General features: G+C 64.2%; 206 protein-coding genes, 3 tRNA genes, 3 rRNA genes, 1 other RNA gene, 2 pseudogenes and 1 riboswitch (2 of these 216 running past the window's edge). Of the genes and pseudogenes, 108 read left to right on the top strand and 107 right to left on the bottom strand.

Going from position 1 to position 229,452, the window contains the following annotated elements; translation table 11 throughout:
* Window positions 1-154, bottom strand: a riboswitch (cyclic di-AMP (ydaO/yuaA leader); it reaches 30 nt to the left of the window's first position.
* Between the two features lie 101 nt (window positions 155-255).
* On the bottom strand, window positions 256-951 hold the full coding sequence (locus tag JOE69_RS07455) for an iron-dependent transcriptional repressor DtxR (protein WP_309797424.1): 696 nt from the start codon (window positions 949-951) through the stop codon (window positions 256-258).
* Between the two features lie 261 nt (window positions 952-1,212).
* On the opposite strand from JOE69_RS07455, the gene serC reads away from it, so the two are divergent.
* Window positions 1,213-2,349: a phosphoserine transaminase gene (serC, locus tag JOE69_RS07460; RefSeq protein WP_309797425.1), complete on the top strand. Its 1,137-nt coding sequence runs from the start codon at window positions 1,213-1,215 to the stop codon at window positions 2,347-2,349.
* Window positions 2,350-2,392: 43 nt separating this feature from the next.
* Here serC and JOE69_RS07465 read toward each other — a convergent pair whose 3' ends face one another.
* Both JOE69_RS07465 and JOE69_RS07470 read right to left on the bottom strand, forming a co-directional pair.
* Window positions 2,393-2,821, bottom strand: a complete 429-nt coding sequence (locus JOE69_RS07465) for a DUF3027 domain-containing protein (RefSeq protein WP_309797427.1) — start codon at window positions 2,819-2,821, stop codon at window positions 2,393-2,395.
* Window positions 2,818-3,204: a cold-shock protein gene (locus JOE69_RS07470; protein WP_309797429.1), complete on the bottom strand. Its 387-nt coding sequence runs from the start codon at window positions 3,202-3,204 to the stop codon at window positions 2,818-2,820. Before JOE69_RS07470 ends, JOE69_RS07465 begins: the two co-directional genes overlap by 4 nt.
* A 215-nt stretch (window positions 3,205-3,419) precedes the next feature.
* Here JOE69_RS07470 and JOE69_RS07475 point away from each other — a divergent pair, with 215 nt between their 5' ends.
* The 5 genes from JOE69_RS07475 to JOE69_RS07495 all read left to right on the top strand — a co-directional run bounded on the left by JOE69_RS07475 (window position 3,420) and on the right by JOE69_RS07495 (window position 10,066).
* Entirely contained in the window at window positions 3,420-3,653 is a 234-nt protein-coding gene (locus JOE69_RS07475; protein ID WP_309797432.1) for a hypothetical protein, read from the top strand.
* Between the two features lie 31 nt (window positions 3,654-3,684).
* Complete coding sequence (locus JOE69_RS07480; RefSeq protein WP_309797434.1) at window positions 3,685-6,102, top strand: helicase-associated domain-containing protein; 2,418 nt, start codon at window positions 3,685-3,687, stop codon at window positions 6,100-6,102.
* Window positions 6,095-7,747, top strand: a complete 1,653-nt coding sequence (locus JOE69_RS07485) for a DNA repair helicase XPB (RefSeq protein ID WP_309797437.1) — start codon at window positions 6,095-6,097, stop codon at window positions 7,745-7,747. Before JOE69_RS07480 ends, JOE69_RS07485 begins: the two co-directional genes overlap by 8 nt.
* A gap of 104 nt (window positions 7,748-7,851) precedes the next feature.
* Window positions 7,852-8,571, top strand: coding sequence for a response regulator transcription factor (locus JOE69_RS07490; RefSeq protein ID WP_296364410.1), 720 nt, complete (start codon window positions 7,852-7,854; stop codon window positions 8,569-8,571).
* Window positions 8,572-8,590: 19 nt separating this feature from the next.
* Entirely contained in the window at window positions 8,591-10,066 is a 1,476-nt protein-coding gene (locus JOE69_RS07495) for a sensor histidine kinase (RefSeq protein WP_309797440.1), read from the top strand.
* Here JOE69_RS07495 and JOE69_RS07500 read toward each other — a convergent pair.
* Window positions 10,063-10,965 carry an RNase H family protein gene (locus JOE69_RS07500; protein ID WP_309797442.1) on the bottom strand — a complete coding sequence of 301 codons (903 nt, stop codon included), beginning with the start codon at window positions 10,963-10,965 and terminating at the stop codon, window positions 10,063-10,065. The genes JOE69_RS07495 and JOE69_RS07500 overlap by 4 nt on opposite strands.
* Before the next feature lie 239 nt (window positions 10,966-11,204).
* Here JOE69_RS07500 and JOE69_RS07505 point away from each other — a divergent pair, with 239 nt between their 5' ends.
* Together JOE69_RS07505 and JOE69_RS07510 are read left to right on the top strand one after the other, a co-directional pair.
* Window positions 11,205-12,230, top strand: a complete 1,026-nt coding sequence (locus JOE69_RS07505) for a LacI family DNA-binding transcriptional regulator (protein ID WP_309797444.1) — start codon at window positions 11,205-11,207, stop codon at window positions 12,228-12,230.
* A 19-nt stretch (window positions 12,231-12,249) separates the two neighbouring features.
* Window positions 12,250-12,465 carry a hypothetical protein gene (locus JOE69_RS07510; protein ID WP_309797445.1) on the top strand — a complete coding sequence of 72 codons (216 nt, stop codon included), beginning with the start codon at window positions 12,250-12,252 and terminating at the stop codon, window positions 12,463-12,465.
* A 91-nt stretch (window positions 12,466-12,556) separates the two neighbouring features.
* On the opposite strand, the gene groL is transcribed toward JOE69_RS07510, so the two are convergent.
* Complete coding sequence (gene groL / locus JOE69_RS07515) at window positions 12,557-14,185, bottom strand: chaperonin GroEL (protein WP_296364405.1); 1,629 nt, start codon at window positions 14,183-14,185, stop codon at window positions 12,557-12,559.
* 418 nt (window positions 14,186-14,603) lie between these two features.
* Here groL and JOE69_RS07520 point away from each other — a divergent pair, with 418 nt between their 5' ends.
* Window positions 14,604-15,062, top strand: a complete 459-nt coding sequence (locus JOE69_RS07520; protein ID WP_309797448.1) for a TM2 domain-containing protein — start codon at window positions 14,604-14,606, stop codon at window positions 15,060-15,062.
* Between the two features lie 79 nt (window positions 15,063-15,141).
* Here JOE69_RS07520 and JOE69_RS07525 read toward each other — a convergent pair whose 3' ends face one another.
* The 3 genes from JOE69_RS07525 to JOE69_RS07535 all read right to left on the bottom strand — a co-directional run bounded on the left by JOE69_RS07525 (window position 15,142) and on the right by JOE69_RS07535 (window position 16,448).
* On the bottom strand, window positions 15,142-15,345 hold the full coding sequence (locus JOE69_RS07525; protein ID WP_296364403.1) for a cold-shock protein: 204 nt from the start codon (window positions 15,343-15,345) through the stop codon (window positions 15,142-15,144).
* 148 nt (window positions 15,346-15,493) lie between these two features.
* Window positions 15,494-16,099 carry a LytR C-terminal domain-containing protein gene (locus JOE69_RS07530; protein ID WP_309797451.1) on the bottom strand — a complete coding sequence of 202 codons (606 nt, stop codon included), beginning with the start codon at window positions 16,097-16,099 and terminating at the stop codon, window positions 15,494-15,496.
* Window positions 16,100-16,154: 55 nt separating this feature from the next.
* Window positions 16,155-16,448 carry a DUF3263 domain-containing protein gene (locus JOE69_RS07535; protein ID WP_296364401.1) on the bottom strand — a complete coding sequence of 98 codons (294 nt, stop codon included), beginning with the start codon at window positions 16,446-16,448 and terminating at the stop codon, window positions 16,155-16,157.
* A gap of 194 nt (window positions 16,449-16,642) precedes the next feature.
* On the opposite strand from JOE69_RS07535, the gene JOE69_RS07540 reads away from it, so the two are divergent.
* From JOE69_RS07540 to JOE69_RS07550, 3 genes are all read left to right on the top strand, one after another.
* Window positions 16,643-17,392 (top strand): uracil-DNA glycosylase, encoded by a 750-nt coding sequence (locus JOE69_RS07540; protein WP_374709686.1) that lies wholly within the window; start codon window positions 16,643-16,645, stop codon window positions 17,390-17,392.
* A gap of 29 nt (window positions 17,393-17,421) precedes the next feature.
* Window positions 17,422-18,246 carry a siderophore-interacting protein gene (locus JOE69_RS07545; protein ID WP_309797454.1) on the top strand — a complete coding sequence of 275 codons (825 nt, stop codon included), beginning with the start codon at window positions 17,422-17,424 and terminating at the stop codon, window positions 18,244-18,246.
* Between the two features lie 61 nt (window positions 18,247-18,307).
* Complete coding sequence (locus tag JOE69_RS07550) at window positions 18,308-19,192, top strand: Fpg/Nei family DNA glycosylase (protein WP_309797456.1); 885 nt, start codon at window positions 18,308-18,310, stop codon at window positions 19,190-19,192.
* Window positions 19,193-19,216: 24 nt separating this feature from the next.
* On the opposite strand, the gene JOE69_RS07555 is transcribed toward JOE69_RS07550, so the two are convergent.
* On the bottom strand, window positions 19,217-20,740 hold the full coding sequence (locus tag JOE69_RS07555) for a threonine/serine exporter family protein (RefSeq protein WP_309797459.1): 1,524 nt from the start codon (window positions 20,738-20,740) through the stop codon (window positions 19,217-19,219).
* A gap of 7 nt (window positions 20,741-20,747) precedes the next feature.
* Window positions 20,748-21,827, bottom strand: a complete 1,080-nt coding sequence (locus tag JOE69_RS07560; protein WP_309797461.1) for a lipid II:glycine glycyltransferase FemX — start codon at window positions 21,825-21,827, stop codon at window positions 20,748-20,750.
* A 168-nt stretch (window positions 21,828-21,995) separates the two neighbouring features.
* Here JOE69_RS07560 and JOE69_RS07565 point away from each other — a divergent pair, with 168 nt between their 5' ends.
* The 10 genes from JOE69_RS07565 to JOE69_RS07610 all read left to right on the top strand — a co-directional run bounded on the left by JOE69_RS07565 (window position 21,996) and on the right by JOE69_RS07610 (window position 27,012).
* Window positions 21,996-22,490, top strand: coding sequence for an Asp23/Gls24 family envelope stress response protein (locus tag JOE69_RS07565; RefSeq protein WP_296364396.1), 495 nt, complete (start codon window positions 21,996-21,998; stop codon window positions 22,488-22,490).
* The gene (locus tag JOE69_RS07570) at window positions 22,487-22,678 is read left to right on the top strand and encodes a hypothetical protein (protein ID WP_296364395.1); all 192 of its coding nucleotides are present in this window, start codon (window positions 22,487-22,489) and stop codon (window positions 22,676-22,678) included. Before JOE69_RS07565 ends, JOE69_RS07570 begins: the two co-directional genes overlap by 4 nt.
* Window positions 22,675-23,052, top strand: a complete 378-nt coding sequence (locus JOE69_RS07575) for a hypothetical protein (protein ID WP_309797463.1) — start codon at window positions 22,675-22,677, stop codon at window positions 23,050-23,052. Before JOE69_RS07570 ends, JOE69_RS07575 begins: the two co-directional genes overlap by 4 nt.
* Complete coding sequence (locus JOE69_RS07580; RefSeq protein ID WP_309797465.1) at window positions 23,049-23,681, top strand: hypothetical protein; 633 nt, start codon at window positions 23,049-23,051, stop codon at window positions 23,679-23,681. Before JOE69_RS07575 ends, JOE69_RS07580 begins: the two co-directional genes overlap by 4 nt.
* A complete protein-coding gene (locus JOE69_RS07585) occupies window positions 23,678-24,286 on the top strand; it encodes a hypothetical protein (protein ID WP_309797467.1) in 609 nt (202 codons plus the stop codon). Before JOE69_RS07580 ends, JOE69_RS07585 begins: the two co-directional genes overlap by 4 nt.
* Window positions 24,287-24,331: 45 nt before the next feature.
* Complete coding sequence (locus JOE69_RS07590; RefSeq protein ID WP_296364391.1) at window positions 24,332-24,598, top strand: CsbD family protein; 267 nt, start codon at window positions 24,332-24,334, stop codon at window positions 24,596-24,598.
* A gap of 92 nt (window positions 24,599-24,690) precedes the next feature.
* Window positions 24,691-25,269 carry an RNA polymerase sigma factor gene (locus JOE69_RS07595; protein WP_309797470.1) on the top strand — a complete coding sequence of 193 codons (579 nt, stop codon included), beginning with the start codon at window positions 24,691-24,693 and terminating at the stop codon, window positions 25,267-25,269.
* Window positions 25,266-25,871, top strand: a complete 606-nt coding sequence (locus JOE69_RS07600) for a hypothetical protein (RefSeq protein WP_296364389.1) — start codon at window positions 25,266-25,268, stop codon at window positions 25,869-25,871. Before JOE69_RS07595 ends, JOE69_RS07600 begins: the two co-directional genes overlap by 4 nt.
* Window positions 25,868-26,224, top strand: a complete 357-nt coding sequence (locus JOE69_RS07605) for a hypothetical protein (RefSeq protein WP_309797472.1) — start codon at window positions 25,868-25,870, stop codon at window positions 26,222-26,224. The genes JOE69_RS07600 and JOE69_RS07605 overlap by 4 nt, the downstream gene beginning before the upstream one ends.
* Window positions 26,221-27,012 carry a copper homeostasis protein CutC gene (locus JOE69_RS07610; RefSeq protein WP_309797474.1) on the top strand — a complete coding sequence of 264 codons (792 nt, stop codon included), beginning with the start codon at window positions 26,221-26,223 and terminating at the stop codon, window positions 27,010-27,012. Before JOE69_RS07605 ends, JOE69_RS07610 begins: the two co-directional genes overlap by 4 nt.
* Before the next feature lie 24 nt (window positions 27,013-27,036).
* Here the strand turns inward: JOE69_RS07610 and JOE69_RS07615 are convergent, their stop codons facing one another.
* The 3 genes from JOE69_RS07615 to JOE69_RS07625 are packed head-to-tail and all read right to left on the bottom strand — an operon-like array spanning window position 27,037 to window position 30,621.
* A complete protein-coding gene (locus JOE69_RS07615) occupies window positions 27,037-27,279 on the bottom strand; it encodes a DUF2630 family protein (RefSeq protein WP_296364386.1) in 243 nt (80 codons plus the stop codon).
* Between the two features lie 10 nt (window positions 27,280-27,289).
* Entirely contained in the window at window positions 27,290-29,104 is a 1,815-nt protein-coding gene (locus JOE69_RS07620) for an ABC transporter ATP-binding protein (RefSeq protein WP_309797477.1), read from the bottom strand.
* Window positions 29,101-30,621 carry an ABC transporter transmembrane domain-containing protein gene (locus JOE69_RS07625; RefSeq protein ID WP_309797479.1) on the bottom strand — a complete coding sequence of 507 codons (1,521 nt, stop codon included), beginning with the start codon at window positions 30,619-30,621 and terminating at the stop codon, window positions 29,101-29,103. The genes JOE69_RS07620 and JOE69_RS07625 overlap by 4 nt, the downstream gene beginning before the upstream one ends.
* A gap of 235 nt (window positions 30,622-30,856) precedes the next feature.
* On the opposite strand from JOE69_RS07625, the gene JOE69_RS07630 reads away from it, so the two are divergent.
* The 4 genes from JOE69_RS07630 to JOE69_RS07645 all read left to right on the top strand — a co-directional run bounded on the left by JOE69_RS07630 (window position 30,857) and on the right by JOE69_RS07645 (window position 33,100).
* Entirely contained in the window at window positions 30,857-32,260 is a 1,404-nt protein-coding gene (locus tag JOE69_RS07630; RefSeq protein ID WP_309797481.1) for an MFS transporter, read from the top strand.
* A 76-nt stretch (window positions 32,261-32,336) separates the two neighbouring features.
* Complete coding sequence (locus JOE69_RS07635) at window positions 32,337-32,492, top strand: hypothetical protein (protein WP_309797484.1); 156 nt, start codon at window positions 32,337-32,339, stop codon at window positions 32,490-32,492.
* A gap of 90 nt (window positions 32,493-32,582) precedes the next feature.
* Window positions 32,583-32,909 carry a hypothetical protein gene (locus tag JOE69_RS07640; protein ID WP_309797485.1) on the top strand — a complete coding sequence of 109 codons (327 nt, stop codon included), beginning with the start codon at window positions 32,583-32,585 and terminating at the stop codon, window positions 32,907-32,909.
* On the top strand, window positions 32,909-33,100 hold the full coding sequence (locus tag JOE69_RS07645; RefSeq protein ID WP_309797487.1) for a hypothetical protein: 192 nt from the start codon (window positions 32,909-32,911) through the stop codon (window positions 33,098-33,100). The genes JOE69_RS07640 and JOE69_RS07645 overlap by 1 nt, the downstream gene beginning before the upstream one ends.
* 203 nt (window positions 33,101-33,303) lie before the next feature.
* Here the strand turns inward: JOE69_RS07645 and JOE69_RS07650 are convergent, their stop codons facing one another.
* The 7 genes from JOE69_RS07650 to JOE69_RS07680 form a co-directional block, all read right to left on the bottom strand.
* On the bottom strand, window positions 33,304-33,816 hold the full coding sequence (locus tag JOE69_RS07650) for a hypothetical protein (RefSeq protein ID WP_309797490.1): 513 nt from the start codon (window positions 33,814-33,816) through the stop codon (window positions 33,304-33,306).
* Window positions 33,817-34,115: 299 nt separating this feature from the next.
* On the bottom strand, window positions 34,116-34,340 hold the full coding sequence (locus tag JOE69_RS07655; RefSeq protein WP_309797491.1) for a hypothetical protein: 225 nt from the start codon (window positions 34,338-34,340) through the stop codon (window positions 34,116-34,118).
* Between the two features lie 267 nt (window positions 34,341-34,607).
* Complete coding sequence (locus tag JOE69_RS07660; protein WP_309797493.1) at window positions 34,608-34,733, bottom strand: hypothetical protein; 126 nt, start codon at window positions 34,731-34,733, stop codon at window positions 34,608-34,610.
* A 249-nt stretch (window positions 34,734-34,982) separates the two neighbouring features.
* Window positions 34,983-35,059 (bottom strand) — tRNA-Thr (locus JOE69_RS07665).
* Window positions 35,060-35,094: 35 nt separating this feature from the next.
* Entirely contained in the window at window positions 35,095-35,907 is an 813-nt protein-coding gene (locus JOE69_RS07670; protein ID WP_309797495.1) for a putative protein N(5)-glutamine methyltransferase, read from the bottom strand.
* A 30-nt stretch (window positions 35,908-35,937) separates the two neighbouring features.
* Window positions 35,938-36,843 (bottom strand): DsbA family protein, encoded by a 906-nt coding sequence (locus JOE69_RS07675; protein WP_309797497.1) that lies wholly within the window; start codon window positions 36,841-36,843, stop codon window positions 35,938-35,940.
* Between the two features lie 27 nt (window positions 36,844-36,870).
* Window positions 36,871-37,776 carry a DsbA family protein gene (locus JOE69_RS07680; RefSeq protein WP_309797500.1) on the bottom strand — a complete coding sequence of 302 codons (906 nt, stop codon included), beginning with the start codon at window positions 37,774-37,776 and terminating at the stop codon, window positions 36,871-36,873.
* Window positions 37,777-38,051: 275 nt separating this feature from the next.
* On the opposite strand from JOE69_RS07680, the gene otsA reads away from it, so the two are divergent.
* The 4 genes from otsA to JOE69_RS07700 all read left to right on the top strand — a co-directional run bounded on the left by otsA (window position 38,052) and on the right by JOE69_RS07700 (window position 42,997).
* Window positions 38,052-39,479, top strand: a complete 1,428-nt coding sequence (gene otsA, locus JOE69_RS07685) for an alpha,alpha-trehalose-phosphate synthase (UDP-forming) (protein WP_296364375.1) — start codon at window positions 38,052-38,054, stop codon at window positions 39,477-39,479.
* A 5-nt stretch (window positions 39,480-39,484) separates the two neighbouring features.
* On the top strand, window positions 39,485-40,255 hold the full coding sequence (gene otsB / locus JOE69_RS07690; RefSeq protein ID WP_309797502.1) for a trehalose-phosphatase: 771 nt from the start codon (window positions 39,485-39,487) through the stop codon (window positions 40,253-40,255).
* A 166-nt stretch (window positions 40,256-40,421) separates the two neighbouring features.
* Window positions 40,422-41,504 (top strand): ABC transporter ATP-binding protein, encoded by a 1,083-nt coding sequence (locus tag JOE69_RS07695; protein WP_296364373.1) that lies wholly within the window; start codon window positions 40,422-40,424, stop codon window positions 41,502-41,504.
* Window positions 41,505-41,605: 101 nt separating this feature from the next.
* The gene (locus JOE69_RS07700) at window positions 41,606-42,997 is read left to right on the top strand and encodes a DUF4032 domain-containing protein (RefSeq protein WP_296364372.1); all 1,392 of its coding nucleotides are present in this window, start codon (window positions 41,606-41,608) and stop codon (window positions 42,995-42,997) included.
* A 30-nt stretch (window positions 42,998-43,027) separates the two neighbouring features.
* On the opposite strand, the gene JOE69_RS07705 is transcribed toward JOE69_RS07700, so the two are convergent.
* The 5 genes from JOE69_RS07705 to JOE69_RS07725 form a co-directional block, all read right to left on the bottom strand.
* Window positions 43,028-43,627: a hypothetical protein gene (locus JOE69_RS07705; RefSeq protein ID WP_309797508.1), complete on the bottom strand. Its 600-nt coding sequence runs from the start codon at window positions 43,625-43,627 to the stop codon at window positions 43,028-43,030.
* A gap of 91 nt (window positions 43,628-43,718) precedes the next feature.
* Complete coding sequence (locus JOE69_RS07710; protein WP_309797510.1) at window positions 43,719-45,086, bottom strand: FAD-binding oxidoreductase; 1,368 nt, start codon at window positions 45,084-45,086, stop codon at window positions 43,719-43,721.
* A 134-nt stretch (window positions 45,087-45,220) separates the two neighbouring features.
* Window positions 45,221-45,337 (bottom strand): 5S ribosomal RNA (gene rrf / locus JOE69_RS07715).
* 226 nt (window positions 45,338-45,563) lie between these two features.
* Window positions 45,564-48,684, bottom strand: a 23S ribosomal RNA gene (locus JOE69_RS07720).
* A 568-nt stretch (window positions 48,685-49,252) separates the two neighbouring features.
* Window positions 49,253-50,789: ribosomal RNA gene (locus tag JOE69_RS07725) — 16S ribosomal RNA — on the bottom strand.
* Together the 16S, 23S and 5S rRNA genes form the textbook arrangement of a ribosomal RNA operon.
* Window positions 50,790-51,339: 550 nt before the next feature.
* Here JOE69_RS07725 and JOE69_RS07730 point away from each other — a divergent pair.
* Both JOE69_RS07730 and JOE69_RS07735 read left to right on the top strand, forming a co-directional pair.
* A complete protein-coding gene (locus JOE69_RS07730) occupies window positions 51,340-51,507 on the top strand; it encodes an epoxide hydrolase N-terminal domain-containing protein (RefSeq protein ID WP_309797512.1) in 168 nt (55 codons plus the stop codon).
* Between the two features lie 86 nt (window positions 51,508-51,593).
* Window positions 51,594-51,932 carry an alpha/beta fold hydrolase gene (locus JOE69_RS07735; protein ID WP_309797517.1) on the top strand — a complete coding sequence of 113 codons (339 nt, stop codon included), beginning with the start codon at window positions 51,594-51,596 and terminating at the stop codon, window positions 51,930-51,932.
* Here the strand turns inward: JOE69_RS07735 and JOE69_RS07740 are convergent.
* From JOE69_RS07740 to JOE69_RS07780, 9 genes are all read right to left on the bottom strand, one after another.
* Complete coding sequence (locus JOE69_RS07740) at window positions 51,892-52,884, bottom strand: PLP-dependent cysteine synthase family protein (RefSeq protein WP_309797519.1); 993 nt, start codon at window positions 52,882-52,884, stop codon at window positions 51,892-51,894. The genes JOE69_RS07735 and JOE69_RS07740 overlap by 41 nt on opposite strands.
* The gene (locus JOE69_RS07745) at window positions 52,881-54,392 is read right to left on the bottom strand and encodes an aromatic amino acid ammonia-lyase (protein ID WP_309797521.1); all 1,512 of its coding nucleotides are present in this window, start codon (window positions 54,390-54,392) and stop codon (window positions 52,881-52,883) included. Before JOE69_RS07745 ends, JOE69_RS07740 begins: the two co-directional genes overlap by 4 nt.
* Window positions 54,392-55,687, bottom strand: a complete 1,296-nt coding sequence (locus JOE69_RS07750) for an NtaA/DmoA family FMN-dependent monooxygenase (protein ID WP_309797523.1) — start codon at window positions 55,685-55,687, stop codon at window positions 54,392-54,394. Before JOE69_RS07750 ends, JOE69_RS07745 begins: the two co-directional genes overlap by 1 nt.
* A gap of 192 nt (window positions 55,688-55,879) precedes the next feature.
* The gene (gene glgB / locus JOE69_RS07755) at window positions 55,880-59,578 is read right to left on the bottom strand and encodes a 1,4-alpha-glucan branching protein GlgB (protein ID WP_309797525.1); all 3,699 of its coding nucleotides are present in this window, start codon (window positions 59,576-59,578) and stop codon (window positions 55,880-55,882) included.
* Complete coding sequence (gene treS / locus JOE69_RS07760; protein WP_309797527.1) at window positions 59,578-61,425, bottom strand: maltose alpha-D-glucosyltransferase; 1,848 nt, start codon at window positions 61,423-61,425, stop codon at window positions 59,578-59,580. Before treS ends, glgB begins: the two co-directional genes overlap by 1 nt.
* The gene (locus JOE69_RS07765) at window positions 61,422-63,419 is read right to left on the bottom strand and encodes an alpha-1,4-glucan--maltose-1-phosphate maltosyltransferase (protein WP_309801213.1); all 1,998 of its coding nucleotides are present in this window, start codon (window positions 63,417-63,419) and stop codon (window positions 61,422-61,424) included. Before JOE69_RS07765 ends, treS begins: the two co-directional genes overlap by 4 nt.
* A gap of 186 nt (window positions 63,420-63,605) precedes the next feature.
* On the bottom strand, window positions 63,606-64,493 hold the full coding sequence (locus JOE69_RS07770) for a carbohydrate ABC transporter permease (protein WP_309797529.1): 888 nt from the start codon (window positions 64,491-64,493) through the stop codon (window positions 63,606-63,608).
* The gene (locus JOE69_RS07775; RefSeq protein WP_309797533.1) at window positions 64,490-65,422 is read right to left on the bottom strand and encodes a carbohydrate ABC transporter permease; all 933 of its coding nucleotides are present in this window, start codon (window positions 65,420-65,422) and stop codon (window positions 64,490-64,492) included. The genes JOE69_RS07770 and JOE69_RS07775 overlap by 4 nt, the downstream gene beginning before the upstream one ends.
* Complete coding sequence (locus JOE69_RS07780) at window positions 65,419-66,819, bottom strand: extracellular solute-binding protein (RefSeq protein WP_309797536.1); 1,401 nt, start codon at window positions 66,817-66,819, stop codon at window positions 65,419-65,421. The genes JOE69_RS07775 and JOE69_RS07780 overlap by 4 nt, the downstream gene beginning before the upstream one ends.
* A gap of 239 nt (window positions 66,820-67,058) precedes the next feature.
* Between JOE69_RS07780 and glgP the strand changes: the two genes are divergently transcribed.
* The 3 genes from glgP (at window position 67,059) to nrdF (ending at window position 71,360) form a co-directional block, all read left to right on the top strand.
* Window positions 67,059-69,665: an alpha-glucan family phosphorylase gene (gene glgP / locus JOE69_RS07785; RefSeq protein WP_309797537.1), complete on the top strand. Its 2,607-nt coding sequence runs from the start codon at window positions 67,059-67,061 to the stop codon at window positions 69,663-69,665.
* 238 nt (window positions 69,666-69,903) lie between these two features.
* Window positions 69,904-70,326, top strand: coding sequence for a class Ib ribonucleoside-diphosphate reductase assembly flavoprotein NrdI (nrdI, locus tag JOE69_RS07790; RefSeq protein ID WP_309797539.1), 423 nt, complete (start codon window positions 69,904-69,906; stop codon window positions 70,324-70,326).
* The gene (gene nrdF, locus JOE69_RS07795) at window positions 70,323-71,360 is read left to right on the top strand and encodes a class 1b ribonucleoside-diphosphate reductase subunit beta (RefSeq protein WP_309797540.1); all 1,038 of its coding nucleotides are present in this window, start codon (window positions 70,323-70,325) and stop codon (window positions 71,358-71,360) included. Before nrdI ends, nrdF begins: the two co-directional genes overlap by 4 nt.
* Window positions 71,361-71,499: 139 nt before the next feature.
* Here nrdF and JOE69_RS07800 read toward each other — a convergent pair whose 3' ends face one another.
* The 9 genes from JOE69_RS07800 to JOE69_RS07840 form a co-directional block, all read right to left on the bottom strand.
* Entirely contained in the window at window positions 71,500-71,967 is a 468-nt protein-coding gene (locus tag JOE69_RS07800; protein ID WP_309797542.1) for a guanyl-specific ribonuclease, read from the bottom strand.
* Between the two features lie 113 nt (window positions 71,968-72,080).
* Window positions 72,081-72,410, bottom strand: coding sequence for a barstar family protein (locus tag JOE69_RS07805; RefSeq protein ID WP_296363117.1), 330 nt, complete (start codon window positions 72,408-72,410; stop codon window positions 72,081-72,083).
* Window positions 72,407-72,964, bottom strand: a complete 558-nt coding sequence (locus JOE69_RS07810; protein WP_309797545.1) for a guanyl-specific ribonuclease — start codon at window positions 72,962-72,964, stop codon at window positions 72,407-72,409. Before JOE69_RS07810 ends, JOE69_RS07805 begins: the two co-directional genes overlap by 4 nt.
* Window positions 72,965-73,025: 61 nt before the next feature.
* Complete coding sequence (gene glgX, locus JOE69_RS07815) at window positions 73,026-75,065, bottom strand: glycogen debranching protein GlgX (protein WP_309797548.1); 2,040 nt, start codon at window positions 75,063-75,065, stop codon at window positions 73,026-73,028.
* Window positions 75,066-75,068: 3 nt separating this feature from the next.
* Window positions 75,069-76,079, bottom strand: coding sequence for a 23S rRNA (guanosine(2251)-2'-O)-methyltransferase RlmB (gene rlmB, locus JOE69_RS07820; protein WP_296363114.1), 1,011 nt, complete (start codon window positions 76,077-76,079; stop codon window positions 75,069-75,071).
* A 4-nt stretch (window positions 76,080-76,083) separates the two neighbouring features.
* On the bottom strand, window positions 76,084-77,520 hold the full coding sequence (gene cysS, locus JOE69_RS07825) for a cysteine--tRNA ligase (protein ID WP_309797550.1): 1,437 nt from the start codon (window positions 77,518-77,520) through the stop codon (window positions 76,084-76,086).
* A gap of 86 nt (window positions 77,521-77,606) precedes the next feature.
* Window positions 77,607-78,104 (bottom strand): 2-C-methyl-D-erythritol 2,4-cyclodiphosphate synthase, encoded by a 498-nt coding sequence (ispF, locus tag JOE69_RS07830; protein WP_309797552.1) that lies wholly within the window; start codon window positions 78,102-78,104, stop codon window positions 77,607-77,609.
* Entirely contained in the window at window positions 78,104-78,856 is a 753-nt protein-coding gene (gene ispD, locus JOE69_RS07835) for a 2-C-methyl-D-erythritol 4-phosphate cytidylyltransferase (RefSeq protein WP_309797554.1), read from the bottom strand. Before ispD ends, ispF begins: the two co-directional genes overlap by 1 nt.
* 268 nt (window positions 78,857-79,124) lie before the next feature.
* On the bottom strand, window positions 79,125-79,607 hold the full coding sequence (locus JOE69_RS07840; protein WP_167990786.1) for a CarD family transcriptional regulator: 483 nt from the start codon (window positions 79,605-79,607) through the stop codon (window positions 79,125-79,127).
* A gap of 348 nt (window positions 79,608-79,955) precedes the next feature.
* On the opposite strand from JOE69_RS07840, the gene JOE69_RS07845 reads away from it, so the two are divergent.
* Complete coding sequence (locus JOE69_RS07845; RefSeq protein WP_296363110.1) at window positions 79,956-80,501, top strand: hypothetical protein; 546 nt, start codon at window positions 79,956-79,958, stop codon at window positions 80,499-80,501.
* A gap of 121 nt (window positions 80,502-80,622) precedes the next feature.
* Here JOE69_RS07845 and JOE69_RS07850 read toward each other — a convergent pair whose 3' ends face one another.
* Both JOE69_RS07850 and JOE69_RS07855 read right to left on the bottom strand, forming a co-directional pair.
* A complete protein-coding gene (locus tag JOE69_RS07850) occupies window positions 80,623-81,303 on the bottom strand; it encodes a winged helix-turn-helix domain-containing protein (RefSeq protein WP_296363108.1) in 681 nt (226 codons plus the stop codon).
* 4 nt (window positions 81,304-81,307) lie between these two features.
* Window positions 81,308-82,495, bottom strand: coding sequence for a sensor histidine kinase (locus JOE69_RS07855; RefSeq protein ID WP_309797560.1), 1,188 nt, complete (start codon window positions 82,493-82,495; stop codon window positions 81,308-81,310).
* 209 nt (window positions 82,496-82,704) lie between these two features.
* Here JOE69_RS07855 and phoU point away from each other — a divergent pair, with 209 nt between their 5' ends.
* Window positions 82,705-83,361, top strand: a complete 657-nt coding sequence (gene phoU / locus JOE69_RS07860; RefSeq protein ID WP_309797562.1) for a phosphate signaling complex protein PhoU — start codon at window positions 82,705-82,707, stop codon at window positions 83,359-83,361.
* An 87-nt stretch (window positions 83,362-83,448) separates the two neighbouring features.
* On the opposite strand, the gene JOE69_RS07865 is transcribed toward phoU, so the two are convergent.
* Window positions 83,449-84,195 carry a phosphoglyceromutase gene (locus tag JOE69_RS07865; protein WP_309797564.1) on the bottom strand — a complete coding sequence of 249 codons (747 nt, stop codon included), beginning with the start codon at window positions 84,193-84,195 and terminating at the stop codon, window positions 83,449-83,451.
* An 80-nt stretch (window positions 84,196-84,275) separates the two neighbouring features.
* Between JOE69_RS07865 and JOE69_RS07870 the strand changes: the two genes are divergently transcribed.
* On the top strand, window positions 84,276-85,079 hold the full coding sequence (locus JOE69_RS07870) for a class I SAM-dependent methyltransferase (protein WP_309797565.1): 804 nt from the start codon (window positions 84,276-84,278) through the stop codon (window positions 85,077-85,079).
* Between the two features lie 47 nt (window positions 85,080-85,126).
* Here JOE69_RS07870 and JOE69_RS07875 read toward each other — a convergent pair whose 3' ends face one another.
* Together JOE69_RS07875 and JOE69_RS07880 are read right to left on the bottom strand one after the other, a co-directional pair.
* Entirely contained in the window at window positions 85,127-85,459 is a 333-nt protein-coding gene (locus JOE69_RS07875; RefSeq protein ID WP_296363099.1) for a DUF2516 family protein, read from the bottom strand.
* Window positions 85,460-85,468: 9 nt separating this feature from the next.
* Window positions 85,469-86,656 (bottom strand): trans-sulfuration enzyme family protein, encoded by a 1,188-nt coding sequence (locus JOE69_RS07880; RefSeq protein ID WP_309797567.1) that lies wholly within the window; start codon window positions 86,654-86,656, stop codon window positions 85,469-85,471.
* Between the two features lie 213 nt (window positions 86,657-86,869).
* On the opposite strand from JOE69_RS07880, the gene JOE69_RS07885 reads away from it, so the two are divergent.
* The 4 genes from JOE69_RS07885 to JOE69_RS07900 all read left to right on the top strand — a co-directional run bounded on the left by JOE69_RS07885 (window position 86,870) and on the right by JOE69_RS07900 (window position 91,658).
* A complete protein-coding gene (locus JOE69_RS07885) occupies window positions 86,870-88,141 on the top strand; it encodes a S1 family peptidase (RefSeq protein ID WP_309797570.1) in 1,272 nt (423 codons plus the stop codon).
* A 125-nt stretch (window positions 88,142-88,266) separates the two neighbouring features.
* Complete coding sequence (gene tmk, locus JOE69_RS07890) at window positions 88,267-88,932, top strand: dTMP kinase (RefSeq protein ID WP_309797572.1); 666 nt, start codon at window positions 88,267-88,269, stop codon at window positions 88,930-88,932.
* The gene (locus JOE69_RS07895) at window positions 88,929-90,083 is read left to right on the top strand and encodes a DNA polymerase III subunit delta' (RefSeq protein ID WP_309797574.1); all 1,155 of its coding nucleotides are present in this window, start codon (window positions 88,929-88,931) and stop codon (window positions 90,081-90,083) included. The genes tmk and JOE69_RS07895 overlap by 4 nt, the downstream gene beginning before the upstream one ends.
* A 24-nt stretch (window positions 90,084-90,107) precedes the next feature.
* Entirely contained in the window at window positions 90,108-91,658 is a 1,551-nt protein-coding gene (locus JOE69_RS07900; RefSeq protein ID WP_309797577.1) for an alpha/beta hydrolase, read from the top strand.
* Between the two features lie 42 nt (window positions 91,659-91,700).
* Here JOE69_RS07900 and phnE read toward each other — a convergent pair whose 3' ends face one another.
* The 4 genes from phnE to JOE69_RS07920 all read right to left on the bottom strand — a co-directional run bounded on the left by phnE (window position 91,701) and on the right by JOE69_RS07920 (window position 96,236).
* Entirely contained in the window at window positions 91,701-93,428 is a 1,728-nt protein-coding gene (gene phnE / locus JOE69_RS07905; protein WP_309797579.1) for a phosphonate ABC transporter, permease protein PhnE, read from the bottom strand.
* A 1-nt stretch (window position 93,429) separates the two neighbouring features.
* On the bottom strand, window positions 93,430-94,311 hold the full coding sequence (gene phnC / locus JOE69_RS07910; RefSeq protein ID WP_309797581.1) for a phosphonate ABC transporter ATP-binding protein: 882 nt from the start codon (window positions 94,309-94,311) through the stop codon (window positions 93,430-93,432).
* A gap of 66 nt (window positions 94,312-94,377) precedes the next feature.
* A complete protein-coding gene (locus JOE69_RS07915) occupies window positions 94,378-95,334 on the bottom strand; it encodes a phosphate/phosphite/phosphonate ABC transporter substrate-binding protein (protein ID WP_309797584.1) in 957 nt (318 codons plus the stop codon).
* 164 nt (window positions 95,335-95,498) lie between these two features.
* A complete protein-coding gene (locus JOE69_RS07920) occupies window positions 95,499-96,236 on the bottom strand; it encodes a phosphonatase-like hydrolase (RefSeq protein WP_374709687.1) in 738 nt (245 codons plus the stop codon).
* Between the two features lie 202 nt (window positions 96,237-96,438).
* Here JOE69_RS07920 and JOE69_RS07925 point away from each other — a divergent pair.
* Window positions 96,439-96,511: transfer RNA gene (locus tag JOE69_RS07925), tRNA-Thr, on the top strand.
* A gap of 39 nt (window positions 96,512-96,550) precedes the next feature.
* Here JOE69_RS07925 and JOE69_RS07930 read toward each other — a convergent pair.
* A complete protein-coding gene (locus JOE69_RS07930; RefSeq protein ID WP_309797589.1) occupies window positions 96,551-97,087 on the bottom strand; it encodes a TetR/AcrR family transcriptional regulator in 537 nt (178 codons plus the stop codon).
* A 729-nt stretch (window positions 97,088-97,816) separates the two neighbouring features.
* On the opposite strand from JOE69_RS07930, the gene JOE69_RS07935 reads away from it, so the two are divergent.
* Window positions 97,817-99,715, top strand: coding sequence for a choice-of-anchor G family protein (locus JOE69_RS07935; protein ID WP_309797591.1), 1,899 nt, complete (start codon window positions 97,817-97,819; stop codon window positions 99,713-99,715).
* 250 nt (window positions 99,716-99,965) lie between these two features.
* Here the strand turns inward: JOE69_RS07935 and JOE69_RS07940 are convergent, their stop codons facing one another.
* Genes JOE69_RS07940 through JOE69_RS17855 form a run of 3 tightly spaced genes read right to left on the bottom strand, consistent with a single transcriptional unit; the run spans window position 99,966 to window position 101,377 of the window.
* Entirely contained in the window at window positions 99,966-100,406 is a 441-nt protein-coding gene (locus JOE69_RS07940; RefSeq protein WP_309797593.1) for a hypothetical protein, read from the bottom strand.
* Window positions 100,407-100,412: 6 nt separating this feature from the next.
* Window positions 100,413-101,018: a bacterial proteasome activator family protein gene (locus JOE69_RS07945; protein ID WP_309797596.1), complete on the bottom strand. Its 606-nt coding sequence runs from the start codon at window positions 101,016-101,018 to the stop codon at window positions 100,413-100,415.
* 47 nt (window positions 101,019-101,065) lie between these two features.
* Window positions 101,066-101,377, bottom strand: coding sequence for a helix-turn-helix transcriptional regulator (locus JOE69_RS17855; protein WP_374709688.1), 312 nt, complete (start codon window positions 101,375-101,377; stop codon window positions 101,066-101,068).
* 229 nt (window positions 101,378-101,606) lie between these two features.
* Here JOE69_RS17855 and JOE69_RS07950 point away from each other — a divergent pair, with 229 nt between their 5' ends.
* From JOE69_RS07950 to JOE69_RS07960, 3 genes are all read left to right on the top strand, one after another.
* Window positions 101,607-102,137 carry a hypothetical protein gene (locus JOE69_RS07950; RefSeq protein WP_309797598.1) on the top strand — a complete coding sequence of 177 codons (531 nt, stop codon included), beginning with the start codon at window positions 101,607-101,609 and terminating at the stop codon, window positions 102,135-102,137.
* 43 nt (window positions 102,138-102,180) lie between these two features.
* Complete coding sequence (locus JOE69_RS07955) at window positions 102,181-102,585, top strand: ImmA/IrrE family metallo-endopeptidase (RefSeq protein ID WP_309797599.1); 405 nt, start codon at window positions 102,181-102,183, stop codon at window positions 102,583-102,585.
* A gap of 88 nt (window positions 102,586-102,673) precedes the next feature.
* Window positions 102,674-103,180 carry a PaaI family thioesterase gene (locus JOE69_RS07960; RefSeq protein WP_309797601.1) on the top strand — a complete coding sequence of 169 codons (507 nt, stop codon included), beginning with the start codon at window positions 102,674-102,676 and terminating at the stop codon, window positions 103,178-103,180.
* Window positions 103,181-103,205: 25 nt separating this feature from the next.
* Here JOE69_RS07960 and JOE69_RS07965 read toward each other — a convergent pair whose 3' ends face one another.
* On the bottom strand, window positions 103,206-103,808 hold the full coding sequence (locus JOE69_RS07965; RefSeq protein ID WP_309797603.1) for a response regulator transcription factor: 603 nt from the start codon (window positions 103,806-103,808) through the stop codon (window positions 103,206-103,208).
* Entirely contained in the window at window positions 103,805-105,025 is a 1,221-nt protein-coding gene (locus tag JOE69_RS07970; RefSeq protein ID WP_309797607.1) for a sensor histidine kinase, read from the bottom strand. Before JOE69_RS07970 ends, JOE69_RS07965 begins: the two co-directional genes overlap by 4 nt.
* A gap of 111 nt (window positions 105,026-105,136) precedes the next feature.
* Here JOE69_RS07970 and JOE69_RS07975 point away from each other — a divergent pair, with 111 nt between their 5' ends.
* Genes JOE69_RS07975 through JOE69_RS07990 form a run of 4 tightly spaced genes read left to right on the top strand, consistent with a single transcriptional unit; the run spans window position 105,137 to window position 107,912 of the window.
* Complete coding sequence (locus JOE69_RS07975) at window positions 105,137-106,120, top strand: ABC transporter ATP-binding protein (protein WP_309797608.1); 984 nt, start codon at window positions 105,137-105,139, stop codon at window positions 106,118-106,120.
* Window positions 106,117-106,887, top strand: a complete 771-nt coding sequence (locus JOE69_RS07980; RefSeq protein WP_309797610.1) for an ABC transporter permease — start codon at window positions 106,117-106,119, stop codon at window positions 106,885-106,887. Before JOE69_RS07975 ends, JOE69_RS07980 begins: the two co-directional genes overlap by 4 nt.
* Complete coding sequence (locus JOE69_RS07985; RefSeq protein WP_309797612.1) at window positions 106,884-107,111, top strand: hypothetical protein; 228 nt, start codon at window positions 106,884-106,886, stop codon at window positions 107,109-107,111. The genes JOE69_RS07980 and JOE69_RS07985 overlap by 4 nt, the downstream gene beginning before the upstream one ends.
* A gap of 39 nt (window positions 107,112-107,150) precedes the next feature.
* A complete protein-coding gene (locus JOE69_RS07990) occupies window positions 107,151-107,912 on the top strand; it encodes an SDR family NAD(P)-dependent oxidoreductase (protein ID WP_309797615.1) in 762 nt (253 codons plus the stop codon).
* Between the two features lie 14 nt (window positions 107,913-107,926).
* Here JOE69_RS07990 and JOE69_RS07995 read toward each other — a convergent pair whose 3' ends face one another.
* Both JOE69_RS07995 and JOE69_RS08000 read right to left on the bottom strand, forming a co-directional pair.
* Window positions 107,927-108,118: a YbdD/YjiX family protein gene (locus JOE69_RS07995; protein WP_309797618.1), complete on the bottom strand. Its 192-nt coding sequence runs from the start codon at window positions 108,116-108,118 to the stop codon at window positions 107,927-107,929.
* Between the two features lies 1 nt (window position 108,119).
* Window positions 108,120-110,381, bottom strand: a complete 2,262-nt coding sequence (locus JOE69_RS08000) for a carbon starvation CstA family protein (protein WP_309797620.1) — start codon at window positions 110,379-110,381, stop codon at window positions 108,120-108,122.
* Between the two features lie 80 nt (window positions 110,382-110,461).
* Between JOE69_RS08000 and JOE69_RS08005 the strand changes: the two genes are divergently transcribed.
* The 4 genes from JOE69_RS08005 to JOE69_RS08020 all read left to right on the top strand — a co-directional run bounded on the left by JOE69_RS08005 (window position 110,462) and on the right by JOE69_RS08020 (window position 113,030).
* A complete protein-coding gene (locus tag JOE69_RS08005) occupies window positions 110,462-110,842 on the top strand; it encodes a cupin domain-containing protein (protein WP_296363058.1) in 381 nt (126 codons plus the stop codon).
* 159 nt (window positions 110,843-111,001) lie between these two features.
* A complete protein-coding gene (locus JOE69_RS08010) occupies window positions 111,002-111,658 on the top strand; it encodes a TetR/AcrR family transcriptional regulator (protein WP_309797622.1) in 657 nt (218 codons plus the stop codon).
* A complete protein-coding gene (locus JOE69_RS08015) occupies window positions 111,655-112,584 on the top strand; it encodes a TIGR01777 family oxidoreductase (RefSeq protein ID WP_309797624.1) in 930 nt (309 codons plus the stop codon). The genes JOE69_RS08010 and JOE69_RS08015 overlap by 4 nt, the downstream gene beginning before the upstream one ends.
* 14 nt (window positions 112,585-112,598) lie before the next feature.
* The gene (locus tag JOE69_RS08020) at window positions 112,599-113,030 is read left to right on the top strand and encodes a hypothetical protein (protein ID WP_296363054.1); all 432 of its coding nucleotides are present in this window, start codon (window positions 112,599-112,601) and stop codon (window positions 113,028-113,030) included.
* Between the two features lie 39 nt (window positions 113,031-113,069).
* Here JOE69_RS08020 and JOE69_RS08025 read toward each other — a convergent pair whose 3' ends face one another.
* Window positions 113,070-114,419: an MFS transporter gene (locus JOE69_RS08025; protein ID WP_296363053.1), complete on the bottom strand. Its 1,350-nt coding sequence runs from the start codon at window positions 114,417-114,419 to the stop codon at window positions 113,070-113,072.
* A 254-nt stretch (window positions 114,420-114,673) separates the two neighbouring features.
* Here JOE69_RS08025 and JOE69_RS08030 point away from each other — a divergent pair, with 254 nt between their 5' ends.
* From JOE69_RS08030 to JOE69_RS08060, 7 genes are all read left to right on the top strand, one after another.
* Window positions 114,674-118,312, top strand: a complete 3,639-nt coding sequence (locus JOE69_RS08030) for a S8 family peptidase (protein WP_309797627.1) — start codon at window positions 114,674-114,676, stop codon at window positions 118,310-118,312.
* A 131-nt stretch (window positions 118,313-118,443) separates the two neighbouring features.
* Complete coding sequence (locus JOE69_RS08035; protein ID WP_309797629.1) at window positions 118,444-119,352, top strand: LysR family transcriptional regulator; 909 nt, start codon at window positions 118,444-118,446, stop codon at window positions 119,350-119,352.
* A 189-nt stretch (window positions 119,353-119,541) separates the two neighbouring features.
* Window positions 119,542-120,777: a CaiB/BaiF CoA transferase family protein gene (locus JOE69_RS08040; RefSeq protein WP_309797631.1), complete on the top strand. Its 1,236-nt coding sequence runs from the start codon at window positions 119,542-119,544 to the stop codon at window positions 120,775-120,777.
* Entirely contained in the window at window positions 120,774-121,559 is a 786-nt protein-coding gene (locus JOE69_RS08045; RefSeq protein ID WP_309797632.1) for a crotonase/enoyl-CoA hydratase family protein, read from the top strand. Before JOE69_RS08040 ends, JOE69_RS08045 begins: the two co-directional genes overlap by 4 nt.
* Before the next feature lie 2 nt (window positions 121,560-121,561).
* Entirely contained in the window at window positions 121,562-122,350 is a 789-nt protein-coding gene (locus tag JOE69_RS08050; RefSeq protein WP_309797634.1) for an acetoacetate decarboxylase, read from the top strand.
* Window positions 122,347-123,255: a 3-hydroxyacyl-CoA dehydrogenase NAD-binding domain-containing protein gene (locus JOE69_RS08055; RefSeq protein WP_309797636.1), complete on the top strand. Its 909-nt coding sequence runs from the start codon at window positions 122,347-122,349 to the stop codon at window positions 123,253-123,255. Before JOE69_RS08050 ends, JOE69_RS08055 begins: the two co-directional genes overlap by 4 nt.
* Window positions 123,256-123,284: 29 nt before the next feature.
* Entirely contained in the window at window positions 123,285-124,472 is a 1,188-nt protein-coding gene (locus JOE69_RS08060) for an acyl-CoA dehydrogenase family protein (RefSeq protein WP_309797639.1), read from the top strand.
* A 156-nt stretch (window positions 124,473-124,628) separates the two neighbouring features.
* On the opposite strand, the gene JOE69_RS08065 is transcribed toward JOE69_RS08060, so the two are convergent.
* Window positions 124,629-125,153 (bottom strand): hypothetical protein, encoded by a 525-nt coding sequence (locus JOE69_RS08065; protein WP_309797641.1) that lies wholly within the window; start codon window positions 125,151-125,153, stop codon window positions 124,629-124,631.
* 202 nt (window positions 125,154-125,355) lie between these two features.
* Between JOE69_RS08065 and JOE69_RS08070 the strand changes: the two genes are divergently transcribed.
* On the top strand, window positions 125,356-126,108 hold the full coding sequence (locus tag JOE69_RS08070; protein ID WP_309797645.1) for a CPBP family glutamic-type intramembrane protease: 753 nt from the start codon (window positions 125,356-125,358) through the stop codon (window positions 126,106-126,108).
* 16 nt (window positions 126,109-126,124) lie between these two features.
* On the opposite strand, the gene JOE69_RS08075 is transcribed toward JOE69_RS08070, so the two are convergent.
* Window positions 126,125-127,654: a helix-turn-helix domain-containing protein gene (locus tag JOE69_RS08075; RefSeq protein WP_309797648.1), complete on the bottom strand. Its 1,530-nt coding sequence runs from the start codon at window positions 127,652-127,654 to the stop codon at window positions 126,125-126,127.
* Between the two features lie 110 nt (window positions 127,655-127,764).
* Here JOE69_RS08075 and aceA point away from each other — a divergent pair, with 110 nt between their 5' ends.
* From aceA to JOE69_RS08095, 4 genes are all read left to right on the top strand, one after another.
* Window positions 127,765-129,057, top strand: coding sequence for an isocitrate lyase (aceA, locus tag JOE69_RS08080; protein ID WP_296363038.1), 1,293 nt, complete (start codon window positions 127,765-127,767; stop codon window positions 129,055-129,057).
* 64 nt (window positions 129,058-129,121) lie between these two features.
* A complete protein-coding gene (gene aceB, locus JOE69_RS08085; RefSeq protein ID WP_309797651.1) occupies window positions 129,122-130,762 on the top strand; it encodes a malate synthase A in 1,641 nt (546 codons plus the stop codon).
* A gap of 310 nt (window positions 130,763-131,072) precedes the next feature.
* Entirely contained in the window at window positions 131,073-131,873 is an 801-nt protein-coding gene (locus JOE69_RS08090) for an ArsR/SmtB family transcription factor (RefSeq protein ID WP_309797653.1), read from the top strand.
* A gap of 58 nt (window positions 131,874-131,931) precedes the next feature.
* On the top strand, window positions 131,932-132,630 hold the full coding sequence (locus tag JOE69_RS08095) for a DsbA family oxidoreductase (RefSeq protein ID WP_309797655.1): 699 nt from the start codon (window positions 131,932-131,934) through the stop codon (window positions 132,628-132,630).
* On the opposite strand, the gene JOE69_RS08100 is transcribed toward JOE69_RS08095, so the two are convergent.
* From JOE69_RS08100 to JOE69_RS08115, 4 genes are all read right to left on the bottom strand, one after another.
* Window positions 132,623-133,462 (bottom strand): carbohydrate ABC transporter permease, encoded by an 840-nt coding sequence (locus JOE69_RS08100; protein WP_309797657.1) that lies wholly within the window; start codon window positions 133,460-133,462, stop codon window positions 132,623-132,625. The two genes, JOE69_RS08095 and JOE69_RS08100, sit on opposite strands and share 8 nt — an antisense overlap.
* On the bottom strand, window positions 133,455-134,426 hold the full coding sequence (locus JOE69_RS08105) for a carbohydrate ABC transporter permease (RefSeq protein WP_296363163.1): 972 nt from the start codon (window positions 134,424-134,426) through the stop codon (window positions 133,455-133,457). Before JOE69_RS08105 ends, JOE69_RS08100 begins: the two co-directional genes overlap by 8 nt.
* Window positions 134,427-134,545: 119 nt before the next feature.
* Complete coding sequence (locus JOE69_RS08110; RefSeq protein ID WP_309797660.1) at window positions 134,546-135,847, bottom strand: ABC transporter substrate-binding protein; 1,302 nt, start codon at window positions 135,845-135,847, stop codon at window positions 134,546-134,548.
* A gap of 271 nt (window positions 135,848-136,118) precedes the next feature.
* The gene (locus JOE69_RS08115; RefSeq protein ID WP_309797663.1) at window positions 136,119-137,330 is read right to left on the bottom strand and encodes an ROK family transcriptional regulator; all 1,212 of its coding nucleotides are present in this window, start codon (window positions 137,328-137,330) and stop codon (window positions 136,119-136,121) included.
* Window positions 137,331-137,500: 170 nt separating this feature from the next.
* On the opposite strand from JOE69_RS08115, the gene JOE69_RS08120 reads away from it, so the two are divergent.
* From JOE69_RS08120 to JOE69_RS08135, 4 genes are all read left to right on the top strand, one after another.
* A complete protein-coding gene (locus JOE69_RS08120) occupies window positions 137,501-138,265 on the top strand; it encodes a sugar phosphate isomerase/epimerase family protein (RefSeq protein WP_309797664.1) in 765 nt (254 codons plus the stop codon).
* A complete protein-coding gene (locus JOE69_RS08125; RefSeq protein WP_309797666.1) occupies window positions 138,262-139,368 on the top strand; it encodes a Gfo/Idh/MocA family protein in 1,107 nt (368 codons plus the stop codon). Before JOE69_RS08120 ends, JOE69_RS08125 begins: the two co-directional genes overlap by 4 nt.
* A 1-nt stretch (window position 139,369) precedes the next feature.
* A complete protein-coding gene (locus JOE69_RS08130; RefSeq protein WP_309797668.1) occupies window positions 139,370-140,497 on the top strand; it encodes a Gfo/Idh/MocA family protein in 1,128 nt (375 codons plus the stop codon).
* Window positions 140,498-140,622: 125 nt separating this feature from the next.
* Window positions 140,623-141,282, top strand: a complete 660-nt coding sequence (locus JOE69_RS08135) for a TetR/AcrR family transcriptional regulator (RefSeq protein ID WP_309797670.1) — start codon at window positions 140,623-140,625, stop codon at window positions 141,280-141,282.
* A 16-nt stretch (window positions 141,283-141,298) separates the two neighbouring features.
* On the opposite strand, the gene JOE69_RS08140 is transcribed toward JOE69_RS08135, so the two are convergent.
* Window positions 141,299-143,176, bottom strand: a complete 1,878-nt coding sequence (locus JOE69_RS08140) for a sigma-70 family RNA polymerase sigma factor (RefSeq protein WP_309797672.1) — start codon at window positions 143,174-143,176, stop codon at window positions 141,299-141,301.
* 190 nt (window positions 143,177-143,366) lie between these two features.
* Between JOE69_RS08140 and JOE69_RS08145 the strand changes: the two genes are divergently transcribed.
* The 9 genes from JOE69_RS08145 (at window position 143,367) to JOE69_RS08185 (ending at window position 154,563) form a co-directional block, all read left to right on the top strand.
* A complete protein-coding gene (locus JOE69_RS08145; RefSeq protein ID WP_309797674.1) occupies window positions 143,367-144,086 on the top strand; it encodes a hypothetical protein in 720 nt (239 codons plus the stop codon).
* 210 nt (window positions 144,087-144,296) lie between these two features.
* Window positions 144,297-145,751 (top strand): sugar transferase, encoded by a 1,455-nt coding sequence (locus tag JOE69_RS08150; protein ID WP_309797676.1) that lies wholly within the window; start codon window positions 144,297-144,299, stop codon window positions 145,749-145,751.
* On the top strand, window positions 145,741-146,877 hold the full coding sequence (locus JOE69_RS08155) for a glycosyltransferase (RefSeq protein ID WP_309797677.1): 1,137 nt from the start codon (window positions 145,741-145,743) through the stop codon (window positions 146,875-146,877). Before JOE69_RS08150 ends, JOE69_RS08155 begins: the two co-directional genes overlap by 11 nt.
* A gap of 94 nt (window positions 146,878-146,971) precedes the next feature.
* On the top strand, window positions 146,972-147,226 hold the full coding sequence (locus tag JOE69_RS08160; RefSeq protein ID WP_309797679.1) for an acyl carrier protein: 255 nt from the start codon (window positions 146,972-146,974) through the stop codon (window positions 147,224-147,226).
* On the top strand, window positions 147,219-148,379 hold the full coding sequence (locus JOE69_RS08165) for an acyl-CoA dehydrogenase family protein (protein ID WP_309797681.1): 1,161 nt from the start codon (window positions 147,219-147,221) through the stop codon (window positions 148,377-148,379). The genes JOE69_RS08160 and JOE69_RS08165 overlap by 8 nt, the downstream gene beginning before the upstream one ends.
* Window positions 148,376-149,317 carry a class-II aminoacyl-tRNA synthetase family protein gene (locus tag JOE69_RS08170; RefSeq protein WP_309797683.1) on the top strand — a complete coding sequence of 314 codons (942 nt, stop codon included), beginning with the start codon at window positions 148,376-148,378 and terminating at the stop codon, window positions 149,315-149,317. Before JOE69_RS08165 ends, JOE69_RS08170 begins: the two co-directional genes overlap by 4 nt.
* An 8-nt stretch (window positions 149,318-149,325) precedes the next feature.
* Window positions 149,326-150,384, top strand: a complete 1,059-nt coding sequence (locus JOE69_RS08175; RefSeq protein WP_309797685.1) for a DUF1839 family protein — start codon at window positions 149,326-149,328, stop codon at window positions 150,382-150,384.
* Window positions 150,377-152,893 carry a glycoside hydrolase family 2 protein gene (locus tag JOE69_RS08180; protein WP_309797687.1) on the top strand — a complete coding sequence of 839 codons (2,517 nt, stop codon included), beginning with the start codon at window positions 150,377-150,379 and terminating at the stop codon, window positions 152,891-152,893. Before JOE69_RS08175 ends, JOE69_RS08180 begins: the two co-directional genes overlap by 8 nt.
* 2 nt (window positions 152,894-152,895) lie before the next feature.
* Window positions 152,896-154,563, top strand: coding sequence for an alpha/beta hydrolase family protein (locus tag JOE69_RS08185; protein WP_309797689.1), 1,668 nt, complete (start codon window positions 152,896-152,898; stop codon window positions 154,561-154,563).
* Here JOE69_RS08185 and JOE69_RS08190 read toward each other — a convergent pair.
* A complete protein-coding gene (locus JOE69_RS08190) occupies window positions 154,556-155,641 on the bottom strand; it encodes a glycosyltransferase (protein WP_309797691.1) in 1,086 nt (361 codons plus the stop codon). The two genes, JOE69_RS08185 and JOE69_RS08190, sit on opposite strands and share 8 nt — an antisense overlap.
* Window positions 155,642-155,900: 259 nt before the next feature.
* On the opposite strand from JOE69_RS08190, the gene JOE69_RS08195 reads away from it, so the two are divergent.
* Window positions 155,901-157,511 (top strand): DUF4832 domain-containing protein, encoded by a 1,611-nt coding sequence (locus JOE69_RS08195; protein WP_309797694.1) that lies wholly within the window; start codon window positions 155,901-155,903, stop codon window positions 157,509-157,511.
* Window positions 157,512-157,523: 12 nt separating this feature from the next.
* Here JOE69_RS08195 and galE read toward each other — a convergent pair whose 3' ends face one another.
* From galE to JOE69_RS08235, 8 genes are all read right to left on the bottom strand, one after another.
* Window positions 157,524-158,537 (bottom strand): UDP-glucose 4-epimerase GalE, encoded by a 1,014-nt coding sequence (gene galE / locus JOE69_RS08200; RefSeq protein WP_309797696.1) that lies wholly within the window; start codon window positions 158,535-158,537, stop codon window positions 157,524-157,526.
* Window positions 158,534-159,940, bottom strand: a complete 1,407-nt coding sequence (locus tag JOE69_RS08205) for an O-antigen ligase family protein (protein WP_309797698.1) — start codon at window positions 159,938-159,940, stop codon at window positions 158,534-158,536. Before JOE69_RS08205 ends, galE begins: the two co-directional genes overlap by 4 nt.
* Entirely contained in the window at window positions 159,937-160,944 is a 1,008-nt protein-coding gene (locus JOE69_RS08210; protein ID WP_309797700.1) for a glycosyltransferase family 2 protein, read from the bottom strand. Before JOE69_RS08210 ends, JOE69_RS08205 begins: the two co-directional genes overlap by 4 nt.
* Before the next feature lie 62 nt (window positions 160,945-161,006).
* Window positions 161,007-162,107, bottom strand: a complete 1,101-nt coding sequence (locus JOE69_RS08215; RefSeq protein ID WP_309797702.1) for a glycosyltransferase — start codon at window positions 162,105-162,107, stop codon at window positions 161,007-161,009.
* A complete protein-coding gene (locus JOE69_RS08220; protein WP_309797704.1) occupies window positions 162,104-164,479 on the bottom strand; it encodes a lipopolysaccharide biosynthesis protein in 2,376 nt (791 codons plus the stop codon). The genes JOE69_RS08215 and JOE69_RS08220 overlap by 4 nt, the downstream gene beginning before the upstream one ends.
* Window positions 164,480-164,661: 182 nt before the next feature.
* Entirely contained in the window at window positions 164,662-165,438 is a 777-nt protein-coding gene (locus tag JOE69_RS08225; RefSeq protein ID WP_309797707.1) for a LytR C-terminal domain-containing protein, read from the bottom strand.
* Window positions 165,431-165,730 (bottom strand): type II toxin-antitoxin system VapB family antitoxin, encoded by a 300-nt coding sequence (locus tag JOE69_RS08230; RefSeq protein ID WP_309797709.1) that lies wholly within the window; start codon window positions 165,728-165,730, stop codon window positions 165,431-165,433. The genes JOE69_RS08225 and JOE69_RS08230 overlap by 8 nt, the downstream gene beginning before the upstream one ends.
* Before the next feature lie 93 nt (window positions 165,731-165,823).
* Complete coding sequence (locus tag JOE69_RS08235) at window positions 165,824-166,309, bottom strand: glutathione peroxidase (RefSeq protein WP_309797711.1); 486 nt, start codon at window positions 166,307-166,309, stop codon at window positions 165,824-165,826.
* A 256-nt stretch (window positions 166,310-166,565) separates the two neighbouring features.
* Between JOE69_RS08235 and JOE69_RS08240 the strand changes: the two genes are divergently transcribed.
* The 3 genes from JOE69_RS08240 to JOE69_RS08250 all read left to right on the top strand — a co-directional run bounded on the left by JOE69_RS08240 (window position 166,566) and on the right by JOE69_RS08250 (window position 170,665).
* Window positions 166,566-168,758: an alpha-galactosidase gene (locus tag JOE69_RS08240; RefSeq protein WP_309797713.1), complete on the top strand. Its 2,193-nt coding sequence runs from the start codon at window positions 166,566-166,568 to the stop codon at window positions 168,756-168,758.
* Window positions 168,759-169,280: 522 nt separating this feature from the next.
* Window positions 169,281-169,763 (top strand): hypothetical protein, encoded by a 483-nt coding sequence (locus tag JOE69_RS08245; RefSeq protein WP_296362975.1) that lies wholly within the window; start codon window positions 169,281-169,283, stop codon window positions 169,761-169,763.
* A gap of 2 nt (window positions 169,764-169,765) precedes the next feature.
* Window positions 169,766-170,665: an oxygenase MpaB family protein gene (locus JOE69_RS08250; protein ID WP_309797716.1), complete on the top strand. Its 900-nt coding sequence runs from the start codon at window positions 169,766-169,768 to the stop codon at window positions 170,663-170,665.
* A 125-nt stretch (window positions 170,666-170,790) separates the two neighbouring features.
* Here the strand turns inward: JOE69_RS08250 and JOE69_RS08255 are convergent, their stop codons facing one another.
* Complete coding sequence (locus tag JOE69_RS08255) at window positions 170,791-171,810, bottom strand: matrixin family metalloprotease (protein WP_309797718.1); 1,020 nt, start codon at window positions 171,808-171,810, stop codon at window positions 170,791-170,793.
* A gap of 190 nt (window positions 171,811-172,000) precedes the next feature.
* Window positions 172,001-172,411 (bottom strand): MarR family winged helix-turn-helix transcriptional regulator, encoded by a 411-nt coding sequence (locus JOE69_RS08260; RefSeq protein WP_309797719.1) that lies wholly within the window; start codon window positions 172,409-172,411, stop codon window positions 172,001-172,003.
* 85 nt (window positions 172,412-172,496) lie between these two features.
* Between JOE69_RS08260 and JOE69_RS08265 the strand changes: the two genes are divergently transcribed.
* Both JOE69_RS08265 and JOE69_RS08270 read left to right on the top strand, forming a co-directional pair.
* The gene (locus JOE69_RS08265) at window positions 172,497-173,957 is read left to right on the top strand and encodes an MFS transporter (RefSeq protein WP_309797721.1); all 1,461 of its coding nucleotides are present in this window, start codon (window positions 172,497-172,499) and stop codon (window positions 173,955-173,957) included.
* On the top strand, window positions 173,954-174,526 hold the full coding sequence (locus tag JOE69_RS08270) for a flavodoxin family protein (RefSeq protein ID WP_309797723.1): 573 nt from the start codon (window positions 173,954-173,956) through the stop codon (window positions 174,524-174,526). Before JOE69_RS08265 ends, JOE69_RS08270 begins: the two co-directional genes overlap by 4 nt.
* A 63-nt stretch (window positions 174,527-174,589) precedes the next feature.
* Here the strand turns inward: JOE69_RS08270 and JOE69_RS08275 are convergent, their stop codons facing one another.
* The 5 genes from JOE69_RS08275 to JOE69_RS08295 form a co-directional block, all read right to left on the bottom strand.
* Window positions 174,590-176,188: a GMC family oxidoreductase gene (locus tag JOE69_RS08275; RefSeq protein ID WP_309797725.1), complete on the bottom strand. Its 1,599-nt coding sequence runs from the start codon at window positions 176,186-176,188 to the stop codon at window positions 174,590-174,592.
* Between the two features lie 46 nt (window positions 176,189-176,234).
* Window positions 176,235-177,725: an aldehyde dehydrogenase family protein gene (locus tag JOE69_RS08280; protein WP_374709689.1), complete on the bottom strand. Its 1,491-nt coding sequence runs from the start codon at window positions 177,723-177,725 to the stop codon at window positions 176,235-176,237.
* The gene (gene betT, locus JOE69_RS08285) at window positions 177,722-179,875 is read right to left on the bottom strand and encodes a choline BCCT transporter BetT (protein ID WP_309797729.1); all 2,154 of its coding nucleotides are present in this window, start codon (window positions 179,873-179,875) and stop codon (window positions 177,722-177,724) included. Before betT ends, JOE69_RS08280 begins: the two co-directional genes overlap by 4 nt.
* Window positions 179,876-180,012: 137 nt before the next feature.
* Window positions 180,013-181,497 carry a flavin-containing monooxygenase gene (locus JOE69_RS08290; RefSeq protein ID WP_309797731.1) on the bottom strand — a complete coding sequence of 495 codons (1,485 nt, stop codon included), beginning with the start codon at window positions 181,495-181,497 and terminating at the stop codon, window positions 180,013-180,015.
* Window positions 181,498-181,571: 74 nt separating this feature from the next.
* Window positions 181,572-182,183, bottom strand: coding sequence for a DnaJ family domain-containing protein (locus tag JOE69_RS08295; protein WP_309797733.1), 612 nt, complete (start codon window positions 182,181-182,183; stop codon window positions 181,572-181,574).
* A 145-nt stretch (window positions 182,184-182,328) separates the two neighbouring features.
* Between JOE69_RS08295 and JOE69_RS08300 the strand changes: the two genes are divergently transcribed.
* Window positions 182,329-183,945, top strand: coding sequence for a hypothetical protein (locus tag JOE69_RS08300; RefSeq protein WP_309797735.1), 1,617 nt, complete (start codon window positions 182,329-182,331; stop codon window positions 183,943-183,945).
* A 163-nt stretch (window positions 183,946-184,108) separates the two neighbouring features.
* Here JOE69_RS08300 and JOE69_RS08305 read toward each other — a convergent pair.
* A tRNA-Ser gene (locus JOE69_RS08305) sits at window positions 184,109-184,193 on the bottom strand.
* Between the two features lie 133 nt (window positions 184,194-184,326).
* Between JOE69_RS08305 and ffs the strand changes: the two genes are divergently transcribed.
* The 7 genes from ffs (at window position 184,327) to JOE69_RS08340 (ending at window position 192,716) form a co-directional block, all read left to right on the top strand.
* An RNA gene (ffs, locus tag JOE69_RS08310) (signal recognition particle sRNA small type) lies at window positions 184,327-184,422 on the top strand.
* A gap of 13 nt (window positions 184,423-184,435) precedes the next feature.
* Window positions 184,436-185,356 carry a tRNA glutamyl-Q(34) synthetase GluQRS gene (gene gluQRS / locus JOE69_RS08315; protein WP_309797737.1) on the top strand — a complete coding sequence of 307 codons (921 nt, stop codon included), beginning with the start codon at window positions 184,436-184,438 and terminating at the stop codon, window positions 185,354-185,356.
* Window positions 185,357-185,365: 9 nt separating this feature from the next.
* A complete protein-coding gene (locus JOE69_RS08320; protein ID WP_309797739.1) occupies window positions 185,366-187,828 on the top strand; it encodes a DNA polymerase III subunit gamma and tau in 2,463 nt (820 codons plus the stop codon).
* 76 nt (window positions 187,829-187,904) lie between these two features.
* Window positions 187,905-188,504 carry a recombination mediator RecR gene (gene recR / locus JOE69_RS08325; protein ID WP_296362960.1) on the top strand — a complete coding sequence of 200 codons (600 nt, stop codon included), beginning with the start codon at window positions 187,905-187,907 and terminating at the stop codon, window positions 188,502-188,504.
* Between the two features lie 278 nt (window positions 188,505-188,782).
* A complete protein-coding gene (locus JOE69_RS08330) occupies window positions 188,783-190,177 on the top strand; it encodes a sugar ABC transporter substrate-binding protein (protein ID WP_309797742.1) in 1,395 nt (464 codons plus the stop codon).
* A gap of 17 nt (window positions 190,178-190,194) precedes the next feature.
* Entirely contained in the window at window positions 190,195-191,799 is a 1,605-nt protein-coding gene (locus tag JOE69_RS08335) for an ABC transporter permease subunit (RefSeq protein WP_309797744.1), read from the top strand.
* Window positions 191,796-192,716: a sugar ABC transporter permease gene (locus JOE69_RS08340; protein WP_309797746.1), complete on the top strand. Its 921-nt coding sequence runs from the start codon at window positions 191,796-191,798 to the stop codon at window positions 192,714-192,716. Before JOE69_RS08335 ends, JOE69_RS08340 begins: the two co-directional genes overlap by 4 nt.
* A gap of 41 nt (window positions 192,717-192,757) precedes the next feature.
* Here the strand turns inward: JOE69_RS08340 and JOE69_RS08345 are convergent, their stop codons facing one another.
* Window positions 192,758-193,171: a VOC family protein gene (locus tag JOE69_RS08345; protein ID WP_309797748.1), complete on the bottom strand. Its 414-nt coding sequence runs from the start codon at window positions 193,169-193,171 to the stop codon at window positions 192,758-192,760.
* Between the two features lie 254 nt (window positions 193,172-193,425).
* Between JOE69_RS08345 and JOE69_RS08350 the strand changes: the two genes are divergently transcribed.
* Window positions 193,426-194,712 carry an aspartate kinase gene (locus tag JOE69_RS08350; protein WP_309801216.1) on the top strand — a complete coding sequence of 429 codons (1,287 nt, stop codon included), beginning with the start codon at window positions 193,426-193,428 and terminating at the stop codon, window positions 194,710-194,712.
* 16 nt (window positions 194,713-194,728) lie between these two features.
* On the opposite strand, the gene JOE69_RS08355 is transcribed toward JOE69_RS08350, so the two are convergent.
* Window positions 194,729-195,274 (bottom strand): GNAT family N-acetyltransferase, encoded by a 546-nt coding sequence (locus JOE69_RS08355; protein ID WP_309797750.1) that lies wholly within the window; start codon window positions 195,272-195,274, stop codon window positions 194,729-194,731.
* Window positions 195,275-195,428: 154 nt separating this feature from the next.
* Between JOE69_RS08355 and JOE69_RS08360 the strand changes: the two genes are divergently transcribed.
* The gene (locus tag JOE69_RS08360) at window positions 195,429-197,078 is read left to right on the top strand and encodes a cation:proton antiporter (protein WP_309797752.1); all 1,650 of its coding nucleotides are present in this window, start codon (window positions 195,429-195,431) and stop codon (window positions 197,076-197,078) included.
* A gap of 16 nt (window positions 197,079-197,094) precedes the next feature.
* Here JOE69_RS08360 and JOE69_RS08365 read toward each other — a convergent pair whose 3' ends face one another.
* Window positions 197,095-197,409 (bottom strand): L-rhamnose mutarotase, encoded by a 315-nt coding sequence (locus JOE69_RS08365; protein WP_296362945.1) that lies wholly within the window; start codon window positions 197,407-197,409, stop codon window positions 197,095-197,097.
* A 250-nt stretch (window positions 197,410-197,659) separates the two neighbouring features.
* Here JOE69_RS08365 and JOE69_RS08370 point away from each other — a divergent pair, with 250 nt between their 5' ends.
* Together JOE69_RS08370 and JOE69_RS08375 are read left to right on the top strand one after the other, a co-directional pair.
* Window positions 197,660-200,260, top strand: a complete 2,601-nt coding sequence (locus JOE69_RS08370) for an alpha-L-fucosidase (RefSeq protein WP_309797755.1) — start codon at window positions 197,660-197,662, stop codon at window positions 200,258-200,260.
* A gap of 4 nt (window positions 200,261-200,264) precedes the next feature.
* On the top strand, window positions 200,265-201,122 hold the full coding sequence (locus tag JOE69_RS08375) for an amidohydrolase family protein (protein WP_296362942.1): 858 nt from the start codon (window positions 200,265-200,267) through the stop codon (window positions 201,120-201,122).
* Window positions 201,123-201,197: 75 nt separating this feature from the next.
* Here the strand turns inward: JOE69_RS08375 and JOE69_RS17860 are convergent.
* The 3 genes and pseudogenes from JOE69_RS17860 to JOE69_RS08390 all read right to left on the bottom strand — a co-directional run.
* A pseudogene (locus JOE69_RS17860) lies at window positions 201,198-201,584 on the bottom strand (sensor histidine kinase); the annotation flags it as partial.
* A gap of 45 nt (window positions 201,585-201,629) precedes the next feature.
* Window positions 201,630-201,875, bottom strand: a complete 246-nt coding sequence (locus tag JOE69_RS08385) for a HAMP domain-containing protein (RefSeq protein WP_309797759.1) — start codon at window positions 201,873-201,875, stop codon at window positions 201,630-201,632.
* A 73-nt stretch (window positions 201,876-201,948) separates the two neighbouring features.
* Window positions 201,949-202,020, bottom strand: a pseudogene (locus JOE69_RS08390) (response regulator transcription factor); the annotation flags it as partial.
* 71 nt (window positions 202,021-202,091) lie between these two features.
* On the opposite strand from JOE69_RS08390, the gene JOE69_RS08395 reads away from it, so the two are divergent.
* Both JOE69_RS08395 and JOE69_RS08400 read left to right on the top strand, forming a co-directional pair.
* Window positions 202,092-203,024, top strand: coding sequence for a 3-methyladenine DNA glycosylase (locus tag JOE69_RS08395; RefSeq protein WP_309797761.1), 933 nt, complete (start codon window positions 202,092-202,094; stop codon window positions 203,022-203,024).
* 27 nt (window positions 203,025-203,051) lie between these two features.
* Window positions 203,052-203,618, top strand: coding sequence for a YajG family lipoprotein (locus tag JOE69_RS08400; protein ID WP_309797764.1), 567 nt, complete (start codon window positions 203,052-203,054; stop codon window positions 203,616-203,618).
* Window positions 203,619-203,647: 29 nt separating this feature from the next.
* On the opposite strand, the gene JOE69_RS08405 is transcribed toward JOE69_RS08400, so the two are convergent.
* Together JOE69_RS08405 and JOE69_RS08410 are read right to left on the bottom strand one after the other, a co-directional pair.
* Entirely contained in the window at window positions 203,648-204,547 is a 900-nt protein-coding gene (locus tag JOE69_RS08405) for an EamA family transporter (protein WP_309797767.1), read from the bottom strand.
* Window positions 204,548-204,633: 86 nt separating this feature from the next.
* On the bottom strand, window positions 204,634-207,039 hold the full coding sequence (locus JOE69_RS08410) for a S8 family serine peptidase (RefSeq protein WP_309797770.1): 2,406 nt from the start codon (window positions 207,037-207,039) through the stop codon (window positions 204,634-204,636).
* Window positions 207,040-207,331: 292 nt separating this feature from the next.
* Between JOE69_RS08410 and purS the strand changes: the two genes are divergently transcribed.
* The 4 genes from purS to sph all read left to right on the top strand — a co-directional run bounded on the left by purS (window position 207,332) and on the right by sph (window position 211,739).
* Window positions 207,332-207,583 carry a phosphoribosylformylglycinamidine synthase subunit PurS gene (purS, locus tag JOE69_RS08415; protein WP_296362929.1) on the top strand — a complete coding sequence of 84 codons (252 nt, stop codon included), beginning with the start codon at window positions 207,332-207,334 and terminating at the stop codon, window positions 207,581-207,583.
* Window positions 207,576-208,328 (top strand): phosphoribosylformylglycinamidine synthase subunit PurQ, encoded by a 753-nt coding sequence (gene purQ / locus JOE69_RS08420; protein ID WP_309797772.1) that lies wholly within the window; start codon window positions 207,576-207,578, stop codon window positions 208,326-208,328. The genes purS and purQ overlap by 8 nt, the downstream gene beginning before the upstream one ends.
* Window positions 208,325-210,616, top strand: coding sequence for a phosphoribosylformylglycinamidine synthase subunit PurL (gene purL, locus JOE69_RS08425; RefSeq protein ID WP_309797774.1), 2,292 nt, complete (start codon window positions 208,325-208,327; stop codon window positions 210,614-210,616). Before purQ ends, purL begins: the two co-directional genes overlap by 4 nt.
* Before the next feature lie 166 nt (window positions 210,617-210,782).
* Complete coding sequence (sph, locus tag JOE69_RS08430; RefSeq protein WP_309797776.1) at window positions 210,783-211,739, top strand: sphingomyelin phosphodiesterase; 957 nt, start codon at window positions 210,783-210,785, stop codon at window positions 211,737-211,739.
* A 15-nt stretch (window positions 211,740-211,754) separates the two neighbouring features.
* On the opposite strand, the gene JOE69_RS08435 is transcribed toward sph, so the two are convergent.
* The 5 genes from JOE69_RS08435 to JOE69_RS08455 all read right to left on the bottom strand — a co-directional run bounded on the left by JOE69_RS08435 (window position 211,755) and on the right by JOE69_RS08455 (window position 214,293).
* Window positions 211,755-211,979 (bottom strand): arginase family protein, encoded by a 225-nt coding sequence (locus tag JOE69_RS08435; protein WP_309797778.1) that lies wholly within the window; start codon window positions 211,977-211,979, stop codon window positions 211,755-211,757.
* A 53-nt stretch (window positions 211,980-212,032) separates the two neighbouring features.
* On the bottom strand, window positions 212,033-212,560 hold the full coding sequence (locus tag JOE69_RS08440) for a DUF1990 domain-containing protein (protein WP_309797779.1): 528 nt from the start codon (window positions 212,558-212,560) through the stop codon (window positions 212,033-212,035).
* Window positions 212,553-212,957: an MmcQ/YjbR family DNA-binding protein gene (locus JOE69_RS08445; protein ID WP_296362921.1), complete on the bottom strand. Its 405-nt coding sequence runs from the start codon at window positions 212,955-212,957 to the stop codon at window positions 212,553-212,555. Before JOE69_RS08445 ends, JOE69_RS08440 begins: the two co-directional genes overlap by 8 nt.
* A 2-nt stretch (window positions 212,958-212,959) precedes the next feature.
* Complete coding sequence (locus JOE69_RS08450) at window positions 212,960-213,799, bottom strand: polysaccharide deacetylase family protein (protein ID WP_309797781.1); 840 nt, start codon at window positions 213,797-213,799, stop codon at window positions 212,960-212,962.
* A 74-nt stretch (window positions 213,800-213,873) separates the two neighbouring features.
* Window positions 213,874-214,293, bottom strand: a complete 420-nt coding sequence (locus JOE69_RS08455) for a CoA-binding protein (protein ID WP_309797783.1) — start codon at window positions 214,291-214,293, stop codon at window positions 213,874-213,876.
* 167 nt (window positions 214,294-214,460) lie between these two features.
* Between JOE69_RS08455 and JOE69_RS08460 the strand changes: the two genes are divergently transcribed.
* Window positions 214,461-216,224 carry an LPXTG cell wall anchor domain-containing protein gene (locus JOE69_RS08460; RefSeq protein WP_309797785.1) on the top strand — a complete coding sequence of 588 codons (1,764 nt, stop codon included), beginning with the start codon at window positions 214,461-214,463 and terminating at the stop codon, window positions 216,222-216,224.
* 40 nt (window positions 216,225-216,264) lie between these two features.
* Here JOE69_RS08460 and JOE69_RS08465 read toward each other — a convergent pair whose 3' ends face one another.
* Together JOE69_RS08465 and JOE69_RS08470 are read right to left on the bottom strand one after the other, a co-directional pair.
* Window positions 216,265-217,071 (bottom strand): carbon-nitrogen hydrolase family protein, encoded by an 807-nt coding sequence (locus tag JOE69_RS08465; RefSeq protein ID WP_309797787.1) that lies wholly within the window; start codon window positions 217,069-217,071, stop codon window positions 216,265-216,267.
* Window positions 217,072-217,185: 114 nt separating this feature from the next.
* A complete protein-coding gene (locus JOE69_RS08470; protein ID WP_296362913.1) occupies window positions 217,186-218,472 on the bottom strand; it encodes an adenylosuccinate synthase in 1,287 nt (428 codons plus the stop codon).
* Window positions 218,473-218,745: 273 nt separating this feature from the next.
* Here JOE69_RS08470 and JOE69_RS08475 point away from each other — a divergent pair, with 273 nt between their 5' ends.
* Both JOE69_RS08475 and JOE69_RS08480 read left to right on the top strand, forming a co-directional pair.
* The gene (locus JOE69_RS08475) at window positions 218,746-219,126 is read left to right on the top strand and encodes an SdpI family protein (protein WP_296362911.1); all 381 of its coding nucleotides are present in this window, start codon (window positions 218,746-218,748) and stop codon (window positions 219,124-219,126) included.
* A gap of 133 nt (window positions 219,127-219,259) precedes the next feature.
* Complete coding sequence (locus tag JOE69_RS08480; RefSeq protein ID WP_309797790.1) at window positions 219,260-220,471, top strand: low temperature requirement protein A; 1,212 nt, start codon at window positions 219,260-219,262, stop codon at window positions 220,469-220,471.
* Between the two features lie 111 nt (window positions 220,472-220,582).
* On the opposite strand, the gene JOE69_RS08485 is transcribed toward JOE69_RS08480, so the two are convergent.
* The 6 genes from JOE69_RS08485 to JOE69_RS08510 form a co-directional block, all read right to left on the bottom strand.
* Window positions 220,583-221,002: a DUF3151 domain-containing protein gene (locus JOE69_RS08485; protein WP_296362908.1), complete on the bottom strand. Its 420-nt coding sequence runs from the start codon at window positions 221,000-221,002 to the stop codon at window positions 220,583-220,585.
* A gap of 2 nt (window positions 221,003-221,004) precedes the next feature.
* Window positions 221,005-222,024, bottom strand: a complete 1,020-nt coding sequence (gene fbaA, locus JOE69_RS08490) for a class II fructose-bisphosphate aldolase (RefSeq protein ID WP_309797791.1) — start codon at window positions 222,022-222,024, stop codon at window positions 221,005-221,007.
* 169 nt (window positions 222,025-222,193) lie between these two features.
* The gene (locus JOE69_RS08495) at window positions 222,194-224,185 is read right to left on the bottom strand and encodes a S53 family peptidase (protein WP_309797793.1); all 1,992 of its coding nucleotides are present in this window, start codon (window positions 224,183-224,185) and stop codon (window positions 222,194-222,196) included.
* Window positions 224,186-224,395: 210 nt separating this feature from the next.
* A complete protein-coding gene (locus tag JOE69_RS08500) occupies window positions 224,396-225,652 on the bottom strand; it encodes a lipase family protein (protein ID WP_309797796.1) in 1,257 nt (418 codons plus the stop codon).
* A gap of 232 nt (window positions 225,653-225,884) precedes the next feature.
* A complete protein-coding gene (locus tag JOE69_RS08505; protein WP_309801219.1) occupies window positions 225,885-226,538 on the bottom strand; it encodes a TrmH family RNA methyltransferase in 654 nt (217 codons plus the stop codon).
* A gap of 104 nt (window positions 226,539-226,642) precedes the next feature.
* On the bottom strand, window positions 226,643-227,893 hold the full coding sequence (locus tag JOE69_RS08510) for a lipase family protein (RefSeq protein ID WP_309797798.1): 1,251 nt from the start codon (window positions 227,891-227,893) through the stop codon (window positions 226,643-226,645).
* Window positions 227,894-228,114: 221 nt separating this feature from the next.
* Between JOE69_RS08510 and JOE69_RS08515 the strand changes: the two genes are divergently transcribed.
* A complete protein-coding gene (locus JOE69_RS08515; RefSeq protein ID WP_309797800.1) occupies window positions 228,115-228,909 on the top strand; it encodes an HAD-IIA family hydrolase in 795 nt (264 codons plus the stop codon).
* Here JOE69_RS08515 and JOE69_RS08520 read toward each other — a convergent pair.
* Window positions 228,906-229,452: the final stretch of a beta-N-acetylhexosaminidase gene (locus tag JOE69_RS08520; protein WP_309797802.1), read on the bottom strand. It continues 1,166 nt past the right edge of the window; the window shows 547 of its 1,713 coding nt (coding positions 1,167-1,713); the start codon falls outside the window, past its right edge; its stop codon occupies window positions 228,906-228,908. The two genes, JOE69_RS08515 and JOE69_RS08520, sit on opposite strands and share 4 nt — an antisense overlap.

Here is a 229,452-nt window from a genome sequence, read left to right on the forward strand (position 1 = left end):
CTGTCGGATTCGGATCGGAGAGCGACCCGGCTCGCAACCGTCTGCGGCAATGGAATGCCCGGCCAAACAGTTGAGAGCTTCACCCCAAGGCCGGTCGTCGACCGGCCAAAAATGGTTCCCCCGTCCTTGCCTAAAGAACTAGAAGCCCGTCGCGCAGAGGCAAGGCTCAGTGCTGGCGCGGGTAACGCTTTGATTTCGGCGTCAGGTTTTTACTATACGGCATTGAACCGTTTTGTAACAGTTCCGTTATCTAACTCAGGCCATCGAGACGAAGATGTGCACCGCTACTTCAGCAGGCAGCTCCAGTGCGCCGTCGATGTCCGGGACCCGGACCGAGATGTAGTCGCCCACTTGTTCCAGGGACACCGCGACGCCGGGCAGCAGGCCGGCCTCTTCAAGCTGTCCGAGCAATTCCGGATCGATTTGGATCCGTTCCGAGAGCCGTCCGATGACGACTTTCGACTCCGGCGTGTATTTCGCCATCGCGTCGACCATGTTGATCACGCCTTCAGTGAATTCCCGGGCCTTGTGCCCGCCGAACGATTCCAATCCGGGGATCGGGTTCCCGTAGGGCGAATCGACCGGCCGGCCCAGCAACTCGTACAGCCGCTCCTCGACCCGCTCGCTCATCACATGCTCCCAGCGGCAAGCCTCTTCGTGCACGTACGGCCAATCGAGCTTGATCACATCGGACAGCAAGCGCTCGGCCAACCGGTGTTTGCGCATCACCGAGGTCGCCCGGTCACGACCCAAATCGGTGAACTCCAAGTGCCGGTCTCCGGAAACTTTGACCAGACCGTCCCGCTCCATCCGCGCAATCGTCTGCGACACCGTGGGACCGGAGTGGTGCAGGCGCTCTGCGATCCGGGCCCGGAGCGGCACGATGTGCTCTTCTTCGAGTTCCAAGATCGCCTTCAAATACATTTCTGTAGTGTCAATCAAGTCGGTCACGTGAATAACACTCCTCACAACGGCGGACAAACTGGGGCAGCGGGTCACCTCGCAGCGGCAAACGCCATCGGAAGCTCCACGCGGAAACCTGACTCTAACTTAGCCTGCCGGAGTACCGGCCGGAAATCAGAGCCGTCACCACGGCTGCCCTGCCCGCCGGAGTATTACCTCTCCGGTTTAGGCCCGACTTGGCTGCTGCGGCAGAATGTACCCAACCACCGGTTCAACGTCGAACTCGCCGCGTCTATTTCTGGAGCTCCCGTGACTGAAAACGCTACCGCCCAAGCCGTTCCGACCATTCCGGAGGAATTGCTGCCCGCCGACGGACGGTTCGGTGCCGGGCCCTCGAAGGTACGGCCGGAACAGCTCGCTGCGCTCAGCGCCGCGCATCGGCTGTTGGGCACCTCGCACCGGCAGGCCCCGGTGAAGAACCTGGTCGGCGAAATTCGGGAAGGCCTGAGTGCCCTTTTCGCGGCCCCTGAAGGCTACGAAGTGGTTTTGGGCGTGGGCGGCTCAACCGCGTTCTGGGACATTGCGGCTTTCGGATTGGTGGAACGCAAAGCCCAACATCTGAGTTTCGGCGAGTTCGGTGCCAAATTCGCCTCGGCAACCGACAAGGCGCCGTTCCTGGAGGCCTCCTCGGTCATCAGTTCCGCCCCTGGCACCCGGCCCGACCCGGCACCGGAATCCGGTGTGGACGTGTACGCCTGGCCGCACAATGAAACGTCGACCGGCGTGTTCGCCCCGGTGCAACGGGTCCAGGGCGCGGAGGACGGCGCCCTGGTCGTCGTGGATGCCACCTCCGCGGCCGGTGGCTTGGCCGTCGATGTTTCGCAGAGCGATGTCTACTATTTCGCGCCGCAGAAGAACTTCGCCTCCGACGGCGGTCTGTGGCTCGGGCTGTTTTCGCCCGCTGCCCTGGCCCGGGTCGAGCGGATCGCGGCCAGTGGCCGCTGGGTGCCGGATTTCTTGAATCTGAAGACCGCGGTCGACAATTCCCGGCTCAATCAGACGTACAACACGCCCTCGTTGAGCACCCTGGTGACTTTGGCCGAGCAAGTCCGCTGGTTGAACGGCAACGGAGGCCTGGACTTCGCCACCGGCCGGACGGCGGACTCCGCGGCCCGGGTCTACAACTGGGCGGAGGCCTCCGGCTACGCCTCCCCGTTCGTCGCCGATCCGGCAGCACGCTCCAACGTGATCGCGACCATCGACTTCGATGATTCGGTCGATGCTGCCGCAGTCGCGAAGACATTGCGGGCGAACGGCGTGGTCGATGTCGAACCGTACCGCAAACTGGGCCGGAACCAACTCCGGATCGCCACCTTCGTCTCGATCGAGCCGGAAGACGTCAGCGCGCTGACTCGCTGCATCGATTACGTGATCGAACACGGCTGACCGCAAAAAACTACCGCCCCGCCGGAATCCGGCGGGGCAACGGCTAAGCGTCCGGCTCCGCCTCGGGCTCCGGCGCAACGACGGCTTCCGCCTCCGGTTCGTCTTCGGGGCGAACCCGCTCCGACCAGGGAAGCCATTCCGGTGCCAGCACAGAAGCCTCGGACGGGACCAAGCCGACCTCGGAGACCGTGGCCTGCTTGGACCGCGGCGCCCTGGCCAGAACCGTGAACCACTGCCAGCCGGTATAACCGGGCATGGTGCATTCGAAGAGCTGCGTGACGACGCGTTCGCCTTCACTGCGCGCCGCGATATGAGTGCCGATGTGTTCCGCCTTGGCGATCGACAACAGCGCCGCCCGGGCCGGTTCGATTTCGGCGGCCAGCACCGCATCGGGTTTGCCGACCCGCCACACCGGAACGCCGTACTTCCCGGCTTTCGCGGTTTTCCCGGACCGGGCCGTCACCGGGCTCATTGCCCGTCCAGCTCGCTGGCCACAACTCGCAGGACCGCCGCCACCTTGTTGCCGCTGGCCTTGTCCGGGTACTTGCCCTTCTGCAGTCCGTTCGCGGTGCTTTCGAGCAGCTTGATCAAATCCTCGACGATGACGGCCATGTCCGCGGCCGGCTTCCGGGTGGCTTTGACCACCGACGGCGGACTGTCCAGGATCCGCACGCTGAGTGCCTGGGCGCCCTTCTTCCCGTCGGCCACGCCGAACTCCATCCGGGTCCCGACCTTGACCTCTTTGACCCCGGCGGGCAACGCGTTGGCGTGCAGGAACACCTCCTGGCCGTCGTCGGACGTCAAAAAGCCGAAGCCCTTCTCATTGTCGAACCATTTCACCTTGCCGGTGGGCACGTCGCTACCTCTTACTCAGTTGGTCGAATTACTCAGTTGGTCGAATTACTCAGTTGGTCGAATTACTCAGTTGGTCGAATGCCCGCGAGCCGTGCCCCCACGGGGCGCGACGACTCACGGGCACGGTGGTCTGCTTCCTTATAGATTACCCGCAGCCACCGCCAATGCCGCTACCCGGGCCGGATGTCCGCTGTGAGCGTTATAACCTTAAAGGCATGACTGCGCCCGAGACCGAAGCTCCGTCCCGTTGGTGGCAGGCGCTCACCGTGCTGGCGCTGTTGCTGGCCATCGTCGGCGTGGCCTCGCTGGCTTACCTGGTGATCGTCCGTTTGGCCGGCGGGCAAACCTGGAATGGTCTGAACTGGATCTCCTTCAGCGCTCTGCCGCTGGCCTTCGTATTGCTGATCGTTCTGATGCTCCGCGCGATCTGGCGACGCCGCAAGCTGTGAGCCGGCAAGACTTCCCGGTAGCGTTAGCAGGATGTCCTCGATTCGCGCCCTGAGCCTGGAGCTGCCGCAGCGCAGCGATGCCTCGTTGCGCGAACTGTTTGCGGCCCGGCCGGACCTGATCTCGCCTCCGGTTCCGGACTTCGCCGCCTTGGCCGCCCGGGCCTGCGCCCGAATCAGCGTGCACCGGGCACTGGACTCCTTGGACACCGCGCACCTGCACGCCGTCGAGGTGGCCTTGCTCGGCACCGGCCCGCTGGATGCCAAAGGTCTGCAACAAGCCACCGGCGGCAGCAAAGCCGCCGCCGAACGCATTCTCCGCCGGCTGAACACTTTGGCGTTGTGCTACAAATCCCCGGGCGGGTTCCTGCCGGTGAGCAGTCTGCACGAAGTCATCGGAGCGCACCCGGCTGGCCTGGGCCGGAGTTACTTGGATTTGGCTGACGCCGTCGGCGAAAGGCTGCAATCCGCGGCCGACCGCTTGGGACTGGGCGGCCGAAATCCCGGCCAAGCCCTCGCCGAGCGGTTCCAGCGGACCGGATGGTGGGAGCAGACGCTCGCCAGCGCCCCGGAACACACTGCCGCGCTTTTGGCCAAGTTCGATGACGGTCCAGTGGGCGCGCTGCCGAAAACCCGCCGGTCCAGAGACCCGGAGGGGCCACCCGGACCGGTCGACTTCCTGCTCGAGCAGGCAATCCTGGTCCCGCTGGACAACGAACACGTCGAGCTGCCCCGGGAAGCCGGGCTGGCATTGCGCGGTGGCCGGATCTTCCCGGACAGCCCGGAACCCCCGGTTTCCGAAGCGGCCCCGGTGGATCCGGCCCGGCGGGACAACGCTGCTTTGGGCGCCGTGGCCGAATTGCTGCGCCAGACCGGGCTGCTGCTGGAACACCTCGGAACCGAACCGCTGCCCACCCTGCGGACCGGCGGCATCGGCGTCCGCGCGCTGCGTCCGCTGGCCGCCGGCCTGCAGATCGAACCGGCGCGGCTGGCTTTCCTGCTCGAGCTGGCCGCCGCAGCCGGCTTGATCCAGCTGGACGTGGACACTTCGGCCTGGACCGTGCCGGCGGCTTGGAGCGCGCCGATGCCGCGGACCGGCGCCGTCGGCTCAGGCGGGCCTACCGGGTTGACCGGGCTCCCCGGGTTGACTGACTGGGACCGGCTGCCGCGGGCAGAGCAGTGGCAGTTGCTCGGCGCCGCCTGGCTCGGTTCGGACCGGGTTCCCGGCTTGATCGGGCAGTCCGCTCCAGCCGGCGGTAAGATCAATCCGCTCGCCGCCGAGGCGCGGCGGGCCGACGCCCCGGTGCTGCGGCGGTTGCTGCTCGAGCTGCTCGGCCGGTACCCCGGTGCGGCACCGGAGCAGGACCGGCTCTTTGCACTGGCCCGCTGGCAACGTCCCCGCCTGTGGCGGCGGCTGGGCCGGCTGGCCCCCGGCATCATCCAAGAACTGGAAATCCTGGGCCTGACCGGCTCCGGCGCGCTGACCGAATTCGGCAACCTGCTCATCCTCGACGGTCCAGCGGCGGCCGCCCGATTGGCCGAAGCCTTGCCGGCTCCGGTTTCCAAAGTGTTCCTGCAGGCTGACCTGACCGCGGTGGCACCGGGTTTCCTCGAGCCCGGGCTGGCTCTGGAGCTGGCCCTGCTTGCTGACCGGGAGGGCCAAGGGCCCGCCGCCACGTACCGGTTTTCCGCGCCGAGCCTGCGCCGCGCCCTCGACGCCGGCCAAGGGCCGGAACAGATCGTGGATTTCCTCCGCGAACACAGCAGCACCAGCATTCCGCAGCCCCTCGAGTACCTCATCCGGGACACCGCCGCCCGGCACGGCCGGTTGCAGGTCGGATCCGCCTCAAGCGTGATCACCGGCGCCGACGAGGTGCTGCTCGCCTCGCTGTTGCATGATCCGGCATTGAGCCGTCTGGGATTGCGGCTGCTGGCCCCCGGCGTGCTGGCCAGCCAAGCCAGTCCCAGCGAACTGGCCCAAGCCCTGCGGGCCGCCGGGCATGCCCCGGCGGTCGAACGGTCCGAGCCGCCGTACCGATCCGCCCGGGCCGGCAACCCCGACGTCGAACCGGAGCCGGCCGCGACAACCGAGGCTGAGACCACGGCGCAGTTGTCCCTGCTGCGCAGCCGGCCCATCGGCATCCCGGTGAATTCGGCCGTGGTGCCGCAATTGAGCATCGAAACGCTGCGCGAAGCGATTCGGGTGCGCCGGGCGGTGCGCCTGACCATGGTCGATGCCGCAGGGAATCCGGAGCGCTTGTTGCTTGTTCCACTTTCTGTGGCGAATGGCCGGTTACGGGTTTTCGACCCGGCCCGGGACACCGAGCGGATCATGTCGATCCACCGGATCGTGGATGTCGACATCGTCGCGGAAACCGACTCCGCGCCTGCTGCAGCCGCCAACGACCGAATCTATGTGGCCGAACGCCACAGACTGGAAACCCATGACTGACCCCTCCGCCGGCGGCCCGCTGATCGTGCAGAGCGACAAAACGGTACTCCTCGAAGTCGACCATCCGGACGCGACCGATGCCCGGCACGCGATTGCCGCATTCGCCGAACTGGAACGCGCCCCCGAGCACATGCACACCTACCGGCTGACCCCGTTGGGCCTGTGGAACGCGCGTGCTGCGGGTTTGGATGCGGAGCAGGTCTTGGACACCTTGCTGAAGTACTCCCGCTTCCCGGTGCCGCATTCGCTGTTGATCGACATCGAGGAAACCATGAGCCGCTACGGCAGGCTGCGCTTGGAAAAAGACGAAATCCACGGTCTGGTGATGCGCACCGATGATTTCCCGGTGCTCGAAGAAGTCATCCGGGCCAAAAAGATCGGCGAGCTGCTCGGCCCGCGGATCGATCCGATGACCATGGTCGTGCATGCTTCGCAGCGCGGAGCCTTGAAGCAGCTGCTGCTCAAGATCGGCTGGCCGGCCGAGGACCTGGCCGGATACGTGGACGGTACCCCGCATCCGATCGCACTCGATGAAGCCGGCTGGTCGCTGCGGCCCTACCAGAAGCTCGCGGTGGAGAATTTCTGGGCCGGCGGCTCCGGCGTCGTGGTGCTTCCCTGCGGAGCCGGGAAGACTTTGGTCGGTGCCGCCGCGATGGCGGTCAGCAACACCACTACCCTGATCCTGGTCACCAATACCGTCTCCGCACGGCAGTGGAAGCAGGAATTGCTCAAGCGCACCTCGCTCACCGAAGCCGAGATCGGCGAGTATTCCGGGGCGGTCAAGGAGGTGCGTCCGGTGACCATCGCGACGTACCAAGTGCTCACCATGAAACGCGGCGGACTGCATCCGCATCTGGAGCTTCTGGACGCCAACGACTGGGGTTTGATCGTCTACGACGAGGTGCATCTGCTGCCGGCCCCGGTATTCCGGATGACTGCCGATCTGCAGGCCCGACGCCGGCTGGGCTTGACCGCGACGCTGGTCCGCGAGGACGGCCGGGAAGGCGAGGTCTTTTCGCTGATCGGACCGAAGCGTTACGACGCGCCCTGGAAGGACATCGAAGCGCAAGGCTACATCGCCCCGGCAGATTGTGTGGAAGTCCGGGTGGATCTGCCCAAAGACGAACGAATGGCCTATGCGATGGCCGAAGACGCCGACAAGTACCGGCTCTGCGCCACCTCGCTGACCAAAACCGATGTGGTCGAGGAACTCGTCGCAGCGCACCGGGATGAGCAGCTGCTGGTGATCGGCCAGTACATCGACCAGCTCGATGAAATCGGGGAACGGATCGGCGCCCCGGTGATCAAAGGCGAGACCCCGGTGAAAGAGCGGCAGCGTCTGTTCGACGCCTTCCGGGCCGGAGAAGTGCACACCCTGGTGGTTTCGAAAGTCGCCAATTTCTCGATCGATCTGCCGGAAGCGTCAGTGGCGATCCAGGTCTCGGGATCCTTCGGCTCGCGGCAGGAAGAAGCGCAACGCCTGGGCCGGTTGCTCCGCCCGAAAGCCGATGGCCGGTCCGCGCGCTTCTACACCCTGGTGGCCAGGGACACCATCGACCAGGACTTCGCTGCGAAACGGCAACGGTTCCTGGCCGAGCAGGGTTACGCCTATCGGATCATGGACGTCAAAGACTTGCCGAAGTAAATCAGACAAACATCGATACATGCAGGATGTTCCCTGACAAACAACAGAGAATCTCCAGCAACACTCATCTAACGTTCAGACAATTCCCAGAAACTGGGAGGATCATGGGAGCCGTGAAAAAGAATGGACCTGAAGCACGGCTCTTGGTCGTCGACGACGAACCGAACATCCGTGAATTGCTTTCCACTTCCCTGCGCTTCGCCGGTTTCGACGTGGTTGCTGCCGGCAATGGCCGCGAGGCGTTGAGCGCGGCGGAAGAACACAATCCGGACCTGGCGGTCCTCGACGTGATGCTTCCGGACATGGACGGCTTCACGGTGACCCGCCGGCTGCGCGCAGCCGGCCGGCACTTCCCGGTACTCTTCCTGACCGCCCGGGACGACACCGAAGACAAAGTCACCGGCCTGACCGTCGGCGGCGACGATTACGTCACCAAGCCGTTCAGCCTGGACGAGGTCGTCGCCCGGATCCGCGCGGTGCTGCGGCGGACCCAACCGACCGACGACGACGACGCGGTGATCCGGGTCGACGATCTGGAATTGGACGACGATGCGCATGAAGTCCGGCGGGCCGGCACCTCGATCGAGCTCTCGCCCACTGAATTCAAACTGCTGCGCTATCTGATGCTGAACCCCAACCGGGTGCTCTCCAAAGCCCAAATCCTGGACCATGTCTGGGAATACGACTTCAACGGCGACGCTTCGATCGTGGAGTCGTACATTTCCTACCTGCGCCGCAAAGTGGACACCGATCCGGACGCACCCGCGCTCATCCAGACCAAGCGAGGGGTCGGCTACGTCCTGCGTACGGCCGAAAAAAGGTAATCGAAGGTAACCGGTATCAGTGGTCAAGCTCTGGCGGCGGGCATCGCTTCGGACGCAGTTGGTGGCGATCATCAGCGCCCTGCTCGCAGTGTCCCTGATCGCTCTGGGATCGACGACCTACATTTTGCTGCGCGGATTCTTGATCGACCAGATGGATTCGCAACTGAGCATCGTGCAGTCGACGATCTTCGGCTCCGGATACACGCCCGATGAGGCGAAGAACAAAGCCCTGAACATCTACTTCAGGATGTCGGACAAAGACGGCAGAGTGGTGCTCGAATCGAGCCCCGGCCAGATCACCCCGGATCTGGACCCGCTGCCGCTGTCCGCCGCGATCGGCATGAACGGCAAACCGTTCGACATCCAGGACCGCCGGGATCCGACCAAGTGGCGGGCCGTGCTGGTGGCCCCGGTGGTGCTCAAGAACCTGCCCGGCCTGGAGCAAGGCGTCTCCGCGCCGGGCTACATCATGATCGCGATGACCTACGACAATTTCAACGCCTCGGTGGACCGGCTCGCGATGGTGATGATCTCGGTCGGGTTGACTGCGGTGGCGCTGGGCACCCTGATCGCGTTCTGGACCGTGAGCCGCTCCTTCCGACCGCTCGTCCGGGCGGAGCGGACCGCGGCCGCCATCGCCGACGGCGATCTGTCGCAACGCGTGAAGATCCAGAATCCGGCCACCGAAGTCGGCCGGCTCTCGGTGTCCTTGAACACCATGCTGGCGCACATCGAAGCAGCTTTCGACGCCCGGAAAGCCTCCGAAGGCCGGATGCGGCGTTTCGTCGCGGACGCCTCGCACGAGTTGCGGACCCCACTGGTGACCATCCGGGGCTTCTCCGAGCTGTACCGGCACGGCGCCCTGCAGGACAGCGACGATGTGGGCACCGCGATGAACCGGATCGAAAGCGAGGCCAAGCGGATGGGTGCCTTGGTCGAGGACTTGCTGGTCCTGGCCCGGATCGACGAACAGCGGCCGCTGCAAAAAAAGCCGGTCGACCTGCTGGTGCTCGGAAACGACGCGGCGGTCGATGCCCGAGCCTCCTCGCCGGACCGGAAGATCACCGTGATCGGCCTGGACGGCGGCCCGGCGACGAATTCGCCCACCCGGGGCGATGAGGCGCGGTTGCGCCAGGTCGTCGCCAATCTGATGGCCAACGCTTTGCGTTACACGCCGAAGAACACGCCGCTGGAAGTAGCGGTCGGCGTCGGCATCGAAGACGGCGTGCGCTATTCCACGCTGCAGGTGCGCGACCATGGTCCGGGCATCGACGACGCCGTGGCGCCGAAGATCTTCGAACGCTTCTACCGCGCCGAGTCGTCGCGGAACCGGGATACCGGCGGATCCGGGCTGGGCCTGGCGATCGTTTCCGCAATCGTCTCCTCGCACCAGGGCCAAGTCAGAGTGAGCAAGACCGAAGGCGGCGGTGCCACGATGACCGTGCAGTTGCCGTTCGAGAGCCCGGGCTCGGCGGACGACGATCCCGCAGGCTAAACCGGCCCGGCTTCCGGAGTGCTTTGCCGCAACCGCAACCGCCATTGCGCACCCTGCCTGCGCCACACCGAGGTCTGCAACAGTGGACTGCCGGTTTCAGCGCCCCGGTACAGCAACACGGCCATGTCGCCGTCGACCGTGGCACTGAACGGTTGCAGGTTCCGCGGCCGTAGCGCCCCTTCGGCGAGCACCGCTTCCCGGTCCCACCAACGGCCATTGGCGCCGATTTCTTCGAAATCCTCTGCGAGCAGCACTGCGGCCCGGCTGGCATCTGCGCCGAAAAGTTCCTGATCGTAGCCTTGCAGCAGGGCCAGCGGATCTGGCTGGACCGGCAATTCGTCGTCGAGCACCGAGAACAGATCCGGCTCTTCGGCCGGCCCGGTGGACGGCGTTGCCACGACCGCTCCGGAATCCTGCGGAGCGCTGGCCGCCTGGCCGGGGAAGCCCGGCCCGGCTTCCGGCTCCGTGCCGTTCTGATAAGCGGTCGCCACCGAACGGGCCCGCACGTCTGCGGCTTCATTGAGCTCGTGGCCGGCATGGCCCTTCACCCATTCGAAGCGGTAGCTGCGCCCGATCAGCTCCGCGTCGATCGCTTTGAGCAGCTCGACGTTGAGCACCGGCTTGCCGTCGGCCTTGCGCCAGCCCTTCCGCTTCCAGCCGGGCATCCACTTGGTGACGCAGTTGATCACGTACTGGCTGTCGCAGAGGATCTGCAACGGCTCCTCCGGCCGGTGCGCGGTGGCCCGGAAGAGATCCAGCACCGCCATCAGTTCGCCTTGGTTGTTGGTACCGTGCGGCCACCCCCCGGCTCGCCAAGCGGTTTCGTCGATGTACCAGGCCCAGCCGGCCGGCCCCGGATTGCCCAGCGCCGAACCGTCGGCGGCAGCGATGATCGTCATGCTGTTCATCTTCCCAGACCGACGGCCCAACCAAGGAATTCTCCCCAGCCGCACCCTCCAGCCCCAGGCGCGGCCAATTCGACGGTTCAGCGGGCCAGGACGGCCTTGCCCACTGAATGAGGCGATGGGACTGAATGAGGCGATTGGATGGCCCGGGTAAGGGTCTTGGCGCAGCTTCCGGTTTCCTGTATCGTTTTTCTAGAACGATTTTCTAGAACGATACAGAAAGCTCGTGCAGCATGCCGAACCTGAAGACCGTGGCCGAGCAGGTCGGGGTGAGCATCTCGACCGTTTCCAACGCCTACAACAAGCCGGACCAGCTCTCCAGCGAATTGCGCAGCCGGATTTTCGAAGCCGCCGCCGAGCTCGGTTACGCCGGCCCGGATGCCGCGGCCCGCACCCTGCGCAGTGGGAAATCCTGGACCATCGGCTTGCTGATGACGGAACGGCTCTCCTACGGCTTTTCGGACCCGTACGCGGTGCAGTTCCTCGCCGGCCTGACCACCGCTTGCGAAGCCCGGCAAATCGGCGTCCTATTGCTTCCGGTGGTCGAAGACGGCTCCGGGAACCTGCGGCATCCGGCGATCGATGCCTTCGCCACCTTCGGCCTCGACTCGGACCACCCGGCAGCACGGGCCTTCCTCGACCGGAACGTCCCCTTCGTCGGCGGCACGCGCCTCGACGATCCGAAAACCAGCTGGGTGGCCATCGACGAGGCTGCGGCTAGCGCTCGGATCGGCCAGCACTTGAGCCGGCTGGGGCATCGGAACGTCGCGGTCGTGGTCTCCGCCAATTGCAGCAGCAGCTATCAACGGTCCGAATTCGCCGGGCCGGAAGATTTGGCGGATCTCAACAGCAGCGCCCGTTTTGCCGGGCTTTCCGCGGCCATGCCGGAGGCGAACCTGCAGGTCTTCAACAGCGCGCCGAACAGCGTGGACGCCGGAAGGCTGGCCGGCGAGACCCTGCTGGACCAGCAGAACCGGCCCACTGCGATCATTTGCCTGGCCGACGTGCAGGCACTCGGCGTACTGGAGGCCATGAAGGTCCGCGGCCTGGCCCCCGGCAAAGACGTCTCGCTCACCGGCTTCGACGACATACCGGCGGCTGCGGCGGCGGGCCTGACCACCGTGCACCAACCGGCATTCGAGCGCGGCCGGCTGACCGGCGAGTTGCTGATCGATCAGGAACGGACGGACCGGCAAATCACCTTGGATACCCAACTGGTGGTCCGATCAAGCACCGGCCCCGCCCCCAAGCCCCTCTGATCCCCGAAAGGAGCAGGCCATGTTCCTGCCGTTCCAAGCCCTGGACGCTACCCGAGATCTGGCACGATCGGCGCTTCCCGACGCGGCCGTCGTCGAGCATGTCCCCGATGCGCCTCGCCGGGTCGGCGCGCTACGCCTCGGATTGGCCAAGACGCTGCACGCGCTGGCCGGTCGGATCGCGGGCGAGAACCGCCAGCAGTCCGCGGGACTGCGCCCCACCGAGTTGGCACACTGACCGCGCAGAAACGACAGCGTCCCGCTGAATCCGTAGATTCAGCGGGACGCCGTTTTCGAACTGGGTTTTCGAGCTGAAGAGCCAGGCCGGGTTAGAACCCGCCCATGCCGCCCATTTCGTCTCCGCCCGGCGCAGCCGGAGCGTTCTTCTGCGGCTTGTCCGCAACCACGGCTTCGGTGGTCAGGAACAGGCCGGCAATCGAGGCCGCGTTCTGCAGTGCAGAGCGGGTCACCTTGACCGGATCGTTGACGCCTGCGGCGAGCAGATCCTCATAGACTCCGGTAGCAGCGTTGAGGCCGTGCCCGACCGGCAAGCCACGCACCTTGTCGACGACGACGCCCGGCTCCAGACCAGCGTTGATCGCGATCTGCTTCAGCGGGGCATCGATGGCGACCCGCACGATGTTCGCGCCAGTAGCCTCATCGCCTTCGAGGTCCAAGGTTTCGAATGCTTTGACGCCGGCCTGGATCAAAGCCACGCCACCGCCGGGGACGATGCCTTCTTCGACTGCGGCCTTGGCGTTGCGGACCGCGTCTTCGATCCGGTGCTTGCGCTCTTTGAGCTCGACCTCGGTTGCCGCACCGGCCTTGATCACGGCAACGCCGCCGGCCAGCTTGGCCAACCGCTCCTGCAGCTTCTCACGGTCGTAATCGGAATCGGAGTTGTCGATTTCGGCGCGGATCTGGGCGACTCGGCCCGCAATCTGCTCGGCATCGCCGGCGCCTTCCACAATGGTGGTCTCGTCCTTGGTGACAACGACTTTGCGCGCCTGGCCCAACAGGTCCAGCGTGGCGTTTTCCAAGCTCAAGCCGACCTCTTCCGAGATGACCTGGCCGCCGGTGAGGATCGCGATGTCGGCCAGCTGGGCCTTGCGGCGGTCGCCGAAGCCGGGAGCCTTGACCGCAACCGACTTGAACAGCCCGCGGATCTTGTTCACGATGAGGGTCGCCAAAGCCTCGGCTTCGACGTCTTCCGCGATGATCAGCAAGGGCTTGCCGGACTGCATGACCTTTTCCAGGATCGCGACCATGTCTTTGACATTGGAGATCTTGGAGTTGACGATCAGGATGTAGGGATCCTCGAGGACCGTCTCCTGGCGCTCGGCGTCGGTGACGAAGTACTGCGAGATGTAGCCCTTGTCGAAGCGCATGCCCTCGGTGAGCTCGAGTTCCAGACCGAAGGTGTTGGACTCTTCGACCGTGATGACGCCTTCTTTGCCGACCTTGTCCAGGGCTTCGGCGATCAACGCGCCGATCTGGGTGTCCGCGGCGGAGATCGAAGCAGTGGCCGCGATCTCTTCTTTGGTCTCGACTTCCTTGGCGGAAGCCAGCAGCTGCTCGGTCACCGCGGCGACAGCCTTCTCGATGCCGCGCTTGAGGCTCAGCGGATCAGCGCCGGCTGCGACGTTGCGCAAGCCTTCGCGAACCAAGGCCTGGGCCAGAACGGTAGCGGTGGTGGTACCGTCGCCGGCGACTTCGTCAGTCTTCTTGGCGACTTCCTTGACCAGCTCGGCGCCGATCTTCTCGTACGGGTCCTCCAGCTCGATCTCCTTGGCGATGGACACGCCATCGTTGGTGATCGTGGGGGCGCCCCACTTCTTTTCCAGCACGACGTTGCGGCCGCGCGGGCCGAGGGTCACCTTGACGGCGTCGGCGAGGATGTTCAATCCCCGCTCGAGGCCGCGGCGCGCCTCTTCATCGAATGCAATGATCTTGGCCATGGAGGCTTCAGTCCTTTCGGGACAATCATGTGAGGAACATGACCAGACTTCGGCGCCCGCGACGGACGGCAACCCGGCCGATGAATTCGGTACATCGAGCCGAGCACCTCGCCGATCTGGTCGAATCCCCTGTCCGACTCGAAATTCTTAGCAGTCATAACAGGAGAGTGCTAACTCAATAATTAGCACTCGAGGGGTGAGAGTGCAAGCAGAGGACAGCGGAATTCGGCCGCTTAGGCTCAGCGCGAAATCGGCGCACTCCCCGAACCACTAGGTGGTTTCCCGGATTGACCCCCCAAAAAGGGCCAAAACTGTGGAGATCGCAATGTCGCCTGGCTAGCCTTCAGTGAGAGATACCTGCCGTATCGGGAATTTGCCCGAACGGTCAGTTCGACCCTCACCAGATGGAGCGATCAGCATGAGCGAGAAGCCAAGCATCCCGGAACCCGATTCCGAGACGGCCCGGCAGGAGCCGGCGGCGTACGGGACACCGGCGGCCTTCGGAACACCCCAGGCTTATCCGGCTCCAGCCAATGATGCGCCACCGGCCTACCCGGCTCCGCCACAGAACCACAGCCAACAGAACTACAACCAGCCGAACTACAGTCAGCCCGGCTACGCACCCGGGTATGCCGGCGCCATGGGCAAGAACAAGGTTCTGGCCGGGCTGCTGGGCATTCTGCTCGGGGCTTTCGGCGTGCATAACTTTTATCTGGGTTACACCGGCAAGGCCGTGGCCCAGTTGCTGATCACTGTGCTCTCGCTCGGGTTTCTGTCGTTCGTCTCCGCGATTTGGGGATTCACCGAAGGAATCCTGATTCTGATCGGCTCGGACAACTTCCGGACCGATGCCAAAGGCATTCCGCTGGTGGGTTGATCCCCGGACGCCCGGCGGCACAAAGCTGAGGCGGGGTCCGGCAGCTGCCGGACCCCGCCTCAGCTTTGGATCTCTACGCTTACGCGGCCTTCACTTTTTCGGCCTGCGGGCCTTTCGGTCCCTGCCCGACGTCGAACTGGACCCGCTGCCCCTCGTCGAGCGAGCGGTAGCCTTCCATTTCAATTGCGGACCAATGCACGAAGACGTCGCCGCCATCGTCATCGACCGTGATGAAGCCGAAGCCTTTTTCAGCGTTGAACCATTTGACGGTTCCTTGCGCCATGGTGTTCCCCTTGCATCGTCCTGAAGCATCCGCACTGCATTGCACGGACCTTGGCTCCCAACTGTAACCAAAATCACGTCGATATTGCGGGGCGCGGGCTACGCAACGTCAGAATGTTATCCAGACGTGACCGGCCATTGCCTGCGGATTACTGCGCGCCGGGCCCGAGCACAACGGCGAGCGGAATGCCGAGATCGGCCGTATCCACCAGCCGGGTGATGCCCAATAAGGCACCCAGCGCGTCGGCATTGGGCTTCTGGGCCGCGCCGTTGTAGAAAATCACCGAGCTGGGTTGGGCATAACCTTGCCAATTGGCGCTCAGCGGAACCGTCCAACCGTCGGCGCGGACCTGCTGGGCCACCCGGGCGCTCAAGCCGCTGATCGTGGTGGCGTTGTAGACGTTGACCGGCTGGGTCTTGTCGACCGGCGGAGGCGGCGGAGTCGTCGGAGTGCTCGGCGCCGTCGGAGTAGCCGGCGGAGTACTTGCCGCGCTGCTGCTCGGACTCGGCGAATCGGCGGTTGCCGAGTTGCTGGGGCTCTGCCCGCTGCTGCTCTCGCCGCTGGCCGCAGGCGCGGTGCCGATGAGCCGGGGGATGACCAGGAATGCCGCCGCGCCGATCAGCAGCGCCACTACGGCGAAGGCCACAATCGGCCAAAGGCCGGGCCGGGGCGCATCCATCGCGGTGCGATGCACTCCCTGCCGAGAAGAGGATTCCGGGACGTTGTCGAATTCATCCCGCGGGTATTTGCTCATCTGTGTAGCGCGTCCTTCAATGCCGTGTCTGCCCTCGACGGCCGGTGTTGGACCGTCAGTTTCCCAGGCGGCGAGCCGTCCTGGCGCGTTGGCGCGTGCTACGTAGTCTACGCAATCTCTTGACCAGCATGGGGTCATAGGCCAGCGCGTCATCGGTGTCGATGAGCGCATTGAGGATCTGGTAGTAGTGCGTGGCGGACAGATCGAAGAGCTCGCGGATCGCCTGTTCCTTGGCTCCGGCGTACTTCCACCAGTGCCGTTCCAGCGCCAGCACTTGCTGATCGCGCTCGCTCAAAGCAGTGTCCCCGGGGTGGATTCCGGCGTTGAGGTCTTCGAGTGTTACTGCCACCGATTCGGCCACGACACTCCCCTATCTGCTTGTTCCGAGCTGTTGCGTTCTTTCCATGATAATGGCGAATCACACCGTTGTCATTCGCCCCCAGAACGAAACCCGACGCGCGGGAAGTCGCGGGAAATGGCGGGGCGTTATGGGGATGTGCAGGAGGCCGGGCGGGGCGGGGCGAAATCTGGAAGAATTGGCCTGTGCCGTCGAATCTGAGCAACCGCGAAGCCCTGGACCTGTTGGCCACCGACCCGTTGAGCAGCTTCAGCCCGGATTGGGCCGCCGCGCTGTCCGCGCTGGAACCCCAGTTCAAGGAGATGGGGGCATTCCTGAAAACCGAATTCGCCGCCGCCCAGGAGGCCGACGGCGGCCCGGGTTTCCTGCCTGCGCCCAAGCACGTGCTCCGGGCCTTCGAGCAACCACTCAGCTCGGTCAAAGTATTGGTGGTGGGCCAGGACCCCTACCCCACCTTCGGGCACCCGATCGGCCTGTCCTTCGCGGTCGAACGGGACGTCCGGCCGATCCCGCGGAGCCTGGGCAACATCTACAAGGAATTGCGCGAGGATCTGGGCATCGCGCCGGCCGAACACGGCGATCTGGGCAGCTGGTCGGAACAAGGCGTGCTGTTGCTCAACCGCGTGCTCAGCGTCCGCCCCGGCACCCCGGCATCGCACCGTGGGAAAGGCTGGGAACCGATCACCGAAGCAGCGATCAAAGCGATTGTCGGACGGCGCAGCGCGGCGGGTGCGCGCTACCCCCTGGTCGCTTTGCTCTGGGGCAACGACGCCCGGAACCTCACCCCGCTGCTGGAGGGCGCACCCACCGTGGCCTCGGCCCACCCCAGCCCGCTTTCCGCCTCCCGCGGCTTCTTCGGCTCCCGACCATTCAGCAAGATCAACGAACTGCTGGCAAAACAAGGCGCGGCACCGATCGATTGGCAGATACGTTAGGCTACTTAGGCAACCCTAAGGAGTCAGCCATGACCGTCGCACCAGCCGTGAAGCCCCGTCCACAGACCAGTTTGACCGTGCTCCGCACGGAAAAACTCAGCGAACACATGGTGCGGGTGATCTCGGGAGGCCCGGGTTTTGCCGATTTCCAGCCGAATTCGAGTACCGACCAATACGTCAAGATCCATTTCCTGCAGCCGGGAATCGAGTACCCGGAACCGGTGGATGTTTTCGCGCTGCGCGAATCGATGCCCCGCGAACACTGGCCGGTCACCCGCACCTACACGATTCGTTGGGTGAATCCGGAACAGGGCGAGCTGGCGATCGACTTCGTAGTGCACGGAGCCGAGGGGTTGGCCGGCCCCTGGGCGGCCGCGGCGCAACCCGGAGACCGGCTGATCGTCTCCGGACCGGGCGGCGGCTATGCCCCGGACCCGGCTGCGGACTGGCACCTTTTCGCCGGTGATGAATCGGCCTTGCCTGCCATCGCGGCAGCCATCGAGTCGCTCCCGGCTTCGGCCCGCGGCTTGGCCTTCATCGAAGTCGGCAACGAAGCCGATGTGCAAACGGTCCGGGCACCGGCCGGAGTCGAGTTGAACTGGATCTTCCGCGACGGCGATGCCGCCGGGACCAGCGGCAAATTGGTCCAAGCGGTAGCTGCTGCGGCCTGGCCGGACGGCACGGTGCAAGCTTTCGTGCACGGCGAGCGGGAACACGTCAAAGCACTCCGCGACGTGCTCTTCAAGCAACGCGGCCTGGAACGGAATCAAGTCTCGATCTCCGGCTACTGGGCCTACGGCCGCAGCGAAGACCGCTTCCAAGCCGAGAAAAAAGAACCGATCGGGAAGATCTAGCGATCCGTCGGCAAAAGCCGCCGGCCTTCATCTTGTCGGTGCACCGGGGCAGAATAGGTGCATGCCTGAACTGCCGGAACTGGTCGGACTGAGTTCATACTTGGCTGCGGAACTGCGCGGCCAGGTATTGGAGAGCTTGCAGATCGCTTCGTTCACCGCGCTCAAGACCGCCGGGATCCAGCCACCGGAGATGCTGGGCCGGACGGTCGAGTCGGTGCGACGGCACGGAAAGTTCCTCGATCTCGCTTTTGGCCCCTCGGCCGCCGACGACGCCGGCGCCCACTTGGTTTTCCACCTCGCCAAAGCCGGCTGGCTCAAGCTCGGCCCGAGGCCCGGGACCGGGCGCAGCGCTCCGATCAAACCAGGCGGTTATCTCACCGCCCGCCTGCTTTTCGACCGCCACAAGCTGGACTTGACCGAAGCCGGCACCCGGAAAAGCCTGGCGATCTATTTGGTCCGTTCTGCCGACGAGGTTCCCGGCATCGCCACGCTGGGGCCGGATCCGCTCGCTCCTGAATTCACCTTGGAATCCTTGAAGCAGATCCTCGCGCCGAAACGGGCGCAGATCAAAGGGGTGCTCCGGGACCAGAAAATGATCGCCGGAATCGGCAACGCCTACAGCGACGAGATTCTGCATTTGGCCAAATTGTCGCCGTTCGCACCCAGCAACGCCTTGTCCGAGGCGCAACTCGCCACTCTGTACCACTCCATCGTCACGATCTTGACCGCTGCGGTCAGCGCTGCCAGCGGCAAACCGGCAGCCGAGTTGAAGGACGCCAAACGGGCGGGTATGCGGGTCCATGCCCGAACAGGTGAGGCTTGCCCGGAATGCGGCGGCACGATCCGCGAAGTCGCGTTCGCCGATCGGACGCTGCAGTACTGCCCAGGGTGCCAAACCGGCGGAAAGCTGCTGGCCGACCGCCGGATGTCCAAACTGCTCAAATAACCGCCAGGCCCGGCGATCGCCGATTCAACGTCGCCGGTTGCGCCGGCCCTCCACGGAGAAGCTGCGCCGCCACAGTGGGCGGGCTACATTGTCGCCGAGCACCACACCGGCGGCTACGCCCAGAATCACCACCAAAGCATTGAACAGACCGGTCACGCCTTCCAAAGACGATTCGGTGGAGACGGTCAGTGCGAACATCGCCCGGAAGATCGACAGGCCGGTCAGCAAGAACAAAATCGACGGAACCGCGACCACGAGTTGCGGGGCGCCCAGGCGCAACGCCACGAATCGGGCCACCACGCCCACCGCGACGGCGGCCACAGCCGGCGCGAGCCGCGGACCGATGCCCAGCAAAGCACTGACGTAGAGCACCAGGTAGCCGACCAGCCCGGCCACTGCGGTCGGCAACAGCAGCTTCGGCAGAGTCTGCTCCGCGATGCCGATCAACACGGTGGCAAAGGTCACCAACAGCAACACCAGGTACAGCGGCGGCGGAACCGGATCGGGATTCTGCAGCAGATTCTGATTCTGGTCCGTCAGCAGCACACCGAGCACCGAAGCCACCGCGATGCCGGAGACGATCGCGCCGAAAGTCAAGAACACGGACAGGAAGCGGCCGGCAGCCGTCACCGGGAAGCCATTGATCGCATCCTGTACTGCGGAAACCAACCGGCCCGACGGCAAGAGCAGCAAAATTCCCCCGGTGATCACCGCGCTCGGTGAAATCGGTACCTGGAAGCCCGTGAACACCAAGGCGATCACGGTGATCAGGAACGCGCTGGCCGCCGTCGCGAAGAAGTCCGGAACCCGCCATTTGGCAAGCCGGCGGTTCAGCAGACTCACCAGGACCGACGATCCCAAAGCCACCAGGGCACCCCAAATTCCGCCGCCGATCACCCCGACGACGCAGGCCGCGAAGACGCCGCTGGCCAGCGTGACCATCCATCGGGGATACGGCTTGGGCTTGTTCAGGATCGCCTTGAGCCGCCGGTCCGCTTGTTCCCGGCTCACATCGCCGGCGACGATTTCGGTGACCAGTTGGTGGACTTCGGCCAGACCCGCGAAGTTGTTGGTCCAAGAACGCACCACCCGCAGCAGCGTGATCGGGGTGGCATTCTTCGGCGCATAGTTGATGTTGATCGACTGGTTGGTGATGTCCACCTCGACATTGCGCAGGCCGAAGGCCGCGGTGACCGCGATGATGCTGGTCTCCACCTCCAACGCGCCGGCTCCGAACCGGAACATCGTCTCCGCCAAAAGCAGGCTGAAATCGATCGACCTGCGCGCGGAGTTGTCCACCCCGCCGACCTGGATCGTCGGGTTCGCATAGGGACTGCCGGCCAACCGTTCGACGATGCTCATCGGTGCCGTGGGCGGCGCCTCGCTGCGCACTAGGCGGCGCAGCCCGCGCTTGGCCGCCAGGTTCTCCCGCGATTGCTGCACGGTCGGCACGGGTTTCGAGTTCGGCCGCGGATCGCGCTCCGCGGGACGTTTCGGCTCGCCGGAACCGGCTTCGCGGTCCGCCTGGCGATCGTCGTTTGCAACCATCGCGACCTCAGTAGAATTCTTGTCCGGTACGCCGGGCATTGATCCACCGGGCCAACCGCTCCCCCACGGTGGACCAAAGGCGATAACGGAATCCGTCCACCGGCAGGTCCCAGCAACCCACGAAATCCGTGACCGTCTTGTTGAACGAAGTTTTGAAAAGCCCCAGGCCATAGTAGGGATGGCTGGCATCTTTGATCCGATCCGCCGGTGGCGTGCCGCAGAGATCGTATTCGACGATCGGCTCCGGCAAATTCTTCAGATCATTCAGTGCCACCCATTGCACCAGGTGGGAATCGCCATAACGGGCGCGCTTGGCCGAAGAACCGCCGTCCTTGTAAGTGCCTTTACGCCCGTAATTGATCACGAAGGCGCCCACCACCACCCGCCCCTCCTCCCGGACGAAGTACAGCCGGCCCTGTCCGCGCGCCACGAATCCGCTCCAGAACTTCTGGTAGTAGGCGTATTCCCGGCTGCCCGCGGAACTCTTCCCGGCGAGCGTCTGCGCGCGGAGGTCGTACATGATCCGGTAGTTTTCCTCGTTCGGCTCCACCCGTTCCACTTCGACGCCTTCCCGCTGCGCCCGCCGGACGGCATTGCGGCCGCGCGAGGAGAGACTGCGCAGGATCTGTTCCGGCTCAGCGGTGGTGTCGATGAGCACCGTCGAATCATTCGGCTGCAGGTTGGGCATCTTGCGCAGGCCAGAAGCCAGCAACAGCGAGCGGGCGGCGTCGCCGTCCAGGAAGTCGGGCTCGATTTTGACCGCGAAGACCTTGAGCTTCTGCGCGGAGCTGAGTTTCCGGATCGCGTCCAAAGCCGCCGGCAGGTGTTCGACCGCGGCCAGATCCGGCCCCTTGGTCAGATACCAGAGCTTCCCGAAGAACGGGAACGACTTCTCCAACACCAAGTTGTAACTGGTGTACTCGGCCGATTCCAGGACCAGGAATCGCACCGCCCAGCCGTATTGGGCCTTGACTTCGGCAAAGGCCTCCGACTGCAGGAGATTGCCGCCCAAGGGGTTGGAGACGACTTTCTCATCCCACTGCTCCTGCTCCTCGGCGCTGGCAAAGCGTGCGGTAAAAATCGGCAATTGTCCCTCGCTTCATGGCCGGTTTCAGCTGGCTCCATATTCTATCCGGGCAGCCTGGATGGCTCGCACAGCCCAAGGTGATGCAGGTCACATAAATATCCCCGTGACGTTTCCGGACCGCACCACGACTTACCCATGAAGGCAACCCAAACGCATAAGGAGAATCTGATGAGCAACCAGCCCACAGCAGCAAAGCCAGCAGTCCAGAACGATGCGAAAGCCGCACAGAACCCGGACAACGCCGGCAAGACCACCATCGAAGACGGCGTCGTCGCGAAAGTAGTCGGCATCGCCACCCGTGACGTAGCCGGCGTGTATGCCCTCGGCGGCGGAGCAGCCCGGGCCATCGGAGCGATCCGGGACGCGGTCGGCAACACCGATCTGACCCAGGGTGTTTCGGTCGAGGTCGGCGAAAAGCAGGTAGCCGTGGACATCACCATGGTGGTCGAGTACCCGAAGCCGCTCAAGAGCGTCGCCGATGAGGTCCGTTCCGCCGTCTACTCCGCCGTGGAAGAACTGGTCGGCTTGGACGTGGTCGAAGTGAACATCACGATCAGCGACATCCACATCCCGTCCGAAGACAAAGACGATTCCCAGACCAAGGAAGAGTCCAAGAACACCGAGACCGCCAAGAACATCACCTCAGGGAGCCGAGTCGAATGAGCAGCACAGTCACCGGAATAGCAGTAGCAGCCGTCTTGGCAGCAAGCGCACTCGCCTGGGGCTTCTGGGGATTCATCCTGATGCTGATCTTCATGGCAGTAGGCGCAATCCTGGGCCGGGCGGCTGAAGGAAAACTCGATTTGCGCGGCGTGATCGATGCGCTGACCGGCAAGCGGACTTCCTCGTGAGCGCGGCCGCCGACATGTCCCGGACAGGTCAAGCCGGCTTCACCCGGATCACCCGGACGGCACTGAACCGGGTGTTGACGGCGGTCACTGCCGATGCTTTCGGCCTCAATCCCTCCCAGGTGAAAGCCCATGCCACGGACGACGCCGGTCGGCTGGCGATCGCGGTCAGCGTACCGATCGCGATCCCGCCGCTGGCCGCAATCGCCAGTGATGCTTCGGTCCTGGACCGAAGCGGCGGGGACCTCTGGCAGCGCTCCGAAACCGCTCGGCGGGAATTGGGCCAGCGCGCCGAAGAACTGACCGGTTCCATGGTCAGCCGGATCGACATCGAACTCAACAATGCGATCCTCCAAGGGAAGGCAACAGTTCAATGAGCACCACTACCGCAACCGAGCGCACAGCGGACCCCGGCAGGTCGCTCGTCGCACCGGCATCGGGCACTGCACGCATCGTCCGGCGCGAAACGCACCGCTCCCGGGCTTCCAGCTCCGTGGTCCTGGCCATCGTGCTGATCGCGCTGCTGCTCTGGCAGGGCACCGAAATCGTCCTGCAACTGCTCAGGCAACCGGCCCTGCTGGTCAGCCCCGACCAGCTCGCAACCTGGCTGAGCCAGGTCCCGGAGCGGACCACGCAAGTCGGTCTGATCGCCGCCGGAGCCGGAATCGTCCTCGTCGGCCTGATCGTGTTGGGCATCGCGCTCGGCTCGGGCCGGAAGGCCCGCCGGGTATTGGAAAGCGATCGTGGCGCAGTCGTGGTCGACGATTCGGTAGTGGCCGATGCACTGGCCCGTTCCGCGGGCACGCTTGCCCGGGTGCAACCGGAGCAAGTTTTCGCCCGGGTCAACGGCCGCAAAGCGATAGTGGACATCAGGCCCACCTCCGGAGTCCCGGTCGATCGGGAAGCCGTGCAAGCCGGGCTCCAGGCCGAGATCGCCGCATGGCGATTGGCGAAGAACTTCACGGCAACCGTGACCATCAATCCGCAAGGAGCTGTAGGCGTATGAATGCCACCCGTCGTGGACTCAACCGCACCATCATCTTCCTGATTGCCGTGATCCTGATCGCCGTCGGGGCGGCGACCGCGCTGACCGGCATCTGGCCCACGGCCAAGCAGGCCTGGGCGGAATGGACCGGCCAGGCCGGGACATTCGTTGCCGATCAGTTGGCCGCCACCCGGATCCAGGCCTTCGGTCTGGAACTGAGCTGGCTTTGGGCCGCATTGCTGGCCGTGATGCTGCTGCTGGTGATCCTGTTGGTTTCCTGGATCAGCTCGCAGGGCGGCGGCCGGACCGCGATCCTGGATCGCGACAAAAGCGCCGAAGGCGAGGTGGTCCTGCACAACGACATTGCCGGCAATGCGCTGAAAGAGGCACTGTCCCAGGATCCGCGGATCCTCAGTACCGCAGTCAGCACCTGGAAGCTCCGTCGGGAGCCCGGCTTGAAGGTAGCCGTGCAGGCCCGCAAAGGAGCCTCACCCCGGGAAATCGCGGATTCCGTGGAGAACCTGGTTGCCGGCCTGGACCGTCTGATCGGCAAACGGATGCCGCTTCTGATTTCGATCAACACCGGTGTCCGCACCGGCTGGTCGCACCAGCATCGAGTCCAGTAGGCCTCGGTCAACCACCATGAGATAACCGATACAAAAGGAGAAAAAATGGGAATCGACGACAAAGCAGAGAACAAGCTGCAGGATCTGGCCGGAAACGCCAAAGAGGCAGCCGGGAACTTGACGGACAACAATGAGCTCAAGGCCGAAGGCAAAGCCGATCAGGCCGCGGCCGGAGCCAAGGATGCGGTTGAGAACGTCAAGGACTTCGCAGCCGATGCGGTTGAGAACGTCAAGGACTTCGCGCAGGACGCCGGCGCCAACATCAAGGCCGCAGGCGAGAAGTTGCTGGACGGTTTCAAGAAGAAGGACTAAATCCTTCCGCGCAGCAGGTCGGGCGCCGGTGCCATGGCACCGGCGCCCGACCTGCTGTTTCGGCAACCGGAATCCGAACACGGAGGGGTATGGTGAGCGAGAACCAATCGAAAGCGGGAACCGTGCCCAAAATCAACACCGCCAGCGATGCGCTCCTGGTGGAGCGGGCGCTGGACGGCGATGTGCGCTCCTTTGAAATCCTGGCTCGTCGCTACGCCTCGCTGATGCGGACCTATGCAACCCGATTGCTGGGGTCCAATGCGGAAGCCGACGACGTCGTCCAAGAAGCGCTGGTCGTCGCCTGGACCACTCTGGACAGCCTGGCCGAACCGGCCAAGGCCAAAAGCTGGTTGATGCGGATCGTGAGCCACAAGAGCATCGACCTGGTGCGCAAGCGCAAACCGAGCACCGATCTGGATTCGGTGGAAGTGGCCGCACCGGCGCGCGACTCTCCCGAACGGCAAGCTCTGGCCGGTTCGCAGATGAGCGCATTGTCCGAGGCGCTGGACCGTTTGCCGCCGATGCAACGACGATGCTGGACCATGCGGGAGATAGGCGAAAACAGCTATGAAGAGATTGCGGAGCAGCTCGACATGACCAGCACAGCCGTTCGCGGACAATTGGCCAGGGCACGGACCGCCTTGATGAAGGAAATGGAGGGGTGGCGATGAGCAAGAACCCTGAAACGCTCAGTTGCGGGCGCACCCTCGACCAACTCAGCGACTATTTGGACGCCGGCCGGCAGCCGGCGGATCCGTACATCGACACCTGCGCGGAATGCCAGGCGGCGCTGCATGCCCTGGAACAGCTCAATGCGCTCACCTCGGAACTCGTCGACCAGGATTCCCGCGAGCAATCCGAAGCGGATGCCGACTGGCTGGGCTCGATCTTCAGCAACATTGCCTTCGAGGCGCGTTCCGGACGCAGCATTCCGATCGACCCCGTGCTGCCCGAAGCCGCCGGCCCCGGCGACGAACTGAGCCAGACCGAAGGTGCGGTGATTTCGCTGATCCGGGCCGCCGGCGACGAACTGGACAACGCCATGATCGGCAGGTGCCGGTTGGAAGGCGATGTGACCGAACCGGGCGCAGAGATTAGGGTGGATATCCGGGTCACCGCCTTGTGGGGCGCCCCGTTGCAGAGACTGGCCAAGGAATTGCGCCGGAAGATCTATGCCGCATTGGCATTGCACACGCAGTTGACGATCAGCGGAATCGATATCGCGATCATCGACATCCAGCGGGCCGAGGAGTTGGGGGATGATAACCAGTGAGCACGCCTGAATCGAACGTTTCCCCCTCTGCCGGGCTGGTCGACGCGCTCAACGACGTCGTCCTGGCGGTAGCCGGAGTCAGCGAACTTTATCCGCCCAAAAGCACCTTGCACACCGCTGCGGACCAAGTCATCGCCTTCGTCCGCAGCACCGATGCGCCGCCGGTCCGGACCGTGGCTGTCGAAGAACTCGACGGTGGGTTGAAAGTCATCGCGCGCGTGGGCGTCGACGCTGGCTACGGGGCGCCGGGCGTGGTGGCTTCGGTGGCTTCGGCAATCCGGGGCTTCGTGGCTTCCCGGATCAACAGCGACGTGCCGTGCGTGGCGTCCGTGCAAGCGGTTTCGATCCAGTGAACCAGGCAGGCCATCCGGTACCGGTCCTGGAAATCGCGATCGCCTCGGCTGCCGGTGCCGTCGCCGCGCAGCTCGGCGGTGCCGATCGGCTCGAATTGTGCAATGCGCTGGAACTCGGCGGCGTCACCCCTTCCGCAGGACTCACCGCAAGCGTTTTGGCGGCCACGGAGCTGCCGGTGCATGTCCTGATCCGTCCGCGCCCGGGAGATTTCTGCTACGACGCTTCGGAAATCGGCACGGCCGAACACGAGGCCCAGCTGTTGGCCCGGCAAGGCGCTGCCGGCATCGTACTGGGTGCCTTGACCGGTGACGGCCAGATCGACGTGGCAGCAACTTCCCGGATCATCGCCGCAGCGAAGTCAGTCGCTCCGGCGGTGGAAATAACCTTCCACAAGGCCTTCGACCAGTCGGCTGATCCGTTGCCGGCCTTGCAGCTCCTGGCCGGACTCGGGGTGGACCGGGTGCTCAGCTCCGGCCAGGCGCAGCGCGCCCGGGACGGCATCCCGGTCTTGTCTGCGATGGCCGCACAACGCAGCGGCGTCCAAATCATGGCCGGCGGCGGGGTCCTTCCAGCGGATATCGCAGACCTTTCCCGGCTGGCCAGGGTGGACGCCGTGCACTTCAGCGCGAAGCGCCCCGGGCCGTCGGCAGCGAACGTCGGGATATCCCTGGGTTCTGCGGACGGCGCGGACCCCAACGCCTATTTCGTCACGGACCAGGCCCTGGTGCGCCAAGCCCGCGCCGAGATTGCGGCGTTGGCCGGCGCCGGTCAAAACTCCGGTCAATAGCTGCCCGGATGCCCGGACGGCGCACTACTGCCGGTAGCCTTCGACTTCCTGCACCGAGCGGAGTTTCGCATCATTCGGGTTTTCCCCGGCATCGATCCGGGCGCGGCGTTGGCGGAGCAAATCCCAGCACCGGTCGAGTTGGACTTCGAGATCCTGCAGCTCTGCTGCACGTTCGGCGGAGACGCCTTCGGAGGGGGCCTCCCGACGCAGGTCCTGTTCCCGTTGCACCAGCTCTGAAATGTGATCGTGGATCTCTTTGCTGTTCATGGTTCTCAGATTACGCCGATTCCACTCCGGACGCAGTCCAGGCATCCCAGAGCCCGCGGTAGCGTCCCGGCTCCGCGAGCAATTCCTCATGGGTCCCGTCCTGCACGATCCGGCCCTCCGCCATCACGATGATCCGGTCCGCAGCCGCCGCTTGGGAGAGCCGGTGCGCGATCACGACGGCGGTTTTGCCGGCGATCAACCGGGCGGCGGCCTGTTCCAAACTCCTCGAGTTGGCGGTGTCTTCCGCAGTGGCCTCGTCCAGCACCACGATTCCGGGATCGATCAAAGCGATCCGGGCGAGTGCCAGCTGTTGTTCCTGCACCGCGCTGAGCTGCTGCCCACCGGCTCCGACCAGCGTCGCCAAGCCGGCCGGCAGCTCGGCGACCCAAGGCCCGGCACCGACCTCGCAGAGTGCCGCATGCAGTTCCTCATCGCTGGCCCGGGGTTTGACCAGGCGCAGGTCCTCGGCGAGCGTGCCGGAAAAGACATGGGTCTTCTGGCTGACCGATGCCACCGAACTGCGCAACTCATCGGGAGCCAGATCGCTCAGCGGCACGCCGCCGATCAGGATCTGCCCGGACTCGGCTTCCCGGTCGCCGTTGATCGCCGAGCCCAGGGTGCTCTTCCCGGCACCGCTGGAACCGACCACGGCAACATGCTCACCGATGCCGATCTCAGTGGACACTGCATGCAGCACCGGGTGCCCGGGCCGATAGCTCACCACCAGGTCGCGCACCGAAATCGCCTTCGCCGCGACGGGGCCAACCAATGCGGCACCGGGCACTGGCCGCTGCGGAGCCTCGGCGATCGGCACCGACAGCACTCCGACCAGCCGGGTCAGCGCCGAGCCGGCCTGCTGCACGACGTCGAACAGTCCCAGGGCCAGGTTGATCGGGTTGAACAGCTGGGCGAAGAACAGCGCCGCTGCCGAACAGGCGCCCAAGCTCACCTCCCCGGCCGAATACAACCAGAAACCGGTGGCTAGGATGCAGCCGAGGCCGACGAATTCCGCGGCGTTCAACCGGCCGAAGAACACCGTGAGCACGCGGACCACTGATCGCTCCAAATCCACGGTGCGCCGCGAGCTGGCTCCGATCCGGCCCAGGAAGACCTCGGCCACGCCGAAAGCGTCGATCGTGCTGCGGCCGTATTGGCTTTGCAGGATCTCTTGCGCCCGGGCGCCTTCGGCGACGCGCTGTTCGGCATAGATCGGCGCGGATTTCTTCAGATATCGCCACAGCGTCCAAAGCTGCAACGGGACCGCGACCAGGCCGGCGAGCGCGAAGCGGTAGTCCAAAGCGGCCAGGCCGAACAGGGTCAGCACGATGGTGAAGGTCGCCGAGACGAACTGGGTGACGCCGCTCTTGGCCGCGCTGGATACGCGTTCGACGTCGGCGCTCACCCGGGAGACCACGTCACCGAGGCCGGCCCGCTCGATCCGGACCAGCCGGATCCGCATCAAATGCCCGATAACCTTTTGCCGCAGCCGGGCCAGAGCCCCTTCGCTGAAGCGTGCCACGAACGTGCCGCCCAACCAGGTGCAGACGCCGCCCAGGGCGGCAGCGCCGAGCAGCGCGCCCAGTGCCCAGAACATCGCTTCCTGCGGGCGGTTTCCGGTGACCACATCCACCATGGCCCCCACGCCGAGCGGCACGGCAAGCGTGGCGAGCGAAGCCAACAACAGGCTCAGCACTGCGAGCACACCGCTGCCGGCCCAGGGTTTGGCCAGGCGGAGCAGCTCGGCTGCCGCGGCCCGGCCGCTGGCCCGGGGCAGCAACGATTGTTCGCGGTCCGGAACCGGCGGTGCAGTTTTCGGGTCGGTCACAGCTGCACCACCCGATCGCAGATGTTGACCAAGGCCGGGCTTTCGGTGATCAGGACCGTAGTCTTCCCGGCGCGCATCGCACGGAGCCGGCGGGCGATGTCCCCTTCGGTCACCGAGTCCACCGCCGACGTCGGATCCTGCAGCACCAATACCCGGGGATCGGCGGCGAGCGCACGGGCCAAGCCGACCCGTTGCCGCTGGCCTCCGGAGAGCCATTCGCCGTCGTCGCCGATTCCGGATTCCAGGCCTTCCGGGAGCGCCTCGAGCAGATCGCCCAGGCAGGCGGTTTCGACGGCCTCGGCCAGCTGCCGGCTTCCGGCCGCAGCCAGCGCGACGTTCTCGGCCAAGCTGCCGTTGAAAAGCACCGTATGGTGTTGATCCACAAGGGTCCCCGGGCCACTGCGCGCGCCGAAATCAGCGACGAAGGCTGCCGCCCTGCGCGGATCCGGGCAGAGCACGGCGGTCAGCAACCCCGGCTCCGGCCGGGGGAACCCCGACTCCGGCGCAGTGCCGGCAGGATCCGGCGCAGCGTCGGCGATTCCGCCGTCCAGCAAGGCATCCGAGATGCGCAGCGCCGAGGCCCTGGCCTGCGCGGTCATGCTGCTGGTGCGGGCCAAAGTCTGCAGCGGCCCCAGCAGCAACTGGGCCAAGCCGAGCGCGGTGATCAAGGCCCCGATGCTCATCGCGCCGGACAACGCGAGCTGCCCGCCGATCAAGGCGATCACCAGCAGATAAAGCCCGTTGATGAAGACCGTCAAGCCGCTGAGCGCAGCCAGGCTCCCCGCCGCCCGGGTCGAATGCAGCCTGGCGGTTTGGCTTTGTTCCCGGTACCGGGAACCCGCGGCTTCGGTGGCACCGAGGGCTTTGAGCGTCCGCAGCCCTTTCAAGTAGTCCGTCGCCATCGACGCGGTCCGCGCCGCGGCTTCCTGCTCCGAGCTGCTGTGCCGCTCGAACGCCTTGGCCAGAAGCCCGACCAGCAGAAGCAACAACGGCGCACCGAGCAGGATGACCAGCGCCAAAAGCCAGGAAACGGTCAAAAGCTGCCAGCTCGCAAAGCCGATGACCGCCACCGCGGCGACCCCGAAGGAGACCACACCGGCGAAATCACCGACCCGTTGGGCATCCGAACTCGCGATGCTGAGCATTTGCCCCGACGTGCGTCCGGATCCTCTGCCTTGCAGTTCCCGATTCAATAGCCGCATCCGCAGGTCGTGCGCAATCCCTTGTTCATTGACGATGCTGACCCTCGCCCCGCCACGGAAGCAGAAGGACAGGCCCACGAAGACCAGTGCCAGGACGCCGAGCCAGAGCACCAGGTCGCCGACACTGCTGCGCCGGACCGCCAGATCGATCACCAAGCCGATCGAGATCGGGACCATGGCCTCGCCGATCTGGTGGCCGGTGAAGAGCAAGGCCGCCACGAGCACGCCTTTGCCACGCGGCCGCAAGAAGCTGCGCAAGACTTTCGCCGAGCTCGGACGTTCGGTCGGTACGGCGATCGCCCCATCGTGGGGCACAGGTCTAGCCTCGGAAGTTTTAGGGGGCACAGCTCAACTCTAAAAGAATTCGAGAATGGCCGAAAGCCGCGAGTGCGACAATCTATGCCGATAATAGGACAAGCGGCATACCGGTCGGCAGGTATATTTTTTCTTCGGAACCGATTTTTCCGCCACCCAATGGCAGTCTGCATGTCGTGCCCCGCAGATACCGTCCCGCTACGAACTGCGACTGATTGTCTGAACGGAGTGACATATGGCAGTTTCAACGTCGAACAACGCCAATGGGCCGGCAGTTTCCGGGAGCAGCATCGAAGACCAGCTCGAACAGATGCCGGTGGGGCGGACCCATTGGAAGATCATCATCACCTTGGGGCTGGGGCTGTTCTTCGACCTTTACGGGATTTTCCTCTCCGGATCGATCGGCGTGGCGCTCACTAGCAATTTCGAGCTCAGCGAAGGACCGGCATTGAGCATCCTCGCCGCGGTGACGTTTTTCGGCATGTTCCTCGGTTCGGTGTTTTTGGGCGGCCTCGCGGACAAGATCGGCCGACGGCGCGCTTTCCTGTTGAACCTCGTCTGGTTCTCGCTGTGGTCGGTCGTCGCGGCCTTTTCGCCGACCTTCTGGTTCCTGATCATCATCCGGGGCCTGGCCGGCGTCGGGCTCGGCGCGCTCTATCCGGTAGCCGATTCCTACTTGCAGGAGATTCTGCCCAAGGAGCACCGCGGCTGGCTGGCCAGCTGGACCTATACGATTTCCTTCCTCGCGGTCCCCTTGGTGGGGTTCTTGGCGATCCTGCTGAACGGTGCGGAATTCCTGGGCGGCACCGGTTGGCGCTGGCTGCTGGCACTGGGCGGGATCGGCGGATTGCTGGTCTTGTTGCTGCGGCACAACCTGGTCGAATCGCCGCGTTGGCTCGCCGCCCAGGGCCGGGCCGAAGAGGCCAAAGCCGCGTTGCAGGTTTTCGCGGACGGCTCCGAGGTCAAACTGCTGCCGGTTCTGGCACTGGAATCGGCACCCTGCCAAGCCCAACGGCGTCGATTCTCGCGCGCACGGTGGAAGTCCCTGAGCCGCCCGCTGTATCGCAAACGCATGGTGATGCTGGTGGTTTTCCACCTCTTCCAGACCTTCGGCTATTTCGGTTTCGGGACGCTGGCCATGTTGGTGCTGCTGAGCCGGGGGCAAACCGTCACCAACTCGTTGCTCTTCATTTCGCTCTCTTTCCTCGGCTACCCGACCGGGTCCCTGATTTCGACGCCGCTCATCCAGCTGATCGAACGCAAGACCCTGCTGATCGGTTCGGTGATCATGATGGCAGCCTTCGGCATGGCGTTCGCGATCAGCACCGATGCCACTTTGATCATTGCTTTCGGATTCCTGCTGGCGCTGACCAACAACGTCTTCTCGAACGTTTACCACATCTATCAAGCCGAGATTTTCCCCACTGAGTCGCGGGCTACTGCGATCGGCTGGAGCTATTCGGTGTCCAGGTTGAGCAGCGCCGCACTGCCTTTCATCCTGCTCCCGGTACTGCACGCCTGGGGTCCGGTCGCGGCATTCTCGCTGGTGGCCGTGGCGCTGCTGATCGCCTGCGCCGCGATCGGCTTCCTGGGCCCGCGAACCAGTGGCCGGCCGTTGGCCGAGATCAGCCCGCTGTAGCGATCCTTGCCTTTCGGCTTCGGTTCGCACGCCACCCCATCGCCGTCGACGGGCGCACACGGTATAGGCTGAACGTATGCTTGGAATAATTCTCATCGCCCTGATCGTCTGGATCGTACTCGTGGTGCTGGGCTTCCTGATCAAAGGGCTGTTCTGGCTCGCCGTCGTCGGGGTCATCCTGTTTCTCGCCACCGCGGTCTTCGGCTGGTTGAAACGCAGCACGAACAACTGAAGCCCCATTCCCGCACGCCGGCGATTTTGGCCCACGCCGCGGAAAATTCAGCGGCGTGGGCCAAAATCGGCGGCGCCTAGAATGGTAGGCATGCGCCAAACCTCAGCAATCGTCACTTCTGTCGGAATCGTCGCTCTCGTGCTGGGCGGTGTCATCGCGGTTTCCGGGCTGGTGGCGAACCTGCAGGATCTGTTCGCACTCACCAGCTTCGGCCCCACCCCGAGCGGCTCGGGAACCGTCGCCGTGGTCGCCGGAGTGATCCTTTTGGTATTGGGATTGCTCACCCTCGTGGTGGGCGTCTACACGCATATGTCCAATGTCGAGTTCCTGGTCAAACAGGCCACCGGCGCCGCGCCCGCAACCGAACCGGAGCGCACTTTCGAGGTTCCGGAGCAAGAACCGGGCGATACCAAGTAGTGGAGCCCCCTGCCGGATTCGCCCGAATCGGCGTGCCCGCCTCCAATGGCACCCCGGCGCTCGGCCAGGGCGGCAACATCCAAACCGCCACTTTCCCGGCGGATCAGGACACTCCGGGCGGGGCGGCGTGGCTTTCCCGGCTACCACCAAGACTCCGCACCCGCGACTGGACTCAATTCTTCTGGGCCTGAAGCGCCGAGAATGGGTCAAACGGCCCACTCGACGCCGGAGCCAAAGGCTTCTATGTCCCGGCTGTGTCCCTGAAATTACAATTCGTATGCAGTTGGTACACCGATGACCCCTGGCCCACCGAACTGGCCGGCAGGCTGGTAAAGGAGAGCGCCTCGTTCAGGATCATTGTCGATTCTGAACGGGGCGCTCTCCGCTTTAGCGATTAGCTCCAAGCTTGCTGAACACAGACTCCGATCGAACCACCCCAGAATCCGGATGCACCGGAGAGGCAAATTAGACATCCAGCACCTGCGGTAACTGCACAAGCTGCTCCGCAAATGATGCCGAGGCCGGCGAGGATCGCCCAATTGATACCCAAACTGTTCAGGCAGCTGTTCAGCTTGCCCCAGTCCATGCCCACAGTTTGAATGCTGGCGTTGGTGATTTGCGACTGACCTGTGGCGTTGTCTTTGGTGACCAGGTTATCTCTTGTGAGCTCTCCACCGTCCCAGACCGCCAGACGCATTTGCGCCTCCGAAAGCAAACCCGCTGCGGACTCACTGGTGACGACCTTTCCATCTGCGTTGATCCGATACATCACTGAAGACAGCGCCGCAAGGTTGGAGCCATTCAACTGCACTCGACCGACAACAACATTCTCGCCCATATCGAAGATCTTTGCCTGGGAAAAATCCTGCTTCAGACCACTGCGAGGAACGTATCCCGCCGCTTGCATGGTGCTTTTGGCCTGATCAAATGCAGCACCAGTCAGGGGCGTAGCCCGCGCGTTGAAGCTATCAATCGAAGTCTGCAGAGCGCTCAGAGAGGATCTTTCATCCGGAGCTGATATTTGGATCTGTGAAACCGTCCTGGTCCCGACGCCAGAGAATTCGCCGGTGGCTTACTGAACATTAGGACTTTGCCCAGCTTGCGGGGAACGCTGAATTGAATAACCAAAAGCAAAAGAAGCCAGCAGGCCGAGCACGACCGCAAAGATCATCGCGGTAGTTCTAAAATTTTTCGAACCTATGCTTGTCATGAATCGGCTCTCCTGGAAATGTTATATCGAACGATAGCTAAAGCTAGTGCAGTCAGGATGAGGACAAATCCTATGATCCAGAAGATCGCAGCATAGGGCTTCAGCGGCGCTAGAAACGAGAGTCCGGTGACGGCTGCGGCGAGAAAAATGCTTATAATAACCGCCGCTCGAAGCCATTGATAATGATTCTCTTTAAATGCACTTGAGGATTCTTCTTGCAATGTCCACTCCTTGGCAGCAGCAGGAAATTTAAAATTGACGAGGTCGAATACGTCAATGCTTCGATATTCAGAGTATCTGACTTATCTCAGAACGACTAGCGAAAAGTAAATCACGACAAAGACCCCCCGCGCTGCAACGCCCACCATTGCCTCGATCTGAAGCAATCAGGTGGCGGCAACCCTTGAACCGGCCGAAGCCTGTTGGGCACTCCCCCGGGTGGAGCTTCACGGTTTGCGGCGCCCGTATAGAGCCTTCTCATCGGAGCGCTAAATTTTTGCACCCAGGCAGTAGTAGACCTTCGCGGTCCCACCCAACGCGCCGATCTCCGCGGCTAGCTCCGTCTTGTCCACGATCCGCACCCGCACCATGATCTGATCGATCGTCGCACCCACCTCAAGCTGCGTACACGGATCCCTAGCCATCTGGACTAAGCCGTCATCTGAAAAGACGCCAATACGATCAGCCGAAAGCTTCGACCGCACATCCGCCAGCAAAAACTAATCAGCCGCAACCCCTGCCAGCGCTGAGCAATTCACGAGGATTACGGCAGAGATCAAGGAGGTTCCAAGGGTCTTAATTCGTGAGTTCATCAATGGTCTCTCCGAGCTAGCGGGTGAGAACTGAAACCAGGGATTTTTCATTGGAGCCCCCTGCCGGATTCGAACCGGCGACCCCCTGTTTACAAGACAGGTGCTCTGGCCAACTGAGCTAAGGAGGCGGGCAGCGGCGCCTAGCCAAACCGCCGGAACAAGCTTAGCCCAGGCCGTTGGAAGTAGCAGAATCGGCCAAGCGGCCGAGCACGACCGTGGCGCCGGTCTCCGAAGCCTGCGAGGCCCAGGCCGCGAAGCCGCAGTTTTCGAGAATCCCGATCGTCAGCGGCAGCTGCCGGGCGCTGGTTTCGATCAGCAGCACTCCGCCGGGCGCCAACCACTCGGGCGCCGCTTCGGCCACCCGACGCTGCACCGCCAAACCGTCCGGACCGCCGTCGAGCGCCGCCGTCGCCTCATGCAGTCGCGCCTCGGCCGGCAACAGCGGAATCTCTCCGCTGGGCACATAAGGGGCATTCGCCATCAGCACCCCGATCTGCCCGCGCAGCCGGGCCGGCAGCGGTGCGAACAAATCGCCGGTGAACACCCCCGCACGGTCGGGGAGGTTCCGTCGCGCATAAGCCACCGCTTGCGGATCGAGATCCGCAGCGTAGAGCTCGACGTCGGGCGCTGCGGCCAGAACCGCGGCGCCCAGGGCTCCCGAGCCGCAGCACAGGTCCAGGACCACAACACCGGGCTGGACCAGCCGCAGCGCCTCCCGGGCCATCAATTCGGTGCGTTTCCGCGGCACGAAAACACCCGGACCCACGGCAAGCCGCAGCCCGCAGAACTCTGCCCAACCGACGATGTGTTCCAACGGCAGGCCGGCCACCCGCTGTGCGAGCAGCTGCGCCAGGGTTCCCGGATCGGCCGCTGCGCCGAGCAGTACCGTCGCCTCGTCCTCGGCGAAAACGCAGCCGGCAGAACGCAGGGCCGCCGTCAGCCGCGAATGTTCTGCGGAAGACTGGCGACCCTGCATCAGATCACGCAACCGGCGGGATCCGTGGTGCTACTTCTTCGCGTCGATGACGCCCTGGACGTAGGCCTGGAAGTCAGTGAAGCCCTGGGCCTGCGAACGGTAGCTCTGGCCGTCGACGAAGATCGTCGGCGTAGAGGTGATGCCGTGCGCCTGCGCCTGGCTGGTCACATATTGGATCATCGGCCGGTAGGTGGCGTTGTCGACGCAGCTGTCCACATTCGCGCCCGCATCTTTGGCGTACTGCTTGAGCTGGTCGTTGCTCAGCCCGGTGCCGCCTTCAGCAGGCTGGTTTTGGTACAGCGCAGCCACGAAGTCGAGATACTTGTCGGGCGCCTGGTCCGCGACGCACGCCGCAACGTTCGAAGCGCGTGACGAGTAGTTCGTGGTCGAAGCCCCGTCGAGCAGCCCGGCAGGCCGGTACTCGAGAGTGATCTGCCCGGCATCTTGGAACTGCTTCAGCACGCTGGCATTGGTCTGCTCGAAAGCCTTGCAGAACTCGCAAATGAAGTCCAGGTACACGACGACCTGCACCGGCTGGCCCACCGGGGTGGCCTTGATCCCGATCTGCTCCGGATCGATCACCGCGGTCGGGCTCGCGGTGGGAGCCGCCGGCAGCGTGTTCTTGTCCACCGTCGAGTCATTGGTGCTGGGCGGGATCACCGCATTGTTGGCTCCGAAGACGATGCCGCCATAGGCATTGACATTCGCCGGCACCGGGCCGCTGTCCGCAATCGGCGCGTTGTTGCGCATGGTGGTGACCACCACCAGGGCGATCACCGCGATCACCGCGATTGCTGCCGCGACCACACCGCCCCGGATCAACCAGCCGTTGCGCTTCTGCCGCTTCAGTTCCGCTGCCCGGATCTCCCGGGCTTTTTCCCGGGCCGCAGCAGTACGCTCGGCCTTGGACATCTTCGGTTGGTTTTGTGAGTTCATCGTTCCCCCTACGACTCGGTAGCCGTATTATTTTTTGGCGTCGATCGCGCTTTGGACTGACGTTTTGAAATCCGAGAAATCTTGGGTCTGGGTCTTGAACACCTGGCCGTCGATATAGGCTGTCGGGGTTCCCGTGACTCCGCCCTTCGCCGTGGCGAGCGCGGTCGCGTATTGGACGTACGGCCGGTAGGTCTTGTCGTCGATCGCGGCGTCGACGTTGATCCCCAAGTCCTTCGCGTATTGCTTGAGCTGATCGTTGCTCAGACCCGCACCGCCTTCTTGCGGCTGGTTGTCGTAGAGCTTGGTGAAGAAATCCAGATACTTGTCCGGGGCCGTGTTGGCTACTGCGGCTGCTGCGGCCGCCGCCCTGGAGGAGTAGTTCGTTGTGCTGTTGCCATCGAGCAGGCCGGTGGGCCGGTACTCGAGAGTGATTTTGCCATCGTTGGCCAGTTGCTTGAGGGCTTCGCCATTGCTGGTTTCGAAGGTCTTGCAGAACGGGCAGAGGAAGTCCAAGTAGATGACCACGCTGACTGGCTGGCCCGAGGCCGAGGCGGCGATCCCGGTGTTGGCCAAATCCGGGCTGGGCGTAACTCCTGCGGTCGCCGCCGGAACCGAGCCCTTGTCCACGGTGTTGGCGGAGGCAGTCGGCGCAACCGGTTTCAGGTCTTTGCCGACTTCATAACCGCCGAAGGTGTTCATGTTCGCCGGGACCGGACCGCTGTCCGCAATCGGGGCGTTGTTCCGCATCGTGTTGACGACGATCAGAGCAACCACCACGATGATCGCCACCGCCGCGACCAGGACGCCACCGCGAATCAACCAGCTATTTCGCTTCTGCCGTTTGGCCTCGGCCTCACGGATCAGCTTTGCCTGTTCACGTGCTGCGGCCGTACGTTCGGCCTTGCTCGTCCTGGGTTCGTTCTGTGGACTCATCGTTCCTCTGTAGTCTTTGCCCGGCGCGAAGCCGTGAAATTGTCAACTTCTCCATTTTAGGCGAAACCGTCGAACTGCGCCGCATCGGGAGAGCCGAAATCGGCAAACCCACAGCACTCCCCCAGCCCGGACCACTTTACCTTCCCCATCCCCGAAGCGCCCTGCCGGCACCCGTCGGCGATCCGTTCTCCGGGCGCCATGTGACGGCGGTCCCAGCGAAGCAGATCCGTCATGGATAAGCTGGGGCTTGGGACCAACCGGCAAGGAGCAATTCAGTGCCAACGAAGGAACGAAGCAAAGCGGCCAAAGGCAAGGGTCAGAAATTCGACTTTATCGTCGTCTCCAACCGGCTGCCGGTCGACCGGGTGCAAGCCGAGGACGGGGCCGACCAGTGGCGCCGCTCCCCGGGCGGCCTGGTGACCGCCTTGGCGCCGATCATGGCGAAGTCCGAGGGCGCCTGGGTGGGTTGGCACGGGGCCGCCGGCGAGCGGCTCGACGCTTTCGACCACGGCGGGATGCAGTTGATCCCGGTGGAACTCGACGCCGAGGAAGTCGAGCTCTACTACGAGGGGTTCGCGAACGCGACCCTGTGGCCGCTGTACCACGACGTGATCGCGCCGCCGGAGTTCCACCGGACCTGGTGGGAGGCTTACCGCACGGTCAACCGGAGGTTTGCCGCAGCGGCAGCTGAGGCGGCAGCGCCGGGCGGGACCGTCTGGGTCCAGGACTACCAGCTGCAGCTGGTGCCGAAATACCTCCGCGAACTCCGGCCGGACCTGCGCATCGGCTTCTTCAACCATATTCCGTTCCCGCCGCTGGAAATCTACGCGCAATTGCCCTGGCGCAGGACGATCCTGGAAGGGCTTTTGGGCGCCGATTTGATCGGTTTCCAACGTGGCAATGACGCAAGCAATTTCCTGCGTTGCGTCCGGCGGTTCGTCAACGCCACGGTCCGGCAGAACCAGGTGCAGATCGATGATCGGACGGCCCGGGCCGAAGCCTTCCCGATCTCGATCGACATGGCGCAGATCTCCGCCCTGGCCAACAAACCCGAAGTGCAGCAGCGCGCCGCGCAAATCCGCCGTGATCTGGGCAATCCCAAGACCATTCTGCTCGGCGTGGACCGCTTGGACTACACCAAAGGGATCCAGCACCGGTTGAAGGCTTTCGGCGAACTCCTGGCCGACGGACGGCTCACCGTCGAAGACGCCACGTTAATCCAGGTAGCCAGTCCCAGCCGGGAACGGGTGGAAAGCTACCGGCTGCTGCGCGAAGACGTCGAGGGCGCGGTCGGCAGGATCAACGGCACGCATGACACGATCCAGAACACCGCGGTGCGGTACTTGCACCACAGCTACCCGCTCGAGGAGATGGTCGCGCTCTATCTCGCCGCCGACGTCATGCTGGTCACCGCGTTGCGGGACGGGATGAATCTCGTGGCCAAGGAGTACGTCGCCACCCGCAGCGACAACACCGGCGCCCTGGTGCTCAGCGAGTTCACCGGGGCGGCCGACCAGTTGCGCCAGGCGATCCTGATCAATCCGCACGACATTGACGGGCTCAAAGACTCGATCATGGCCGCGATCAACCTCTCCCCGGCCGAAGCCGGCCGCCGGATGCGTCTGATGCGGCGGCAGATCTTGGACCACGACGTCGAACGCTGGTCGCAGGAGTTCCTGGACAAGCTCGAGTCCGGACGTTGAACGGCATGGCAACGCTCGACGCCGGCCTGCAGAGCGCCCTGGAACGGCTCAGCCGGGTGCCGCGGATCCTGGTCGCGATGGACTTCGACGGGACCATGGCTCCGTTGGTGGCCCGGGCGGAAGCCGCCCGGGCCACCCCGGCGAGCGCGGCCGCCTTCAACCGCTTGGCCGAGCTGCCCGGCATCACCACGGCGCTGATCTCCGGACGCGCCCTCGACTCGCTGCGCAATGTCGCCGAGCCCGATCGACGGACCTTGCTGATCGGCAGCCACGGCGCGGAATCCTGGTTGGGGCCGGGCGCCGAGCCGCTCCGGCTCAGTGCGGACCAGGCCCGGCAACGGGAAGCCATCATCCAGTTGTTGTCCGAAGTTTCCGCCGGGCATCCGGGCACCACCGTGGAGCTGAAGCCGGCCGGCGCAGTGCTGCACACCCGGCAAGCCGACGACCTGCTGGCCGCCGCAGCGGTCGACGCCGCCCGGTCCGGGCTCGGCGGACTCGGCGTCGAGCCCAAAACCGGCAAGCGGGTGCTCGAAGCCTCGGTGCTGCGCAGCGACAAAGGCCAGGGGTTGCAGACCCTGCGGGACGCCAGCGCGGCGGAGGCGGTTCTGTTCGCCGGCGATGACACCACCGACGAAGACGGCTTCGCGGTACTGCGCTGGCCGGACGTCGGCGTCAAAGTCGGGTCCGGACCGACCGTGGCCGAATTCCGGATCGGCTCGGTACCGGAGACCGCTCTGCTGCTCGATGCTCTGGTCCGGTTGCGCCAGGACGGCTGAGCGCCCGGCACAACCGACCGGCAGCTGCACGCCGGGCTCTTGACGGGTATGGAATAGTAGAGAACGGTAGCCGGCTGTGACTCGCGGCACACCACGACAATTGAATAACCCATCTTTCACTACGGATCGTTCGGCACGTACCTGCCGATGAAGGGAATGAAGAACTGTGGCAACAGTTACTTTTGACAACGCTACGCGTTTGTACCCGGGCACCGACAAGCCCGCGGTCGACAAGCTCAACATCGAAATCGCCGACGGCGAATTCCTGGTTCTGGTCGGCCCCTCCGGTTGCGGAAAATCCACCTCGCTGCGCATGCTCGCCGGCTTGGAAGACGTCAATGCGGGCCGGATTCTGATCGGCGATCGCGACGTCACCGACGTTCCGCCGAAAGACCGCGACATTGCAATGGTTTTCCAGAACTACGCCCTGTACCCGCATATGACGGTTGCGGACAATATGGGTTTCGCACTGAAGATCGCGGGCATCAACAAGGAAGAACGCGCCAAGCGGGTGCTCGAGGCCGCAAAGCTGCTGGACCTCGAAGCGTATTTGGACCGCAAGCCGAAGGCACTCTCCGGCGGCCAGCGCCAGCGCGTCGCGATGGGCCGCGCCATTGTGCGAAACCCGCAGGTCTTCCTGATGGATGAGCCGCTTTCCAACTTGGACGCGAAGCTCCGGGTGCAGACCCGCACCCAGATCGCGTCGCTGACCCGCCGTTTGGGCGTCACCACGGTCTACGTGACGCACGACCAGGTCGAGGCAATGACCATGGGCGATCGCGTCGCGGTGCTCAAGGACGGCATCCTGCAGCAGGTCGATACCCCGCGCAATCTCTATGATCGCCCGCAGAACGTCTTCGTGGCCGGATTCATCGGCTCGCCCGCGATGAATCTGCTGGAACTGCCCGTGGTCGACGGCGGCGTGAAGTTCGGCGGCGTGGTCTACCCGGTGCCGCGCGACGTGCTCGAAGCAGCGGCTGGAAACACCGTGACCTTGGGCGTGCGCCCCGAAGACCTGGAAACCGACCCCAACGGCGAAGGCCTGCCGGTCGAGGTCGATGTGGTCGAGGAACTCGGTGCCGACGCTTACATCTACGGCCACACTACGCTGGACGGCAAAGACTACGACATCGTGGCCCGCGTTGACGGCCGGCGTCCTCCGCTCAAGGGCGACACGCTGCACGTCCGTCCGCAGCAAGGCCACGTGCACCTGTTCGATGCCACCTCCGGTCTGCGGCTCGGCGACTGAGCCAAGCGGCTAACCGCCACTGCGAACTCCGCCAGCGGCTCCGGATCCCTTTCCGTCTCGACAGGGAGCCGGAGCCGCTGGCTTTAACGAGAGAATGGAATATGCCCGTTCCCAGCGACACAGCTTCCGGCGCGCAGTGGCGCGATGAACCGACCGATTTCGACCAGCACGGGAAACTGCCACGCGAATCGGCACGCGAGAACACACCGCCGGCTGCAGTGCTGGGCTCGCTCAACATCACGGCCGCGGCTTCGGACCCGGAGCTGCTCGACCTGCCGTGGCATTTGCGCCTGGAGGATTGGCCGAGCGAAACCTTGGCGGCATTGCCGCGCGGCATCTCCCGGCACGTCGTCCGCTTCGCACATCTGGGCGGTTCGGTCATCGCGGTCAAAGAAACCAGCGAACACGTGGCCCGGCACGAGTACCATATGCTGCGCAAGCTGCAACGGTTGGACGTGCCCTGCGTGGAGCCGGTCGCGGTGATCACCGGGCGCACCACCGCCTCCGGAGCGCCGCTGGACCCGGTGCTGGTCACCCGGCACCTGAAGTTCTCCTTGCCCTACCGCGCCCTGTTTTCCCAAATGCTGCGCCGGGACACCCTGACCCGTTTGATCGACGCCCAGGCGCTGCTTCTGGTCCGTCTGCATCTGATCGGCTTCTATTGGGGCGATGTTTCGCTTTCCAACACCCTGTTCCGCCGCGACGCCGGAGCCTTTGCCGCGTATCTGGTCGACGCGGAGACCGGCGAGCTCTATCCGGATCTCTCCAGCGGCCAGCGCGAGTACGATTTGGAGATCGCCCGGGTGAACATCGCCGGCGAACTCATGGATCTGCTGGAAGGCGGGTTGATCGACGAAGAAGTCGACCCGGTCGCGACCAGCGAGCTCATCATGGACGCCTACCGCAGGCTATGGGCCGAGCTGACCGAAAAGGAATCCTTCGAGCTCGGTGAACGCTGGCGGGTCGGTGCCAGGATCCGACGGCTCAACGACTTGGGCTTCGACGTCGAAGAATACGCGATCAAAACCAACCCCGAGGGCTCCACGATCCAGCTGCAGCCGAAAGTCGTCGACGCCGGCCACCACCAACGCCGGCTGCTCCGGCTCACCGGCCTGGATGCCCAGGAGAACCAAGCGAGACGGCTGCTCAATGACATGGACAGCTATCGGGCGGACAACAACCCCGACTTGGACGAAGAGATCAGCGCGCATTCCTGGGTCCGGCATGTCTTCGAGCCGATCGTCCGCTCCATCCCACGCGAACTGGGCAAGAAGCTCGAGCCGGCCGAGGTCGTCCATGAAGTCTTGGAGCACCGCTGGTACATGTCCGAAAAGCAGGACCGCAATGTGCCCCTGGCTGAGGCGGTCCAATCCTACATCGACGGTGTGCTGCGGCACCGGCGGGACGAAGCGGCGCTGATCATCACTGCGGATACGCAGACCATGAAGATCCTGGAGGGCGGCACGCTGGACGGCGAAGCGTCCCGGGACTGAGCCGACCGCTCAACGCCGGCCGGTCCCGGTTCAGCGGTGCGCCGGCCGGGAACGGTTGAGCGCGAAGACTGCGATCGCGCCGCCGGCCACGACGACGACGGCGGCCATCACCAGGAGCAGCGTCAGCAGCCCTGGTCCGCCGTCGTTGTTGCTGCTCACCGATGCCGGGGCGCCTTGGTTGCTGTTCCCGGTGCTGCTCGACGGGCTCGGCTTCGAGCTGGTACTGCTGGCGGATGCCGTGCTGCTCGGGCTGGAGCTGGTGGCCTGCACAGTGGCCGATTCGGGCCCGGCGGGATTGCCTTCTTCCGGTTCCGGAGGCACGGAGCTGCCTGGTACCGGCTGCACCGGCACCACGTTCGGCGTCGGAACCGGATTTTGCGCTTCCCGGACCTTTTCTTGGGCGCCCGCGCCCGGCGCGGCAGTTTCGGGCTTGCCCGACGGCGTCGGGTCCGGCCGCTGCGTGTCGGGCTTGCCCGGCGCCACGGTCGAGTCGGTGTTGGAATGCGAGGGGGACGGTGTCGCCGAAATGCTCGGCGTGCCGTCTTTTGCCTGCGCAGCGGTCGCCGCCGCAGTCACAGCCAGAAGCCCGGCCAAGGCACAGGCCAAGAACCTGCCCGTCAAGGTTTTCACGTGGTGATCGAACTCCCCGGATACCGCCGCGGTCCCCACGACACGGCTCTGCCACGCCGATGGAAGACAGCGCGTTCAAATTCACATCATGCTACACGGCTTTACCAGGATTGAAAATTCCTTGCGGGTCGAAAAGCTCTTTGATCCGGCGCTGCAAGCCGATCAGCTCCGGGGACTGCTCCAAACCCAACCAACGCAATTTGAACTGCCCGACGCCGTGCTCTCCGGTGATCGTGCCACCCATCGAAAGCGCGATCTCGACCGATTCGTCGAGGGCATCGTTGAGCCGTCGGATGCCGTTCGGGTCCGCTTCCGCGATCCAGAACGTCGGGTGCAGGTTGCCGTCCCCGGCGTGTGCAACGACCCGGACGTTGACCTGCTGGCGAAGCGCCAGCTCCTCGGTGGCTGCGATGTAGTCGACCAGCCGCGAACGGGGCACCGCAACGTCCTCACCGACCCGGGTTTCCAGATCCGCGTCCATCCCCCGGGAATGCCGGCGCAGCTCCAAAAGTCGTGCCGCCTCCTCCGGGTCTTCGTCGAAGACCCGTCCGCCCAGACCGGCGACCGCGCGCACGACCTCGGCAGCTTCCAGGTCAGCAGCCAAACCGTCAGTTTGGATCAACAGCAAGGCACCGCCCCGGGAACGCAATGCCGAGTCCATCCGCGCATCGATATCCGCCAGCGAAGCGCCGTCCAGCAACTCCATGATCGCCGGCTGCACCCGGGCCCGGCCGACTGCCAGGACGCCGGCCGCGGCCGTCCTGAAATCTTCGAAGAACACCGCCAAGGTGCGCGTCTGCACCGGAAGGTATTTCAATCGCACCGTCGCTCCGACTACGATCCCCAGAACCCCTTCGGAACCGGTGAACAATCCGGTCAAGTCGAATCCCGCCACGCCTTTGAACGTCCGATGGCCGGTATGGATCAGGGAACCGTCGGCCAGGACCACGTCCAGCGCCAACAGCGAATCCCGGGTCACCCCGTATTTGGCACATCGCAGTCCGCCGGCGTTGGTCGCGACATTGCCGCCGATCGTGGACAGGCGATAGCTGGCCGGATCCGGCGCATACATCAACCCGAAAGGTTCCACGGCAGCATTCAGATCTGCATTGACCACGCCGGGCTCGACCACCGCGACTTCGTCTTCGGGATGAATTTCCAGAATCCGGTTCATCCGTTCCAAACTCAGCACCACGGACCCCGCGGTCGCATGGGCACCCCCGGAGACGCCGGTACCGGCACCTCGGGGGATCAATACCACCTGATGCCGTGCCGCCCACTTCACCACCGTCTGGACCTCGGCAACCGAGCGGGGGAACACCACAGCCATCGGCTGCTGCAAGTCCAGGACCGGGCCCTGGTCCACGGCATATTGGTTCAGTACGTCGGCTGCGGTGCTGAAGGAACCGACGGACAGGGCGGAAAAGAGTTCGGCTAGAACAGTGTCGCGGTCAGGCATGGAATCATCTTAGTTCGCGGCTGGTCGTCGTTGTTACTGGGGGAATTGCGCTCGGCCGTGGCCGGGTGGTGGTGTTGTTTTAAATGGCGAAGACCTTCCGGCGTCTTTGCTGGAAGGTCTTCGCGTGTGGTGTTGTCCGGCGGTGTCCTACTCTCCCACACCCTCGCGAGTGCAGTACCATGGGCGCTGTGGGTCTTAGCTTCCGGGTTCGGGATGGGTCCGGGCGTTTCCCCCACGCTATGGCCGCCGTAACTCTTTTTCACCGGCCCGTCTCCCGTGTGTGGGGTGGGTGGTGTGAAGTGTTTTGGTGTTGCGTGTATGTAATTGTATCGTGCTTTTTTGTGTTTCCCTTGGGTGGTTGAAACCCTTGTGGTGGGTTTGTTGGTTGGGAACCGTAGAGTGGACGCGTGCATGCAGGTTTTTTTACCCACCGTTGATGGTGAACCCCTTTTGAAGGATGGGTTTACCAGTGAGGTGTGGTTGTAAGTTGTTGGCCTATTAGTACCGGTCAGCTTCACAAGTCGTTAGTCCTTGCTTCCACGTCCGGCCTATCAACCCAGTGGTCTGGCTGGGGGCCTCTCACACATAAAGTGTATGGAAATCTCATCTTGAAGTGGGCTTCCCGCTTAGATGCTTTCAGCGGTTATCCCTTCCGAACGTAGCTAATCAGCGATGCACTTGGCAGTACAACTGACACACCAGAGGTTCGTCCGTCCCGGTCCTCTCGTACTAAGGACAGCTCTTCTCAAATTTCCTGCGCGCGCAGCGGATAGGGACCGAACTGTCTCACGACGTTCTAAACCCAGCTCGCGTACCGCTTTAATGGGCGAACAGCCCAACCCTTGGGACCTACTCCAGCCCCAGGATGCGACGAGCCGACATCGAGGTGCCAAACCATGCCGTCGATATGGACTCTTGGGCAAGATCAGCCTGTTATCCCCGAGGTACCTTTTATCCGTTGAGCGACGGCCATTCCACAATGTGCCGCCGGATCACTAGTCCCGACTTTCGTCCCTGCTCGAGCTGTCGCTCTCACAGTCAAGCTCCCTTGTGCACTTACACTCGTCACCTGATTGCCAACCAGGCTGAGGGAACCTTTGGGCGCCTCCGTTACTTTTTAGGAGGCAACCGCCCCAGTTAAACTACCCATCAGGCACTGTCCCTGACCCGGATTACGGGCCGAAGTTAGGAGTCCCAAGTGGCCAGAGTGGTATTTCAACGATGACTCCACCAACACTGGCGTGTCGGCTTCAAAGTCTCCCACCTATCCTACACAAACCACTTAGAACACCAATACCAAACTATAGTAAAGGTCTCGGGGTCTTTCCGTCCTGCTGCGCGTAACGAGCATCTTTACTCGTAGTGCAATTTCGCCGAGTTTATGGTTGAGACAGCGGGGAAGTCGTTACTCCATTCGTGCAGGTCGGAACTTACCCGACAAGGAATTTCGCTACCTTAGGATGGTTATAGTTACCACCGCCGTTTACTGGGGCTTAAATTCTCAGCTTCGCTCCGAAGAGCTAACCGGTCCTCTTAACCTTCCAGCACCGGGCAGGAGTCAGTCCGTATACATCGTCTTGCGACTTCGCACGGACCTGTGTTTTTAGTAAACAGTCGCTTCCCCCTGGTCTCTGCGGCCCTTGCCCGCTCTACACAGCAAGTGTGTGTCACGGTCCGGGCCCCCCTTCTCCCGAAGTTACGGGGGCATTTTGCCGAGTTCCTTAACCATAATTCTCTCGATCGCCTTAGTATTCTCTACCTGATCACCTGTGTCGGTTTGGGGTACGGGCGGCTGGAACCTCACGTCGATGCTTTTCTTGGCAGCATAGGATCACCGAATTCCCCCGTAAGGGGGTCCCATCACGTCTCAGCCTTAATGTTTCCCGGATTTGCCTAGGAAACGGCCTACCTGCTTAGACCGGGACAACCATCGCCCGGCTCGGCTACCTTCCTGCGTCACACCTGTTAATACGCTTACCTCCCAGGCTCAGGTCCCGCGATCCACAAAAAACCTCACACCACAAGGGTGATCGGTCATGCTTCTGGCGGTTAGTATCACCTGCTCAGTATGGGCGGTTCTTCGCCGGTACGGGAATATCAACCCGTTGTCCATCGACTACGCCTGTCGGCCTCGCCTTAGGTCCCGACTTACCCAGGGCAGATTAGCTTGACCCTGGAACCCTTGATCATTCGGCGGACGGGTTTCTCACCCGTCTTTCGCTACTCATGCCTGCATTCTCACTCGTGTAGGCTCCACCGCTGGTTTACACCGCGACTTCACTGCCCACACGACGCTCCCCTACCACTCCATACGGCTGAACCACGAAGGCTTACCAATATATGAAATCCACAACTTCGGCGGTGTACTTGAGCCCCGCTACATTGTCGGCGCGGAATCACTTGACCAGTGAGCTATTACGCACTCTTTCAAGGGTGGCTGCTTCTAAGCCAACCTCCTGGTTGTCTGAGCAATCCCACATCCTTTCCCACTTAGCACACGCTTAGGGGCCTTAGTTGGTGGTCTGGGCTGTTTCCCTCTCGACTATGAAGCTTATCCCCCACAGTCTCACTGCTGCGCTCTCACTTACCGGCATTCGGAGTTTGGCTGACGTCAGTAACCTTGTAGGGCCCATCGGCCATCCAGTAGCTCTACCTCCAGTAAGAAACACGCAACGCTGCACCTAAATGCATTTCGGGGAGAACCAGCTATCACGGAGTTTGATTGGCCTTTCACCCCTACCCACAGCTCATCCCCTCCATTTTCAACTGAAGTGGGTTCGGTCCTCCACGACGTCTTACCGTCGCTTCAACCTGGCCATGGGTAGATCACTCCGCTTCGGGTCTAGACCCAGCGACTCATTCGCCCTATTCAGACTCGCTTTCGCTACGGCTGCCCCTCACGGGTTAACCTCGCCACTGAGCACTAACTCGCAGGCTCATTCTTCAAAAGGCACGCCGTCACAACTACAAGGTTGCTCCGACGGATTGTAAGCACACGGTTTCAGGTACTATTTCACTCCCCTCCCGGGGTACTTTTCACCTTTCCCTCACGGTACTTGTCCGCTATCGGTCATTAGGGAGTATTTAGGCTTATCAGGTGGTCCTGACAGATTCGCACGGGATTTCTCGGGCCCCGTGCTACTTGGGATACATTCCAGGCGGTGTACAAACATTTCGGTTACGGGGCTTACACCCTCTCTGGCCGGCCTTTCAAGACCGTTCACCTATGCCTACACTCTCACCTCACCAGTCCGGTAGAACTGGAACGGTATGTCCCACAACCCCGACCATGCAACCCCTACCGGGTATCACACATGAACGGTTTAGCCTGATCCGCGTTCGCTCGCCACTACTGACGGAATCACTATTGTTTTCTCTTCCTGTGGGTACTGAGATGTTTCACTTCCCCACGTTCCCTCCACACACCCTATGTGTTCAGATGTGGGTCACTACCCATAACAGGCAGCGGGGTTTCCCCATTCGGACACCCTCGGATCAAAGTTCGGTTATCAACTCCCCGAGGATTATCGCAGATTCCTACGTCCTTCTTCGGCTCCTAATGCCAAGGCATCCACCGTGTGCTCTTAAAAACTTGAACCACAAAAACCAGAGCTAAAACTCGCACCACACCCCGGACACCCCGAAAGATGCCAGACCATGATGCAAAAATTGCTCTAAATGACAAATTGCTTTGTCTTTAAGATGCTCGCGTCCACTATACAGTTCTCAAACAACAACCCCACCCCCACACACAACCCACCCGAATAAACAGGCTTCAACAGATTGATCAGCAGAGAGGGAAAACGAAACAACAAACCCCGCACAACCCCCACCAACACCACCCCAAAAAAGGGCGACACCAGCAAAGACCAGCAGGGCGCCTGTTGCCTCAGGACCCAACAGTGTGTTCTGTAACCCCTAGAACCTCCCAAACCAACCACCGTTCCAACCCCTCCCCGAAGGAAAAAGCGTACTAAGCGACCAACCCGAGAACAATCCCAGAAGCAAAACCTCCACACCAGCAAAACCAGCGCTTCAGTAAAATTTTGTTGATATTCCACCCTTGAGCACCCACCGAGAAACATACGTCCTCGCAATGGGCTTTAACTCCTCACACCCACACCAGAATCCATGCGGAAACCAGCCAGATGTTTGGTGCTCCTTAGAAAGGAGGTGATCCAGCCGCACCTTCCGGTACGGCTACCTTGTTACGACTTAGTCCCAATCGCCAGTCCCACCTTCGACGGCTCCCTCCCACAAGGGGTTAGGCCACCGGCTTCGGGTGTTACCAACTTTCGTGACTTGACGGGCGGTGTGTACAAGGCCCGGGAACGTATTCACCGCAGCGTTGCTGATCTGCGATTACTAGCGACTCCGACTTCATGGGGTCGAGTTGCAGACCCCAATCCGAACTGAGACCGGCTTTTTGGGATTAGCTCCACCTCACAGTATCGCAACCCTTTGTACCGGCCATTGTAGCATGCGTGAAGCCCAAGACATAAGGGGCATGATGATTTGACGTCATCCCCACCTTCCTCCGAGTTGACCCCGGCAGTCTCCTATGAGTCCCCACCATCACGTGCTGGCAACATAGAACGAGGGTTGCGCTCGTTGCGGGACTTAACCCAACATCTCACGACACGAGCTGACGACAACCATGCACCACCTGTAAACCGACCACAAGTGGGGGACGTATTTCTACGCCTTTCCGGTTCATGTCAAGCCTTGGTAAGGTTCTTCGCGTTGCATCGAATTAATCCGCATGCTCCGCCGCTTGTGCGGGCCCCCGTCAATTTCTTTGAGTTTTAGCCTTGCGGCCGTACTCCCCAGGCGGGGCACTTAATGCGTTAGCTACGGCGCGGAAAACGTGGAATGTCCCCCACACCTAGTGCCCAACGTTTACGGCATGGACTACCAGGGTATCTAATCCTGTTCGCTCCCCATGCTTTCGCTCCTCAGCGTCAGTTAATGCCCAGAGACCTGCCTTCGCCATCGGTGTTCCTCCTGATATCTGCGCATTCCACCGCTACACCAGGAATTCCAGTCTCCCCTACATCACTCTAGTCTGCCCGTACCCACCGCAGATCCGGAGTTGAGCCCCGGACTTTCACGACAGACGCGACAAACCGCCTACGAGCTCTTTACGCCCAATAATTCCGGATAACGCTTGCACCCTACGTATTACCGCGGCTGCTGGCACGTAGTTAGCCGGTGCTTCTTCTGCAAGTACCCTCAACACCACAAAAATGATGCCTTGTTCCCTACTGAAAGAGGTTTACAACCCGAAGGCCGTCGTCCCTCACGCGGCGTCGCTGCATCAGGCTTTCGCCCATTGTGCAATATTCCCCACTGCTGCCTCCCGTAGGAGTCTGGGCCGTGTCTCAGTCCCAGTGTGGCCGGTCACCCTCTCAGGCCGGCTACCCGTCGTCGCCTTGGTGAGCCATTACCTCACCAACAAGCTGATAGGCCGCGAGTCCATCCAAAACCGCAAAAACTTTCCACCCCCACACCATGCGATGAGAGGTCGTATCCAGTATTAGACCCAGTTTCCCAGGCTTATCCCGAAGTCAAGGGCAGGTTACTCACGTGTTACTCACCCGTTCGCCACTAATCCCCCGTGCAAGCACAGGTTCATCGTTCGACTTGCATGTGTTAAGCACGCCGCCAGCGTTCATCCTGAGCCAGAATCAAACTCTCCGTAAAATTCATTACAAAAAACTCTTTCCCAGCATCAACCCACAACTTGCCACACGGGGTGTGACAACCATGAGCAAATACCAAAAAACAAAACAATTGGTATCAACAAAAAACAAAACACACTATTGAGTTCTCAAACAACAGACTGCTTCCGAAGCCGTTTTACCGGCCGCCGGAGCAACTTTTCTAGCTTACTCTTCTCAGTTCTCGGTGTCAAATCCGCGTTTTCGTCGTGATTTTCGGCCGAGTTCCAAGCTTACGTCCCGACCCCCGAAAGTGCCAAATCGTAAGATTTTCGTGCCTCGCGAACCGTCGGTTTTCAGCCGTTTTCGTTCACTTGGCGCGGGATAAAACTCTACCACCATGATCCGGTGATGACAAACTCCGGCCTGCGAGCAGGCTCAGATCCGCTTGTTTTCGGGGTTTTCGGCCGAGTGTCGGAGCCCGGACACCCCGCCTCGGGCAGCAAGCAGTCCGGTTCCGGATCCAGCACCGATGCCGACTCCGTTTTGCCTTTAGGACTAAAAGTGACCGCAAGACATTGCAGACTGATTCCATGACGAACATTCAGCCCTACACCGTGCACATCGCCCAGCAAGAGCTCGACGACCTGAGCCAACGGCTCCGTTCTGCCCGGCTCCCGCACACCCTGCCCGGCGACGACTGGGACACCGGGATCGCGAGTTCGGCTACCTCGCAATCCAGTCCACCCGGCCCGGTCTGATCGGAACCGCGTTGACGGATTCCCCGGTGGGGTAGCTGGCCTGGATCCTGGACAAACTGCGCGCCTGGACCCATCCGCTCGAGGCAATGCCCGACGTCGTCCTCGGCCTGGACTGGGTGCTGGCCAATGTTTCGCTCTACTGGTTCAACCGTTCGGCCGGATCGGCCGCCTACACCGGCTATGCCTCCGCCCCGCTGTGGGGCGTCGCGCCGCCGAATTCGGGAGTGCCGACCGCGGCGATCCAGTTCGCCCACGATATCGGGATCCGCAGCCACGCCGAACGCAGCAATACGATCGTCCGCTGGACCGACGTGCCCGAGCGCGGCGGACATTTCGCAGCGCTCGAAGAACCGGAGCTGCTCGTCGCCGATGTGCGCGCCTTCATCAACGGGCTGGAACCGGCAACGGCGGCAGACCGGAACTGAGCTGGAGGCCTTGGGCGGCGAGCCAGTCGCGGTCATACGCTTTGCTGGCATAGTTCTGACCGGTGTCCGGAGCAATCGCCACTACGAGCGAGCCAATCGGTGCAGCGTCGGCGACCCGCCGGGCCGCGGCAACCGCCAAGCCGGATGATGGCCCCAGGCAGAGACCCTGGCTCTGCTGCAGGAAATGCAGCGTCGCGTAGCATTCCGCATCGTCGACCACCTGGAAGCCGTCCACGACCGCCGGATCGAAGGTGCTCGGCCAACACTCGGGCGGCCAAGTGTTCCCTACCCCGTCGACGATGATCCGCCCGGCCGGAGCGCCCGAATAGACCGAGCCGGCCGGATCGGCAGCGTGCACCCGAACCGCGCCCCGGCTCGCCTCTTTGAAGTAGCGGCCGGCCCCGCTGATCGTGCCTCCGGTCCCGACCGAAGCCACGAAGTGAGTGAGCGCTCCGCCGGTTTGCCGCCAGATCTCCGGACCGGTCCCGCGGTAATGCGCTTGGGGATTGGCCTGGTTGTCGAACTGCTGCGGCCACCAGCTGCCCGGGATCGACGCGGCGATCCGTTCGGCAACCGTCCGGGGGTTGTCTGGCGACTCCGGAGCCGCCTCCCAATCGGCGAATTCCACCCGAGCGCCGTAGCCGCGGATCGCCTCGACCTTTTCCGCCGACGTACTCTGACCGACCACGATCACCACCGGATGCCCGGTCCGGGAGCCGATCAGAGCCAGACCCACTCCGGTGTTTCCGGAACTGCTCTCCACGATGGTCGCCCCGGCGCGCAGTTCGCCGCTGGCCTCGGCCGCCCGGACCATGGCAAGCGCAGTCCGGTCCTTGATCGAGCCACCGGGATTCAACGATTCGAGCTTCAGCAGGACGCGATTGCGGACTCCCAGCCCGTGCAACTGGACCAAGGGGGTGTTCCCGACCGCAGCCAATACCGGATCATTCATGGCCGGCTCCAGAGCAGTTGCCCGGCCCGCAGGATCAGCTCTGCGGCCGGAAGCCGCTCGTCGAGCAGCGTGGACAATGCCTGGTGGATGGCTCCGGCGGCTTCGCCCAGCGGGCGCGACCGCAGGGTTTCCGAGCCAAGCAGGTAAACCGCGGTCAGAGCTTCGATGACAAGCAACTCGACACTGAGTTCAATCGAGCGTTCAAGCTGCTGCAAGGCCAAGGGTGCCAACGTCGAGTGGTCCTCCACATCCGCGGACAGGGTTGGCGCGCCCAGCGTCACCGGCTGGGCAAGCGCCTTGAGTTCTGCCAGCAGCGCCGCCGCCGAATACCAGAGCAACCCCGGGAATCCGTCGTCCTCCGGAGTGGATTCCGCAGCGGCCAACCGCGCCTGGCGCAATTCCCGTTGCGCCGGGAAAAGTTTGGCGATCCTCCGCTCGCTGATATGGCCGAGGTGCGCCAATCCGAGGCGCAGCCCCTCGAAGGCCAGAGCGAGCTCGGTGATCTGGAAGTTCCCGCCGGACACCAGGCGGCCGCTGGGCGCATCGACCAGTGGGTTTTCGCCGCGTCCGTCCAACTCCGCTTGGAGCGCAGCGGCCAGGATCCCGGTCTGTGCCCGCACGGCACCGTGGGTCTGCGGCGCCGACCGGAAGGAAAGCGGGTCTTGGACTCCGCCGTCCCGGCCCGGCTGGGCCAACCAGCTGCCGCGCAACAATTCCTGGATTCGGGAAATGCTCTCGGCCAAACCGCGGCTGCCCTTCGCCTGCGCGATGATCGGCGAATAGGCGTCGAGCTGGGCAGCACCGCCGAGCCTTCCGATCGCCTCGAGTGAAAGCACCAAAGCCGTGTCGGCGAGCTCGACGAGCCGGTGCAATTTGTCGAGCTGCAGAACCCCTACGCCCACCGTGTAGGAGTTCGCGCTGACCAAGGCCAGGCCTTCCAGCCCCTGCAGCACCAGCGGCTCGATGCCTGCGCCGGCGAGCGCTTCAGCCCCGGCGACCAAGTTCCCGGCCTGGTCATGGGCTTGTCCCTCGCCGATCGCCACACTGGCGACGGCGGCCAACGCGGTCAGGTCCGAGGACCCCACCGAGCCGGTTCTCGGGATCGCCGGAAGGATCCCCTGGTTCAGCAGCTGCCGGTAGAATTCGACGGTTTCAGCCCGGACCCCGGATCCGCCTCTGGCGAATCCGATCAGCCGGGACAGCAGGACTGCCCGGGTTTGCCCGGCAGCCAGGAATTCACCGATTCCACTGGCGTGATAGCGCACCAGCTGAACCTGGAAGGCCAGGATTTTCGAAGCCTCGACCGGAGTGTTCCGCCCGGAGCCGAGCAAGGTGTTCAGACCATAGACCGGCTGCCCGGCCGCTGCCGCGGCATCGACCAGATCACGGGAATCCCGGACCTGCTGCCAAGCCTCCTCGGTCACTTCGACCACGGTGGCCGGTTCCAGTGCCGCGGCAGCGAAATCGGCCAGTGCGATCGACCCGGTCCCAATGCTGAAGCCGGGCATCAGAAGTCCCGCAGGTTCGAGCGGAGACCGCCGTCGCCATAGCTGCTCCGGAGCAAGCCGCGATGCCGCAGCACCGGGGCCAACCGGTCGAGCACGCCGTGGACCGTGGCCGGGTCGACGAAACCGGAGAGCAGGAATCCGTCTCCGCCCACGGCTTCCGCACTGGCTTCGAAGTAGTCTGCGATCTCTTCGGCGGTGCCGATGATGCTGTCCCCGGCCCCGCCGCTGCGGCGCTGCAGGATTTCGCGCAGTGTGGCGCCGTCCGGAGCCGACGAGGTGAAGTGCGCCAAAGTCCCGCGATTGCTGTTCGTGCTCAGTGCCGGAAGCGGTTGGTCGAGATCGAACTTCCGGAAATCGATCCCGGAAAGATAAGAGATCGAATTCAGCTGGCTGTCGATGTCCCGCCGGCTGAGGTTTTTGCGGCTTTCGCGCAGTTCCTGAGCCTCGGCCCGGGAACCGACCACGGTCGGCTTGGTGACGAACAGGACTTTGACTTCGTCCGGGTCCCGACCGGCCCGAACGGCTTCCGCCCGCACGCTGTCCCGATACCCGCGCATCCCGTCCACTCCCCGGGCAAGCGCCAGGGCGACATCCGCATTGGCGCCCGCAAAGGCCTTGCCGCGCGGCGAAGCCCCGGCCTGGACCAGAACCGGCTCCTCCGGCAGCGGCGCGGTGTTCAACGGACCGCGGACCGCGAAGAACTCGCCGCGATGATCGATCGGGGCGACCTTCCGGTGATCCGCGTATCGGCCGGCGGCGACATCTTCGAGCACCGCGTCTGGCGCCCAGCTGCGCCAGAGCTTGCGCACCACGTCGACGAACTCCTCGGCCTTCGCATACCGCCGGTCGTGTTCTATCTGCTGGTCCAAGCCGTAGTTCTGCGCTGCCAAGTCGCTGCCCGAGGTGACCACGTTCCAACCGAGTTGCCGTTGCGAGAAATGCTGCAGCGTCGCCAGTAATCTGGCTGCGGTGAACGGCGGATAGAACGAAGCGCTGACCGTGGGCACCACGCCGAGGTTCTCGGTTGCCGAAAGCAAGTACGGGACCAAGGCCAACGGGTCGTGCTTCGGCGCGAACGATGCCTGCGCCAGGGAAACCTCCGCGCTGCCACCGTAGGTGTCCGGGACGGTGAGCGAGTCCTCGATGATGAACAAGTCCAAACCGGAGCGTTCGAAAAGCCGGGCCGCAGCTTGGTAGATCTGCGGCTGCTTCCAGTCATATCCCTGGGCATAGCCGGGCGTGCCCCAGCCCTGGACACCGAAACCATGGCCCACGAACCATCCGAAATGCAACATGGCTCGACCCTAGGGGGTTGCCGGGCCGCCGTCGTACTCGGCCGTCACGACGGTTCACGGTACTTCACCGTCCGTCGCAGAACGTCACCTTCCGTCACCCGAGAACGTCGTTTCAGATAGCTGTTTGCTTTTTAGATTGCGTTTTGACGGGCAAAAAACTATCCAAAAGACAGGCGACTATCTGAAACCGGGTCAGGACTCGGGGACCAAATATAGGGTTCCGAGCGGCGGCAAAGTGAGCACCGCGGACGCCGTTTTGCCGTCCCACGGTTCGGGCCCGGCCAGCACGGACCCGCCATTGCCCACCCCGGAGCCACCGTATTCCTGGGCATCGGTATTGAGCACTTCCCGCCACCGGCCTGCGGACGGCAAGCCGAGCCGGTAGTCGTGGTGCGGTGCGCCGGAGAAGTTCACCACGCAGACCAGCGGTTTGCCCTGCCGGTCCCGGCGGATGAAGGAGAGCACATTGCGGTCGGCGTCGCTCGCGTTGATCCACTCGAAACCGCTGCCGGAGTTGTCCTGTTCCCACAGCGCCGGCGTCGCCCGATAGGTCTCATTGAGCTGCCGGACCAGCAACTGCATGCCGCGGTGCGGCGGCATGTCGGCCAGCCACCAGTCCAAGCCGTGCTGTTCGCTCCATTCGGCTTCCTGACCGAACTCAGTGCCCATGAAAATCAGCTGTTTGCCCGGGTGCGCCCACTGCCAGGCCAGGAAGGCCCGCAGATTGGCCAATTGCTGCCAGCGGTCGCCCGGCATCTTTCGCAACATCGATCCTTTGCCGTGCACCACCTCGTCATGGCTGATCGGCAGCAGGAAATTCTCGGTGAACGCGTAGGCCAGCGAAAAAGTCGCGGTGTCATGATGCCATTTGCGGTTGATTGGGTCTTCGGCGATATAAGTCAGGGAGTCGTGCATCCAACCCATGTTCCACTTCAGGCCGAAGCCCAGACCGCTCTGGTCGGTGGGCGCGGTGACCCCGGGGAACGCCGTCGATTCCTCCGCGATCATCACCACCCCGCCGGAACGTTTGTAGGCGGTGGCATTGACTTCCTGCAAGAAGGAAATCGCTTCCAAGTTCTCCCGCCCACCCCAGCGGTTCGGCGCCCACTCACCGGCTTCGCGCGAATAGTCGAGGTAGAGCATCGAAGCCACCGCGTCCACCCGCAAGCCGTCGACATGGAATTCCTCGAACCAGTACAGCGCATTGGCGGTCAGGAAGTTCCGGACTTCGGACCGGCCGAAATCGAAAATCAGGGTCCCCCAGTCCGGATGCTCGCCCAACCGCGGGTCGGAGTGCTCGTACAACGGTCCGCCGTCGAACCTGGCCAAAGCCCATTCGTCCTTGGGGAAATGCGCCGGCACCCAATCCACGATCACGCCGATCCCGGCGCCGTGCAGCGCATCCACCAGATACCGGAACTCATCCGGGTGGCCGAACCGCGAGGTGGGCGCGAAGTAGGAGGTCACCTGGTAGCCCCAGGAACCGCCGAACGGATGCTCGGCCACCGGCATGAACTCGACATGCGTGAATCCCAGCCACTGCACGTACTCGACGAGCTCCCGGGAAAGGTCCAGATAGCTCAATCCGGGACGCCAAGACCCCAGATGCACTTCGTAGACGCTCATCGGCGAATTGTGCGGATCGATGCCGCCCCGCTGCGCCATCCAGTCCGCGTCCTGGAACTCGTAGCTGGAGGCGGTGACTTTCGACGCCGTCAACGGCGGCACTTCGGTGCCGAACGCCATGGGATCGGCTTTGTCCTGCCAGATCCCGGCTTTGCCGAGGATCTCGAATTTGTAGCGGCTGCCGGCCTGCGCCTCCGGAATGAAAATCTCCCAGACCCCGGAGGAACCGAGCGAGCGCATGGCATGGCCACGGCCGTCCCAGCCGTTGAAATCCGCCTTGACCCGGACTGCCTGGGCATTCGGCGCCCAGACCGCGAAGCTCACGCCGTGCACTTCGCCGAGCACTGAGGGGTAGCTGCGCGGATGCGCGCCGAGCACTTTCCAGAGCTCCTCGTGCCGGCCTTCGCCGATCAGATGCAAATCGACCTCGCCCAGGGTGGGCAGGAATCGGTAGGGATCGTCGCTCAGCACGTTCGCGCCGTCTGCGTAGCGGGCCTCGATCCGGAAATCCGGGACCTGGCCCGGTTCCTCGGCGTCCAGGACGGCAACCCACACGCCGCCGAATTCGTGCCGCATCGGCACCGTTCCGCCGGCGGTCCGCACCGAAACCGCCTCGGCCAGATGCCGCAAGGCCCGGACGGTCACGCGCCCGTGGTCGTCCGGGTGGGCGCCCAGGACCGAGTGCGGATCGTGGTGCAGGCCCGCGGAGAGCTTGGCGAGTTCGTTCGGGCTGGCCGGAATCGGGCTGGGCCCGGGATGCCGGATCTCATCGGGTGCCATCGGGCTCTCGCTTTCCTCGGAATCCAGGGACCTGAGCAAACGCTGCACGGCGTTCACCGGCACATGCAACCAGCTGGGCCGGTTCCGCAGTTCGTACACCACTTCGTAGAGGGCTTTGTCCAGCCACAATGCGAGGAACAGCGGGGAGTTCTGTTCGATCCGGCCGCGATCCGCGCAATAGGCACGCAAGAATGCAGTGCTGGTCCGTTCCGCCCATTCGCCGTGTTGCTGGCCGGCGGTGGCTGCCGCATAGTCGATCGATCGGAGCATACCCACCACATCGCGCAATGGGATGTCCGGCGAGGAGCGTTCGGCGACCGGGCGCAACGGCTCGCCTTCGAAATCCAAAACGAACCAGCGCAGCCCGGTTTCCCGGGTGCCGGTACGGATCAATTGGCCCAGATGCAAGTCACCGTGGATCCGTTGCAAGCTGGCGACTTCCCGGACCTCCATCAAGTCCGCCAGGATCTGCTCGATCTGCTCCTGATAAGGCCCGACGACGGCGCCGGCCTGGTCCCAGGCCCACCGGACGCGGCCGGCGAGCGCGCCGAGGAATTCCAGCCGGGCGGCCGGGTCGAGTGCGGTTTCGCCCAGCGCGCCGCGCATGGCCGAATGCAGCCGGGCGGTGAGCGAGCCGAGCAGCTCCGCATCCACGCTGAAATCCGCGGAACCCGGCTGCCCGGCGGTTTCCGCCTGGCCGCCGGCGCTGGAGGCGCTGGCGACGGCCAAATCCCAACCGTCCTCGGCCTCCGGGACCAATTGGTGCAGCACGCTCAGGCTGCCGAAGTCCTCCGGCCGCACCGGGGCTCCTTCGGCAGCCCAGGAATCCGACCAAACGGCCTGCAGCCAACCGTGCAGCGCAGGGGTCTCCGCCGAGCCGGCGGCAGTCAAGGCGCGGCCGACCTCGATGTCCGGATTCACCCCGTAGTTCAGCACCCGGAAGAACTTCACGATCACCGGGAACCCATGGCCCCGCACGATCACCGAGCTGTTCGACTGTTCGCTGCTGATCGGCCGGATCCTGGCGATCTTGCCGGTTTCGTACCCGGCCCGGAACTCGGCCGAGGCGTAGCTCGAAATGCCTTCGGTCTCCGCGCTGTGCTCGGCTTGCATGAATTCGAGCCAAGCCGCGATGAACACCGGATCGTGCACCGCGTCGTAGATCCACCGGGTACCCAACTCCGGATGCTCCGCCGAGCCCAGCAGGAACCCTTCGGCATCGGGCAGGGGCGCTGAACGGTAGCTCAACGGAATCTGCAGCACATCGGTGCGGCCGTCGGAGTCGACCGCGACCAAATGGACTTCCAATCCCGGCACCTCGCCGGTCAGGCCAACCGGGGCCGCGAGGGTGAAACCGCCCACCCGGCGCAGCCGCACCCCGTCCGATCCCCCGGCCTGTGCCGGCTGGTTTTTCGCCGGGAACCAACGCCGGCCGGGCAACCAGGCTTGCAGCAGTTCGGGGATCGTCGGAGTGCGGCTCGGCATCAGGGCATGGACCTCTCTTGGTTCGAAGCCTCGGTCACCGGAATCTGTCCGGTCGCCGGCACTGTCGACGGCGACGGTTCCGCCGGCGGGCCGGCCACCAACGGCATCGGCTGGGTCAACGGCGAGGCCAGATTCGAATTCGCCGAACGCAATCGCAACCAGAAGAAATCATGGCTGCCCAAGGTCAGGGTGAGCAGGCCGTCCTCGCCCACGGTCGGGAACACGGTGCCACCGAAGACATCGCGCAGACCGCGGCCGGCGTATTGCGGAAGCCGGAGCTGCGTGGCCACCGGGTGCTGCGAGAGGTTGAACACGCACAGCATGCTTTCGGCCAGCTCGCCTTCCGGGTTGTATTCCGGCAGCTCGCGCAAAAAGGCCAGCACCGAATCCGCGCTGGCTTCCACGTTCTGGTAGCCGCCCAGGCCGAACGCCAAGTGCGCCTTGCGCACGCTCAGAATCTGCCGGGTCCAGTTCAACAACGAGGCCGAATGCGCTTGCTGCGCTTCCACATTGACCTGGTTGAAGTGGTAGACCAAGGACTGCACGACCGGAAGATAGAGCTTTCCGGGGTCCGCATTCGAGAACCCGGCGTTGCGGTCAGGCGTCCATTGCATCGGCGTGCGGACCGAATCGCGGTCCAGGAGCCAGATGTTTTCGCCCATGCCGATTTCATCGCCGTAGTAGAGGAACGGGCTCCCGGGCAAGGCCAGCAGGAGCGCGTTGATCAGCTCGAGTTCGGCCCGCGAGTTGTCCAGCAAGGGCGCCAGCCGACGCCGGATGCCGACGTTCGCCCGCATCCGGGAATCCGGTGCATACCAGCCCAGCATCGCTTCGCGTTCCGCCGGAGTGACCATTTCCAAGGTCAGCTCATCGTGGTTGCGCAGGAAAGTGCCCCATTGCGCCCCTGCCGGGATCGCCGGAGTGTCCTTCATGGTTTCGATGATCGGTGCGGCCTTCTGGTCGCGCAGCGCGTAGAACAACCGGGGCATGATCGGGAAGTGGAATGCCATGTGGCATTCAGGCTCGGCGGCGGTGCCGAAATACTCGACAACTTCGCCCGGAGGCTGATTCGCCTCGGCGATGATCACCCGTCCGGGGTACTCCTGGTCCACCATCGCGCGCAGGTCCCGGAGGAAGTCATGGGTTCCGGGCAGGTTCTCGCAATTGGTGCCTTCTTCTTCGAACAGATAAGGAATCGCGTCCGCCCGGAAACCGTCGATGCCCTGGTCCAGCCAGAACCGGACCACATCGAAGATCGCCTCGACGACCTTGGGGTTTTCGAAATTGAGATCCGGCTGGTGGCTGAAGAAGCGGTGCCAGAAGAACTGCCTGCGGATCGGGTCGAAGGTCCAGTTGGACTCTTCGGTGTCGATGAAGATGATCCGCGCGTCCTGGTATTTCTCGTCGGTGTCGCTCCACACGTAGAAATCTCCGTACGGGCCCTCCGGGTCTTCACGGGAGGCCTGGAACCAGGCGTGCTGGTCCGAGGTGTGGTTCAGCGGCAGGTCGATGATCACCCGCACGCCGCGGGCGTGCGCCTCGGCGACCAGGCGTTGGAAGTCGGAAAGCGTGCCGAACTCATCCAGCACCTGGTAGTAATCCGAGATGTCGTAACCGCCGTCGCGCAGCGGGGACTGGAAGAACGGCGGCACCCAGAGGCAGTCGACGCCCAGCCATTGCAAGTAGTCCAGGCGCTCGATCAAGCCGGAGAAATCACCCGAGCCGTCCCCGTTGTTGTCATGGAACGCACGTACCAGCACCTCGTAGAAAACGGCTTTGCGGTACCAATGCGGATCATGCTGTAGCCCGGGGGCATTCATGTTGAAGTGCCCGGAGGAAATGCTCATTCAGACCGCCTTAGGTGCAGGATATGGGCCGGCTCGAGATGTGCGTCCAAGCGCACATAATTCTCATCCCGCCACTGCCAGCTCTGACCGGTGATGAGCTCGTCCACCGTGAAACTCCCGTCCGCGTTGAATTCTTCGATGCCAAGCGCGGCCAAGTCGAGATAGACGACGCCTTCGCGCACACTGTGCGGGTCCACGTTGACGACGACGATGATGGTGTCTGAGCCGGATTCCATCTGGGTTTTCGTTTTGCTGAACGCAACTGTAGCGGGATCGGAAGTCCGGTGCACAGTCAGGTTCGCCAGCTCCAGCAGGGCCGGATGCTCCCGGCGGATCTGGTTCAGTTTCGCGATGAACGGTGCGAGCGAGCGGCCGGCCTTTTCCGCGCCGGCGAAGTCCCGGGCTTTGTATTCGTATTTTTCGTTGTCGAGGTACTCTTCGGCACCCGGCCTGGCCACGTGCTCGTAGAGTTCGTAGCCGGCGTACATGCCCCATAGTGGGCTGCCCATGGCGGCGAGCACCGCCCGGATCTTGAACGCGGCCGGCCCGCCGTATTGCAGGTACTCGGTCAAGATGTCAGGGGTGTTGACGAAGAAATTGGGCCGGTAGAACGACGCCGTCTCGTGGCTGATTTCGTGCAAATAGGCTTCGATTTCGGCCTTGTCATTGCGCCAGGTGAAGTAGCTGTAGGACTGCTGGAAGCCGGCTTTGCCCAAGGCGTGCATCACTGCGGGCCGGGTGAACGCTTCGGCCAGGAACACCACCTCCGGGTGTTTCTTGTTCACCTTGGCGATCAACCACTGCCAGAACCAGAGCGGCTTGGTGTGCGGGTTGTCCACTCGGAAAATCTTGACGCCGTGGCTGATCCACAGCTGGACGATCCGCAGCACTTCTTTGGCCAGTCCGTCCGGGTCATTGTCGAAATTGATCGGATAGATGTCCTGGTACTTTTTGGGCGGGTTCTCCGCATAGGCGATGCTGCCGTCGATCCGGGTGGTGAACCATTCCGGATGCTCGGTGGCCCACGGGTGGTCCGGTGCTGCCTGCAGCGCCAAATCCAAGGCGACCTCGAGCCCCAATTCGGCGGCCCGGGCGACGAAGTCATCGAAATCCTGGAAACTGCCGAGGTCCGGGTGGATCGCGTCATGTCCGCCGGCCGCGGAACCGATCGCCCACGGTGAGCCCGGGTCTGCCGGGCCGGCCACCAGCGAATTGTTCGGGCCTTTCCGGTTCACTTCGCCGATCGGGTGGATCGGCGGCAGGTAAATCACGTCGAAACCCATCTCGGCGACCCGGTCCAAGCTGTGTTTCGCGGTCCGGAAGTTTCCGCTGGTCCATTCCCCGGTCTCCGGATGCTGCTGCGCGCCTTCGGAACGCGGGAAAAATTCGTACCAGGCGCCGCGCCCGGCCGCGTCGCGCTCCACTTTGACCGGATAGCGGCGGCTGACCGTCACCAGGTCTTTGATCGGCCGGCGCCCGACGGCGGCTCGCACCGACTCGTCCAGACCTGCAGCCAAGCGCTCCGGAACCGGTGCAGCGGTATCCGCCAACCCTGTGGCAGCGGCCGCGAGTGCTTGCCGGTCCGCGCGGGTCCGTGCCGGGTCTTCGGCAGCGTCGGCGAGCAACGCCCCGCCTTCGGCGAGCATCACCGCTACGTCCACTCCGGCCGCGATTTTCAGCTGGGCGTGATGCGCCCAAGTGGCGTACAGATCTCCGAACGCCTCGATTTCGAAGCTCCACTGACCGGGTTTGTCCGCGATCAGCTGCCCGGCCCAACGGTCTCCGGGCCGAGCTTGCAGGGTGACCCGCTGCCGCTCCCTGCCTTTGCTGTCGTAGAGCACCGCTTCGACGCCGATCAAGTCGTGGCCCTCGCGGAAGACCGTCGCGGCGACCTCCAACAGCCCGCCCGGCACGGACTTCGCCGGGATCCGCCCGTCCTCGAGCACCGGATGCACGGCGCTGATCGGGATCCGACCGATGCTGGACTCGGCCATGGTTTTGGCGGGCTTCGGTGAAGCTGGTCTGAGCACTGGCGTTCCGGACTGCTTCGCGGCGGCGAAGGTGCTTGCGCGGGGCGTCGGCTGCTCAGTAGTCACAAGCAACACGCTAGTGGGTATCGGTACCGAATGCGATGACCACCAGGTGAAGACCACAGGACCTTGTGGTGCGGATGTCGATGCTCAGCCCTTGATTCCGCCCGCTGCGGTGAAGCCGACGCCGAGCCGGCGGCCCATCAGCAGGTAGAGCACCAGCACCGGCAAGGAGTACACCAGGGAAAACGCCGCCAGTTGGCCGTAGGCGACTTGGCCGTATTGCGAGAAGAAGGTGTACAGGCTCACCGAAGCGGGCAATTTGTCCGGGGAGAGCAGCAGCATGAATGGCACGAAGAAATTCCCCCACATGCCGACGAAGGTGAAGATCGTCACTACCGAGGTCCCGGGCCGGATCAGCGGCATCACCACGAACCGCAGGGCCTGCAGGCTGCTGGCGCCTTCGGTCCAAGCGCTTTCTTCGATCTCCCTCGGCACCCCGTCCATGAAGTTCTTCATCAAGAAAATCCCGTAAGGCAGCGCAGAAGCCGCCAGGAAAAGAATTGCGGCCGGCGTCGAATCGATCAAATTGACCTGGACGAACATCGCATAGACCGGAACCATGATCGCCGTGATCGGCAGCCCGGTGGCGAACACGATGATCATCAGGAACGGTTTTTTCGCCCGGGAGCGGTAGCGGGAAAGCGGGTAGGCCGCCAGTGCGGAACAGAACACGGTGAGCACGGTTGCGCCGCCGCAGAGGATGAGTGAATTCAGGATCGGCCGGAACGTGGTCTTGGTATTGAGGATCGCGTTGAAATTCTCCAGGCTCGGCTGTTGCGGCCAGGCCACGCTCAAGGAAGCGTTCGGGTTGATCGAGGCGAGCAAGACCCAGAGCAAGGGCACGCAGAAGACCGCGGCGATCAGGAGCAAAGCCGCGCTGCTCAGAACCTTGTCCACCGTGATCGGCTGCTTGGCCGGCCCGGATCGGACCGGACGGCGGCCGGTCCGGGCCGCGGGAAGGTCAACGCGGCTCATGATTTGTCCTCTTTCGGCAGCAGGCGCAGATAGACCAGGGAAGCGATCGCTCCGATCACCAGGAGCAGCAGTGCCACGGCAGCGCCATAACCGAGCTGGCCGAAGCTGAAGGCCTGCTCGTACATGAACAACGGCAAGGTCTGACTGGCGCCGGCGGGGCCTCCGGCAGTCATCACGTAGATCAAGCCGAACACCGAGAGCGTCTGCAAGGTGATCAACATCAGGTTCGTGAGCACGGAGCGCCGGATCATCGGCAAGGTGATGCTGAAGAAGCGACGCACTGCGCCGGCGCCGTCGAGCTGGGCGGATTCGCCGATCTCGGGAGGCACCTGGGTCAACGCCGCCCGGTAGACCAGCATGCTGAAGGCCGTGCCACGCCAGATATTGGCGAAAGCCACCGCCAGGATCGGGAAGCTGATCAAAAGGTCTTGTGCCGGCAGGCCGAAGAACCCCAACACCCCGTTGAGCGAACCTTTTTTGCCGAGGAAGGTGTACCAGAGATAACCGGCCACCACCTCGGGCAGGATCCAGGCCCCGATGATGATCGCGCTGGTCAAGGTGGTGGTGATCCGGCTGGCCGAGCGCATCAGCAAAGCCAGCAGCATGCCCAGGATGTTTTGCCCGATCACCGCGGAGACTATGGTGAAGGCCAGGGTCAGCAACACCGAATGCCAGAATTGGGCCGAGCCGAAGGCTTGGCCGAAATTGCCCAGCCCGATGAATTCCGGGTCCGCAGCGCCGGCGCCGCGCAATGCCCGATTGGTGAAAGCCAAGTAGACGCTGTAAATGATCGGGCCGGCCATGAAGGCGAGCAACAGGACGACGGCGGGCAGGACCGGGAGCGCCCGCGTCCAGCTCCGCTTCCGCCGCGGATCCAGTCCGCGGCGGCCCGGCTGCGGCCCGGCGGCCTGCAGGTGCGCGGCTTTCATCGTGGACTCGCCCCGGTGACCTGGTCCGGACCGACGATGGCGGTGATTTGCTGGTCGTATTCCTTCGCGGCCTGCTCCGGTGCGGCACTGCCGGTCATCACCTTTTCCGTAGCCGCTTGGATCGAAGCCGAAATTTGCGGATAGGCCGCGAGCGCGGGCCGGAAGGTGGCTCCCTCGACCAAGGAACTGAAGAATTCCACGGTCGGCCCGGAAGCGCGATAGACGGGGTCCTGCGCAACGTCGCGCCGGACCGCGATCCCATTGTCCGCCACGTTGTAGGCCACGGTGTTCTCCTTCGTCATGGCCGCAGCCAGGAACTCCCAGGCCAGATCGAATTTCTTCGACCGGGCCGGGAACGCCCAGGACCAGCCACCGGACATCGTGGTGTAGCCGCGGCCGGCACCGAATTGGGTGGGCATCCTGGCCTGCTGCAGCACGGTCGACCACTCCGGCCATTCGGCGACGGCGCCCTTGGCCCAATACAGCCCGAGCCAACCGCCGTCGAGGTTCACGGCGAGTTTTCCGCCCGGCAACAAGTCGTTGTAGACCATGTCCGCAAGATTCGGATTGAGCGCACGGCTGGTCGACGGGCCCAGGCCGTTCTGGAAAACACTCCGATAGAATTCCAAACTGTCCCGGAAGCCGCGGCTGCCGGTGACCCACTTCCGGCGCTCCGGATCGTAAAGCCCGTCCGCGGTGCCGTACAGGAGCATTTCGAACCCTTGCATCACCGCGGCTTCACCCTGGGCTTTGCTCGAGAGGATGTTGAACGGGGTCACCCCGGGCAAGGCATCGCGCAGCACGGCCAGGTCGCGGAGCAGCTCGGCCCAGGTCGCCGGCTGCCAGGGCAGCGGCAAGCCGGCCGAGGCGAACAATTGCGTGTTGTACCAGAGGGCGCGGGTGTCGGTTCCGATCGGTACCGCGTAAACCCGACCGTCTTCACCGGTAACCGCGGTTTTCGCCGAGTCATAGATCTCGGTCCAGGGCTGCCAGGACCGGAGTTTGTCATCGATCGGCCGCAGATAGCCGGCTGCCACGTCTGATTTCAAAATGAAGGTGTCTTCGTAGACCAGGTCCGGGGCGGTCGATTCACTCGACATCATCAATTCGCTTTTGGTGAAATAGTCGTTGTCTCCGGCTACCAGCGGAATCAACTGCACGGTAATGCCCGGATTCGCCTGCTGGAACTGTGCACTGACCTTGGTCAGGAAATCTTCCAGGACCTTTCCGCTACCCCATTGTTTGTAGGCCACCCGGAGCGTATTGCCGGAATCGGCAGCGCAGCCGCTCAGCGCCGGGAGCAGAAACCCAGCCCCCAATGCAGCGCCCAAAAAGCCTCGCCGGTTCAATGCCCCGGCTTTCGGTTGAATTCTGGCGTCCCGCAAAAGATATCCCATCGTCTTCGATGCCTTTACCGGAACAGCCTAGCAATGAACAGCCCATAAAAACTATCAATTGGCGATAAGCCGCGGCCTGATCAAAAACGCTTTCTGCGCAGCGCGCTGATCGCGGTCCTGATCCCGCCGGACCCTGCGGACCAGCTGCGGAGCCCGGTGAGCAAGCGTTTACACGTCATATACCAAATGGTCATGCAAAGCAGTTCCAACGCTCAGCGTTCTCGGCTACCTTGGAAAAGGTGAAGGCCATCCGCAGATTTACCGTCCGAACTGTCCTGCCCGAGCCGATCGCCCCTTTGGCGCAGTTGGCCGGCAACCTCCGCTGGTCCTGGCACCTGCCGACCCGCGAGTTGTTTTCCTCGCTGAATCCGGAAATCTGGGCGGAAAGCTCCGCGGACCCGGTGAAGTTCCTGGGCTCCGTGACCCGGGAACAACTGCAGCAGCTCGCCGCCGATCCGGAGGTGGTCTCCCGGGTCGAAGTGGCCGCAGCGGATTTGCGGCGGTACCTCGAGGAACCGCGCTGGTATCAGGGACTCGGCGCGGAAGCTCCGAAAAGCATCGCCTACTTCTCGCCCGAATTCGGCATCACCGAGGTGCTCCCGCAGTATTCCGGCGGCCTGGGCATTCTGGCCGGCGACCACCTCAAGGCCTCGTCCGACTTGGGCATCCCACTGGTGGGCGTCGGCCTGCTCTACCAAGCCGGGTATTTCAAACAGTCGCTCTCCCGGGACGCCTGGCAACAGGAGACCTACCCGGTGCTGGACCCGGACGGGTTGCCGTTGACGCTGCTCCGGGAGCCGGACGGCAGCCCGGCGCAGATCAGTTTGCCGTTGCCCGATGGGCGCGAGCTGCACGCCTGGATCTGGCGTGCCGACGTCGGCCGGGTCCCTTTGTTGCTACTCGACTCGAACGTTCCGGGCAATGACGATGCTGCCCGGTTGATCACCGACCGGCTCTACGGCGGCGGCGGCGATCACCGGCTGCAGCAGGAACTGCTTCTGGGCATGGGCGGCGTGAAGGCGCTCCGGGTGCACCAACGGCTGACCGGCGGCCCGGCGCCCGAAGTCTTCCACACCAACGAAGGCCACGCCGGTTTCTTGGGCATCGAGCGGATCCGCGAACTGATCGAAAGCAAGGGCCTGGACTGGGACGAGGCACTGGCTGCCGGCCGCGCCTCGACGGTGTTCACCACGCACACCCCGGTACCGGCCGGCATCGACCGCTTCCAGAAGACGCAGATCCAACAATTCTTCGACGCCGGGCTGGCTCCCGGCGTGCCTACCGAGAAGATTCTGGAACTCGGCTCGGAAAGCTACGACGGCGGCGACTCCGCAGTGTTCAACATGGCCGTGATGGGCCTGCGCCTGGCCCAGCGCGCCAACGGGGTGGCCAAATTGCACGGTGTGGTCTCCCGGGAGATGTTCTCCGGGCTCTGGCCGGACTTCGACCACTCGGAAGTGCCGATCTCCTCGGTGACCAATGGCGTGCACGTGCCCACCTGGGTGGACCCGAAAATCAGCGCACTCGCCGTCGAGCACTTCGGCGGCAGCGTGCTGGACCAGCCGGATTGGTCGAAAGTCTACGAAATCTCGGATCAGGACGTCTGGTTGCTGCGCGGTGAATTGCGCGCGGCCCTGGTCGACGATGTCCGGCGCCGGCTGCGCGCCTCGTGGAAGAAACGCGGCGCCGCGGATGCCGAACTCGCCTGGACCGATGCGGTGCTGGACCCCGAGGTGCTGACCATCGGCTTCGCGCGCCGGGTGCCGACCTACAAACGGTTGACCCTGATGCTGCGCGATCCGGCCCGGCTCAAGGCTTTGCTGCTCAATGAACAGCACCCGATCCAGCTGGTGATCGCGGGCAAGTCGCACCCGGCCGACGATGCCGGCAAGAAGATGATCCAGGACTTGGTCCGGTTCACCGACGATCCCGAAGTACGGCACCGGATCGTGTTTTTGCCGAACTACGACATCGCGATGGCCCGGACGCTGTTCCCCGGTTGCGATGTCTGGCTCAACAATCCGTTGCGCCCGCTCGAAGCCTGCGGGACGTCCGGGATGAAGTCCGCGATCAACGGCGGCCTCAACCTCTCCGTACTGGACGGTTGGTGGGACGAAATGTACGACGGCGAAAATGGCTGGGCGATTCCGACCGCGAACAACGGCGCCTCCGCGGAAGAACGCGACGACATCGAGGCTTCGGCGCTCTACGAACTGTTGGAGACCCAGGTGGCGCCGAAGTTCTACGGCTCTGCCGGATTCGCCGAATCGGCGGGCGCGGCCGGGCCATCGATCCCGACGGAGTCGGAATTGCCGACGCACTGGATCTCGATGATCAAGCACACGCTGGCCACACTGGGTCCGGCGGTTTCCGCGGAACGGATGCTCGCCGACTACGTCAACGGCTTGTACCAGCCGGCCGCAATCGCCGGACGGGCCGCTGCTGCCGACGACTTCCGGCAGGCCCGGGAGTTCGCCCGGTGGCGAAACCGGGTACTGCAGGCTTGGCCGGCGGTCACCGTGGAGCACGTGGATTCCGAAGGGGTCACCGAAGATCCGCAGATCGGCGACAGCCTGGCAATCCGCGCCTACCTGAATCTGGGCGGCCTGGCCCCCGCCGATGTCCGGGTCGAGGTGGCCTACGGCCGGGCGCTGGACAGCGATGAACTCAGTGAAACCGCCTCGGCCGCGCTCGGCGCCGCCGAAGACCTGGGCGATGGCCGCTACCTCTTCACCGGCGACGTCGTCATCGACCGCTCCGGCAGTTTCGGTTACACGGTGCGGGTACTCCCGGAGCACCCGGCGCTGGCCAATCCGGCGGAGCTGGGTCTGATCGTCAGCGCTTAGCCCAGTCTGCGCACCGAAAGACCTTGCTGGTCGGCCCCGCGCGGCGGCCGCCCAGCAAGGTCTTTTTTGCGGCTTGGGGTCCGTCCGAACTTCAAGATTTTATGTTTCGGCATGCCTTAATTAATTTCTTCGGCGTGTCTAATGATTAATCGACATCCTCTTGATCTACTAGATCTAGTGCCATTTTGGCACTTTGGACACATCATCTTGTGTCAGTCAGTTGCTACTTAGGAGGAAGATGGTCAACCTCATCTACTTTTCCAGCGTTTCTGAAAACACTCGGCGTTTTGTGGACCGCTTGTCCTGGGCCGCGGCCCGGATCCCGCTGCGGCCCCGGCTCGAGCCCATGCTCGGTGCCACCGAGCCATTTGTCCTGGTGACGCCGACCTACGGCGGAGGCGCGGCGACCGGCGCGGTGCCCCGGCAAGTCGCCGGCTTCTTGAACCTTCCGCAGAACCGGACCCTGCTGCGCGGCGTCATCGCCTCCGGCAACACCAACTTCGGTGCGGATTTCTGCCTTGCCGGTACGCTCATTTCGCGCAAGTGTGCGGTACCGGTGCTCTACCGTTTCGAGCTGTTGGGCACCGAGCACGACGTGCTTGCCGTCGAGCGGGGGCTTGACGCCTTTTGGGCCGGCCAACCGGAACGCCGCGTCGCATGAGCCATCCCAGAACTGCCGAATCAGCCCCCAGGAACTTCTTCGACACCGCGATCACGCCCCCGGGCTTCGCCCAGGACCCACAAGCCCGCATCCGACCGATCAATTGGAATCGCATCGGGGATGAGAAAGACCTGGAAATCTGGAATCGGGTGACCGCGAATTTCTGGTTGCCGGAGAAAGTCCCACTGTCCAATGACCTGCCGTCCTGGCAGCAGTTGAGCGAACTCGAACAAACCCTCACCATGCGGGTCTTCACCGGGCTGACCATGCTGGACACCGTGCAGGCCACGGTGGGTGAGATCTGCCAGATCCAGCATGCCCTGACCGATCACGAGGAAGCCGTCTACACCAACATCGCGTTCATGCAATCCATCCACGCGCGGAGTTATTCTTCGGTCTTTTCCACCCTGTGCAGCACCCCGCGCATCAATGAAGCCTACGAATGGGCCATCGGAAACGACCTGCTGCAGCAGCGGGTGAAGACCGTGCTCGCGCATTACGCCGGCGAAGCGCCGCTCAAACGCAAAGCCGCCTCGACCCTGCTGTCCTCGTTGCTGCTCTACACCGGCTTTTATCTGCCCCTGCATTTTTCCTGCCGGGGCGTGCTGACCAATACTGCGGACATGATCCGGTTGATCCTGCGGGACAAGGCGATCCACGGCTATTACAGCGGCTACAAATTCCAGCGCGGCATCGAGCTGGCCGGCCGTACCGAACAGGCGGAACTGCGGGACTTCACCAGCGCGCTGCTGGCGGAACTCTATGCCCTCGAACTCGCCTACACGGAGGAACTGTATGCGCCTCTGGGACTTGCCGAGAACGTCGCGGTGTTCGTCCGGTACAACGCGAACAAGGCGATGATGAACCTGGGTTACCCGGCTCCCTTCGCAGCCGCCGAAACCGCAGTCAATCCGGAAATCTTGGCTGCGCTCTCTCCGGGGGCGGATGAGAACCACGATTTCTTCTCAGGTTCCGGCTCGGCATATGTGATCGGGAAGTCCGAAGGGACCAACGACGCCGACTGGGACTTCTGAGCCGTTCCGGGCCAGCCCCTGCGGATCGAGCCTCGCGGGCATATCCCACTGGGTCGGGCGTCGGAATGGGACACCACGGGCCGGTCCCACTGAGTCGGCGAACTCGGTGGGACCGGCCCGTGATGAAACTGAACTCGGATTATTTGCTTTCGTCGATGTACTTGAAACTCGCGTAGTGGTCGGCGGTGTAATACTTCTCGCCGTCCGAACCCGCGATGATCCGGCGGGCGCCGCGATCCGAAGCACCCGGGGTTTTCACGGTGTACTCCCGGTAGTAGCCGCTAGGCTCGGCGGGCAGAATGCCTTCGCGGTTGCTGAATGTCTGGTCGTCTTGTTTGTACGGATAGGGGCCGCCCTTGGCGATCAGGGCGAGGGTGTCCCGGCCCTCCTTGGGCAGCGCGGACGCATTGATGGTGGGCAGGTCGGAGGGGTTCCCGGATCGGGCCGCCGCGGATTCCGCGGAGCCGCCGAGGACCGCCGAATGGACCGCGGCCGGCTGCGCCGTCGCGGGCGAGGCCTGCGCCGGGGATAGGAAGAAGGCGCCGCCGAGCACCAGGATCATGGCGGCGAGCAGGGCAGAGAAGGCAGAGCTGAGGGTTCGTCTCATGGCTTGTGCTTTCGGTAGCATTTCGCGTCCGCAGACGCTTGACGAGCACATCGTGGCAAGCGCAGATGACTGCAGCCTGGGCACTGCCCGCGAACCGGATTAACGCGGATGTGCTAGTGCCGCTGGACCGCCGGGGCCGGAGGCTGTTCCTGCAGCACGAAACTCACCGCGGCCTTGGGCGACTCCTGCTTCGACTTGGCCGCCACCTCGGCCAGGATCTCCCGGATCAGGCGGTAGCTCCGGGTAGTTTCGAAACCCGCATCGACGCGCCAGACCACCGTGGTGGGCGCACTGGCCGCGGCCGCGAAATCATGCAGGCAATCGGCGAGCGCATCCAGGTTGCGCCCGAAGTAGTCCGGGAAATCCAGCGCTGCCGCGAAGGCGTCCAGAACCTGGTCCTTGCTCTGGGCGGCAGCCACTTCATAGACCTGCGGGCGGGTCATTGGTCCTCCTGGATGAACGAAAAACTGGCGTAATGGTCGTCCGTGTAATACTTCTCGCCGCTCTTTCCGACGATGATCCGCTTGGCTCCGCGATTCGAGGCACCCGGCGTCGGCACGGTGAATTCACGGTAATAGCCACCGGGTTGCTTCGGCAGGACCCCCTCGAAGTTCCCGAAGTTGATGTCGTCCCGGTCATAGGGGTACGGGCCGCCTTTGCCAATCAAAGCCAAAGTCTGCTGACCTTCCTTGGGGAGTTGCGAAGCCTTGATCACCGGGAGTTTGGACGGGTTCGCCGGCGCGTTGGTTTTGCTGCTCGCGGCAGCACTCGCGGAGCTGCCCGGGGTGCTGCCCGAGCTCGCCGGCGTCGGCTTCGCCGAACTGGTTTTGCCGGTGCTGGCTTTGGCCGAACTCGCCGCCGGCGCCGCGGCGTCGTTGGCGCCCAACTTGTTGATCAGGAAAGCGGCACCCAGCACGATCAATACGGCGATCACGCCGGCGATCAGGGTTGCCAACTGCTTCCGTTTCGCGGCCGGAGACTTCGCTCGGGTCGTCATATCGGGTACCTTTCCACGGGGACATCCTGCCAGAACATGCTCCGAAAGCGCTCCGGCCGGCTCAGGCCTTGTAGATCGTGATGGTGTTCGCGTCGACCTGGTCGGTGCTTCCGGGCCGGTGCAGACTGCCCTGGCGCTCCGGATGCGAGGCATTGGTGCTGAACCGGTGTTCGAACTCCCGACCGTCCAGCGGCGGCAGGACCACGTCGACCGGTTCCGCGGTGCCGTTGAAGACCACCAGGCCGTCCATCACGCCGTCCGGGGAGCCGAGCAGCATCTGCAAAACCCGCTGCGAGCCGTCCTGCCACTGCTCCGGGGACAAGGGGTTGCCCGCCGCGTCGAACCAGTGCAGATAGGACGTCTCGTCCCGCGCCGGGTAGGTGGAAGGCTGCGCCGAAAGATAGTCCTTGCGCAACCGGACCAGGCCGCGGGTCGCCGCGAACAGGTCTTGATCCGCCGCCGACCAGTCGAGCCAGGAAATCTCGTTGTCCTGGCAGTAGGCATTGTTGTTGCCCTGCTGGCTGCGGCCGAGTTCGTCGCCGGCGGTGATCATCGGCACGCCCAGGGAGAGCAGCAACGTCGCCATCACGTTTTTCGCGCTCTGCCGACGGGCCGCCAAAATCCCGGCATCCTCGGTCGGCCCTTCGGCACCGTGGTTCCAGGACCGGTTGTTGTCATTGCCGTCCCGGTTGTCCTCGCCGTTGGCCGCATTGTGTTTCTGGTTGTAAGCGGTCAGATCCGCCAGAGTGAACCCGTCGTGCGCGGTCACCAGGTTGATCGACGCGAGTTGGCTGCGCCCGGAGGCGGCGAACAACCGGGTCGAACCGGAGAGCGCATCGGCGAGCCGGGCCAGCCCGCCGCCGGTCCCGCCATTGGCGATCGAACCTTGGTCGGCAAGCCAGAAATCGCGGATCGAATCCCGGAAATTGTCATTCCAATCGGCCCAACCCACCGGGAACCGGCCGGTCTGCCAACCGTCGTTGCCCAAATCCCAAGGCTCCGAAATCAGTTTCACCCCGGATAGCGCCTGCGAGGTCGCCGCGGCGACCAGGAACGGATGCTGCGGACTGAACGCATTGGCTGCGTCCCGGCCCAGGGTGACCGCCAGATCGAAGCGGAATCCGTCGATGTGGAATTCCTCGACCCAGTAACGCAGCGAATCCAGCGCCATTTGGATCACCTTCGGCTCCCCGAAGTCCAAAGTGTTGCCGACCCCGGTGGTGTCCAGATAGCCGGCACCCGCCGCCGGGTCGCCGTCGAACCGGTAGTACCGGTGCTCCGCCAAGCCGCGCCAACTCAGTGCCGGTTCGCCCTGCGAGCCCTCGGCCGTATGGTTGTAGACCACGTCGAGGATCACTTCGATCCCGGCCGCGTGCAGCAGCTTGACCATGCCTTTGAGCTCGTCCTGCACGGCCTGCGGCCCGGCAGCCTGCGCCGCGGCGGAGGCGTACTGGGCGTGTGGGGCGAAATAGCCGATCGTGTTGTAGCCCCAATAATTCGGCAGCCCGAGCTCGCGCAAATGCACCTCGTCGAGGTGCGCATGGATCGGGAGCAACTGGACCGCGGTGACGCCGAGTTCGCGCAAATGCCGGATCATCGCCGGATGCGCCAAGCCCGCGTAACTGCCTCGGATCTCCTCCGGAACCTCAGGATGCAGCTTGGTCAGGCCTTTGACATGCGCCTCGTAGATGACGCTGTCCCGCCAAGGGGTCAAGGGTGCCGCATCGCCGCCCCAATCGAAATCTGCGGCCATCCGGACGCCCAGCAGGTGTTCTCCGGAGTCGATCGCCCGGGCATACGGGTCCAGCAGCAATTGGCTGGATTCCGGCTCGACGTCCTCGCGGCCGAAGCCGTAGTGCGATCCGACCGGCATGCCTTCCACGACCCCGTGGTGCACTCCGTCCGAAAACTCCGGCAAAAGCTGCGCTTGCCAGGCTCCGCCCGGAGGCCGGAAATAGAGGATCAGTTCGGTCAGGTCCGGGGCCCAGACGGCGACATTCACCACGGTGGCCGGGTCGCCCTGCAAAGGCGCGCTCAGGCCGAGCGGAAACGGCCGGGAAGCCGCCGCGCCGAGCACGGTGGCGGAAAGAATCTCGGTCATGGCCTAGGCAGTGGTGCTTCCCGGTTTCGGCGCGACGCGTTGCCTGGACACTTCGTACAGGCTGATGCCCACCGCCATCGAGGCGTTGAGCGATTCCATCGCGGAATCGATCGGGATCGAGACGATTTGATCGCAATTCTCCCGGACCAAGCGGGAAAGGCCTTTGCCCTCGGAACCGACCACGATGCACACCGGCTCTTTGGCCACTGCGAGTTCCGGGAGCGAAACGTCGCCGTCGCCGTCGAGCCCGAGCACGAAGTAGCCCATGCCCTTGAAGGACTCCAGGGCCCGGTTGAGGTTTCCGGCCCGGGCCACCGGGACCCGCACGGCCGCACCGGCGCTGGTCTTCCAGGCGGAGGCGGTCAGACCGACGCTGCGCCGTTCCGGTACGACGACGGCGTGCCCGGCGAAGGCCGAGACGCTGCGGATGATTGCGCCCAGGTTGCGCGGATCGGTAATGCCGTCCAGGGCGACGATCAGCGGCGCGTGCTTGATGTAGCCCTTTTTGTATTTGTCCATGGTCTCTTGGGCGAGATCGATGGCGTCCGCGTAGTTGTACGGCGGAATTTGCAGGGCCAGGCCCTGGTGCACAGCCTCATCGGTCATCCGGTCCAGCTCCGGCTTGTGCGTTTCCATCAGCGGGATGCCGCGTTCCGAGGCCAGCTTCAAGACCTCTTTGACCCGGTCGTCGACCTCGATCCGCACCGCGATGTAGAGCGCTTTCGCCGGCACGCCGGCACGCAGCGCCTCGACCACGGAATTGCGGCCGGTGACCATTTCCTCGCTGGCCCGGCCCCGCCGTTGGCCACCGCGCTGGGCGCCCTGGCCGCTGGAGCTGCCGGGGCGCTTCGCGGCCGAGCGCTCGGCGAGTTCCTTGGCCCGGTAGGCCTTGTGGTATGGACGGTCTTCGGCCTTGGGCGTGGGGCCTTTGCCTTCGAGCGCCTTGCGGCCGAGGCCTCCAGTGCCTTTCGACGGGCCCTTCTTGCCTTTGGCGGCGCGGGGATTTCCAGCCATTGCTCTACCTCTGTTGCTTTCGTTCAATGGACCACGTGGCGCCATTGGATGAGTCTTCGATCTTAACGCCTAGCGCTTCTAGCTGCTCTCGGATCTCATCCGAGCGTGCCCAATCCTTGGCAGCGCGGGCTTCAGCTCGTTCAGAGAGCCGCGCTTCAATCAATGGACCAACGATCTCGTCCCGTTTATCGATATTTCTTTCAGTTTGTGGCAGAGAAGCCAGCCCCAGGGCATCCAACATGGAGACCACCTGTAAAAAGTAGACTCTCAACATCGAACCATCACGATTAGTAAGCGCAATGTTCCCCGAACGTACTGCTTCATGCAGCACAGCAAGCGCCCTTGGCACATTGAGATCATCGTCCATGGCCTCGATGAAGCCCACCGGAAGATCCCCGGCTTCACGAACATACCTTGTCCAGCTGACCCCAGGCTGATCCAGATAGCTGACCACTTTGGCAAGGAAGCCCTCGATCCGGTCCAAAGCAGCCTCTGCCTCGGCCAAGGACTCCGGCGAATAATCCAGCACCGACCGGTAATGCGCCTGGCCCAGGTAGTACCGGACCACGCGCGGCGAAGCCTGCGCGAACAACTCTTCCGGGCCGACCACATTGCCGATCGACTTGGACATCTTCTCACCCCGGTAGGCCACCAGGCCGTTGTGCATCCAGAAGTTCGCGAACGGCTTTCCGGCCGCCTGGGACTGCGCCATCTCGTTCTCGTGGTGCGGGAAGCGCAAGTCCAGGCCGCCGCCATGGATGTCGAAAGCGTCGCCCAGGTACTTGCCCACCATCGCGGAGCATTCCAGATGCCAGCCCGGACGGCCGGGGCCCCACGGGCTGGGCCAGGACGCCGTCGCGGGCTCTTCGGCTTTGCGGCCCTTCCAGAGCGCGAAGTCGCGGGGATCTTTTTTGCCGCGCGGATCCGCGTCCGCTGCCGCTTGCATATCGTCGATGTTCTGGTGCGTCAGCGAGCCGTATTTGGCCCAGGAACGCACGTCGAAATACACATCCCCGGAGCCGTCGGGCGCCGGGTAGGCGTGGCCGCGGTCGATCAGGTCCTGGATCAGCGTGTGCATCTCCGGGATGTGCCCGGTAGCGCGGGGTTCATAGTCCGGTCGGCCGATGCCGAGCTTGTCGTAGGCGGCATTGAACTGCTGCTCATAGCGGTAAGCGCGGGCCCACCATGCCTCGCCGGCTTCGGCCGCCTTGGCCAGGATTTTGTCGTCGATATCGGTGACATTGCGCACTACCGTGGTCTTCAGCCCTTTGGCCTGCAGCCAGCGCGTCAGCTGATCGAAGACCAACGCCGAGCGCAGATGCCCGATATGCGGTTCGCTCTGCACGGTGGCACCACAGTAGTACAGCGAAGCCTGGCCCTCGACGAGGGGCACGAAGTCGCGTACTTCAGCTGTTGCGGTGTCATAAAAGCGCAGAGTCACCCCTCAAGGCTAGCCGACGAATCCACGTCGGCTCTGTTTTGCGCTTCCAATCTGGAGCTGAACTGCCACAGCTCGACATTCCGGGCCTAATGTTGAGCTGCAGTTCCGGTGCTCGGGTACACCAGGGCCGTCGCGATCGCCGCGATCCCCTCGCCCCGCCCGGCGAAACCCAAAGCGTCCGACGTCGTCGCGGAAACCGAAACCGGAGCACCCGCGGCTTCGGTCAAGACCGCCTCCGCCTCGGCTCGGCGGGGACCGAACTTCGGCCGATTGGCCACGAACTGCACCGCGATATTGCCGATGTCGAACCCCGCCTCGCGGATGATTCGAGCAGCGGCCGCGAGCAGCGTCGTTCCGGAAGCGCCGGCGTATTCAGGCCGGTCAGTGCCGAAATGCGTGCCCAAATCACCGATGCCGGCCGCTGAAAACAGCGCGTCTGCTGCCGCATGCGCCACCGGGTCCCCGTCCGAATGGCCGGACAAACCGGGTTCTCCGGGCCAATGCAGACCAGCCAACCAGAGTTCCGCGGAATCGTCTCCGTAGGCGTGCACGTCGACGCCGATGCCGGTCCGTGGGAGCCGCATCAGCCTTCCACCCAACGAGGTGCGGCCGGGCCTTCGAGCAGGGCCTCGGCGATCAACAGGTCGGTCGGCGTGGTGATCTTCAGACTCAGCTCGGAGCCGCGTACCAGGAACACTGAAACCCCCCGCGACTCCACCAGCATGGCGTCGTCGGTGATCGCCGCGGCTTGCGCGTCGTCGAACATCGTCGCGGCCTCATGCGCGGTCCGCAAGGTGGCCAAGTCGAAGCCCTGCGGCGTCTGCACCGCGCGCAACTCCTCGCGTTGCGGCGTGGAGTGCACCTGTTCCGGGGCGATGCCGGGATCCGCCGCAGGCTGCGCCCGCTTGATCGTATCCACCACGGCCAGCGCGGGAATGACCGCCTTCGCCCCGGCGTCCAGGGCGTTGCGCACCCGGTGGAAGACTTCCTCGGGAGTCAATGGCCGGGCCGCGTCATGCACCAGCACCGCATCCATGCCTTCCGGCAACACTGCCAAGGCATTGCCGACCGAGTCGGAACGGGTGGACCCGCCGTCGACCGTGATGATCTCCGGATCGATCCCGGCGCAGACCGCGCGCAACTCGGTATCCCCCCGCGGCACCACTACGCAGACCAGCTGGCCGACCCGGGCAGCCAAGACGCCGCGCAACGCATGTGCCAGCAGCGGTTCCGCGCCCAGAGTCGCCTGGGCCTTGGGCTGGCCCTGTCCGAGCCGTTCACCGGAACCGGCAGCCACCACGATGACCGCCACCCGCAATTCGTGCTGAGCATCCATCCCACCAGGGTATCCCGGGCACAGGCCGGAGTTCCGCTCGCCGCTTCGCCCTGCGGCTGTGTCCCACCGAGTAGCTCCGCCCACTGGGAGATGCTCATTCGGCCCCACTCAGTGGGCCGACTCAGTGGGACCGGACCGCCAGGCGCGACCGGGGCAAAAACCTGACGGGGGCAAAACTGGACTGGGCAAAGCAACTCGGGCAAAGAGACCGGGCAAAGCAAAGGCCCCAGTCCATGGGGACCAGGGCCTTTTGCTCAGCAGCTGCGTACTAGGAGGCCAAAACCTCATCCAATACCGTGGCTGCTTTTTCTTCGTCAGTCTTTTCCGCCAGAGCAAGCTCGGAAATCAGAATCTGCCGGGCTTTCGCCAGCATCCGCTTCTCTCCGGCTGACAACCCACGGTCATGATCCCGGCGCCACAAGTCGCGGACGACTTCTGCCACCTTGATCACATCGCCGGATGCCAACTTCTCCAGATTCGCCTTGTACCGGCGTGACCAGTTGGTGGGTTCCTCGGTGAACTCGGCCCGGAGCACATCGAAAACGTGCTCCAAACCTTCCTTGCCCACCACATCGCGGACGCCAACCAGATCGACATTCTCTGCCGGTACTTCAATGGTCAGGTCACCCTGGGCCACTTTGAGCTTGAGATACATTTTCTCTTCGCCCTTGATGGTGCGCATTTTGATCTCTTCGATCTTTGCTGCACCGTGGTGCGGGTAAACTACTGTCTCGCCGACCTCAAAAACCATGTGGATTCTCCCTTTCCCGCATCCCAGTTTATCACGAAATGATCGCGGCAGAGCCGCCAGATGCCAATGTTCTCGCAGGTCAGGGACAGCTGGGACAAAGAATTCGCTGCTAATTCCCTCTTGACTCGCTAGCCGAAAAGTGCATCGATATGCCCGCGGAATTCCAGAACTTCCAATGATCCGCGGCCCGGACGGCGGGCGTCCAAGTCGAGTCGGGCGGCATTTGCGGATACGCTATGAGGGCAAGCTTTCTGAGCCGTAGCTGTGTCCCGGGACCAAATCCGATGCGTTCCCGTCGGAGACCGCGCAGACGATCGGCACAGCCGCGTTGATATGAGGAGAATGTACGTGAAACTCGCTGCGAGCCACCGAGGCCTGAGCCTCCCCCGCCGCCTGGGCGCCGTCGCCGTGATCGGCGCAAGCCTTCTGGGAGTCTCCGCCTGCAGCTACATCGCGCCGCAGCAGACCACCCACACCTATGCTCCGTCGGACGGTGCCCAGATCAATCTGGGCGATGTCGAGCTGCGCAACATCCTGCTCGTGACCAGTGGACGCGCGGACCAGCCGGGACGGGTGCTCGGCGCGGTCTTCAACAACTCGCAGGCACCGGTCCAAGTGACCTTCCGCGGCTCCGACGGCGCCCAGACCCAGGTGACGGTCAATCCGAGCGAACCGTACTACCTCAATGAAAGCAATGAGGCGTCGATCCTGAGCACGGTGGCCGAACCGGCCGGCGCACTGGAAGCAGTCACGATCAGCCAGGACGGAACCAGCACTCCGAAGAGCGCCGAGCTCAAGGTCCCGGTGTTGGACGGCACGTTGGAAGAGTACAAGAAGTACGTCCCCGGCCCGGCACTGCCGAGCCCGACGTCGTCGGCGACGCCTTCTTCCTGAGCTTCCGGTTCCGGAATCCCCGAGATTTGCCGAAGGGCCGCCCGCTTCAAGCGGGCGGCCCTTCTGATGCTCGAAAGCAGCTCTGGCCGGGCCGGCGCGGCCGGCGATTCGCGGCCGGTGGTTACGGCTCGAACTTGTAACCCAGCCCGCGGACCGTCACCAGATACCGCGGCGCAGACGGGTCCGGTTCGATTTTGGAGCGAAGCCGTTTGACGTGCACATCGAGGGTTTTGGTGTCTCCGACATAGTCCGAACCCCAGACCCGGTCGATCAGTTGGCCGCGGGTGAGCACCCGGCCGGAGTTGCGCAAAAGCATCTCCAGCAGCTCGAACTCCTTCAGCGGCAGGGACACTTGGTCGCCGTTGACACTGACCACATGCCGCTCGATGTCCATCCGCACCGGGCCCGCCTGGACCGTCGTGGTCATCAGCTCTTCCGGCTCGCCTTGCCGGCGCAGCACCGCCCGGACCCGGGCCACCAGCTCACGCGATGAATAAGGTTTCGTAACGTAATCGTCGGCACCGAGTTCCAGGCCCACCACCTTGTCGATCTCCGAATCCTTCGCGGTCAACATGATCACCGGAACGGACGAGCGTGCCCGCAGTTGCCGGCAGACCTCGGTTCCGGACTGCCCCGGGAGCTGCAGGTCCAGAAGCACCAGATCGGCGCCCACCCGGTCGAACTCGGTGATCGCGTCGATTCCGTTGTCCACCACCTCGACCTCGAAACCTTCCTTGGCCAGCAGATAGGACAAGGGGTCGGAAAAAGACTCTTCGTCCTCTACGATCAAAATCCTGCTCACGCAGTCACTCCTTCGGTATGGACAGCCGGCGGGCATCCTCGATGCCGCCGTCTGCGCCTTGATTCTGCTGGCTTTCCATTTCCGGCAAACGAACCGTGAATGTTGAGCCCTTGCCTTGCTGGGACCACACGGTGACTTCGCCTCCGTGGTTGGAAATCACGTGCTTCACAATACTCAGCCCGAGTCCGGTGCCTCCGGTCTGCCGGGACCTGGCCGCATCGACCCGGTAGAAGCGCTCGAAGATCCGCTCCTGTTCCTCGGTGCTGATCCCATCGCCCTGGTCGGAGACCGAGACGCTGACCAGCCCCTCGGTCCGGCGCAGGCCGATGCCGACCTTGGTGTGCTCCGGCGAGTAGCGGACGGCATTGTCGATCAAATTCCGGAACGCGGTGACCAGGAGGTCCGCATCGCCGAAAACCGGCGACGGCGCAGTGCCGCCGGTCACCAACTCGATGTGCTTCGCCTCGGCCTGCAGTTTGGAACGGTCCACCGCCTCGGCAATCACATTGTTCAGGTCGACGGCGTGGCCCTGCTGCACGATGTCCGCCCCTTGCAACCGGGAAAGTTCGATGATGTCCTGCACCAGGGCGGACAGCCGCAGCGACTCCTTGTGCATCCGTTGCGCGAACCGCCGCACCGCTTCCTCGTCGTCCGGCGACGCTTCAAGCGCCTCCGCGAGCAGCGAAATCGCACCCACCGGGGTCTTCAGCTCGTGCGAAACGTTAGCCACGAAATCGTTGCGGATTGCCTCGGTCCGGGTGATTTCGGTGCGGTCGTCGGCCAACAGCAGAACGTAGTCTTCGCCGAGCGGGGCAACCCGGACCTGGACGATGATGGTGCCTTCGCCCAGCGGTCCGCGCTGCAGTTCCAGTTCGTGTTCCTCGATCACACCGCCGCGGCGCACCCGGTCGGTCATCTGCAGCAGTTCCCGGTGCACCACGGTGTGCCCGCGGACCAGACCGAAGGCATACGCTCCCGGGCTGGCCCGGACCACGCCGTCGAGCACGTCGACCACCACGAAAGCCCGCCCGACGACGGCCAGCACCTCCGCGGCACCGGCCGGCAGGCTGGGTTCGTCCTCGGCGTCGAAGACCTTCCGCTGCCGGTCGCTGAGCGTGAATGCGAGCACGCCGAAGGCGCCCATCAGCAGGCCGATCAGTCCGGAGGCAACTCCGATGAGCAGGGGGTCCACAGCACTAGCTTATGCTTAGCCTGCACCATGGATTCGCCGGATCCAGGTGCAATCGGGCCGGGTTCAACCAACGTTCACTTTCTCGTGACCGCGTGTTCATGGGCGACTGGAAAGCTGGGCCGTAGGGTTGTGGCCGTAATGGGCGGTGATCCCTGCGGGATGCTGCGTTGAGTCTGCCCGCGGCAACCATTGAGGGGAAAGGACGCTTCGTGCGCAAAGTATTCCAGGCTGAGCTACACCAGGTCGGTGAAGAGCTCATCGAAATTTCGGCGCTGGTCACCGAGGCCATCGAAAAGGCCAACCAGGCCTTCACCGGAGCCGATGTCGAGCTGGCCCAAGAGGTCATCGCCGCCGACGCCCGAATCGATTTCCTGCAGAACGATCTCGACGAACGCGCAATCGACATCCTGGCACTCCAAGGCCCGGTCGCCTCGGATCTGCGGATGATCGTGGGATCCTTGCGAATGAGCGCTTCGTTGGAGCGGATGGGCGATCTGGCCCGGCATGTGGCGCAATTGGCGCGCTTGCGTTTCCCGGAGAAAGTCATTCCCGCATCGCTGACCGCGACGTTCGACGAAATGGCCGCCTTGGACATCAAGATCTCCAAGCAGGTGGGCGAATTGCTGGAAACCCGGAACCTCGATCTGGTCAACGAGGTCGCCTCCGCGAACGCCCGGATCGACGAATTGCACAGCAGTGTCTTCAAGGCGATCGCAACCCCGGAATGGCAGGAAACTCCGGCCACCACGGTCGACGTGACCCTGGCCAGCCGTTACTTCGAGCGGTTCGGCGACCACGGAGTCTCGGTGGCCCGAAAGGTTTCCTACCTGGTCACCGGCCAGTGGCAGCCCGAGGCACACGCCTAAAAAGCCAACTGCAACGCCGAGCGGCCAGTTCTGCAGGTTATCCACGGGATCTAACCTGCAGAACTGGCCGCTCGACGGCTTAGCGGGCTACTTTTTGCCTTGGTTCGCCACGGCCTGGATGGCGGCTGCGGCAGCGTCCGGATCCAGGTACCGGCCGCCGGGGGCGACCGGCGTGAAATCGTCGTTCAATTCGTAGACCAGCGGGATTCCGGTCGGGATGTTCAGCGCCGCGATGTCGGCATCCGAAATGCCGTCCAGGTGCTTCACCAACGAGCGCAGCGAATTGCCGTGCGCGGTGACCAAGACGGTTTTGCCCTCCCGCAAATCCGCGGTGATCTCAGATTCCCAGTACGGCAGCAGCCGCTCCAGAACGTCCTTGAGGCATTCGGTCCGCGGAATCGCGTCGCCGAGGTCGGCGTACCGCGGATCGCCCACCTGGGAGAACTCGGAGTCGTCCGGCAGCGGCGGCGGCGGTACGTCATAGCTGCGCCGCCACTCCATGAATTGGGCTTCGCCGAACTCGGCGAGCGTCTGCGCCTTGTCTTTGCCCTGCAAAGCGCCGTAGTGGCGCTCATTGAGCCGCCAGGAGCGCTTGACGTCGATCCAACCGCGATCGGCGGCAGCCAGGGCCAGGTTCGCGGTGTTGATCGCGCGCTTCTGCCGCGAGGTGTAGAGGACGTCCGGCAGCAAGTCGTTTTCCACCAGCAGTTGCCCGGCTTGCACCGCCTCGGCCCGGCCCTGGTCGTTCAAATCGACATCGACCCAGCCGGTGAAAAGGTTTTTCGCATTCCATTCACTGTGGCCGTGGCGCAGCAAGATCAGCGTATAAGTCATGCTCTGAGTCTAGCCAAGCAGTTCCCCTCACCGCACCCGGAGCCGGTAGATTGGGCCAGGTGGTGGAGCGGGCGAAAAAAATGCGGACGACGACGGCCAGGACTGCCGCCAAACCGCTGGGGAATGTGACCCGAGGCACCACCAACCCGAACCGGCTGCGCCGGGTGGACCGCTGGATCGCCGGACCGCAGGCTTGGCGGCTGCGCACTGCGGCAGAGCCGCTCGTGGTGGACCTCGGCTACGGCGCCACCCCCACGACCGCCGTCGAACTCTACCGGCGGCTGGCCAAAGTCCACCCCGGAGTGGAATTGGCGGGCATCGAGATCGAACCCGAGCGGGTCGCCCGCGGACTCGAGATGGCCACCGGAAAACTGCATTTCCTGCTCGGCGGATTCGAAATTCCGACCGCGCGGCGACCGGTGATCGTGCGCGCCTTCAATGTACTCCGGCAATACGAAGCAGCGGATGTGCCTGGCATTTGGGCCACGATCTGCGCGCGGTTGACCGAATCAGGGCTTTTGGTCGAGGGGACCTGCGACGAAATCGGCCGCCGGGCCAGTTGGGTCGCCGTGGCGAAATCCGGGCCGGTATCGCTGACCGTTTCGCAACGGTTCGGCAGTTTCGACCGGCCCTCCGACGTGGCGGAACGGCTGCCCAAGGCTTTGATCCATCGGAATGTGCCCGGCGAAAGAGTCCACCGCTTCCTGGCCGGATTGGACCAGGCCTGGTTGGATCACGCCGCTTTGGCGAGCTTCGGCCCCCGGCAGCGCTGGGTCGCGGCCTGCCGCTCGCTCAAAGCCGACGGCTGGCCGGTGCTCGACGGCGTGGACCGCTGGCGGTTGGGCGAGCTGACCGTCGCCTGGTCCGCGGTGTCGCCGGATTGAGCCTCAGCCCACGGGGTCGGCCGGCAGAGCTTGCGGACCGGTAGGAATCACCAGGAGTTGTAAGGGTTCTGCGGGCGGCCGCCGCCACGCATTGCGCGGACTGCGGGGCGCACATCCGCCAAATAGGTTCCGGCCCCCACGCAACCGGCCAGCATCAGCAGCAAGGTGAAGCCGATCCCGGCACCGATCGTGTAGAGGATGCCGACCAGCACGGAGACCCCGGTGATCGCCAACCAGAACGATTTGGTCCGCTTGTCCGCGCGCTCGAAGTCGGCCGGCCGCGCCATCAGGCAATCGACCAGCGCCCAAATCTGGATGCCCAAGCCGACCAGGCCGGCCAACAGCATGATCAAAAACCCGATGGTCCCCGCAATATTCACCTGCCCAGCTTATCGGGTTTGCGAGTTCGCCAGGGATTGCCGCAGATCAGTCCACAGATCCTCGGCATTTTCAATGCCCACGCTGAGCCGTAGCAAAGCTTCCGGCACGGTTTCCGGCTCGTTCGCGTGCCGGCGCCGCCGCTCGATGAGCGATTCCACCCCGCCCAACGAGGTGGCCGGAGTCCATAGCCGGAGCCGCTCGACCAGAGCATCCGCAGCCGCGGCCCCGCCGACCGGCTCGAAGCCGAGCACCGAGCCGAACCCGCCCATCTGCGCTGCGGCCCGGGCATGCCCGGGGTCTGCGGCCAGGCCCGGATAACGCACCGACCGGACGGCCGGATGTTCGCTGAGCCGTTGGGCGAGCAAACCCGCGGTCGCCTGCGAGCGCTCGATCCGCACCGCCAAAGTGCGCAAGCCGCGCAGTGCCAGCCAGGCTTCGAACGGGCCCGCGATCCCGCCGTGGATGGAACGGTGATGCAGCAGCCGCTCCCGCAAATCGGGGTCCGGCGTCACCAAAGCGCCCAGGACGACATCCGAATGCCCGGCCAAGTATTTGGTCACCGAATGCAGTACGACGTCGGCACCGTGCTCCAGGGGCCGTTGCAGCAGCGGAGTGGCGAAAGTGTTGTCCACGATCACCAGCGCGGCCGGGTTGAGTTGCTTGGCAGCCCGGACCAGCGTCGGGAGGTCGGCGATTTCGAGCAACGGATTGGTAGGGCTTTCCAGCCAGAGCAGATCCGCGCCGGCCAATGCGGCGATCACCTGATCGGTCTCCGCGACATCGACATAGCGCAGCTCGAACCGGCCGGCCGCGGCCAACTCCGCGGCCATCACCAAGACGCCCTGGTATGCGTGCCGCGGGATGACCACCACTCCGCCGTGCGGCACCAGGCTCAAGGCCGCCGACGCCGCGGCCAGGCCGGAAGCATAGAGCAACCCGGGCAATTCGGAGCCTTCAAGCCCGGCCAGGGCTTCTTCGAAGGGGTCCCAGCTGGGGTTCGAATAGCGCCCGTATGCCCGATCCCCGTCGACCACCTGGCCGGAACCGTGGAAAGTCGAGGAAACCACGATCGGCGGATTGACCGGGGCATCGTGCCGGCGAGCCGGCCGGCCAGCGGAAACCACGAGGGTGTCCGGCGCGAGCGGGGCCCCGGCAAGCCGGTCTGCGGGCGGGGGCGGGGCTTCCGGTGAACTCACGCCTCGAGTGTAAGCCAGGTTGCAGCCAATCATTCGTTGCCCAGGAAAACTACTTGTAACAAAAACCTGACTGGAGCCTGGGAATCGCCACCCAAAATGCCGGGGGCCGTTCCCAACACCGAATTCCGCGCTCTAGGGTTGCAGCAATCTCCGGGCAAAATTCCGGGAGATTTCAGGACCCCCCTTGATAAAAATATCTAAAGGAGCCCCGAAGTGAGCAAAAGCATCACCAAAAACACGCTGCGAGCGTGTTTGGGCGGCGTGGCAGTAGCCGGTCTGCTGGCAACTACGGTTGCCGGTGTGGCCAACGCGGCAACCCCTGCCGCGGATCAGCAGCCGCAGACCGCGACCGAAGCCGCAGTGCAATACCTCGAATCCACCGGGCTGAGCAGCAAAGACGCTGCCGACCGGGTGGCGAAGCAACCGGCGCTCTCCGCCGCGGCCCAACGGCTGGATGCGGTCTTGGGCTCGGCCGGCGGCGGCGCTTTCATCGATCAGGCCAGCGGCGAACTGGCCGTCGGCGTCACCGACCCGGCAATGGTGCCGGCGGCCAGGATCAACGGCGCCGGCAAAGTGCTCGTGGTCAACCGTTCGGCGGCGCAACTGGAACAGGTCCGCAGCGCGCTGACCCCGCTTCTGGGCGAAGTCGCCGGGGCCAGCTGGGGCATCGACCCGAGCCGCAACGCCGTCGTGGTCGACCTGCCGGCGGCAGCGCCGGTCCCGGCGGCCGTGGACCAAGCGCTGGGCCGCTACGGCAGCGCCGTGACGCTGACCCGGAGCGAAGGCACTGCGATGACCACGGCCGGCGCGGTCGACGCCTACGGCGGCCAGGAATACGGCCTGCCGGTCGAAGGCCGTCCGGGTTACTGGCAAGTCTGCTCGCTGGGTTTCGCCGCCGTGGACTCCGCCGGGAATTCGTTCGATGTCACGGCGGGGCACTGCACCACGAAGCTCGGCGCCAAACCCACGCTCCGGCCGATCGAGGCAAAGGGCACCACGATCCTGGGGACCTACGAGAAGTCCAACTTCCCGGGCAACGACTACGGCCTGATCCGCACCGACACCGCCAACGTGACGCTGCAGGCCCAGGTGGACCGCCAGAACGGCAGCTACGTCAACGTCACGGGCTCCACGGAAACCGCGATCGGCGGCACGGCGTGCAAGTCCGGCCGGACCACCAAATGGACTTGCGGCACCATCCAGGCCAAAAACCAGACGGTGAACTACACCAGGGCCGACGGCACCGGTACCGACCGGGTCACCGGCCTGACCAAGTACAACGCCTGCGTCGAAGGCGGCGACTCCGGTGGCGCGATCATCACCGGGACGCAGGCCCAGGGGCTGACCTCCGGCGGGCAGGGATACTCGCAGGGGCCGAATAAACCGACAGTCTGCGGCGACAAAGTGGGCCAGCCCAATGTCGCCTACTTCCAGCCGGTGAACCCCGCGTTGAGCGCATACGGCTTGACCCTGGTCACCAAATAATCGGTTCAGCCGATCCACGGATGTCCCGTTGGGCGCATGCGCCCAACGGGACATCCCGGCTTTCTGCCCGGGGTCGGCATCGGCCGGCCGCCCTGGCTGTCGGCGATTCTCGATAGGCTTGGACGGTGAGCACACTTCCGGCGGCAGCCGATACTCCCGACTCGCCCGGCAGCGTTCCGCGCGGACTCTTCATCGCGTTCGAAGGCGGCGACGGCGCCGGCAAATCGACCCAGGCGAAATTGCTCGCCGCCGCACTGGAAGCCAGCGGCCGCGCGGTGTTGCTGACCCGGGAGCCCGGTGGTACCCCGATCGGCGAAAAACTCCGTTCCTTGGTCCTGGAGCACGGCCAGGGCGAGATCGACGCCCGGACCGAAGCCTTGATCTTCGCGGCCGCACGCGCTGCGCACGCCGCCCAAGTGATCCGTCCAGCGCTGGCGGCCGGGACCACGGTGATCACCGACCGATACGTCGACTCCTCGGTCGCCTACCAGGGAGCCGGCCGGGAGCTCGGCGAGGACCGGGTGCGCGAACTCAACGAATGGGCCACGGCCGGCTTGCATCCCGATGTCACGGTATTGCTCGACGTGGCACCGCAGGAAGCCAGGGAACGCCGAGCGGACAATGCCCCGGACCGCCTGGAGTCCGAACCCGACCGTTTCCACCAAAGGATCCGGCAGGCTTTCCTGGCCCTCGCCCAGGCCCGCCCGGAACACTATCTGGTACTGAACGCCAGGCTGGACGTGGCGACGCTGCACGCTTCGGTGCTGGCCCGAGTGGGCGAGTTGCCATGAGTGTCTGGAACGAACTGCAAGGCCAGGAGCCGGTCGTGGCACAGCTGCGCCGGGCCGCGCTGGAACAGGCCCCGGCACACGCCTGGTTGTTCACCGGCCCGCCCGGCTCCGGCCGCTCGAATGCCGCCCGGGCCTTCGCCGCCACCCTGGTCTGCGAACAGGAAGATCCGGCGAACCGCGGCTGCGGCGTCTGCCACTCCTGCCATACCGTGATGGCCGGAACGCACTCCGATGTCACCTTCGTGGCCACCGAAAAGACCACGATCAGCATCGACGAAGCCCGCGAACTGGTGACCAAAGCGCAAGACCGGCCGGCTTCTGCGCGATGGCGGATCATCATCGTCGGCGATGCCGACCGGATGTTGGAGCGGACCACCAATGTCCTGCTCAAAGCCATCGAAGAGCCTCCGCCGCGTACCGTGTGGATCCTCTGCGCGCCGAGCCCGGCAGATGTGCTGGTGACCATCCGGTCCCGGTGCCGGATGGTCACCCTGCGCGTTCCTCCGGTGCAGGACGTGGCCCAGCTGCTGGTCGATCGGGACGGCGTGGAGCCGGCCTTGGCCTTGGCTTCCGCCCGGGCCGCGCAGAGCCATGTGGGCATTGCGCGCCGGCTCGCCCAGGATGAGGGGGCGCGGAGCCGCCGGGAAGCGATCGTGAAACTCCCGCTGGGCCTGCGCGGTGTCTCCGAGGCGGTGCGGGCTGCCGGTTCCCTGGTGGAACTGGCCACGGCGGAGGCTGCCGCGAGCAACGAACAACGCGACGTGCTCGAAAAAGAGCAGCTGCTGCGTTCTTTGGGCGCCCCGGAAACCGGAACTTTGCCGCCGTCGATCCGCAGCCAAGTGCGGCAGCTCGAAGAAGACCAGAAACGGCGTTCCAAGCGCTCCGTCACAGATACCCTGGACCGGGCGCTGACCGACCTGATTTCGTTCTACCGGGACGTGATGCTGATCCAGATCTCGGCCAACCGGGCCTCGGACGACGAACTCGTCAATGCCGGCATGCGTCCGCAATTGGCGGAATTCGCCGCCCGGGGAACCGCGGAACAGACCCTGTCCCGGATCGAGTCGATCAATGAGGTCAGGCGCCGGATTGTGGGCAGCAATGTCGCCCCGCTCTTGGCCATCGAGGCGATGACGGTAAGTTTGTTGTAACGCCGTCAGCTGCGAGGAGCCGCAATGAAGAACGTCCGCACGCATCGTCCGGGAGCCAGGAAGCCCGCCTTGCGCGCCGCTGTCGCGGTTCTGGCCGGTCTGTTCACGCTGACCGCATGCACCCCGGTCTTCCCTGGGTCGGCACCGGAACCGCAGGACCCCTCGGTTGCCGCAGACGCTCCGGAAAACCTCAAGGAGTTCTACACCCAGCAATTGAGTTGGTCGGACTGCGAAAAGTCGATGCAGTGCACCAAGGTCAAGGTCCCGATGGACTACGCCAACCCGCAGTCCCAGACGATCGAACTGGCCGTGGTGAGACTTCCGGCCACCGGGCAGAAGCAGGGATCCGTGGTGGTCAACCCCGGCGGCCCGGGCGGCTCCGGTTACGACATGGTGGCGCAGAGCAACAGCCTGTTCTCCAAAAAACTGCGCAGCGCCTACGACATGATCGGTTTCGATCCGCGCGGCGTGAAGCGCTCGGCTCCGGTGACCTGCATCAGCGACGCCGAACAGGACCGGGAGCGGCAGACCGACTACGACCTGGACACCGACGCCGGCCTGGCCGCCTATGAGGCGCAGAGCAAGGCCGATGCCGCCCAGTGCGCCCAGAACACCGGTCCGGTGCTCGGCTTCGTCGACACGATTTCCTCCGCGAAAGACCTGGACGTGCTCCGTGCGGTGCTCAATTCGCCGAAGTTGGATTACCTGGGATACTCCTACGGGACCAAACTCGGCGCGAATTACGCGCAACTGTTCCCGGACAAGGTGGGCAAATTCGTGCTCGACGGCGCCTTGGACCCGACGCTGACCATCGAGACCCTGGGCTTGGGCCAGGCGAAAGCCTTCGAAGCCGCGATCCTGGCCTGGGCCAGCAACTGCGTCAAGAGCAGCGGTTGTCCGGTACGCGGGACGCCGGAACAAGCCGTCCAGCAGATCCGTGATTTGAATGCCAGCTATGACGCGACACCGCAGAAGACCAGCGACGGCCGGCTGCTGACCGGCTCCGGGTTCAGCTCCGCCCTGTCCTTGGCCATGTATTCCACCGACCTCTGGCCGGTCCTGCAGTCCAGGCTCGGCCAGGCGTTCAGCGGTGATCCCAACGGCATGATGGAGCTCGCCGACTACGCTGCCGACCGGGACCCGAACTCCGGAAAGTACACCTCCAACACGGCCTTCGCCTTCACCGCGATCAACTGCCTGGATTACCAGATGAATTCCGACCTGGCCGCGATGCGCGCCGATTCCCAGGCACTCCAGGCGGCCTCACCGACCTTCGGGAAGTACCTCGGCTACTCCGCGGCCACCTGCAAGAACTGGCCTTACACCTCGAGCGTGCAGCCCAAGCCGATCAGCGCCGAGGGCGCCGGGCCGATCGTGGTCATCGGCACCACCCGGGACCCGGCCACCCCTTACGCCTGGGCCCAGGCGCTGCGCCAACAGCTCGCTTCCGGAGTCCTGGTCACCTGGAACGGCGATGGGCACACCGCCTACGGCCGGTCCAATGCCTGCGTGCAGAATGCGGTCGACGACTACTTCGTCGACGGCAAAACGCCGTCGGACGGCCTCACCTGCTGAGCCGGCCGACGGCTGGGCGGCTTCCAGCCGCGCCGTATCGGCCTAGCCGGCCAGCGCCTTGCGCAACCACATCGAAACGCCCTCGATGACCAGGACGATCGCCAGGATCATCAAGGCGATCGTGAAAACCACGTTGTACTGGCTCCGGCTCGCCGACTCGAACATCACGAACCCGACGCCGCCGCCACCCACCACGCCGAGCACGGTGGCCGCCCGGACATTGGAATCGAGCATGTAGAAAATATGCCCGACGAAGGCCGGCGTGGCCTGCGGGAAGGTCGCCGAAGCGTAGATCTGGCCACGCCGGGCACCGGTGGCTTTGAGCGCGGTTTCCGGGCCGGGGTTCACTTCTTCGAGGGAATCCGCCAGCAATTTGCCCAGCAAACCGATCCCGCCCAGCCCCAGCGCGAAGGCTCCGGCAATCGGGCCAAAGCCGGTCGCCAGGATCAAGATGATCGCCAGCAACAACTCCGGGATCCCGCGGACCAGCAGCAGGACCAGCCGGAACGACTTGTGCACCGCGCCGTTGAGCGCCACGTTCCGCGCCGCGAAGGACCCGATCGGCACCGAGAACAGCACTGCGATCAAGGTGCCGGCCAACGCGATGTAGACGGTTTCCCAGACCAGACCCAGCATCTTCGGCGCCGGGGTGTCCCCGAATGACAGGGGGAAGAGCGCGGAGACCCGTTCCGGGATCCTCGCCCAGACGTCGATCACGTCGCGCCAATTGATCTGCGCGTACCAGAGCGCCCAAACCAGCACTGCGAGCGCCAGCCAACCGATCACATTGATCTGGACGCGGCGCGCGTTCCAGGGCGCACTCAACCGGGTTGCCGCGCCGCCGGGCAGTCCCGCGGCTCCGGACCGCCGCGGTGCGGCGACTGCGTGCCGGGAGATCCGGGCGCCGAGGGAGCGCCCGCCGGACGGACGGCCCAGGATCATCGACCGCAACAGCGTAGCGATGATTTCCATCGCAACGCATAGCAGGAACAGGATCACCGCGGCGGCCAGGGCCCGCGGATAGTCGAGTCGCAGGATCGCGGTGTACAGCTCATAGCCCAGACCGGGCATACCCACCACACCCAGGATCGCCGAAGCCCGGAGGTTGATGTCATTGCGGTGCAGCACGGTGGCCACCCAAGACGGCAGTACCTGCGGCAGTACCCCGGAGACGAATTCCTGCATCCGTCCGCCGCCGGCGGCGCGGATCGCGGTCCTGGGGCCTTCGTCGATCTGCTCGATCGCATCGGCGAAGAGCTTGCCGATCATGCCCACCGAGTGCAAGCCGATCGCCACCACGGCCGGCAGCGCGCCCAAGGCCATCAAGGTCACCAGGATGATCAGCAGGATGACTTCCGGGATGGAACGCGCCAGCACGATGATCCCGCGGGCGAGCCAGCGCAGGCCCGGATGCGGCGACGTGTTCCGGGCGGCCAAATAGGCCAGCGGGATCGAGAGCACCGTGGCGAACAGGGTGCCGCTGATCACCACGGCGAGGGTTTTCAGGGTCAGCTCGGCCAAAAGCCCCGGATCGGAGAAATCGAGCGGCACCGAACGGGCCAGGAACTTTCCGATCTTGTCCAGGCTGGAAATGATCCGCGGGCCAGAAATGCCCAGCGCACCGACGGCGACGATTCCGGCGGCCAACAAGCCGAGCAGGATCGCCGCGACGCCGATCGACCGGCCCGAAGGCCTGGGCAGCAGCCGGCGCTCGACGGCCGGCTCCGGCCGGTCCCGGGTCGGTGGCGCACTCAGTCCAGTCGTCGCCACGTCAGCCTCGCAGATTCCGGCCGCGCACCGCATCCGGCGAAGCGGCGGACAGCTGCTCCACGGCCTCGGCCAGTTCGTCCTGGACCGCCCGGATCTCCGCCGTCGACGTCGCCACCTGGCCGTAGATCTCCATCACCTGTTCCTTGCCCAGGCCCTCGGTAGGCGTGTCCAAGACCAAGGACCCGGCACGCAGGCCGATGATCCGGTCGCCCCAGGACAACGCGAGTTCCACCTGGTGCAAGCTGCAGACCACGGTGAGGCTGCGTTCCATGCCGATCTCCCGGATCAGGTTCATCACTTGCTGCGATGACTCCGGGTCCAAGGAGGCCACCGGCTCATCGGCCAAGAGGATTTCCGGATCCTGCATGAGCGCCCGGGCAATTGCCACCCGCTGCTGCTGGCCGCCGGAGAGCGTATCCGCGCGTTGGAAGGCCTTGCCGCCCAGGCCCACCCGCTCCAAGTGGTCCAGAGCTTTGGCCCGCAACGCTTTGGGATAGCTGACCAGTCCGAGTCTGGGACCGGTCAACCGAGACAAGGCGCCGGTCAGCACGTTCTCCATCACGCTCAGCGACGGCACCAGTTCGAACTGCTGGAAGATCACGCCCACCCGGGAACGCAGGCGGCGCAGTTCCTTGCCGCGCAAAGCGTCCACCCGCTCGCCCAGAACCCGCACTTCGCCGGCGCTGGGCAGTTCGAGTTGGTTGAAATGCCGGAGCAGGGTCGATTTTCCGGAACCGGAAAGGCCTAACAGAACCGCGATCTGGCCGGCCGGAACCGAAAGACTGACGTCGGAGAGCGCGCGGACCTCACCGAAGTCTTTGCTCAGATGGGAGACCGCGATCGCTTCGCTGTGCTGGTGCTGGATTACTGGCGCATGTGCCATGGGGAACTCCTGGTTAATGCTGCTGAGCGGGGCGGCCCTGAGGGCCGCCCCGCTCGTGTCGGAAGATCAGATTCCGGCGCAGGTCTTCACTTCGGGCAACTTGCGGCAGAAATCGCGCAAGTCGTTGTAGTAGGCATCGTCGACCGGAGCGTTTCCGTCGCCGAAGAACTTGTCGAACGCCGGGTTGGAAGCGATTCCGGCGTCGGTGATGTCCTTGACCGTGACGGTGGAGATCTTCTCGGTCAGGGTCTTCTTCAGATCGGCAGGCAGCGCATCCGCGATGGCGAACGGCGGGCCCGGAACCAGCGACTTGTCGACGATCTTCAGGTCATCGGCTTTGAACAGTCCGGCGGCCGGTCCCGTGGTGGTGACCGTGATTTCCTGGGCGAAGCCGGCGTCGCACTCGGTGCCCTTGGCGACCTTCTGTGCGGAGACGTCGTGCGAACCGGCCATCACCGGAGTGATTTCGGTTTTGGTGTCTATGCCCGCTTTTTTGAGCATGTACTGCGGAAAGAGATAACCGGAAGTCGAGCTTTCGCTGACGAAGCAGACCTTTTTGTCCTTGAACCCGGCAACGTCTTTGATGTCGGAGCCTGCCGGCACAATCGCGGTCGAGTAGTAGCCCGGCTTTCCGGTCCCTTTTTCCGTGATCGTGGCACCGACCGGTGTGATGGCTGCTCCTTTGGCTTTCGCCTGCAGGTAGGTGAAGGCGGAAAAGCTGATCACATCCACCTGGCCGGCGATCGACGCTTCGATCAGGGCCGCGTAGTTGGTCGACTGCTTGACCTCGACCTTTTTGCCGGTGACCTTTTGCACGTAGTCGGCCAGCGGCTGATAGGTGGACGTGGCTTGGCCCTCATCGGGGACCATGCCCATCACCAGGGTGTCGGAATCTTTGGCGAAAGTGCCGGTGGAGCTGCCGGTGCTGGCCGGGTCGGCCCCGCCGCCGCATGCGGTCAGGGCCAGTGCGGCGGTCAAGCCCACGGCAGTAAGCCGGACAAGAACCTTTGCAGAGGTCTTCATGGTGAACCTTTCGAGAGCGCGAGTGACGCTTGAAGCTTGAATGGTGCAACTTGTCGTCGCAAGTACCCGACCACACTAATCCCACAATTTGAAAGGAAAAGGGCGCAAAAAGTTACCGAAAGGTGAACGTAGAAAGAATTGTCCACACTTCTTGTATAGACAGGCTACTGGCGGCGCACCGGGACCAGCGGAGTCACCGCCTCCGGCAACAACGCTACTGAGGAGAGCACTTCGGAGGCTCCGGCGGCCCGCAACGCGCCTTCCCGATGCGCTCCGGTGAGCACGCCCAAGACCATCGATGCGCCTGATCGCAGTCCGGCCTGGATGTCCGAGGTGGTGTCCCCCACCACCACGGTTTCCCGCACGTCGTCCATGTCCAGCGCCAGCACCGCGGTCAAGATCATATCCGGATACGGCCGCCCCCGGCCGGCGTCGGCCGGGCACAGGCTCAGATCTGCCAAGCCCATCCAACCCAACGACTCCAAGATGATGTTCTGGGTGTGCCGGGCGAACCCGGTGGTCAAACAGACCTTCATGCCGGCATCCCGCAACCAGGCAATGGTGTCCTCCGCGCCGGGAACCGCGGTCAACCCGCCGTCGGCCACCAAGTCGTCATAGGCCCGCTCAAACGCCTGGTTCGCCCGTTCGGCCCGCCCGTGGTCGCCGTCGAAAAGGTGCATGAACACCGTGATCTTCGAAATGCCCATGGTGTCCCGGACATATCCGAGCATGCTCTTGAAGCGGTCACTGCCCGGTTCGATGCCCTCGGCTGCCACCGCACGGCTGAAAGCCTGCTCTACCAATCCGTCGTCGGCCACCGTCGTGCCGGCCATGTCCAGCACCGCCAGCTTGAGTTCACGGACGGGAATTGTCTGCAAGGGCTTAACACTTTCGAGCGTCACGCTTCGCGACTCCTTCATCGGGCGACGGGTGCGCGAAATCGCTCAACCGCCGCGTTGTTCCCTCCAGCATGGCCGGAACGCGGAACGGTGCACTGAATGCCGAGCGAAAGCTGAGTGAACAGCCGCGAAACGTTTTGACCCTGAGCGGCGGCTCATTTAGAGTTGTTGTTTGTGTCGTTAAGGCCCCGGTCGGAACGCACAGGCTTCCTTAGCTCAGTCGGTAGAGCGTTTCACTCGTAATGAAAAGGTCATCAGTTCGATTCTGATAGGAAGCTCCGAACCGAACCTTGACTGCCACCTCTGTGTCCTGGCCGTCAGCCGATCAGGTTGGAGAGTTCGCTTGATTCCGCGCTGGCGCCCACAAGTTCAAGGACTCGCTCAGCATGCGCAGACAGCGCGTAGTCGAACGAAGCCGCGAAATTTTCGCCAGGCGACGAAATAGCCGCATAGAGCAGCCCGAATGTGCTGGCCAAACTGACTTCAGCTTCGATTACCGCGACCGATGGCTGAACCCCGAGCGATACCATCGCATCCACCAATCGGCTCCGCCACTGATGCCAGGCCCGACCGCAGGGATTGGCGGCCTCCGGACCGAGCACTCGGAGCATAGATTCTTCCATCTCCACCCGGATACACGTCGAGTACTCCGCAGTTTGGGCCAGCGTCCAAAATCTGCGAACCCCTTCAGCGTAAGCGAAAACCGATTTCGGCGCCGTTTCCAGAACCCCGGCCAGCGCCTTGAGCCGCTCCCCGGCAGCACCGCGAATCGCCGTCATGAGTTCTTCTTGACTATTGAATTGGTAAGTCAGCGTGAAGGTGCTGACTCCCAGAGCCTGAGCCAGCCGTCGCATTGAAATGCTACTGAGCGCATTCGTTTCGAGATACCCGAGAATTTGCTCGAGCAACTCGGATCGCCGCCCAGGATTCGGCCTTCCGGTCATGCTGGCAGCTCATTTCGATGCCAAGGGCAAAGGGACGACAGTGAACCTCCGAGCCGGGCAGCAGAACCTTCGGCGGATAAAACAACGAAACGAAGCGTCGGCATATTCGTCCTTCTCACGCGAGCGACACGGCCGGCTGCAGGGAATTATGACCCGAATCCAGAGCCGTCAGCGCCCACTCCGAAGACGAAAATCATCGGACCGATCACTCAACGCCCCCCGACGCGATCTATGCAGCCCCCCGCTGCCAAGCCAGACCTCAATTGATCCAGCCAGAGCAAGTATAGCCAGCTTGAAAAGAAAATCTTCTGGGAACAGCCCGTGAACCTCACGTGAAAATCCTGACGCAGCCAACAAAAAGCAATCGAGAAGTTTCCTGCAGACCCATTTCTTTACAGCAGGGTGTCGGTTATGATTTCACATGTAATGCATAACATCTGTGATCAATGTCGATCGTTATCCCTATATGCACCACAGCCTGTGGATGCAGTTAATTGGAGGAAAGCAGTGAGCAGTGCAATTTCACCCCCGTCCCCGCAACGAAACAAAAACCGAAACCGGCTTGGCCTAGCGGCTGCCGGCCTGACGGCTTTCGCCTTGATAACCGGGCAAATCATGACCGGCTCCCAAGCCCAGGCTGTGTCATCTGATCTGGCGGAATCCGAAGCCCAAGTGGTCCGAAGCAATGCGCTGTCCGCTCCGCTAGCGTCCCTGGGCTATGCCACCACCGGAAACCCGAGTAATCCGAGTCAGCAGAGCAACGCACTCAACCTCGATTTGCTGGCCGACCAGTTTCTTGAATTGGGCGGCGTTCAGCTTCCGGTCTTCGGCTCGACCGGTCTGCTCAATCTCGGCAGCTTGGGTGCCTTGAACAGCTTCAGTGAGTCCCTTACCCAGCAGACCTCCCGTGCGTCCTCTGGAGTACTCGGAGACAACGGCGCCATCGCAGTGGACCAGGACGGCGGAGTCGGCACGTCGCCAGCGTACTTGGATCTCATCCAGTTGATGAAACAACTCAACATCACCGGCCTGACCGACCAAGTCCTGGACCAGGCGCGGCTCGACATCGGAGCCCTGGCCACTGAAGTAGCCCAGAACACCAAGGATGTCTCCGGCCGCTATGCCATAGCCGGACTGGAATTGGGCTTGCGCAGTCCGCTGGTCGGTTCGTTGCCGAGCAGGCTCGAAACCGCTTTGACCGAGGCCGTCGCCCCGATCAACGATCTTGTCGCCAGCGATGGTCTGCTGACCGAATTGCTCGGTACGATCAAGAAAACCATCAACGATGGTTCCATCGCCGGCGTCAGTTCACTGCGGGTGGATAGCAGCACAGTGACGCTGAATGGCCTGGAAACAGCAGTCAAGGGCGTCACCCAAGAGCTGCTCGGCAGCCCGATCAGCAACTCCAGCGGGTCCTTGACTATCGATTTGTCCACCGGCATGATCAAAGTCGATCTGGCCAAATTGCTCAAGGAGACCGGGGTCGGAGACTTGAACAATCTCCCTCCGAATACCAATCTGCTCTCCGATACTTCGATCGAAGCCGTGCTCCAGGGAATTGCCGAAGCCGTGCAAGGCTTGACCTCGAAGGTTGCAGCCGCTGCGACGTCCGCCCTGAACAACGTCAAGGTCACCATGAATCTCGGCGTATCGGCTGGCTGCACTACAGTTCTGGGCGTCGAAAACTGCCTCGCCAAAGGTGAGGTTACCGTGACCGGCTCCTTGGCCGACTTCAGTGGCTCCTCCGGAACATCTCCGGCGATCACGACGACGCTCGCGGCGGCCGGGATCGATTTCGGCACCGGCATCGTGAATCTGGTCAAGCCCGTGCTGGACAACGCGATCGCGACGACCACCGGCCCGCTACTTAAGACTGCGATCGCGACGGTGACCGACCAGCTTCCCTCCGTCGTCGAATCCACGACCGCACCAATCCTGAGCACCCTCGAACCGATCCTGAAACAAGCTCTGGCCCAGGCCGTGCGCGTGACGATCAACGAGCAGCCAACCGCGGCGCCGCGCAATGGCGTGGGAGACCTCGGGCCTGGTTCGTTCACCATGCGCGCGTTGAGCATGGAGCTGTTGCCCGAGCTTGCAGGGAATACTGGCAGCCCGTTGATCAGCCTGGGTTCGGCATCAGTGCGGGTAGCCGAAGCTCCGGATGCGAACGCCAACACTGCAGCGAACGCCAACGCCAGCTCCGCCAGCAACGCGAACGCCAACGCCAGCTCCGCCAGCAACGCGAACGCCAACGCCAGCTCCGCCAGCAACGCGAACGCCAACGCCAGCTCCGCCAGCAACGCGAACGCCAACGCCAGCTCCGCCAGCAACGCCAACGCCAACGCCAGCTCCGCCAGCAACGCCAACACTGCAGCCAACGGATCCGGATCTTCCCTGGGTGCGCTCGCGGTCACTGGCAGCAACGATCCGACGCCCTTATTGCTGGGCGCCGGGCTGCTCGGACTGCTCGGTGCCGGGCTGCTGATGGCGGTGCGGACCCAACGGAACAAAAAGAAGGGCACGCCAGCTGAGGGCTGAGACCGCCAAATTACTGGCGTGACCGCCCGGGATCGATAGCAGCCAAATCCCGCAGAAAGGGGTGCTGGTCGAGGAATGCCTCGACCAGCACCCCTTTCATGTCACGTCAAAGCCTCGATAATCACAATCACTATAAGATCTATTGAATTTCTGAAACTTCTCGCAGCTCACCAAAGCAGTGATGCTGCACATACTTCTAACTTCCAGGGAACTGGATGATCCGATCCGGGCGCTGCCACCGGCTGACGCGTCACGTTGATTCTGCGGGCATCAAGACTTCGGCCACCGCAACGTGCTCTACTACCTGGGCCGCGCGACGCCCGACGGCGTCCGGCGGCAGTTCCTGCAATCGCACCATGGCCACCGCTTCGGCAGCGGTGGCCAAGGCGTTGCCCGCTTTGGTCAATTCTCGGTGGACCGCCGGAAAGCGCCCCGCCGGAACGTCCAAACTTTCACTCGGCGCGATGTTCTGGGCGCGTCGGCACACCTTGCGGACCCGAGGCAGCAGATCGGCCAAATCATTGGCGATCGGCACCAAGGCAGCGCGCAGATCTTCGTCTTGGACGCCTTCAAGCATCTGGTGGAATCGATCCAGCCCGCGCCGGAACCGATCGTGTGCCCTGCGCCAGACGCCTTTGCCCAATTCGCCGTCGTCCCGTTTGGCCGCCCGGAAGGCGCCGAAGATCGCCACGGCGGCTTACAAATACTGACCGGGCGAGGGCGTTCCGTCGTCCGGCTTGCCGGAACGGTCAGGCAAAACCGCAGCGCGTTGCGGCTCCCCGTTCTCACCGATCACCACACCGGGCGCGATCATCGTTCCGGGCGGTAGTTGGCGGAGCTGAAGCTGTGCGGCGGTCTGCTGGTTGGCCAGCTGCTGGGCGGCCAAAGCAGTCTGGATGCCATGGAACAACCCTTCAAGCCAACCGACTAATTGCGCTTGGGCGATCCGCAACTCGGCTTCACTGGGTGCAGCATCGTCTTTGAACGGCAAATTGATCCGGTGCAGTTCTTGGACCAGGTCCGGGGAGAGCCCGTCTTCCAACTCTTTGATCGAACGCTCGTGGATCTCGGCGAGCCGGCTGCGCGCGGCCTCATCCAGCGGCGCGCTTTTGACCTCTTCCAACAGCTGGCGGACCATGGTTCCGATCCGCATCACCTTGGCGGGCTCGTCGACCAGGTCCTGCAAGGCAGTCCGCGGCCGCTTCTGCTCGGCCGGCTCCGGGGCTGGGCCCTGCTGCAAACCCTCGGCGAGAACGCCTTCGGCTACTGGTTCCGACGTATTTTCCGCCTCACTATCACTCATGAGGACATACTCTCACGAGCTGCGGATCCGGGACCTCCCCCGGCGGACTAATCAACGTCGCCCGTCGGAGGCTGCCCCCTGGGCCTGTCGGCTACCGTTCTGGGCTGGGCAGCAAGACTGGGCGTCTGATCACGACGGCGCTGGACAAATGGACGGTTCAATTCGAATAGCACAGTCACCGGCACACCAAGCGCTCTGGCGATCCGTACCCCGAGCGCCGGTGTGCAGGACGAACGCCGCCCGGCCAGCAGGTGCGAAATGAACCCTTTGGAGCACTGGGCCTCCTGTGCCAATCCGCCGATCGAGAGCCCTTCCTGTTTCAATAGCGCCCGCAAGGTGTCAATGCTTCTGAGCCGCATTTTGTCTCCATCACCCGATCCCCCACATCAACTGAAGCAACCAGTGTCCCTCAGTGAAATTACGAATGTCAATCACTAATTGACGAAGTGTCTGAATCCGGTAGACGTTTCGGCGGACGCCCGGAATTCTTCCGCTTCGGATCAAGAACTTCTCGCGATTCGGCTGATGCATTTGATAGACGGTTGGATAAGCTCTTGATAACCCAGCAGTGAAGGGAAGGCGCACCAGGTGGCCTCAGGTCCAACGAGCAACGACGAATCGACGGAAGTCCTGCCGATCGGCGAGCTGATCAGAGCAGAGCGGGCGCGCTCCGGTCTGTCCTACCGGGATCTTGCCGGCAAAGCTGAATCCGCCGGGTATTCGGTGAAGTTCCAATACCTCAACGATTTGGCCAACGCCGGTCCCAAAAGCTGGCCCAAGCAACCGGACACCTTCCGCGGGTTGGCCGCTGCCTTGCAACTGCCGGTCCGGGACATCGTGCTGTCCTACGCGGTCAGTTTGGGCTTGGACATCGGCGGCACCGAGTCCCGGCTCTCCGCCGGACTCCCGGAATCCATCGACTCGATCGCCCCCGAGGTCACCGACGCGCTGCTCGCCCTGATCCGCACCCTGGCGGAGCATCCGGACAGCCGCAGCTCCGCCGGGAAAACCGATGAACTCGGCCTCGCCGCAGACTCGAGCAAGAACCGCGGCAAAGCGCTCGAAGCCTCGATTGCCGAACTCGGCGAAGGCACTCAGGAGCCGCGGCGCAAGGGCTGATCCCGGACGCCAAGATGTCAGACCCCGCTCCTACACTGGGGCCATGTTCGATCCCTGGCAACTCCTCCGGTCCATGCCGCACATCACGGTGGTGTGGACCGAGCTCAGTAGCAAAAGCGCCGTGACCAACGGCCGGGACACGGTCTGGCTGGACAAACACCTGCTTCAAGTCGAGCGCCGCTGCTCGCTGACGCACGAACTCATCCACATCGAACGCGGGCACACCAGCTGCCCGCCGAACGCGGCCGAAGTCAGGGTGCGCGTGGAAACTGCCCGGCGCTTGATCCCGTTTTCCGAGCTCCTGGAACACAAGCGCTGGTCCAGGTCCGTAGAAGAACTCGCCGATTGCCTCTGCGTCACGCCGCATGTGCTGCTGGACCGGATCAGCCATCTGAGCACCGCGGAACAAGCCGCCTTCAGCCGCCCGGACGAGGAAGCACCGTGTTGATCCGGAATCCGCGGGACGCAGTTCCGGAAGGCATGTTACCGGCGAGTAACCCAATGCTAAGCTGACCGAAACCGCAGGAAGGAAAGCCATGACCTCCGCCGAACCAACCGTTGAACGCAGCCGCACCGTGAACTGGACCGATCCGATGATCGGTGCCGGACTGGCCAGGACCATGAGCGGCCTGGAGTACATGCAGGCGATGATCGCGGGCCAAGTCCCGCCGCCGCCGATCACCGCATTGATGAACATGGGCGCGATTTCCGCGGAGCCCGGAATGGTGACCTTCACCTGTCAGCCGGACGAATCGCAGTACAACCCGATCGGCACGGTGCACGGCGGCCTGGTCTGCACGTTGCTCGACTCAGTCTGCGGTTGCGCAGTGCAAACCACTTTGCCGGCCGGCCAGAGCTACACCTCCCTGGAGATCAAGGTCAACTACCTGCGCCCGGTTCTGGCCAGCACCGGGGAGCTGACCGCGATCGGCCGGGTCAGCAAGCCCGGAAACCGTGCGGCTTTCGCCGAAGGCGAGGTCCGGGATGCCGCCGGAAAGCTCATTGCCACGGCCAGCGGCACCTGCTTGGTTTTCCCGTTCTGACTCCCTGCCGCTCCGCCGCCAGAAATCAGATCCAGCCGTGGTCCCAAGCGACTGCGGCTGCCTCGAATCTGGTTTGCACGCCGAGCCTGGCCATCGCGGAGGAGATGTAGTTCCGGACCGTGCCGGGTGCCAGGTGCAAGGTCTTGGCCATGCTCTGCACGGTGTCTCCGGCCCGGCTGAGCCGGAGCACATCGAGTTCCCGGGCGGTGAGCGGACAGCTTTCCGCGTTGAGGGCGGTGGCCGCGATCTCCGGGTCCACGTAGCGTTTGCCCGCCGCGACATCGCGGATCACCGAGGCGAGCTTCTCCGCCGGAGTGGACTTCGGCACGAATCCGGAGATCTTGCTGGCCAAGGCGCGCCGCAACACACCAGGCCGGGCATGCCGGGTCACGATGACCACTTTCGTGTCCACGCTGCGCAGGATTTGCTCGGCGGCGTAGATTCCGTCGGTGGGCGGCATCTCCAGGTCGAGCACGCAGACGTCCGGGGCCAATTCACGGGCCAGGGCCAGAGCATCGGATCCGTTGTCGGCCGATCCGACGACGTCCAAGTCGGTTTCCAAGCCCAATAACGCCACGAGGGCGCCACGGATGAGCTGTTCGTCGTCGGCGAGCACGATTCTGATCACGATTCCTCCGGAATTGTTGCGGTCAGCAAGAACCCGCCGTCGTCGGGCCCGTAGTCGAATGAGCCGCCCGCTGCTGCCAAACGCTCTTGCAGGGCCGCGAGCCCGGTGCCGGAATCGTTGCCGAGCAACAATGACGGAGTCCCGGCTTCCGGTTCGGCGACCCCGTCATTGCGAACCGTCAGCACGAGCTTCCCGGCTTCGGTCCAAAACCTGATCGACACTTCCTCGGCGCTGGAATGCCGCAGGATGTTGGTAGTTCCCTCCCGGATCACCGAACCGAAAAGCGAGCCCTGTTCACTGCTGAGTTCCGCCTCCTCAGCCTGCACCGAGGCGCGGATCGAAGCGGCTTCCAATACTTCGCCGGCGTTCTTGAGCTCCGTGGTGAATGCCACCCGACGGTAACCGCGGACCAGCGCCCGGGTGTCCTGCAACGCGGTCCGGGCCAGCACCTGGGCTTCGTGGATCTGCTGTTTCGCGGTTGCCGGGTCGGTATCGATCACCCGCTCGGCAAGTTCCGTTTTCAACGCGATCACCTGCAGGTGGTGGCCTTGGATATCGTGCAAATCCGCGGCGAACCGCAACCGTTCCCGAGCCACCGAGAGATCCCCGTAAGCTTTGCGGCTCGAGTTCAGCTGGACCACGATGTCCCACCACCAGAGGCCGCCGATCAGCACCGACGGAACCATCACCACCAAGAACCAGAAGTAGAAGCCGGCGGTTTGGAAATACACGCTGTTCGCCAGGTCGACCTTGGCAGCCGCCACCGCGGCGAAATAGATCGCAGTCAGCAACCCGGCGGCAACGGCAGTGGCCAGGAGTCGGCGGCGGGGCAGCAGCGATGCCAGAAAACATGCCGCCCACCAAGCCGGAAGCAGGAAAAACGGGTCATGCGAACCATCGGCAACGGCGAAGACGATGCTCAATAGGGCCGGGAGCAGCAACATCAGGGTGTAGCGCAGTGCCGGCAGTCCGGACCCCAAGCCTGGCTTGAGCAGCCAACCGAACCGAATCGTCGCGGCCAGCGAGAGCAGCACCGAAACCAAGAGCACCACCGAGGTCCCGGCCAGCGGCCTCGGCGGCAGGAAAACCGCGCCGACCACCACCAGATAACTGGACACCACGACGAAGACGATCGACCCCACCGTGTAGCGCCAGGTCAACAAGACGCCGCGCTCACTGGCGACCTCGATGCGATGGCCAGGAAGTTGCGAACTCATTCGTTCATCGTAGAGCTATGACAAAAGTCATGGTGCCACTGGGCACAATGCCGGTCGAACGATGACACCGCGGCCCTGCCCGCCGCCCGCCGGTCGGCACAGAATGGGATCATGGACACTTTCCCAGACGACGAGATCGCGATTTCGGCGCGCGGCCTGAGATGCGCTTACGGCAATTTCGAAGCGGTGCGCGGGGTCGACCTGACAATTCGCAACGGTGAGTTCTTCGCTTTGCTCGGCACCAACGGCGCCGGCAAAACCACCACCATGGAGACTCTGGAAGGCCACCGGCCGGCGAGCGCCGGAACCGTCCGGGTGCTCGACGGCGACCCTTACGCGCAGAAGGCCGCAATTCGGCCCCGGCTGGGCATCATGTTGCAAGAAGCAGGTTTCGCCGACGATCTTACCGTCACCGAAACCGTGGACCTGTGGTTGCGCCAATCCTCCTCGCCTCGCGGGGCTGCCTCGGCCCGGCCCACCGTAATCGCCGAGGCCTTGGAAACCCTGGAGCTGGCGGACAAATCGGGCACCCGGGTCAAGCAGCTTTCCGGCGGGCAGCGGCGGCGGCTCGATCTGGTGCTGGCCACTGCTAACCAGCCCGAAGTGCTCTTCCTCGATGAGCCGACCACCGGGCTGGATCCGGAATCCCGCGAGCGCACTTGGGCAGTGGTCAACGCGATGCACCGCGCCGGCACCACGGTTTTCCTCACCACGCACTACCTCGAAGAAGCCACGCAATACGCCCAACGAATGGCGATCATGCACGACGGCGTCATCGCCTTGTCCGGTTCCGTCGCCGAGGTTCTGGCCGCCGAACCGGCCGCGATCAGCTTTTCGGTTCCGCCCGGAGTTTCGCTTTCCGGGCTGAACCCGCAGGCCACCGTCCGGCAGGAGGCGGCCTGGCAACGGGTGGAATTGCGCAGCAACCGCCTGCAGGACGATTTGCACGCGCTGCTCGCCTGGGCGGCGGCGAACTCGATCAGCTTGGAACGGCTGAAGGCCTCCGAAGCTTCGCTCGACGAAGTCTTCCGGCGGGTTTCCAGCGGTTCCCGAGACAGCAAGTCCCCGGTATCGGCGATGGAGGATGCGGCATGAGCGACAGCGGATACCCCAGCGAGTCGGAACCCCGGAAGGTCAGCCAGCTCTCCCGGGCGCTTTCGATCGCTTCCGGAGAAGCGAAGATCACGTTCCGGAACAAGACCGTGCTCAGCGGGGCCCTGATCATCCCGTTGGCCTTCGGCGCCTTCTACATCTTCGCCGGGAGCGCTCCGGGAAGCCCGGTGCTGCAGATCGTCTTCCTGCTCACTCTGGTCAGTCTGATGGGCGTCTACCTGACCGTGACGACCACCTTGGCGACCCGTCGTGAGGAACTGTTCCTGAAGCGGTTGCGCAGCGGCGAATCCTCGGACGGCGCGATCTTCGCCGGAATGCTGCTTCCGAGCGTCGTCCTGGTGGTCCTTCAGCTTGCGGTCATCTTGACCGCGATGTTCGGGCGCGGTGCGCAGCTGCCGGAACAACCGGCCTTGCTGCTCGCAGCCGGACTGCTGGTGATTGCCATGTCGGCCGGCTGCGGGCTGTTGACCGCGGTCTACACCCCCTCGGCAGCGGCCGCCCAGATCACCGTGATGCCGTTCTTGCTGCTGGTCCTGGGCACCGCGATCTGGACCATCGCCCTGCCCGGCGGCGACTGGCGGACGCTTCAGCTGCTCAGCCCCGGTGGCGCCTTGGCCATGCTCGTCGGCCAAGCCTGGTCCGCCGCTCCGGTCTGGAGCGACTGGGTGCCGGCAGCCGGCGTGCTGCTCGCTTGGACGTTGTTGTTCGGATACTACGGCCGGCGCACCTTCCGGTGGGAAAAGCGGTGAAAAACCTGCTGCAGGACGCCATGCGTTTCAGCATTGCGCCCACCGCCGGGCGGGAAGCCGCCGTCGGCCTGCTCTCGGTCGTCGTCACCGCAGCGATCATCACCATCCTGGTGCTTTCGGCCAACGTGGATCCGGTGCTTTACGCGATTCCAGCAGCCATTGCTTCGGGGTACGGGCTGCGGGTGCTGGTCGCAGCCGGGCGCACGGCACCGGGTCGCGGTTAAGCCTGTGCCGAACCGGGCACCGGGCGGTAAGTTCAAGCCATGAGATTTTCAGACAAAGTCGCGGTAGTCACCGGCGGCGCGCATGGCATCGGCCGGTCCACGGTCCAGAGATTCCTCGATGAAGGGGCCCGGGTTGCGATCCTGGACTTCGATTCCGCGGCCGCGGCCGATCTCGCGGCCGCCGCACCCGGCCGCGCGATCGCCGTGCTCTGCAACGTCTTGGACCCCGGTTCCGTGGACGCGGCGGTGGCCAGCGTAGCCGAACGGTTCGGCGGTATCGATGTACTGGCCTCGGTGGCCGGCGGCGAATTGCCCACCGACGACCCGATGGACGAAGCCTACTGGGACGGGATCGTCGGCTTGAACTTGCGTGGCCCGGTCCGGATGATCCGGGCCTGCACGCCGCACCTGACGGCCAGCCGCGGGTCCATCGTCCTGGTCAGCTCGGTCAACGCCTTGGTTGCCTTCAGCAGTTTGGCCTACTCCAGCGCCAAGGCGGGTCTGGGCATTCTGGCGAAGAATCTCGCCGTCGAACTCGGGCCCAGTGGGGTCCGGGTCAACGTGGTGGCGCCCGGAACCGTCCGGACCAGGGTTTGGGACGATCAGGAAGGCGGCGCGGATCGACTGGCCCCGCTGTGCCCGATCGGCCGGGTCGGGGAACCGGAAGACATCGCTGCGGCAATCGCCTTCCTGGCTTCAGCCGATGCCTCCTGGATCACCGGGGTCACCTTGCCGGTCGACGGCGGCCAAACCGCCGGGCCGTTGACCATCATCAACCATCTGCAGCGCTCAGAGCCCTGACCTCCCCAGCCCGGTCAGCAGCACCGGCCTTGCGGATTGGCGTCCTGCCGATCGGTTTTGTCGCGCCAGAATTCGCGTTCGGACAAAAACGGTCCGGCCGGATGCACCGCAGCCTGGTGGGCGCAGTATTTCGCATAAGCGTCCTCACCCAGCACGCCTTTGACGAACCAGGACAGCGACTGCCAGGCTTTCCGCAGCCGGCGCACGTCAGTGCCCGGACCTGACTGGCCGTTGCGACTCGGGCAACTCGTCCCACTGCGCCTGGAGTTCTTTTTCGGCTTTGGTCACAAACAGGCCGGCCGGTGCGAAGATCTTCGAGGGCTGCTCCGGATCTTCGTAACTGAACACTTTGCCCTGCTTGGCGACTCGGATCGTCATCCACACCGCAATCACGATCACGATGATCGAGAGCACCACGAAGACCACCGAAAGCACACCTTGGACCATGGTGTTCCGGACCACCGCCTCCATCGCCGGAACCGTTTTGGCGGTTCCGAACGAGGTCTTCCCCTCGGCGAGCGCCCTGCTGAATGCCGCGTTCTGGGCGAAGTAACCGACTCCCGGCACCGAGGAGAAGATCTTCTGGTACGACGCCGTGATGGTCACCACCGCTGCGAAGGCCAGCGGCAGCCCGACGATCCACAGATACTTCCAACGCCCCGCCCGCGCCACGATCACCAGGCAGACCGCCAAGGCGATCGCGGCCAGCAATTGATTCGCGATGCCGAAGAGCGGGAACAGCGTATTGATCCCGCCGAGCGGATCGGTCACCCCCATCAACAGCACCGCACCCCAGGCAGCGACCATGATCGCCGTGGTCAGCCAGGCGCCGGGCCGCCAGGCGGTGTCCTTGAGTTTGGGGATGAAGTTGCCCAACGCATCCTGCAGCATGAACCGGGAAACCCGGGTGCCGGCGTCGACCGCGGTGAGGATGAACAGCGCTTCGAACATGATCGCGAAGTGGTACCAGAAGCTCATGAACGCCTGCCCGCCGACGAACTGGTGCATGATCTGCGCCAAGCCCACGGCGAGCGTCGGCGCCCCGCCGGTGCGCGAGACGATCGATTGCTCGCCGACGTTCTGCGCGGTCTGCGTCAGCATTTCCGGTGTGAGGTTAACCCCGGAGAGCCCGAGCGAATTCACGAATGCGACGGCACCTTCGATGGTCCCGCCGGTCGCCGCTGCCGACGAATTCATCGCGAAGTAGATCCCTCGGTCGATCGACAGCGCCGCAACCAAGGCCATGATCGCGACGAAGGATTCCATCAGCATGCCGCCGTAGCCGATGAATCTGGTCTGCCGCTCCTTTTCAATCAATTTCGGCGTGGTGCCGGAGGAGATCAGAGCGTGGAATCCGGAAAGCGCGCCACAGGCTATCGTGACGAAGAGGAAGGGGAAGATCGATCCGGTGAACACCGGGCCGTTGTCCCGTCCGGCGAATTCGCTGAAGGCCGGCACGCTGATTTCCGGACGGACCACGATGATTGCGACGGCGAGCATCACAATCACCCCGACCTTCATGAACGTGGAGAGGTAATCCCGCGGGGCGAGCAGCAACCACACCGGCAGTACTGCCGCGATGAAGCCGTAGATGATGATGCCCCAGGCGATCGTCACCTTGTCCAGATGGAAGAACGCGGCACCCCATTCGCTGTTGCCGACCCAGCCGCCGCCGACGATCGCGAGCATCAGCAGCACGAAGCCGATGATCGAGACTTCAGTGACTTTTCCGGGCCGGATGAACCGCAGGTAGCAGCCCATGAAGAGTGCAATCGGGATCGTCATGGAGACCGAAAACACGCCCCAGGGGCTTTCCGCCAAGGCGTTGACTACCACCAAGGCGAGAATCGCCACGATGATCACCATGATCACGATGGTCGCGATCAGTGCCGCGGTGCCGCCGATCAAGCCGAGCTCGTCGCGGGCCATCTGGCCCAGGGAACGGCCGCCGCGACGCATCGAGAAGAACATCACCAAGTAGTCCTGGACCGCCCCGGCCACCACCACGCCGACGATGATCCACACGGTTCCGGGCAGGAAGCCCATTTGCGCAGCCAAGACCGGCCCCACCAACGGGCCCGCTCCGGCGATCGCGGCGAAGTGGTGCCCGAACAGGATCCGCCGGTCGGTGGCCGCGAAGTCTTTGCCGTCCGCTTTGTATTCGGCCGGCGTGGCCCGGCGGTCGTTGGGCCGGAGCAGGTGTTTTTCGATGTACTTCGAATAGAACCGGTAGGCGATGAAATAGGTGCAGACCGCGGCGAAGACGAACCAGATCGCGTTGACGGTTTCACCCCGGACGATGGCCAGCATCACCCAGGCGATGCCGCCGAGCAGCGCGATGCCGACCCACAGCGCGATTTTCCCCGGGGTCCAGCGCCGGTCTTCGGCTTCGATCACCGAATCGGCGACCGCGACCGGCGGGTATGGGCTGCCGGTTCCGCTCGCACTGTCCGAACTGTACCTTGGCATCTGTGCTCCTCTTTGCTCGTCCTTGAGAAAGGCTGTGAACTCTCTAGGTAGCGTACCGCTGCACCGCTTAGGCTGTCCGCATGGACGCACAAGCTATCGATCTCGAGGAACGTTTCAGCCGGTTCGGAGCGACCTGGTCGCCCAAAGTGATCGCCCGCTTGAACGATTACGAGATCAAGTTGGCCCGCTTGGAAGGCGAATTCGTCTGGCATTCGCACCCGGAAACCGATGAACTCTTCCTGGTTCTGGCCGGCTCCTTGACCATCCAACTGCGCGGACGGGACGTGCACCTGACCGCAGGTCAGCTCTTCGTGGTGCCCCGCGGCGTCGAACATTGTCCGCTGACCCGCGACGGCGAGGTGCGGGTGATGCTGATCGAACCCGCTGGAGTGGTCAACACCGGCGATGCCACCGGTCGGGCCGGGGAGCTGACCGCGGGCTACGACGACTCGCTGGCCTAAACCTGCTTCTTCTCCTTCAGCCCCGCCGAGTGGCCAGATCTGCACGCTAAAACGGGCGTTTGGCCTGCAGTGCTGGCCACTCGGCGGCGCGGGCAAAGTTGAACATGTTCAAATACTCTGTTCTACTGGTAATTGAACACGTTCAAAGAAGGAGTCGGAGTGACCGCGAAGAGCGAACAGACCAAACAGCTGGTGATCGATACCGCACTCGGCATGTTCCGAACCCAGGGTTACGAAAAGACCACCATGCGGGGCATCGCCGGGGCGGCCGGAATTTCCCTGGGCAGTGCCTATTACTACTTCGAGTCCAAGGACGATCTGGTCCAGGAGCTGTATGCCCGGATCCAGCTGGACCATCGCGCACAGGCCTTGGCCGCGATCGCGGGCGAGGCCAATTTCGCCCGCCGCTTGGCCACCGTGCTGGACACCGGAATCACCGTGATGCAACCGTTCCACGGGTTCGGCGGCGCGTTCATCCAAACCGCGATCTCGCCGTCGAGCGCAGCCAACCCGTTCAGTGAAGCGTCCGCGGGCTCCAAGCAGGACAGCATCGAGCTGTTCCGCGAAACGTTGGACGGATCTTCACTGAGCCTCCCTGCTGCACTGCGCGCCGACCTTCCCGAACTGCTCTGGCTGGGCTATCTGGCGTTGGTCTACTTCTGGGTCGGCGACCGTTCCGAAGGGCAGACGAAGACCCGGCACCTGGCGGCCGGTGCGGCTCCGCTGATCGCCCGGGCGATCGGCCTGGCCAAGCTGCCGATCGCCCGCAAGCTGGTCGAAGACGCGTTGACCTTGATGCGGAAGGCCCGGGCATGAACGCCCCGGTCCTCGTGCTCGCCGGTGCCAGCGGGTTCATCGGCCGGTACTTGCAACGCCGGTTCGACGCGGACGGCTGGCGAATCCGCACGATCGACCGCTCCGGTGCGGCCGCCGGCAACTCGGCGCACTGGGGCGGTACAGCCGGTATCAGCCGTGCGCTGGAAGGCAGCGATCTGCTGGTCAACCTTGCCGGGAAGAGTGTCAGCTGCCGCTACAACGCCGGGAACCGGGCGGAGATCTTCCGATCGCGCACCGAGACCACCGCCGAGCTGGGCCGGGCCTTGGCCGATTGCACCGCACCGCCACGGGACTGGTTCAATGCCAGCACCGGCACGATTTACCGGCACGCCGAAGACCACGCGCAAACCGAGGCCGACGGCGAGCTCGGCTCAGGTTTTTCCGTCGAGGTGGCCAAAGCCTGGGAGGCCGCCCTGACCCAAGCCGACCTGCCGAGCATTCGGCGAATCCCGCTCCGGATGTCAATCGTGATGGGGCCCTACGTGCCGGGCGAAGGCGGCGGCGTGATGCGCCCATTCGAAGTCTTGGCGCGCACCGGGCTGGGCGGGAGGATGGCTGCCGGAACCCAGAAATACAGTTGGACCCATGTTGAGGACGTCTACCGCGCCATCCGCTTCCTGCACGATCGGCCGGAAATCCGGGGCCCGGTCAACATCGCCAGCCCGCAAGTCGTGGACAACCGGGAACTGATGCGCCGGGTCCGTGCCGCACTGCGAGTTCCGTTCGGCTTCCCGACTCCGGCCTGGCTGCTCGAAATGGGCGCCGTGCTGATCCGCACCGAAATCGAACTGGTCCTCAAAAGCCGCTGGGTGGAATCCGAAAAACTCAATCGGGCCGGCTTCCAGTGGAAGTACCCGGCGCTCTCCGGAGCACTCGCCGCGATCCGGGATGCGGAACGGCAGTGAGGGGCCTCTGGTCGATGCCTTGGCGGTCCTCGACCTTCAGCTGGCGGCAGTATGTCGCCGGCTGGGCCAGCACATTTGCGGGCTTCGTCCTGATCGTGGGCCTCATTTGCGAGAGTCTGTCGCCAGGTTTCCTGGTCGTGGCAGCGCTCTTTGGCCTTCTTTGGGGATTCATCCCGGCGCTCGTCGTCGGCTTCCCGCTGGGGCTGCTGATCGCAGGGTTCCTGGAACCCTACCCGGCGAAATGGCAACAACTGCTCGGCTATTTCGTGGGCCTGTTTCTGGTCACGTTGCTGCTCGGCCAATTCGTCGCACCGTTATCGGATAACCTCGGCAACATCTTCCCGCAACTGATCATCGCCACCTTGTTCGGCGCATCAGGTCTGATCGGGCGACTGGTGGCCTGGCATTTCCCAGCGGATCGCCGAGTGGCCAGATCTACGGGTTAAATCGGGGTTATAACCTGTAGATCTGGCCACTCGGCGAGCTCAGCCCTTGGACCGCTCGAAGGCGTGGCCCTCTTCCTGGTCCAAGAGCGTCGGACCCTTGTTCCGGAAGGCCCAGACATAGACGGCAAGCGAAATCGCGATGCAGACCGTAACGTAGCTGAAGAACACCCCGTCCAACCCGGCCGAGTTGAGCGCCTTGCCGATCAACGGAGCGGTGCCGCCGAAGATCGCATTGGCGATCCCGTAGCCCAGGCCGACACCCAATGCCCGAATCTCGCGCGGGAAGATCTCCGATTTCACCAAGGCGTTGATCGAGGTGTAGCCGAGCACAATGAGCAATGCCGCCATCATCAGCAAGAAGGAGAGCAACGGACTGTTGGTCCCGGTCAACGCGCTCATGATCGGCCAGGTGAACAGCACGCCGCCGATGCCGAACCAGAGCAGCAAGGGCTTCCGGCCAATCCGGTCCGAGAGCGCACCGGCCACCGGCTGAAGCAACATGAAAATCAGCAGCGCGAAGAAATTGACCAGGCTGACCGTAGGCTTGTCCTTGATCGTGCCCTGCATCAGGAACTGCATGTAGGACGTGAACGTGTAGAACGCCACGGTGCCGCCCATGGTCAAACCGATCACCACGAGGAAAGGCTTCCAGTACTTCGCCAGGAGCCGGAAGGTGCCCGGCGCCGCTTCACCCTTTTTCGCATTGCGGGCCGCATCCATCTGCGACTGCGGAACCGACTCGATCATGCCGCGCCGGATCCACATCACGGTCACCGCCGCCAAGGCTCCGATCACGAAGGGAATCCGCCAACCCCAATCGTGCAGGGCTTCGGCACTCAACAGGCTCTGCAGGATGATCTGCACGATCAAGGCCAGGACTTGGCCGCTGACCAGGGTGACGTACTGGAAACTGGAGAAGAATCCGCGCCGGTTCTTGGTCGCCATTTCGGACATGTAGGTGGCGCTGGTGCCGTACTCGCCGCCCACCGAGAAGCTCTGCACCAAGCGGGCGATGAGCAGGATCACCGTGGCTCCGACGCCGATTTGCTGCACTCCCGGCGATACCGCGATCAGCAATGAGCCGCCGGCCATCATGACCACGCTGAGCGTGAGCGCTGCCCGCCGGCCGTTGCGGTCCGCATATCTGCCGAAGAACCAACTGCCGATCGGACGCATCACGAAGCCCGCGGCAAACACGCCGAGAACCCCGAGGATGTCCTTGTCCTCGGAGCCACTGGCAAAAAATACGTGCGCGAAGTAGGTGCCGAAAATGGTGAACGTGTAGAAGTCGTACCACTCGACCATGTTCCCAGCCGAGCCGCGCAGGATGTTCCCGACCACTGATCTGGCTTTGGTCCGTTCCCGCTCGTGGTCGTAAGTCTGCGTCATCGGCTGAACTCCCTCGTCTACTCGCCAAACTGCCAAGTGACAGGGTAGGCCCACTCACCTTTCGGAACAAGAAAATTGCCCGGATGACATCTGACTCAACAATGTCTGAGGGGTTTCACAGCGTGAGCTTGGTCACGTAGGGTAAAGCCAACGACCCACCAGGGCCGTATTCAGTTTCAGCGACTAATTGTCACTGAAATGTTGGAGTCAGTCCGTCCGGGATCCCCGGACGGACCCTTTCGCAGAGGAATCACATGACACAGGCCCCGAAAAGGCTGGTCAGAACCACCGTTCTGTCCGGACTCACCGGTGTGGCGTTGATTTGCAGCACCGGGCTTCCCGCCTTCGCCGCAGACCCCGCCACAACCCCCAACAACGATTCAAATAGCTCGGTTGCCGCCCCGGCCGACAAGATCAAAGGCGATCTTGCCAATATCAAGGGACAGGTATCCGTTTACGTCCAGCTGAACGGGCAGGGTGCCTTTGCCGCGACCCAACCCGATTCGGTGAAGGACAACCGGTCGAAGCCGGTGGACGCAGCGGCTTCGGTGCAAAAGATCCGCAAAGACATCGAAGCCACCGCGCAGTCCGTCACCAAAGACGCGGCGGCGAAGCAGCTCTACACGACCACCAACTCGCTTCCCGGCGTCGCCATCGTGGGCGATGCCGACGCGATCCGCGATCTGTCCAAACGATCCGACGTCGCGAAAATCACGCCGATCGTGCCCAAAACCGTGCCGGAGAACAAATCGACCGACATCGACACCCGGGCGCTCAACACCTGGGCGCAAACCGGGCAAACCGGCAAGGGCGTCAAGATCGCCGTGATCGACACCGGCCTCGACTACACGCACACCGACTTCGGCGGGCCGGGGACGGCTGAGGCCTATGCCAAAGCCAAAGCTTCGCCGGAGATCCTGCCCGGCACCTACGATCCGCAGAAGTTCCTGGGCGGTTACGACTTGGCCGGCGATGCCTACAACGCGGACCCGAGCATGCCCAGTTACAACCCGGTACCCACACCGGACAACAACCCGCTGGACTGTGCATCCGCCGGCCACGGATCCCATGTCGCCGGCACCGCCGCCGGCTACGGCGTCCGCGAAGACGGATCGACGTTCACGGCGGGGCGCAATGGCGATCCGAAGTATTCCGAACTGACCGAAGCCCAGGTCAACGGCATGCGGATCGGCCCCGGTTCGGCCCCTGAAGCCCAATTGCTCTCCTTCCGGGTGTTCGGTTGCAGCGGCAGCACCGACTTGGTGATCGAGGCGCTCGATCGCGCTTTGGACCCGAACCAGGACGGAAAATTCGACGATCGCGCAGACATCGTCAACATGTCCCTCGGCTCGAAGTATGCACCGGTCGACGACCCCGAGAACGACGTGATCAACTCGATGACCAAAAACGGCGTGCTTTCGGTGATCTCCTCGGGCAACGACGGCGATGTCTACGACATCGGCGGCGCACCAGGGAACGCGAAGACCTCGCTGACCGTCGCGAACAGCATCGGTTCCGCGGTCGCCTTGGACCGCGTCGACGTGCTCGCCCCCACGGTGGGCACCGCTGCCGGACAGTACTCGGGATTCGACCCGAACACGGTCACCGGCGACAAATTGACCGGCACCGTGGTCATGGGCCCGGCCGGCAGCAATGCCGACGGCTGCGCCGCGTTCTCCGCCGAGGACTCGGCCCGGATCAAAGGCAGCTGGGTTTGGCTGAGCTGGGACGACAACAACGCAACCCGCAAGTGCGGATCCGCGGTCCGGTTCAACAACGCTGAAAAAGCCGGCGCCACCGGCGTCGTGCTTGATTCCACGCTGGATGTCTTCACGGCCGGGATCGCCGGCAACGCGACGATCGCCGGCGTCCAGTTCACCAAGAGCTTCTCCCAGCAGCTGCGTCCGGCAGCACAGGCCGGCAACTTGAAGTTGCAGTTGAAGGGCGAGTACCGCGGCACCGCCAACGGCGTGAGCAACCAGTTGGACACGCTCAATCCGGGATCGTCGCGCGGGGTCCACGGGTCCAACGGGATCGTCAAGCCCGACGTCGCCGCTCCCGGCACCTTGATCGGCTCGGCCGGTGTGGCCTCCGGCAGCAATGCGAATGTCAAAACCGGCACCTCGATGGCAGCACCGCATGTGGCCGGCATCGCCGCCTTGGTGATGGGTTCGACGAAGCTGCCGGCGCTGCAGGTCAAGTCGATCGTGATGAACACCGCCAACCACGACGTCTTCCGGGACCAGAAGGTCTACGGGCCCAATCGGGTCGGCTCCGGCCGGGTCGACGCCCTGGACGCCACCAGCACCGATGCATTCGCCTTCGCCAGCGATGATCCGGAGCTGACCAGCGTCAACTTCGGCGTGCTCGAGGTCGCGGACAAACCCGTGAACATCAAGAAGTCGGTGACCGTGCAGAGCTTCGGCAAAGCCGGACGCGATTACGCGGTGAAATACCTGCCGGCGACGACCGTTCCCGGCGTCGAGTACCAGGTTTCGCCGCAGGTCAAGGTCGGTCCCGGTGGTACCGCCAAGGTCGAGGTGACCTTGAAGATCACCGACCCGACCGCACTGCGCAAGAGCCTGGATCCGACCATGGATGCCACGCAGCTCGGCACTCCCCGGCAGTTCATCGCCGAGGCATCCGGGCGGCTGGAACTGAGCAGCGCCGGCGCACCGAGCCTGCGGGTACCGATCTATGCCGCTCCGAAGCCGACGTCGGCGATGACGGCAGGCAAATCGCTGACCTTCCCGAACGACAAAGCCGGTTCGATCAAGGTTCCGCTGAGCGGACGGGCTCTGGCCCAGGGCGGTCTCGGTTCGAGCGGTTACAACAGCCTGTTGGCCCCGTTCGAACTGCAGACTTCCAGCCCGCGGATCGACAAACTGGATGAAACCGCGGGGCCAGGCAGCAAGGAGAACAGCGCAGTCCGTGCCATGGACTTGCAGAACGTCGGCATCTCCTCGACCATCCCGGCGCTGGCCGCCACCGGCGGGAACATCCAGCAGGGCGATATCGGATTCGGGATCAGCACTTGGGGCAACTGGGCCGCGTTGACCCCGGCCTACCGCCCTTACGTTTACATCGATACCGACAACGACGGCAAGGACGACTTCCGGCTCAGCCTCGGCTTCGCCACCGGCCTGGACCTGCCGCTGGTGACGTTGAACAAGATCAATGCCGATGGCTCGCTGACCGTGGTCGGCAGCCCCCGCCCGCTCAACGGGCTCAACGGCGGGCTGGATTCGAACACCATGGACACCAATGTCATGGTGCTCCCGGTGCAGGCCGCCGCATTGGGCATCGACGCTTCCAAGGCATCGCCCTTCACCTACCGGGTGGTCACCTATTCGAACTACAAAGCGAAAGACGGCTTCCTGGTGCCGGTCGATCAGACCGAACCCAAGAAGTACGACCCGGTCAATCCGGCCTTGTGGTTCGAAGACGGCACGGCTAGCCAATTGTTCTTCGACAAGCCCGATGCCGGGCTGAACGTGCACCAGGGCCCTGGCGCTGCCAGTGCGAAAGCCCTGTTCTTGCACCTGCAGAACGCCACCGGCGATCTCAGCGCGAAGGGCGACGGCGGCAAGCGCGCCGAAGTGCTGCCAGTCTCGGTCACCCCGACCAAGCTCGCGCTGACCTTGCCGTGGACCTTCGCCGGCGGCTTCACCGTGGCTACTGGTTCCGGGTTCACGCCGGACAGCGCGGTGACCGTGAAGCTGGCTGAGAAGACGGTCAGCACGGTGAAGGCCGATAAGAACGGAAAAATCTTCGCCTTCGTCTGGATACCGTTCAACAACACCGCCGGAAGCTACAAAGTCACCGCCACCGACGCCGTGGGCGCAAGCTCGACGGCGAACTTGAGCGTGTTCTCGCTCTGGCCCAAGTGGTAGGCGCTGCTGAATAGTTCCTGAACCAGCCTCGGGGTTGGGCGTGCGGTGCCTACCGGCGCCGTCCGCCCGGCCCCGAGTCGCGTCCAGGCAGGCACAGCCTGCCCCAGGTTCCGCGAGTACGCTTTGCTCTGATGGAAATCTTTCATTTGCGCTATTTCGTTGCAGTCGCCGAGCACCTGAGCTTCTCCAAAGCCGCGCGCAGCCTGCATATGGCCACGTCGCCGTTGAGCCAGCGCGTGCGCGATTTGGAGCGCGAGCTGGGTACAGTGCTTTTCGAGCGGGACTCCCGAAGCGTGAGCCTGAGCCGGAGCGGAGCCGCCCTGCTTCCGCTGGCCCAAGAAGTGGTCCGGAAATTCGATGACATCCCGCAGCGAATGACCCGGGCCGCTGCCCCGGAACAAATAGCGTATTTCGTCGGAATCGCACCATGGCTGCATCCTTCGTTGCGGCAACGGTTGGTCGAATTCAGCGCCCAGGTGGCACACCGGTACCAACTCAACCGGTGGCCCGCCGGCAGCCGCGAGCTGCTGACCGCAGTGCACCAAGGCAAGCTCGCTTTCGCCCTGGTGCACCTGCCAGCGCAGCTGCCGGGCGTGTCCAGCCAGGAGATCTTCCGTGAGCAGCTCGGCGCGGTATTGCCGGCCCGGCAGTTCGGCGGACGCGAATCGGTGTCGTTGACGGATTTGGTGGACTTCACCTATATCAAAACCGCCAAGGGCACCCAGCCCACCTACTACGACCAGCTCGAAGTCCGGATGTCCGCGGCCGGCGTGCACAAACGGGCCACGCTGAGCACCGGCGATTTCGCCAGTCCGGCCGAGGTGGTTTCGAATGGCGATGCCTTTTCCCTGACCATTCTCGATCAAAGAATTTCGGCAAATGCCACGAATCAGGCCGAGGTCGTAGCGTTGCCCTTCAACGATTTCAACCCGGAATTGGCTACCGGAATAATCTGGCGTACCGACCGGGCTGCCAAGAATTCTGATTTAGCCGACCTGATAGCTTCGCTGCAGGAAGCGTTTCCGCCGTCCGGAACCTAGATATCCCAAGGAATTCTGCGATCCCTGAACCGTGACCACAGCGGTCACGGCAGCGTCCTTCCATCGGTGTCAAAACTGGCTGGATTTTGGTTACCTTAGCGAACTAGTGTTGAAAGTGAGCCAAGAAAGCTACGACTCAACAAATTCGAATCAATAATTCGATGAAGCTAATTTGTGAGGAATGCAGTAATGACAAACCAAAACGTCGCCACACTTTCCAGCAGCAATCGAGGCCCGCTGGCCGGCATCCGGGTCATCGACATGGCCACCGTGGTCATGGGTCCTTACGCCGCACAGGTGCTCGGCGATCTGGGTGCAGACGTGATCAAGATCGAGTCGCCCCATGACACCATACGTTCCGGTCTGTACGCCAAGACGCCGGGTATGACTTCGCTGCACCTGAACGTGAACCGGAACAAGCGCAGCGTCGCCCTGAATTTGAAGTCCGAAGAAGGTCACGCGGCCGCCCTGGAGCTCATCGACTCAGCGGACATCCTGATTTCCAATATGCGCATTGACGCACTGCGTCGCCTGGGCATGGACTACGAAAGCTTGAGCGCCAAGTTCCCGAAGCTCATCTATGTACACGCCCAGGGCTTCCGCCCGGATTCCGATCGCGCCGGACTCGCCGCCTACGATGAAACCGTGCAGGCGGCGTCGGGCTTGCTGGACATCGCCCAACGTGCCGCGGACATCGAAAAACCGGCCGTGCTGCCCACCATCATCGCGGACAAAGTCTCCGCCTTGACCATGGCCTACAGCGCGATAGCCGCTTTGGTCCACCAGCAAAAGACCGGCCAGGGCCAAAAAGTCGAGGTGCCGATGACGGACACCATGCTCGCCTTCAACTTGGTCGAGCACTTGCAGGGCCAGGCCTTCGTGCCAGCCCTGAGCCAAACCGGATTCCCGAACTCGCTCATGAAAGGCCACTACGCCCGCCCGACGAAAGACGGCGGCTTGGTCATGGTGATCCCCTACGGACCGCAGAACTTCCGCGATTTGTTCGTCGCGGCCGGCCGACCGGAACTCGCCGAGGACCCGCGGGTCAATGGCGAATTCATCGACGTCCGGGCCGATGGCAATGACCTCTCCGCGCTGCTGGACGAAGTAGTTCCGCTTCTGAGCACCGAAGAATGGGCCGAAGTTTGCCTCAGCAAGAGCATTCCGTTTGGACCAGTGCTGCGGCTCGATGACGCGATGGACGACGAATACGTCCAGGGCGGGCATTTGCTCGACGTCGCTGAGCACCCCAGCGAGGGACCGATCCGGATGATCGGCGTGCCAATGCAGTTCTCCGCAACGCCGCCGTCGATCCGTCGGCACGCGCCGTTGCCTGGTGCGGATACCGAAGAGGTTTTGGCTGAGCTGGCTGCTGCTAAAGATTCCGAACTGACCAACGCCGAACTGGCGGGCGCAGTCGCATGAGCAACTCAGTAGAAGTTAGCGAAGCAGCAGTGCTGACCGAGGTTGTTGGTAGCACCCTAGTGATCACCATCAACCGGCCGAAAGCCCGCAACGCGGTCAATGGCGAGGTTGCCCTCGGTTTGGCTGCCGCACTTGACCAACTGGAGAACGACGTCGACCTCCGCGTCGGTGTGATCACCGGCGCCGGCGGCAGCTTCTGCGCCGGTATGGATCTGCGCGCCGCTGCCGCTGGCGAAAATGTTAGTGTGCCAGGCAAGGGTTTCGCCGGATTCGTCGAGGCGAAAGTCAGCAAGCCACTGATTGCAGCAATCGAAGGCTACGCGCTGGGTGGCGGCCTGGAAATCGCGCTCAATTGCGATTTGATCGTTGCCGCTGAAGGCGCCACGCTGGGACTCCCTGAGGTAACCCGGGGCCTGATTGCTGGCGGCGGTGGCGTGATCCGACTCCCCAAGCGGATCCCGCATCACCTGGCCATGGAAATATTGCTCACCGGCTCCGGCATCAACGCCTCGCGGGCTCACGAGCTCGGCTTGGCCAATCGGGTCACCCCAGACGGTCAAGCCTTAGCCAGCGCGCTTGAGCTGGCCGCCGTCGTCGCGCAAAATGCGCCGCTCGCCCTGGCCGCGGTCAAGGAAGTTGCCCGAATTGCCGATTCCGCCCCGGAATCGGAAGCCTTCGCCGCTCAGGCGAAAGAGATTCACCAGCTCATGAAGTCCGCCGACGTCGCCGAAGGAATCAAAGCCTTCACCGAGCGCCGCGCCCCGAAATGGAGCGGAAAGTAATCATGAAGATTTCAGAAGTACGTCAACAAATCACCACCCCGCTGAGCAGCCCGGCGTATCCAGCGGTCGGTTCCCGATTCACCAATCGTGAGTATCTCAATATCGTGTACCGCACCGATGCTGAAGCATTGCGCGCCATCGTGCCGGAACCACTGGAAATCGATGAGCCGCTAGTTCGCTTTGAGATCATGAAAATGGGCGATTCCACCGCCTATGGCCCCTACGTCGAGGCCGGCCAAGCAATTCAGGTGTCCTTCAACGGTGAGCGTGGCCAAAAAGAAAAAGGCGAGTACCTGCACGCGATGTATCTGGACAATTTCGCCGCCACCGCGGCCGGGCGTGAGGTGAGCGCTTATCCGAAGGTGATGGGCAGCCCCGCGCTGACGGTAGACAACGGCGCGCTGCTCGGCACCTTGGATTACGGTTCGGTCCGCGTTGCCACCGCCAGCATGGGATACAAATTTTATCCCCTGGATTTTGACGAAGCGAAAGCCCAGATCACGGTGCCGACCTTCATGCTCAAGATCAATTCTGGCTTGAGCGGTGAGCCGCAGTTCAACCGGCTACTGCGTACCGAAATCACTGACGTGACGGTCAAAGAGGCCTACACCGGGCCTGCTCGCTTGCAGTTGTTCCAGCATGTGTTGGCACCGCTTGCGGACCTTCCAGTCCTGGAGATCGTCTCGGCCAGCCACATCAATACCGATCTGACCTTGGCCCCGGCAGTTCCGGTTTATGACTACCTAGCCGAACAACCCGAAGGCCAAATCTCGAAGGGAGCCTCAAAATGAGCCTCAAAAACGTCGCCGTCATCGGCGCTGGCACCATCGGACTCTCTTGGACGGCGCTTTTCGCTAACGCAGGGCTCAACGTCACGGTAAGCGACCCGCGGCCGGACCTGGCCGACGTCGTGCGCGACTCGATGCCGGAACTGGCCGCCTCGCTCGGCAGCACAGCGGAAAAGCTGCTGGCTCAGGTCACCGTTTCCGCTTCGCTCGCCGACGCGGTTGCGAACGCGGACCTAGTACAAGAAAACGGCCCGGAGCGGCTCGAATTCAAGCAGCAACTCTTTGCCGATATCGCAGCCGCAGCGCCGTCGCGCGCACTGCTGGCCTCATCAAGCTCCGGCATCGTCGCGACGCTGATCGCGGAAAAGCTCGACGACGACGCGGCCGGCCGGATGCTGATTGCGCACCCGTTCAATCCCCCGCAGCTGATGCCGCTCGTGGAGATCGTTCCCGGCGAGCGTACCCTTGAATCGGTGACCTTGGCCGCAATCGACTTCTACCGGGAATTAGGCAAGGTCCCCGTTCGTGAGCATCAAGAGATCCAAGGCTTCGTGGCCAACCGCTTGCAGGCCGTGGTGCTCAAAGAAGCCTTCAACTTGGTCATCCAGGGCGTGGTTTCGGTCGAAGAGCTCGACACCGCGATGAAAACCTCGCTCGGCGCCCGCTGGGCGACCATCGGACCGTTCGAAAGCTACCACCTCGGTGGCGGCCCCGGCGGCATCCGGCATATGTTCGAGCACTTGGGCGGAAATCTCACCGGTGGGGATTCCGGAGTGACCGAGGCCGACGTCGAAAAGCTCATTGCCGACGTCGAGCGCACCTATGGCGCGGGTCCGGAAGCCTACGCGAAACTCACCGCCGAACGCGACCGCAAACAGCTCGCGGTCAACGCAGCAGTCTCCGACTAATTTTCGATCCAGGAAAGTACGTGAAAACCATGGCAAGGCCAGCAAACACCAACCCCGACTACTTCGGCTTCGAAGAGCTGCTCACCGATGCGGAGCGCAGTGAACTCGCCCGGGTGCGCGAGTTCCTCACCAATGAGATCAAGCCGCTCGCCCAGGAAGCTTGGGACAAGACCGAGTTCCCCTTCGAGGTCATCGAAAAATTCGCCGAACTGAACCTTGCCGACGGCCAGTTCGCCGGCTTCGCCTCTTCCGGCACCCAACGCCGCGCACTGATGACCGGGTTCCTGAGCATCGAGCTCAACCGGATGGACCCGTCATTGGCGGTATTCTCCGGCGTGCACACCGGTTTGGCGATGGGTTCGATCTATGGCGGCGGCGATGAGGAGCAGCGGCAGCGTTGGCTGCCGGACATGATCGCCTGGAAGAAGATCGGCGCCTTCGCGCTGACCGAGCCGGAGGGCGGCTCGGATGTCTCCGGCGGCATGCGCACCACCGCCCGCCGCGAAGGCGACGAATGGATCATCAATGGCGCCAAGCGCTGGATCGGCAATGGCACCTTCGCTGATCTCGTAGTGGTGTGGGCTCGCGACGAGGCCGACAACCAAGTCAAGGGCTTCGTAGTGGAGAAGGGCATGCCCGGCTTCAGCTCGGCGAAGATCGAGGGCAAGATCGCATTGCGCACCGTGCAGAACGCGGATCTGGCTTTTGCGGACGTCCGGGTTCCCGAAGCCAACCGGCTGCAGAACATCAATAGCTTCCGGGATACCGCCGAGGTGCTGCGCGCCACCCGTGGCGGGGTGGCCTGGCAGGCACTCGGCGTTTCGGTCCGGGCGTATGAACTGGCCCGTGACTATGCAACGACTCGAGTTCAGTTCGGCAAGCCGATCGCCTCATTCCAGATGATCCAAGATCTGCTGGTGAAGATGTTGGGCAATATCTCCGCGATGTTCGGCATGGTGACCCGGCTGGCCCAGCTGAGCGACGAGCTCCGCGATACCCCGGAACAGGCCGCACTGGCGAAGGCGTTCTGCACCTCGAAAATGCGCGAGACCGTGGCCTTCGGCCGGGAGCTCTTCGGCGGCAACGGCATTGTGCTGGATTACGAGATCGCAAAGCTGTTCTCCGATGCCGAGGCGATCTATTCCTTCGAGGGTTCCCGGGAGATGAATACCCTGATCGTCGGCAAGAACATCACCGGGATCAGCGCCTTCATCTAAATCGCCAACCGCAACCCCGGCGCTGGTCCCCCAACCCAGCGCGAGTGCACAGATGATGCGGAAGTTTTCCGAAAACATCCGCATCATCTGTGCACTCGCGCGCCGGGGAAACGGGGAAGGGGGTGCGCGTCGGGGAACGGGGGTCGGGGCGGCAGGTCAGGAATGGCCCCAGGCCGCCAGCATCGATTTCATCAGCGTTTTGAACTCGTCGCGTCCCATGGTTTTTTCGGACGAGTAGGCGACGTAATAGGTGATCCCGTTGCGGAACGTCCCGTACTGGCTGCCCCGGTAACTGAGCCGGTCTTCGCCGGCAACGTTGACTTCATCGTCGGCAGCGGCCCAATCCGCCAGGGTGTTGCCACGGTCCATGCCGAAGGTCACGCCATAGCCGTCTCGGTTCTTGGCGCTGCATTGTTTCCCAACCGGCCCCTTGCCGGCGGCCAGGCCTTCGAGCTTCAAAAGCTCTTCGAGTCTGCCCAGTTTCGGAATGCTGGTGCACACGTCGTCCGGAATCGAGCCTGCGGGACCCCCGGCGCCTTGCAGTTGCGGCCCGCTGCCGTCGGTGGCAAGCCGCTCTGCCGATGGAACCGCCGACGGCACTCCGGAACAAGCCGCGAGGCTCGCGGCGATCGTGATGCCGGCCAGCGCCGCACGGATGCGCCGAATGGATGCTGTGCTCATGTCGTGGAACTCCCAACTGCGTTTGGCTACGGTTCAAGGCTCTCTTCAATCACCGCGGAAAGCCCGTCCAAAAGGGCAGAATTGCAGGTAGTCGGAGCTGCCCGGCAAGTTTTCCGGCCGAAACCGCGGCTGATCCGAAAATTTCCAGCCGGGTGCCGCCATTGCCTCGGCCTGCGAGCGATCCGCGGGATACGGTTGGCCCATGACCACCGCTGCGGCACCGCCAATCTGGGCAAGCAAACACCCGCTGCTGCTCGGCTCAGCGATCATGGTGCTGTGGCAAATCGTGGTTTACGGCTTCGGATCACTCCCGTTGCCGGGGCTGCAACCCGACTGGTTCCCCGGCCTGGGCGGCTTGCTGACAAATTTCCTGGGCGCCGCCGTCGTGCTTTTCCTCGGTTGGCGACTGGGTCTGCTGTCCGCCTCGGCTTTGGGCTGGGGCCGGATCCGGAACTACTGGTGGCTGTTGCCGTTGCTCGCGATCGACCTGAGCTATTCGTTGATCAGCACGGAAGGCGTGCCCGGGATCGTCGGCTCCCCGGGACTCCTGCTCAGCAGCGCTGCAGCCCTGGCAGCGGTGGGGATTTCCGAGGAAATCGCCGGCCGCGGCGTCGGGTTGGCGGCCGCCGAGCCGGCCGGAAAATGGCAGGCCTCGATCACCATCGGGCTGGTCTTCGGCCTCGGGCATTTGGGCAACTGGCTGTTTTTCGGCAGCAGCCTGGAGGACGCCCTGTGGCAGGTGGTGAACGCGAGCGCCGCGGGGTTCTGCTGGTCGGCTGGCCGGTTCCTGGTCGGATCCATCTGGCCCTTGGCGTTCATCCACGGGTTCAACGACTGGATGCAGATCAATTCCCCCGGGGCCGCGCCGTTCTTCTTCCAAGTCGCCGTCGTCCTGTTCCAAATCAGCTGGGGCGCCTTGTTGCTCAGCCGGGCAGTGAAAACCACCGGCGCCTGAAGCCGCCGTTTCCGAATTACGACGCCGGCCCGGCCTCCGGGGCGTGTGCGGCCAGGAACGAATAGACCTCAGTTTCGTCCACGCCCGGAAACACTCCAGGTGGCATTGCCGCGAGCAGGTGGGAGTGCGCCCGGGCACTCGGCCAAGCATTGCCGTTCCAGGCACTCGCCAGGGCTGCCGGTGGCCGCCGGCAGCAGGACTCGTCCGGGCAGCGCGATTTCGAGCGCTCGGTGGTCTCCCGGCCGCGGAACCACTTTGCATGCGCGTACGGCAGCCCGATGCTCAAGGAAAATTCACCGCCACTGGAACGTTCCGTCCTGGCGGTGCACCAATACGTGCCGGCGGGAGTGTCGGTGTACTGGTTGTAGGCGCTGAATTTGTCGCTCACGTCGAAGACTTCGCGCGAGGTCCAGTACTTGCAGATCGGCTGCCCCTCGATCGCCCCGGTGTGGTCGGTCGGAAAGGTCACGCCGTCGTTCTCGTAGGCCTTGTAGACGATCCCGCTCTCATGCACTTTCTGAAAGTGGGTCAGGATGCCCAGATGCTCGGTGGCCAAGTTGGTGAAGCGGTGCGCTGCGGTTTCATAGGACACCGCAAAAGCATCCCGAATGTCCTCCACAGCGATGCTCTTGGCGGCTTTGGCGCGCTGCAGGAAATCCACAGTCTGCTTCTCCGGCAACAACAGCGCTGCCGCGAAATAATTGGTCGCCACCCGTTGCGAGAGGAATTCCCCGTAGCTGGTCGGCGTCTGGTGCCCCAGGACGTAGTGCCCCAGGGCCTGCAGCAGCACCGAACGCGGGTCATGTTCGCTGCGGCTCGATTGGGTGAGATAAATTCGGCGATTCTTCAAGTCAGTGACGCTGCGGGTGGAATGCGGCAAATCCGTCACATGGTGCAGGGTGAAACCGAGATGGTTCGCGATGTCCGCGATGACGTGTTGCGAGAGCGGTCCCCCGGCATAGCCGACGCCGGAAAGCACCTTGGCGGCCTCCGCCTCATACTCGCCGAAATAGTTGTTCCGTTCGCGCATTTGCAGGCGCAGCGCGGTGTTGGCCCGGCGGGCTTCTTCCGGGGTGGCGATCTGTTCGTTGAGTCGGCGTTCCAGCTCGGCCTGCAAACCCACCAGGGCTTCCAAAGCATCCATCGAAAGCCGCGAGGACACCCGGACTTTGGGCAATCCCAGTGATTCGTAAAGCGATCCGCGCTGCGCCCGTTCCAATTCGATTTCCAACGCTGCCCGCCGGCTGGGCGGCTCGGCTCCGAGCAGCTGTTCGATGCTCACGCCGAGCGCCTTCGACAACCCGTGCAACAGGCTCAGTTTCGGCTCCCGCTTGCCGTTCTCGATCATCGACAACTGCGAAGGTGCGGCATCCACCATGAGCCCCAAGTCATCGAGCGTCAGCTTCGCGCTTTTGCGCAGGTGCCGGACCCGGCGCCCCAGGCTGATCACGTCGATTTCGTCGTTGCCGGGGTCCCGTTTGGTACCCGGCGCCGGCCGTTGCCAGGTTGGACTCGTCATTTCTTGATGATACGTGAAGAAACGCAAATCTTTCCAGAATATTTTCTAGAAACCTGCTTGAAAACGGAGAAAAGTAAGACATACGAAGAAGTTCAGCCCGGATTCACTTCCGGGAAGCAGATATCAAGGAGCAGGACATGTCGGAGAATCAGCAGAAAACAGCAGAGGCGCTGGAGCTGGAGTGGGCAGCCAATCCCCGTTGGGAAGGCGTGCGCCGCGATTACTCGGCAGCCGACGTCGTCAAGCTCGCCGGACGCGTGCAGGAAGAGGCCACCTTGGCCCGCCGCGGATCCGAGAAGCTCTGGGACCAACTGCGAAACGCCGGCCCGGAAGGCTACACCAATGCGCTCGGCGCGCTGACCGGCAATCAGGCCGTGCAGCAGGTCAAAGCCGGGCTCAAGGCGATCTACCTTTCCGGCTGGCAGGTTGCCGCCGATGCGAACACCTCCGGCAACACCTACCCGGATCAGTCGCTCTACCCGGTCAACTCGGTACCCACGGTGGTCCGCCGGATCAACAACGCGCTGCTGCGGGCTGATCAAATCGAATTCTCGGAAGGCAAACAGTCGGTCGAAGATTGGCTCGTGCCGATCGTCGCCGACGCCGAGGCCGGCTTCGGCGGCCCGCTCAATGCCTACGAACTCATGAAGTCGATGATCCAGGCCGGCGCTTCGGGCGTGCACTGGGAAGACCAGCTCGCTTCGGAAAAGAAGTGCGGACACTTGGGCGGCAAGGTGCTCATTCCCACCCAGCAGCACGTCCGCACCCTGAACGCGGCCCGGCTCGCGGCCGACGTCGCCGGCGTACCGTCGGTGATCATCGCCCGCACCGATGCCGAGGCGGCCACCCTGATCACTTCCGACGTCGACGAGCGCGACCAGGAATTCATCACCGGCGAGCGCACTGCGGAGGGCTTCTACAAGGTGCGCAACGGGATTGAACCCTGCATCGCCCGGGCCAAGGCCTACGCACCCTACTCCGATCTGATCTGGATGGAGACCGGCACCCCGGACCTGGAACTGGCGAAGAAGTTCTCCGAAGCCGTCCGGAGCGAGTTCCCGGACCAGATGCTCGCCTACAACTGTTCGCCGTCGTTCAACTGGAAGAAGCACTTGGACGACGCCACGATCGCCAAGTTCCAGCGCGAACTCGGCGCGATGGGCTTCAAGTTCCAGTTCATTACCCTGGCCGGCTTCCACGCCCTGAACTACTCGATGTTCGATCTGGCCCACGGCTACGCCCGGGACGGAATGAGCGCGTACGTCGAATTGCAGGAGAAGGAATTCGCTTCCGAAGACCGCGGCTACACCGCAACCAAGCACCAGCGCGAAGTGGGCACCGGCTACTTCGACTTGGTGGCAACCGCACTGAACCCCAGCGGCAGCACGCTCGCCTTGGCTGGCTCTACCGAAGCCCAGCAATTCCACTAAGCGGCAGGGCGGGCCGCCACCGGCCCGCCCCACCCACCCCACGGCTTTTAGACAGGACCAGATCATGAACTCCACGAACAGCCTGAACGGCATCACCTTCAACGGCATCACGTTGACCGCCCAGCCGATCCACCGCCAGGAAGAAATCCTCACCCCGGAAGCACTCGACTTCATTGCCGCGCTGCACCGGGCCACTTCGGGCCGGCGCCAAGAACTGCTCCAGGACCGGCAGACCCGGCGGCAGCAGATCGGCAACGGCGTGGACCCGCGTTTCCTGCGCGAGACCTCGGCGATCCGGGAGGACCCGAACTGGCGGGTTGCACCGCCGGCCCCCGGCCTGGAAGACCGCCGAGTGGAAATCACCGGACCGGTCGACCGCAAGATGACGATCAACGCGCTGAATTCCGGCGCAAAGGTCTGGCTCGCCGATATGGAAGATTCCTCGACGCCGAGCTGGCGCAATGTGATCCAAGGCCAGATCAATTTGATCGACGCCCTGGAACGCCGCATCGACTTCACCTCGCCGGAGGGCAAGGAGTACAAGCTCGGCGCGGAAAACCCGACGATCGTGGTCCGCCCGCGCGGCTGGCATTTGCCGGAAAAGCACATGTTGATCAACAACAAGCCGATCGCCGGCGGCCTGGTCGACTTCGGTTTGTACTTCTTCCACAATGCGAAGCGCCTGATCGCCCAGGGCAAGGGACCGTACTTCTACTTGCCAAAGATCGAGAACCACTTGGAAGCCCGGCTGTGGAACGACATCTTCATCCTGGCCCAGGACCTGCTCGACATTCCGCAGGGCACGATCCGCGCCACGGTGCTGATCGAGACCATCACCGCCGCCTTCGAAATGGAGGAGATCCTCTACGAACTGCGTGATCACGCTTCTGGCTTGAACGCCGGGCGTTGGGACTACTTGTTCTCGGTGATCAAGAATTTCCGCACCCGCGGCCCGCGCTTCGTGCTGCCGGACCGCAACGAGATCACCATGACCGCACCGTTCATGCGGGCCTACACCGAGCAGTTGGTCCGGGCCTGCCACCGCCGCGGCGCCATGGCCATTGGGGGCATGGCGGCATTCATCCCGAACCGCCGCGATCCGGAAGCCAATGAGATCGCGCTGGGCAAGGTGCGGGCGGACAAAACCCGCGAGGCCACCGATGGCTTCGACGGATCCTGGGTTGCCCACCCGGACCTGGTCCCGGTGGCCATGGAGGTCTTCGACGGCGCTCTGGGCGAGCGTCCGAACCAAATCGAGAAGCTCCGCGAAGACGTGATTCCGGACGACAAGGCGCTGCTCAACGTCGCCGCGACCCAGGGCTCGATCACCGAAGCCGGGGTCCGGATGAACATTGAGGTCGGCATTCGCTACATCGAATCTTGGCTGCGCGGCAACGGTGCGGCAGCGATCCACAACCTGATGGAAGACGCGGCGACGGCGGAGATCTCCCGCTCGCAGATCTGGCAGTGGATCTACTCCGAAGCGATCACCGATCAGGGCGAGATCATCACCGAGGCCTGGGTCCGGGAGTTGCTCGACGACGAATTCAGCAAGATCGAGCGCAGCGAGGGCGACCGGTTCGACGACGCCCGGGAGATCTTCGAAGAAGTCGCCTTGGGCGAAGCTTTCCCGACCTTCCTGACCGTACCCGCCTATGCCCGGTTCCTGCACGAAGCCCGAGATGCCGAGCTGAGCGCAGCCTGAAACCTGGTCGATTCGCCGACGTCACCGCCTCAGACAGCCCGAGATCCGGGCCAGGCGAAACGGCCGCATGCGAAAGGGGACCCCTCGTGGAGCGAGGGGTCCCCTTTCGCATGCGGCCGTAGCCCAGCTTCCGGGGCTGGAAGTTGAGCTGGAACGCCGCAGCCCAGCTTCCGGGGCTGGAAGTTGAGCTGGAACGCCGCAGCCCAGCTTCCGGGGCTGGAAGTTGAGCTGGAACGACGTCGAACGCGGGGCCGAAGCGACGGGTGGCAAGGCATTGACATGCAGCCATATGGCTGCCTATTCTTGATCTGTGGATGAGATTTTCCGAGCCCTCTCGGACCCGAGCCGGCGTTCCTTGCTCGATGATCTCAACCGGCGCAATGGGCAAACCCAGGGCGAACTGTGCTCCGGATTGTCCATGGCGCGCCAATCCGTGAGCAAACACCTGGCCATCCTGGAGCACGCCAACCTGATCAGTACGGTCAAACGGGGACGCGAAAAGCTCCACTATTTGAATGCGGAACCGATCAACGCCATCGCAGACCGCTGGATCAACCGGTATGACCAGCGTCGCGCAGCAGCGCTCGCCGATCTCAAATCAGCATTGGAGCACAACCCCATGGACAACTCTGGAACCGACGAAGACTTCGTCTACACCACCTACATCAAGACCACGCCGGAAAAGCTCTGGCAGGCGCTCACCGAACCAGCCTTCATCAAGCAGTACTGGGGCATCGAGTTGATTTCCGACTGGAAAGTCGGCTCGACGATCGACTGGCAAGTGGCTGGCGTGACGATTTCCGAGCCCGAGCAGGTGGTCCTGATCTCGGACAAGCCGAGGAAGCTCAGCTTTACCTGGCACACCGTGACCGAGGAATTCGGAAAGGCGATCAACGCCGACCCGCAAGAAGTGGCCGACATGGCCGCAGAGAAGCGTTCAACGGCGACCTTCGAGTTGGAACAACAAGGCGACGTCGTCAAGCTCACCTTGATCCATTCGGGCTTCCCGAAAGACAGCGCGCTGCGCGCCGGGGTCTCCCAGGGTTGGCAGCCGATCCTGTCCAGCCTCAAGACCTTGTTGGAAACCGGTACGCCGCTGCCGGCCGAATAGCACACCGCGCTTCCTGCCCTCGGGGAATTCTTCTCCGGCCTGCGGAGTTGCCGACAACGTGAAGATTGAAATCTGGTCGGACATCGCCTGCCCCTGGTGCTATATCGGCAAGCGCCGTTTCGAGACCGCGCTCGCCGGATTCCCGCAACGGGATCAGGTTGAGTTGGAGTGGAAGAGTTTCCAGCTCGACCCGTCGCTGCCCGAACATTACGACGGTACGGAGTTGGAATATCTGAGCCAACGCAAAGGCATGGCCGAAGCCCAAGTGGCGCAGATGTTCGAACACGTCAAGGCGCAAGCCGCGGGCGAGGGCTTGGCCTATGACTTCGACACTTTGACCGTGGCGAACAGCCACCTCGGCCACGAGCTGATTCACTTCGCGGCCCAGCACGGCAAACAGGACCAGGCAAAAGAGGCCCTGCTCAGACTGCACTTCGAGCAGGGGGTGGACATCGGCGACGTCGACGCCCTGGTGGAGGTCGCCGTCGGGCTCGACCTGGAAGGTGCAGCGGCACGCGCCGCACTCACCGACCGGGAGTTCGAGGCCGACGTCGATCAGGACATCGCCGAAGCCCACACCCTGGGCATCCAGGGTGTGCCGTTTTTCGTGATCGACCGCAAGTACGGCGTCTCCGGCGCGCAGAGCCCCGAGGTATTCAGCCAGACGCTCAACGAGGCCTGGAAAGAAAGCCACCCGCTCATCATGAACGGCACTGCCGACGCTGAAGCCTGCGGGCCGGACAACTGCGCTATTTGACCGCGCCCGCGGTCAGCCCTGCGACGAAGTTCTTCTGCAGGAACAAGAAGCCCACCACGACCGGGATGCTCACCACGAGCGAAGCGGCCATGATCTGGTTCCAGTAGACATTGGTCTGGGTGGAATAGAGCTGCAGTCCGACCGCGAGGGTACGGTTTTCGTCGGTGGTCATCACCGAGGCGAACAGCACCTCGCCCCAGGACGTCATGAAGGAATAAATCGCAACGGCGATCAGCCCGGGCCGCGCCGCGGGCAACACCACACGCCAGAGCGCGCCCATCGGACCGGCCCCGTCGACTTTCGCCGCTTCGTCCAATTCCCGCGGGATGCCGTCGAAGTACCCGGCCAGCATCCAGATCGAGAACGGCAGGGAAAAAGTCAGGTAGGTGATGATCAGGCCGATCCGGGTGCCCACCAGTTGGATGCCCAGCACCGTGTTGATGTTCACGAAAATCAAGAACAGCGGCAACAGGAAGAGCACCCCGGGGAACATCTGGGTGGAAAGCACCGTGGTGGAGAACAGCCCGCGGCCGAAGAACTTGTAACGGCTCATCGTGTAGGCGGCGAAAATCGCGATGATCACGCTGATCACGGTCGCCGAGCCGGCGACGATCAGCGAGTTCCCGAAATATCCGGCCAACGGCACGGTTTTCCAGATGTCGATGAACGGTTGGATCGTGAGATTGGACGGCCACCAGGTGAACGGGCCCTGCACATCGGCAAGCGGCTTCAGGGCCGAAGTGATCATGACGTAGATCGGCAGCGCAGTGAACACGCCCAATATGGCGAGGGTGACGATTCGGAAGGTTTTGCTCCCCTGGGTTTCACGCACGCTTGGACCTCCGGTTCATGATCAGCAAATAGACCCCGCTGACCAGCAGCAAAAAGAGCAGCAACAACACCGACATTGCCGAACCGGAGCCGAAATTCCAGGTCAGGAATGAGGCGTTGTAGATGTGGAACGAAATCAAGTCCCCTTGCGGCGGCTGCGCGCTGCCGAAGAGCACGAACGGGGTGTTGAAGTCGTTGAAGGTCCACAAGAACATCACCAGCAGGAGCACCAGGTTGACCGGACGCATCATCGGCAAAGTGATCGAGCGCCACTGCCGGAACGGCTTCGCGCCGTCCACCGCCGAAGCTTCATAGACGTCCTGCGGGACCGACTGCAATCCGGCCATCAGCATCAGGAAGGCGAAAGGCCACATCTTCCAAATCGCCACCACGACCAGCGCCACGAAGGAATTGTCGCCGATCAGCCAGAAGGGCTTCTCGCCCGGCAGATTCAGCACATCGTAGAGGAAGAAATTGATCGCGCCGGTGTCTTTCTGGAACATGAATTTCCAGGTGATGATCGCGGCGTAGGTGGGCAGCGCGTAGGGAATCAGGAACAACGTCCGCAGGAAGCCCCGGCCGAAGAACTTCCGCTGCAACGCCACCGCGCCGGCCATCCCGAAGGACCAGGAAAATCCGACCACCAGAACCGTGAAGGCGCAAGTGACCAGGAAGGACTGCAACAGGCTCTGCCCGATCGCGCCGTTGAAATCGATCGCCATCTGGTAGTTGCCCAGGCCCAGGAACGGCGCATTGCTCCAGTTCGCGATGAACACCTTGGTCAGCTTGAAGAAGCTGACCCAAATCCCGAAAACCATCGGGATCACATGGATGAGCAATTCGAAAAGCACCGCCGGCGCCAGCAAGGCATAAGGCAACCAACGGCCCACCGGCTTGCGTTTGACGAATTCAGATCGTCTTTTCGGAACTGCCGGGGGCTCCGTGGAGCTTTCGGCGCGGGTCATCGCGGACACGTCAATTCTCTTCCTTCTCAACAATCTCGCCAGGGTCCACCAGGCCGGGCGGGGCCGGGGATATCCGGTCAATGGCCGGCGAGGCATTCGGCCACCTCGCCGGCCTCGCGTCATCCGGCCGCGGCGACCTGATCCTGTGCGGTTTTGAACGCCTTGCGGATGTCATCGGAACTGACCGTGCCGCCGGAAGCGATCGTGGCGAAGAACTGGTTCATCGCTTTGCCGACGGTGTTTTCGAATTGGTCTTCGTTCGGCGTCAGCGGGAGCGGCTTGGACATGTTCGCGTAGATGTCCGCGAAGGTCTTCGCCTCCTCGGCGTTGTCCGTGAACACCGGTTTGGCGTCCTTGAGCACCGGAAGCGAGGAGAACGGCTTGCCCAGCGTGGTTTGGACCTCCGGGCTGGTCATGAAGTTCACGAACTTCAGCGCCGCATCCTTGTTCTTGGTGTTCTTGAAGACCGAGAGGTTGATCCCGGCGACGAAGCTCGCGATTTTCTGCTTTGCATTCTCCGGAGCCGGGAGCGGGACCACGCCATAGGCATCGCTTTTCATCCCGTTGCTGGTCAGTGAATTGTCGGCGTTGTTCTGGGTCAGGATCATCGCCACTTTCCCGGTGGCGAAGTCGTTGACCGCCTTGGTGCCGTTGTCATACTGCGCATTGCCCGGGTCGACCACTTTGTCGGTTTGCATCAGGTCCAAGTAGCGCTTGACGCCGTTCACCACACCGTCGGAATCGAAGGTCGGCTTAGCATCCTGATCGAAGAGCTCAGCCCCGTTCTGCGCCGAATTGATGAACGCGAAATGCGCATTCTCGGTGTAACTGGCGGCAGCGAGGGCCAGGCCGTGGACTCCCCCGGCAGTCAGCTGCTTGGCCGCGGCGACCATCGCTTCCCAGGTGGCCGGCGGCTGCAACCCGGCCGCGGCGAACATCGCCTTGTTGTAATAGAGCCCGTAAGCCAAACCGTAGAGCGGTACCGAGGTCGGGGGCTGGCCCGGGGCGCCGCCGGTGTCGAGCGCGGTTTTGACGAATTTGTCCGCACCGCCGATCGCCTGCATCTCGGCGTCGCCGTAAGGCAGGAAGGCACCGGTGGCCTGCAACGAGGATGCCCAGGTGTTGCCGATGTTGACCACGTCCGGAGCCTGGCCCGAAGTGACCGCCGTCTGGATCCGGGTCTGCAGGTCGTTCCAGCCGATGACTTCGAGATTCACTTTGACGCCGGTCTGCTGCTGGAACTTTTCCAACAGCGGCGTCAGGTTCTGCTTGTCGTTGTCCAAGCTGGTGCCTTGATTCGAGGCCCAATAGGTAAGCGCCGCATCGCCGGATCCGGTTGAACTGCCGCTGCCCCCGCAAGCGGCAGTGCTGAGTGCTAACGCGGCAAGCGCCGCTGTTGCTACGAGTTTGCGAACTTTCACGGAAGACTTCCTTGTCGGTTGAACCGGCGCAGATCACCGCCATGTGATCTGGCCCACAATGGTTATCCTCAACCTAGAACAACTTATGCCGAAGGTCAATCAAAAGTTTGCAATAAGCTGGCGTTTCTTGCCGATGCCCGCTGGATCCCTCTCCCACGCGCGCTGAGCGTTGACTTGTGGCGGGTTTGGCGCACTCAGAACCGCCGCAAGTCAACGCTCAGCGGATCCGCTACAGCGCGATCAGCGAAGGGCTACCGTGCGACCGGAAGGACTACAGCGCAGCGAGGGCCGCGTCGATCCGCCCCGCGGAGAGCACGTGGTCGGTGACCATCCGGCTCGCGCCGAGCACCCCGGCTTCGCGGGCCGCCATCGATTGCACGATCCGCAGCCGCGAGGTGGCCAGGGGCAACGAGCGCCCGTAAACCACCTCGCGCACACCGGCCAGCAGGTGCTCGCCGGCCACCGAAAGCGATCCCCCCACCACGATGATTGCCGGGTTCAACATGCTCACGCAGGTCGCCAGGACGTCACCGACGTCCCGACCGGCCTGCCGGATCGCCTGGATCGCCTGGACGTTGCCGGCACGGACCAATGCCAGCACGTCTTCCCCGCCCGACGCCGGCACGCCGGCTTCAGTGAGCGACCGCGCAATGGCCGGACCCGAGGCGATCGCCTCCAAACAGCCTTCGTTTCCGCAGCGGCAGGTGACGCCCTCGCCGCGAGGCACCCGCACATGGCCCAGGTCGCCGGCCGTTCCGTCCGCGCCGCGCTGCAGCAGCCCGCCGCTGATGATGCCGGAACCGATGCCGGTCGCCACCTTGATGAAGAGCAGGTCCTGGGCATCTTCCCAGTGCGCCGCGCGCTCGCCCAGCGCCATGATGTTCACGTCATTGTCCACCAGCACCTCAGCCCGGAAGACCCGCTGGATGTACGCCGGGATGTCGAACCGGTCCCAGCCCGGCATGATCGGCGGGTTCGACGGCTTGCCGCTGCTGTGCTCCACCGGCCCCGGGACTCCGATGCCCACCCCGGCGAGCTCTTCCGGCGTGCGGCCGGACTCGGTCAGCAACTGCCGGCAGTGCTCCAGGACCAGGTCCAGAACCACCTCCGGCCCATCCGAGACATCAGCCGGCACCCGGCGTTCGCCGATCAACCGGCCGCCCAGATCGGTCAGCCCGATCAGCAAATGGGTGGCGCCGACGTCGACGGCGAAAACCACCCGGGCGGAAGGCTTGAAGGCGACGCGCGACGGCGGACGCCCGCCCGAGGACACCGCCTCCCCGGCTGGCCCAATCAGGCCCAAGGCAGTCAATGCGTCCAAACGGGCCGCGACCGTGGAACGGGCCAGGCCGGTGAGCTCGGCCAACTCGGCCCTGGTACGGGCTTGGCCATCCCGGAAAATCTGGAAAAGCTCACCGGCCCGGGTCAATGCACTGGCCGTACCGCCGGGCAACGAGCTGATATTTGCTGGGCTTTCAAGCATTGACATGGCTTCAGTGATAGCACGCGGCAGCATCATTTGTCCCACGCATGGCAAAAAGCGCGCCGGAAACCCAAAGTATTGTCACCTTATTTGCATCTTTTGCTTGACGTTCGGCAGAAGTTGATTACAGTGGATCATGATCCACGCCAACCCCTTGAAAAGGAGCAGTCATGCCCAAGCCCTTGCTTTCGGTTCAGCTCTACTCGGTTCGCCGTCAACTCGAAGCAGACCTTCCCGACAGCATTGCCAAGCTTGCGGCGCTCGGTTTCACCGCCGTCGAACCCTACAACTTCGCCGCAATCGCCGAACCGCTTGCCGCCGCGCTCAGCGCCAACGGCCTGACTGCGCCCAGCGGCCACGCACCCTTGCTCAGCGCAGACCAGGATGAGATCTTCACAGCTGCCGAAGCTCTGGGCATCGGCACGGTCATCGACCCGTTCATCCCGGAAGAGCGCTGGCAGAGCCTCGCCGACGTCGAGCGCACCGCCCAGGCGCTCAATGCGGCAGCGGCAAAAGCCGCCGGCTACGGGATCACCGTGGGGTATCACAATCATTGGTGGGAGCTGGAATCCATCCTGGACGGCAGCACCGCGCTCGAACAGCTGGCCGCACACCTCGATGACCCGGTGATCCTCGAAGTGGACACCTACTGGGCGGCCGTGGCGGGCCAAGATCCGGCAGCGCTGCTGCGCCGGCTCGGCGACCGGGTCAAGTTCGTCCATCTCAAAGACGGGCCGCTGAGCACCGAACCGCTGGATCAACTGCCGGCCGGCGAAGGCCGGGTGGACATCCCGGCGATCTTGGCCGCGGCGCCGCAGCTGACCGCCGGAGTGGTCGAATTCGACGACTACCGCGGCGACATCTTCGAAGGGCTGGCGAAGAGCCTGGGTTATCTGAACGGGCTGGCGGGCCAGGCAGTCGGGGCCCAGGCATGAGCGGCCCGGTAGGCATCGCGTTGATCGGCGCGGGCGTCATCAGCAAGCAATATCTGGAAAACCTGGCCAAATTCCCGGACGTCAAAGTGCACGTGGTGGCCGACGTATTCGAACAGGTGGCCGCGGAACGGGCCGAAGAATTCGGCATCGGGGCACACGGCGGAGTGGCTGCGGCCCTGGACCACCCCGAGGTCGAGCTCGTGGTCAACCTGACCATTCCGGCAGCCCACGTCGAGGTTGCCGGCGCTGCGGTCGCGGCGGGCAAACACGTCTGGAGCGAAAAGCCGTTCTCGCTCGACCGGGAGAGCGGCAAAAAACTGCTCGAAGCAGCGAACCAGGCCGGGGTGCGACTGGGCTGCGCCCCGGACACCTTCCTCGGCCCGGGGTTGCAGACCGCTCGCCGGATGATCGAGCGCGGCGACATCGGCCGGCCATTGACCGCCCTGTCCTTGTTCCAGTCCCCCGGGCCGGAATCCTGGCACCCGAACCCCGCATTCCTGTTCCAGCACGGCGCCGGGCCGCTGTTCGACATCGGACCGTATTATTTGACCGCCTTGGTGCAGACTTTCGGCTCGATTTCGCGGGTTGCCGCGATCGGCTCGAAATCCCGGGAACAGCGCTCGATCGGTTCCGGGCCCAAAGCCGGCGAGGTTTTCGACGTCGAGGTGCCCACGCATTTCGGGACTTTGCTGCAGTTCGCCGACGGCGGTTCGGCGCAGAGCATTTTCAGCTTCGACTCGCCCAAAGTACGGGTGGGCTTCGTGGAGATCACCGGGACCGAAGGCACGATCGCCCTCCCGGACCCGAACAATTTCGACGGTGACGTCAAGATCTGCAAGACCGGCAGCGACGAATGGATCCCGGTCCCCTGCGAGGGCGAAGTCACCGGGCGCGGCGTGGGCGCTTTGGACATGGCCCGCTCGATCCGGGCCGGAGTGCCGCACCGGGCCCCTGGAGAACAGGCCTACCATGTCGTGGATGCAATGGTCTCGATCGCCGAATCCGGCGAGCGCGGCGAATTCGTCGAACTCAGTTCGAGCGCGCCGGCCACCGAGGCATTGCCGCTGGACTGGAATCCGTTCGCCGCAACACTGGGAGCGTGAGATGAGCGCACTGGGCGTCGCGGTGATCGGCCACGGCTTCATGGGCCGCGCCCATTCGGCGGCCTGGCGCAATGCCGGCGCCGCCTTCGGGTTGCCGCACTACCGGCAGCAGGTGCTGGTCGGCAGATCTGCCGACGCCGTCGCCGCAGCGGCAGCCGCTTGGGGCTGGCAAGAGTCCGCAACCGACTGGCGGGCAGTCTTGGCCCGCGATGACATCCAGATCGTGGACATCTGCACACCGGGCTGGGCGCACGCGGAGATCGCGATCGCCGCGCTGCGGGCCGGCAAGCACGTCATCGTGGAGAAGCCGCTGGCCAATTCGGTCGACGAAGCGGAGCAGATGGTGGAAGTGGCGGCCGCTGCGGCGCGACGCGGCGTCTTTTCGATGGTCGGCTTCAACTACCGCCGGGTTCCGGCAATCGCCTTGGCCCGCGAGCTGATCGCGGCCGGCCGGCTGGGCACGGTGCGGCAAGTCCGGGCCAGCTACCTGCAGGATTGGTTGGCCGACGACAATGCCCCGATGAGCTGGCGGCTCCGTGCCGAAACTGCGGGTTCCGGCGCGCTCGGCGACATCGCCAGCCACGCCGTGGACCTGGTGCAATTCGTTCTGACGGAGCAGGTGATGGAAGCCTCCGGCGCACTCCGGACCTTCGTTCCGCAGCGGCCTGGCGGCGCCGGAGGCGCCGAGGAGGTCACCGTGGACGATGCCGTCTGGGCGAATCTCCGACTCAGTGGCGGAGCCAGCGCCAGCATCGAGGCCTCCCGGATCGCCACTGGCCGCAAGAATTCGTTGCACTTGGAAATCTACGGTTCCCGGGGCGCGCTCCGATTCGATCTGGAACGGCTCAATGAACTCGAGTTCTTCGACGCCATGGATCCGTTGGCGGAACAGGGCTTCCGCCGCATCCTGGTGACCGAGCCGGAGCACCCGTATCTGAAAGCCTGGTGGCCACAGGGTCACATCCTGGGCTGGGAGCACAGCTTCAGCCATCAGGTTCGGGACTTCCTGGACTGCATCGACCAGGGCCGGGCGCCGTCCCCGTCGTTCGCTGAAGGCCTCCAGGTGCAGCGGGTGCTCGGCGCAATTGCCGAGTCGTCCGACCGGAACGGCATCCGGATCGCGGTTTGAGCCGGCGGCTGCAGCTAGTGCGCGCCGACTGGGCAGCCCGGCCGCTGCTGCCGCCGTTTCCGCTGGCCCGAGCCGAAACCACGAGGCATGCTTTGTTTGGTGACAAAATCGGCTAATATGTCTACATGCCTCGTATAGTTGCCTCCAGCAATGCGGAACAACGTGAGTTGACGCAACGCAAAGTCCTCGATGCTTTCGGAGAGCTGCTCTTCACGCACGGGCTGCCTGGGCTGACCATGACCGACGTCGCCCGGCGAGCCGGCGTCGGGCGGACCGCCGTATACAACTATTTCGCCGATCTGGAGCAGCTCCTGGTCGCCTACGCGCTGGACGAGACCGGCCGGTTCCTGTCCGACCTGAAACATGAGTTGGCCGGCCTGCAGAATCCAGTCGACCAACTGGCCTGCTACGTCAGAGCCCAGATCGAGGACCTGTCAAAGCGGCATCTTCCGCCCGGCCCGGCAATGCGTTCGGTGCTTTCCGCGGACTCGTTCGCGAAGCTCTCCGTCCACGTGGGCGAACTGAGCAAGCTGCTCCAGGATATTCTGGCCGCCGCCATCGAGCAGGACTACCTGCCGCGCACCGACGTGGCGGACTTGGCCCACTTGATCCACGGCTCGCTGACTGCGAGCGCTTCGCGGAGCACGGACGCCGACGACGCCGATCGGCAAGCGCGAATTTCCGCAACAGTGCAGTTCATCCAGGCCGGCGCCGGTGCACACTTCGATGCGACCGGCCGCCCCGTCCAGCTCGGCAGCCCCCGGATCATCAGCGGCGCCGCCTGATTCAGTCCCGGAAGTGTCAGCCTCCCCCAGCCGAGGCAACGTTACCGCCAGCTCCGTCCGGTGCCGGCGGGACCGGCTCCGCGGGCGCAGCCGGTTCCGCGGGTTCTGCTGGTTCGGCCGGGCCCGCTGGTTCAGCCGGCCCCGCAGGTTCTGTCGGAGCAGCCGATCCGCCAGATCCAATGGGTGCCACCGGATGTCCGGGGTCGTTCGAAGGATCAATCGGTTCGGCCGGCAGCGGGCCGCCCGCCAACAAGCTCAAGCTCTTCTGCCCACTGAACGGCACCGCATTGGTGGCGCTGAACTCATACGAGAGCACCGCATTGCCGGACAACGGATGCATCACGACGACTCCGCTGAAAACCAGATCCGTCCGGCTCGCAGAGGCGGCCACGCAACTCGCGGTAAAGCTGTCATCCGCAGTGCATTGCCAGCCTTGCGGCGGTTGATTCCAGCCGCCGAAGTGCTGGGCTAGCTTCGGATCGAGGCGGAACACCACCTTGGCCGAGGTCAGCGGCAAATTGCCAGTGACCCGGAATGCGACCTGGACGTTCTTCCGGCTGCCCAGACCGGTCGCGGTCAGCTCAGCGGAAACCACCCCTGGCGGGTCCACGGTGGGCGTGACCGGCGTGGTGACTTCGGGTGACACCGGCGGCGTCTCCGGGAGGGTGGGTGGCACCACGGCCGGCGGCACGAATGCGGTCGGCAACCGCGTCGACGTCGCCTCGGCGCTGCCGCCCGGCACCGGCCCGGGCGCCGAATCCTGCGGCGCAGGTTTGGTCTCGGAAGTCGACAATGCGGAGACCAGGCCCGGCTCCGGCAAAGCTTCGCCGAGCTGATTGCCGGGCGCTCCTGGCAGGCCGGGCCCGGAGCGGCCGGGCTGCGACTGCGAGCCGACCGCCGGCCCGCCCTCCGGGCCGGATCCCCACAGCCCCATTCCTTGGCCGACCAACATCGCCGTCGCGACTGAGACGCCGGCCACTACGCTGACCGAAGCCGCGATCGTCCCCGACCCCATCGCCTTGACCTGTTCCGCGGCGCGGGCCGCCTGGGAACGCACTCCGGCGAACAACACTGCGCCCTTGCCGAGCCCGGCAGCCGTGCCGAGCTGGGACCAAGCAACGAATCCGATGCCCAGCAATGCCGGCACCACTGCGGCGCGCATCGCCGAGCCGACGTCTTTGAGGTGCAGGAAGGCCGCGGTACAGCGCAGGCAGCCATCCAGGTGCTCCTGGACCTCGGCCCGTTGCGAACGACGCAGGGTATTCGTCGCGAAAGAACCCAGCTTCGAAGCGTACTCGGCGCACTGGTCGTCCTCGGCAGTGCTGATGTGGTTCTGCAGATAGGCCTTGCGCAGCCCTTCCCGGGCCCGGATCGCCAAGGCGGAGACGCCGTTGGCCGACAAGCCGAGCAGTGGCGCCACGGCGGCCGGTTTCAGACCTTCGATGTCGGAATACCAGAGCACCGCCTGCCAACGTTCCGGCAGCGTCTTGTAGGCGCGGGCGACCGCATCGGTTTCGAACTCGGCCAGCACCGAATCCGGGTCGGCCGATTCACGGTCCAGCACCGCCGCGTCATCGGTCGCAGTGACCTTGCCGGCCGCTACATTTCGTCGATGCGCGATCCTGGTGACCGCGGAAAGCAGGTACGCCCGGAAAAAGCTGACCGGCCCCTTGCCTCCCTGCAGAGCCTGCAGAACCGACGAAAACGCTTCGGACACCGCGTCCTCGGCGTCCGAGCGGTTGTCCGAATTCTTGCGCGCCACGGCAAGCGCGACCGAATGGTGGCGTTGGTAGAGCACCCCGTACGCGTCGACATCACCTGATCGGACAAGGCTGATCAGATCTTCATCGCTGCGCTCGGCGGTACCGTCCAATCTTTCCTTGTCACTGTTCATGTTTGTTCCCCAATTCCCCAATTCCCCTACTTAAAGGAGTGAATCCAGTGTGACCGGCAGAAGGCGCTTCAAGCAAATACAGGCAAACAAAGGTGAATACATTCCCGCCCGGCGGTCGGGCATTGCCGATAGATGAAAACCCGAACCGATAATCGCCATCATGAATTGCCGGTTGGCTGCACACCTAAACATGGCTCCCAGCAATTCCCCCTCCCCCGGGCTGGTCCAGCGATGGAAAAAGCTCAGCTTGCGCGGCTCTTGGCGGATTCCCAACGATTGGTGGATCCCGGAAGTCGATGACCTAGCCAAGCTGCCACGCCGAAGCCCCGGCTTCGAGTCCGCAGCTCGGCTCCTGGGTGCTGCGCGCTACCGGCAGGGCATCGGCATCGCCGAATCCCTCGCCGACTTCCGTTGCTACTTCCGAGCCTGCCGACGGTTGACCAACATCCAGGCGATCCAATTCTTCACTGAAGGCTGGGCGGATGCCGCCGATCTGCCAGATCCGATTTCATGCACCGACCCACTGACCGGATTCAGCACCAAAGCGCATTTCTGGCGTTCACTGCACGATCTGGAAGGCCGGCCGAGCGACTCGTCGATGATCATCGCCACCGCCTCAATTTCACCGCTGAATGCCGAGGTCGAGCCGCTGCGCTGGACCCAGGTGGCGCTCCTCGGTCTGATCTTCACCACGGCTTTCAGCGGAACCCAAACGACGCTGATGCGTCGCGGTGGGCTGATCTACATCCTGGCCCCCGACTCGCCCAACGTCTTCGCCGCCATGATGAACTGCCATGCCCGGATCAACGCGGCCAGCGAGTTCCAAGACTTCGTGCCCAAGTTCCGGTTCCAATCGTTGCCGCACCATGAGCTGGACATCAGCCGCATCATGGAGAGCATGAATCGCTGACCCAGACCGTTCCGAATACCCCGCGAGTGAAATTTTTCCGGTATCCCGTCACGATCCGGATTCGAGCTGCACTGTGATTGATGAAGGCGGTTCGAAGAGTACGAATCTCTGCTAGCCGAGGGTCCGCATCGCCCCTCGGCCGGCATGAGGAAAACATTGGGGAAATTGGGGAACGATGCGAAATTGCATAAATGTGTGGCGAGACACGCCATGACACAAGTAGACCAACGGCTGGACCAACGACGGATCGTCCACCGGGCTCGACACAACAGCAATCCGGTGCCTGCCACGGTCAACGTGGCTCAGCCCGAGGCCGAGCCGAGGCCTGCCTACAGCACCACCCGGCAACGCCAACGCAGGCTCCCGTTCATCGAATCACTGGTGATCTTCGATGTCGCCCTGGTGCTGGGCGCCACCGCAGCGGCCGGTCTGATCTGGCCGGTCTCCGGAAGCGCACTCGGTCCTTGGCCGACGATCATCGCCGGAATCGTATGGCTCGGCGCCCTGGCTGGGATCAAAGGCTTCGCCACTGAGCGGTTGGTGAAGCCGTTCCCGATGCTTTCGGTCTGGGCCGGCTGCGCGGTAGTCGCTTGTTTCGCCTTGATCGAAGTGCTTTTCGGCAGCGTTGTCGGCCTCCGGCAGCCGGTGGTCCTGGCGATCGTGCTGACCGTTGCCGACGTCCTCGGCCGCGCGGTCATCCGCCGCTTCCACCACCCTCGGGTGATCTCCGTGCTGCCGGCGCACCGTTACCAGATCGACAAGTCCGCCGGCCGGCTGCAGCACCAGACGCTGGTGCTCACCGAAGAGTTGCAGCAGAATCCCGAGGAACTGGTCCGTCTGGTTTCCCAACGGGCCAGGTTCAGCCGGGCCGACGTCGTCGAGCTGCCGGCCGACCTCGCCATCGACCAGGAGTTGATCGACCGGCTGAGTTGGGACTTGCGCAAACAGCACGTTTCGATCCGTCTGGTGCGCTGGGGCGCCTCGGTCAGTCCGGCCCGCATCCGGACGCATTCGCAAGGCGACAAAACCATGGTGGAACTGGACGCCCCCTATCCGTATCTGCCGACCCGGATGGCGAAACGGGCTTTGGACATCATCGGTTCCGGGCTCTTGATCGTCGTCCTGCTGCCGTTGTTCGCGGTCCTCGGCCTGGGCATCAAATTGACCAGCCGCGGGCCGGTCTTCTACCGGCAGGAAAGAATCGGCATCGACGGCCGCCCGTTCAAGATCTTGAAATTTCGTTCCATGGTCCCGGATGCGGATGCCCAGCTGCAGTCGCTGCTGCGCCAGCAGGGCCGCTCCGGAGAACCGCTGTTCAAGGTCGACGACGATCCCCGAGTCACCCGGATCGGCATTCTGATGCGGCGGTACTCGCTGGATGAGCTGCCGCAACTGTTCAACGTCTTCGGCGGATCAATGAGCCTGGTGGGGCCCCGGCCGCAGCGTCCCGCCGAAGTCGCGCTTTACGACCAGACTGCCAAGCGGCGATTGGGCGTCCTGCCCGGGATGACCGGCATGTGGCAAGTCAATGGGCGTTCCCGGCTGGGCTGGGACGAATCGATTGCCCTGGACCTGTATTACACGCACAACTGGAGCCTGACGCAGGATCTGAGCATTCTGGCGAAAACCGCTTCTGCCGTGGTCAGGGGGGACGGTGCCCAGTAACCCCACCGACCGGCCCGCGATCCTGCACATCACCGAGTCGATGGGCGCCGGGGTGTCCACGGCGCTTTTCGACTACGTCGCGAACACGCCTGAATACCAGCACCACCTGTGCTATGTCGAGCGCGCCGAAACCACGGCGCTGCCGGCCGGCTGGCAGCAGGGATTCGCCACGGCGGCCGAGCTGCCCTCCGGGCAATTTCGCCGGATCCTGGCGGTCCGGAACACGGTCCGGTCCCTGAAACCGGTGGCATTGCACTCGCATTCCTCGTTCGCCGGGCTGTATGCCCGGTTGGCGGTCCGCGACTCGGCCGAACTGCGCCAGATATACACCCCGCACTGCTATGCCTTCGAACGTCTGGACCTTTCCGCGACCGCGCGCTGGGCCTACCGCACCGTGGAACGGCTGCTCGCCCGCAACACGGGCGCCGTGGCCGCATGCTCGCCCCGCGAAGCGGCGCTGGCAACGGAATTGTCGAAGGTCAGACCCGGGCGCACGCTCGTCGGTTATGTGCCGAATTTCGCCGCGGTGCCAGCGGGCCGCTCCGCGGGGAGCAAAGTCGCCGTGCGCACCGAGGTCTTGCGGCTCGCCGGCTCCGGAAGGCTTGGCGCGCAGAAGGATCCCCGGTTTTTCCTGGCCGCGGTCGAAGCCCTGCGCCAGGAAGGGTACGACGTCCAAGCCCGTTGGCTCGGTGGCGGCGATCCGGAGTTGGCGCGGGAGCTGGTGGAAAACGGAATCCAGGTCACCGGTTGGCTGCCCCGGGCGCAACTGCTCGCCGAATTGGCCGGCAGCGACGTCTACCTGCATTCGGCGGCCTGGGAGGGCTTTCCGCTGGCCGTCCTGGAAGCGGACGCCCTGCGGATCGCCACAGTGCTGCGCGACATCCCGGCCTTCGAAGACTCCGATCTGCCGTTGCGGATCAGCAGTCCCGAGGGACTGGCAGCACTCTGGCCGCAATTGCGTGATCCGCTGCTGCGATCCGACATCGCGGAGCGCAGTCGGATCGCGCTGGCCCGGAACACCGGCCAGAACCAACGGAGCGCACTCTTGCGGATCTACCCCGCGGCGGCGCCCGCCGCCTCCGCCGAGCCCGGCTCGGAAACGGCAGCCGCCCGAGCTGGATCATGATCCGCTGAGCCCTTCCTCCCGGACCAGCCCTCCGCCGTCGGACGGCCCCGTACACCCACTTCCGATCAGACCATCCCGAAATGAGGCACCTCCTATGGAACAACTCGCCGTCGACCAGAAAATTCGCTCGGTGCTCGACCAACACGCTCGCCTGGCAGTCGGCATCGACGACTTGGATTCCAACGCCGATCTCTACTCGGCAGGCATGACCTCGCTTTCCAGCGTGAACGTGATGCTCGCCCTGGAAGAAGAGTTCGACCTGGAGTTCCCCGAGCATCTGCTCAACCGGTCGACCTTCGCCTCGGTAGAATCGATTCGCCGCGGAATCCAGGACGCAGACCATGGATAGCGCCAGGACCGCCACGCTGGACGAGCTGATCGACCGGGTCACCGAAGCGGCCGTCGCGCATGCCTCCGACGTCGATGAACAGTCCAGGTTCCCCAGTGAAGCTATACTCGCCGCCAAGGCTGCGGGGTTGCTCGGTGCACCGGTCCCGCTGGCCGTCGGCGGGATGGCCTTGGATTTCACGGATCTGTGCCGGATCGTCGGCCGAGTAGCCGAAGCCTGTTCCGCCAGCGGCATGATTTTGGCGATGCACTACAGCCAGCTGCTGTGTTTGCTCCGCCACGGACGCAACACCACCCATCTCGAGCTGTTGTCCCGTTGCGCGGACGAACAATTCCTTTTGGCATCCGCGACCACCGAACGCAATGTCGGAGGCGATACCCGGACCTCGTCCTGCGCAGTGGAAAGGCTCGACGCGAATGCGATCAAGCTGTCGAAGTCCTGCCCGGTGATCTCCTACGGAAGGTTCGCGGATGCCATCTTGGTCACGGCCCGCCGGAACCCTGCCGCAGTTCCGAACGACCAGGTGATGGTGTATTTGCCGATCGGGCAGGTCCGCCTGACCAAGACGAACGACTGGGATGCCTTGGGCATGCGCGGCACATGCTCCGAGGGATTCGAGCTGGAGGCCGAAAGCAGCACCGAGTACGTGCTCAGCGACGGATACGAAACGATCTCTTCGGAGACCGCGGTACCGGCCGCGCATGTGCTCTGGGCATCCGCCTGGCTGGGCATGGCTACCCAGGCCGGGAAAACTGCCCGCAGCGTGGTCCAGAAGGCCGCCAAACGCACGCCCGGATCGATTCCGCCTTCCGCGTTGCGGCTCGCGGAGCTCGAAGTCCAATTGCAGTCCATGACCGCGCTGGTCCGCTCGGCGGTACAGCAGTACCAACGGAATTGGGCCGATCCGGAGAACCTCAGCTCGTTGCAATCGGCGATTTCGATGAACACGCTCAAGGTCGCGGCGGCGGAATTCGTCCGCACGATCGTCGGTGACGCGATGCTGATCGTCGGGATGCCCGGCTTCGCCAACAAGTCTCCGATGAGTCTGGCCCGGCTGTACCGGGACAGCATCGCGCCGTCGATCATGATCAACAACGATCGGATCCTGCAACAGACTTCGACCCTTCAACTGATCTCGCGAGGAGCCCGATGAGCACCCAATCCCTTCTTCCCGAGCTGCCCTCCGGAGCAGCGGAGTTCGGCCGGAAGCTCGTCGAACACGGCTGGTTGATCCCGACCATGGCCCCGGGGGTCAACGGGCTGAGCGAGGACGCGGAACGCGTCGTGGCGGGTTTGAACCGGCGGGCCGGGCAAATCGCGCGCGCCATGCCGGAATCCCCCGCCCTGCGCAGCCTGCGGTTTCCACCGGTCAACGGCCAGGAGCTGCTGCAGCGCACCAATTACCTGACCTCGTTCCCGCAATTGGTCGGCGCCGTCGACGTTTTCGACGGCGACAGCCGGGACCACCGCGCATTGCTCGAGTCGGTCGACTCGGGCGAGCGCGGTTGGCGCGACCGGCTGGCACCCAGCGATCTGGTACTGGTTCCAGCCGTGTGCCATTCGCTCTATCCGCACCTGCAAGGCACCATCGCCGATGGCGAATGGTATGAACTCACCGGCGAGTGCTTCCGGAACGAACCCTCCGAGGACCCGTTCCGGATGGTCAGCTTCCGGATGCGCGAATACGTGCTGCTGGGCACCCCGGAGCAGGCCTTGGCGCACCGCGATCGCTGGTTGGCCGAAGCCCAGACGCTGTTGACCGGCCTCGGCCTGACGGTGCGCATCGAGGGCGCCAACGACCCGTTCTTCGGCCGGTCCGGCAGATTGCTCGCCTCCGGCCAACGCGCTGCCGAATTGAAGTTCGAGCTGCTGGTGGAAGCCGTGCCCGGCCGGTCCACCGCAGTGGCCTCGGGGAATTGGCACCAAGACCATTTCGGCGGCGAGTTCGGGATTCGCAGCGCGGACGGCGAGCCCGCGCACAGTGCCTGTTTCGGCTTCGGCCTGGAACGGATCATGTTGGCCTTGGTCGCCCGCCACGGATTCCGTCTGGCCGACTGGCCGGCCGACGTCCGCAACGCGCTCCAGGGATGAGGGGGGCCGTGCCGTCTAGCAACGCCGCCCCCGCCTCGTTGATCACCCGGAGACTGGCAGGATTGGATCCGGACAGCTTCGAGCCGCACCGCCTGCATTCCGACGACCCAGCCTGGGCGAACACCAATTGCTACACCGACGTCTGGATCGAGCTGCTTTCCGCGCTGCATCTCGATCCGTTGCCCGCGATGTCCTGCGCCGTCAGCTCGCAATTTTGCGGCGACCAGTGGGAATTCTTGAAACCCCGCTCCCAGGATTTGGAGAAGCTGTACGGCCTGCGCTTCGGCGAGTACCTGATCTGGAAGCCGATCACCGAGCATTTGGCGGCCCAGTTCGAGCTGGGGAACTTCGCCATGGTCGAGGTCGACTCCTACTATTTGCCGGACACTGCCGGCACCAGCTATCGGACCGAGCACGGGAAGACTTCGATCATCCCGCTGAGCCTGGACCCCGTGGCCGGCCGGCTGAGCTATTTGCACAACAGCGGTTTGTACCGCCTCGAGGGCGAAGATTTCCAGGCGACGCTCGGCACGTCGGCAGTGCACGGATTCGTGCCGAGCCCCTATGTGGACCTGATTGATACTGCTGGTCTCAAACGGCTCGGCCCGGCCGAGCTCCTGGCCGCAGCCGAGGAGGTCTTCGCCGGCCACCTGCAGCGGATCGCGGAATCCAGCCAACCGCAGCCGATGCGGCGGCTGGCCGATTACTTGGGCCGGCAAGCCGGGCCGTTGGCCGAACACGGGCTGCCCTATTTCCACCAGTTGGCCTTCGCGACCACCCGGCAGGCAGGTTTGGCGGCAATGCTCGCCGCAGAATTCTGCCGCTGGCTTTCCGCCGCCCGGGCCGGCCGGTCCGGCACCCTCCACGATGCCGGGCAACCCGACGAACTGCTCCGGGCCGCAGCGGCCTTCCGTGCCTGCAGCGACAGTGCGAAACAGCTCCAGTTCAAACTCGCCCGGTTCGCCTCCGGTCGCAGCACGAGTACCGAATCGGAACTCGCCGCAATGCCCACGCACTGGGAAACCGCGATCGGGATCCTGCAGAACGACCCTGCCGCCCATGGTTGACCTGCTGTCCCGCGCCCGCTGGCGGGTAGTGCGCACGCCACCCGGCGCAGCCGCCGACCCAGCCGGCTTGATCGCCCTCGATCCGGCCCAGGCAGTCTCCCTGCCGGCCACTGTCCCGGGCACCGCGGCAAGTGCCTGGCGGGACCAATTCGGCTCCGCTGCGGCTTTGGCCTTGGCCTTGGCCCCCAATGATTGGGATTGGTGGTTCCTCGCCGATTTCGCCGCCGACGCCGGTGCGGACCAACCGTGGAATCTGCACTCCGACGGGATCGCCACTTACTCGACGCTTTGGCTCAACGGAGTTGAAATCGGCTCCGGGTCCGGGGCCTTCGATGCCCTGGACTTCCCGGCGGCTCCGCAGGCCGGTCGGAACCGGCTGGCCATCCGCTGCCGCCCGCTCGGCTCGGTGAGTACGCCCAGCAAACCCCGGGCCCGGTGGCGCAGTTCGCTGATCGCCAACGGCGCCCTGCGCTGGCACCGGACGCCCTTGCTGGGCCACATCCCGTGGCACGGCACGATTCCGGCAGTGGGCCCCTGGGCCCGGATCAGTCTGAGCGAATCCGCGCCCTACGAAGTGCTGACCTTGCGCACCGAACTCGACGGCCCGCTCGGGCGAGTGGTGCTATCGGTCGTCAGCGACGCCCCGGTGGAGCTCACCTTGCGGCTGAGCCACCCGGACGGCAGCCTCAGTGCAACCGAGCAGCTCAGCGTCGACGGGGAACGGACGATCGCCGTCGAACTCCCCGAACCGCAGCGCTGGTTTCCGCACAGCCACGGCACCCCGGCTTTGTACCGGCTGGAACTGAACGGCGGGTCCCACCGGGAATCCTTCGACGTGGGTTTCCGCTCCATCGAAGCCGACCGGCAGGACGGCGGTTTCCAGCTCAAGGCCAACGGACTCCCGGTGTTCGCCCGCGGGGTGGTCTGGGCGCCGCTGGATGCGCTCCGGCTAGGCGGTTCGCCCGCAGACTACCGGGACGCGCTGAGCCAATTGGCCGAGGCCGGGGTAAATCTGGTCCGGATCAGCGGCACCGGAAGCTATGAGCAACCGGCCTTCTACCGCGAATGCGATCGGCTCGGCATCATGGTCTGGCAGGATTGCATGCTCGCCACCCTCGATCCGCCGGAAGACTCGGATTGGCTCGACCGGTTCAGCGAAGAAACCAGGACCTGGTTGACCCGGCTGGCCAAACACCCGAGCATCGTGGTGGTCAGCGGTGGAAACGAGACCGAACAGCAACCCGTGTTCTGGGGAAAATCCGCGGAACAACGTCGTATGACCGTGTTGGACACGGTGATCCCGGCGATCATCCGGCACTGCATCCCGGCAGCGGTGGCCGTCTCCTCGAGCCCTTCCGGCCCCGGGAACCCGGTGCACGCCAGGAGCGGCATCAGCCACTATTTCGGGGTGGGAGCCTACCGGCGGGGTTTGTCGGATGCCCGGACCTCCGGCGTCCGGTTCGCCGCGGAATGCCTGGCCTTCGCGGTGCCGCCGGAACCGGCGAGCATCGTCCGGCACTTCGGCGAAGCCTTTCAGAAGCACAGCCCCCCGGCGGCCTCCGCGCGCTGGCAGGCCGCCGTCGCCCGGGACCCCGGCTCGGACTGGAGTTTCGAAGACACCGCCGCGCACTACGTCCGGGAGTTCTTCGGCACCGGATCCGCAGCCGACACCGGCAGGGAACTCGACCTGCACCGGGCAGCCGTGCACCATGCGGTTTCCCGAACCCTGCTCGAATGGCGGCGTCCGGAATCGCCGTGCGCCGGCGCACTGTTGCTGAGCGCCCGGGATCTGTCCGCCGGAGCCGGGTTCGGCGTCGTCGACGTCGACGGCGTGCCGAAATCCGCCTGGTACGCACTCAAGGCCGCCTGCCGCCCGCTTGCCCTCGGGTTCCAACCGGAAGGCCTCAACGGGGTCGACCTGCACCTGTTCAACGATCGGCCCGAAGCCGTCGAAGGCCTGCTGGAAATCCGGATCCACGGGATCAGCGGAGTGGTCCAAGCCCATGCCGAAATCGCGGTGCGGCTGCCTGGGCACGGCCACCACCGTTGGGAGTTGTGCCAGGCCCTGGGCGGGTTCCTCGATCTGGACCACGTCTGGCAGTTCGGGGAACGCAGCTACGACACGGCCGAGGCGGTGCTCTGGGCGCACGACGGATCGGTGCTCGCCCGGACCGTATTGCTCTTGGGCGGCATCGACCGCCCGCTCGGCGACACTGGGCTGCAGGCCTTCTCCGGCAGCGATCACAGCGGAGATTTCATCGAAGTCAGCAGCAGCAAACTGGCGAGTTTCGTGGCCTTGGATTTGCCCGGACGGGTACCCGAGGACAACTACTTCCACCTTCCGCACGGCGGCCGCAGGCGGATCGCCTGCCGTTCGGTGCCCGCCGGACCGGCGACGCCGCAACGGGCGCCGGAGAGCCTTTGGGGCACCGTTCGGGCACTCAACGAGACCAGCGCGCCGCAACCGGTTTGGCGTTTGCCCGAGAACGACATCAACCGAGGAGGCTGACCATGGCAGAACTTGGCGAGGCAAGCTGGATCATGAGCGGCAATCGGCCCTTGCACGGCTGGGTGCACCGACCGGCCGGCAGCGCAGTCAAAGGCGCCGTGGTGATCGCGCCGCCATTGGCCCGGGAACAGGTGATCAGCTACCGCAGCTTGCGGGTGCTGGCGATCATGCTCGCGCAGCAAGGCTGGGTGGCGATCCGATTCGGTTGGACCGGAACCGGTGAATCCGCGCCGATGCCCGAGTCTGCCGACCCGGTGGCGCTCTGGCATCAGGACTTGCAATCCGTCATAGGACTGGCCGAACGGATCGTCGAACCCGGAAAGGTGCATGCCCTGGGCCTGCGGGTCGGAGCTGCCTTGCTGGCTTCGGCGCCGCTGGGCATCGGAAAACGCCTGCTCTGGGAGCCAGTCGGCGGCCGGATGTTCCTGCGCCAGCAGAGCATGCTGCGGGCCATGTCGTTGCCGGAGGACCCGGTGGTGCCCCAAGATGCCGGCGTCGAAGTGAACGGGGCGCTTTTCCTGCCGCATCAGGCCAGTGCGCTGTCCGCAGTGCCGAACCCGGCGAAAGCACCCCCCGGAACCCTGCCACCGGGCACCGAAATCAGCATCGAGACGGACGTCAACCGGAGCCGGAAAGTGCATTCCGTGGCTTCGATCCACGCCGAAGTGCCCACCGAGTCGCTGCAACGGCTCATCGATTCGTTCCCGGAATCCGGGCGACCGGTGCTGCAACGTCCCTGGGCCCCGGTGCGGGCCATCACGCTGGCAGCGCCGACTGGCCGGCGGATCGTCGAGGAACTCGTGGAGGTGGGCCCGGACCGGCTTCCGGGCGTCTACAGCCGGCCGCTCGGCAGCAGTTCGGCCGAAGCCGCGGCATTCTTCGTCGCGGCTTCGGCCGAACCCAAAGACGGCGTGACCGCGCTCTGGGTCGCCGCAGCCCGGAACCTCGCGGCTCGCGGAGTTCCGGCTTTGCGTGCCGAACGCCGGGGATGCGGCGATCTGGGGGTGCCGGAGGCACTCATGGACCCGAACCCCTACACCCTCGAGGCGATTGAGGACACCGAAAACACCGCCGCTTGGCTGCACGCCAAAACCGGAGGTTCGGTGACTGGAATCGGCTTGTGCGTCGGCGCCTGGCTGGTCAGCATGGCCAGTGAACATGCTCCGATCGACCGGGTCGTGATGTTCAACAATGTGGCCTGGCGTTCCGATGCCGATTACTTCCGTCGGGCGTTCGACGAGTGGAACATCGCGGACGATCCGGTTGACGTGCTCAGCTCGGCGGCACGCGACCAACGGCACCGGGCGAACCTGAAGTCAACGGTCAAAGAACTCCTGCGGGCCAAAGCTCCGTATCCGCTTTGGCTCGCGCTGGGGCGACACAGCATTGCGAATACGCCGGAAGTCCTGATGGACATCGGCTCCCGGCAATCCGAATTGCGCCTCTACTTCGGCCCGGTGGACCACCAGCACTTCATTTCCGAACGCGGGCCCGCCGGGCTTCGGAACCTGCAGCGTTCCGGCAGGGTAGTCACCCACCATGAGGAACCGGTACTCGACCATTCACTGATGGGCCACGCCGCACGGCTGCGCTCGCTGAGCATCATCGACGAGCTGTTCCCGCTCCGGAAAACCGGGCCGCGGCCGCTGAGCGAGCCCGGGCTCAGCTGAACAGAAGTCCGGCGTAGAGCGCCCGGTAATCCGCGGCCGCGGATCGTTCGTCGAACCGTTCCCGGGCGCGTTCCGCGGCGGCCCGGCTCACTGCCTGGTACTGCGGGTCCGGTAGCTCGAGCAAACCGGCCATCGCGGCGGCCAGTTCCTTCGGCCGCCCCGGTGCGATCAGGAATTCCGGCCGCACCGTCAACTCGGCGCAATCGCCGACGTCGGTACTGAGCACCGGAAGCCCGGCGCTGAGCGCTTCGATGCCCGCCATCGGCAATGCCTCGTGGGTGCTCGGGCTGACCAAGGCGCGGGCACCGTCAAATAGTTCTCGGACGTTTTGGACCGAGCCGTGCAAAGTCACCAGGTCGGCCACCCCGTGCGCCGCCAGGCTCGCGGCCAACTCGGGATTGTCCGCATCCATGCCGAGCCCCGCACAGTCCAGCCGGACCTCCGGATGGCTGCTGCGCAGGATCGCCAACGCGGCAAAGAGGTCCGCGTGGCCTTTCACCGGATGCCATCGGGCCAGCTGCACGAAACGCCGGCTCCGCTGACGCCGGCGGAGCAACTCCGGAGCCAATACCACGTCCGCGATCCGGGTGCCGTTGCGGATCAGGCTCGGCGCAACGCGGTAGCCGGACTGGATCGCGTATTCGAAGGCGGAAGGCGAGCAGGCCACCACAGTGAACCGCTTGCTGAGCCGGGCTACGGCCTTTCCGACCAGACGGGAAATTGCCCGGGTCTGATGCGAACTGCTGACATGCACGGTACTGACTTTGGGCACCGCGATCCGACTGAGCGCACTGACCAAATCGGATTGCGCCAAATGCGAATGGACCAGTTCGATCCGGCGCCCGAGGACTAACTCCCGCAACATCCGGATGGCCCGCCAGGGCAGCACATCCCGTTTCTGCATCCCGACGTAGCTGACCGAGTCCAAGCTCGCCGCGAACCGCTCGGAGAGTGCACCGGGTGCCATCAGAACCAAGAGGTGCACTTCGTCGTCGGGGTGCCGCTGCCGGGCCAAGCCTTCGATGAGGGTCTGCGCGCCGCCGGTCTGCGCATCATTGACCACATGCAGAATCCGCACTATCCACGCTCCCAGTTATGACCGGTGCCTTGTCCACCCCCGCCCGGCAGGAAACCTCGGGCATTAGGCGGACAAGCACCGGTCGTGCGCGTCGTTCGACGCCTGAGCCGACCCCCCAATGAGCCTGCTCCACTTATAGAAGTGCCCAAGGGGAGAATTTCGTGACGCGGTAAACCTCAAGATCTGCAGATTTTTCTCGGCCGGATCCGCGGCGGCTGCGGGCCCGGCCCGGCACAGCGAACTGCGATAGCATCGGTGGATGCGAAAGCGCGGCTTTCATCTGATTTCCGGACTCGTCGTGCTCAGCGTCGTCGGCCTCGCCGTCTGGCTCGGGGTCAGTTCCGTTTCCACGCTGGCGACCCTGGAACCGACCGGGCCCGGCGAACCGACCGGACAGGCGTCGTCCGGCACCGAGATCGTCAACCCGATGCGCGGCCAGTACCGCTGGGGCGGAACCAATAAATGGGGCAGCTTCGAGGGGCAATTGTTCCCTTCGGCGGGAAACCCAGGCTACCGGGCAGAGCAGCAATGGCCCGGTGCGAAAATCAGCTATTACCGGTTCACCTGGGCCGAGGTGCAGCCGGACCAGGACGACTTCAGCTTCGCGCGGATCGAGGCCGAGCTGGAGAAAGCCACCACGCGTGGCGAAAAACTGGGCTTTCGGATCATGCCTGCGGACAACTGTTGCGCACCGATGCCGGAGCCGCTGACCGTGCTGCCCGGATGGCTCACCGGGCTGGGCGTCAACCAATGGACCTACCGGGGCTTCGATGCGGCCGTCGTGGTGCCGGATTGGAACAACCCGGAATACCTCGCCGCGATGACCGCGCTGATCGCCAAGCTCGGTGAAAAATATGACGGCGATCCGCGGATCGCGTTCATCGACATGCTCGGCTACGGGAATTTCGGCGAATGGCACAGCTACCCGATGAACCAGGAATACCCGAGGAATCCGGGCGGCCAGAACGAGATCACTCCGGCGAACCTCAAGGCTCTGGTGGAAGCGAACGTCCAAGCGTTCCGAAGAACCCGGCTGCTCAGCTTCACCGCGAACCCGGAGGCCTTGGCCCAGGCGATGGCGGCCCGATCCGATATCGGGATCAGAATGGACTGTCTGGGCGACGCCACCGGAGGCAGCGCCTTGTTGAACATCATGGCGAATCCGGCCGCCACGGTCCGCTGGACCACCGCGCCGGTGGTGACCGAATGGTGCGGCGCCAACTTCAGCCAAACCGCCGAGATCCCCGCGGGTTCGAACTTCGACTTCTTCCGCGCCGACGTCGGGCAGGACCTCTACCGGGTGGGCCGCGGACAGGTGGACCGCTGGCACGTCTCGTTGCTCTCCAGCGGGAATTTCCCGTTCGCTTACAACGGCGGGGTGATGGCTGAAGGGCAATGGCAGGACTTCGTCGCGGCGAACACCATGAGCGGTTACCGGTACTCCGTCGCAGCCGCCGGAGCCCCGGTGCGGCTCCCGGGGAGCAACCGGGTCCAGGTGACCACCACTTGGACCAACTCCGGGGTGGCCCCCACCTACGATGCCTGGCAGATCGTTCTGGAGCTGCGGCTGAAAGGGAGCCCGACGCCGATTGCGTCGACGGTTTCCGTCTTGGATCTCCGGACGCTCTATTGGGGCGACGGCGACGGCGGCCTCGCCCCGGTCCAAGGCCGGCGAACCATGACCGACCTGATCACGATTCCGGATTCGGCCCCGGCCGGCGACTACGAAGTGGTGGTCCGGGTCCGGGCCGCAACTGCGCAGCCGGACTCCGCCGGAACAGCGAAGTTGCCGGGCCTGGGCCTGGACACCGCCATGCCCCAGCTGGGCAAAGCCGAATACTCGGCCGGTTCGCTGGCGATCAACCGCTGAAACCGTTCCGCGTCAACCGGCGAACCCGCGCGGGTTGTTTTCCTGCCAACGCCAATGGTCCCGGCACATTTCCGCGATGCCCCGTTCCGCGACCCAACCCAGTTGCTCTTGCGCTGCGGCCGGACGGGCAATGCTGACCGCGACGTCACCCGGACGGCGGGCCCCGATTTCAAAAGGGATCTCCCGGCCGGAAGCGGCGGCGAAATTGTCGATCACCTCCAACACGGAATGCCCCTTGCCGGTGCCGAGGTTCCACCGGAACACGCCCCGATGGCGGTCCAGGAAATCGAGCGCGGCGATGTGCCCCTGCGCCAAGTCCATCACGTGCACGTAGTCCCGTACCCCGGTTCCGTCCGGAGTGGCGTAGTCGGCGCCGTGCACGGTCACCTTGGCCTGCCGTCCGATCGCCACCTGGGCCACATAGGGCAGGAGGTTGTTCGGCACGCCGGCGGGATCTTCGCCGATCCGTCCGGAGGGGTGCGCCCCGACCGGATTGAAGTAACGAAGCATCGCGATCCGCCAGCTGGGATCGGCGGCGCCCAGGTCGGCGAGCGCTTCCTCGATCTGCTGTTTAGTGCGGCCGTACGGGTTGACCGGCGCCAGCGATGCCGACTCGGCCAAAGGGCTGGGCTCGTCCGCGCTGTACACCGTCGCCGAAGAACTGAACACCAAAGTTCGCACCTGGTGCTCGGCCATGCTGGCCAGCAGGTTCAGCGTGCCGATCAGGTTGTTCCGGTAGTAGCGCAGCGGGTCGCTGACCGATTCGCCCACTGATTTCAACCCGGCGAAATGGATCACTGCTTGCGGGCGTTCCTGGGCGAAGACTGTGGACAACGCCACCTCGTCCAAGAGGTCCAGCTCCCGGAACCCGACCGGCCGGCCACTGATTTCCTGCACCCGTTGCACGGCTTCGGCCGAAGAGTTCGCCAAATTGTCCACGATCACGAGCTCATGCCCGTCCTGCAATAACCCGACCGCGGTATGCGAGCCGATGTAGCCGGCCCCTCCGGTCACCATGATCTTCATGAGTCCCCCACTCTCTCTGGTATCCGTTCCCGCTCCGGGAACGGCACTTCGTCCACCGCCGGCCGGACCGTGCCCGCGCTCAAGCCCAACGCCAGGGCGAGCCAGAACGGCGGATAGGTCAGTTCGGTCACCGTGAACGAGGCCACGAAGGTGGCCACGACTGCGGGCAGCAGGCTAGCCGCCACGCTGCCGCCGGCCACACCGGGGCCGAGCACTCTGCCCAGTCGGAAGCTCTGGCCGACCATCACTGCGGCCAGCACCAGGAAAAGCCCGGTGCCGATGAGTCCGGTCCCGTAGAGCAGCTCGACGTAGCTGTTGTGCACGAACGAAACCACGAAGTCGCCAGGCGGCGAACTGAAATTCGCGGTGAGCTTCGGCTGGATCGAACCGATGCCGAATCCGGTCAGCGGCTGTTCGCCGAAAAGGCGCAGCGCCAACCGCCAGGCCAGGATCCGGCTGTCCACGTTTTCCGCCGCGATGTATTGCTTCTGCTGCAGGGTTTGCGTGATCCGCTCGTTCAGGAAGGGCAGTGCCAGCAACGCCAGGAGCATCGCCACTGCCGCGCCGCCGATCAGCATCAACCGGTCCCTGCGGTACAGGATGAAATGCACCGCGAGCCCCACCGCGACCGCCAACCAGGTCCCCCGGGAAAGCGAGCCGACGGCGACCAGCAGGCAGAGCCCGGCAGCCACCAGGAAGACGATCCGTTGGCTGCGCGGGAGACTGCGCTCCCGGGCCAACCCCAGCGAAAGGAAAAAGGCGGCCGCCACCATCACGCCGAAGTCGTTGACGTCCCCGGCCACCGGGGTCATCACCGTGGTGCGGCCGCTGAGGTAGACCAGCAGCACGAAGACGCAGCCGAACGCGATCGAAAGGCTGTATGACTTGGCCAGGTTCAACAGCCCCCGTTTTCCGGACGAGAGCTGGTACAGCGCGATCAACGAGAATCCCCAGCCGATCAGGGAAATCGAATAGCTTCTGGACAGTTCGCTGTTCCCGGAGACCTCTCCGGCGATCAGAGTCCAGATCCCGAAGGCCAGGAAAACCAGGTGCGCCCAATGGATTCTGGGCAATTTGACCCGGAGGAACAAGGCCAGCGCGACGCCGGCGGTGAGCAGCAACGCGGCCGGTTTGAGCGGCGCGATCGGCCAACCCGGCAGCGTCCAGACCAGGCCGATGACCAGCAGATAACCGGGCATCAGCACGGCGGGATAGTTGACGATCAGGAACAAGGCGAGCAAGCCGAGGACCGGCAACGCAGCCAGCGGAGTGAAAAACGCCGCGATTGCGGCAACTCCGAGGCTTCCGGCACTGATGGCCAGCGTCGGTTTTCCGGAAAGCAAGGGGGCGAGCCTGAGCTCCGAATCAGTCAACCAGGTTTTGCCGCTCTGGATTCCGGTCATCTGGCCATCCCGGGGTGGTACCCATTGAGCGCATCGAGCTTCCGTTGCCGGTTCCGCAACAACCGCAGGCCTCCGGGGATCTTGGCGATCCTGGCTTTGGCCATCAACCGCCTCTGGTACGACGCGACCTTGCCGATCTCTGCCAAAGCCGCCTTCGCCGCACCGAGGTCGTCGGCGCGCAGGGCGTTTTCGAACCGGCCGACCATGCGTTGCGGCGAGCCTACCGCGAGACGCACTTGCGCGGCCTCCCGTTCGATCGGAGTCAGCCGGACGGCGGGCGAGCGCAACAGTTTGCGCAGGACTGTGTCCTGGTTGCGGTAGAGCGCTTCGGTATCGGTGGAGAGCGAGGTCGAAGTCCAGCGGTAGATCGCCTGCGGATCGTCTTGGCGCACCATGGTCCAGCCCGCGTAGATGGCCCGGAGCCAGAGGTCCCAATCCTCGCAGGAACGCAGGGCGTCGTCGAATTCGCCGACCTCCTCGAGCATCGTGCGTGGGAAGACTGTGAAAATGCTGCCGATGTTGTACTGCAACGCGGCGAGCCGCTGCTCTGCTGGCGCAATCTGCGCTTCCCGGAGCATCGGCCGGCCGGGCGTGATCCCGGTCGGGGTGAGCACCAAAGCATTGCAGGCCGCGAAGTATTTGCCCGGGCCCTGCTCCGCGAGCAACGCCACCGCCGTTTCGAGATAGGCCGGCAAGAGCACGTCATCGGAATCGCAGATCGTCAAGAAGTGGCCGTCCGCGATGGAGATGGCGCGGTTCCGGGCCCCGGCCAGTCCGCGGTTTGCCTGCGATACCACTTTGACCCGGCGATGCCAGCCGGCAGCAGTCCGGTACCGGCCCTCATACGCCCGGGCGATCCGCAGGGTCGAGTCGGTGGAACCGTCGTCGACCACCACCGCCTCCACGGAGCCGGCATAGTCTTGGCTGAGGATCCCGCTGAGCGTGGCGCCCAACGTTTCGGCAACGTTGTAGGCAGCGACCAGCACGGTCACGCTTTCCCGCATCCGAGCCCCTTTCCTTGGCATTCTCGGCATTCCTTCATCCGCTTGCACCCAGCCGGTTCGGCTCAGCGCGCCGGTTCCAGCAACCGCGCGTAGATTTCTTCCCAATGGGCCAACGACGCGGCCAAATCCATTTCGGCGACCCGGGCCCGCCCGGCATCTGCCCGGTCCTGGGCCAGCCGACGATCCGCCAAGGCAGCCAGCAAGGCATCCCGGAAGGCATCCCGGTCCCCGGCCGGAACCAACCAGCCGCTGTGCCCGTCCCGGACCAGCTCGCCGATCCCTCCGACGTCCGTGGCGATGACCGGGACCCGATGCGAAAACGCTTCGAGAATCACATTGGGCAGGCCCTCACTCGTCGACGGGACCACGAGGACCTCGGCTTGTGCCAGGTACTCGGCCGGATCCACCCGGTCGATCATCCGGACGCTGTCCGCCAACACCGGATTTCGCCCGATCTGATCCAGCAGATCCGCACGGAGTTCGAGTTCCTCGGCGCTGGCCGCCGGCCCGGCGAGGACCAACTCGGCCGCGGGGAACGCGGCCTTCACCTCCGGCCAGATCTCCAGCAGCAGCCGGTGGCCTTTCCGGAAGTCCACCCGGCCCAGGAGTTGCACCCGGCCGCGGATCGGCGCCCGTTCGGGCCACGGTGGAAGCTGCACGCCCAAATACACGGTGTCGGTGCGAGCGGCAGCCGCACCACGGCGGATCGCGGCGCGGGTCACCGCCTGCGCACAACCGACGACCAGATCGGCGCACCGGTAGGACAGCCGGTCTGCCAGCTTGAGCAGCCTGCCTTTCCACTCGTCCAGACCCACTTCGGCGAGCACGGTCTTCGGCCGGCTGCGCCCGGTCAAGGACTTGGCCACGATCGGCCCCCAGAGGTTCGGCGTGGGCGCCCAACTGTGCACGATCGCCGGTTGCGCCCGCTGCAGTGCGCTGCGCAGTTCCCGGAGGAAGCGAAAGTCCAATGGGCGTCCTTTGGCCAGCACCGTGGTGGGCACCAAGGCGGCGAAGTCTGCAGCGAGCGGGCCCTCCCGGACCAAGACCACTTCATGCCGGTAGTCGTTCCCGGCGCCGGATAACGCGGTCTTGAGCAAAGCCAGCAGCTGGCGTTCCGCACCGCCGTGGTCGGCTCCACTGAGGTGGACGATGGTGGGTTTCACGAAGCCCTGACCCAACGACGCCGGTTGGCGTATGCCCAAGCGATCGCGCCGAACACCAGCAGCCCGGCCGCTCCGCTGCCCAGCACGATGAGCGGTTTCGGCAGGCCCTGGCCCTGCTCGGTCTTCTCGGCACCGGTCACCACGCCGAGTTTTGCACCCGAGCCGCTGAGCACCTCGGCGACTTTTGCAACCCGGGGCATCACGGTTTCGTAGGCCTGGGCCACCGCGAAGGTTTCTTCCGGGCTGCTGCCGTTGATCTGCACGCTGAACAACAACGGCGAATTCGGGATCAGGCGGGGCGACACCGTGGCGCTGGTGCTGCGGCCCACGACGTCGTCCACCGCGGCCTTGGTCGCCGGATCGGCGACGATTGCGGCGATCACCGGGGTCAGCAGCGCCAGCTGCCCCGACTCAGCCGGCGGCCGCGTCGCCTGCGGGTCCGACGGCTGGCTCGGCGCGGCGGTGCCCGGGATCAACGCATAACTGGAACTGGCCAGGTAGCTCGGTTTCTGCACGCCGCTGGCCAGCACGCCGGCCAGCAAACCAAGGCCCAGGCCCAGCAGCAGCAACAGTGCGGTCGGCCAGCTGCGGCGCCACAGGCTCGGCTTCGGCCGCGCCGCCCGGTTGGTCCGCAAGGCCGGGGTTTCTGATTCGGCCGCGGCAGGCGGTCCGGTTTCCGGCTCGGTTTCCAGTCCGATCTCAACCACATCTTTCATGTCTTCGTTTCCTTCAGTTTCTGCTGCGGATCCGGCCGGGAGCGCGGGGCTTCGGCCGTCCCGGGATCCGGGACCGGCGGTGCCGAGGCGCACCCAGCTCCGGACCGGGCCGGGCAATCGGCCCAGCACCGGGGCAGCAATTTCCATATCGTGGAGGTGCAAAGGTTTGAGCACCGGGAAGGCCAGCAGCAAAACCGCCAAGCCTCCGGCAAGACCGCCGAACAGGGTCAGCAATGACGGTGCGCCGAAGCCCAGCAAGGTCAGCCCGGGCGCGGCGATGAGCAGCATCAGGAACACCGCGTTCCGGATCTCCCGGCCCCGGGGCAAGGCCAGGCCTTCGACCCGGTGGGCTGAGGTCAGCAGTACTACAACCACCACCAATTGGCCCAGCGAGTTCGCCACCGCAGCGCCATAGATCTCATAGGGCGGAATCAGCACGACGTCCAGGACCAAGGTGGCCACCGCCCCGACTGCCTGGGCTTTGACCACTACCCGCAAACGGCCCAATCCCAGCATGGTCGCGCTCACCATGGCGGACATCGGGCCGATCAAAACCGGCAGTACCGCGGAAATCAGCAGAACCTGCCCGGCCGGCTGGTAGACCTGCCCCCAGAACAGGACGATCGCGGACGTGCCGCAGGCCAGGAGGAAACCGGCGGCGACCGCACTGACCACGAACATGATCCGCTGGCCGCCCGCATAACCGCGGCGCACTTTGTGGATCAAGCCGGCGGCTGCCAACGTCGAAACCGTGGGCAGGATCACCGGGATCAAGGCGAGCGGCAGCCGCACCGCGACTTGGCCGGCATTGAAAGCGACATTGTAAAAGGCCAGATGCTCTGGTTGATCGCCGTGGAAAATAGTCAAGAACGCCAGTTCGCTGCGCTGCATGACCACCGTGTCCAACAAAACCAGGACGCCGCTGCCGAAGGCGAAAACCAAGAGCGATCGGCGAAGCTTCCGACGGCCGGCGATCGGCAGGGCCTCGGTGTGCAAGGCGCCAATCCGATTCATTGCGCGGTACAGCATCGAAATGGTGATCACCGCGGAGAGGACCGCGGTCACTGCGACGACCAGCACCACCGCGGTGATGCCGGAGCCGTTGAGCAGGAAAACGATGGTCACCGGCACCCCGATGACTTGGCCCAACAGGCCTATCACGCTCGCCGCCCGGTAGCGGCGCATGCCCAGAAGCGCCTGCGAACCCACCGAGTGCACCGTTGCCGCCGCGGCATAGACGGTCACCGCCAGCCACTCGACCCAGCGCCCTGGTTCATAGAGCCGGCCGACCACGAAGGTCACGGCGACGGCCAGCAATGCCGGGAGCAAGCTCAGCCGAAGGGTCCAGGTGACCAGGTACCTGGATTGCCGGAGCCGGTTGCCGCCGAGCGAATCGGAGAGCGAACGCTGCAACGCGAGCGGCAGGCCCAAGGCGCAGACCACCGAAGCAGTCGACGCGACAAAGATCATGAAGCTCTGGACACCCTGTTCCGCCGGGCCCAGGATCCGGCCCACCGCAATCGAGAGCACCAGGGTCAGCAGTTGCGGGGCAACCGAGGCGAGCGCGTTCCAGGCGACGCCGCGGCCCACTGAAGCCACCGAAATCGCCTCGCCCGGAGTGCTTCGTTCCGGGCTCCGGACATCCTGGGTCAACACGGCCCGCTGCCTTGGCCGGTCCGACCGAATCGTGGCGCTAGCGAGTCATCGGAGACCGGAAGATCCACGATTTTTTGGTACTCGGCCACAGGCCCCTCTCCCCCAGCAGCACCTCAGCTGGTTCAACCCACACTGGTGTAGTGCGACTGATCGGAGAACGTGACGCGGAAACCGGACGAAAATTAGTTGCCCGAGGTAGCCGAAGGCTTGGCGCAGCTGATTTTCCCCGGAGTCGAATCGACTTTGTCCGCAGGAATCGGCGCCTGGTAGCCTGCCGCCAGGTACACGTCGACGCTGGCGTCGGCCCGATCGTCCCTGCGGAATTCCAGCCCGGGAATGTTCCGTTGCAGGTTGAACGCGGCGCTTTCGCCCATCAGCCCGGAGACCACGACGCCGGCGCTCGTGGTGCTGATGGTTTTGTCCCCGACCGTGTTCACCTGGTAGCCACGGGCCTTCAATTCGGTAGCCAGACCGCCGGCCAAACCAGCCCGGGTAGTGGTGTTGTAGATGTTGACCGTGATCCCGATGTTCGCCGGGTAGTCGAAGTTGTCCGCCGGGCAGTTGGGATCTGCGGCCGCGCTGGTCGTCGGGCTCGCAGGCGCCGCTTGCGGAAACCGCAGCACGCCGGTCCAGACCAGGAACGCCAGCGTCAAGGCGATCACGACGATTCCGCCGAGCAGTGACAGGATGATCCCGTGTGTCCAGCGGCGTCGGACTTTCACCTGCTCAGCGGTGGGTTCTTCGAAAACCGCGTCCAATTCTTCGCGGTCCACCACGTGGTGGCCGTGGTACGCGAGGCCTTCGGCTTCTTCGCGTTCCAGTCGGGACCGCTCCTCCGCCTTGAGCCGGCGCTTCTCTTCCAGCTCCTGGCGCCGGGCCTGGCGCGCCCGCTCCCGTTGCAGTTCCCGGGGCGGCAACGGCGGCTTTGGCGGTATCCGCGGCCCCTCCGGCTCAGTCATCCAAGACCAACACGCGGGCATGCAGGACGGTGCGCTGGTGCAACGCGGTGCGCACCGCACGGTGCAATCCGTCTTCCAGGTAAAGCGTCCCCTCGAACTGCACCACATGCGGAAACAGGTCGCCGAAAAAGGTCGAGTCCTCGGCGAGCAACGCCTCCAAGTCCAGCGTCCCTTTGGTCGTCACCAACTCGTCGAGCCGGACCTGCCGCGGGGCCACCGCCGCCCAGTCTTTGGGCGAGTGGTATCCGTGGTCGGGGTAGGGCTTGGAATCGCCCACTGCTTTGAAGATCACGTGACCAGCCTAAAGAAGTTATTCCAGTGTTCGACCTTATTCTTCCGAGATACCCCGGTTGTGGCCAAATGGTTACGTACCGGATTCCCCGCTCTAGGCCAGCGCCTCTTCCACCGCCGCGACGACTTCGGCGGACTCGGGCTCCACGGTTGGCGCAAACCGCGCCACGATCTCGCCGTTCCGATTGATCAGGAACTTTTCGAAGTTCCATTTGATCAGCCCGGGCAAGATCCCGTTCTTGAACTTGGTCAGTTCCGCGTACAGCGGGTGTTGGTGCTTGCCCCTGACGTCCGCTTTTTTGGTCAGCGGGAAGGTGACGCCGAAGTTCTTGTCGCAGAACTCGGCGATGTCTTCATCGGTACCGGGCTCCTGCCCCGCGAATTGGTTGCACGGCACGCCCAGGATCTCGAAACCTTGCGCCTGGTACTTTTCGTACAGCGCTTCTAAGCCGCCGTACTGCGGCGTGAACCCGCATTGCGAAGCCACATTGACCACCAGCACCGCCTTGCCCCGGAACCGGCCGAAATCGCCGACCGTCCCGTCGTTGAAGGTCAGAGGAATGTCGTAAAGCTTGCTCATGCTGGCACCTTTGCTCGCCGAAGTCGGGTGCTATTGGGAACGCATCCGTTGCCGGGCGGTATTCCGGCCTGGACCAATCTTGGCATGGCAGTCAACCATGGACAGCACACATCACACAACAACGCCGCCAATTTTGGGTGACGCCGGGAAAATTTCTGCGGCGTCACCCAAAATTGGCGGCGTGAAGTTGGTCCAGCCGAGCAATAACCGACGATCTGCGAGGTTCTTGCGGTAAAACTTGCGGTAGAACTAGTCCATGAACCAACTCCATCCGACCACGGCGGCAGCCGATTCACCGGCCCGGTTCGTCCAACTCCACCGCGGCGGCACCAGCGTGGTCGTCGAGTGCTCCGGCCAGACGATGCCGCGGATCCTGCACTGGGGGGCGCCGCTGGACCAGCAGGGGCCGTTGTCCGGGCACCAGTTGGCCGCCTTGTCCTTGGCGATCGCGCCGCAGCCGGGTCTGGCGGGCCTCGAAGTCCCCGCCCGGATGAGCTTGCTGCCCCAGGAATCCGAAGGCTGGCAGCACCTGCCCGGGCTGCAAGGGCACCGCGCCGGCCGGGCCGGCTTCCCGAGGTTCGTCGTCGAAGAGTTCGAGGCCGTCCCGGACGGTTTGTCGGTACGAGCCGCCGATCCCGATGCCGGGCTGGAGATCGGCGTCGAACTCCAACTCGGCGAATCCGGCTTGCTGCGCCAGCGGCTCTCTGTCCGGAACACCGGGGAAACGGCCTACGAAGTCCTGGCGCTCGGCGCGACGTTCCCGTTCTCCGCCAACGCGGCCGAGATCCTGGACAGCGCCGGACGGCACCTGAAAGAGCGCAGCCCGCAACGCCGCCCGCTCACCGTGGGCACGCACCTGCGTGAGGGCCGGCGGGGCCGCACCGGTGCCGATGCCCCGTTGCTGCTCGCCGCGGGGACCGCCGGGTTCGGCTTCCAACACGGCACCGTGCACGCAGTCCACCTTGCCTGGAGCGGGAACTACCGGCTCAGCGCGGAACGCACCGTCGAGGCGCAGAACTTCTTCAGCGCTGCCGAATTGCTGCTCCCGGGCGAAATCATCCTGGCCCCGGGCGAAAGCTACCGGACCCCCTGGTCCGTCGGTTCCTGGGGCGAAGGGCTCGACGAGCTGGCGGCGCGTTTCCACCAAGACCTCCGGTCCCGCCCGGAACACCCGAAACCTCCGCGGCCGGTGACGCTCAACAGTTGGGAGGCGGTCTACTTCGACCACGATCTGGGCAGATTGACCGAGATCGCCCAGGCCGCCGCCGCAGCCGGCGTCGAACGCTTCGTGCTCGACGACGGCTGGTTCGGCTCGCGCCGGAACGACTCCTCCGGCTTGGGCGACTGGCAGGTCTCGACCGCCGCCTGGCCGGCCGGCCTGAAGCCGCTCGTGGACACCGTGCGCGGGCTGGGCATGCAGTTCGGCTTGTGGTTCGAACCGGAGATGGCCAACCTGGACAGCGATCTGGCACGTAGTCACCCGGAATGGATCCTGCACCCCGGCGCCACCGGATCCGGGCGCTGGCCGGCCTCCGCCCGGCAGCAACAAGTACTCAACCTGGCGAATCCGGATGCCTGGCGCTATCTGTTCGACGCGATCAGCGGCTTGGTCGCCGAGCATTCGATCGACTACCTGAAGTGGGACCACAACCGCGACCTGCTGGAACCGGTTGACCCGCGCAGCGGTGTCGCCGCCGTGCACGAAAGCACGCTGGCCGCATACCGGCTGATGGCTGAGCTCAAAGCCACGCACCCAGGTCTGGAAATCGAGTCCTGCGCCTCCGGCGGAGCCCGGGTAGACCTGGGCGTCCTGGCGCATACCGACCGGATCTGGGTCAGCGACTGCATCGAACCGATCGAGCGTTTGGACAACCAGGCGTACACCGGCTTGCTGGTGCCCTACGAGATGATGGGCGCGCATATCGGCGGCCCGCAATCGCACACCACCCACCGGACCCACACGATGGATTTCCGCGCCAGTTCAGCACTGTTCGGCCACCTGGGCGTGGAATGGGACATCTCGCAGGCCAGCGAAGCCGAGCGGGCGGAGCTCGCCCGGTGGATCAGCATCCACAAAACGCATCGTGGGCTGTTCCACTCCGGCCGCAGCGTGCACGCCGACCTGACCGACCCGTCACTCGATCTGCGCGGTGTGGTGGCCCAGGACCGCTCGGAAGCGGTCTTCGCACTCACCCAGCGCAGCGCCCCGATCAGCAACCCGGCCGGGCCGGTGGCCTTCCCAGGATTGGACCCGGCGAAGAACTACCTGGCGGAGCTGTTGACCCCGGTTGATTCGGTGGGCCGGCAAAGCCGCGCCCCGCTGCCGTGGAACTCCGGAGCGGAACCGCTGCAGCTCAGCGGTGCCGCCTTGGCGAGCGTGGGTCTGCAGATGCCGATCCTCTACCCGGAAAACGCCGTAGTCATCCGGTTCACCCAAAGCGGGGCCTGACTCCGGACTCCGAACCACACGATTCGCGTACTGAAATCCCGTTCGCGGAGGTAACTCCATACGCGGACGGGATTTCGATGCGAGGAAAGCCCCGGGAACCGATGCATCCGGTTGGGAAGACAGCACCTGGATCCTGAACCCGATCTACGAACTTCAGCATGTTTGAAGCTCGCGGTGGCGGCATCAACTACAGACCCGGTCCGTCACCCCCGTTGGATTCGCCGCAACTGGGCCGAAATGCTCCAGCGGATAGGCGGTCCCGGCGAAGCCAGCGGGGTTCCTCCGTGTTTCCGGTGGTTTTCCGAACCCTGGTCGATGAACATCTCGGTTCCGCCCGAGGGCGTTGATCGATGCACTGCGTGCCGATCCGAACCTGGACACCCTGGGCTGGAAGCCGCAGTAGCCGCGGATATTGGCCGACGCCGGGGAAATTCCTGCGGCGTCGGCCAAAATCGACGGCGTGAAACTGGCCGAGCCGGGCATCGATGCCACCCCGGCTGCGACATGTGATTGCATGGGGTAATGAAGTTCACCCGCGGCGTCCTGCCGCTAGCCGTCCTGCTCGTGCTGCTCAGTGCGTGCAGCGTGCAGAACGCCGACCCGAAGCCGACGGACCCGAACAGCGAAGCGGCCGCCGTCGTCCGGCAGTATTACGAAGCCGTGCTCGCCGGCAATTGGAACGGGGTCTGCGCCCTGGCCCTGCCCGCGGCGCGCAATGCCCTGGGCGGCTATTGCGAAAAGTTCATCGCCGACCTCTACCAGGACAAGACGAGCTTCTTCCGCGACCCGGCCATCGACGCCGGCAAAGCCACCCCGGTCGACCAGCCGACCCGGAGCTTCGAGATGCCCAATGACGCGAGGGTCACCGTCCAGGTGGAGCAGGGCTTCATCTTCGGTCCGGACGCGCTCAGTTTCCCCGGCGGGGTCGATCCGGTCCGGGTGGGCCTGGAAGTGGTCAAAGTCGATGGCCGCTGGTTCTGGGTCTCCGGGAACTCCGTGGGCTGAGCATGGCGAACCCGTTCCGCCGTTGGAGCGCCGAGTTGAAGCAGACTTTCACCGGCGATCCGGAATCCCGCCCGGAATGGGTCGGGCGGCTCGCCGACGGCGACGACGCCGGCTACTTCCCGCCGTCGTCAGCGGTATGGGCGGTGCACGGTTCGACGACCACGATCGTCGCCGGCGTCCGAGCGCTGCTCATGCAAGCACTCCACCCGGGCGCCCTAGCCGGGGTCTGGGACCATTCCCGTTTCCGCGAAGACCCCTTGGGCCGGCTCGCCGGCACCATCCGCTGGATCTTCACAGTGACCTACGGGTCCACCGGAGCCGCCCGTGCGGCCTCTGCCTGGGTGAGCCGGATGCACGAATCGGTATCCGGCGAGTTCACCGACGGCCACGGCGTGGCCCGGAGCTACTCGGCCGCTGATCCGGAGTTGTTGCGCTGGGTGCACATCGCCTTCATGGACGCGTTCCTCAGCGCCAACCAGCGCTATGGCCGCCAGGTCGACGGGGACGCCTACGTCCGCGAATGGGCGCAGGCCGGGCGGTTGATGGGCGTCGCGGCACCACCGGAATCCGAGGCCGCCATGCGGACCGAATTGCGGGAATGGCACCGCCGCGGCGAACTGCGGGCCGACGCGCGGGTGCGCGAAGTGCTGGCATTCATCCGGAATCCGCCATTGCCCGGCTCGCAGCTGAAGGGATACCGGGTGATTTTCAGCGCTGCGGTGGACTCTCTCGAACCCGAGTTCCGCGAGCTGCTGGGCTTGCGCCGCTCACGGTTCCCCCGGTTGACCCGGGCCGGGGTCCGGGTGGTTTTGGGCATTGTGCGAATCGGCTTGGGCAGGGTTCGGCCCAGCGAACAGGCCGCGCTGCGCCGGATCGAACGGCTGCGCACCGCCTCGCGGTGAGCCGGTGCGCAACCGATCGGCGCGGTTCTCGCCTAAGGCCCTCCCGCCCGCACCGGTCATTCCGGGCGCGGACGGGAGAACTGGGCGCAGGGTTCAGCGCAGCGACGCTACTGCGGCACGGCCGTCTAGCGGGATCCTTCGGCCCGGGTCAGGCCCTGGGTCCGGGAGACCAGATCGGACAACGACCCCGAGACGTCTTTCACATTCGACGAAGCGAGTGCGGACACCGAGTTGCCGGCCGTGATCTCGAACCGGCCGTCCGCACCGCCGATGATGAAGAATTTGCCCGGCGCGTACTGGCGAAGGAAATAGATTCCGGTCTGGCCCTCCTGGAGCAGCGGATCCCGATCGTCTTGCATCAGCGCACCGTCGACCGGGCCACCGGTCTGGTGGACCGTCGCGGAACCGGTGCTGCTGCCGCCTTTGAGCCAAGCCCGGACCTTGAGGTTGTGGTCGGTGAACGGAATCCCGTCCTTGACCGTGGAGCTCTGGCCGCCCACGCTGGCGACGACCACGGCGTCAGCGCTCCGGTGCAGGCTCTTGAGGTCTTTGAAGCTTTCCGCCTGGGACAGGTGCATCACGGTGCCCGGTTGCGCAGCAGCGCGACTGCTGGCGCCGTAAATCGCCCGGACCCCGTTGATGTCGTCTTGCTGCGGCCTGTACACCCCGCAATTGGTGCGGTCCGGGGTGGTCGGGTTCATCAAAACGCAGCTATTGCTGTGCGCCAGGCCCAGCGTGTGCCCGACCTCGTGCGCCGCGACGCCTTCGCGCTTCGATGCACTGTAGCCTGCGGTGTAGGCCGCATTGAGCTGCGCGCTGACATTGGTCATCACGCCGTTGGCCCCGTTGTTCCAATACGTGATGCCGTCCCAGCTGACGCTGGAATCATTGGCTTCGCTCAATGCGACGGTGGCGGAACCGGAGGTCGTGCTGGGGCTGACCCCGGCGCCGGCGTTGTTCCAATCGGACACCCCGGCTGACCAAGCAGTCCTCGACGCTGAGGAGCCTCCGTTGATCTTGTAGCTGGGGCTGGTGGTCGGCAGATGTCCGCCGGAGAGGTTGTACGCCTGGGCGGTTGCGGTGCCGCCGGCGAGTAGGGCGAAGGCGACCGCAGCGGCGCCGAGTGGACGAATCAGAGTCTTCACGAATATCTCCTGATTTTCATCGAAGTAGGCACGCCGGTCAGGGCGCGCCGGCCACCGGATCCCGAGTCTTCGGATGACCAGGGGGCAACCACCTAGAGGTCATCACCACACACTGGAACCTTCCGATGAATACCCTGATTTTCCGCGCAAAACCATCGGAGCCGGCGCGGACCGGCTCAACCGTGCAGGCTCAAGCGCCCAGGCACTCCTTGAGCACCGCACGTTGGGTGACCGCCGCTTCGGCGTGCACGCTGCGGCCCAGCGGAGTGAGCGCGACCAGCATCGCGCGGCGGTCGTCGGCGCACGCGGCCCGCTCCACCATTCCGGCTTTCTCCAACCGGTCCACGATCCTGGACAAGGCACTCTGGGTCAACGGAGAGGTGAGCGCCAAATCCTTCATCCGGCAGTTCTCCGGCGAATACTCGGCCAGAAGATCCAAAATCTCGAACTCGCTGAAGCCGATGTCGAACTTGCTTTCCAATTCCCGTTCGATCGCGTTCGAAGTACGCAAGTAGGCATCCTGCACCGAGCGCCATTGCTCAACCAGCCCAGAATCCGCGGCCTCAGCCGCACTCCTGGAGGACACTCCAAGTTTCGTCATGCCGGCCAGTTTACCATGACGAAGAATTAAATTCCATGTCATCTTTTTCCTTGTCATTCAATGATGCGTCATATAGTTTGATGCCATGACCACGACACCACCTCTCGTCGCCACGCCTGCGACGAAGCCACACTCCGCGCCCACCGGCAAATGGTCCGGTCGGCAGATCATGCTCCTGCTCGTCCTGTGCACGGTCCTGGCCCTGGACGCCCTGGACGTTTCCATGGTCGGCGTCGCCCTTCCCTCGATGGGCCGCGAACTGGGCCTGGGCACCGAATCCCTGCAATGGATCGTCTCCGCCTACGTGCTCGGTTACGGCAGCCTGTTGCTGCTCGGCGGCCGAATGGCCGATCTGCTCGGCCGCCGCAAAATCTTCCTGATCGCGCTGAGCATATTCGCAATCGCCTCGCTTCTGGGCGGAATCGTCAACGATCCGACCCTTTTGATCGCCACCCGTTTCATCAAGGGCCTGGCTGCAGCCTTCACCGCACCCACCGGCTTCTCGATCATCACCACCAACTTCGCCGAAGGCCCGGCCCGCAACCGCGCGATCTCGATCTATTCAACCTTCGGCGCCAGCGGCTTCTCGCTGGGCTTGGTGCTCGGTGGCCTGATGACCTCGCTGAGCTGGCGCTGGACCTTCCTGGTCGCGGTGCCGATCGCCGTCGTCGCGGTTCTCCTGGGCTTCAAATTCATTCCCAAAGACAAACCGGCCACCGACGGCGGGCACGACATCGGCGGTGCCATCACCTTGGCGCTGGGCATGCTCACTCTGGTGTACACGGTGGTTTCCGCCCCGGAGGCCGGCTGGACGGCACCGCGGACCATCGTCGGCTTCGCGTTGTCCGCGCTCCTGCTGGCCGCCTTCGGCATCATCGAAGCCAAGGTCAAACACCCGCTCGTCCGATTCGGCATCCTGCGCCAAGGCTGGGTAACCCGGGCCAACCTGAGCATCATCGGCTTGTTCGGTTCCTACCTGAGCTTCCAGTTCATCTTGACCATGTACCTGCAGAACGTGCTCGGTTGGTCCCCGCTCGCCATGGCATTGGCCTTGCTGCCGACCGGCCTGATCGTGGCGGCGAGCTCTCCGTTCGCTTCCGCGCTGATTGATCGGATCGGCGCGGTGAAGCTCATCGTCGCCGGATTGGCCGCCCTGTCGCTGGGTTACCTCTTGTTCCTGCACGTGGGCACCAGCCCCGACTACGCCCTGGACATTCTGCCGTCGGTGATTCTGCTGGGCATCGGCTTCGCCTTGGGCTTCCCGTCCATCAACGTGCAGGCCACGGCCGGAATCCACGACGACGAACAAGGCTTGGCCGCGGGTTTGATCCAGACCAGCGCACAAGTCGGCGCAGCCTTGGTGCTGGCCGTGACCACGGCGATCGTCGCCGGCGCGCAGGCCGGGCACCCGGCCGGCGATGCGGCGGCGACCCTTGACACCTTCCGCCCCGGACTGATCCTCAGCGCGGGGGTCGCCATCGTGGCCCTGGCCATCGCAGCCGCGCCGCAGCGCCGCAAAGCCGTTCAGCCGGAGGCCGTCCGATGAGCGAGCGGCATTTCGTCTTCATCGAAGGCAGCTCCCGGCCGAACGGAAACTCCGCGATCTTGGCCCGCCGGGCCGAACAGCACCTGCCCGACGGCGCCAGCTCGGAATGGCTCCGGCTCGCCGACTTGCCATTGCCGGATTTCGACGCCGACGCCGCCTCGGCGCCGATCTTTCCGGACGGCAATGAGGGCGCGCTGCTCGCCGCGACCCTGCGCGCCACCGACTTGGTGATCGTCTCACCGTTGTATTGGTATTCGGTCTCCGCACCGGTGAAGCGCTACCTCGACCATTGGGACGGCTGGCTGCATATTCCGGGGCTCCGGTTCCGTCGCACCATGGCCGGCCGGACGCTCTGGGCGATCAGCGCCGGGTACACCGACGACGCCGGCAAGGCCGATGGCCTGGCCACCTCGCTGCGGTTGACCGCCGAGTATTTGGGGATGGCCTGGGGCGGGCTGCTGTACGGAAACGGCGATCAGCCCGGCGACGTGCGCCAGGACCACACCGCGATGCGCAGGGCCGAGGATTTCCTCAGCCCCGCAGCCGTTCCGGCGCTGCGCGCCGGCTGACCCCGGTTTTTGCGGCGACTCTGGACTCCAGGGCAGCTCCCGCTTCCGCGGTGGACTCCGGACTCACCCAGCCGAGGCGATCAGGCGGGCGCACTGCTCGCCGATCATCATGGTGGTGATGTTCGGGTTCACCGTGGTCAGCTCCGGCATCACCGAGGCATCGGCGACTCGCAAGCCGCTGACCCCCTTAACCCGCAGCTGCGGATCGAGCGGCGAGCCCGGATCGTCGGCCGCTCCCATCCGCACGGTACCCGCCGGGTGGTACACGGTGTTGTGCGTGCGCCGGATATAGTCGGCGATCTCGGCATCAGTGCGCACCTCATCGCCCGGGTACAGTTCGGCGCCGGCCCACTCGGCCATCGCCGGCTGTGCAACAATCTCCCGCGCCTTGCGGATTCCGGCGATCATCACCTGCATATCGTGCGGATCGCTGAAATACCGCGGATCCACCAACGGCTTGTCCCGGTAGTCCCGGCTGCGCAGCCGCACCGTCCCGCGGGACCGGGCGTGCGTCACATTCGGCGTCAGGCAGAATCCGTTCTCGGTGCTGGGGTAGCCCTGGCGGACCGTGTGCATGTCGAACGGCACCGAGCCGTAGTGGAACATCAGATCCGGCCGGTCCAGCTCCGGGTCCTGCGCCAAACCCTGGGCGGTCCGAGTGAAAATCCCGATCTCCCACCACTGCGTCGATTCGCTCGGCATCGGTTGTTTGGCTTCCCATTGGATGACGCCCTCGGGATGGTCTTGCAGGTTCTCACCCACCCCTGGCGAATCCACCAACACCTCGATGCCGAGTTCCGCCAGATGCTCCGCCGGGCCGATTCCGGAGAGCATCAACAGCTTCGGCGAGTCGATCGCCCCCGCGGAAAGGATCACTTCGCGGCGGGCGGTGAGCGCCTGGCCCTTGCCGAAAGCGTTATCCACCACTTCGACGCCGGTGCAGCGCCGGCCGCCGTCGGGCAGTTGCTCGAAGCTAAGCCGCCGGGCCCACTTCCCGGTCAGCACGGTGAGATTGGACCGATCCCGGATCGGGTGCAAATACGAGACCGACGACGACGATCGGGTCCCGTCCGCGCGCCGGTTGATCTGGAAAAAGTTCGCACCGTCACGCACCGTAGCACCGGAGTTGAACCGGGCCCGGGGAATCCCGGCCTGTTCGCAAGCGTCCAGCAGTGCGATGCCGCAAGGGTCACGGGGCGGAATGCTCATCAGCTGGACCGGCCCCTGGTGGCCGTGCCCGGGACCGAATTCCATCGGCTCGTGGTCGTCATTGCTTTCCAGGCCTTGCAGCACCGGGTAGAGGCTCGCCGCGTCCCAGCCCTCGCAGCCGAACTTCGCGGCCCACTCGTCCAGATCTTCGCGCGGCGGCCAAAAGGCGATGCAGGAATTGTGGCTGGAACAGCCGCCGAGCACTTTAGCCCGGGCGTGGCGCATGAAGGAGTTCCCCTGCGGCTGCGGCTCAATCGGATAGTCCCAGTCATAGCCGGATTCGAGCAGTTCCATCCAGCGGTCCAACTGCAGTACTTCGGGGAGGTCCCGGTCGTCCGGCCCGGCCTCCAACAAGGCCACGTGCAGTTCCGGGTCCTCGCTCAGCCGCGCGGCCAGCGCAGCCCCGGCCGAGCCGCCACCAATCACCAAGTAATCGAATTCAGTCGTTTCCATGAGATTCACTCCAGTCAGATTCAGTGCTCTTCAGAACTCTTCGGCCTCAGTGCTCCGGGAACCACCCGGTGACCGCGGGTGCGATGTTGTGGTAAATGTGCTTGGCTTCGCGGTATTCGGCCAAGCCGCTCGGACCCAATTCCCGGCCGATGCCGGACTGCTTGAAGCCGCCCCATTCGGCCTGTGGAAGATAGGGGTGGAAGTCATTGATCCAAATCGTGCCGTGCCGCAATCCGGCCGCCACGCGTTGCGATTTCCCGGCGTCCTGGCTCCACACCGCCCCGGCCAGGCCGTAGCAGGTGTCATTGGCGATCTCCAAGGCCTCCGCCTCGCCGTTGAACGTTTCCACGGTGACTACCGGGCCGAAGGCCTCATCCCGCAGTGCCGAGGAGCCGCGGGCCACCCGATCCAAAACCGTGGGCAGGTAATAGAAGCCAGCAGCCAGCTCCGGGTCCTCCGGGGCCTTGCCGCCGCAGCGGATCCTGGCCCCCTCTGCAACGGCCTGCTGCACATAGTCCGCTACTTTCTCCCGGTGCGCGGCGGAAATCAACGCCCCGGTCTCGGCCGCTTCGTCGAACGGGCCGCCCAGTTTGATCTGTTCGGCACGGCGCACCAGCTCGGCCACGAAGCGCTCGGCAATCGGTTCTTCGACCAGCAATCGGGCGCCGGCCGAACACACCTGGCCGGAATGCAGGAACGCGGCATTGAGCGCATTGTCCAGCGCGGCGTCGAAGTCCGCATCGGCGAAAATCACGTTGGGGTTCTTGCCGCCGAGTTCCAGGGCGACCTTTTTGATCGACGCCGCGGCGGCAGCGGCGATCCGCTTGCCGGTCTGCAAGCCTCCGGTGAAAGAGACCAGGTCGACGTCGGGATGTTCCGCGAGCGGCGCACCTGCCTCCGGCCCGGCGCCGAGCACCAGGTTGGCGACCCCTGGCGGGAGCCCGAGTTCGTCGAAGACCTCCATCATCAGCATCGACGAATGCGGGGTAAGCTCGCTGGGCTTAAGCACAAAGCTGCATCCGGCGGCGAGCGCCGGCGCCATTTTCCACGCCGCTTGCAACAGCGGGTAATTCCAGGGCGCGATCAGCCCGCAGACGCCCACCGGTTCGTAGACGATCCGGCTGACCACGATGGCCGAACCGGCGTCGACCATCCGGCCGGCATCCTGGTCGGCGAGCTTGCCGAAATACTCGAAGCAGTTGGCGATGTCCGTCATATCGGTACGGCCTTCGACCATGCGCTTGCCGGTGTCCAGGCTTTCCGCCCGGGCGAATTCTTCGTTCCGTTCGCGCAACCGGGCCGCCACCTTGAGCAGGAAATTGCCCCGTTCCCCGGCAGGCACCTCGCGCCACGCCCCGCGGTCAAAGGCCCTGCGGGCGGCCGTGATCGCGGCTTCGGTGTCTTCGCGGGTGGCTTCGGAGACCTCGCCCACCGGCTGGCCGTCAGCCGGGCAATTGATCATCCGCACGCCGCCGCGCTGCGCGGCCACCCACCGGCCGTCGATGAACAAGGTGCTGACCGGATTCGATTGGTTCACTTGGTTTCCTCCTCGAGTTCGAAATCCTGCTCCCATTGCGTACTCGCTTCGGAGCTGTAAGCGTCATCGGCCACCGAGCTGGCGCCGGGATTGCCGCGGTTCAAATGCAGGAATTCCAGGTGCCGCTCATAGTGGTCCAATACATCGGTGATGATCTGCGAAGCGGCATAGCCCATCAGGTCGTAGCTGTGGCTGCCGGATTGACTGAAGACTTCCAGCCGGTAGTAAGTGTCCTCGGACCGGGCCATCCTGGATGCGTAGGACGGCGTCTCGTAGCGGACCGGGTAGACCTGGTATTTGAAATCGCGTTCGGCACCCATGGTCACCTGCAGGTCCACTTGGTTGATCCCGCAGCTGGCCACCAGGCCGTTTTCCAGCTGCACCGCCAAGCCTTGAGCGCGGAACTCTTCGGCTACCTCGGTCAGCGCGGGCAGCACGGTCTGCTGCACGAAGCGGTCCACCGATTTGGGTCCCGGATAGGACATCACCCGGCCTAGCCGGTGTTTCCAATTGCGCCCGCGCTCCCCCGCACCGGCCCGGCCGGAAAGCACCGCGGGCAGACTGGAACGGAAGCTGTCCGCGGCCAGTTGCTCCACCTGCAGGGCTTTGTACAGGCCCAGCATGATGAGCACCAGGACGAAGGAAAACGGCAGACCCATGATGATCGTCGCGTTCTGCAGGGTCGGGATGCCGCCCACCGCCAGCATGGCCAAGGTCAGTGCGCCGGTGGCGATCGCCCAGAACAGCCGGGACCACTTGGGCCCGTCTGCCGCCGGGTCCTTCAACCGGGCGCTGAAGTTGGACATCACCAGAGCTCCGGAATCCGCTGAGGTGATGTAGAAGAGCAGCCCGGTGAAGGTCGCGATCCCGGCGCTCAGCGGCACTGCTGGGTATTGCTCCAGGAGCGAATAGAACGCGCGCTCCGGCTGGTTCAACGCGACCTCGCCGAAGGCCTGGTTTCCACCCATCACGATGTCCAGGGCGCTGTTGCCGAAAATCACGATCCAGATCGCGATGAACGCGAACGGAACCGTGAGACAGCCGAAAACGAACTGCCGGATCGTCCGACCGCGGGAAATCCGGGCCAGGAACAGTCCCACGAAGGGCGCCCAGGCGATCCACCAGGCCCAGAAGAACAGTGTCCAGGAGTTCAACCAGTCATCGGGGCGGTCATAGGCGAAAGTGTTCAGCGCCATGCCGGGGAACATCGCGAAGAAATCGCCCACGTTCTGTACCAGGGAATCCAGCAGGAAACTGGTTTTGCCGGCGAAGAGGATGAACAGCATCAAGCCGATCGCCAGCACCACATTGAGTTCGGCGAGCCTGCGGATGCCCTTGTCCACGCCGGAAATCGAGGAAACCGCGGTGATCGCCACGGCCAGCACGATGAGCGCGGCTTGGACCGCGAGACTCTCCGGAACGCCGAAAAGGAAACTCAGGCCGAAGTTCAACTGCGCGACGCCGATGCCCAGCGAGGTGGCGATACCGAAAATCGTGCCCAGCATGGCTGCGATGTCCACCCCGTCGCCCACCGGGCCGTGGATCCGCTTGCCGAAGATCGGGTACAAAGCAGAACGGATGCTCAACGGCAGATTGTGCCGATAGGCGAAGTAGCCCAGCGCCAGGCCCATCAAAGCGTAGAGCCCCCAGCCGGCCAGTCCGTAGTGGAAGAGCGTCCAGACCATGGCTTGGCGGGCTGCTTGCAAGGTCTGGCCCTCGCCGACCGGCGGAGCCAAGTACTGGGTGACCGGCTCGGAGACCGAGAAGAACATCAGGTCCACGCCGATTCCGGCGGCGAAGAGCATGGAACCCCAGGTGAACAAGTTGAACTGCGGCTTCGAATGGTCCGGCCCGAGCTTGGTATTGCCCACCCTGGTGATCGCCAGGAAAATCACGAAAAGCAGCACTGCGGCAACGACCAGGAAGTAGAACCAGCCGAAGTTTTTGGAGATCCCATCGACCACCGCGCCGATCACCGAGCTGGCCGAATCCGGAGCCGCAGCGGCCCAAACGGTAATCGCCACTACGCCGACGGCGGTGCCCCAGAATACCGCTCGGTTGATCCGTGGCTTGGCCTCGACCGGGGCGGGAGGATCGTTTTCAGGCTCGTTGCGGTCGGGTGGGTTGCTTGCTGAGGCAGGCAGACTCATCGATTCCTTAGTCCGTCGGCTCAAGACGGTTAGACATCAGGTTTCCGAGCTTCGAAGCGCCAACTCAGGCTATCAGACCCTTGGATTCCGGCCTCAGCGGGGTGCGCGGCTGCCCGGGCAGCGGCAGCTCCCCGCGGCTACGCCTCCGCTTTGGCTTGGAGCTTTTTCCGCGCGCTGAAGCCCAGTTCCGGAACGTCGAATTTGGCTGCCCGCAGGGCCCGGTAGTCGGAGAGGTAGCTCATCCGCACCTGCCATTGGCGCCGATCCCCCTGCAGCGGGAACTGCTGCGCGCTGCGCTCCATGTAACCGGCCTTGAAATCCAGCATCCGGCGGAGCTTCATCGACGGATCGGTGATCTGCGGGACCACGCTGTGGTAGCCGTGTTCGTCCATGTGCTTCATCAACCGGCAGATGAAATCTGCGGTGAGATCCACTTTGAGCGTCCACGACGAATTGATGTAGCCGAACGTGAAGGCGAAATTCGGCACTCCGGACGCCATCGTGTCCCGGTAGACCACCACTTTCGAAACGTCGACCGGAACTCCGTCCACGGACGCCCGGATGCCGCTCAGTGCGGACATGTTCAGGCCGGTCGCGGACACCACGATGTCGGCTTCGAGCTCTTTGCCCGAGCGCAACCGGATGCCGTTTTCGGTGAAGGTGTCGATCTGATCGGTGACCACCGAGGCCTGGCCGTTGCGGATCGACCGGAACAGGTCGCCGTCGGGCACCAGGCACAAGCGTTGGTCCCAGGGGTTGTAGCGCGGGCCGAAGTCGGTTTCGACGTCGTAGCCTTTGGGCAGCTGCTTGGCCACCATCCGGATCAGCCCTTTCCGGATCACCCGGGGCATGGCCTTCGACGACTTGTAGATCGCGACTTGCTTGAGGATGTTCGCCCATTTCACGATCGGGTAGCTGACCGAAAGCGGCAGCACCTTGCGCAGCGCGCGATCGAGCGGATCCTGCTTTGGCTGCGCGACGATGTAGGTGGGCGAACGCTGCAACATGGTCACGTGCTCAGCGGTCCCGGCCATGGTCGGCACCAAGGTGACCGCGGTGGCTCCGCTGCCGATCACCACGACCTTCTTCCCGGCGTAGTCCAGCTCCTCCGGCCAGAATTGCGGGTGCACGAATTCGCCCCGGTACCGGTCCCGGCCGGCGAACTCGGGCTGGTAGCCGGAATCGTGCTGGTAGTACCCGGTGTTCATCAGCAGGAAATTGCAGGTGTACTGCTCGGTCTCGCCGTTGTCCTGGCGGACCGCCTCGACAGTCCAGATCCCGCGCTCGGAAGACCAATCGGCAGCCACCAGCTTGCGTTGGTAGATGATGTGCTGGTCGACGCCGTATTCGACTGCGGTCTCCCGCAAGTACTTGAGGATCGCCGGGCCGTCGGCAATCGAGTCCTCGGATTCCCAAGGCCGGAAGCCGAAGCCGAAAGTGTGCATGTCCGAATCCGAACGGATCCCGGGATAACGGAACAGGTCCCAGGTGCCGCCGCTGACCTCGCGGGCTTCCAGAATCGCGTAGCTGCGGTCCGGATGCGTGCGGCGCAGATGGCAGGCGACGCCGATTCCGGACATCCCTGCGCCGACGATCAGCACGTCCACATGTTTCGCTGACATGAACACCTCCCTGTGTTCTAGCGGCATCGAATGCTACTAGTGAGTAACAAAACTACAGGAGTTGTTTCATTGCTTCAATGGAAGCGGCCTGGGAGTTTCTCCCGCCGGAACCATCTGGCCCAGATCCCGGGACCGGTTTTCCGCCGGCTCCGGCCCGTCGCCGGCACCGGGGACGGATTGGCCGCAGCCCGTCGCGCCCGCCAGCGTAGGATCTCCTGTTCGATGTCACGGACTTTCGTCACCACCGGAGGGCCGCCGAGCAGCTGCCGCCGAGCATCGACCACCCGGGCATTGAAGTCTTCGAGCAATTCCCGGACCTGGCCTTCGGTCGGCAGTTTGTCCAGTTCGGCGTCGAGCTCGGCGTCTTCTTTGCGGAGCATGATCGCCGGCGGGCCCAGACCGGTCAGTTGCTCCCGTTGGATCAGCCCCTGGACCCACCAATCCGGGTCCAGGTTGGCACCCATCGCCGGAAGCGGTTTGCCGGCGTAGGCCAGATTGTCGAAATCGCCCCGGGCCACAGCCAGGTCAACTGCAGCGTCGGCCCGGGCCGCAACGTCATCCGGCCGGAAGGGCGGAATTTCCGCCTCAGCGGGCGCTCCGGATTCTGCCTGCGCTTCCTGGCTGGCCCGGTAGCGGGCCGCGCGGGTCACTGGGTTGTCGAACTCGTTCATATCCTGCTGGGGCATCGGGATCAACCGCCTCATACGCCATTGTGGAGGCCTCCATTCTAGCCCCGGCGCCGGTCCGGCCAGGACCTGAAATTCCCATCTGATTTTCAGGATACGGGAGTACAACGTTGCTCGACGTCAACTATGAATTGGGGATAGGCAGATGTTCAGAGCTCGTTTGTCATCAAGTATCGGCGCTCTCGGCGCAGCCGCGCTGTTGCTGGTCGCGCTTCCCGTCACTACGGCATCCGCCGCCACCGGTTGCGATCAATCAGCCATCGTGGGCTTGGCCCAAGCGACCGGTTGTTTCAGCAGTCAGGACAACACCATCAGCACCGAGTCCACGGTCGTGATCGGTGGTTTCGCACTCACTCCGGAACCGGGCAGCAGCTTGGTGCTGGACACCAAGGGCGGCAAAATCGTGCGCGGCGCGGCGCAAACCACGGTGACCTGGGGCGGTGCTGCGGTTTCGACCGATCCGCAGGCCCTGGATTTCAGCGTAAAAAGCCAGAAGGCCGCGATTCCGGACGTTTCGAGTATCTTCGCCGCCGACGACTTCTTCCGCGAACTCGCTCCCGCAGCGCCCCGGGACTGGACCATCACGCTGGACTCCGATGGTGCCGGTTCGACGGCGCTGGGCCGGGCCGACCTGCAATATTTCGCGCAGCGCGCCGGTAGCTCCGGGGCCGCGATCGGCAACCTTTCCGACGCCACCGGGCTGCGGCCGGATACCGGAGTGAGCCTGATGCTGGCTTCGCGAAACGATACTGCGGGCAAGGGACAACCGGATCCCACACAGTTCGCCTTGGAATTTTCCTCGACGAACATCACTTTTACCGGCCCGGTCTTCGGAGTCGATCCCAGTTCCGCAGTACTGGGCATACTCCCGGTAGCGAAAGCCAGTTTGCACCGGGTGGACGATCCGATCAGCGGAAACCACTGGCAAATCGATGGGAGCTTCAACCCGGAACTGATCAAAAACCAGGATCCGGCAGCTTCGGATTCGCTGCTGAGCTACGGAAAGACCGTGGGCGAGTGGAAGTTCAGCTTGATTTGGGGCAAGACTTGGCGCGACGGTCCGAAGGGCTTCAACGCCGAGATCTACAAATCTTCGGTCTTATCAGGGCTCACCGGGAGCTTGGCCGGATTGGTCGGAGCCAGCGTTGGCGTACCCTTGCCATTCAGCGTTGAGACCATCGGGGCCGGCGCCCGGATCGACCCGCTCGGTGCGCGCGGCGAATTGGGCGTGGTACTCGGCCCGCAGACTCCTTTCGGAGTGTTAGGGATATCGCCGAGCGCCGAAGTCGGCCTGGGTGCCATGGTGAATCCGCAATGCGGCGCGGTGACTCCGCTCAGCGCCTCACTCGGCGGGGACGTGTTCTTCAAAATCCCCACCCCGCTGGTGCCAACCCAGTTCGTCGTTTCCGGTATTCTCTGCGGCACCGCGCAATCGGCGACCATCGGGCCAATTGCCGTTTTGAACCAACCGGGATCAATCTCCGACCCGACGGTCAAGGTCCTGGGCAAGTCAGTGTTGCGGGTCTTCGGCATCAAACTCAACCAGGCAGACGTCACCGGCGTGATCAGGGGCGGCAAGGCCACCCTGGACGCCGTTTCGCAGACCGCTGTGCTCGGCACCGACTTGGGCAAAGCCACGGCCCACCTGAGTTCCGAGGGTCTGAGCACCGTGTGCTTCACCCCGCAAAGCCCGCTCGGCAATCTGCCGGGAAGGGGCTGGGCTGCCGAAAAAGGCGGTTTGCCGTATCGGATTTCGTGTTGAGCTGACCGGTTTTCGACCAAGCAATCCTCGGTTTCGGATAGCCGTTTGGCTTTTGGTTAACCTTTTGACGCCCATATGGCTATCCGAAACGCAAATGGCTATCCGAAACGCGGCATGACACGAAAAAGCCCCGGGGCCGCAATGGCTCCGGGGCGTTCTCCGGCGGAGGATGGGGGATTTGAACCCCCGAGGGCGTTAACCCAACACGCGTTCCAGGCGTGCGCCATAGGCCGCTAGGCGAATCCTCCTTGGCTGCTTTCCATCGGCCGCCAAAGGCAAGCCAGAGAAGAGCAGACTCCAGAATACCCGAAGCGGACAGCGCCACGAAATCACCGGCTGCGACCCGGTTCGAACCACCGGCTCGGATCCAGTAGAATGGACGGCAGCCCCTCGTGCGGCGTCACCCTGTGAACTCCCCCAGGACCGGAAGGTAGCAAGGGTAAGCGGGCTCTGGCGGGTGCACGAGGGGTCCTTACGTTCTAGGAGCGCCATGCCAGATCTTCCAGGGCTCCATTCTGGGGCCGGCCGATTCGCGCCCAGCCCATCCGGCGAACTCCATCTGGGAAACCTGCGCACCGCGATCCTGGCCTGGCTCTTCGCCCGCAGCACCGGCCGGCGCTTCCTGCTCCGGATCGAAGACCTGGACCGGGCCCGTGCCGGGGCGGAGGCCGAGCAACTCCGGGACCTGGCGCTGATCGGCTTGGACTGGGACGAAGCCCCGATCCGGCAGAGCGACCGGGTCGCCCGGTACCGCGAAGCCCTCGACCGGCTCCGCGGGCAGGGCCGGTTGTACGAATGCTTCTGCACCCGGCGGGACATCGCCGAGGCCGCGAGTGCGCCGCACCAAGCGCCGGGGCGCTATCCGGGCACGTGCCGGAGCCTCAGCGAAACGGAGCGGGCCCGGAAACGGAGCGAACGCCCGGCCGCCTGGCGGTTGCGCAGCGACGTCGCGGAATTCCGGATCCACGATCGGCAGCACGGAGAGTTCCGCGGCCCGGTGGATGATTTCGTGCTGCTCCGGAACGACGGCGTCACCGCCTACAACCTCGCAGTGGTCGTCGACGACGCGCTGCAGGGCGTGGACCAAGTAGTCCGCGGCGACGATCTGCTGGCGGCGGCACCGGGCCAAGCCTATTTGGCTTCGCTGCTGGGTTATCCGGTTCCCGGGTACGCCCATGTCCCGCTTGCCCTGAACCCGGCCGGGCAACGTCTGGCCAAGCGCGACGGCGCGGTGACCCTGGCCGACGTCGGCCGCGATGCAGCGCTCGGCCTGATCTTCGGTTCACTCGGCTTGCCGCCCGCATTGCCGGCCGCCTTGGCCGAATTCGATCCTGCCCGGTTGCCCCGTGAGGCTTGGCTGGTCCGCCCGGCGCCGGGGCACGGTACTAACAATGTCGGCGCCGGACGGTAGGGTTTCTACGTGACCACAGCTCTTTATCGCAGGTATCGGCCGGACACGTTTGCGGACGTGATCGGGCAGGGCCATGTCACCGAACCGCTGATGGCGGCGCTGCGCAAGAACCGGGTGAATCACGCCTACCTGTTCTCCGGCCCGCGCGGCTGCGGCAAGACGACGTCGGCCAGAATCCTGGCCCGCTGCCTGAACTGCGCCCAGGGCCCCACGGACACGCCCTGCGGCGTGTGCGACAGCTGCGTGGAACTGCGCACCGGCGGCCCCGGCAGCCTCGATGTGATCGAGATCGACGCGGCCAGCCACGGCGGCGTCGACGATGCCCGGGATTTGCGGGAACGCGCTACCTTCGCCCCGGTTCGGGACCGCTACAAGATTTTCATCATCGACGAAGCCCACATGGTCACCAGTGCCGGCTTCAACGCGCTGCTGAAAATCGTCGAAGAGCCACCGGAGCACATCAAGTTCATCTTCGCGACCACCGAGCCGGACAAGGTCATCGGCACGATCCGTTCGCGCACCCACCACTACCCCTTCCGCTTGGTGCCGCCGGAGCCTTTGATGGCCTACCTCCAGTTGCTGTCCGACCAGGAACACGTCAAGGTCGCGCCCGGGGTGCTCTCGCTGGTGGTGCGGGCCGGCGGCGGCTCGGTGCGGGACTCGCTCTCCGTGCTGGACCAGCTCATGGCGGGCGCCGGTGAACAAGGCCTCGATTACGAGCTCGCGGTTTCGCTGCTCGGCTATACGCATGCCTCGTTGCTCGACGATGTGGTGGACGCCCTGGCCGCCGCCGACGCAGCTACCGTGTTCCGAGCGGTAGACCGCATCATCCAGACCGGGCTGGACCCGCGGCGCTTCGTGGAAGACCTGTTGGAACGCTTCCGCGACCTGATCATCGTGCAGGCCATGCCGGAAAGCGCGCCGGCGATCCTGCGCGGCATGCCGGACGACCAAATCGCCCGGATGCAGAACCAGTCCGCGCAACTGGGCCGGGCGGAACTCTCCCGGGCGGCCGATGTCAGCAATACTGCATTGACCGAAATGACCGGAGCCACCTCTCCCCGGCTGCATTTGGAGCTGCTCTGCGCCCGCTTGCTGCTCCCGGGTGCAGAACAAAGCGAACGCGGCATGGCCGCCAGGGTGGACCGGATCGAACGGCGGCTCTCCTATGCGGGGACCGCTCCCGCCGATGCGGCACCCGCGGCCGCGCAGCCGGCACCGCAACGCGAACAACCGGCGAGCAACCCCGCTGCGCCACGGTCGGCAGCACCGGTCGCCTCCGCGCCGGCGGCCGCAGTTCTGGCCGCCGAGGTTCCGGTTGCCGCGCCGGACTCGCGTCCGGTCGCGGCTCAGCCGGTGCGCCAAGAGCCGCAGCCACCGGCTGAGCCGGCACCGGCGACACCTGCCGCACCGGCAGCTTCGACCGAGTTGGACGACTGGGGCATCCCGATGCAACCCCGGGAATCGGCAACCCCGGCTCCGATCGCCTCGGAGCCGGCGGATTCGACAGCCGCGCCATCCGCTCCGGCCACCTCGACGCCGGCTCCCCCGCCCGCTGCCGACCCGGCACCCGCTGCGGGCCCGGCGTCCGGCAATGCCCCTGGTTCCGCGCAGGGCATCGAAATGATCCGCCGTGCCTGGCCGGATGTCCTGGACCAGCTGAGCAAGATCAAACGCTCGAGTTGGGCGCTCATCGCCCCCAACTCGACACCGCAGAGCTTCACCGGCGGCGCTTTGGCCTTGGCCTTCAGCACCGATGGCCTGGCTGCCGCATTCAGCCGCGGCGAGCACGCCGAGAATCTGCGCTCCGCGATCAAAGCGACGCTCGGCCTGGATTGCCAGGTCTCCGCAACCGCCGGGGCCAGTGCTCCGGCGGCCTTCAACAGCACAGCGAGCTCTGAACCAAACCCAAAAGGCCTGAGCACTCCGGTTGAACCGGCGGAGCCGTCGGCACCGGACGACGTTCCGCCACCGGTCGACGAGGGCGGCTTCCCAGAGGAACCACCGGCTCCGGAGGACGACCCGCGGGAACAGATCTGGCGCCGCCCGGCTGAACCAAGCGCAGCGCCCGCGCCGACGGCCCAGCCCACTGCGCCGAGCCGCGCCACCCCGGTGGCCGAACCCGGCTGGGGCGAGATTTCGGCAGCGCCGGATTGGATCAGCGGCGCCGCCGATCCGGCGGCTCCGGCCGCGCCGGCAACCCCGGGAGGGTCCTCGTCCGCTCCTGCCGAAACCGCACCATCGGCAGCGGAGCAACCCGAGGGACCCGGCAAGACCAGCCTCTACCAACGGTTGAGCGAACAGGCCAAGAAAGCGGCTCCCGAAGCAGCGCCGGAGCCGGAAGCCTATGTCGAGGACATCCCGAGTGCCGACGATGAGACCATTGAGGAGTCCGGGTTGGTGGGTCGGGCCGCAGTGGAACGGATCCTCGGTGGCAGACTGATCGAAGAACGCCCCAGCAGCAAGAACTGAAACAGCAGCCCGGCAGGCCAGGTACAGCGCATCCTCCCGGGCCTGCCGCGCGGATCCTAGGGAAGCAGAACAGACAGTGTACGAAGGCGCAGTCCAAGAACTGATCGACGAATTGGGGCGGTTGCCCGGAATCGGCCCGAAATCAGCGCAACGCCTGGCATTCCATGTCCTCGAGGCGGATCCGGAAGACATCAAACGGCTGGTCGCGTCGATCGTCACCGTCAAAGAACGGGTGAAGTTCTGCACCATCTGCGGCAATGTCGCGGAACAGGAAACCTGCGGCATCTGCCGCGATCCGCGTCGCGATCCCACCGTGATCTGCGTCGTGGAGGAGTCCAAAGACGTGATCGCCGTCGAACGGACCCGCAGTTTCCGCGGCCGCTACCATGTGCTCGGCGGCGCGATCAACCCGATCGCCGGCGTTGGCCCCGACCAGTTGCGCATCCGGGAACTTTTGGGCCGGCTCAACGACAGCCAGATCGAAGAAGTCATCATCGCCACCGATCCCAACCTCGAAGGCGAAGCGACCGCGACCTATCTCGCCCGGATGCTCAAAACCATCGGCATCACGGTGACCAGATTGGCCTCCGGCCTGCCGGTCGGCGGCGACCTCGAATACGCGGACGAAATCACCTTGGGCCGGGCCTTCGAAGGCCGCCGCAACGCCTTGAACTGAGCCCGGCGTACTGCGGCGATACCCCACTGGGTTGCGAGGCCGCTGGGACAACCCCATGGTCGGCCGAGGAGCCGGTCAACGGGTTGGGACATGCTGACCGAGCCCCGGGCGCATCGCGGCGGTGCAATCTCGAAATTAGCCGCAAAACCCCTGATAATCAAGGAAAATGGCTGCCACAAACCACGTTGATGTGGCTTTGCGCAAACGCTTGCACGCGGCCTGAACGCCTGTTACGGTGACATGACTCTGATCACCGTCCCACCCGAAGCAGGCAACACATGTCAAGCGGCTCGAAGACGAACCGCCAGGGCCCCGGCCTTGGAACCGCCCCGATTCCGGGCAGCAACTTTGCGGCCGGAAGCGCCATCGACCAGAGCCATGCCGCAGCGGCAGCGGTCCGCCGCAGAATGTTCCTCGGTGCCACGTTTGCCGCGGGCGCCGCAGCGCTCACCGCCTGCACCGCTCCGGCCGCAAATCCCACAGCCGGCGCGGCCGGACCAGATGAATCGGCCACCGTTCCCCCGGAAAAACCGGGCGACGCCGATCTGGTGGTCTGGGCAGATGCGAAAAAGGCCGCTGCGGTAGCACCGGTCGCGGCCGAGTTCGGAACCCGCTGGGGCATCAAAGTGGCGGTGCAGACCGTCGGCACCAACCTGCAACCGAACTTCATCACTGCCAATCAAGCCGGCAAAGGCCCGGACGTGTTGCTGGCCGCCAATGACTGGATCGGCAACCTGGTGCAGAACTCCGCGATCGACCCGGTGCTGATCAGTGCAGAACAGCGGTCCGCGATCGCACCGATCGCGATGACCGCGATCGAGTTCAACGGCCAAGCCTATGGCGTGCCTTATTCGATGGAGACCCTGGTGCTGTTCCGGAACCAGAACCTCGCGCCGCAGGCACCGGCCAGCTTCGAAGAACTGGTGGCGATCGGCCAGGAGGCCCGGCACTCCCAGGGCGCGGAACGGGTGCTCAGCCTGCCGGTCGGCACCATTGGCGATGCTTACCACATGCAGCCGGTGTTCTCCTCGGCGGGCGGCTACATCTTCGGCTCCGCGGCCGACGGGACGCCCGATCCGAAAGATCTGGGCATCGGCAAACCGGGTTCCGTCGAAGCGGCGAAGCTGATCGCCCAGTACGGCGAAACCGGCAACGGGGTCTTCAGCCGTTCGGTGACCAATGACAACTACATCTCGCTCTTCACCCAAGGCAAGATCCCGTTCATGGTCAGCGGCCCGTGGGCCCTGGCCGACGTCGCGAAGGCCGGCTTCCCCTTTGCGACCAGCCTGATCCCGGGGTTCGAAGGCAAGGCTCCGGCTCAGCCGTTCGTCGGCGTGAATGCCTTCTACGTGGCATCGAAGGCCCGGAACAAAGTCTTCGCCCAGGAATTCGTGCGCACCATCCTTACCTCGCCGCAGGCGCAGCGCCAGCTTTACGACGCGAACCCCTTGCCGCCGTCGCTGTCGGCGTTGGCGGATGAGATCTCCGCCCAAGACAAAAACATCGCCACGGTCCTGCAATCCGCCGCGACCGGCGTCCCGCTGCCGTCGATCCCGGCGATGAACGCCGTCTGGGCGCCGTTGGGCAATGCCTTTTCCTCGATCATCGCGGGATCCGCGGCCGAGAGCACCATCGAACAAACCGGCGCCGCGATCCGCAAGGCGATCGGATGATCCGGGGAAAAGGAACCATGCCCACTGCGAAAAGCGGACCGAAAAGCTCCACCCCGGAACTTCCGCTGCGCTTGGGCAGCACGAATTCCGTGATCGGACTGACCGTGAAGATCCTCGGTTTGGGCCTCGCCGCCGCGTTGGCGATCGGAGCCACTCCGGTGCTCTTGGCCTCCGGAAGCTGGCTGTTGCTGGGCGGCCTGTGGCTGGCCACGATCGCCCTGTTCGTCATTTACGCCGGAAAACGCTTGATCCCGGCGAAGTATCTTGCTCCAGGAACCGTCTTCCTCGCGGTCTTCGTGATCGTGCCGATTCTTTACACGGTACAGATTTCCACCACCAATCAAGCGGATGGGACCAGAGGCAGCAAGGCCGAGACGATTCAGACGATCGAACGGAACTCAGTTTTGCAGGGCCCCGAATCCCGCAATTTCAACTTGTCGATCGCGGTTCCCGGCAGCACTGCGAACAGTGACGGGCCGTTCACTTTGTTCCTCGTCGACCAGAAGAGCGGCGAAGCACTGCGCGCCGATGCCAACGGCACCGAGCCGGCCCCGCAGGCTCAGATCCAAGACGGCTTCGTGCGCAGCGCGCCGGGCTTCGCTTTCTTGGACCCCCGCCAAGTGGCGCAAGCCGGGAAAGCCCTTGCGGCAGCCGAGTTCCCGTCCGGTCGGGAAAGCATCCATCTGGTCGGGCTGAGTTTCGCATTCGAAGGCAGTCAGCAATACCGTTACGACCAGGCCAGCGACTCGATGCGCAACAGCGCCACCGGGGAGCTGTATCCGGTGCGCGAAATCAACGGCAAAGATTACTTCGTGCGAGCGGACGGCAGCCCGGCCTTCGACCAGAGTTGGCAGAAGTACGTCGGCGCAAGCAACTATCTGAAGTTGTTCACCGATAGCTCGCTGCGCGACGCTTTTGCCGGCACCTTTCTCTGGACCGTGGTGTTCGCGGTGGTCTCGGTGGCCAGCACGTTCCTATTGGGGTTGCTGCTCGCCCTGACCCTCAACGAACGCAGGATGCGCGGACTGAAATACTACCGCGCCGCGATGCTCATCCCGTATGCGATCCCCACGTTCATTTCCTTCCTGGTCTGGGCGAGTTTCTACAACAAGGATTTCGGCTTGATCAACGGCTTCCTCGGCGGCGCCCAGATCGATTGGCTCGGCGACCCGACCTTGGCCAAGGTCGCCATTCTGCTGACCAATCTCTGGGTCGGGTTCCCGTACATGTTCCTGATCTGTCTCGGCGCACTGCAGTCCTTGCCCGGCGACGTCGATGAGGCGGCGAAGATCGACGGCGCCTCGGCTTTCCAGTCGTTCACCCGGGTCAAATTCCCCTTGGTGATGGTCGCGGTGGCGCCTTTGCTGGTGGCATCCTTCGCCTTCAATTTCAATAACTTCGCGATCATCCAGCTGCTCACCGGAGGCGCGCCGTTCCCGAGCGACGGCGCGCAAATCGGCTCCACCGACATCATGATCAGCGCCACCTACCGGGTGGCTTTCGGCAGCTCCGGCGCGGACTTCGGCTTCGCGGCGGCGATTTCGGTGTTGTTGTTCGTGGTCACCGCAGTTCTGGCCAGCATCCAATTCAGGTTCACCAAAGCTCTGGAGGACGTCCGATGAGCATTCCCACGGCTACCCGACCGGCCAAACGGCGCAGCAAAGTGCGCAAAGACGGTCTCGAGGTTCCCACCGGCGGCCGGTGGTGGCGGGAGATCGGTTGGCGGCACCTGATCGGGCTTTTCGCAGTGGTATTTTCCTTGTTCCCCGTGGTCTACATCCTGTCCGCGGCCTTCAACCCGCTGGGCACGGTGGCGAGCACATCGCTGATCCCTTCGAGCCTCGGGCTGGACAATTTCAGCGCGCTGCTCAGCTCCCAGCAATTCCCCTTCGCCCAGTGGTACCTGAACACGCTGCTGATCTGCGCGGTGGTTTCTTTGGCCCAAGTGGCCGCGAGCACGCTCGCCGCCTACGCCTTCTCCCGGATGCGGTTCCGGGGCCGGCGGACCGGCTTGTTGGCGATCCTGTTGATCCAGATGTTCCCAGCGTTCTTGGCCATCGTTGCGCTGTATGCGATGATCGGCGCGATCGGCGATGTGCTTCCGGCGGTCGGCCTGAACACCCTGGCCGGCTACGGTCTGGTCCTGATGGGCGGCGCCCTGGGCCAAGTCTGGCTGATCAAAGGCTTTTTCGACTCCTTGCCCCAGGAACTGGATGAGGCGGCCCGGCTCGACGGCGCCGGCCATTTCCAGATCTTCCTGCGGATCATCCTGCCGCTGATCCGCCCGGTCCTGGCCGTGACCGTACTACTGGCATTCGTCGGCGTGATCGGCGAATTTCTGTTGGCCAGCATCTTCTTGACCGATAATTCGGTGAAGACCCTCGCCGTCGGGCTTTACTCGATCATCACCGGCGACCGGAGCAACAACCTGGGCATTTTCGCGGCCGGCTCGCTGCTGATCGCGATCCCGGTGGTACTGCTGTTCCTCTGGCTGCAGCGGTTCATCGTGGGCGGGCTGACTGCCGGCTCCGGAAAGTAACCCGGCCCGCGCTCCGCAGGCAGGCCGGGTGCGGCGTGGATTCAGCCGGCCGGGGTTGCGGTGATGTTGACCATCCAGTCCACGCCGAACTTGTCTTTGCATTGGCCGAAGAAGTCGCCCCACGGGGCCTGTTCCAAGGGCATCGCGACGACCCCGCCGGCGATGAGCTTCTCCCAATACCCGCGCAGCACGGACTCGTCCTCGCCGCTGAGCGACAACGTGCCGTTGGCGCCGAGTTCCATGCTGTTCGGGGTGTCCGCCCCCATCAGCACCAAACCGTTGTCCGCCACGAGCATCCCGTGCATGATTTTGTCCTGCTCAGCCGGGTCTTCGCTCACCTGGAATTCTCCGAAACTGGACATCGTGAGCTCACCGCCGAACACCGACTGGTAGAACGTCATCGCGTCTTTCGCGGTGTCTTGGAAGCTCAGATAAGGGTTGAGCCGAACGGCCATGTCGAAACTCCTTCATCGGCAGGAGCCGGGTGCCGACCCCTTTCCGCTCATCCTAGGGGCATTGCCGGGAGACCGGAAGGGTCGGCGTGCCGCCGAGCTGGGCTCAGGCGGTCCGGCAGCGCAGAACTTCCTGCGCAATCTTCGGCCGCGGATTCACCGTCACGCGGGCCGGCGGATAAACTGGCCACAATCTTGTCCCTTCGCTCAGGAGTCTCCGTGCTTTTCCGATGCCCCGTTTTGCCCTGGCTGCCGTCATGGGTCTGATCGTGCAGAAATACGGCGGATCCTCCGTCTCCGATGCCGCCGGAATCAAGCGGGTGGCCCAGCGTGTGGTCGCCACGCAGCAAGCCGGGAACGACGTCGTCGTCGTGGTTTCGGCGATGGGCGACACCACGGATGAACTGCTGGACCTGGCCGCGCAGGTTTCGGAACACCCGCCGGCCCGCGAATTGGACATGCTGATGACCGCGGGCGAGCGGATTTCGATGGCTTTGCTCGCGATGGCGATCAGCGCCCAGAACCGCATCGCCCAATCGTTCACCGGCAGCCAGGCCGGCATGATCACGGACGGGATCCACGGCAAGGCCCGGATCATCGACGTCGATCCGCACCGGGTGCGCACCGCCTTGGACAAGGGGCACATTGCGATCGTTGCCGGATTCCAGGGCATGAGCCGGAGCACCAACGAAATCACCACGATGGGCCGGGGCGGCTCGGACACCACTGCGGTGGCACTGGCTGCCGCCCTGGACGCCGACGTCTGCGAGATCTACACCGACGTCGACGGCGTGTACACCGCGGATCCGCGAGTGGTGCCCAGCGCGAAGAAGATCGACCGGATCTCCAGCGAAGAGATGCTCGAGCTGGCTGCTTCCGGAGCCAAGATCCTGCACCTGCGCAGCGTCGAATACGCCCGCCGCTTCGGCTTGCCGATCCACGTCCGGTCCTCGTTCAGCGATCACGAAGGCACTTGGGTGCTGCCCAGTCCCGACGACAAAATCACCAGGTCCCAAGGAGTTGCTTTGGAACAGCCCATCATTTCCGGCGTCGCGCACGACCGGTCCGAAGGCAAAGTCACCGTGGTCGGCGTGCCGGACATCCCGGGCAAGGCCGCGGAGATCTTCGGAATCATCGCCGCCGCCCACTCGAACATCGACATGATCGTGCAGAACATCTCGACCCAGGGCTCCGGACGCACCGACATCTCCTTCACCTTGCCGATGGTCGAAGGGGCCGACGCCCTGCAGGCGCTCAAGGACGCCCAGGCCGCGGTCGGTTTCGAAGACATCATCTACGACGACAAGATCGGCAAGCTCTCGCTCATCGGCGCCGGAATGCGCTCGCATCCGGGGGTGTCCTTCAAGTTCTTCAAGGCGCTCTCCGACGCCGGGGTGAACATCGACTTGATCTCCACCTCGGAGATCAGGATCTCCGTGGTCACCCGGGCCGATCTTCTGGACATCGCAGTGCGCGCCGTGCACAAGGCCTTCGACCTGGACGGCACCGAAGAAGCCACGGTGTACGCCGGAACCGGCCGCTAGCAGCAACCGCCGGCGATCAGTCGCCCGGAGCGACCAACTGGAACAACACGTTGTCCTGCCAGCGGTTCTGGATCCGCAGGTATTTCTCGGCCACGCCGATCCGCTGGAATCCGCAGTTCGCCAGGACCTGCTGCGAACCGGTGTTGTGCAGCAGGGTGCCGGCTTGCAGCCGGTGCAGGCCGAGGGTGCCGAAGGCGAGGCCGATGACGGCGCTCACGGCTCTGGTCATCGACCCTCGGCCTTGCTCTGCGGCATCGATCCAGTAACCGAGATGGCCGTTCTCGAAGGGCCCCCGGACGATGTCGCTGATCGTGACCGCACCGATCGCCACACCGGCCTTCGTGATCAGCAGCGGCAGAGTGGTCCCGGCAGCGTAGCCCGCAAGCAAGCCCGCGATCCGTTCGGCTTGACCCGGTTCGGTGTAGAACTCCTCCGGGCGCGCCGGGTCCCAGGGCGCTAGATGCTCCCGATTGCGCCGGTAGGCCGCCGCCAGGGAGGCCGCATCGCTTGCCGCGAGGAGCCGCAGCTCGAGGTCTTCGGATAGTCGAATCGAGGTGATCACCGGACCAGCCTATGTTTTCGCGAAGGGAAATCCCTTTCGCATGCTGAATTCGATGCGCATCCGGGATTCCGGTACGCGAATTCCGAGCGCGAGGCGGACAGTATGCTGAGGTTTGACCACGCCCCCGACCCTTGGAGGTCCGTTGAATCCGGAAATGCTCCTGCTCCTGCTCGTCGGAGCCCTCACAGTGACCGCTTTGGCCCGGAAACTCGGCTGGCCGGCGCCGCTGCTGGTCACCGCGGTGGCGATCGCGGTCTCTTTCCTGCCCAATCTGAACGTCGAGATCGAGCCGGAACTGATCCTGACCCTGGTCCTGCCGCCGCTGCTGTATTCGGCGGCCCTGGACATCTCGTTCCAGGACTTCCGGACGTCGTTGCGGCAAATCCGCCGTTTGGGCATCGGGCTGGTGATCATCACGGCCCTGGTGGTCGGCGGCATCGCGAACATCCTGATCGGCGAAATCGGGTTGCTCGCCGCGCTGCTGCTCGGTGCCATCGTGGCCCCGCCGGACGCCGTATCGGCCACCGCGATCGGCAAGAAGCTGGGCCTGCCGCGTCGGGTGATGACGGTGCTCTCCGGCGAAAGCCTGATCAACGACGCTGCGGCGCTGACCATGTTCACGCTCTTCCTGACCGGGCTCAACCAGCACACCGAGGTGAATTTCGGCCAAGGCTTCGTGCTGCTCCTGGTCAATATCGTGGTCGGCGTCGGGGTGGGTTTGGCGATTGCTTTCGTGATCCAGTTCGTCCGGATCCGGATCGACGATCCGCTGATCGAAACCGTGATCGGTTTGCTGGTGCCGTTCGCGGCCTATCTGCTGGCCGAAGAGCTGCAGGGCTCCGGGGTGCTCGCCGTCGTTGCGGCCGGGCTCTACCTCGGTTACAACGCGCCCAAAGCCAGCTATGTGATGCGGCTCCAGGAGCAGCCGATCTGGGCCTCGTTGGATGTCCTGCTCGAAGCCTTCGTCTTCGCCCTGATCGGCCTGCAATTCAAGAACGTGCTGATCGAAGCGATCAACAGCGAGCGCGGGCTGGGCTACAGTCTGGGCGTCGCTTTCATCGTGCTGGGCGTGGTGGTCCTGATCCGGCCGGCTTACGTCTTCTTCTCCTACTACCGCAGACAGATCCCGGTGTTCAAGGAGCGCAGGATCCGCCGCGGCCGGGCCGAGCCGGAAATGAGCTGGCAAGATCTGACCGTAGTCTCCTGGACCGGCATGCGCGGGGTGGTGACTTTGGCTGCCGCGGCGGCTGCGAAAGCTGCCCTGGGGCCGGCCGGCGATTTGATCTTCCTGATCGCCTTCGTGGTCACCATCGGTACTTTGCTGTTGCAAGGGCTGACGCTGCCCTGGGTGATCAAAGCGCTCAAAGTCAGCGATCCCGACCAGGAAGCGCGGGACTTGGCCGCCGAGCAGGCCTTGATGTCGAAGACTTTCAAGGTGGCCATGGAACAAATGCAGCCGACCTGGGAAAAGCTCGCCGCGAAAATCGGTCAAGACAAAGCGGACAAACTGATGGCCCGGATCCAGGGCTCGGCAGCCGCCAGGATGGCGGCCTTGCAGGACGACGACGACGGCGCTGCCGCCGCGCAGCCGAGCCGGCTCGGCTTGGACCGGGTGCCGCAGCAGCAAATGGCGAAATACATGACCGATGCCCGCCGGCAGATGAACGAACTGCGCCGGAAGGTGCTGATCGAGGAGCGGGACCAAGGCAACCTCGATGAGGAAGTCATGCGTACCGTATTGCTGGAGCTGGACACCGAAGAGTTCGCCCTGGACAAGTCTTGGCAGTCGCGGATGCGTTCCTGAGCTGCGGGACCGGGGTTCAGGACTCCGGCAGCTGCCAGACCTGGCCGAGCTCGCGCTGGTAGCTCTGCCCCTCGGTGGTGTCCAGGAAGACGTTCATCCGCTCCTGCCACGCCCGGTCCACCGGCTCGGCCGCCATTGCGGCTTTGAACTGCGCCCAATCCCGGACCTCGACTTCGTGGAAGAGGTCTTCGCCCGAGCGCCAGATCCGCCAGGCGGTGACGCCGTGCTGGCGGAGCAGCTGATCTAGCTCGGCCGGGATCACCGCATGCGCCCGCTCGTAATCTGCGGCCATACCGGGTTTGAGCTTGGTGTGCAGCGCGATTCGTGGCATGCGATTCCTTAAAAGTAAGACGGGAAAATTCATATGTACATCAGATGAATTCAATCAATTTGCTCACCCTCTTGCAAGATCCGAAAAGGAAATCTCTTTTAAATTGCTTGACAGCTGATTCACAGTAGCTCATTCTTGATTCTTAAAGGTCTGATGTATGAATAAGGGGTGCGCAATGATGCGAGTTCGACGACGGGCTGCCGGGTTCTGCGCGGCACTGGCCATCGGAGCCCTTCTGTTGGGAGGATTGGTGCCACCAGCCGTCGCGGACAGCTCCGCAGCAGTGCCGGCGAGCGACGACTTGAAGGTCCGCTTCGCCGGGTCACTCGTCGGCACCACCGCTTACACCACTGCTGGCGATGAGCAGTTGCGCGGCTCGCTGCGCCGGGTCCAAGGCGGCGAAGAACAAATCGTCGGTACCGGGGTGAAACTCTCCGGCGGAACCCAGGGATTGCGTTTCGAGCCCAGTGACTGGACTCTGGGCCAAGGCACCGCGACGAAGAATTTCATCGCGGAGCTGCAATTCACGCCGACGGCGACGCCGGCGAACCTCAGTACTTTGCTGTCCGCTGGCGGCAATTTCTATGTCCGGGCCGAAGCCGGGCAGCTGCGCTACGGATTCAATTCGCCCAATGGCAGCCAATGGACCAACAACTCGGCATCGACCGCGTTCCCGACGCTCAATCAGAAGCACACCTTGTCCCTGCAATACTTGCCCAGCAGCACCGGCGCCTCGCTCTACGTGATCCTCGACGGCAAGCAGTTGCCCACGGTGACTGCCAGCAAGGGCTTCGGCCTGGTCTCGGGCGGGGAAAAAGCTTTCGGTTTCGGCAACGAAGTGCACCCGAGCGGAACCAATCGGGGCTTCGTCGGCTCCTTGCAGCAACTCCGGGTGACCACCGGACCGGACGCCTTCGACCCGAAGGCCTTCGTGCTCGGCGACGGCGGGACCGGCCCCGGGCCGGGCGGCAAATGCACCGATCTCAGCCAACTTTCGCCCGGGAACTACATCCCGGTCAGCGCCGATGATTGCGACCAGGACATCGTGACCAAGTCGACGATGGTCCGGCCCACCGCACAGCAGTGGCAGTGGCAGGACGACCGGCTGAGCGCGTTCGTGCACTTCGGCATCAATACTTTCTACAACCAGGAGTGGGGCAACGGAACCGAGGATCCGAAGCGTTTCAACCCCACCGGCCCGGTCAATACCGACCAGTGGGTCAGCAGCCTGGCCGACGCCGGCTTCCGGCGGGTCATCCTGACCGTGAAACACCATGACGGGTTCCTGCTCTATCCGAGCCGTTACACGGACTATTCGGTGGCATCCTCACCGTGGTTGGACGGCAAAGGCGATGTGGTCAAGCAGCTCACCGATTCGGCCCGGAAGTACGGGCTCGACGTCGGCCTGTACCTCTCCCCGGCGGATTCCAACCAGGAAGTGCGCGGCGTGTACGGCAACGGCAGCGCCCCGAGCACCCGGAGCATCCCGACTCTGGTCCCCGGGGACACCCGAGCCGGCCAGCCCAACCTGCCCAGCTTCAGCTACCAGGCGACTGATTACGGCGCCTACTTCCTGAACACGCTCTACGAGATCCTGACCCAGTACGGGAAGATCAGCGAAGTCTGGTTCGACGGCTCGAACGGCAATACCGCGAAGACCGAAAAGTACGATTACCCGGCCTTCTACGACCTGATCGGCAAGTTGCAGCCGAATGCCGTCGTCGCGGTAGGCGGCCGCGACGTCCGCTGGGTCGGCAACGAAGCCGGGCAGGCCCGGGCGGACAATGAGTGGAGTCCGCTGGCCGTGGGCGATCCCGCGGACAAAGGGAAGTTCACCGAAATCATCCCCACCGACGCCCAAGCCCTGGGCGATCGGCCCAGCTTGATCTCCGCCGTCAGGCAGGGCGCCAATACCTTGCACTGGTGGCCCGCCGAAGCCGACTTCAAATTGACCCAAGGCTGGTTCGCGCACCCCAACGACAAACCGCTCACTGGAAAACAGCAGCTGCAGAAATACGAAGAATCAGTGGGCCGCAATGCGGTGTTCCTGATGAACGTGCCGCCGACCACGAATGGTTCGTTCTCAGCAGCTTCGGTCCAAGCCCTGAAAGACTTCAAGGCCGAACGGGACAAGGCTTACGCCACCGACTTCGCCCGTGGCCGGGATGCGGTATCCGCGGACGGCTCCGTGGTCCGCACGCTCACCGACGACAATCCGTTGACCTCATGGAGTTCCGGCCAGACCGGCGCCGGCAGCGTCACCGTGGACCTCGGTGCGCCGAAGCCGGTGAAACGGATTTCGCTGGCCGAAAATGTACTGAACTTCGGGCAGACCGCAGAGAAAATCACCATCGAGGCGGAGCAGAACGGAACCTGGAAGGAAATCGGCCAATCCGGTGCGGTGGGCCAATCCCGAATCCTGGTCTTGCCGGCAACCGTCACCGCGCAGAAGTTCCGGCTCTCGGTCAAAGCCTCCCGCGCTCCGGTGCAGCTTGCCACCCTCTCGCTCTGGGGCGAATCAGCGGTAGCCCTGCCGCAGCCGGCAGAAACCTACCTCGATTGCTCCGCCTCACGGGCCGGCGATGGTTCCCGGTTGGCGCCGTTCAATTCGCTGGAACAACTCCGCCAGGTCACCTTGGCACCGGGAAGTTTCCTGCGGATCAAGTCCGGCACCGATTGCGCCGCCGGCGGATCCGGGATCTGGGGCTACGGCACTGCCCAGCTGCCGATCACCGCGACCGGTTATGCCGGAACCGCGGAACCGAGCATCGGCGGCAAGCCGGCCAGTGAAGTGCTGGCCCCGTACACCGTCAAGGGCTGGCAACTGTCCTTCGGCACTCCGGTACCCTGATCGGATGAACCCGAGGATCGACGCGCACCACCACCTCTGGGATTTGGCCGTCCGGCCCCAGGACTGGATCAGCGGCCCCGAGATGGCGGCAATCGACCGGGACTTCCTGATCGAGGAGTTCGAATCACTGGCTGCCGCGAACGGCGTCCACGCGAGCGTTCTGGTGCAGACCGTCTGCGTGCCGGCGGAGACTCCGGAGTTCTTGGCGATCGCGGAGCGGTCACCGCTCATCCAAGCGGTGGTCGGCTGGGTGGATCTGGAATCGCCCGACGTCGTCGATCGGCTCGCCGAACTCAGCGCTTTGCCCGGCGGCAGATACCTGCGCGGGATCCGGCACCAGGTGCAAAGCGAGGCCGATCCGGACTGGTTGCTCCGGCCCGCGGTCCAGCGCGGCTTGCAGGCCGTGGGCCGGGCCGGACTGCAATTCGATCTGGTCCTCCGGCCGGACCAGCTCGGCATGGCGGCCCGGGCCGTGCGCCGGCTGCCCGACGTCGGCTTCGTGCTCGACCACGCGGGAAAGCCGCCCATCGCCTCCGGCGAGCTGACCCGCTGGCACACGGATCTCGCAGAACTCGGCACGGCGCCGAACCTGCGTTGCAAGCTTTCCGGGCTGATGACCGAGGCGGCCTGGGATTCCTGGACTATCGGCGATCTGCGCCCGGTCGTGGAGCGCCTGCTGGCCAGCTTCGGCCCGGACCGGCTGATGATCGGTTCGGATTGGCCGGTCAGCACGCTGGCTGGGGACTATGCCCGGATCTGGACGGCGAGCGAGGAACTGATCTCCGGGCTCTCCGGGGCGGAGCGCGCTGCGGTCGGCTGGCAGACCGCAGCCGCTGCCTACCGGATACCGGTGGTTTACTGAGCCTGGCAGCTGGATTCGGCCGTTGCCGCGCTGGAACGGTTCGGTGAAGGTCGCCACCAGCTGCGGTGCCAGCTGCACCCCGGTGTTGTTCACGATCAGGGTCACCGAATCCGTTTCGACGGCGGTGCTGACCTCCACGGTTCCGTGCTCCGGGATATTGTGCACGATCGCGTTGTGCACCAGATTCGTGGCCAACTGCAACAAGAGCGTGGGCGAGCCGGTGGTGGGCGTGATCTCTCCCGTGGTGGTGACCGTCACCCCGTGCTTTTCGGCGAGCGCATGCAGCGTTTCGGTGGCTTCCTCCGCGATGAGCGACAAATCGACGGGTTCCCGGGTGAACGACTGCTGCTCGGCCCGGCTCAGCAGGAGCAATGCCTCGGTGAGCTCGATCGCCCGCGTGTTGACGTATTGCAGCCGTTCCAGCAGCTCCGACCTCTCCTGCCCGGGGCCGCTGCGCGCCACTTCCAGAAGCGTCTGGGTGATCGCCAACGGCGTGCGCAGTTCGTGCTAGGCATTGGCCGCGAACCTGCGTTGCTCGGCGTCGTGCGTTTCGATCCGCTCGAGCATCGCGTCGAAGTCGTCGGCGAGTGCGCGGAACTCGTCTTTGCGGCCTTCCAGCTGAATCCGGTGCGACAGCGACCCTCCGGCAGCCTCGCGGGTGGCCTTGGTCAACCGGGCAAGTGGTACCAACATCCGGCCGGCGAGCATCAAGAAGCCGGCGTAGCTCAAGGTGAGCCTGAGCCGGACGCTCATCCCGGATTTCCTAGCCACGGTTTTCGCCGGCCTCCGGGCCGAGGTCGATCCGGTAGCCGACGCCCGGCACGGTGGCGATCGCTTCCAGACGCAGCCCATCGCGGATGGCGTCCGCCATATAAGGCTCGTCCTCGACCACCAGCATGGACTCCATCCTAAGAGCCGGGGCATATCCTCGGCGTATTGAAAACCCGCCGGGGCTGGGAGAATGGTCGGGTGACTTGCCAGCTCCGCGCGCTCAGCCCAGCCGAGTGGCTGCCGCTTGCCCGGACGCATGCCGAGCGGGTGGACGGCTACGCTGCGCCTTACCTGCAACGGCGCTCGCACGGCGAAAAACACCCGGTCGAGGACTTCCTGTTCACCTATTACACGCTCAAACCGGCCCAGTTGCGGCGCTGGCACCCAGGCAGCGGAGTGGTCCTGCTCGGTGAGGCCGCAGCGGAGCGCTTGGCCTGGCGGTTCTACCGGACCGCCGACGACGGCGAACGCGAGGAGCTGGGCCTGGAGCCGGCCGAGCCCGCAGTGACCGTGGACGTCGTGGAGTTCCTGGCCGCCCGGCGCAGTGCCCTGGACTTCGCGCTGCTGATCTTGGCCGGAACCGCGGCCCGGCCGGCTCAGTTCGGCTGCTTCGGACTGCATGAATGGGCGATGGCCTACCGCAGCGAAGAAAACGGCATCCGGCACGAATACCTGCCATTACGCCTCGGCGCGGCGGGCACCGACCAGGTGGTGGAGTCGAATCGGATCCGCTGCTCGCACTTCGACGCGTTCCGGTTCTACACCCCGCAAGCCGTCCCGCTGAACGAACTCTCGCCGAATCGGGAAAACCAGCGGACCATGGAACAGCCGGGCTGCCTGCACGCCAATATGGACCTCTACAAATGGGCGTACAAACTCATCCCGATGCTGCCCAGCGAAATGCTGATGGACGCTTTCGAGCTCTCCTGGCGGATCCGGGCGATGGACATGCGGGCGGCGCCTTATGACTTGTCCGATTGGGGCTATCCGGCGATCCCTATCGAATCCGCGGAAGGCAAAGCCGAGTACGTGGCCGCCCAGCGCGGCTTCAGCGAGGAATCCGCCGGTCTGCGGTCACGGTTGCTGAACGATTTGCGGGAACGGCTGGAACTCCCGGTCCCGCAGGCCTAGGCTGGGAAGATCCCGAACGGAGGTCCCGTGAAACGCAGCAGCACAGGACGATACGGTGTCCCCGCGGCTTCGGCGCTCCTGATCCTGACGGGCGCCGCGTTGTTGGCCGGTTGCGCCAGCCCGCCGTCGGGCACCGACAACCCGACGAACGCCCCGCCGGCTGCGACTTCCGGGCCGGGATTGCCGCCGTCGGCAAGCACCGGCCTGCCCGGATCGCCCAATCCTGCACCCGCGATCAGCTTGCCCGCCGGAGCCGATATCGGCTTGTCCATCGCGGTCAAGGCCGGCCCGGAGGATCCGGCAAAGGCGACCACCTTGATCTGCAATGGCAGCAGCCCGCTGCCGGAGAGTTCGGTCAGCGACCCGGCAGCAGCCTGCGCTGCGGTGCAGAAATTCGGTTCGGCGATCTTTTCGCCCACGGCACCGAACCGGCAATGCACCATGCAATACGGCGGCCCGCAGACCGCCCAGGTCACCGGCACGGTCAAGGGCCAGGCAGTCGCCAAATCGTTCTCGTTGACCGACGGTTGCGAAATCTCGGACTGGAACAGCTTCGCTGCGGTATTGGGCAGCCCTGCGGACAGCGGTCTCTGAACGGCGACCGGCACCGGGCCGCAGCAGGTTCAGCTGACCGCGATCAGAGCCACTCCGGCGACCACGATCCCCGCCCCGATCAAGCGCTTCCGCGGTTCCGCCTCGTGCAGCAGGAATGCTCCGGCCAAGGTCACGAACACCACCGATAGTTCCCGGGCCGGAGCCACCATGGCCACCGGCGCCAGCTGCAGGGCGAAAAGCACTAGGACGTAGGCCAGTGGGGATACCGTCGCCACGATCAGCACCTCACGGCGGTTCTGCGACCAGACGCTGCGGACCCTGCTGCCCGTGGTGCCACCGGAACGCAGCGCGAACGGAGCCAGCAGCAGCACTTCGGCCAGCGCCGAACCCCACATCAGCGAAATCGGGAACACCGCGAGACCGGCGCTGGTCACCGAGTGCGCGTCCCAGAGCGTGTACGCGGCGATGGTGAATCCGGTCAGTACGCCGTAGAGCACCCCCGCACCGAGCCGGGATGGACGTTTCGCCGGCGTCGGCGTCGAACCGGACAACCCAATCAGGACCACGCCGCCGACCACCACGGCTGCGCCGAGCACCGCGGGCCAGCCGGGGCGTTCGCCGAGCACCAGCAAGGCCAACAGCACGCTCAATGCCGGTCCGGTCCCCCGGGCCAGCGGATAGACCACCGAAATGTCGCCCTGCGCATAGCCGCGCTGCAGGAGTACGAAATAGCCGGTGTGCAGCACTCCGCTGACCGCCCCGCCGAGCAGCCACGGCAACCAATGGCCTCCGCTGCCGAGGACTCCCCAGATGCCCAAGGGCGCCAGGAGCACCGCCGAGCAGACCGAGGCCAGCCAGACGAACGGCACGCCCCCGGCACCGGCTTTTTTGGCAGCGAGATTCCAGACCGCGTGCGCAACCGCCGCAGCGAGGACCAGACCGAGCGCGAGGAGGTTCACGGTCGGCATTGTGCCACAGCCAGATGAACTGTTGTCTATACAGCTGCGCCGAGGCTGGGGTGGGGCCGCCGAGCCCCGCCCCAGCCTGCCACGGGTTACCGGTTCCGGATCGAAACCGGCATCTTGACCTTGACTCCGGCGCCGGACAAGGTGATGTCGCCGTTGTAGATCTGGCCGGAAGCACCACCGGGACGTTCAATGATGATCTTGAACGTTTTGCTGGCACCGGCCTGTTCGAAGACCAGGATCGACGGAATCGTGCGCACCCGCACGCCCGGGGTATCCACCGAGATCTGGTACACCCCCGGGGTGAGCGCGGTCGCCGTCCGGCTGGTTTCCACCCGGCCGTCGAGATTGCCCACCGCCACCGAGGCCTGGTTGAAATCCCGGGCTTTGACCGGGCTCAGACCATCAATGCCCAAGTTGTAGCCGAGTCCCAGGAGATAGCCGAGATAGTCCTTGTTGCCCGCCTCGAAGTAGAGGCCCGGGCTCAAGAACCTGAGCGGATCGACCTGACCGGCACCGACCGCGAGCTTGTCGGTGTTCCGCGAGCCGTCCGCGTTCAGCACATTCCCCGCGGTGGTCATCATCGCGGACTTCACCGCGGCCGGCGAGGCGGTCGGATACTTGCCCAGAATCATCGCCGCGTAGCCGGCCACATGGGGTGCCGCCATCGACGTCCCGGAAGCATAGCCGAATTGGCTTCCCCCCGACGCGATCGGCGAGAATCCGGAAAGCACATTGACTCCGGTGGCGGCCAGATCAGGCTTCAAAATATCGCCGCCGGCGGCATTGTGCGGTCCGCGCGAGGAGAAGCCGGCAATCTGCGGCGTCTTGTCCACGGGTTTTCCGGAGGTGTCCCGGTTCACGATGTTGCCGGGTTGGCCGGGCGCACTGACCAACGTGGCGCGCAACGCCAGGTAGTCCGGCGCGTCCAGGTGCACCGAAGGCACCGCATGCACATCCAAATCGGAGCTGTTCGGCGTCGGATTGCCAAGCACCATTCCGACGCCGCCGGCATCCTTGACCACCTGGCTCTTTTCCACCCGGGCATTCACGCCGCGTTCGCAGACCACGATCTTGTCTGAGGTCTTGGCCGGATCCAAAGACCCGGGCATGCAGAGTTTCGAGGCGCTGGCTCCGGCGGGAGCGAGCGTCTCGGCCAGGACCAGAGGCTTGTTGAACACCGAAGCACTCGCGATGGAGGAGCCGCGGTAACGGGTCCCATCGGCGAGCTCCAAGGTCCCTTTCGCCTCATCCGGCCAGGTGGTTGCAGCCACTGTGGTCACCCAGGGGCCGCCGTGGTTGACGGTATTGGCTCCCGGACCGCTGTTGCCGGCCGAAGCGGAAACCACGATGCCCGCGGACGCCGCGGAGAGGAAAGCCAACGAGACCGGATCGTTGACCCTGGTATTGGAGCCGGAGATCGAGAAGTTAATCACGTCGACCCCGTCCAAAACCGCCTGGTCGATGGCCTGCACCGAGTCCGACGTGTAGCACCCGGTGGTCCAGCAGACCTTGTAAACCGCCAATTTGGCACCGGGCGCAACCCCGGAAGCAATATCCGGGTTGCGGCCGGGCATGTTCACCTGCACGCCTTCGCTGCCCACCGCGGTTCCGGCGGTGTGCGTGCCGTGGTTGTTGGTGTCCACCGGCGAGACGAGCTCCTTCGGGTCCCGGTCTCCGATCAGCGTGTTCGCCAAATAGGTCTCCGCGTAGTAGCGGGCGCTGATCACTTTCGAATTGCACTCGGTCCCGGCGAAGCCCTGGCCGCTTTGGCACTCGCCGCGGAAAGTGTCGCCGTCGGCCTTGAGCATCGAAATGCCGCCGGCCGCGTCCCGGTAGGGCTCGCCCATTTTTGCTTCGCCCTGCAGTGGCTGCACCTGATTGCCCGCCACCAAAGGGTTGCCGGGGGTATAGCCGGTGTCCAGCACGCCGACCACGACGCCTTTCCCGGCATTCGCCGATCCGCCGTACTGGTCCTGCCAAATGCCGTTGCCTCCGCTGAGCCCTAGCCACTGGGCGCTGCTGGAATCCGGTTGCAGCAGCGTGTCCGGGGCCACCGTCACCACGCCTTTCGATGCCGCGAGCTCCTTGGCCTGCTGCCCGGTCAAGCTCGCCACGAAGCCGTTGAGCGCCACGGTCAAATTCTTCTCGATCCGCACATTTTTGGCCCCAGCGACCCGTTGCTGTTCTTGGGTGAGGTACCGCTGGTACTTCTGCACGTCCGGATCCGCCGCATCGACCTTGGACCCGAGCTCCGGTTTGGTCGGCGCAAGTCCGGGGACTCCGCCGTCGTAAGCGGCCACGGCTTCTTTCGCCATCACCACGATGTACCGGCCGTCCGGAAATGTTTGCGCATCCCCGGGCGCCGCAACGGCCGCCGGAACGAATCCGCCGACCGCCAGGAGAACTGCAGTTGCAACTACCCCGAAACTTCTGACTCTGCTCGTCTTGCGTTTAAACACGTGACTACCACCTCTCAATGGTTTGCGAACCATGTTCCCCCAAAAACACCGTCTCACCAGGAGAAACAGAGCGTTCGAACCCCTTGCATGATTCAAGGAGTTGCCCGAAGCATAGCGAAGACACAGTTTGCGCGCAGCAAGTTAAGCGGTAACCCGCAGACCCCCGTCCGGAGGCGGACAATCCATCGCGCCGCTGCCGGTAGAATAGTGTTGCAAGCTCGCGGAGCGCTGATGCCTCCGGACCGGAACCAGCGTGAGACGGCACAGTTTTCCCGCTGTTCACCAGCCTCCGCGACCCCTAGCTTCGAAAAACAGGAGTCACCGGATGCCCCGGATCGTTGTCGATGTCATGCTCAAACCCGAAATCCTCGATCCGCAGGGTAAGGCCATTGTCGGGGCGCTCCCCCGGCTCGGCTTCACCGAATTCAGCGGCGTCCGCCAAGGCAAGCGCTTTGAACTGACGGTCGACGGCGAGATCACCGAAGCCGTGCTGGCCAAGGCCCGCGAAGCCGCCGAAACCCTGCTCTCCAACCCGGTGATCGAAGACGTGGTCAAGGTCGAGGCCGTCGATGACTGAGTTGATTACTGATTTGTCCGCTGACCTGTCTTCGGCTGACCTGTCCAGCGCACGCGTCGGCGTCATTACTTTCCCGGGCACGCTCGACGACCGTGACGCAGCCCGCGCGGTCCGGTTTTCCGGCGCGACCGCCGTCGAACTCTGGCACGCCGACGCCGAGCTGAAAGACGTGGACGCAGTGGTGATCCCCGGCGGTTTCTCCTACGGTGATTACCTGCGTGCTGGTGCGATCTCGCGCTTCGCGCCGCTGATGGCCAAGGTCATCGACGCCGCGAACTCGGAGGCCAAACTGCCGGTGCTGGGCATTTGCAACGGCTTCCAGATCCTCACCGAATCGCATCTGCTGCCGGGCTCGATGGTGAAGAACGATCACCTGAAGTTCATCTGCCGGGATCAGGTGCTGCGGGTTGAAAACACGGCCACCGCTTGGACCAGCGCTTTCGACGCCGGCCAAGAGATCACCGTGCCGTTGAAGAACCAGGACGGCCAATACATCGCGGACGAAAAAACACTGGACGCCCTGGAGGCTGAAGGCCGCGTGGTGTTCCGCTATGTCGGATTCAACCCGAATGGATCCCGCCGTGACATCGCAGGCATCGCAAATGCCGCGGGCAACGTCGTCGGGCTCATGCCGCACCCGGAGCACGCGGTGGAAACCGGCTTCGGGCCGGACCACACCGGCACCGACGGCTTGGGCTTCTTTTCCTCTGTTCTGCACACGATTCTTTCGGGAGCCCGCGCGTGACCAACTCTTCTGCTGAGAAAACCAGTTTCAATATCGATACCGTCGCGAACGCGGCTTCGACTCCGGAAACCGAGCTGCCCTGGGCCGAGCTGGGCCTGAAGGACAATGAGTTCGCCCGGATCAACGAGATCCTGGGCCGTCGGCCAACCGCTGCTGAACTGGCGATGTATTCGGTGATGTGGAGCGAGCACTGCTCCTACAAGTCGTCCAAGGTGCACTTGCGTCAGTTCGGCGACAAGGTCACTCCGGAGATGAAAGAGCACTTGCTGGTCGGCATCGGCGAGAACGCCGGCGTCGTGGACATCGGTGACGGCTGGGCGGTGACCTTCAAGGTCGAATCGCACAACCACCCGTCCTTCGTCGAGCCTTACCAGGGTGCCGCGACCGGCATCGGCGGCATTGTCCGCGACATCATCTCGATGGGCGCCCGCCCGGTTGCCGTGATGGATCCGCTGCGCTTCGGTGCGATTGACCACCCGGACACCGCCCGATTGGTGCACGGCATCGTCTCCGGCATCGGCGGCTACGGCAACTCGCTGGGCCTGCCCAATATCGGCGGTGAAGTGGTTTTCGATTCGGTGTACCAAGGCAATCCGCTGGTCAACGCACTCGCAGTCGGCGTGCTGCGGCACGAGGACATCCGCTTGGCCAATGCCTCCGGCGTCGGCAATCGCGTGGTCCTGTTCGGCGCGCGTACCGGTGGCGATGGCATTGGCGGCGCCTCAGTGCTGGCCTCGGAGTCGTTCGACGACGCTAAGCCGTCCAAGCGACCGGCGGTTCAGGTGGGCGATCCCTTCGCCGAAAAGGTGCTCATCGAGTGCTGCCTGGAACTGTTCAAGGCATCGATCGTGGACGGCATCCAAGACCTCGGCGCCGCGGGTATCTCCTGCGCGACCTCTGAGCTGGCGTCCAACGGCGAAGGCGGCATGCACGTTGAGTTGACCTCGGTGCTGCTGCGCGACCCAACGCTGACCCCCGGCGAAATCCTGATGTCCGAATCGCAAGAACGCATGATGGCGGTCGTCACGCCGGAAAATGTCGCGGCTTTTGAGGCCGTGATGGCCAAGTGGGACGTGGAATACTCCTGGCTGGGCGAAGTGACCGACACCGGCCGGCTGATCATTGACTGGGATGGCGAGACGATCGTCGACGTCGATCCGCGCACCGTGGCGCACGATGGCCCGGTGTACAACCGGCCGTTCCACCGCCCGGAGTGGCTCGACGCCCTGCAGGCCGACTCATTCAAAGGTGAGGTGCCCGCTGACTTGGGGGCCGCCGTCGTCGAACTGATGTCCTCGCCGAATATGGCCTCGAAGTCCTGGGTCACCGACCAGTACGATCGCTATGTTCAGGGCAACACCGCCCAAGCCATGCCCGACGACGCCGGCGTGATCCGGGTGGATGAAAGCACCGGGCTGGGCGTGGCTTTGTCCACCGACGCGAACGGCCGCTACTGCTACCTGAACCCGCGCGAAGGTGCGAAATTGGCGCTGGCCGAGGCGTACCGGAATGTCGCGACGTCGGGTGCGCGTCCGTTGGCCGTCACTGACTGCTTGAACTTCGGCTCGCCGGAGGATCCCGAGGTCATGTGGCAGTTTGCCGAATCGGTGACCGGGCTCGCTGATGCCTGCCAGGAACTCGGCGTACCGGTGACCGGTGGCAATGTCTCGCTGTACAACCAGACCGGCGGCGTGCCGATCCATCCGACCCCGGTGGTCGGCGTGCTGGGCGTGTTCGACGACGTTGCTCGGCGCACCCCGTCCGGTTGGCGTGAAGACGGTCAGGCAATTTACCTGCTGGGCACCACCCGCGCTGAGCTTGACGGCTCGGAATGGGCCAATCTGCGCGGGCACCTCGGTGGCCAGCCGCCAGTTGTCGACTTGGGCCGGGAAAAGGCCTTGGCCGAGATTCTGATCAACGCATCCCGTGACGGCATGGTCGATGCGGCACATGATCTGTCTGAAGGCGGTTTGGCTGCGGCGCTGGTCGAGTCTTCGCTGCGCTTCGGCGTCGGCGCCCGGGTTGGCTTGGACGAATTGGCTGCCCGCGATGGGATTTCGGTTTTCGAGGCTTTGTTCTCCGAATCGCAGGCCCGCGCGCTGGTTTCGGTTCCGCGTTCCGAAGAGGTCCGGTTCAACGACATGTGCACCGCGCGCGGCTTTGAGCACCTCCGCCTCGGCGTGGTCGATGCCGAATCCGGCTCGCTCGATGTGCAGGGAGCTTTCACGCTGAACTTGGACGAGCTGCGCGAAGCCCATGAGGGGACCCTGCCGAAGTACTTCGGCTGATCCGCCTTCACCGCCGCTCACCCCTGTCTTCTACGCGCGAGTGCACACGTGTGCACTCGCGCGTCGTTAAGCCGGGGATTGGGGTCCGGGAAATTCCCAGCTTGGGTTCTTTCGGCGTTAATCTGAGCGGACCTGTATATACATCTTTGGGCGATTGGCTGGAGTCATGACACTCAAACGCCTTGCGGCCATCGCCGCCGTCGGACTCAGCCTCACCGGTTTCGGCCTCCCTGCTCAGGCAGCGGGCCAGAATTCCGGATTCAGTTACGACGATCTGAAGATCGGTTCGATGAACCTGCGGATGCTGCCGCCGATTGCGGCCGCAGGCTGGGACCAAGCCATGCGGGCAGATCTGATCGCCAAGGACAAAGTCGTTTCCGGACAGGACGTCGTGGTTTTCCAAGAAGGCTTCGACAACACCGGTTCGGAAAGACTGCAGACGAATCTCGCCGCCGAATACCCCAACCAAACGCCCTGGATCGGACGCAGCAAATCCGGCTGGAATGAGACCTTGGGCAGTTATGGAACCCTGACGCCAGAGGACGGCGGTGTATCGATCGTCAGCCGTTGGCCGATCACCGTGAAGAAGCAATTCATCTACAAGGACAGCTGCGGCATGGTGGAGCCGCTGACCAACAAAGGTTTCGCTTACGCGCAAATCAAGACGCCGGCGGGCTTGGTCAACGTCATCGGAACTCACACCCAGGCCGAAGATTCAACCTGCAAGGTCGCCCCCGCTGAGATGCGCAAAAGCCAATTCGCAGAAATGAAGCGATTCATCGATGCCCAGAATTTCCCGAAAGACCAGCCGCTTTTCGTAGTAGGCGATCTCAATGTCATCGCCGGCACCCCGGAGGAAAGCGCGGTCTACCGCACGCTGAACGCGGTGCAGCCCGAGTTCAGCGGTGGACCGTCCTTCGACTACGCGGGCAATTCCATGGCGAACTACTTCTACGGCGACCACCCGGCCGAACAGTTGGACTACGTCTTGCCGATCAAGGGCTACGGATCACCGAGCAGCTGGCGGGTCAACACCCGTCAACTGCATTCCGCACCCTGGTCGGCCGGCAGCCAGACCTTCACCGACTACTCCGACCACTACCCGGTCTTCGGTTCCAAATAGGCTTCTTGCAGGTCCTCAGGATTCATCGGCCAGGAGGCTCAGCAGCATGCTGCCGAGCCTCCTGGCCAGCGAACCGTCCGGGTCCAGGTCCGGGTCGAATACGGTCAAGCTCATTCCGCTGACCCGCGGCAAAAGCACTGCCAACAGCGCTTCCAGCTGCGCCCAGTCGATGCCATCCGGGTCCGAAGCATCGACCGCCGGCATGATCTCCGGGTCTAGGATGTCGACGTCGAGTTGCAACCAGACCCCGTCAAAGCACGGTGTAACATCCGGATGTCCTCTCCGCGGGCCGGCTACTCGGCCAAGGCCCTGGCCGCCACTAAATACTTCCGGGTCACGAACCTTTGCATCAGCCGGCTCACCGGCGCCGCCAGGGTGTAGATTCCGGGTCGGGGACGGCTGAAGGCGAGTACTGAGAACCACACCCGATCGGCCTCGTCCAGCTCAGCGGCAAACGCCTCCTCGCCACGTGCCGGATGGCCGGTCAGGGTTCCGTAACCGAAGCCGCTGAAGCGTTCGCCGCGTTCGGACCAAACCACTTCGCAGGGCACCGGCAAACGGATCGGACCGACGCCGAAGCCGCAGACCACCCGTGCGCCAAGCACCGCAGGACCCTCCGCGCGCGGCCGCAAGCCGGCAGCTTCCTGAATGCCCCAGTCCAGGATTCCACTGCTGAGCCGGCCGAAGCTCTCGGCTCCGCACCCCACTTCGATCCGTTCGAAAACCCGCTGGTTGCCGCCGGGCCACCCCGCAACCGATTCGGGTCCATCGCGCAGGAGTTCCCTGGTCAAGCCGATCTGCGGGTAGGTCAGTTCAGCCACGCTCCACCAACCCGGTCCAACCAAGCGCTTCCCGCTGCGGACGCGGCAGCGATGCAACCACCAGGTCATAGGAATCTTCGATCAGATCGGCAATCGTCTGTTCTGAAAGACCTCCCGTGCAATCCACGGTGTTCCAGTGCTTTTTGTTCATGTGGTAGCCCGGCGTGATTTCCGGATGTGCTGCCCGCAACTGTTCTGCCAGCGCTGGATCGCATTTGAGATTGACGCTCAGCGGGGTTTTGGCGGCCCGGAAGAGCGCGAACATCTTGAACTCCACGTTGCTGCCGGCCGAGGCCGAGGGAGCGATCTTGATCACCGAAGCATCCGGGCCGAACGGAAAATCTTCGAACGCGCCGGGAAGCCGCAAGCACAGCGACCGCAAGGTTCCGGAATCCATCGTCAGGGCACTTTCAGGAAGTCTTCGAGCAACACCACTTCGAGTCCGGCCGCATTCTTCGCGTCCAGGAAAGCCTGGAAGTCCTGGGCGAATTCCGGCCGGAAATGCATCAACACGATGTCTCCGGGCCGCAATGCCTGGCCTACCTGGTAGTCCACTCGCCCGGCATTCGCCTTGGCCTCCCAGGTGACGATGGCCTTCATCCCGCACTCTGCCGCGGCTTTGCGGATGGCATTGGTGTAAGGCCCGCCGGGCGGCCGGAAAAACACCGGGCGCCGGCCGTAGGTCTGCTCTTCGAAGTCCGCCATCTTGCAAATCTCGTTCTTCTGCTCTTGATAGCCGAGCTTGATGAAATTGAGTTGATGCGACATCGTGTGGTTTTCGATCTTGCTGCCATCGGTCAGGAATTGTTTGAAGTAATCCGGATCGTTGGCGATGAACATTTTTGCCAAGAACAAAGACGCCTTGATCTTGTTCGCCCGGAGCAGCGCGACGTCCTCGGGCAACTTCGCCCCACCGTCGTCGATGGTCAGGAAGACTACCTTTTGCGCGGTCGGGATTTTGGTCAGTACCGGGACCATGCCGTCTTCGATCGGCGGCAGACTGAAATCCGGAGCGATCGCGGACTTCGTCGGCAGCGCATTCGCCGTCGGGCTTGCCGACGGCACCGGGGGCGCCGCGGTGGCAGGTGCGGCATCCGGCGCCGATGCCGCCGGGGTCTCGTCGCTGAGCGCCCGCGCGACACAAATTCCACCGGAGGCCAACGCCACCACGAGCAGCAAAGCGACAAGCGCCCACAGCCACTTCAGCTTCAGGGTACGGAATGAGAGATGACGTGGCACTGGGCGACCTCGGATGAGTGATCTGACGTGTAGATTCCCCCTACTCCAGCAGATTAGCAGTCAGTGCGGACAGTTCAGACGATTCCCAGTCGTGGCGCTTCAATTGCCGGGCACGTGTCCATCACCACGTCCAGCCCGGCCTCCGCGGCGCGGGCTGCGGCGGCTTCGTCGATGACGCCCAACTGCAGCCAGACTGCCTTGGCGCCAACCGCGATCGCTTGATCGACCACCTCGCCGACCCGCTCCGAATTGACGAAGCAATCGACCACGTCGAGTTCCCCGGGGACCTCCTCGAGCGTCCGGAATCCGGCAACCCCGTGCACTGGTTCTCCTTTGCGGTTCACCGGGATGATCTCCACGCCGAGGTCCTGCTGCAGGAAGCGCGCCACCGAATGGGCCGGACGGGCGGTGTTCGTGGACAGCCCGACGACGGCCCAGCGGCCCTTTCCGGTGAGCAGTCGACGAATGGTTTCAGGGTCATTGTGATGGCTCATCCGATCAGCATACGCCGGCCGGCTCAACCCACTACTCCCCCACAATCACAGGTTTTGGCTGCTTTCCACACATTGCCTCATCCGTCACGGATTTTCACCGATTACGGGTTTTCGCTTTGGCACAGTGGGTGCACACCGGAGTGAAGCCACCGATTGAAAGGAACCCCGTGAAACGACTTTTGAGTTCGACCGTCACCGCGATTGCCCTGGCAGGATTGCTGCTGGCTTGGGCCATCGCGCCGGTCCAAGCCGTCGCCCCGGGCTGGCGCCTGGCCGCCGGCTTGGGTTCGGCGAATCTCTTCGTCGGGCAACAAGTGAACGACGACGGCGTGATCGCCTACTGCTCGGATTACGAATTGCTCGGTCCCGGCTATTCCGGAGGATACCGGGAGAGCTCGCCGGGCGGTTTCGTGCGCAGTGACGGAAGCGCGCTTTCGGAGCAGCAAAACGGTGCGCTGTCCTACCTGCTGCTGCGCTGGGGACCGAGCAACGACAATGAAACCGCGGCGGCGGTGCAGCTTTCCGTCTGGGCGCTCAGTTCGCCCGGCCGCGAATGGGGCAGCTCCGGCATGCAGGAAATCATCCGCAAAGCAGACCTGCCGGAATCGGCGGTTGCGCTCGGCCGGTCGTTGACCGAGCAGTCCTTGGCCTACGCCGGACCGTACCGGATCGAGCTGGACCTGCGGTCCGCAAGCGAAGCTCGGGCGAGTCTGCTGACTCCGGCGGGGACCCAAGTCCCCGGCTTGGGCATGCAAGCCCGGGCCGGCGGCTCGCTTCAGTTCGCTGCCGCCGGATCCGAGTACTCATGGGTCACCGGCAGCGGCCCGGAGGTACTGCCCCTGCAACGGCTGGCATTCGGCGTCGGAAGCCTCAGTGCGGAAGTGGCCGCCGCGCCGATGGCCGCGATCAACTGGCTGATTCCGAATTCGCCGAAAGCGCAGCGCTTGATTACCACCGGGGTGACCGGCAAGCTCGAAGCGGTCGCGCGTTTGGCTGCGAAGCAGGCTTTCCAGCCGCTCGTCGCCACGCAGACTTCGGAATCCCGGATCACGGCGCCCGGCGCGCTTTACGACAACCTGACGGTGTCGGCCGCCGACGGCACCGGATGGCTGACCGACCCGATGAGCGGGGATCCGGTCCGCCTCGAGGTGGTTTCCACCCTGTGGGGTCCGTTTCCGGAGCGGCCCTCGGAATCGGCCGAGATCCCGGGCGGCGCCCCGGAAACGGGTTCGGTACGCAGTCTGGTCAGCGGTCCCGGGGAATACCGGACCGCGTCGATCCCGGTGTCCGAACCCGGTTACTACGTGTGGACTGAACGGATCGATCCCTCCAGTGCAGTACCGGAAACCGCCGGGGATTTCGTCAAGCCGTGGCAATCGGTCTTCGGCCAAGCTTCTGAGACCTCACTGCTGACCTGGTCGCCCACGCTGTCGACTGAGCTCTCCAGCCACGAGGTGACCCCGGGCAGCACGGTCACCGACCGGGTCAGCGTCAGCGGATTGCCGCCGGCCGCCGTGCGCAACCCAGTACCGCTGACCCTGCGCATGTACGGGCCGCTACCCCAGCTCCCGGCCCAGACTTCGGACATCCCGGAGCGGAGCCCGCTGTTCCAAACCAAGACCGTGCCTGCGGTCGATGGGGTCACCGCAGAGTTCGGACCACTGCTTGACCCCGGTTGCTACACCGTCGTGGCTTCCTTCGATGCTTCGGAAGAACTGGAGGCTTGGCAAAGCGACTTCGGTGAACCCAGCGAAACAGTCTGCGTGCAGGCTTCGCCCGCCGTCGTGGTCCCGGCATCCGCTACCGAAGAACTGGCCGAAACCGGGCTGGCAAATGGACAGACCCTTTTCGTCGCCGCAGCGTTGCTCCTGGTTACAGGTCTGGGCTGCGTCGTGCTTACCAGGAAGCGCAAGACCGGAGACCGGCGATGAGCGCAAATTCTGCCGGGCACGGCGACTGAGCTGATCACGCTCAGTGCGCCGGGACGATCTCCCGCACCGATTTGATCCGCCGGTTCTTCAGGACCGGCAGGAACTCGCGGACCTCTTCGATCCGCTTGACCGTCACATCTGCACTCGCGATGCTCTCCGGCTCCTCGTCCAGGAAAGCCGCCGGGACTCCCATCGGATCCAAGATCACCGAATGCCCGATGCAGTGCGAACTCATCGAGCCCGCCGCAGCGACCCAACAGGTGTTTTCGATCGCACGGGCCTTGAGCAAGGTCTCCCAGTGGTCGATCTTGTGCTCGCCCTTGAACCAGGCAGCCGGAACGCAGATCAAATCGACGTCCTGCTCGGTGAGGGCGCGGGCCAGCTCCGGGAAACGCAAGTCGTAGCAAGTCATCATCCCGATGTTCAGTTCGCCGACCCGCACCACGGTCAACCCGTCGTCGCCGGGCATGATCCGCTTCGACTCCTGATAGGAGAACGCATCGTAAAGGTGGAGCTTCCGATAGGTCCCGAGGATTGCACCATCGGCACCGATCGCCACCAAGGTGTTGTACGGACGGTCTTCACCGCTCGATTCATACCCGCCGGCGATGATCGCAATGCGGAATTCCGCTGCGGCCAGCGTCAGCCGCTGGACGAAAATGCTCCAGCCGGCATCCACCGCCGCCCGAAAATCCCCGTCGACCTTGCCCACCGTGAACATGGCTTCTTCCGGAAACAGGATGAGCCCGCTGCCTTCCCGAGCCGCCGCAGCGGCAAGACGACGCATGGTCTCGATGTTTTCAACAACGTCCCCGGTCGGGCTGAACTGACCCACGCTGACTTTCATCCAAGCGCTCGCTTCCTCTTTGCGGGACCCGCCGGGCCCCCTTGCTGTGTTCAGCCAGCATAACCGGCGTGACTGGGACGGAAAGCTGAGTTACGTGAACCCTTGGCGAACTGATCAGTCGATCAAGTCGTGCACGACGATCGTCTGGTCCCGGTCCGGGCCGACGCCGATCGCCGAAAAACGGGTCCCGGACATCTTTTCCAATTCCAGGACGTAGTTGCGCGCGTTCTCCGGCAAATCGTCCAAAGACTTCGCTTCGGAAATGTCCTCGGTCCAACCGTCGAAATACTCGAAAATCGGCTTGGCGTGATGGAACTCGGTTTGCGTCATCGGCATCTCATCGTGCCGCACGCCGTCCACATCGTAGGCCACGCACACCGGAATTCTTTCGATCCCGGTCAGTACGTCCAGCTTGGTCAGGAAATAATCAGTGAAGCCGTTGATCCGCGAAGCGTGCCGGGCCAGCACCGCGTCGTACCAGCCGCAACGCCGCGGACGTCCGGTGTTCACACCGAACTCGCCGCCGGTTTTCTGGAGGTATTCGCCCATCTCGTCGAACAACTCGGTCGGGAACGGACCCGCACCTACCCGAGTCGTGTACGCCTTGATGATGCCGACCACGCGGGTGATCCGGGTCGGACCGATCCCAGATCCGACCGAAGCCCCACCGGCCGTCGGGTTCGACGAGGTCACAAACGGATAGGTGCCGTGGTCGACGTCGAGGTAGGTCGCCTGCCCGCCCTCCATCAAGACCACTTTTCCATCGTCGAGCGCGGAGTTCAGCTCCAGAGTGGAGTCGATCACCAGGGGACGAAGCCGTTCGGCGAAACCGAGGAAGTACTCGACGATCTCCTCGACGTCGATCGCCCGGCGGTTGTACACCTTGACCAACAGCTCATTTTTCTGCGCCAGCGATCCTTCGACTTTCTGCCGCAGGATCGACTCGTCGAAAACGTCCTGGACCCGGATGCCGAGGCGGGCCACCTTGTCCATATACGCCGGGCCGATGCCGCGGCCGGTAGTGCCGATAGCCCGTTTGCCGAGGAAACGCTCGGTGACTTTGTCCAAGACTTGGTGGTAAGGGGCCACCAAATGGGCATTGGCGGACACTCGGAGCTTGGAAGTATCCGCGCCGCGCGCATCCAGCGCATCGATCTCATCGAAAAGCGCTTCCAGGTTCACCACGCAGCCGTTGCCGATGATCGGAATCGCATTGGGGCTCAGGATTCCGGCCGGAAGGAGCTTGAGCTCGTACTTCTCGCCGTTGACCACCACGGTGTGCCCCGCGTTGTTTCCGCCGTTGGGTTTGACCACGTAGTCGACGCGGCCACCCAATAGATCCGTCGCCTTGCCTTTGCCTTCGTCGCCCCATTGGGCTCCGACGATCACGATTGCTGGCATGGGAACCTCCCCCATTCATTGCGTACACCACCGGAAACCGGTTTCGCCAAAGCCAGAAACCGATTGATCCTGCAATGCCCGCACACGAAAATGCCCCTGCGCTCTTCCCTGTGCCGGACCGTGCCATATTGACAGGCAAAACACAGAAGTAAGAGTTTCCGGGGCTCTTACTCACCAAGTTTAGCGGAACCGCATTCCCAGTTCCACGTGGCGGCCCGGGCCGGTGCGGCACGGGCGGCATTTTCGGCCGTTCCGGCATGGCAAACTCGAAGCATGGGGACAATCATCAGCGGCGTCGTTTTCGGCCTCTTGCTCATCGCAATCGCCGCCTTCTGCCGGTTCATGGTGCGCCGGATCGAAAGCGGCCGCTGGCCGTCCGACGTCCTGCTTGGCTTCCGCACTCCGGCGACCAGCAAATCCGCGGCGGCTTGGAATGCCGGGCATCTCGCCGCCCTGCCCTTCCTGAAAGTCGGCAGCTGGGCCGCGTTGGCCGGCGGCCTGCTGTTGGCCGCCGCAGGCTTCCTCACCAACGGCCTGGCCGGCGGTGCGCTCATCCTGGTGATGGTGGGCGTTTTCTGCTGGGTGGTGCCGTTGGGGATCTTGTTCCTGGGCGGTTTCAAGGCCGATCAGGTCGCCAACGCCACCAAAGGCTGAGCCGCCCGCACAGCAGGTCGCTCCCAGCTCCGGGGGCGCCCGCCGTCGCCCTGCGCATCCGCCGCGGCGGCAAGTCACCGATCCCAGGCCGAACCGTTACTATTCTGCACAGGAACGAATGATTGGGGACGCCATGCCGAACGCCACACCTGCTCTCGCCGGTAATCTGAGCCGGATCCTGCCGCGCATGATGCGCCGCGATCCGCATGAACCGCACCGCGCGGCAACGCCGCTCGAGCTCTTCTTCGACCTGGTCTTCGTGGTCGCCGTCGCTGCTGCCGGCAAGGCCCTGTTCAGCTTTGAGGGCGAAGGCAACTTCGGCGTCGGGTTGCTCGGCTTCGCAATGTCCTTCATCGCAATTTGGTGGGCCTGGATGAACTTCACCTGGTTCGCCAATTCCTACGGCACCGACGACTGGTATTACCGGGTGCTGACCGTGGTCCAGATGGCCGGCGCACTCGTCTTCGCGGCAGGTGTGCCGGGCATCGCCAATCCGGACAATCCGGATTTCACGCTCGGCGTGCTCGGCTATGTGCTGATGCGCATCGCGATGATCGCGCAATGGCTTCGCGCCGCGTACAGCGATCCGGAAGGCCGGAAAACCGCACTCGCCTACGCGCTCGGCATCGCCGTGGTGCAGGTTTACTGGGTCTGCTACCTGTTCCTCATTCCGAACGAACTCAAGCTCGGCATGTTCTGGCTGGGCATGATTCTGGAAATCAGCGTCCCGGTGATCGCGGAACGGTTCAAAACCACCCCGTGGCACCGGCACCACATCACCGAACGTTACGGCCTGTTCACCATCATCGTGCTCGGCGAATCAGTCCTCGCCTCGACCAACGCCGTCGTCGAGGCGGCCGCCGAAGCCCAGAAAGCACCGGAGCTGCTGGACAACCTGATCCTGGTTGCGAGCACCGGCTTCGTGATCGTCGCCTGCTTGTGGTGGATCTACTTCGCGCTGCCGCAGCACGAGTTGATCACCAATCTGCGCACCGGGCTGTTCTGGGGTTACGGGCGCTACTTCGTCTTCGGCGCGGCGGCTGCGGTGTCCGCGGGCATCGAAGTGGCGCTGGCCGTGGAGACCCATAAAGCCACGCTTGAATCCGCGGCGGCAGCCGCTGCACTGTGCATTCCCGTTGCGGTCTTCGTGTTCTTCGTCTGGCTGCTGATCGTCCGGCCGCAATGCACCACGGCCACCAACCTGGTGATGCCCGGCGCAGCGGTGTTGATCGCGCTCAGCGTCTTCGCGCCTTACTCGCTGCAAATCACCGCCGGGATCCTGGTGCTACTGGTGGTCTTGCTCACCGTGCACACGGTACCGAAGCGGACCAAACACCTGGTCTGATTGCTCCCTGTCGTTTCTGCCCGCCGAACCGGCCGGTTTAGCGGGCAGAAACGACGATGTCCCACTGAGTTCGCTGACTCAGTGGGACATCGTCGTTTCCAGGCTCTGGAACTAGGCTTCGAGTGCGGCCAGCGCCTTCGGATCGGAATCGTTCAAGAAAACCGTGATCCGCTCGGCCTCTCCGCTTTCGCCGATCGCCCGGGCGGCCCGGCCCAACGCATAGAGCGCGCGCAGGAACCCGCGGTTCGGCTCGTGCGACCAGGGCACCGGTCCAACTCCGCGCCAGCCGTTGCGCCGCAACGCATCGAGGCCGCGGTGGTAGCCGGTCCGGGCGTAGGCGTAGGACTCGATGGTGCGGCCCTCGGCAAAAGCTTCGTCTGCGAGGATCGCCCAGGGCAAGGACGACGCCGGGAAGCCGGCGGCCAGGTCCTCGGCCTCGTCTCCGGCGGCAACCCGGGCGAGCAGCTCGGTCTCCTCCGGAAGCAGGGTCGCGTCCGGGCCGAGCAGGTTGGTCCGGAATTCGTCCGACATGTTCAGAACGTCTTCCCGGCGGAGCCGAGCTCCTGGGCGGCCAGGACCACGCGGGCAGCCAGGCCGGCTTCGGCCGAAGCACCCCAGACACGGGGATCGTAGAGCTTTTTGTTGCCGACCTCGCCGTCGACCTTGAGCACGCCGTCGTAGTTCTTGAACATGTGGTTCGCCACCGGCCGGGTGTAGGCGTACTGGGTATCGGTGTCGATGTTCATCTTGATCACGCCGTAGGAGACCGCATCCGCGATCTCCTGCGGTGAAGAGCCGGAACCGCCGTGGAAGACCAGGTCGAAGGGGTTGGCCTTGCCGAGCTTGGCACCGACCTGCTCCTGGATCTCCTTGAGGATCTCCGGGCGGAGTTTCACATTGCCGGGCTTGTACACGCCGTGCACGTTGCCGAAGGTCAACGCCGTGATGTAACGGCCGTTCTCCCCGGAACCCAAGGCTTCCACCGTGGCCAGGCCATCGGCGACCGTGGAGTACAGCTTGTCATTGATTTCATTGTCGACGCCGTCTTCTTCGCCGCCGACCGCGCCGATCTCTACCTCGAGGATCATCTTGGCCGCGGAGGTGCGGGCCAGCAGTTCACGTCCGATGCGCAGGTTTTCCTCCAGCGTTTCCGCCGATCCGTCCCACATGTGCGAATTGAAGATCGGGTCTTTTCCGGCCTTCACCGCGGCTTCGGATTCGGCGAGCAGCGGGAGCACGAAGCCGTCCAGTTTGTCCTTGGGGCAGTGGTCGGTGTGCAGCGCGATGTTCACCGGGTAGTTCTTCGCGACTTCCCGGGCGAACGCGGCAAAAGCCAGCGACCCCACGACCATGTCCTTCACCGAAGCGCCGGACCAATAAGCGCCGCCTCCGGTGGAGACCTGGACGATGCCGTCCGAGCCGGCGTCGGCAAAGCCCTGCAGCGCAGCGTTGAGGGTCTGGGACGAGGTCACGTTCACCGCGGGGTAGGCGAATCCGCCAGCTTTGGCGCGGTCGATCATCTCGGCATACTGATCAGGCGTTGCGATGGGCATACAGGCTCCTTGACGGTCTTCGGTTCAGCGGCTTGAGCACCGCACTACGGGGCGGCTGCCGCTCTGGGCACCATCCTAATAGGCGGAGAACGGCGGGAGCCAGCAGTTCGCCATGAACTGCCGGCTCCCGGTCACCTCCGGTTCGGCCTTGCCGGCCAGGCGATGCCGCTCAGCGGCTGACCAGCCCGGCGAACAACGCCAACTTGAAGTTCACGCTGCCCAAGCCAGTCACATCGTCGTAGCCCTTGGCGGTCTTGAGCGAGGTGTCCTGGTCGAGCGTGTTCAGGTATTTGTTGCCGGAAGCCGCACTCGTATACGCCAGCGCCACCGGGGTTTTCGGCGGCTGCACATCGGTGAACACCGAGGGCACGAGTTTGCTCAGCTTGTACAGCGCGGGGTTCGCGAACCCGAAGACATTGCCGCTGATCTGCTGTGCGACCGCAGCCTGACCGGCAGCCAGCGGGGTGGCCAACGAGGTGCCGCCGATCGACTCGGTCAGGTAGTCGCCGGTCTGCAGGGTCTCGTCATCGACGATCGGGCTCAGCCCGATCAGCATGCCGGTGTACGGATCGGCCAGCGAGGCGATGTCCGGGGAAACCCGGTGCCCTTTGGCCAGTGAGTCGGGCACGACGCCCTTCTGGTATGCGGGCTGGTCGAAGACCGCGCTCACCCCGCCGCCGGCTCCGCCGCCCTGCCGCTGGCCGGGCGCGGGGCTCTCGTATGCCGTGCTGCCGTCCGGGTTGCTGATCACTTTGTCCAGCCGATTCCCCCAACCGGTTTCGAAAAGGTAATTGCCGGCGCGGTCGACCTCCAACGACGTGCCGCCGACCGAGGTGACCCACGGCGAGCTGGCCGGGAAATCGGGCGAGGGGTAGCCCAGCTTGGCCGCCTGATCGCCGTTGTCCCCGCTGGAGAAATACAGGCCGATACCCTCTCCGGCAGCCTGCAAGTGGATGTTGACCGTGCCGTCGATGACGTCTTGGGGCAACGCCTCACCGACGTTGCCGTAGCTGTTCGAAACGATGTTGGCCAACTTGCCGTCCAAAATCTTGGACATCGCAACGTCCAGTCCGCCACCGCAGTTGAAGCCGCCCACATAGAGGATGTTGGCCTGCGGAGCGGTCGCGTGCACCGAGTCGACGTCGAGCGACTGCTCGCCCTGCCAGCCGCTGGGGAACTGGCAATTGGCCTGGTCGCTGAACTCCGCCGGGGTCGGCACGATCTCCCGGTAGCTCTTGCTGTCCATCGCCGGCAATCCGTTGTCCTTGGAGTACCGGTTGATGTCCGCCAGCATGCTCGGCGAGGCGTAGGCATCGATGATCGCCACGGTTTGACCGGCGCCGCCGAAGAGCTTTTTACCGGCCGGATCGTTGGGCAACCCGTAAGCACTGCGCACCTGGCTGGGCGTATAGCCGCAGCCGAAGGTGCTGAAAGCGGTCTTGCCGTACGCCTCGGGCAAGCTGTCTTGATGCTCGTTGTAATAGTTCGAGCACTCCGCAGACGGCTTCGGCTTGGGCCTGGCCTGATCGGTGCCGATTCCGGCCGACGGATCGGATTCCTCGAAATCGCCCGCCGTGCGGTTGGTCGGCTTGGTGTTCAACCGGCCTTGGTCGATGCTCAGACCCTGCACCAGCGGCGCGATGGCCGGCGCCACCCGGGGCACCGAGCTCGGCCCGACCAGCGTGCTGCCCTTGAAGTTGTAATTGTGCAGCGTGGTGTTGAACGCGGCCGACATCTGGGTCGCCGTGCCGCGGAACACTACATAGAGCCGGCTCTGCGGGACCGCGGTGATGCTGAACCCCTGCGCCTTGAGCTGACCGACGACTTTGTCGGAATCCTGCTGGCTCGGGGCGAAGCGCTTGATCCAGGCATCCGGGGTCAGCCACTTTTTGAAGCCGGGGTTGCCCGGGGTGGAAACCGCAGTGGCCAAGGCTTCGGCCCCTGCTTTGTCCCGCAGCGGCAGGTAGATTTCACCTTCCACCGTGGTGTCGTCTGCCGTGATCCCCTGATCGTTGGCGGTATTGGCCCAGCTGGGCACCGCGTCGGGGAAGGAGTTGTCGATGGAAACCGGCGAAGCGATCGCCGCCGTCGAACCCAAAGCCAGGACACACGCCGTCGTGGCTCCGATGGCTACTGCTTTTTGCAGCCATCGAGAATTCATCCGTGGATTTTTCATTCAATTTCTTCCACTCTTCAGGCACCCTTTGTGCCTGCACGAGGTTGATCGTAAGCCCGACGGCGCGTGGAAAATAGGTTTCTCAGGCAATTATTTCCGGAAGCGTCGAGATTCGCCTTAAAGCGGCTTTCCCAGCATTCTTCGCTGGAAGAATGCTGGGAAAGCAGGGTTAATTTTCCGGGCGTTCCGAGTCGGTCAGACTGCCCAACAGTTGTTCGTCGCCGGCAGTCCGGCGACCCGGCCTTCGAGGAAGCCGAACAGGTTCGGCAGCAATGCGGCATATCCGCCCACGTGGGTGGGTACCAAGGTATTCGTCCATTCCACAGTGCTGCCTTTGGCACACCAGCGCTTGGCGAACTCGCGCGCCTGCTGGGCCGGGATGACGTCGTCGAACAGGCTCTGGCCGACCATCACCGGAGCGCTCGGCTTGCCGACCACGCCGAGTTTCTGTTTGTCGAGAACCGTCTTGAGCGGACCTGAAGTCGTCAGCTGGGAGAGTTTCTTGCCGGAATTCGTCAGGGTTCCGGTATTCAGGAACGCCGCCGAGGGAAGCGTGGTGAAGAGGCATTCCTGCGCCGTCTTGGCCAGCGTTGCCTGGCCTTTGGCGTTGGCATAATCGGCGACATTGAATCCTTCTGCAGCAGCCAGGCCATTGACCGCATAGAGCAGGAACCCGGTGTAAAGACCGCCGTCGATGTTGCTGGCCACCGCCTGCAGGTCCGCCGGGACCGCACCGGCATAGGTGCCGATCAGCTTCAGCTCCGGCGCATAGGCCGAGGCCAGCTCGGCCGCGGAAGCCGCCGCGCCGCCGCCCTGCGAATAGCCCACAATGCCCACCCGGGTGTTCGCGGTCAGCCCAGGGATATTCAGGTTGAGCGCAGCCCTGGCCATGTCCAGCACCGCGTGCCCCTGGGATTCCCGGGCCAGATAGGTGTGCATGCCGTCGGTCCCGAGGCCTTCGTAGTCGGTGATCGCCACCGCATAGCCGCGGGCGAGCAGGCCTTTGATCAGCAGGCCTTCGTATTCCTGTCCCATCGCGAGCAATTTGCTGGGCGCACAGCTGTCGCCCTGGCCCTGGGTTCCAGGGGCCACCGTGACCAGCGGACGCGGGCCGAAGCCGATCCAACTGCCTTGCGGCATCAAGACCGTCCCGGTGACGCCGATCGGCTTGCCCTGGTTGTTGGTGCTCTTGTACATCACCCGGGTGACATTGGCCCCGGAAGAAATCAACTTGAGCGGATCGACGAAGAAACTCGAGGGCTGCTGCCGGATCAAGTCGCCGTTGTTGGCCGGAAAACTGGTGGGCGCTTGATAGAAGTCCGCCGGCGCAGCTTCTGTAGCGGGGCTGGCTGCCTGGGCGTTCGCGGTGCCGAGCACCAAGGACCCGGTCAGCGCGAGCGCGACCATTCCGGCAGTGGCGATTCTGCGTATTGCGGTACTGGATTGGCGCATACTCTTATCTCCATTGATAATCGCCCGAACGGGCTATCGAGTGTGACACCTTTCACATTACTGGCCAGTAACTTACCGCTACCGTTTCGTTATCCACTCGTTACCTGAGAATCCACGCCGCGCGCTCTCCGCAGGCCCGTCCAATTGACAGGTTCAGTGGGCTAGGACGTCTCTGCCCACTGAAAGTTCTGATTGGACGGGCGTGGGAAGGAACGGATCGACACCGGGAATCCTAGACCGACTGGTGGAACACGTGCCGGCGGATCCAGGCGTGCATGGCGATCGCGGCAGCAGCCGAGGCGTTGATCGACCGGGTGGAGCCGAACTGCGCGATGGAGAGCGTCGCCTCGGCTTTCTCATGCACCGCATCGGTCAAGCCCGGCCCCTCCTGGCCGAAGACCAGAACGCATTTGCGCGGCAGGTCATAGGTCTCCAGCGGCACCGAATCCGGGAAGTTGTCGATCCCGATCACCGCGATGCCTTCCGCTTCGGCCCAGGCCACGAAGTCTTCGACCGTCGGGTGGTGCCGGACGTGCTGATACTTGTCGGTGACCATGGCGCCTCGCCGGTTCCAACGGCGTCGGCCGATGATGTGCACCTCTTTGGCCAAAAAGGCATTCGCGCAACGCACCACGGAGCCGATGTTCAAGTCGTGCTGCCAGTTTTCGATCGCCACATGGAACTCGTGCCGGCGCGCATCCAGCTCGGCGACGATCGCATCGTGTTTCCAGTAGCGGAATTCATCGACCACATTCCGGCGGTCGCCCTCGGCCAGCAATTCCGGATCCCAATGCTCGCCGACCGGCCATTCGCCCGACCAAGGGCCCAACCCCACCGGGTCCACCGGCCCGACCGGCTCTTCGGATCCACTCGACGGATCGGCAATCGCCGGAACTTCGCCGTCGTCTTTCAGCTCATCGCTCACCTGACTACCCTACTGGCAGCAGACTGCCCGGCCGGAACCGCACCGGCCGGGCAGTGTGCCAACGCTTACAGCGCCGCGCAGTTGTTGACTGCGGGCGAACCGTTCACCCGCGCAGCCAGAAAACCGAACATCGTCGGCAGGAATCCGGCTGCGGCCCCGACGTGCGTCGGGACCACCGAATTCTCGAACTGCACCGTCGCGCCGCCTTGGCACCACTGCTGCGCCATCGCTTTGGTCTGCGTCGGCTCGATCACATCATCCAAGAGACTCTGCGCAACCAGGACCGGGAACTTGGTCGGCGCGGCCTTGCCGATCAGCTGCTTTTCCAATGCGGCCCGGATCGTCGGATCGGTTTGCGCCAGCACACTGAGCTTCTGGCCCGACAGCGTGTACTTGGCGGTGTCCTGGAAGGCGCTCGGCGCGATCGACTCCACGGTGCAGAGCCCGTCGTTCTGGGCGATCGCAGCCAAGCCGGCGGCGTTGGCGTACTTGGTCAGATCGATGTTTTCCGCGGTTGCGATCCCGGAGACCGCACTGAGCAGGAAGGCCTGGTAGAGGCCGCCCTCAAGGAATTTCGCCACTTCCAGCAGATTGGCCGGAACCGCGCCGGCGTATGCGCCGATGATCTTCAGTTCCGGGGCGTAGCTTGCGGCCAATTCGGACGCTGCAGCAGTCGCTTCACCGCCCTGCGAGTACCCGGACAACAAAACCGGCCCATTGCCGGGCAGGCCGGCCAGCCCGGAACGCTGCGCCGCCCGGACGGCATCGAGTACGGCGTTTCCGGTGGCGACCCGGGCCATGTAGGTGGACTTCGGCGCGGTCCCCACCCCTTGGTAGTCGGGAATCGTGACCGCGTATCCAGCCGCCAGGAGGCCTTTGACGATCGCCCCTTCGTAATCTTCGCCGGTTGCCAAGCGCTTGGACGGCGCGCATTGGTCGCCGTTGCCCTTGGTCCCCGGGTTGAAGGCCACCAACGGGCGCTCGCTCACGCCCAGCCAGGGCCGCAGTGGATCCTGCAGTTTCAGCCACGGGGTCTTCGGCATCAACACCGTACCGGTGGCGGCGATCGGTTGCCCTTGGGAGTCGGTGCTTTTGTACATGATCCGCTGCACCTGCGCTTGAGCCGGTGTGAGCTTGAGCGGCTCCAGATAGAAGCTGGAAGCCTCCTGCTTGACGATCGTGCCGTTTTGCGCCGGCAACGTCGCCGGAATCGCGTAGAAGTCTTCGGCCGCATTCGCGGCGCCCAACGGAATGAGCAAACTCGCAGCGAGCGCGGACAACGCCGCAAGCCCGCCGATGGTGTGCCTGGTCTTCATCAGATCCCCTTCTGAACAATCCCCCAACGTGACCCTCGCCACAGCTTAAACTTACCCACGGGTAACTTATCCCTGACAAGCCGTTTCGACTGTGAATCAGACGATTCACAGCAATGCCGAATCGAAAGTCCGGGCTCCCCGCGGCAGCGGACTCCGCCCTTGCCGGGCAGACAGTGAACCGCCCGGTGGCTGATCCAGCGCAAACGGTGGAAGATTGACCCATGGCACATGACGAACCGCGCAACGCCGCAGACATCGAATGTTGGCTCACCGATATGGACGGCGTGCTGGTGCACGAAAACCAGGCCGTCCCCGGCGCCGCCGAACTGATCCAACGCTGGGTGGACACTTCCAAGCGGTTCTTGGTGCTGACCAACAACTCGATCTACACGCCCCGGGACCTCGCCGCCCGGTTGAAGGCTTCCGGATTGGAGGTCCCGGAGGAAAACCTCTGGACTTCGGCGCTGGCGACCGCCGAGTTCCTGAAATCGCAAATGCCGGGCGGCCGGGCTTTCGTGATCGGCGAGGCCGGATTGACCACGGCGCTGCACGAAGCCGGCTTCATCCTCACCGACCAGAATCCCGACTACGTGGTGTTGGGCGAAACCCGGACGTACTCGTTCGAAGCAATCACCCAGGCGATCCGTCTGATCGCCGACGGCGCGCGGTTCATCGCGACCAACCCGGATGCCACCGGGCCGTCGAAGGAAGGCCCCTTGCCGGCCACCGGCGCGATCGCAGCCTTGATCACGAAGGCGACCAATCGCGAGCCCTACATCGTGGGGAAACCGAATCCGATGATGTTCCGTTCCGCGATGAACCAGATCGAAGCCCATTCGGAAACCACTGCGATGATCGGCGACCGGATGGACACCGACATCATCGCGGGCATGGAAGCCGGGCTGCACACCGTGCTGGTGATGACCGGAATCACCCAGCCCGGTGATGTGGAAGCCTACCCGTTCCGTCCGGACCAGACCTTGGATTCGGTTGCGGATCTGATCCCGCTGGTTTAGCGCGAGCTCCAGGGAATGTCGGCAGCCTTGTTGTAGCCGATCCCCATTGCTTCCCAGCGTTTGGAATGCTCCAGGACCCGGCGCACCAACTCCTGATAACTGGGTTGGGTGCTCCGATCCACGCTGGGGCTCCAGCCCAGTTCGGCCACTGCAGGAAGTCTCGGGAAGAGCATGAAATCGGTGTAGGTCCGGGCTGGAGCGTAAACCCGGGTGGGGCCGAACGGCTTGTCACCGAACTGGTTGGCACTGTCGCTCCACAATGAGGCTTCGACGCCGAGCACTGCGGATTCGGCGATCGGCGCTCCACCCAGCACCGTGGTGGGTTCCCAGTTCCACGCGGTACGCAGGTTGATCAGACCGGCCCAGCTGCGGCCGTAGGCGGTCTGATTGTCGTATTTCATGTCCAGATATGAGCGATTCGCCGGCGACAAGACCAACTGGTGGCCCGCGTCGACGGCTTGCCGAGCCATCGCGGCATCGGCCGAACCGGGGGCAGTCCCCCAATATTGCATCACCGCTCCGGCAGGCAAGGGCGCACCCTTG

The organism is Arthrobacter russicus, assembly GCF_031454135.1.
Taxonomy (GTDB): domain Bacteria; phylum Actinomycetota; class Actinomycetes; order Actinomycetales; family Micrococcaceae; genus Renibacterium; species Renibacterium russicum.

Bases quoted from the DNA above. Each gene is read 5' to 3' on its own strand.
- JOE69_RS08245 (WP_296362975.1), top strand. From the start codon at position 169,281: ATGAAGTTCACCCGCGGCGTCCTGCCGCTAGCCGTCCTGCTCGTGCTG.
- JOE69_RS07505 (WP_309797444.1), top strand. From the start codon at position 11,205: ATGCCGAACCTGAAGACCGTGGCCGAGCAGGTCGGGGTGAGCATCTCG.
- JOE69_RS07730 (WP_309797512.1), top strand. From the start codon at position 51,340: ATGACGAACATTCAGCCCTACACCGTGCACATCGCCCAGCAAGAGCTC.
- JOE69_RS08260 (WP_309797719.1), bottom strand. From the start codon at position 172,411: ATGACGAAACTTGGAGTGTCCTCCAGGAGTGCGGCTGAGGCCGCGGAT.
- ispD (WP_309797554.1), bottom strand. From the start codon at position 78,856: ATGGATGCTCAGCACGAATTGCGGGTGGCGGTCATCGTGGTGGCTGCC.
- JOE69_RS08515 (WP_309797800.1), top strand. From the start codon at position 228,115: ATGGCACATGACGAACCGCGCAACGCCGCAGACATCGAATGTTGGCTC.
- JOE69_RS07780 (WP_309797536.1), bottom strand. From the start codon at position 66,819: ATGGGATATCTTTTGCGGGACGCCAGAATTCAACCGAAAGCCGGGGCA.
- glgX (WP_309797548.1), bottom strand. From the start codon at position 75,065: ATGACCGAGATTCTTTCCGCCACCGTGCTCGGCGCGGCGGCTTCCCGG.
- JOE69_RS07735 (WP_309797517.1), top strand. From the start codon at position 51,594: ATGCCCGACGTCGTCCTCGGCCTGGACTGGGTGCTGGCCAATGTTTCG.
- JOE69_RS08035 (WP_309797629.1), top strand. From the start codon at position 118,444: ATGGAAATCTTTCATTTGCGCTATTTCGTTGCAGTCGCCGAGCACCTG.
- JOE69_RS08235 (WP_309797711.1), bottom strand. From the start codon at position 166,309: ATGAGCAAGCTTTACGACATTCCTCTGACCTTCAACGACGGGACGGTC.
- JOE69_RS17855 (WP_374709688.1), bottom strand. From the start codon at position 101,377: ATGCGGCTCAGAAGCATTGACACCTTGCGGGCGCTATTGAAACAGGAA.
- JOE69_RS07895 (WP_309797574.1), top strand. From the start codon at position 88,929: ATGAGTGTCTGGAACGAACTGCAAGGCCAGGAGCCGGTCGTGGCACAG.
- JOE69_RS07650 (WP_309797490.1), bottom strand. From the start codon at position 33,816: ATGCAAGCGGCGGGATACGTTCCTCGCAGTGGTCTGAAGCAGGATTTT.
- JOE69_RS07745 (WP_309797521.1), bottom strand. From the start codon at position 54,392: ATGCCCGGCTTCAGCATTGGGACCGGGTCGATCGCACTGGCCGATTTC.
- JOE69_RS08015 (WP_309797624.1), top strand. From the start codon at position 111,655: ATGAACGCCCCGGTCCTCGTGCTCGCCGGTGCCAGCGGGTTCATCGGC.
- JOE69_RS08365 (WP_296362945.1), bottom strand. From the start codon at position 197,409: ATGCCACGAATCGCGCTGCACACCAAGCTCAAACCCGGTATGGCCGCA.
- JOE69_RS08250 (WP_309797716.1), top strand. From the start codon at position 169,766: ATGGCGAACCCGTTCCGCCGTTGGAGCGCCGAGTTGAAGCAGACTTTC.
- JOE69_RS08000 (WP_309797620.1), bottom strand. From the start codon at position 110,381: ATGCCAAGGTACAGTTCGGACAGTGCGAGCGGAACCGGCAGCCCATAC.
- JOE69_RS07840 (WP_167990786.1), bottom strand. From the start codon at position 79,607: ATGGTTTTTGAGGTCGGCGAGACAGTAGTTTACCCGCACCACGGTGCA.
- JOE69_RS08475 (WP_296362911.1), top strand. From the start codon at position 218,746: ATGGGGACAATCATCAGCGGCGTCGTTTTCGGCCTCTTGCTCATCGCA.
- JOE69_RS07615 (WP_296364386.1), bottom strand. From the start codon at position 27,279: ATGAACAGCAAAGAGATCCACGATCACATTTCAGAGCTGGTGCAACGG.
- JOE69_RS07865 (WP_309797564.1), bottom strand. From the start codon at position 84,195: ATGACTTATACGCTGATCTTGCTGCGCCACGGCCACAGTGAATGGAAT.
- JOE69_RS07585 (WP_309797467.1), top strand. From the start codon at position 23,678: ATGAATGCCACCCGTCGTGGACTCAACCGCACCATCATCTTCCTGATT.
- nrdF (WP_309797540.1), top strand. From the start codon at position 70,323: ATGAGCCATCCCAGAACTGCCGAATCAGCCCCCAGGAACTTCTTCGAC.
- purQ (WP_309797772.1), top strand. From the start codon at position 207,576: ATGACTGAGTTGATTACTGATTTGTCCGCTGACCTGTCTTCGGCTGAC.
- JOE69_RS08270 (WP_309797723.1), top strand. From the start codon at position 173,954: ATGAGCGAGCGGCATTTCGTCTTCATCGAAGGCAGCTCCCGGCCGAAC.
- JOE69_RS07480 (WP_309797434.1), top strand. From the start codon at position 3,685: ATGTCCTCGATTCGCGCCCTGAGCCTGGAGCTGCCGCAGCGCAGCGAT.
- JOE69_RS08510 (WP_309797798.1), bottom strand. From the start codon at position 227,893: ATGAAGACCAGGCACACCATCGGCGGGCTTGCGGCGTTGTCCGCGCTC.
- JOE69_RS08135 (WP_309797670.1), top strand. From the start codon at position 140,623: ATGCCTCGTATAGTTGCCTCCAGCAATGCGGAACAACGTGAGTTGACG.
- JOE69_RS07710 (WP_309797510.1), bottom strand. From the start codon at position 45,086: ATGCCTGACCGCGACACTGTTCTAGCCGAACTCTTTTCCGCCCTGTCC.
- JOE69_RS08115 (WP_309797663.1), bottom strand. From the start codon at position 137,330: ATGCTTGAAAGCCCAGCAAATATCAGCTCGTTGCCCGGCGGTACGGCC.
- JOE69_RS08500 (WP_309797796.1), bottom strand. From the start codon at position 225,652: ATGCGCCAATCCAGTACCGCAATACGCAGAATCGCCACTGCCGGAATG.
- glgB (WP_309797525.1), bottom strand. From the start codon at position 59,578: ATGCCGAGCCGCACTCCGACGATCCCCGAACTGCTGCAAGCCTGGTTG.
- JOE69_RS08225 (WP_309797707.1), bottom strand. From the start codon at position 165,438: ATGACTGAGCCGGAGGGGCCGCGGATACCGCCAAAGCCGCCGTTGCCG.
- JOE69_RS08170 (WP_309797683.1), top strand. From the start codon at position 148,376: ATGAGCACCCAATCCCTTCTTCCCGAGCTGCCCTCCGGAGCAGCGGAG.
- JOE69_RS08340 (WP_309797746.1), top strand. From the start codon at position 191,796: ATGAGCATTCCCACGGCTACCCGACCGGCCAAACGGCGCAGCAAAGTG.
- JOE69_RS07580 (WP_309797465.1), top strand. From the start codon at position 23,049: ATGAGCACCACTACCGCAACCGAGCGCACAGCGGACCCCGGCAGGTCG.
- JOE69_RS07530 (WP_309797451.1), bottom strand. From the start codon at position 16,099: ATGAGCAAATACCCGCGGGATGAATTCGACAACGTCCCGGAATCCTCT.
- JOE69_RS08105 (WP_296363163.1), bottom strand. From the start codon at position 134,426: ATGACCCGCGCCGAAAGCTCCACGGAGCCCCCGGCAGTTCCGAAAAGA.
- JOE69_RS08485 (WP_296362908.1), bottom strand. From the start codon at position 221,002: ATGTCGGACGAATTCCGGACCAACCTGCTCGGCCCGGACGCGACCCTG.
- JOE69_RS07960 (WP_309797601.1), top strand. From the start codon at position 102,674: ATGACCTCCGCCGAACCAACCGTTGAACGCAGCCGCACCGTGAACTGG.
- purS (WP_296362929.1), top strand. From the start codon at position 207,332: ATGCCCCGGATCGTTGTCGATGTCATGCTCAAACCCGAAATCCTCGAT.
- JOE69_RS08290 (WP_309797731.1), bottom strand. From the start codon at position 181,497: ATGTCAGCGAAACATGTGGACGTGCTGATCGTCGGCGCAGGGATGTCC.
- JOE69_RS08375 (WP_296362942.1), top strand. From the start codon at position 200,265: ATGAACCCGAGGATCGACGCGCACCACCACCTCTGGGATTTGGCCGTC.
- JOE69_RS07490 (WP_296364410.1), top strand. From the start codon at position 7,852: ATGGGAGCCGTGAAAAAGAATGGACCTGAAGCACGGCTCTTGGTCGTC.
- JOE69_RS07970 (WP_309797607.1), bottom strand. From the start codon at position 105,025: ATGAGTTCGCAACTTCCTGGCCATCGCATCGAGGTCGCCAGTGAGCGC.
- aceA (WP_296363038.1), top strand. From the start codon at position 127,765: ATGTCGGAGAATCAGCAGAAAACAGCAGAGGCGCTGGAGCTGGAGTGG.
- JOE69_RS07775 (WP_309797533.1), bottom strand. From the start codon at position 65,422: ATGAAAGCCGCGCACCTGCAGGCCGCCGGGCCGCAGCCGGGCCGCCGC.
- ispF (WP_309797552.1), bottom strand. From the start codon at position 78,104: ATGCGGCTCCCACGGACCGGCATCGGCGTCGACGTGCACGCCTACGGA.
- JOE69_RS07635 (WP_309797484.1), top strand. From the start codon at position 32,337: ATGCTTGGAATAATTCTCATCGCCCTGATCGTCTGGATCGTACTCGTG.
- JOE69_RS07485 (WP_309797437.1), top strand. From the start codon at position 6,095: ATGACTGACCCCTCCGCCGGCGGCCCGCTGATCGTGCAGAGCGACAAA.
- JOE69_RS08445 (WP_296362921.1), bottom strand. From the start codon at position 212,957: ATGGATTCCGGAACCTTGCGGTCGCTGTGCTTGCGGCTTCCCGGCGCG.
- JOE69_RS08060 (WP_309797639.1), top strand. From the start codon at position 123,285: ATGGCAAGGCCAGCAAACACCAACCCCGACTACTTCGGCTTCGAAGAG.
- JOE69_RS08065 (WP_309797641.1), bottom strand. From the start codon at position 125,153: ATGAGCACAGCATCCATTCGGCGCATCCGTGCGGCGCTGGCCGGCATC.
- JOE69_RS08405 (WP_309797767.1), bottom strand. From the start codon at position 204,547: ATGCCGACCGTGAACCTCCTCGCGCTCGGTCTGGTCCTCGCTGCGGCG.
- JOE69_RS08410 (WP_309797770.1), bottom strand. From the start codon at position 207,039: ATGGTTCGCAAACCATTGAGAGGTGGTAGTCACGTGTTTAAACGCAAG.
- JOE69_RS07990 (WP_309797615.1), top strand. From the start codon at position 107,151: ATGAGATTTTCAGACAAAGTCGCGGTAGTCACCGGCGGCGCGCATGGC.
- JOE69_RS07640 (WP_309797485.1), top strand. From the start codon at position 32,583: ATGCGCCAAACCTCAGCAATCGTCACTTCTGTCGGAATCGTCGCTCTC.
- JOE69_RS08300 (WP_309797735.1), top strand. From the start codon at position 182,329: ATGTTCAGAGCTCGTTTGTCATCAAGTATCGGCGCTCTCGGCGCAGCC.
- aceB (WP_309797651.1), top strand. From the start codon at position 129,122: ATGAACTCCACGAACAGCCTGAACGGCATCACCTTCAACGGCATCACG.
- phnC (WP_309797581.1), bottom strand. From the start codon at position 94,311: ATGGCACATGCGCCAGTAATCCAGCACCAGCACAGCGAAGCGATCGCG.
- JOE69_RS08005 (WP_296363058.1), top strand. From the start codon at position 110,462: ATGGACGCACAAGCTATCGATCTCGAGGAACGTTTCAGCCGGTTCGGA.
- JOE69_RS07900 (WP_309797577.1), top strand. From the start codon at position 90,108: ATGAAGAACGTCCGCACGCATCGTCCGGGAGCCAGGAAGCCCGCCTTG.
- JOE69_RS08145 (WP_309797674.1), top strand. From the start codon at position 143,367: ATGGCTCCCAGCAATTCCCCCTCCCCCGGGCTGGTCCAGCGATGGAAA.
- JOE69_RS08275 (WP_309797725.1), bottom strand. From the start codon at position 176,188: ATGGAAACGACTGAATTCGATTACTTGGTGATTGGTGGCGGCTCGGCC.
- JOE69_RS07700 (WP_296364372.1), top strand. From the start codon at position 41,606: ATGCCCGTTCCCAGCGACACAGCTTCCGGCGCGCAGTGGCGCGATGAA.
- JOE69_RS08120 (WP_309797664.1), top strand. From the start codon at position 137,501: ATGCCCAAGCCCTTGCTTTCGGTTCAGCTCTACTCGGTTCGCCGTCAA.
- JOE69_RS08385 (WP_309797759.1), bottom strand. From the start codon at position 201,875: ATGAGCGTCCGGCTCAGGCTCACCTTGAGCTACGCCGGCTTCTTGATG.
- JOE69_RS08140 (WP_309797672.1), bottom strand. From the start codon at position 143,176: ATGAACAGTGACAAGGAAAGATTGGACGGTACCGCCGAGCGCAGCGAT.
- JOE69_RS08295 (WP_309797733.1), bottom strand. From the start codon at position 182,183: ATGCCCCAGCAGGATATGAACGAGTTCGACAACCCAGTGACCCGCGCG.
- JOE69_RS07520 (WP_309797448.1), top strand. From the start codon at position 14,604: ATGAGCGAGAAGCCAAGCATCCCGGAACCCGATTCCGAGACGGCCCGG.
- JOE69_RS08330 (WP_309797742.1), top strand. From the start codon at position 188,783: ATGTCAAGCGGCTCGAAGACGAACCGCCAGGGCCCCGGCCTTGGAACC.
- sph (WP_309797776.1), top strand. From the start codon at position 210,783: ATGACACTCAAACGCCTTGCGGCCATCGCCGCCGTCGGACTCAGCCTC.
- JOE69_RS07765 (WP_309801213.1), bottom strand. From the start codon at position 63,419: ATGGCCGAGTCCAGCATCGGTCGGATCCCGATCAGCGCCGTGCATCCG.
- JOE69_RS07545 (WP_309797454.1), top strand. From the start codon at position 17,422: ATGACCGTCGCACCAGCCGTGAAGCCCCGTCCACAGACCAGTTTGACC.
- JOE69_RS08205 (WP_309797698.1), bottom strand. From the start codon at position 159,940: ATGACCGGAATCCAGAGCGGCAAAACCTGGTTGACTGATTCGGAGCTC.
- JOE69_RS07550 (WP_309797456.1), top strand. From the start codon at position 18,308: ATGCCTGAACTGCCGGAACTGGTCGGACTGAGTTCATACTTGGCTGCG.
- JOE69_RS07740 (WP_309797519.1), bottom strand. From the start codon at position 52,884: ATGAATGATCCGGTATTGGCTGCGGTCGGGAACACCCCCTTGGTCCAG.
- JOE69_RS08130 (WP_309797668.1), top strand. From the start codon at position 139,370: ATGAGCGCACTGGGCGTCGCGGTGATCGGCCACGGCTTCATGGGCCGC.
- JOE69_RS08480 (WP_309797790.1), top strand. From the start codon at position 219,260: ATGCCGAACGCCACACCTGCTCTCGCCGGTAATCTGAGCCGGATCCTG.
- JOE69_RS07945 (WP_309797596.1), bottom strand. From the start codon at position 101,018: ATGAGTGATAGTGAGGCGGAAAATACGTCGGAACCAGTAGCCGAAGGC.
- JOE69_RS08050 (WP_309797634.1), top strand. From the start codon at position 121,562: ATGAAGATTTCAGAAGTACGTCAACAAATCACCACCCCGCTGAGCAGC.
- groL (WP_296364405.1), bottom strand. From the start codon at position 14,185: ATGGCCAAGATCATTGCATTCGATGAAGAGGCGCGCCGCGGCCTCGAG.
- JOE69_RS08455 (WP_309797783.1), bottom strand. From the start codon at position 214,293: ATGAGCCATCACAATGACCCTGAAACCATTCGTCGACTGCTCACCGGA.
- JOE69_RS08185 (WP_309797689.1), top strand. From the start codon at position 152,896: ATGGCAGAACTTGGCGAGGCAAGCTGGATCATGAGCGGCAATCGGCCC.
- JOE69_RS08360 (WP_309797752.1), top strand. From the start codon at position 195,429: ATGCTCCTGCTCCTGCTCGTCGGAGCCCTCACAGTGACCGCTTTGGCC.
- JOE69_RS08180 (WP_309797687.1), top strand. From the start codon at position 150,377: ATGGTTGACCTGCTGTCCCGCGCCCGCTGGCGGGTAGTGCGCACGCCA.
- JOE69_RS08495 (WP_309797793.1), bottom strand. From the start codon at position 224,185: ATGAATTCTCGATGGCTGCAAAAAGCAGTAGCCATCGGAGCCACGACG.
- JOE69_RS08045 (WP_309797632.1), top strand. From the start codon at position 120,774: ATGAGCAACTCAGTAGAAGTTAGCGAAGCAGCAGTGCTGACCGAGGTT.
- treS (WP_309797527.1), bottom strand. From the start codon at position 61,425: ATGAGCATTTCCTCCGGGCACTTCAACATGAATGCCCCCGGGCTACAG.
- JOE69_RS08030 (WP_309797627.1), top strand. From the start codon at position 114,674: ATGACACAGGCCCCGAAAAGGCTGGTCAGAACCACCGTTCTGTCCGGA.
- JOE69_RS07525 (WP_296364403.1), bottom strand. From the start codon at position 15,345: ATGGCGCAAGGAACCGTCAAATGGTTCAACGCTGAAAAAGGCTTCGGC.
- JOE69_RS07930 (WP_309797589.1), bottom strand. From the start codon at position 97,087: ATGCGACGGCTGGCTCAGGCTCTGGGAGTCAGCACCTTCACGCTGACT.
- fbaA (WP_309797791.1), bottom strand. From the start codon at position 222,024: ATGCCCATCGCAACGCCTGATCAGTATGCCGAGATGATCGACCGCGCC.
- JOE69_RS08345 (WP_309797748.1), bottom strand. From the start codon at position 193,171: ATGGCCGTTCGGCTCAACCCTTATCTGAGCTTCCAAGACACCGCGAAA.
- JOE69_RS07630 (WP_309797481.1), top strand. From the start codon at position 30,857: ATGGCAGTTTCAACGTCGAACAACGCCAATGGGCCGGCAGTTTCCGGG.
- JOE69_RS08025 (WP_296363053.1), bottom strand. From the start codon at position 114,419: ATGACGCAGACTTACGACCACGAGCGGGAACGGACCAAAGCCAGATCA.
- JOE69_RS07870 (WP_309797565.1), top strand. From the start codon at position 84,276: ATGCGGACGACGACGGCCAGGACTGCCGCCAAACCGCTGGGGAATGTG.
- JOE69_RS07590 (WP_296364391.1), top strand. From the start codon at position 24,332: ATGGGAATCGACGACAAAGCAGAGAACAAGCTGCAGGATCTGGCCGGA.
- JOE69_RS07680 (WP_309797500.1), bottom strand. From the start codon at position 37,776: ATGAGTCCACAGAACGAACCCAGGACGAGCAAGGCCGAACGTACGGCC.
- galE (WP_309797696.1), bottom strand. From the start codon at position 158,537: ATGAAGATCATGGTGACCGGAGGGGCCGGCTACATCGGCTCGCATACC.
- JOE69_RS08125 (WP_309797666.1), top strand. From the start codon at position 138,262: ATGAGCGGCCCGGTAGGCATCGCGTTGATCGGCGCGGGCGTCATCAGC.
- JOE69_RS08465 (WP_309797787.1), bottom strand. From the start codon at position 217,071: ATGAAAGTCAGCGTGGGTCAGTTCAGCCCGACCGGGGACGTTGTTGAA.
- JOE69_RS07555 (WP_309797459.1), bottom strand. From the start codon at position 20,740: ATGGTTGCAAACGACGATCGCCAGGCGGACCGCGAAGCCGGTTCCGGC.
- betT (WP_309797729.1), bottom strand. From the start codon at position 179,875: ATGAGTCTGCCTGCCTCAGCAAGCAACCCACCCGACCGCAACGAGCCT.
- JOE69_RS07955 (WP_309797599.1), top strand. From the start codon at position 102,181: ATGTTCGATCCCTGGCAACTCCTCCGGTCCATGCCGCACATCACGGTG.
- JOE69_RS07565 (WP_296364396.1), top strand. From the start codon at position 21,996: ATGAGCAACCAGCCCACAGCAGCAAAGCCAGCAGTCCAGAACGATGCG.
- JOE69_RS08210 (WP_309797700.1), bottom strand. From the start codon at position 160,944: ATGCGGGAAAGCGTGACCGTGCTGGTCGCTGCCTACAACGTTGCCGAA.
- JOE69_RS07975 (WP_309797608.1), top strand. From the start codon at position 105,137: ATGGACACTTTCCCAGACGACGAGATCGCGATTTCGGCGCGCGGCCTG.
- JOE69_RS08160 (WP_309797679.1), top strand. From the start codon at position 146,972: ATGGAACAACTCGCCGTCGACCAGAAAATTCGCTCGGTGCTCGACCAA.
- JOE69_RS07510 (WP_309797445.1), top strand. From the start codon at position 12,250: ATGTTCCTGCCGTTCCAAGCCCTGGACGCTACCCGAGATCTGGCACGA.
- JOE69_RS07570 (WP_296364395.1), top strand. From the start codon at position 22,487: ATGAGCAGCACAGTCACCGGAATAGCAGTAGCAGCCGTCTTGGCAGCA.
- JOE69_RS08470 (WP_296362913.1), bottom strand. From the start codon at position 218,472: ATGCCAGCAATCGTGATCGTCGGAGCCCAATGGGGCGACGAAGGCAAA.
- rlmB (WP_296363114.1), bottom strand. From the start codon at position 76,079: ATGGCTGGAAATCCCCGCGCCGCCAAAGGCAAGAAGGGCCCGTCGAAA.
- JOE69_RS07980 (WP_309797610.1), top strand. From the start codon at position 106,117: ATGAGCGACAGCGGATACCCCAGCGAGTCGGAACCCCGGAAGGTCAGC.
- gluQRS (WP_309797737.1), top strand. From the start codon at position 184,436: ATGCCAGATCTTCCAGGGCTCCATTCTGGGGCCGGCCGATTCGCGCCC.
- JOE69_RS08040 (WP_309797631.1), top strand. From the start codon at position 119,542: ATGACAAACCAAAACGTCGCCACACTTTCCAGCAGCAATCGAGGCCCG.
- JOE69_RS08335 (WP_309797744.1), top strand. From the start codon at position 190,195: ATGCCCACTGCGAAAAGCGGACCGAAAAGCTCCACCCCGGAACTTCCG.
- JOE69_RS07770 (WP_309797529.1), bottom strand. From the start codon at position 64,493: ATGAGCCGCGTTGACCTTCCCGCGGCCCGGACCGGCCGCCGTCCGGTC.
- JOE69_RS07465 (WP_309797427.1), bottom strand. From the start codon at position 2,821: ATGAGCCCGGTGACGGCCCGGTCCGGGAAAACCGCGAAAGCCGGGAAG.
- JOE69_RS08350 (WP_309801216.1), top strand. From the start codon at position 193,426: ATGGGTCTGATCGTGCAGAAATACGGCGGATCCTCCGTCTCCGATGCC.
- JOE69_RS07750 (WP_309797523.1), bottom strand. From the start codon at position 55,687: ATGTTGCATTTCGGATGGTTCGTGGGCCATGGTTTCGGTGTCCAGGGC.
- JOE69_RS07800 (WP_309797542.1), bottom strand. From the start codon at position 71,967: ATGAGACGAACCCTCAGCTCTGCCTTCTCTGCCCTGCTCGCCGCCATG.
- JOE69_RS07915 (WP_309797584.1), bottom strand. From the start codon at position 95,334: ATGAAGACCTCTGCAAAGGTTCTTGTCCGGCTTACTGCCGTGGGCTTG.
- JOE69_RS08020 (WP_296363054.1), top strand. From the start codon at position 112,599: ATGCCTTGGCGGTCCTCGACCTTCAGCTGGCGGCAGTATGTCGCCGGC.
- JOE69_RS08195 (WP_309797694.1), top strand. From the start codon at position 155,901: ATGCGAAAGCGCGGCTTTCATCTGATTTCCGGACTCGTCGTGCTCAGC.
- JOE69_RS08240 (WP_309797713.1), top strand. From the start codon at position 166,566: ATGAACCAACTCCATCCGACCACGGCGGCAGCCGATTCACCGGCCCGG.
- otsB (WP_309797502.1), top strand. From the start codon at position 39,485: ATGGCAACGCTCGACGCCGGCCTGCAGAGCGCCCTGGAACGGCTCAGC.
- JOE69_RS08265 (WP_309797721.1), top strand. From the start codon at position 172,497: ATGACCACGACACCACCTCTCGTCGCCACGCCTGCGACGAAGCCACAC.
- JOE69_RS07810 (WP_309797545.1), bottom strand. From the start codon at position 72,964: ATGACGACCCGAGCGAAGTCTCCGGCCGCGAAACGGAAGCAGTTGGCA.
- JOE69_RS07675 (WP_309797497.1), bottom strand. From the start codon at position 36,843: ATGAACTCACAAAACCAACCGAAGATGTCCAAGGCCGAGCGTACTGCT.
- JOE69_RS08070 (WP_309797645.1), top strand. From the start codon at position 125,356: ATGACCACCGCTGCGGCACCGCCAATCTGGGCAAGCAAACACCCGCTG.
- JOE69_RS07475 (WP_309797432.1), top strand. From the start codon at position 3,420: ATGACTGCGCCCGAGACCGAAGCTCCGTCCCGTTGGTGGCAGGCGCTC.
- JOE69_RS07500 (WP_309797442.1), bottom strand. From the start codon at position 10,965: ATGACGATCATCGCTGCCGCCGACGGTTCGGCGCTGGGCAATCCGGGG.
- JOE69_RS08055 (WP_309797636.1), top strand. From the start codon at position 122,347: ATGAGCCTCAAAAACGTCGCCGTCATCGGCGCTGGCACCATCGGACTC.
- JOE69_RS08165 (WP_309797681.1), top strand. From the start codon at position 147,219: ATGGATAGCGCCAGGACCGCCACGCTGGACGAGCTGATCGACCGGGTC.
- JOE69_RS08150 (WP_309797676.1), top strand. From the start codon at position 144,297: ATGACACAAGTAGACCAACGGCTGGACCAACGACGGATCGTCCACCGG.
- JOE69_RS07670 (WP_309797495.1), bottom strand. From the start codon at position 35,907: ATGCAGGGTCGCCAGTCTTCCGCAGAACATTCGCGGCTGACGGCGGCC.
- JOE69_RS07805 (WP_296363117.1), bottom strand. From the start codon at position 72,410: ATGACCCGCCCGCAGGTCTATGAAGTGGCTGCCGCCCAGAGCAAGGAC.
- JOE69_RS07600 (WP_296364389.1), top strand. From the start codon at position 25,266: ATGAGCAAGAACCCTGAAACGCTCAGTTGCGGGCGCACCCTCGACCAA.
- nrdI (WP_309797539.1), top strand. From the start codon at position 69,904: ATGGTCAACCTCATCTACTTTTCCAGCGTTTCTGAAAACACTCGGCGT.